180 protein-coding genes and 12 pseudogenes are annotated in these 230,686 nt (G+C 59.0%); 101 read left to right on the top strand and 91 right to left on the bottom strand.

What is annotated here, in order from left to right; genetic code table 11:
- Positions 1–60 precede the first annotated feature (60 nt).
- The 3 genes from repA (at position 61) to repC (ending at position 3,720) form a co-directional block, all read left to right on the top strand.
- A complete protein-coding gene (gene repA / locus RB548_RS22805) occupies positions 61–1,284 on the top strand; it encodes a plasmid partitioning protein RepA (RefSeq protein WP_331375593.1) in 1,224 nt (407 codons plus the stop codon).
- The gene (gene repB / locus RB548_RS22810) at positions 1,281–2,306 is read left to right on the top strand and encodes a plasmid partitioning protein RepB (RefSeq protein WP_331375594.1); all 1,026 of its coding nucleotides are present in this window, start codon (positions 1,281–1,283) and stop codon (positions 2,304–2,306) included. The genes repA and repB overlap by 4 nt, the downstream gene beginning before the upstream one ends.
- 199 nt (positions 2,307–2,505) lie before the next feature.
- On the top strand, positions 2,506–3,720 hold the full coding sequence (repC, locus tag RB548_RS22815; protein WP_331375595.1) for a plasmid replication protein RepC: 1,215 nt from the start codon (positions 2,506–2,508) through the stop codon (positions 3,718–3,720).
- A 1,364-nt stretch (positions 3,721–5,084) separates the two neighbouring features.
- Here the strand turns inward: repC and fic are convergent.
- Positions 5,085–6,161: pseudogene (gene fic, locus RB548_RS22820) on the bottom strand (protein adenylyltransferase Fic).
- A 482-nt stretch (positions 6,162–6,643) separates the two neighbouring features.
- On the opposite strand from fic, the gene RB548_RS22825 reads away from it, so the two are divergent.
- The gene (locus RB548_RS22825; protein ID WP_331375596.1) at positions 6,644–7,003 is read left to right on the top strand and encodes a DUF6283 family protein; all 360 of its coding nucleotides are present in this window, start codon (positions 6,644–6,646) and stop codon (positions 7,001–7,003) included.
- 73 nt (positions 7,004–7,076) lie between these two features.
- Here the strand turns inward: RB548_RS22825 and RB548_RS22830 are convergent, their stop codons facing one another.
- Positions 7,077–8,231, bottom strand: a complete 1,155-nt coding sequence (locus tag RB548_RS22830; RefSeq protein ID WP_331375597.1) for a site-specific integrase — start codon at positions 8,229–8,231, stop codon at positions 7,077–7,079.
- A 125-nt stretch (positions 8,232–8,356) separates the two neighbouring features.
- Between RB548_RS22830 and RB548_RS22835 the strand changes: the two genes are divergently transcribed.
- From RB548_RS22835 to RB548_RS22880, 10 genes are all read left to right on the top strand, one after another.
- A complete protein-coding gene (locus RB548_RS22835; RefSeq protein ID WP_331375598.1) occupies positions 8,357–9,310 on the top strand; it encodes a DUF1403 family protein in 954 nt (317 codons plus the stop codon).
- 65 nt (positions 9,311–9,375) lie between these two features.
- Positions 9,376–10,059 carry an SMC-Scp complex subunit ScpB gene (scpB, locus tag RB548_RS22840; protein ID WP_331375599.1) on the top strand — a complete coding sequence of 228 codons (684 nt, stop codon included), beginning with the start codon at positions 9,376–9,378 and terminating at the stop codon, positions 10,057–10,059.
- Positions 10,060–10,444: 385 nt separating this feature from the next.
- Positions 10,445–10,867 carry a hypothetical protein gene (locus RB548_RS22845; protein WP_331375600.1) on the top strand — a complete coding sequence of 141 codons (423 nt, stop codon included), beginning with the start codon at positions 10,445–10,447 and terminating at the stop codon, positions 10,865–10,867.
- A gap of 80 nt (positions 10,868–10,947) precedes the next feature.
- Positions 10,948–12,123 (top strand): hypothetical protein, encoded by a 1,176-nt coding sequence (locus RB548_RS22850; RefSeq protein WP_331375601.1) that lies wholly within the window; start codon positions 10,948–10,950, stop codon positions 12,121–12,123.
- Positions 12,124–12,633: 510 nt separating this feature from the next.
- The gene (locus tag RB548_RS22855; protein ID WP_331375602.1) at positions 12,634–22,434 is read left to right on the top strand and encodes a hypothetical protein; all 9,801 of its coding nucleotides are present in this window, start codon (positions 12,634–12,636) and stop codon (positions 22,432–22,434) included.
- Positions 22,427–29,002 carry a hypothetical protein gene (locus tag RB548_RS22860; protein ID WP_331375603.1) on the top strand — a complete coding sequence of 2,192 codons (6,576 nt, stop codon included), beginning with the start codon at positions 22,427–22,429 and terminating at the stop codon, positions 29,000–29,002. The genes RB548_RS22855 and RB548_RS22860 overlap by 8 nt, the downstream gene beginning before the upstream one ends.
- Before the next feature lie 37 nt (positions 29,003–29,039).
- Positions 29,040–29,501 (top strand): papain-like cysteine protease family protein, encoded by a 462-nt coding sequence (locus RB548_RS22865; protein WP_331375604.1) that lies wholly within the window; start codon positions 29,040–29,042, stop codon positions 29,499–29,501.
- Positions 29,502–29,875: 374 nt separating this feature from the next.
- A complete protein-coding gene (locus RB548_RS22870) occupies positions 29,876–30,694 on the top strand; it encodes a type IV toxin-antitoxin system AbiEi family antitoxin domain-containing protein (protein WP_331375605.1) in 819 nt (272 codons plus the stop codon).
- Complete coding sequence (locus RB548_RS22875) at positions 30,684–31,604, top strand: nucleotidyl transferase AbiEii/AbiGii toxin family protein (RefSeq protein ID WP_331375606.1); 921 nt, start codon at positions 30,684–30,686, stop codon at positions 31,602–31,604. Before RB548_RS22870 ends, RB548_RS22875 begins: the two co-directional genes overlap by 11 nt.
- A 22-nt stretch (positions 31,605–31,626) precedes the next feature.
- The gene (locus RB548_RS22880; protein ID WP_331375607.1) at positions 31,627–32,472 is read left to right on the top strand and encodes a hypothetical protein; all 846 of its coding nucleotides are present in this window, start codon (positions 31,627–31,629) and stop codon (positions 32,470–32,472) included.
- A gap of 208 nt (positions 32,473–32,680) precedes the next feature.
- Here the strand turns inward: RB548_RS22880 and RB548_RS22885 are convergent, their stop codons facing one another.
- Together RB548_RS22885 and RB548_RS22890 are read right to left on the bottom strand one after the other, a co-directional pair.
- A complete protein-coding gene (locus tag RB548_RS22885; RefSeq protein ID WP_331375608.1) occupies positions 32,681–35,416 on the bottom strand; it encodes a UvrD-helicase domain-containing protein in 2,736 nt (911 codons plus the stop codon).
- A gap of 25 nt (positions 35,417–35,441) precedes the next feature.
- Positions 35,442–36,827: a hypothetical protein gene (locus RB548_RS22890; protein WP_331375748.1), complete on the bottom strand. Its 1,386-nt coding sequence runs from the start codon at positions 36,825–36,827 to the stop codon at positions 35,442–35,444.
- A gap of 558 nt (positions 36,828–37,385) precedes the next feature.
- Here RB548_RS22890 and RB548_RS22895 point away from each other — a divergent pair.
- Entirely contained in the window at positions 37,386–37,976 is a 591-nt protein-coding gene (locus RB548_RS22895) for a DUF429 domain-containing protein (protein ID WP_331375609.1), read from the top strand.
- Between the two features lie 610 nt (positions 37,977–38,586).
- On the opposite strand, the gene RB548_RS22900 is transcribed toward RB548_RS22895, so the two are convergent.
- The 4 genes and pseudogenes from RB548_RS22900 to RB548_RS22910 form a co-directional block, all read right to left on the bottom strand.
- Positions 38,587–40,791, bottom strand: coding sequence for a KGGVGR-motif variant AAA ATPase (locus tag RB548_RS22900; protein WP_331375610.1), 2,205 nt, complete (start codon positions 40,789–40,791; stop codon positions 38,587–38,589).
- A gap of 1 nt (position 40,792) precedes the next feature.
- A complete protein-coding gene (locus tag RB548_RS22905; RefSeq protein ID WP_331375611.1) occupies positions 40,793–41,113 on the bottom strand; it encodes a hypothetical protein in 321 nt (106 codons plus the stop codon).
- A gap of 45 nt (positions 41,114–41,158) precedes the next feature.
- Positions 41,159–41,383 (bottom strand): annotated as a pseudogene (locus RB548_RS32230) (hypothetical protein); the annotation flags it as partial.
- A 210-nt stretch (positions 41,384–41,593) separates the two neighbouring features.
- Entirely contained in the window at positions 41,594–44,218 is a 2,625-nt protein-coding gene (locus RB548_RS22910; RefSeq protein ID WP_331375612.1) for a patatin-like phospholipase domain-containing protein, read from the bottom strand.
- A 275-nt stretch (positions 44,219–44,493) separates the two neighbouring features.
- On the opposite strand from RB548_RS22910, the gene RB548_RS22915 reads away from it, so the two are divergent.
- The 8 genes from RB548_RS22915 to RB548_RS22950 all read left to right on the top strand — a co-directional run bounded on the left by RB548_RS22915 (position 44,494) and on the right by RB548_RS22950 (position 52,294).
- Positions 44,494–45,018, top strand: a complete 525-nt coding sequence (locus RB548_RS22915; protein WP_331375613.1) for a TIR domain-containing protein — start codon at positions 44,494–44,496, stop codon at positions 45,016–45,018.
- Positions 45,019–45,023: 5 nt separating this feature from the next.
- Entirely contained in the window at positions 45,024–45,617 is a 594-nt protein-coding gene (locus RB548_RS22920) for a hypothetical protein (protein WP_331375614.1), read from the top strand.
- A 107-nt stretch (positions 45,618–45,724) separates the two neighbouring features.
- A complete protein-coding gene (locus RB548_RS22925) occupies positions 45,725–46,765 on the top strand; it encodes a toll/interleukin-1 receptor domain-containing protein (protein WP_331375749.1) in 1,041 nt (346 codons plus the stop codon).
- Between the two features lie 125 nt (positions 46,766–46,890).
- Positions 46,891–47,385: a TIR domain-containing protein gene (locus RB548_RS22930; protein ID WP_331375615.1), complete on the top strand. Its 495-nt coding sequence runs from the start codon at positions 46,891–46,893 to the stop codon at positions 47,383–47,385.
- Positions 47,385–48,035 carry an Nmad2 family putative nucleotide modification protein gene (locus RB548_RS22935; RefSeq protein ID WP_331375616.1) on the top strand — a complete coding sequence of 217 codons (651 nt, stop codon included), beginning with the start codon at positions 47,385–47,387 and terminating at the stop codon, positions 48,033–48,035. Before RB548_RS22930 ends, RB548_RS22935 begins: the two co-directional genes overlap by 1 nt.
- A 607-nt stretch (positions 48,036–48,642) precedes the next feature.
- Complete coding sequence (locus RB548_RS22940; RefSeq protein WP_331375617.1) at positions 48,643–50,241, top strand: thymidylate synthase; 1,599 nt, start codon at positions 48,643–48,645, stop codon at positions 50,239–50,241.
- Positions 50,238–51,188 carry a TylF/MycF/NovP-related O-methyltransferase gene (locus RB548_RS22945; protein ID WP_331375618.1) on the top strand — a complete coding sequence of 317 codons (951 nt, stop codon included), beginning with the start codon at positions 50,238–50,240 and terminating at the stop codon, positions 51,186–51,188. The genes RB548_RS22940 and RB548_RS22945 overlap by 4 nt, the downstream gene beginning before the upstream one ends.
- A complete protein-coding gene (locus RB548_RS22950) occupies positions 51,185–52,294 on the top strand; it encodes a nucleotide kinase domain-containing protein (protein WP_331375619.1) in 1,110 nt (369 codons plus the stop codon). The genes RB548_RS22945 and RB548_RS22950 overlap by 4 nt, the downstream gene beginning before the upstream one ends.
- A gap of 507 nt (positions 52,295–52,801) precedes the next feature.
- Here the strand turns inward: RB548_RS22950 and RB548_RS22955 are convergent.
- Positions 52,802–53,220 (bottom strand): annotated as a pseudogene (locus tag RB548_RS22955) (MucR family transcriptional regulator).
- A 275-nt stretch (positions 53,221–53,495) separates the two neighbouring features.
- On the opposite strand from RB548_RS22955, the pseudogene RB548_RS22960 reads away from it, so the two are divergent.
- Positions 53,496–53,990: pseudogene (locus RB548_RS22960) on the top strand (3'-5' exonuclease); the annotation flags it as partial.
- Positions 53,991–54,110: 120 nt separating this feature from the next.
- Positions 54,111–54,716, top strand: coding sequence for a hypothetical protein (locus RB548_RS22965; RefSeq protein ID WP_331375620.1), 606 nt, complete (start codon positions 54,111–54,113; stop codon positions 54,714–54,716).
- Positions 54,717–54,863: 147 nt separating this feature from the next.
- Here RB548_RS22965 and RB548_RS22970 read toward each other — a convergent pair whose 3' ends face one another.
- Positions 54,864–55,070 carry a hypothetical protein gene (locus RB548_RS22970; RefSeq protein WP_331375621.1) on the bottom strand — a complete coding sequence of 69 codons (207 nt, stop codon included), beginning with the start codon at positions 55,068–55,070 and terminating at the stop codon, positions 54,864–54,866.
- A 374-nt stretch (positions 55,071–55,444) separates the two neighbouring features.
- Positions 55,445–56,818 (bottom strand): IS1182 family transposase, encoded by a 1,374-nt coding sequence (locus RB548_RS22975; protein ID WP_331375127.1) that lies wholly within the window; start codon positions 56,816–56,818, stop codon positions 55,445–55,447.
- Between the two features lie 523 nt (positions 56,819–57,341).
- Between RB548_RS22975 and RB548_RS22980 the strand changes: the two genes are divergently transcribed.
- Positions 57,342–57,803 carry a transposase gene (locus RB548_RS22980; RefSeq protein ID WP_331375622.1) on the top strand — a complete coding sequence of 154 codons (462 nt, stop codon included), beginning with the start codon at positions 57,342–57,344 and terminating at the stop codon, positions 57,801–57,803.
- 416 nt (positions 57,804–58,219) lie between these two features.
- Here RB548_RS22980 and RB548_RS22985 read toward each other — a convergent pair whose 3' ends face one another.
- Together RB548_RS22985 and RB548_RS22990 are read right to left on the bottom strand one after the other, a co-directional pair.
- On the bottom strand, positions 58,220–58,732 hold the full coding sequence (locus RB548_RS22985) for a type II toxin-antitoxin system VapC family toxin (RefSeq protein ID WP_331375623.1): 513 nt from the start codon (positions 58,730–58,732) through the stop codon (positions 58,220–58,222).
- A gap of 3 nt (positions 58,733–58,735) precedes the next feature.
- The gene (locus tag RB548_RS22990; RefSeq protein WP_331375624.1) at positions 58,736–61,222 is read right to left on the bottom strand and encodes an N-6 DNA methylase; all 2,487 of its coding nucleotides are present in this window, start codon (positions 61,220–61,222) and stop codon (positions 58,736–58,738) included.
- A 143-nt stretch (positions 61,223–61,365) separates the two neighbouring features.
- Between RB548_RS22990 and RB548_RS22995 the strand changes: the two genes are divergently transcribed.
- Positions 61,366–62,046 carry a hypothetical protein gene (locus tag RB548_RS22995; protein ID WP_331375625.1) on the top strand — a complete coding sequence of 227 codons (681 nt, stop codon included), beginning with the start codon at positions 61,366–61,368 and terminating at the stop codon, positions 62,044–62,046.
- Between the two features lie 238 nt (positions 62,047–62,284).
- On the top strand, positions 62,285–62,845 hold the full coding sequence (locus tag RB548_RS23000; protein ID WP_408642451.1) for a transposase: 561 nt from the start codon (positions 62,285–62,287) through the stop codon (positions 62,843–62,845).
- Between the two features lie 359 nt (positions 62,846–63,204).
- Here RB548_RS23000 and RB548_RS23005 read toward each other — a convergent pair whose 3' ends face one another.
- Together RB548_RS23005 and RB548_RS23010 are read right to left on the bottom strand one after the other, a co-directional pair.
- Positions 63,205–64,083, bottom strand: coding sequence for an aldose epimerase family protein (locus RB548_RS23005; RefSeq protein ID WP_331375626.1), 879 nt, complete (start codon positions 64,081–64,083; stop codon positions 63,205–63,207).
- A 111-nt stretch (positions 64,084–64,194) separates the two neighbouring features.
- Positions 64,195–64,412, bottom strand: a pseudogene (locus RB548_RS23010) (methyl-accepting chemotaxis protein); the annotation flags it as partial.
- On the opposite strand from RB548_RS23010, the pseudogene RB548_RS23015 reads away from it, so the two are divergent.
- Positions 64,413–64,762, top strand: a pseudogene (locus RB548_RS23015) (hypothetical protein); the annotation flags it as partial.
- A gap of 1 nt (position 64,763) precedes the next feature.
- Positions 64,764–65,348, top strand: a pseudogene (locus RB548_RS23020) (KUP/HAK/KT family potassium transporter); the annotation flags it as partial.
- Positions 65,349–65,554: 206 nt separating this feature from the next.
- Here the strand turns inward: RB548_RS23020 and RB548_RS23025 are convergent.
- The 6 genes from RB548_RS23025 to RB548_RS23050 all read right to left on the bottom strand — a co-directional run bounded on the left by RB548_RS23025 (position 65,555) and on the right by RB548_RS23050 (position 70,611).
- Entirely contained in the window at positions 65,555–66,139 is a 585-nt protein-coding gene (locus tag RB548_RS23025; protein WP_331372419.1) for a plasmid pRiA4b ORF-3 family protein, read from the bottom strand.
- A 2-nt stretch (positions 66,140–66,141) separates the two neighbouring features.
- The gene (gene tnpC, locus RB548_RS23030; protein ID WP_331372418.1) at positions 66,142–67,794 is read right to left on the bottom strand and encodes an IS66 family transposase; all 1,653 of its coding nucleotides are present in this window, start codon (positions 67,792–67,794) and stop codon (positions 66,142–66,144) included.
- 78 nt (positions 67,795–67,872) lie between these two features.
- Positions 67,873–68,220, bottom strand: coding sequence for an IS66 family insertion sequence element accessory protein TnpB (gene tnpB, locus RB548_RS23035; RefSeq protein WP_041414013.1), 348 nt, complete (start codon positions 68,218–68,220; stop codon positions 67,873–67,875).
- Entirely contained in the window at positions 68,217–68,555 is a 339-nt protein-coding gene (tnpA, locus tag RB548_RS23040; protein WP_331372417.1) for an IS66-like element accessory protein TnpA, read from the bottom strand. The genes tnpB and tnpA overlap by 4 nt, the downstream gene beginning before the upstream one ends.
- A gap of 429 nt (positions 68,556–68,984) precedes the next feature.
- Complete coding sequence (locus tag RB548_RS23045; RefSeq protein WP_331375627.1) at positions 68,985–69,842, bottom strand: sterol desaturase family protein; 858 nt, start codon at positions 69,840–69,842, stop codon at positions 68,985–68,987.
- Between the two features lie 493 nt (positions 69,843–70,335).
- Entirely contained in the window at positions 70,336–70,611 is a 276-nt protein-coding gene (locus RB548_RS23050; RefSeq protein WP_331375628.1) for a hypothetical protein, read from the bottom strand.
- Between the two features lie 522 nt (positions 70,612–71,133).
- Between RB548_RS23050 and RB548_RS23055 the strand changes: the two genes are divergently transcribed.
- Positions 71,134–71,907 carry a helix-turn-helix transcriptional regulator gene (locus tag RB548_RS23055; RefSeq protein ID WP_331375629.1) on the top strand — a complete coding sequence of 258 codons (774 nt, stop codon included), beginning with the start codon at positions 71,134–71,136 and terminating at the stop codon, positions 71,905–71,907.
- 418 nt (positions 71,908–72,325) lie between these two features.
- On the top strand, positions 72,326–73,699 hold the full coding sequence (locus RB548_RS23060; protein WP_331375127.1) for an IS1182 family transposase: 1,374 nt from the start codon (positions 72,326–72,328) through the stop codon (positions 73,697–73,699).
- Positions 73,700–73,956: 257 nt separating this feature from the next.
- On the opposite strand, the gene RB548_RS23065 is transcribed toward RB548_RS23060, so the two are convergent.
- The 6 genes from RB548_RS23065 to RB548_RS23090 form a co-directional block, all read right to left on the bottom strand.
- Complete coding sequence (locus RB548_RS23065; RefSeq protein WP_331375750.1) at positions 73,957–75,036, bottom strand: nucleotidyltransferase family protein; 1,080 nt, start codon at positions 75,034–75,036, stop codon at positions 73,957–73,959.
- A gap of 900 nt (positions 75,037–75,936) precedes the next feature.
- Positions 75,937–76,179 carry a hypothetical protein gene (locus tag RB548_RS23070; RefSeq protein ID WP_331375630.1) on the bottom strand — a complete coding sequence of 81 codons (243 nt, stop codon included), beginning with the start codon at positions 76,177–76,179 and terminating at the stop codon, positions 75,937–75,939.
- Between the two features lie 83 nt (positions 76,180–76,262).
- Positions 76,263–76,724 (bottom strand): hypothetical protein, encoded by a 462-nt coding sequence (locus RB548_RS23075; protein WP_331375631.1) that lies wholly within the window; start codon positions 76,722–76,724, stop codon positions 76,263–76,265.
- Positions 76,725–76,766: 42 nt separating this feature from the next.
- Entirely contained in the window at positions 76,767–77,339 is a 573-nt protein-coding gene (locus RB548_RS23080) for a glutamate acetyltransferase (protein WP_331375632.1), read from the bottom strand.
- Positions 77,340–77,504: 165 nt separating this feature from the next.
- The gene (locus RB548_RS23085) at positions 77,505–78,380 is read right to left on the bottom strand and encodes a hypothetical protein (RefSeq protein WP_331375633.1); all 876 of its coding nucleotides are present in this window, start codon (positions 78,378–78,380) and stop codon (positions 77,505–77,507) included.
- Positions 78,381–78,515: 135 nt separating this feature from the next.
- Entirely contained in the window at positions 78,516–79,145 is a 630-nt protein-coding gene (locus RB548_RS23090; protein ID WP_331375634.1) for a helix-turn-helix domain-containing protein, read from the bottom strand.
- 807 nt (positions 79,146–79,952) lie between these two features.
- Between RB548_RS23090 and RB548_RS23095 the strand changes: the two genes are divergently transcribed.
- Positions 79,953–80,969 (top strand): helix-turn-helix transcriptional regulator, encoded by a 1,017-nt coding sequence (locus RB548_RS23095; protein ID WP_331375635.1) that lies wholly within the window; start codon positions 79,953–79,955, stop codon positions 80,967–80,969.
- Positions 80,970–81,514: 545 nt separating this feature from the next.
- Positions 81,515–82,489 carry a transcriptional regulator NodD2 gene (nodD2, locus tag RB548_RS23100; protein ID WP_331375636.1) on the top strand — a complete coding sequence of 325 codons (975 nt, stop codon included), beginning with the start codon at positions 81,515–81,517 and terminating at the stop codon, positions 82,487–82,489.
- A gap of 185 nt (positions 82,490–82,674) precedes the next feature.
- Here the strand turns inward: nodD2 and RB548_RS23105 are convergent.
- Positions 82,675–82,856, bottom strand: a pseudogene (locus tag RB548_RS23105) (IS30 family transposase); the annotation flags it as partial.
- Between the two features lie 454 nt (positions 82,857–83,310).
- On the opposite strand from RB548_RS23105, the gene RB548_RS23110 reads away from it, so the two are divergent.
- The 5 genes and pseudogenes from RB548_RS23110 (at position 83,311) to RB548_RS23130 (ending at position 88,428) form a co-directional block, all read left to right on the top strand.
- Positions 83,311–84,474 carry an omptin family outer membrane protease gene (locus tag RB548_RS23110; protein ID WP_331375637.1) on the top strand — a complete coding sequence of 388 codons (1,164 nt, stop codon included), beginning with the start codon at positions 83,311–83,313 and terminating at the stop codon, positions 84,472–84,474.
- Positions 84,475–84,611: 137 nt separating this feature from the next.
- Positions 84,612–85,718 carry a cysteine desulfurase NifS gene (nifS, locus tag RB548_RS23115; RefSeq protein WP_331375751.1) on the top strand — a complete coding sequence of 369 codons (1,107 nt, stop codon included), beginning with the start codon at positions 84,612–84,614 and terminating at the stop codon, positions 85,716–85,718.
- Positions 85,718–85,891 (top strand): annotated as a pseudogene (locus tag RB548_RS23120) (sugar phosphate isomerase/epimerase); the annotation flags it as partial. The gene nifS and the pseudogene RB548_RS23120, both read left to right, overlap by 1 nt.
- Positions 85,888–86,913 carry a Gfo/Idh/MocA family oxidoreductase gene (locus RB548_RS23125; protein WP_331375638.1) on the top strand — a complete coding sequence of 342 codons (1,026 nt, stop codon included), beginning with the start codon at positions 85,888–85,890 and terminating at the stop codon, positions 86,911–86,913. The pseudogene RB548_RS23120 and the gene RB548_RS23125, both read left to right, overlap by 4 nt.
- 522 nt (positions 86,914–87,435) lie before the next feature.
- A complete protein-coding gene (locus RB548_RS23130; protein WP_331375639.1) occupies positions 87,436–88,428 on the top strand; it encodes a Gfo/Idh/MocA family protein in 993 nt (330 codons plus the stop codon).
- A gap of 328 nt (positions 88,429–88,756) precedes the next feature.
- On the opposite strand, the gene queC is transcribed toward RB548_RS23130, so the two are convergent.
- The 8 genes and pseudogenes from queC to RB548_RS23175 form a co-directional block, all read right to left on the bottom strand.
- Complete coding sequence (gene queC, locus RB548_RS23135; protein ID WP_331375640.1) at positions 88,757–89,452, bottom strand: 7-cyano-7-deazaguanine synthase QueC; 696 nt, start codon at positions 89,450–89,452, stop codon at positions 88,757–88,759.
- A 286-nt stretch (positions 89,453–89,738) separates the two neighbouring features.
- Positions 89,739–90,371, bottom strand: a complete 633-nt coding sequence (queE, locus tag RB548_RS23145; RefSeq protein ID WP_331375641.1) for a 7-carboxy-7-deazaguanine synthase — start codon at positions 90,369–90,371, stop codon at positions 89,739–89,741.
- A 474-nt stretch (positions 90,372–90,845) separates the two neighbouring features.
- The gene (folE, locus tag RB548_RS23150; protein WP_331375642.1) at positions 90,846–91,739 is read right to left on the bottom strand and encodes a GTP cyclohydrolase I FolE; all 894 of its coding nucleotides are present in this window, start codon (positions 91,737–91,739) and stop codon (positions 90,846–90,848) included.
- Positions 91,739–92,224, bottom strand: coding sequence for a 6-pyruvoyl trahydropterin synthase family protein (locus RB548_RS23155; RefSeq protein ID WP_331375643.1), 486 nt, complete (start codon positions 92,222–92,224; stop codon positions 91,739–91,741). Before RB548_RS23155 ends, folE begins: the two co-directional genes overlap by 1 nt.
- A gap of 1,309 nt (positions 92,225–93,533) precedes the next feature.
- The gene (locus tag RB548_RS23160) at positions 93,534–93,737 is read right to left on the bottom strand and encodes a cold-shock protein (RefSeq protein WP_331375644.1); all 204 of its coding nucleotides are present in this window, start codon (positions 93,735–93,737) and stop codon (positions 93,534–93,536) included.
- 410 nt (positions 93,738–94,147) lie between these two features.
- Positions 94,148–94,405: pseudogene (locus tag RB548_RS23165) on the bottom strand (transposase); the annotation flags it as partial.
- Positions 94,406–94,561: 156 nt separating this feature from the next.
- Positions 94,562–94,858, bottom strand: a complete 297-nt coding sequence (locus RB548_RS23170; RefSeq protein ID WP_331375752.1) for a hypothetical protein — start codon at positions 94,856–94,858, stop codon at positions 94,562–94,564.
- 302 nt (positions 94,859–95,160) lie between these two features.
- Positions 95,161–95,403: a helix-turn-helix domain-containing protein gene (locus RB548_RS23175; protein WP_331375645.1), complete on the bottom strand. Its 243-nt coding sequence runs from the start codon at positions 95,401–95,403 to the stop codon at positions 95,161–95,163.
- A gap of 517 nt (positions 95,404–95,920) precedes the next feature.
- On the opposite strand from RB548_RS23175, the gene RB548_RS23180 reads away from it, so the two are divergent.
- The gene (locus RB548_RS23180) at positions 95,921–98,242 is read left to right on the top strand and encodes a molybdopterin guanine dinucleotide-containing S/N-oxide reductase (protein WP_331375646.1); all 2,322 of its coding nucleotides are present in this window, start codon (positions 95,921–95,923) and stop codon (positions 98,240–98,242) included.
- A 46-nt stretch (positions 98,243–98,288) separates the two neighbouring features.
- On the opposite strand, the gene RB548_RS23185 is transcribed toward RB548_RS23180, so the two are convergent.
- Positions 98,289–99,119: an AraC family transcriptional regulator gene (locus tag RB548_RS23185; RefSeq protein ID WP_331375647.1), complete on the bottom strand. Its 831-nt coding sequence runs from the start codon at positions 99,117–99,119 to the stop codon at positions 98,289–98,291.
- 166 nt (positions 99,120–99,285) lie between these two features.
- Between RB548_RS23185 and RB548_RS23190 the strand changes: the two genes are divergently transcribed.
- From RB548_RS23190 to RB548_RS23220, 7 genes are all read left to right on the top strand, one after another.
- Positions 99,286–100,509, top strand: a complete 1,224-nt coding sequence (locus RB548_RS23190; protein ID WP_331375648.1) for an MFS transporter — start codon at positions 99,286–99,288, stop codon at positions 100,507–100,509.
- A 54-nt stretch (positions 100,510–100,563) separates the two neighbouring features.
- Entirely contained in the window at positions 100,564–101,751 is a 1,188-nt protein-coding gene (locus tag RB548_RS23195; protein ID WP_331375649.1) for a mandelate racemase/muconate lactonizing enzyme family protein, read from the top strand.
- Between the two features lie 123 nt (positions 101,752–101,874).
- The gene (locus RB548_RS23200) at positions 101,875–102,891 is read left to right on the top strand and encodes an amino acid ABC transporter substrate-binding protein (RefSeq protein ID WP_331375650.1); all 1,017 of its coding nucleotides are present in this window, start codon (positions 101,875–101,877) and stop codon (positions 102,889–102,891) included.
- A gap of 117 nt (positions 102,892–103,008) precedes the next feature.
- Complete coding sequence (locus tag RB548_RS23205) at positions 103,009–104,271, top strand: amino acid ABC transporter permease (RefSeq protein WP_331375651.1); 1,263 nt, start codon at positions 103,009–103,011, stop codon at positions 104,269–104,271.
- Position 104,272: 1 nt separating this feature from the next.
- Positions 104,273–105,562 (top strand): amino acid ABC transporter permease, encoded by a 1,290-nt coding sequence (locus RB548_RS23210; RefSeq protein ID WP_331375652.1) that lies wholly within the window; start codon positions 104,273–104,275, stop codon positions 105,560–105,562.
- 12 nt (positions 105,563–105,574) lie between these two features.
- A complete protein-coding gene (locus RB548_RS23215; RefSeq protein WP_331375653.1) occupies positions 105,575–106,363 on the top strand; it encodes an amino acid ABC transporter ATP-binding protein in 789 nt (262 codons plus the stop codon).
- Positions 106,364–106,480: 117 nt separating this feature from the next.
- Positions 106,481–107,686, top strand: coding sequence for a MalY/PatB family protein (locus tag RB548_RS23220; RefSeq protein ID WP_331375654.1), 1,206 nt, complete (start codon positions 106,481–106,483; stop codon positions 107,684–107,686).
- Positions 107,687–107,723: 37 nt separating this feature from the next.
- Here the strand turns inward: RB548_RS23220 and RB548_RS23225 are convergent, their stop codons facing one another.
- From RB548_RS23225 to RB548_RS23255, 6 genes are all read right to left on the bottom strand, one after another.
- Positions 107,724–108,404: a cupin domain-containing protein gene (locus RB548_RS23225; RefSeq protein ID WP_331375655.1), complete on the bottom strand. Its 681-nt coding sequence runs from the start codon at positions 108,402–108,404 to the stop codon at positions 107,724–107,726.
- Positions 108,391–109,416 (bottom strand): alcohol dehydrogenase catalytic domain-containing protein, encoded by a 1,026-nt coding sequence (locus tag RB548_RS23230; protein WP_331375656.1) that lies wholly within the window; start codon positions 109,414–109,416, stop codon positions 108,391–108,393. Before RB548_RS23230 ends, RB548_RS23225 begins: the two co-directional genes overlap by 14 nt.
- Positions 109,417–109,420: 4 nt before the next feature.
- Positions 109,421–110,572 carry a flavin monoamine oxidase family protein gene (locus RB548_RS23235; RefSeq protein ID WP_331375657.1) on the bottom strand — a complete coding sequence of 384 codons (1,152 nt, stop codon included), beginning with the start codon at positions 110,570–110,572 and terminating at the stop codon, positions 109,421–109,423.
- 563 nt (positions 110,573–111,135) lie between these two features.
- Complete coding sequence (gcvA, locus tag RB548_RS23245) at positions 111,136–112,059, bottom strand: transcriptional regulator GcvA (RefSeq protein ID WP_331375658.1); 924 nt, start codon at positions 112,057–112,059, stop codon at positions 111,136–111,138.
- A gap of 204 nt (positions 112,060–112,263) precedes the next feature.
- Positions 112,264–113,583, bottom strand: coding sequence for a tetratricopeptide repeat protein (locus RB548_RS23250; RefSeq protein ID WP_331375659.1), 1,320 nt, complete (start codon positions 113,581–113,583; stop codon positions 112,264–112,266).
- Positions 113,584–113,718: 135 nt separating this feature from the next.
- The gene (locus RB548_RS23255; RefSeq protein WP_331375660.1) at positions 113,719–114,222 is read right to left on the bottom strand and encodes a TetR/AcrR family transcriptional regulator; all 504 of its coding nucleotides are present in this window, start codon (positions 114,220–114,222) and stop codon (positions 113,719–113,721) included.
- A gap of 107 nt (positions 114,223–114,329) precedes the next feature.
- Between RB548_RS23255 and RB548_RS23260 the strand changes: the two genes are divergently transcribed.
- Both RB548_RS23260 and RB548_RS23265 read left to right on the top strand, forming a co-directional pair.
- Complete coding sequence (locus RB548_RS23260) at positions 114,330–115,097, top strand: SDR family NAD(P)-dependent oxidoreductase (RefSeq protein WP_331375661.1); 768 nt, start codon at positions 114,330–114,332, stop codon at positions 115,095–115,097.
- A 19-nt stretch (positions 115,098–115,116) separates the two neighbouring features.
- Positions 115,117–115,458 (top strand): carboxymuconolactone decarboxylase family protein, encoded by a 342-nt coding sequence (locus tag RB548_RS23265; RefSeq protein ID WP_408642456.1) that lies wholly within the window; start codon positions 115,117–115,119, stop codon positions 115,456–115,458.
- A 143-nt stretch (positions 115,459–115,601) separates the two neighbouring features.
- Here the strand turns inward: RB548_RS23265 and RB548_RS23270 are convergent, their stop codons facing one another.
- From RB548_RS23270 to RB548_RS23275, 3 genes are all read right to left on the bottom strand, one after another.
- On the bottom strand, positions 115,602–115,934 hold the full coding sequence (locus RB548_RS23270) for a cupin domain-containing protein (RefSeq protein WP_331375663.1): 333 nt from the start codon (positions 115,932–115,934) through the stop codon (positions 115,602–115,604).
- Positions 115,935–116,198: 264 nt separating this feature from the next.
- The gene (locus RB548_RS32235; RefSeq protein ID WP_408642452.1) at positions 116,199–116,525 is read right to left on the bottom strand and encodes a FadR/GntR family transcriptional regulator; all 327 of its coding nucleotides are present in this window, start codon (positions 116,523–116,525) and stop codon (positions 116,199–116,201) included.
- Positions 116,526–116,645: 120 nt separating this feature from the next.
- Positions 116,646–117,377, bottom strand: a complete 732-nt coding sequence (locus RB548_RS23275) for a GntR family transcriptional regulator (protein WP_331375664.1) — start codon at positions 117,375–117,377, stop codon at positions 116,646–116,648.
- A 325-nt stretch (positions 117,378–117,702) separates the two neighbouring features.
- Between RB548_RS23275 and RB548_RS23280 the strand changes: the two genes are divergently transcribed.
- The 8 genes from RB548_RS23280 to pyc all read left to right on the top strand — a co-directional run bounded on the left by RB548_RS23280 (position 117,703) and on the right by pyc (position 128,206).
- Positions 117,703–118,704, top strand: coding sequence for a DODA-type extradiol aromatic ring-opening family dioxygenase (locus tag RB548_RS23280; RefSeq protein ID WP_331375665.1), 1,002 nt, complete (start codon positions 117,703–117,705; stop codon positions 118,702–118,704).
- 106 nt (positions 118,705–118,810) lie between these two features.
- Positions 118,811–119,635 (top strand): alpha/beta fold hydrolase, encoded by an 825-nt coding sequence (locus tag RB548_RS23285; RefSeq protein ID WP_331375666.1) that lies wholly within the window; start codon positions 118,811–118,813, stop codon positions 119,633–119,635.
- A gap of 28 nt (positions 119,636–119,663) precedes the next feature.
- Positions 119,664–120,740: a substrate-binding domain-containing protein gene (locus RB548_RS23290; RefSeq protein ID WP_331375667.1), complete on the top strand. Its 1,077-nt coding sequence runs from the start codon at positions 119,664–119,666 to the stop codon at positions 120,738–120,740.
- Between the two features lie 9 nt (positions 120,741–120,749).
- Complete coding sequence (locus RB548_RS32240; protein ID WP_408642453.1) at positions 120,750–122,276, top strand: sugar ABC transporter ATP-binding protein; 1,527 nt, start codon at positions 120,750–120,752, stop codon at positions 122,274–122,276.
- Positions 122,273–123,262, top strand: a complete 990-nt coding sequence (locus RB548_RS23305; RefSeq protein WP_331375668.1) for an ABC transporter permease — start codon at positions 122,273–122,275, stop codon at positions 123,260–123,262. The genes RB548_RS32240 and RB548_RS23305 overlap by 4 nt, the downstream gene beginning before the upstream one ends.
- A gap of 70 nt (positions 123,263–123,332) precedes the next feature.
- Complete coding sequence (locus tag RB548_RS23310; RefSeq protein ID WP_331375669.1) at positions 123,333–124,220, top strand: fumarylacetoacetate hydrolase family protein; 888 nt, start codon at positions 123,333–123,335, stop codon at positions 124,218–124,220.
- Between the two features lie 29 nt (positions 124,221–124,249).
- On the top strand, positions 124,250–124,657 hold the full coding sequence (locus RB548_RS23315) for a RidA family protein (RefSeq protein ID WP_331375670.1): 408 nt from the start codon (positions 124,250–124,252) through the stop codon (positions 124,655–124,657).
- Positions 124,658–124,747: 90 nt separating this feature from the next.
- A complete protein-coding gene (pyc, locus tag RB548_RS23320) occupies positions 124,748–128,206 on the top strand; it encodes a pyruvate carboxylase (RefSeq protein WP_331375671.1) in 3,459 nt (1,152 codons plus the stop codon).
- Positions 128,207–128,329: 123 nt separating this feature from the next.
- Here pyc and RB548_RS23325 read toward each other — a convergent pair whose 3' ends face one another.
- Positions 128,330–129,292, bottom strand: a complete 963-nt coding sequence (locus RB548_RS23325; protein WP_331375672.1) for a LysR family transcriptional regulator — start codon at positions 129,290–129,292, stop codon at positions 128,330–128,332.
- Positions 129,293–129,476: 184 nt separating this feature from the next.
- Here RB548_RS23325 and RB548_RS23330 point away from each other — a divergent pair, with 184 nt between their 5' ends.
- The 6 genes from RB548_RS23330 (at position 129,477) to RB548_RS23355 (ending at position 135,054) form a co-directional block, all read left to right on the top strand.
- Complete coding sequence (locus RB548_RS23330) at positions 129,477–130,379, top strand: ABC transporter substrate-binding protein (RefSeq protein WP_331375673.1); 903 nt, start codon at positions 129,477–129,479, stop codon at positions 130,377–130,379.
- 107 nt (positions 130,380–130,486) lie between these two features.
- Complete coding sequence (locus RB548_RS23335) at positions 130,487–131,434, top strand: amino acid ABC transporter permease (RefSeq protein WP_331375674.1); 948 nt, start codon at positions 130,487–130,489, stop codon at positions 131,432–131,434.
- Positions 131,431–132,228, top strand: a complete 798-nt coding sequence (locus RB548_RS23340) for an amino acid ABC transporter ATP-binding protein (protein WP_331375675.1) — start codon at positions 131,431–131,433, stop codon at positions 132,226–132,228. The genes RB548_RS23335 and RB548_RS23340 overlap by 4 nt, the downstream gene beginning before the upstream one ends.
- 38 nt (positions 132,229–132,266) lie before the next feature.
- Positions 132,267–133,487, top strand: a complete 1,221-nt coding sequence (locus RB548_RS23345) for a MalY/PatB family protein (protein ID WP_331375676.1) — start codon at positions 132,267–132,269, stop codon at positions 133,485–133,487.
- A gap of 145 nt (positions 133,488–133,632) precedes the next feature.
- Positions 133,633–134,052 (top strand): RidA family protein, encoded by a 420-nt coding sequence (locus RB548_RS23350; RefSeq protein WP_331375677.1) that lies wholly within the window; start codon positions 133,633–133,635, stop codon positions 134,050–134,052.
- 30 nt (positions 134,053–134,082) lie between these two features.
- Entirely contained in the window at positions 134,083–135,054 is a 972-nt protein-coding gene (locus RB548_RS23355; protein ID WP_331375678.1) for a 1-aminocyclopropane-1-carboxylate deaminase/D-cysteine desulfhydrase, read from the top strand.
- Positions 135,055–135,441: 387 nt separating this feature from the next.
- Here RB548_RS23355 and RB548_RS23360 read toward each other — a convergent pair whose 3' ends face one another.
- Positions 135,442–136,212: a helix-turn-helix transcriptional regulator gene (locus RB548_RS23360; protein ID WP_331375679.1), complete on the bottom strand. Its 771-nt coding sequence runs from the start codon at positions 136,210–136,212 to the stop codon at positions 135,442–135,444.
- Positions 136,213–136,633: 421 nt separating this feature from the next.
- Between RB548_RS23360 and RB548_RS23365 the strand changes: the two genes are divergently transcribed.
- From RB548_RS23365 to RB548_RS23380, 4 genes are all read left to right on the top strand, one after another.
- The gene (locus RB548_RS23365; protein WP_331375680.1) at positions 136,634–137,458 is read left to right on the top strand and encodes an AraC family transcriptional regulator; all 825 of its coding nucleotides are present in this window, start codon (positions 136,634–136,636) and stop codon (positions 137,456–137,458) included.
- Positions 137,459–137,779: 321 nt separating this feature from the next.
- Positions 137,780–138,508: a siderophore-interacting protein gene (locus tag RB548_RS23370; protein ID WP_331375681.1), complete on the top strand. Its 729-nt coding sequence runs from the start codon at positions 137,780–137,782 to the stop codon at positions 138,506–138,508.
- Positions 138,509–139,130: 622 nt separating this feature from the next.
- The gene (locus RB548_RS23375; protein WP_331375682.1) at positions 139,131–140,336 is read left to right on the top strand and encodes an MFS transporter; all 1,206 of its coding nucleotides are present in this window, start codon (positions 139,131–139,133) and stop codon (positions 140,334–140,336) included.
- A 72-nt stretch (positions 140,337–140,408) separates the two neighbouring features.
- Entirely contained in the window at positions 140,409–140,705 is a 297-nt protein-coding gene (locus tag RB548_RS23380) for a hypothetical protein (protein WP_331375683.1), read from the top strand.
- 64 nt (positions 140,706–140,769) lie between these two features.
- Here the strand turns inward: RB548_RS23380 and RB548_RS23385 are convergent, their stop codons facing one another.
- Positions 140,770–141,468 (bottom strand): type 1 glutamine amidotransferase domain-containing protein, encoded by a 699-nt coding sequence (locus RB548_RS23385; RefSeq protein WP_331375684.1) that lies wholly within the window; start codon positions 141,466–141,468, stop codon positions 140,770–140,772.
- Positions 141,469–141,660: 192 nt separating this feature from the next.
- On the opposite strand from RB548_RS23385, the gene RB548_RS23390 reads away from it, so the two are divergent.
- Positions 141,661–142,164: a TetR/AcrR family transcriptional regulator gene (locus RB548_RS23390; RefSeq protein WP_331375685.1), complete on the top strand. Its 504-nt coding sequence runs from the start codon at positions 141,661–141,663 to the stop codon at positions 142,162–142,164.
- 219 nt (positions 142,165–142,383) lie between these two features.
- On the opposite strand, the gene RB548_RS23395 is transcribed toward RB548_RS23390, so the two are convergent.
- From RB548_RS23395 to RB548_RS23425, 7 genes are all read right to left on the bottom strand, one after another.
- On the bottom strand, positions 142,384–143,433 hold the full coding sequence (locus RB548_RS23395; RefSeq protein ID WP_331375686.1) for an ABC transporter ATP-binding protein: 1,050 nt from the start codon (positions 143,431–143,433) through the stop codon (positions 142,384–142,386).
- A gap of 24 nt (positions 143,434–143,457) precedes the next feature.
- On the bottom strand, positions 143,458–145,179 hold the full coding sequence (locus RB548_RS23400) for a glycoside hydrolase family 32 protein (RefSeq protein ID WP_331375687.1): 1,722 nt from the start codon (positions 145,177–145,179) through the stop codon (positions 143,458–143,460).
- Positions 145,180–145,182: 3 nt separating this feature from the next.
- Positions 145,183–146,076 carry a carbohydrate ABC transporter permease gene (locus RB548_RS23405; protein WP_331375688.1) on the bottom strand — a complete coding sequence of 298 codons (894 nt, stop codon included), beginning with the start codon at positions 146,074–146,076 and terminating at the stop codon, positions 145,183–145,185.
- Positions 146,069–147,010 carry a carbohydrate ABC transporter permease gene (locus RB548_RS23410; RefSeq protein ID WP_331375689.1) on the bottom strand — a complete coding sequence of 314 codons (942 nt, stop codon included), beginning with the start codon at positions 147,008–147,010 and terminating at the stop codon, positions 146,069–146,071. The genes RB548_RS23405 and RB548_RS23410 overlap by 8 nt, the downstream gene beginning before the upstream one ends.
- Before the next feature lie 125 nt (positions 147,011–147,135).
- Complete coding sequence (locus tag RB548_RS23415) at positions 147,136–148,419, bottom strand: ABC transporter substrate-binding protein (protein ID WP_331375690.1); 1,284 nt, start codon at positions 148,417–148,419, stop codon at positions 147,136–147,138.
- Between the two features lie 41 nt (positions 148,420–148,460).
- Entirely contained in the window at positions 148,461–149,465 is a 1,005-nt protein-coding gene (locus tag RB548_RS23420; RefSeq protein WP_331375691.1) for a LacI family DNA-binding transcriptional regulator, read from the bottom strand.
- Between the two features lie 124 nt (positions 149,466–149,589).
- Entirely contained in the window at positions 149,590–149,757 is a 168-nt protein-coding gene (locus RB548_RS23425; RefSeq protein WP_331375692.1) for a hypothetical protein, read from the bottom strand.
- 417 nt (positions 149,758–150,174) lie between these two features.
- Here RB548_RS23425 and RB548_RS23430 point away from each other — a divergent pair, with 417 nt between their 5' ends.
- Positions 150,175–150,852 carry a class I SAM-dependent DNA methyltransferase gene (locus RB548_RS23430; protein ID WP_331375693.1) on the top strand — a complete coding sequence of 226 codons (678 nt, stop codon included), beginning with the start codon at positions 150,175–150,177 and terminating at the stop codon, positions 150,850–150,852.
- Positions 150,853–150,859: 7 nt separating this feature from the next.
- On the opposite strand, the gene RB548_RS23435 is transcribed toward RB548_RS23430, so the two are convergent.
- Together RB548_RS23435 and RB548_RS23440 are read right to left on the bottom strand one after the other, a co-directional pair.
- On the bottom strand, positions 150,860–154,000 hold the full coding sequence (locus tag RB548_RS23435; RefSeq protein WP_331375694.1) for an efflux RND transporter permease subunit: 3,141 nt from the start codon (positions 153,998–154,000) through the stop codon (positions 150,860–150,862).
- Entirely contained in the window at positions 154,000–155,070 is a 1,071-nt protein-coding gene (locus RB548_RS23440; protein WP_331375695.1) for an efflux RND transporter periplasmic adaptor subunit, read from the bottom strand. The genes RB548_RS23435 and RB548_RS23440 overlap by 1 nt, the downstream gene beginning before the upstream one ends.
- Before the next feature lie 1,280 nt (positions 155,071–156,350).
- Between RB548_RS23440 and RB548_RS23445 the strand changes: the two genes are divergently transcribed.
- Entirely contained in the window at positions 156,351–156,593 is a 243-nt protein-coding gene (locus RB548_RS23445; protein ID WP_331375754.1) for a DUF982 domain-containing protein, read from the top strand.
- A 248-nt stretch (positions 156,594–156,841) separates the two neighbouring features.
- On the opposite strand, the gene RB548_RS23450 is transcribed toward RB548_RS23445, so the two are convergent.
- The 3 genes from RB548_RS23450 to RB548_RS23455 form a co-directional block, all read right to left on the bottom strand.
- Positions 156,842–157,669, bottom strand: coding sequence for a calcium-binding protein (locus RB548_RS23450; protein WP_331375696.1), 828 nt, complete (start codon positions 157,667–157,669; stop codon positions 156,842–156,844).
- Positions 157,670–158,504: 835 nt separating this feature from the next.
- On the bottom strand, positions 158,505–158,855 hold the full coding sequence (locus RB548_RS32245) for a type II toxin-antitoxin system death-on-curing family toxin (protein WP_408642457.1): 351 nt from the start codon (positions 158,853–158,855) through the stop codon (positions 158,505–158,507).
- 448 nt (positions 158,856–159,303) lie between these two features.
- Positions 159,304–159,834, bottom strand: coding sequence for a hypothetical protein (locus RB548_RS23455; RefSeq protein WP_331375697.1), 531 nt, complete (start codon positions 159,832–159,834; stop codon positions 159,304–159,306).
- A gap of 975 nt (positions 159,835–160,809) precedes the next feature.
- Between RB548_RS23455 and RB548_RS23460 the strand changes: the two genes are divergently transcribed.
- Positions 160,810–162,138 carry a M16 family metallopeptidase gene (locus tag RB548_RS23460; protein ID WP_408642454.1) on the top strand — a complete coding sequence of 443 codons (1,329 nt, stop codon included), beginning with the start codon at positions 160,810–160,812 and terminating at the stop codon, positions 162,136–162,138.
- Complete coding sequence (locus RB548_RS23465; protein ID WP_331375699.1) at positions 162,135–163,478, top strand: M16 family metallopeptidase; 1,344 nt, start codon at positions 162,135–162,137, stop codon at positions 163,476–163,478. The genes RB548_RS23460 and RB548_RS23465 overlap by 4 nt, the downstream gene beginning before the upstream one ends.
- A 286-nt stretch (positions 163,479–163,764) precedes the next feature.
- On the opposite strand, the gene hemN is transcribed toward RB548_RS23465, so the two are convergent.
- Positions 163,765–165,219, bottom strand: a complete 1,455-nt coding sequence (gene hemN, locus RB548_RS23470; protein ID WP_331375700.1) for an oxygen-independent coproporphyrinogen III oxidase — start codon at positions 165,217–165,219, stop codon at positions 163,765–163,767.
- Between the two features lie 586 nt (positions 165,220–165,805).
- Between hemN and RB548_RS23475 the strand changes: the two genes are divergently transcribed.
- The 17 genes from RB548_RS23475 (at position 165,806) to glmS (ending at position 181,872) form a co-directional block, all read left to right on the top strand.
- Positions 165,806–166,885 (top strand): hydrogenase small subunit, encoded by a 1,080-nt coding sequence (locus RB548_RS23475; RefSeq protein WP_331375701.1) that lies wholly within the window; start codon positions 165,806–165,808, stop codon positions 166,883–166,885.
- A 23-nt stretch (positions 166,886–166,908) separates the two neighbouring features.
- Positions 166,909–168,699, top strand: a complete 1,791-nt coding sequence (locus tag RB548_RS23480; RefSeq protein ID WP_331375702.1) for a nickel-dependent hydrogenase large subunit — start codon at positions 166,909–166,911, stop codon at positions 168,697–168,699.
- Positions 168,700–168,711: 12 nt separating this feature from the next.
- Positions 168,712–169,425 carry a Ni/Fe-hydrogenase, b-type cytochrome subunit gene (gene cybH / locus RB548_RS23485; RefSeq protein ID WP_331375703.1) on the top strand — a complete coding sequence of 238 codons (714 nt, stop codon included), beginning with the start codon at positions 168,712–168,714 and terminating at the stop codon, positions 169,423–169,425.
- A 4-nt stretch (positions 169,426–169,429) separates the two neighbouring features.
- The gene (locus tag RB548_RS23490; protein WP_331375704.1) at positions 169,430–170,032 is read left to right on the top strand and encodes a HyaD/HybD family hydrogenase maturation endopeptidase; all 603 of its coding nucleotides are present in this window, start codon (positions 169,430–169,432) and stop codon (positions 170,030–170,032) included.
- Positions 170,033–170,188: 156 nt separating this feature from the next.
- Positions 170,189–170,485: a HypC/HybG/HupF family hydrogenase formation chaperone gene (gene hypC / locus RB548_RS23495; RefSeq protein ID WP_331375705.1), complete on the top strand. Its 297-nt coding sequence runs from the start codon at positions 170,189–170,191 to the stop codon at positions 170,483–170,485.
- Positions 170,486–170,626: 141 nt separating this feature from the next.
- Positions 170,627–170,932, top strand: a complete 306-nt coding sequence (locus tag RB548_RS23500) for a hypothetical protein (RefSeq protein ID WP_331375706.1) — start codon at positions 170,627–170,629, stop codon at positions 170,930–170,932.
- Between the two features lie 148 nt (positions 170,933–171,080).
- Positions 171,081–171,869 carry a hydrogenase expression/formation protein gene (locus RB548_RS23505; RefSeq protein ID WP_331375707.1) on the top strand — a complete coding sequence of 263 codons (789 nt, stop codon included), beginning with the start codon at positions 171,081–171,083 and terminating at the stop codon, positions 171,867–171,869.
- On the top strand, positions 171,866–172,063 hold the full coding sequence (locus RB548_RS23510) for a rubredoxin (RefSeq protein ID WP_331375708.1): 198 nt from the start codon (positions 171,866–171,868) through the stop codon (positions 172,061–172,063). Before RB548_RS23505 ends, RB548_RS23510 begins: the two co-directional genes overlap by 4 nt.
- Positions 172,063–172,584: a [NiFe]-hydrogenase assembly chaperone HybE gene (gene hybE / locus RB548_RS23515; protein ID WP_331375710.1), complete on the top strand. Its 522-nt coding sequence runs from the start codon at positions 172,063–172,065 to the stop codon at positions 172,582–172,584. The genes RB548_RS23510 and hybE overlap by 1 nt, the downstream gene beginning before the upstream one ends.
- Positions 172,581–173,693: a nickel-dependent hydrogenase large subunit gene (locus RB548_RS23520; RefSeq protein WP_331375711.1), complete on the top strand. Its 1,113-nt coding sequence runs from the start codon at positions 172,581–172,583 to the stop codon at positions 173,691–173,693. Before hybE ends, RB548_RS23520 begins: the two co-directional genes overlap by 4 nt.
- On the top strand, positions 173,686–174,027 hold the full coding sequence (gene hypA / locus RB548_RS23525; RefSeq protein ID WP_331375712.1) for a hydrogenase maturation nickel metallochaperone HypA: 342 nt from the start codon (positions 173,686–173,688) through the stop codon (positions 174,025–174,027). Before RB548_RS23520 ends, hypA begins: the two co-directional genes overlap by 8 nt.
- The gene (gene hypB, locus RB548_RS23530) at positions 174,027–174,908 is read left to right on the top strand and encodes a hydrogenase nickel incorporation protein HypB (protein ID WP_331375713.1); all 882 of its coding nucleotides are present in this window, start codon (positions 174,027–174,029) and stop codon (positions 174,906–174,908) included. The genes hypA and hypB overlap by 1 nt, the downstream gene beginning before the upstream one ends.
- Positions 174,909–174,911: 3 nt before the next feature.
- Complete coding sequence (hypF, locus tag RB548_RS23535; RefSeq protein ID WP_331375714.1) at positions 174,912–177,188, top strand: carbamoyltransferase HypF; 2,277 nt, start codon at positions 174,912–174,914, stop codon at positions 177,186–177,188.
- On the top strand, positions 177,179–177,406 hold the full coding sequence (locus RB548_RS23540) for a HypC/HybG/HupF family hydrogenase formation chaperone (RefSeq protein ID WP_331375715.1): 228 nt from the start codon (positions 177,179–177,181) through the stop codon (positions 177,404–177,406). Before hypF ends, RB548_RS23540 begins: the two co-directional genes overlap by 10 nt.
- A complete protein-coding gene (gene hypD / locus RB548_RS23545) occupies positions 177,403–178,560 on the top strand; it encodes a hydrogenase formation protein HypD (protein WP_331375716.1) in 1,158 nt (385 codons plus the stop codon). The genes RB548_RS23540 and hypD overlap by 4 nt, the downstream gene beginning before the upstream one ends.
- Positions 178,557–179,609, top strand: coding sequence for a hydrogenase expression/formation protein HypE (hypE, locus tag RB548_RS23550; RefSeq protein ID WP_331375717.1), 1,053 nt, complete (start codon positions 178,557–178,559; stop codon positions 179,607–179,609). The genes hypD and hypE overlap by 4 nt, the downstream gene beginning before the upstream one ends.
- A gap of 436 nt (positions 179,610–180,045) precedes the next feature.
- The gene (gene glmS / locus RB548_RS23555) at positions 180,046–181,872 is read left to right on the top strand and encodes a glutamine--fructose-6-phosphate transaminase (isomerizing) (RefSeq protein WP_331375718.1); all 1,827 of its coding nucleotides are present in this window, start codon (positions 180,046–180,048) and stop codon (positions 181,870–181,872) included.
- Positions 181,873–182,534: 662 nt separating this feature from the next.
- Here glmS and RB548_RS23560 read toward each other — a convergent pair.
- From RB548_RS23560 to RB548_RS23610, 11 genes are all read right to left on the bottom strand, one after another.
- Entirely contained in the window at positions 182,535–183,524 is a 990-nt protein-coding gene (locus RB548_RS23560; RefSeq protein ID WP_331375719.1) for a beta-ketoacyl-ACP synthase III, read from the bottom strand.
- A complete protein-coding gene (locus RB548_RS23565) occupies positions 183,521–184,789 on the bottom strand; it encodes an adenosylmethionine--8-amino-7-oxononanoate transaminase (protein WP_331375720.1) in 1,269 nt (422 codons plus the stop codon). Before RB548_RS23565 ends, RB548_RS23560 begins: the two co-directional genes overlap by 4 nt.
- A complete protein-coding gene (bioD, locus tag RB548_RS23570; RefSeq protein WP_331375721.1) occupies positions 184,786–185,424 on the bottom strand; it encodes a dethiobiotin synthase in 639 nt (212 codons plus the stop codon). The genes RB548_RS23565 and bioD overlap by 4 nt, the downstream gene beginning before the upstream one ends.
- Positions 185,421–186,566 carry an 8-amino-7-oxononanoate synthase gene (locus tag RB548_RS23575; RefSeq protein ID WP_331375722.1) on the bottom strand — a complete coding sequence of 382 codons (1,146 nt, stop codon included), beginning with the start codon at positions 186,564–186,566 and terminating at the stop codon, positions 185,421–185,423. The genes bioD and RB548_RS23575 overlap by 4 nt, the downstream gene beginning before the upstream one ends.
- Entirely contained in the window at positions 186,563–187,543 is a 981-nt protein-coding gene (bioB, locus tag RB548_RS23580) for a biotin synthase BioB (protein WP_331375755.1), read from the bottom strand. The genes RB548_RS23575 and bioB overlap by 4 nt, the downstream gene beginning before the upstream one ends.
- Before the next feature lie 173 nt (positions 187,544–187,716).
- Complete coding sequence (locus RB548_RS23585) at positions 187,717–188,385, bottom strand: GntR family transcriptional regulator (protein WP_331375723.1); 669 nt, start codon at positions 188,383–188,385, stop codon at positions 187,717–187,719.
- A 357-nt stretch (positions 188,386–188,742) separates the two neighbouring features.
- Positions 188,743–189,162, bottom strand: coding sequence for a MucR family transcriptional regulator (locus tag RB548_RS23590; protein WP_283067965.1), 420 nt, complete (start codon positions 189,160–189,162; stop codon positions 188,743–188,745).
- Positions 189,163–190,101: 939 nt separating this feature from the next.
- Positions 190,102–190,329 carry a hypothetical protein gene (locus RB548_RS23595; protein WP_331375724.1) on the bottom strand — a complete coding sequence of 76 codons (228 nt, stop codon included), beginning with the start codon at positions 190,327–190,329 and terminating at the stop codon, positions 190,102–190,104.
- Positions 190,330–190,552: 223 nt separating this feature from the next.
- The gene (locus RB548_RS23600; RefSeq protein ID WP_180942236.1) at positions 190,553–190,735 is read right to left on the bottom strand and encodes a hypothetical protein; all 183 of its coding nucleotides are present in this window, start codon (positions 190,733–190,735) and stop codon (positions 190,553–190,555) included.
- A 111-nt stretch (positions 190,736–190,846) separates the two neighbouring features.
- A complete protein-coding gene (locus tag RB548_RS23605) occupies positions 190,847–191,110 on the bottom strand; it encodes a hypothetical protein (protein WP_331375756.1) in 264 nt (87 codons plus the stop codon).
- A gap of 259 nt (positions 191,111–191,369) precedes the next feature.
- Positions 191,370–191,660 (bottom strand): hypothetical protein, encoded by a 291-nt coding sequence (locus RB548_RS23610; RefSeq protein WP_331375725.1) that lies wholly within the window; start codon positions 191,658–191,660, stop codon positions 191,370–191,372.
- A gap of 1,045 nt (positions 191,661–192,705) precedes the next feature.
- Between RB548_RS23610 and RB548_RS23615 the strand changes: the two genes are divergently transcribed.
- The 5 genes from RB548_RS23615 (at position 192,706) to RB548_RS23635 (ending at position 196,824) form a co-directional block, all read left to right on the top strand.
- A complete protein-coding gene (locus RB548_RS23615) occupies positions 192,706–193,044 on the top strand; it encodes a DUF6074 family protein (protein WP_331375726.1) in 339 nt (112 codons plus the stop codon).
- Positions 193,045–193,475: 431 nt separating this feature from the next.
- The gene (locus RB548_RS23620) at positions 193,476–193,928 is read left to right on the top strand and encodes a transposase (protein WP_331375727.1); all 453 of its coding nucleotides are present in this window, start codon (positions 193,476–193,478) and stop codon (positions 193,926–193,928) included.
- Between the two features lie 250 nt (positions 193,929–194,178).
- Entirely contained in the window at positions 194,179–194,784 is a 606-nt protein-coding gene (locus tag RB548_RS23625) for a hypothetical protein (RefSeq protein ID WP_331375728.1), read from the top strand.
- 126 nt (positions 194,785–194,910) lie between these two features.
- Positions 194,911–195,363 (top strand): aspartate 1-decarboxylase, encoded by a 453-nt coding sequence (gene panD, locus RB548_RS23630; protein ID WP_331375729.1) that lies wholly within the window; start codon positions 194,911–194,913, stop codon positions 195,361–195,363.
- 750 nt (positions 195,364–196,113) lie between these two features.
- Positions 196,114–196,824 carry a class I SAM-dependent methyltransferase gene (locus RB548_RS23635; protein WP_331375730.1) on the top strand — a complete coding sequence of 237 codons (711 nt, stop codon included), beginning with the start codon at positions 196,114–196,116 and terminating at the stop codon, positions 196,822–196,824.
- A gap of 350 nt (positions 196,825–197,174) precedes the next feature.
- On the opposite strand, the gene RB548_RS23640 is transcribed toward RB548_RS23635, so the two are convergent.
- The 3 genes from RB548_RS23640 to RB548_RS23650 form a co-directional block, all read right to left on the bottom strand.
- Positions 197,175–198,212, bottom strand: a complete 1,038-nt coding sequence (locus RB548_RS23640) for a leucine-rich repeat domain-containing protein (RefSeq protein ID WP_331375731.1) — start codon at positions 198,210–198,212, stop codon at positions 197,175–197,177.
- Positions 198,213–199,333: 1,121 nt separating this feature from the next.
- Positions 199,334–199,765 (bottom strand): helix-turn-helix domain-containing protein, encoded by a 432-nt coding sequence (locus RB548_RS23645; protein WP_331375732.1) that lies wholly within the window; start codon positions 199,763–199,765, stop codon positions 199,334–199,336.
- Between the two features lie 243 nt (positions 199,766–200,008).
- On the bottom strand, positions 200,009–200,974 hold the full coding sequence (locus RB548_RS23650; protein WP_331375733.1) for a phytanoyl-CoA dioxygenase family protein: 966 nt from the start codon (positions 200,972–200,974) through the stop codon (positions 200,009–200,011).
- A gap of 1,093 nt (positions 200,975–202,067) precedes the next feature.
- On the opposite strand from RB548_RS23650, the pseudogene RB548_RS32250 reads away from it, so the two are divergent.
- A pseudogene (locus tag RB548_RS32250) lies at positions 202,068–202,352 on the top strand (hypothetical protein); the annotation flags it as partial.
- A gap of 156 nt (positions 202,353–202,508) precedes the next feature.
- On the top strand, positions 202,509–204,395 hold the full coding sequence (locus tag RB548_RS23655) for an acyltransferase family protein (protein WP_331375734.1): 1,887 nt from the start codon (positions 202,509–202,511) through the stop codon (positions 204,393–204,395).
- Between the two features lie 621 nt (positions 204,396–205,016).
- Here RB548_RS23655 and RB548_RS23660 read toward each other — a convergent pair.
- From RB548_RS23660 to RB548_RS23670, 3 genes and pseudogenes are all read right to left on the bottom strand, one after another.
- Positions 205,017–206,056, bottom strand: a pseudogene (locus RB548_RS23660) (nucleotidyl transferase AbiEii/AbiGii toxin family protein).
- Positions 206,049–206,642: a DUF6088 family protein gene (locus tag RB548_RS23665; RefSeq protein WP_331375735.1), complete on the bottom strand. Its 594-nt coding sequence runs from the start codon at positions 206,640–206,642 to the stop codon at positions 206,049–206,051. Before RB548_RS23665 ends, RB548_RS23660 begins: the two are co-directional and overlap by 8 nt.
- 39 nt (positions 206,643–206,681) lie before the next feature.
- A complete protein-coding gene (locus RB548_RS23670; RefSeq protein ID WP_331375736.1) occupies positions 206,682–206,996 on the bottom strand; it encodes a hypothetical protein in 315 nt (104 codons plus the stop codon).
- Between RB548_RS23670 and RB548_RS23675 the strand changes: the two genes are divergently transcribed.
- Positions 206,995–207,333, top strand: coding sequence for a hypothetical protein (locus RB548_RS23675; RefSeq protein WP_331375737.1), 339 nt, complete (start codon positions 206,995–206,997; stop codon positions 207,331–207,333). The two genes, RB548_RS23670 and RB548_RS23675, sit on opposite strands and share 2 nt — an antisense overlap.
- Positions 207,334–207,391: 58 nt before the next feature.
- Complete coding sequence (locus RB548_RS23680; RefSeq protein ID WP_331375738.1) at positions 207,392–209,332, top strand: acyltransferase family protein; 1,941 nt, start codon at positions 207,392–207,394, stop codon at positions 209,330–209,332.
- On the opposite strand, the gene RB548_RS23685 is transcribed toward RB548_RS23680, so the two are convergent.
- Together RB548_RS23685 and RB548_RS23690 are read right to left on the bottom strand one after the other, a co-directional pair.
- Positions 209,316–209,819 carry an omptin family outer membrane protease gene (locus tag RB548_RS23685; protein WP_331375739.1) on the bottom strand — a complete coding sequence of 168 codons (504 nt, stop codon included), beginning with the start codon at positions 209,817–209,819 and terminating at the stop codon, positions 209,316–209,318. The genes RB548_RS23680 and RB548_RS23685 overlap by 17 nt on opposite strands.
- Complete coding sequence (locus RB548_RS23690; RefSeq protein ID WP_331375740.1) at positions 209,756–210,208, bottom strand: omptin family outer membrane protease; 453 nt, start codon at positions 210,206–210,208, stop codon at positions 209,756–209,758. Before RB548_RS23690 ends, RB548_RS23685 begins: the two co-directional genes overlap by 64 nt.
- Positions 210,209–211,094: 886 nt before the next feature.
- Between RB548_RS23690 and RB548_RS32350 the strand changes: the two genes are divergently transcribed.
- Positions 211,095–211,235 carry a phage fiber-tail adaptor protein gene (locus RB548_RS32350; protein ID WP_456300000.1) on the top strand — a complete coding sequence of 47 codons (141 nt, stop codon included), beginning with the start codon at positions 211,095–211,097 and terminating at the stop codon, positions 211,233–211,235.
- Positions 211,236–211,702: 467 nt separating this feature from the next.
- Entirely contained in the window at positions 211,703–212,386 is a 684-nt protein-coding gene (locus tag RB548_RS23695) for an OmpW/AlkL family protein (protein ID WP_331375741.1), read from the top strand.
- Positions 212,387–212,451: 65 nt separating this feature from the next.
- Here the strand turns inward: RB548_RS23695 and RB548_RS23700 are convergent, their stop codons facing one another.
- Entirely contained in the window at positions 212,452–212,700 is a 249-nt protein-coding gene (locus tag RB548_RS23700) for a hypothetical protein (RefSeq protein WP_331375742.1), read from the bottom strand.
- Positions 212,701–212,811: 111 nt separating this feature from the next.
- Here RB548_RS23700 and RB548_RS23705 point away from each other — a divergent pair, with 111 nt between their 5' ends.
- Complete coding sequence (locus RB548_RS23705; RefSeq protein ID WP_331375743.1) at positions 212,812–213,309, top strand: NUDIX hydrolase; 498 nt, start codon at positions 212,812–212,814, stop codon at positions 213,307–213,309.
- Between the two features lie 304 nt (positions 213,310–213,613).
- On the opposite strand, the gene RB548_RS23710 is transcribed toward RB548_RS23705, so the two are convergent.
- The 9 genes from RB548_RS23710 to RB548_RS23750 all read right to left on the bottom strand — a co-directional run bounded on the left by RB548_RS23710 (position 213,614) and on the right by RB548_RS23750 (position 230,191).
- Positions 213,614–214,723 carry an FAD-dependent monooxygenase gene (locus RB548_RS23710; protein ID WP_408642455.1) on the bottom strand — a complete coding sequence of 370 codons (1,110 nt, stop codon included), beginning with the start codon at positions 214,721–214,723 and terminating at the stop codon, positions 213,614–213,616.
- Positions 214,724–215,041: 318 nt separating this feature from the next.
- Positions 215,042–215,617 (bottom strand): 4'-phosphopantetheinyl transferase family protein, encoded by a 576-nt coding sequence (locus RB548_RS23715; protein ID WP_331375745.1) that lies wholly within the window; start codon positions 215,615–215,617, stop codon positions 215,042–215,044.
- Between the two features lie 279 nt (positions 215,618–215,896).
- A complete protein-coding gene (locus tag RB548_RS23720) occupies positions 215,897–217,267 on the bottom strand; it encodes an MATE family efflux transporter (RefSeq protein ID WP_331375746.1) in 1,371 nt (456 codons plus the stop codon).
- A gap of 38 nt (positions 217,268–217,305) precedes the next feature.
- Positions 217,306–223,767 carry an amino acid adenylation domain-containing protein gene (locus RB548_RS23725; protein WP_331375747.1) on the bottom strand — a complete coding sequence of 2,154 codons (6,462 nt, stop codon included), beginning with the start codon at positions 223,765–223,767 and terminating at the stop codon, positions 217,306–217,308.
- A gap of 1,232 nt (positions 223,768–224,999) precedes the next feature.
- Complete coding sequence (locus RB548_RS23730) at positions 225,000–226,325, bottom strand: dicarboxylate/amino acid:cation symporter (RefSeq protein WP_331375443.1); 1,326 nt, start codon at positions 226,323–226,325, stop codon at positions 225,000–225,002.
- A 711-nt stretch (positions 226,326–227,036) separates the two neighbouring features.
- On the bottom strand, positions 227,037–228,242 hold the full coding sequence (locus RB548_RS23735; protein WP_331375444.1) for a toll/interleukin-1 receptor domain-containing protein: 1,206 nt from the start codon (positions 228,240–228,242) through the stop codon (positions 227,037–227,039).
- Positions 228,243–228,380: 138 nt separating this feature from the next.
- Complete coding sequence (locus RB548_RS23740) at positions 228,381–228,857, bottom strand: toll/interleukin-1 receptor domain-containing protein (RefSeq protein WP_331375445.1); 477 nt, start codon at positions 228,855–228,857, stop codon at positions 228,381–228,383.
- Complete coding sequence (locus RB548_RS23745; RefSeq protein WP_331375446.1) at positions 228,854–229,801, bottom strand: caspase family protein; 948 nt, start codon at positions 229,799–229,801, stop codon at positions 228,854–228,856. The genes RB548_RS23740 and RB548_RS23745 overlap by 4 nt, the downstream gene beginning before the upstream one ends.
- A gap of 18 nt (positions 229,802–229,819) precedes the next feature.
- Entirely contained in the window at positions 229,820–230,191 is a 372-nt protein-coding gene (locus RB548_RS23750; RefSeq protein WP_331375447.1) for a TIR domain-containing protein, read from the bottom strand.
- Positions 230,192–230,686: the final 495 nt, after the last annotated feature.

The following is a 230,686-nucleotide window of genomic DNA, read 5'->3' on the forward strand; positions in this document are numbered from 1 at the left end:
GTGCTCTACCTTTGGCGGGCAAACGCGGGAAAACCGGCGGAGAGCCGCCAAGAGGGAAAGATGGCGATAGCAAACCGAGTAGAATCAGCTGTTGGCTTGCAGGAAGATGCTGGCAGCAAGATCATGCGCCATGCCGGGATTCTGTCTGGGCAATTGCAGCAGCTCAGAACTCGCATGTATCCGCCAAGATCCGAAAAGACGCTTCGTTCATTTTCGACCAACGAAGTGTCAAAGCTGACCTCGATACCCGATTCCACCCTGAAGCTCATGTCCACCGAAGGACGCGGACCGGTCCCTAGTCGGTTGGAGAATAACCATCGCCTCTACACGCTGGCCCAGATCAATGAATTGCGTGAATTGTTCGCGAAGCAGAAACCTGCAGACGCCTTGCGGTTCCTCCCTCGCCGTCGCGCCGGCGAGCATCTTCAGGTCCTTGCGATAGCCAACTTTAAGGGCGGCAGCGCGAAGACGACGACCTGCATCCATCTTTCCCACTACCTGGCTCTTCAGGGCTATCGCGTCCTTGCACTGGACTTGGATCCTCAAGCATCCTTGTCCGCCATGTTTGGTGCGCAGCCAGAACTCGACGTTGGGTCGAATGAAACGATTTATGCCGCACTGCGCTATGACGAAGCCGAACGTCGTCCAATCCGGGATATCATCCGCAAGACATATTTCGAAGGGGTCGACCTAATCCCGGGCAACTTGGAGGTGATGGAGTATGAGCACGAAACTCCCCGCGTTTTGGCTAACAAGTCGAGCTCCGGCGCAATCTTCTTCGAGCGACTGAAGCTCGCCCTTTCCGAAGTTGAGGCGGATTATGACGTCGTGATCCTGGACACTCCGCCGTCGCTTGGCTTTCTGACTTTGAGCGCAATTTATGCCGCGACCAGCATGATCATAACGGTGCATCCAGCCATGCTTGACGTCGCGTCGATGAGCCAGTTCCTCCTGATGATGGGCGATCTGATTAGCGTTCTGAACGAGAGCGGCGCTCAGCTGGACCAGGACTTCATCCGGTATTTGATCACACGGCACGACCCCAATGACGCGCCGCAGTCGCAAGTCGTCGCGATGCTTCGACACTTGTTTGGTACCGACGTCTTATTGCCAACTGCCATCGAGAGCACTGCGGTCGAGGCTGCTGGCCTTGGGAAACGTTCGATATACGAGCTCGAGATGGGGCAGATCGGACGCGATACCCATAAGCGTGCCCGCGAGTCGGTAGACGCCGTTAACGAGGCGATCGCTCGCCTTATCAACGACAGTTGGGGGCGGACATGAGCAAATCCTCTCGTAAGTCAATTGTCGCTAGCTTCGGACTGCTTTCCGCAGAACTGGAGAACAAACTAGCAAGTGATCAGCAGCCGGCGCCCCCGGCTCCGCCCTCGGGCAAACGCGTCGGAGCTGGTGTCATCGGCGCGGCGCATCGTGCGATCGACGACATCCGGTCAGAGCGGGACCGGTTGAAGGCTCTCGTCGAATCTGGCGGAGGTGCGGTTCGCGAGCTGGATCCTTCTCTCATCGACCCCTCCCCTTACCCGGACCGACTGCCGGACGATGACGAGACAAGCTTCGAGGCGTTCAAGCGTTCAATTGAGATCGACGGGCAAAAGGTCCCCGTCCAGGTCCGGAGACACCCCGCGTCGCCTGGTCGCCATCAGATCGTCTACGGTCACCGGCGCTGGCTTGCTGCCAAGCAACTCGGCAGACCCGTTCGGGCCATTGAGGTTGAAATTTCCGACATCGATCTTGTCCTCGCGCAAGGCATCGAGAATGCAAGCCGTCAAGATCTAACCTGGATCGAGCGCGCTCTGTTCGCGTCTCGGATGGATGATGCGGGGATTAAGCCCCGCCATATTTACGCGGCGCTTTCTATTGAGGACGCTGAACTGGCGCGTATGCGGAACGTCTACCGCATCGTTCCGGCGGATATCATCGAAGCGATCGGGCGGGCGCCAAAGATCGGCCGGCCTCGCTGGCTCGACTTTGCCAAGGTAATTGCCAGCGACCCGCGTACCCTCGATTCCATACGGGCTGAGCTGGACAGCAAGGGCAGTGCTCCCGAAACTTCTGAACAGAGGTTTCAGCGCGTCCTGAACGCCATCAAGCCAGCCGCCAACAAGGCCGTTGAAGCGACTCCGATTTCGGACGGAAATGGCACGAGGCTTGGCGCGTTGGTGACGTCCCCGAAAGAGGTTCGAATTTCGGCCGAGGGATCGCTTGGCATCGAGTTTTTGAAGTTCGTTGAGGCGGAACTGCCAGGACTTGCTGAGCGCTTCGCCCGTCAGCGAGAACACGAATAACCCTGACAGCTGTCAGGGTCTTAAAGCCTATTGAGGAAAGGAAACGCAGCAAAAGAAAAAGGCCCCCCAAACGTTGCCGTCGTGGAAGCCTCTCTCTGATTTAGCACCTCGAGAATCGCATTTCCACGAATCCTAGTCAAGAGTGTTTGGCGTCGTTTTCGGCGGTCGGATTTCTTTTGCCTTTCGAGGGTGAAGGAAAATGCAAAGTGGAAATGTGACGACGCCTTTTGGGCGGCGGCCGATTACGCTTGCCTTGATTCGGCAACAAATTGCCGCAACGGAGATCAAGCCCGGCAAATCGGCTGACAAATGGAAGGTCTTTCGGCACGCTTCTGAAGCGCGGAAAGAGCTTGGACTGCAGGACCGCAGCCTCGCGGTACTTGACGCCTTGTTGACCTTTTATCCTGACAATGAACTTCGCCACGACGGGCAGCTCATAGTCTTCCCGTCCAATGCGCAGCTGACACTCCGCGCCCATGGCATTGCTGGCGCCACGCTTCGCAGACATCTAGCGCTTCTGGTTGAGGCGGGTCTCGTTGTGCGCAAGGACAGCGCCAATGGTAAGCGATACGCTCGAAGGGACAGGTCGGGCGAGATCGAACGTGCCTTCGGCTTCGATCTCTCACCACTGCTCAACCGCGCCGAGGAGCTAGCCCAGATGGCTCAGCAGGTCGCTGCGGACCGAGCAGCGCTCCGGAGGGCGAAGGAAAACCTTACGATATGCCGTCGAGACGTCCGGAAGCTGCTCTCCGCCGCAGTTGAAGAAGGCGCCGACGGCGATTGGAACAAAATTGAATCCATGTACGTCCAGCTAGTCCACCGTATACCACGCAGCCCAAGTCTGTCTGATCTCGTCGGCCTGATTGATGAACTGAACGTATTGCAGGAGGAAATTCTCAACACGTTGGATTTGCAGCGAAAAGCAGAAATTGATAGCACCAATGATGCTCACAATGAGCGTCACATACAGAATTCACATACCGAATCCATACATGAACTTGAACCTAGCTCTCGAGATGAGCAGGACGCGATGCCGAGCCAAGTCAGCCAAGTTACGAGCGAGCCGATAAAGAGATTCCCTTTGGGAATGGTGCTAAAGGCCTGCCCTCAAATTGCCGATTATGCTCCAGGGGGCACGGTCGCGGGCTGGCGAGACCTAATGTCAGCGGCTGTGGTGGTCCGTTCCATGCTCAGAGTTAGCCCCTCGGCTTACGAGGATGCCTGCGATGTGATGGGTGCGGAAAATGCCGCCGTCACGATTGCCTGCATTCTTGAACGGGCAGAGCATATCAACTCGGCTGGCGGATATCTGCGAGATCTGACTTCAAAGACAAGGCGCGGCGAGTTTTCTGTTGGGCCTGTTTTGATGGCGCTTCTGAGAGCTCGCGGGCAAAGTTTGAGGGAGGTCGGGTGATGGGGAAGGGCTGTGGCCAACCCTGACAGCTGTCAGGGTCCTAGGTTTCGGTTTTTTTACGAAAAGATAGGTGCAGGGCGGGCCGCCCGGCTACGCATAGGCGGCCGGACACATCCACGCCTAGCACCGGATTCTCAGCCGAAGTCTGGGGAAATTTCTCCCGTTTCTGTCAGCGGCTTAGCACGGGACCGGATGAGAAGGATCGCCTGGCCGGAACAGGTGAACGAGATGTCTTGGAAGCCATCGCAAACGTAAGCCTCAGCGACGCATCCAACTGCATCCATAGGATTGGCTGAACGGAGCCGACGATGTCCTTGAACCTCGTGAAAATGCGAAAATGACGGAGGTGAGGCGAGAGGCTTCTGACTCTGGAGTGCACCTGTCGAGGCTGCGACCGAAACGTTGTCGCTATCGACAGAACACGAATCCGTCTCTCACGGAACTGCCTGAGTCCACATCCATTCGTTCACGATCAGTGGGTGACGATTAAAGAATCCGCAGACGGGGCCATAGCATGTCGATCGCCTTGGGCGCATTTGACCGGAGAAAGATACTCGACCAGAGGAAGTCTTGCGGCCCTAATCACTCCACGTGACCGGGGTCGGATCTTCGAGGCGCGGGCGTCTTAGACATACTTTGCGATTGGCGCAAGGCATGGGCTTGGCGTGTCAGCGCTTGCGATGAAAAATCTGCAGTCTGGAAAAATCGCAACTGAACTTGGGGTGCACGATGTTGGACGGCCTTAAGGAGGTTGAGATCCCGCGATAAGTCTGCGAAAAATATCGAGAAATGGGCAAGATATCGTGAGCCGAAATATCTTGGTTACGAGCGGGAGCTGCCCCAATTAGGCAGCGTCCCTACGTGGCCTCCGAATTGAGCGCCCGGAACCCTCTCCTTTTCGCGGAGAACCAAAACCCTGACAGCTGTCAGGGTTTTGGACCGGCCCTCGAGCTCAGGATTGCCGGCAAGTCTTCCGCAGGCCTTGGCCTCCTTCATGCCGGACTTGGTCCGCTCCGCAATTAGCGCTCGACCACCGGCAAGGAAAACATCTCCTGCCGTGTCAATGTCTCGATGGGCCGCGCTGGGACTGAAATGCGCACCCTCGTCCGTGAGTTGGTCGATGACCTCGAGGAGATCCCTACCGAGCGCGCCACGTGGTCGAGCCGAACCACGACGCGCGTTTCGCCGCCGTCGACATCATGCAGCTTTGCGAGGGCAGGGCAGGCACCGGAGGCGCCGCGGAGCCGTGCTCCGCGATGATCAGGTGCCAGCTGCGGGTCGTTACTCCATCTCCTGCGCTTTTGTCGCCTGGTCGTCGGTGGAGACGCGTGCATAACCGATCATCCGGCCACAGGGAATAGGTGTCATTGCGGGCGGTTCCCGGTGAGGAGCTCGAGTAGGGCGGGATTGATATAGAGATTCTCGCGGCCGGATTTCAGCATCAACCAGGGCCTTCAGGTAGACCGCCGCGGCTTGACGCTTTGCTATATCGGCCGCCACGACGTCGGAGATCCGGCAATAGGGGTTGACGAAAATCACCTCCGCCAGCTCGCGTGAATAGATCTTGGGCAAATCGCGACGCATCCTTGCGCCCGTCTGATCGAGGAGATCGCGGATCGCGTGGATCTTCCTGTTTGACCACTCCGCGGTTTCGCGTATGCCCGCGAGCATGTAGAGGATCCAGTCCTCCCAGGCGCCTTCGCTAGTCCCCCGCCGGAGTCGGTCGTAATAGGCTCGTTTGTTGCCGATGATATAGCGGCTGAGAAACAGCACGGGAATGTCGAGTAGACCCTTGTCGACGAGATAAAGGAGATTGAGAACGCGTCCCGTTCGGCCATTGCCATCGGTGAAGGGGTGAATGGCTTCAAACTGGTAGTGCATGACTGCGAGGCGGATCAGTGGATCGATGTCTTCGGCCTCGTGGATATAACGCTCCCAGTTCGCAAGCTTGTCCCGTAAGAGGTCGCGACCCTCGGGAGGCGTGTAGATGACCTCCCCCCGGTGGCTTCATTGTATAGCGCGGTTCCCGGCGTGGCGCGTATGTCGAGTTCAATGCCCTTGATCGTCCGGTAGACTTCGATTGCCATTGCTGTCGAGACTGGCCGCTCTTGAAGCAACTGGAAGCCTTGATGCAGCGCGGTCCGCTAGCGCAGAGCCTTCTTCGTCGCCGCGTCGGGCGGGTTTGCCGCATCGCCGGCAAAGCGAAACATGCGGTCCGTCGTCGTAACGATGTTTTCGATCTCTGAGCTCGCTTGTGCTTCAAGCAAAGGGATGGAATTGATTAGCACAGACTGGTTTGGAATGAGTTCTCCGGATACCTTGAGCTCTGCCAGAGCAGCGCGAGCGGTGATGCAGGCCATGAGGACGGCCTTCGTCTCAATGTCTTCGCTCGGCGGCAATGTTGGCAGATCGTTGTAAGGGCGGTCGGGCCGGAACGCCATGCTAAAACTTCCATTGTTCCGGCTGACTTATCTTCGGATATGTCGTTGGGGACGACATATCGCCTAAACGTGTCGATAGAATCGCAATTTATCGACATATCCTGCTGCCTGCAATGTACAAAGTCGCCAGACGAAACCTATCGTTTGTGAACGTTTCTGGTGGAGTACCCGCGCTCGGACTGGAGCCTCCAAACTCGTCAACCCAGGACTTGCCGCGGACGGTTGGTGACGCGCACCGGGAGCCGGATCGCCGATTTGAGACCATGGCGAATGCGCCGACAAGTCAGCGCCATTGTGGCTATTACTTCCCGATTTCAATTGAAGCGCTAAGCTGAAAATTTAACGTCCGACTTTGACTTAATGGCTTCACGTCGAGCAGGGGAGGGGAGGATAACATTCGATATCGTTGCGGTGGGTGGAAGCGTGTTGGAAGAATGCGCGCATGGTTACAAAACCGGCTTGCAACAACGATAGGATTCGGGATGAGCTGGAAGCTGCGGCGGGTTAGGCAGTGTGCCAAGTGCCCTTGGAAGGTGTCGACGAACCCTCATGATATTCCAGATGGCTATAGCGAGGAACTGCATCAGGCTCTTGTCCGCACCATCGCCGAGCCGGGATCGCTAGACGGCAGAGGTCATGTCATGGCTTGCCATGAGCATCCCCCAGGGGAGGAAGCTCACTGTGTCGGCTGGCTCATGAATCAGATCGGGCCTGGCAACAACATCCCTTTGCGTCTTCACGTGATGTCTTGCGAGAATATTGATGCGGTTATCCTGGAAGGTCCGCAGCACAAACGGTTTGAAGATACGCTGCCGAAAGGCAATGACGTGGCAGTTGGGTAGGTGTCACCGGCTGCGATCGCCGAAAGGCTGGATCGGCGGCCGCAGCACCTTGGCACAGCTCTGATTGTTGCTATTAAAGTCCCGAGGCCTTGGTGAGGTTGATCCGGAAGCGGTCGCGGCGCCGCTGATACTTGCGGGTCATTTCCGCACTGGCATGACCGAGCTGTTTTTGGACGTAACGCTCGTCGACCTCAGCCGAGGAGGCAAGTCCGGCGCGCAACGAATGGCCCGAGAATTTTTCGGCTCGCTCACCCTCGCTGAGGTCGCCACGAATGCCGGCGGCCAATGCCGCCTTCTTGACGAGCCGCGCGACCTCGCGGTCATTCAATCGATCCGGTCCAACATTCCTCCCTTGGTCGCGGACGCGGCGGAAGAGGGGACCCTTCGCAACCCGGGCGAACTTGATCCAGGTCTCGACGGCGACGACCGGGCAGGTCGCATCCGACGAGCCCCTGCCGATTTCGACCTCTCGCCAGCCGGTCTTGCCGCGCAGGGTGACGAGCAGGCCCTTGTCGAGGATCTCGATCCAGCCACGGCCGTCTTCGGTCTGGTCGCGGTCGCAATCCAGCCCGACGATCTCCGAGCGGCGCAGGCCGCCGGCGAAACCGACCAACAGCATCGCCCTATCCCGCATACCGCGCAGAGCTCCCCTGTCGAGCGTTTCGAGCATTGCAATCAGGTGCTCGGGCAGCACCGCTTCCTTTTGCCGGGGAGGGGCGGCATGGGTGTTGCGGATGCCGGCCAAAACGGTGGCGATGTGGCGATCCTTGCGGTCGAGCGGCGTGCCGCGCTGAACATAGTTCCAGGTGATCGCGGAGAGGCGCCGTTCGATCGTCATCACTGAATGGGGCTTACGGTCGGCCGTTGCGGCCCCTGACGCGCAGGCGGTGATGTAGAGGCCGACGGTCTGCGGATCGGGCGGCATATGGGCGAGACTCTGACGCCGGCACCAGCCCGTGAAATGCTTCCAGTCGGAGGCATAGGCCTTGCGGGTGTTGGCGGAGCTGGCGGCCTCGACATAACCGCGGGCCCGATCGGCGAGGCGCTCGAGGTGCGCCGGCAGGGCGGTGGTCGCGTCCGGAAGAGGGGAGGGGAGTGCAGCGCCCATCAGGCTCGTGTCGGCCGACCGCTGCACCGCGGAAACATCATCGCCGGCGGCCGTGCTGTCAGACGGAGCTGAGCTCTTCTCGACGTGATTTTCGCTGTTCTGCTCTGTGATTTGGGCCATTTCTTATATAAAGAGCATAACGTCCGATAATGCAACATTATCGGCCGTTTTGTGTAATCGACAAGCTGTGCGGTTGGTGTCGAATTTGATGGCAATAAGTGCACACCCGGCATAAGCTGGCGAATATGGATTCGCGCCCGATTCAGTCGCTATCGACATCCCTTCCGTTCGCTCAGTTGCCCGGCTGGACGACACCACGCGGCCGTGAGCCAAACGAGTCAGATGCCGCCTTCGCCGCGGGCATCGCCCTGAAATCGCTCGATGATCTCGTCAAAGCCGAACCGCACTGGGTCGGCTGCTGGCGCGCGCGCCAAGCGCTCAAATGTGCCGCCGTGGCGGTGCGGCTGATGGGGCGCAACGAGGATGAAGCGGCTTTGCGCGACGCCGTTCTGCTGACCGCGGCGGGCGACGATCCTGGACCGGCCGGAAAGGTGTTTCTGGCCTACAAAAGGTTTTTCAGCCGAAAACCCGGTTTCTCCTCGAAAAGTCTCGTCGAACTGGCTGAACTGCTGAGTCTGCCTTGGGACGACCATCTGGCGGCGGCCGTTGATCAGGCAGACACTGCCCTGCAGTCCGGGCGTGCCGCGCCCTTTGCCGCGGCAGACCTGGTCAGCGCCATCTACGCCGCCCGCCCGGATGCCGAGCCGCTCGCCTGGGTACTCGCCGATGCGTTGGTCGCCTCAATGCTGAACTGGCCGACCTCCATGCCGCTGCTGATGGGCGAGCGCAATGGCCCGGCTTTCCACAGCCTTGGGGGCAGGGGACGGGTGCGACCGGGCGAGCCCGCATTCCCACGTGCCGTGTGCCTCGCCCTGGTCGAAGGCACTGGTGCTGCGTTGCGCTCGGCCGGCGAGATTGCCCGCCGCGCGGACCTGCTTGCCGCGACTGCGTCGAAAGTGCGCACCAAGGGCGCCGAACCCGTCATCCGCAAACTGCTCGATGAAGATGCCGTGCCGATCTCGGCGCCGGGAACCGGCCTGTCCCGCTGGGCGAGCAAACGCCTGTTTGAGCGGCTGGAAGCCGCCGGCGCGGTGCGCGAACTGTCGGGGCGGCCGTCCTTCCGGATATATGGGCTGTGACCATGACCGGAGCGCACGCACCCGGCAAAATACGGACGCCTCGGACGAAGGACGCAAGCGAACGCTTGTTTGACCGGGAGCTAGATGATCTGCCGGCGGAGCTTCGCTGGCGCGAATGGATGCTGCGCGTCGAGGCGGTAATCTTCGCTTCGGCTGAACCCGTCACCCGTGAGACATTGGCGCGTGTGGTTGGCAAGGACTGCAGCATCGACCTTCTGATCGATGACTTGCGCGAGGAACTGCGCCCACGTCCCTATGACATCGTTGCTGCCGCCGGTGGCTGGCAGCATCGAAGCCGGTCGGCTTACGCGCCGGCGATCCGGGCGTCGCAAGCACCGACCCGCTCAGGAGGAACGCGCCTTTCAGAACACGAAGCGGCCGTGCTGATGGCCATTGCCTATCTGCAGCCTCTGACGCGCGGGGAGTTGTCAAAAATCTTCGGTAAGGAAGTCAGTCGCGATACGATTGCCAGTCTGCGCGACGATGGGTTTCTCGCCTCCGGACCGCGGAGCCCCACGCCTGGCGCGCCGTTTACCTACGTGACGACGAAGCACTTTCTATCGGTCTTCGGCATGGAAACGCTCCGTGACTTGCCCGACCTCGAACGGTTGGAGGACGCAGGCCTCCTCAGCAACGAGACGCTGCTTGCGGACGATGTTCGCATCGCCGACCGCGATCCGGGTGACGATGATGACGACGTTCATGATGAATACAGGGGAGAAGCGGAGCACGGTGCGGCTGACGAGTAAGTGGTCCACTTGCCCGAAGAGAGTTTTCGTTTACCGGTCTTTCAAGCGGTCGGGGTCTACTCCGTCGGCTGTGCAGGGCGCGTAATCTTGGCGAGCGAGTATAGGCGCCGAGTTGAAAGCTGGGGATAGATCGTCTCGGCACAGGTGGCTGCCCCCGCATCGGTCTTCGTGCTTTGCTGGCCGGTGGGGCTCAGGTCGGGACCACCTCTAGTGTAGGCGCTGTGCGTTGATCATTGATCAGTTAGAAGCCGCGCGCTCGGAGACGGGCGAGTCTCCAGTAGAGCGCTTCTGCGTCCGGCAAAAAGACTAGCAAGATAACTCTGACGCTTCCGTGATGCCTAACCTTGGGTTATGCTGCCCGCCAAGTGCAATCTGGGGCCAAGCCATGGGTGTCGAGCTTATCTTGTCCGCATTGATCGCCGGCGCAATTGCGGGGGTGTCGGCGACCGCGACCGAAGCAATCAAAGACGCATACACCGCCTTTAAAAGTTTGATTGCGTCGAAGGTAGGTGACGATGAACTGCGTCCACTCGAGGAAGCGCCGAAGGTGCCTGAAAACCAGCATCGTATTCAGGAGTTGCTCGAGAGGGCAGGGGTAGCCGGCAACGAGGTTCTGATCGCTCAGGCGACTCAGCTTCTGGAGATAATCAAGCGCGACGCGCCGTCTGCCCTTCATGAAGCCGCTATCGATATCGACAAATTCACATCTGGTTCACTGCGCGTTTCGAATTCCGATTCCGTACGCGGGAAGGAATGGAAGGTCGAGCGCGATGCGGTCTTCGATAACGTCGGAAAAAAAAACGAATAATCCCAGACGGATCTGAAACGGCTTCTCCAGATGGCTTTTCGATTGGCATTCTGACCGTCGGTCGTGATTTCATTTACGCAATGGGTCTGGGACGTTTTGCCGACCTGCCCCGTTGGGCGAAACTGGGCTCTGGATTTGTCGCAGCATCTTTGATTGTCTTTCTAATCGCACTCGGTCTCTACCAGGTTGATAAGTATTATCGTCTGCGCGAAAATTTTGACGCCATTTATAACCAGGCGATGCGAACTGGTGGTAGCCAGTTTCAAAGCTCCCATAACAGGCTGCTTGAGCTACCCCAACATATTCGGCAGTCTAACGATGGGCGCAAATGGGCCGACTTATCGAACAGTTTTTCAAAACACGTCGAGAATATCCAGGAGTTCTATAAACCCATATCGGAATGTCTTTCTGCCGGGACATGCTGGCCGCGCGAACTCCACGGAGAGTTTTGCAGAGTGGCTGCAGCCGAGGCGCTCAGCGTGGAAGAAATTACACGCCGCCTTCAACTCGTGCTCGGGATAAACATAAATCTGACCAACGACGCGGATGCGTTCGGCGGCGCGTTCGGCCCCTCGTTTACAATCCCGCGCCTGGATAGCCTTAAAACAATTGCCGACGGCCCTTGCAGGACAGAGGTCGACCTGCAGCGCAAGCAAAGAATGGCGGCGCGCTCTCTGAACGATGCTAAGGCGGCATGGGTCGCTCTCGTGGAGCGGGGCATGCCGGTCGAAATGCGGGACTTCCCCTTCGACTTCCCTGATTGGGAGCAAGTCGTCTCGGCCGAGGAAATCGATGCGGCTATAAGAAAGGCCGCAGACTCCCTTAAGTCCGATATTCGACATCAACTCTGTGAGCAGCAGCAGGATATGCTTGCTGGTTCAGCTGGTTTCCAAGAGGAAGAAAAAGAATTTCCTGGCTACTACCTGTCCCCGAAGTGCCGACTGGAAATTGACGGCAGTCGCAAGTGCACTTGGTGGGGATTTTACAAGAACACGCAAAGGCTACTCACCGGACTGAGCTATGACGCCGATGAGGAGCGCCAGATCAAATACCTTTCTGATATGTTCGACCAGTGCCCGGTTCCCAGGTGCTCATTAGACCGCAAGGTGCCATCAGGCGGGCAAAATGCACTTGGCTTCACCTGCAAAGCATTGTTGCGTCAGTATACCTGTAGCACCTCGCGTGACCGCTTGGCCATAGAATTGATCTCATGCTTTGACGCGGCGGCGCTGAAAATCGGAACTGCCGGAAGATAATTTGTCCTGCGTTCATGCCAGTTAAGACCGCCGTTGTGCCACGGCGTTTGTGCGACCGGCCACTAACACAATGTTTTACGCCAGCCGAATTTTGTTACTCAGTCACTTCTGACGAAGAAAGTATCTCGTTCTTGATGCAACCATTGACTGTGGCAAGCTTTCGTGAAAGTATCATCCAGGACATTTAAGTTGTAACAGGGTAATGTCGGCCGGTAAATTCTCTAGTCAAAGCCGTGATAGTCTTATCATAAAGGCCCAGTAGCTTAGATTCGCGTGGGAATTCTTGAATGCTGCATAACAGTCGCTCGGATTGAAGCATTCAGAGAAGTGATAATCAATTCTTTCTAATGGGTTGCGCATTGGGGGCGATGCACTATGGGAAAGATCGATGCCGAGTTATTTCATTTATCGATACTGGGCGATGGTACAAGCGAAGTGTCTTGCGAGCTGGTGGGGCGCGCTGGAAACACTTACGAACGGCTCAGGATCAGCTCCGGCTCTACCGACAGCATGGAATTTACACTGGTCGAAGCTGTCCATGATGACGACCTCAACGCTGGTCTCGTTCTATTCAGTCTCGACCTCAGTGTCGCGGAAACCCGCGATCGGTTCGCGCGGCATGGCCTCATCGGCCTCAAGTTTGCGGCCGAGGTCGCGCTCAGTGGCGTTCGCATCGCTGTGCGCAGCGCCGATCGGCCGAGCAGCTATACGCCGGAGCACCCGTTCTTCGCACTCTATCTCGATTGGGTTGTCACTGCCGTTGCCGCGGACGGCACGCAATGGTCAAACAGCAGCGCAGTCGGAGAGGTTCAACTCAGACTGCCGCTGACGACAGGCTTTGCCTGCGTTCGTCCACCGACCCTGCCGGATATCGGCATCGACGATCTGAATTTTCGGCTCGACCTCGACGGCATTGTCGTCACCACCGGCTGGCTGCCGCCCGGTTTTCCGAACCTCGCGATCACGCTTCCGCAAATCGGCGCCTGGTTCGGCTGGCTCGCCGGCATCAATCTTTCCGCTCCCCTGCCGGCCTGGAATGTCGAACTGCCCGTCATTCCCACCATGCCGCTCGGCGTCGGCTTCAGGACCGCCGGCCTGATTCTTGAAAATACCGCTGCCGGCCACCGATTGACTGCGACTGCTCAAACCCTGCAGCTGCGCTGGAAAGGCGAAACCGTCCTCGAATATGAAAGCTTCCAGGCGAGCCTCAGCTTCGATGGCGCCCGCTACGTCCTCGTCGTCCAGCTGATCGAAGACCACTATCCCGCCGACGGCGTCAGCACCGATCCGGACACGCTGTCGCTGCCCTTCGGCGCGCTCGGTGTCGATTGCGCGTGCTGGCAATTTCGCTTCGGTCTGTTTGCTGAAACGGGTGCGGACGGCGTGACCCACCTCTGCCCCGAATTCATTGTCGAAATCGGCGGGCTCTCCCTTACCAGCCGTTGGGCGAGACAACCGCTCTGGCAGGCCAAGGCGATCAGGCTGCATCTGCGTGGAACCGGTGTTCTCACTTGCGAGGCGACCTCAGGCGACTTGTTTGAGGATGTCGCCGGTACGGCTTTCGATCCCTATCGCCTGCCGCTTTCAGGCCACGGCCTGACCGAGGTGTGGTCATCCGACAACGTGCTGCCGGCTGAAGATCCGAGGATTGAGTTCGTCGACGGCAGTTTCGACCGCAGCGGGCTGCTCACGATTTTGTGGAAGCAGGACAATGATCGTGTGCTTCACGCAATCCTGAAATCCATTCCTTGGATCGACAAGCAGACGGCCGAACCGGTGGCTGGCGCAATGACGCTCGTCGCGCTGCAGTTCGCCCGCTTCAACGCGGACCGGCAGCTGCGCCTCGAATGGCGTCCGGAAGGCCCGGCGCCGGTCACAGGAACTGAACTTGCGCAGCCTCCCGCCGGCAGCGAGGTCTGCGCCGTGGTGAGCGGGGAGGAGATCGTCCTTTTGATCCCGCCGGCCGCCTCGGGCGGAGCGCCGGCGGGACCGATCGCCGATCCCGATTTCAGCGTGACGCTGCCTGGTGTTTCGGTCGCGCTCGCCAAACCCCAGTTGCGCTCGCTGCTGTTTTATGAGAGCGCGGGCAAGTGGACCGCTTCCCTGCTTCACGGCTATGATGAAACCGCACGAACCGTCGCAAGCGCCAGCTTCAACGCGATGCGTTTCCTGACGCGGGGATCTTCCGAGAGCGAGCAGGATTCGTTGCCCGCCATGCCGGGCACCGGCAGCAAGCCCTTCGCAGCCGCCCATCTCGCCAGCGACGGGAGCCGGTGGCAGGCGCTCGCCATGCTCAGCTGGACGGACGGAGAGATGCCCCGCGTCCTCCAGGCATTCGAGGGCGACAGCACCGCCTTTGCGCCACTTTATCCCGACAACGCCGGTGCGGGCGTCGGTGACTGCTCCGGATGCCCGGTCGAGGCCGCCAAGCCGCAGCCCGTTCCTCTGCCTTTGTCGCCCGCGCGCTTTTCCAGCCCCGGCCTTGACGCCGCTCGGGGCTGGCGGTTCGACATGGCGGTGCAGGCGGCCAACGACCTGTTCAGCGACAAGGGGGGCACGATCGGACCGGTCAAGATCGCTATCGATCGGATCTGCCGGCCGGCAGACGTCAACGCCTTCGATCTTCATGCGACGTTGAATTTCGACGTCCTCGGCAACAAGGTCGAGGGCACGACCGTCCTGCGGCTCGACCTCGGCGACATGTCCGTGCGGCTTCGCGACAAGGCCGCATTTCCCATCAAGCGCAGGATAGCGGCCCCGCCATCCGATCATCTTGCGGCATTCAAGCTCGAAAAGGAGCTGCGCGCCGACATCAGTGAGCCGTTCGAGCTTTTGGGCACCAAGATATACCTCGTTCGCACGATCCCGGTGAAGGGCAACGAGACGCTGCCCGTTCCAACAGAGCTTCCGTTTCTGCAGCTGACACTCGACGGCGGCCTGTTTCTCGTCGAACTCAATAAGGGCACGCTGCCCGGCGAATCCTATCGCGCCTTCGTCGTCAGCGAGGAGATCGGTATCCTCGCCTTCGAGGTCTGCAAGTTCCGTATCGGGTCCGGGGGGCTTGATCTTTCCGCCAGGCTTCTGGCGACCCAGATCAAGGTCGGCGCGCTCAACGAGCCGTTCCTGCTCAACGATGCCTCGCTCGAGATCGAGGGCAATCGTATGCGCCACCTCTCGATAGGAGCCACGGGCAAATTGCCCGAGCTGTTGTCGTCGGCGCCGATCAGGCTCGCCATCGGCCTCAAGCAGGAGGATTCGAAAATCGTCCTCGACGAACTTGTCTGCGAACTCGCCGACAAGGACAAGCCGATCGTCACGGGCGGCGTTCGCTTTCGCTTCGAGATCTCGCAGCTCGAACTGCGCTACCGCAAGACAGCCGATCATAAAAAGCTGTTCTTTTTTGAGGTCTCCGGCAAAGCACAGTTTGAACCCGAATGGGCTGAGTTCGATGGAAAGATGCTGGAAAACCTCGAGACCGCAACCATCGAATTCAACCGCGCGCCGCTGAGCGATGATCTCATCGAGCATGTCGAACTGACGGTCGAGTTGCGCGAGCCCGTCGTGTTCGACGTCTTCAACGTCTTCCGAATGGAAATCCGTTCGCTGGGTTTCCATCCGAGATACGATTTCTCAGGCATCAGAGACGAAAAGCGGATGCGTCCGGCACTGATTGTCGGCGGCCAGTGCCTGTTTGCGGATACCGGCGACGTGATTTCGGCGGAGATCGACTTCCATAAACTCTATATCGGCATGCCCGCTGACGGGGCGGTGGTACCGCAGATCGAGTTCAAGGATCTCCGCGTCGAGGTCCAGGCCGCCGACGGCTTTCGCCTCGGCGGTTCGGTCGTCTCGATCGACGAGCCGACCCGCAAGGGCTTCAAGGGCGATGGCGTCATTACGATCCCGGGCCTGCCCGAACTCGGGGCGGCGGTCGGCTTCATGGAGCTGCGGCGTGCCGACGACGTCTGGGTTCGCGCCTGGATCATCGCAATCGAGGCGTCGAAGATCAGTTATCAGATCCCGCCTTTGCCGATCTATCTGCGCCAGATCGGCGGAGGGCTTGGCGTGCGCATGTTCCCCGTCATCATGCAGGGTATCGACGAGGACCAGCCGCTTAGCAAGACGATCGAGCGGATGAACGCCAATATCGACGCGCATGTAACGCTTGCGCGCCAGGAGAGCTGGTTCGACAAGGTCGAGGAGCCGGGAGAGCCGGCGCAATGGGTCGTGGCGCTGGAGGCCGCGCTGACGCTCGGCACCACGCAGGGTCAGGGCGGTGCCTACAACGATACTGACGAGCAGGGGCTTCGAACAATCGTCGTGCAACTATTCGGCGCCATGCGATCCGATCTGACGATGGTCACCGCCATGAGGGCCTGGCTTCCGATAAGCGTCGACGATTACTTCAACGATGTTGAGAACATGCATCAGCGCCCTTTGGTCAAGGGCTTCATTCTCTATTCGCCGCGCCAGCAGCGCCTGCTAGCCTATGCGACCAAAGGCAAGAACGTCTATTATGGCAGGAAGGGCGACAAGCTCGCCGCGCTTTTCAAGCTTATTCTCGACCCAATGCCGTTCGAATTCGTCGCTCTCATCGAGCCCAATCGGGTGCGTGGCGAGATCGGCTGGGTCGACCGGCTCGTCTTCTCGCTGAACCTAGGCCTTTTGACGGTCGAGTGCCGCGGCGGCATCCTCTTTGCCATCGAAAAGCGCATGATCGTCCATGGGATCTATTTCTCGGCACGCGGCAAGCTCGGCCTGCGCGGCGGCGCCGGCGGCGGAAGCCTCGGCCTGCGCCTAGTCGCGGAGGCTGACGTCAAATTCGCCACGAGACTGCTTGTCGGCCAGCATATGCTGCTGCCTTTGCCAGCCGGCATCTACGGCCAGGTCGGCATCAGTATCAATGTCGTGCTCAAGATCCAGGCGTGGCTCCATATCGACGCCAAGTTCTTTTCGATCGATATCGAACTCGAATTTGCTTTGACGATCCAACTGCTCTTGACGCTTGAACTGGGTTTGACGGGCTCGACCGATCTCGGCTTCAAGGGCTACGCGCAGGTCGGTATTTCGATTTTCGGGCGAACGCTGAGCGCGCGCATCGCCGTCGGGCTGAACGAGGGCGCCGTCGGGAACGCCCGAGGGCTCATGGAGCCGTTCCTGTCCTCGATCCTGGAACCCGGCAAAGTTCCACCGATCCCTGGCGAAGTTTCGGCTCCCACCCTGGCATCCGCGCGCCCCGCTCTTTTGGCAGCTATCGAGAACAGTAGACCCGGTGCTGCGTCAAACGCTGAGCCTTTCGCCTTCTCGGTGATCGAGGCAGGCTCTGCCGGCGGCGTACCGCGCTGGGTGATCTGGATCATGCCGACGCCGCAGGACGGCGTATTCTATCCAGTGCCGGCACCAGGCCTGGCAAACTATGCAACGATCACCGGCCTTGTGGGGCAGGGTGCGACACTCAAGGTCTTCGATCAACAGGGCGACCTCGTTAATGTCCAGAACGAGACAGCGACAATTGTCGTGGACGCCAACAGGAGGTTCGTCTCGAACGATGCTCCCAGCGGGGTGACGCTCAGCCTTCGCACCCTTTTGGCGGGAAGCTACACCGCGGAGAACGCCGATCCGGGATTCCCCTTCAATATCGGAGCAGATCTTCCGCCGCTTCACGGCGTCGCACTGCCCGAGGTCGGCGCACCCCTCGTCGACGATCGCGTCGCCCTGGGGCCCCGCCACGCCGACCCGGACTTCAATATCGCTCACCCCTATGACAAGGCGTTGAACGACGACACACCGTCCGACGACTTGAGCCCGCAGGCGCAGGCGCTTGGCAACCAGGCGTTCCTGATGCAGTGGCTGCAGGACGGTGTCAGACGGCTCGCCGGCGATCTTGCGAGCGTAGGGACGCCACGCGCGCCCGTTAACGTGGCATCCCTTGCCCATTTCGGCATGGTGGTGGTCGCCGAAGGGGCGCTGCCGGACTGGGCGACGAAACGGGATCCTTCGATCCCGCGGCCCGAAATCAGCTTCGCTTTCGACGAGGGCTTTGCAGTCGAGCATACGCTGCACAGTTGTTCACTCCAGCCGCTTGTAGAGCCCGACCGCATCCGCTTCAAAAATGGCGTCAAGCCTGCCTTTGATCCGATCGCCCATTTCGACGACGATCTGCTTGCGCTCACCTGGGACATCATCTGGGAGAAGCCTTTCACTCAAAACGACGTCGCGCCCGGCATAGGCATCGCAGTGCGCGACTATCTTCAGCATTACCATGTCGAGATTTTCGACCTCGGCAGTATCGTCGAGAAGCCTCTCTTCACGTGTGACGTGAAGCCGGTCTCGCGCCTGACGGCCAACCGTTCCCTGCCGCCGCCGTATAGCCTGACCGTGCCAACGGCGGAACTGTTTCCGCCTCAACTGCGCGACGCCGGCGTGATCCGTCAGCTTCTCGTGGTCATCAAGCCCGTTAGCCAGGCGGGAGACGAGGGCGAGGCCTTCACGGTGACCGCACAGTTGCGCCCGAGCCTCACGCCGCTTCCTCCCGAAGACGCTGAAATCGAACTCTGCTTCGAGGAAGGTCATCTCGTCGGCGTCATGAAATGGTCGCAGCCGCCGATTCCGAGCAAGCCCGGGATCGCCAATCCGCGGGATTGGGAAATCATTGTTCGGCAGTTGCCGCAGATACCGGTCGGTCACTACCCCAAGGCAGCGGCCGCTGTGGGTGAGGGCGAGGGCAGGATGGTGACGGACCGCACCTGCCGGCCGGGCGATCTCATCATGCGGGTGAGCCGTCAAACGGCTCAGATGCGGTTCAAGCAGGCCGTTCAGACGCACGGTCCGGATGGCCGCGAGCTGTTCGAATTGTCATTGCCGAATAACGGCGCAAGATGGTTTGACTACACCGGCAAGCCGATCGACGGCACTCACGACCTGGCCGCGGTGCGCGACGCGTTTCAACGTCGAGAACCCGAAATAGGCTGGCAACTTTTCATTCGTACTCGCGCCGCCGGGCCTAGCGATGACGAACCGGATGCGACCTATTCCTCGATAAGTGCCGTGCGGCTCTACGCTCACCTCGAAAATAGGAGTTCGCCGCCACCGAAACGGGCTGCCCCCGCCGCAGACACGCAGAAGAATGACAAAGATCGGATCGTCCTTGGGCATCTCGAATGGCCACCGGTACCGGTCCAGTCGCCCGCGGCCTCGCCATCCCCGGACGTTGCGCGGCTGCGGCGACCGACGGCGGTCATGGGCTCCTTGCACGTACCGCTGCCGGTGCCCGATGGCGAGGAGTCAATCGTCGACTACGTTAAAGCTGGCGACACCCGCCGGGCGGTGACGGTAAGCTGGTCGGGCTTTTGGGATGCGACGGCGCCGCTCGCTCGGCTGGCCGGGTTTCGCATCCTCGAGGCGCCCGACGAGACCATGCTTAACGCCGACGTCGCGCGCGCCTCGCCGGGCTTCCAACCCGTCTGGACCGAAATCACCCGGTTCGATGCGACCGATCCTGAACTCGCCGGACAGTCGCCGGCAAGCCTGCTCGATACCAAGAACTGGCAGGCCTGGCCGCCGGCGCTGGCCCGCACCCTCAGGAGTGGGCCTTCCAAGGACGATCTCCCATCTGAGATCCTCAAGCCACCGCTACCACCGGCACTGATCTGGCCCCCCGAACTCGAACGCTCAGCCTTTCCGGTCCGTCCGCCCGCTACGCCCCCAGAGCTACCGCTCGCCGACGGCTCGCAAATTGCCGGGCGGCGACTGCACGCTGCGCTCGATTGGTTCCTCGGCGAATTGGACGTGGCAGTCGTGGAAAAGGGCTGGGCGCTGACTGCGGCCACAGGAAAGCCGTTGAGCGGCGGCGCTTCGGTTGCCGACTGGATGGACGGCAACACCGAGGTCGACGATCCCCAGGGCTGGGCTGCGCTCTGGCAACTCGGACTTAGCGTCGAGCTTTCCGCGCGCCATGCCGCGACCGGAAAGGCTGTCGACCAGACGAGCCTCCTCGACATGGTCAAGTCGATCTTCCTGTCGCTGCGCAACGGACCGTCTCATCCGGCCTGGACGCTTATCCGCAACCACCTCACGCTCGATCTGCCGATCAGGGCCGCCGATGCGTTGCTCGCCAAATCCGGACAACGCAGGCTGACGGAGATCGCGCTTGACCGACTGCAGATCAGTCTTCGCCCGATCGTAGCAGGTGACCCGAGCCCGACCCTGCCCGCACCTCTGGAGGACCGTATCAAGGCCGTTGACTGGCCCTGGCACAAATGGGGAGACAAAGAAAGCCAGGCTCTGCCGGAGACGGAGAAGGCCAAGGCGAACGATCGATACGCCAACTGGGCGCGTCGTTTCGTTGCAGCCTCACCCCTTGGCGAGCGAGGCGACGGTCCGATTTTCGACGCCAACAACACGACGACCATCGCGCCGCTCGCCGCAACCGTCGAGACACTTTGCGCCGACGCCGCCGGCGAGTACCGTTTCACCCGCGAGGTCAATCAGCAGTGGGCGATGAGCCGGCTGGTACGCGTCGTAGTCGAACAGCGCTACAATCGGCTGCTGGCCGCAGTGACAGGCGATACGACGGGGGCGACCGACGATTGGACATTCGAAAGTGTTGGCGGCTATGTCGGCGATCGCGTTCGGCGTCTCGAGCCGCCCCAGCTCATAGCCGAACGTCTGATCCAGCAGCAGGGCGATGGTCCGTTCTTCCACGAGGTCGTTTTCGCCCGTCACGCAGAAGCTGCGCTGAGTGCCTCCAACCTGCCCTCTTACCGGCAGCTGCAATATGTCGGCACAGAGCGACGCTATCAGCGCAGCTTCTATGACGCACCCTGGGCGGCAAAACTCGACCTCAACCCCAGGCCGCGCCTTTCCACGCCGCCTGTCGACGAGATCGATGAAGCCTGGAGCCCAGCCTTCCCGCAAGACACGGAGTTCCTCAGGACCGTACCCACGGCCCGCTTTGGTGCGCTCGCTTTCCTGACACCGGCTGAGGCATTTCTCTACGACACCCAACTCGACGTTCGTGCGCGTGCGATCGCCTGCAAGTCGGCGATCGTCCGTGTGCCCATGAGCCGCAAAAAGTCGTCTGCTACGAAAGCTCAGACCGACCCCGGGCTGCTGGCCCTGCGCGCGCATGGCGGCACCTGGTCTGCCGCTCTGCAGGCGATCTACCGGCGCTGGAAGGATGCGCTTGCGCCTGACGATCCCGTATTGCCGTTCCTGACCCCAAGAGATCACCGTATCTCGATCCGCTTTCCACGCTACTTCGAGAGCCTCGAAGGCGACGAGCGACGTCGAGAGACTGTTGCCGGCACGGTCGCCATGCTGCCCGACGGCGGGGCGACACTTCAGTTCTCCCTCAAGCGGATCGGCATGGAGGAGACCTTTGCCGCGGTTCGGACCGGTCGCGGCGCTCAGGGCGGACCCGAGCCGTTTGTGCTCATCCAGACCGGCCCGGACGTTGAGGTCTACGAATTGGGCCAGAGCTATTCGGGCGACTGGTGGGACGGTCTGCAGGTCGCGTTCAGGGCTGGCCTCGACCCCGCCGAAGTCCGTGCGCCGGTCGCTGAGGGGCGCCCGATAGCACCGCGCGAACCGTGCCCGGCCGACGCCTGGAGACCGGGCCGTCTGCCGGACGAGGGGCCGCTTGCACGGGCAGTACCGATCGCACTGCGGCTTGCGACGCCCGGGGATGCGACGGCACGCTTGGCAAATCCTTTCCCGATCGCGCTCGCCATGGCGCGCCCTCTGACCCAGGCCGAAGTCCCTCTCGATCCCGCGGTCCCCGCCGGCAAGGAGGATCTGGCCTTCGGGATCCGTCTGCTGCTCGATCCCGAAAGGTTGGCGGCGGCCGTAGCATACGGTCTGGTCTCGCAAGAGGCGGCGGTGCTCGCGCTCGCCGATGCGATCGAAACCGCCCCGGCAGTAGTGCTGCGCCGGCATAGCCCGGCCATCGATGCAACCCTATGGGACGAAATGAAGGACAGTCTTGCCATCTGGATCCTGACCGACGCTGCGGATGCGATCTGGACGCCTTGCGGGCCCGACGATCCTCCTCCCGGCACGGGCGACGCGCTCATCGTCGCGGCGACGACAGGCGCGGCGGACTGGCGGCCTGCGCTGACCGGCTTTCTCGCGCATGCCGGTGACGACGGCGATCCAGAGCGGATCCGCAATGTTGTCGAACTGGAGGCGCTGACCATGATCGCCGAGCGTCTGGCGGGTGCCGCTCTCGAACCGCTCGATGAGCCCAAGATAACCGCCTGGGTGCAGCGCGAGAACAAGACGCGTGAACTTTGGGGGGAAGAGCATGGCTGAACTACCCTGGCTGACGGCGCTATATCCGCAAAGATATACAAGCAGCTGGTCCTTGCCGACAGGAGCGATCCGCCTCTTCGGCGACGGCTGGGCCTTCTGCGTCGTGCCCGCCCCCTTGCCGACCAGTCCCTATGGGGGGGCCGATATCGTCTTCACGGTCGCCCGGTTTGCAACCCCACACCGAACGAGTCCGAACCGCCAATGGTACCGACGCAACGTCCTTGCGCTCGATTACGATCAAGAGCGTTTCAGGCCTTATACGCACGGCCAGCCAGATGCCCACTTCTATACCTATAACCCTGTCGACAACGGCACGCCCGCTGGCGCCAGCAGCACGCCGCTTGTTGCCCGTTTCCTTCCCAATGGTCCGGGCCGGGCGCTCTACGAGCTGCTGCAGGGTCGCATCGAGGTTCCGCAGGAGAATTCGCAAGCAGCGCGGACCGGGCGCCAGAGACTGTTGATGGCTCTGCGCCGCGAGTGCGGCATCAGGGCGACCGAGGGCACGCCGCAGCGCTCAATATTCCTCTACCCCGACGGCATCTGCCTGTTCGGCCGCATCGCGGTTCCGGGTCAGGCGAACGAACTCAACGGGTGGTTCAAGATCAGCACGCGGGCCATCGCGGTTCCAGCCGTCGCCGTCAGCGAGGTCGGACGCGGGCTCAGCCTGTGCCTCGACGAGACGCTGCCCGGCAACGCCGGGCCGAACGGCCATATCGCTCGTTGGCAAAGCGCTTTCGGGACGTTGCGATCGGCGTTTTCGAAGAGCGCATTCAAGGATACGAAATGGCTGTCTGCCGAAGACGTCGGCACCGCCGGCCCCGAGGCTCTCTTCTGGCCGGGCGTCAATCAGGCAAGTCAACCCGATTATTTTCGCCGCGAAGTAGGTTCGCCGCTGCACATCGACGGCGGTATCGCTCGTTTGCGACTCTGCCCCGACGGGCTGAGCGTCCAACCCAATCGTCTCGAAGTCGATGGGAATGCCACGGAGCTGCGCTTCAGATCAGTTGCGAGCGCAGACAGCCATGCGCGAGACTGCCCGTCGCTCCGCTACGGCTATGTGCGCAGCCAGCCGCGCGATGAAGGGATCGTCGTGGCAGGCAATCGCGCCGACCGGTCCAAACCTTGCGCAAACAACCCGCAGGCGGTGAAACTGACCGTCCCGCTCATCGAAACCGCGCAGAAGCTGCGCCGCGAGTCAGGCATGCCCGAGGGCGGCGAGGAGGGGCTTGACGTTCTGCGGCCGCTCTGGACCTTCACCCAGCTCGACAACGGCCTCCTCCACTGGCCCTTTCCGGACGCGACGGCCGAGGCGCTGAGCGCATTGCTTGAACATGCACCTGAAGCCCCAACGACCGGCACCGGGGTCAACCGACCCGACGATCCGGCGGGGGCCATTCTCCTCGGAAATCGACCTGATCGCGAGGGCTTTCGTGACGATCAGCGGCCGTGGTCGGTCGCCCTAACCGAATGCCGCGATCTCGCGCTTTCCATCAAGCTGGTGAAAGTCGGGGGTGCCTTCGTGCTCGACGATGCCGACATCCGGATCGGCGAGCACGAGATGGTGATCGAAGGCGCCCTGCAGGTCATACCCTTCCGTCAGACACGGGAACGTCTGTTGCCCGATCACGACGAGCGCGCCATGCGCTCAACGTCGCTGCGCGCGGTGTCGTCCGGAATGCTGCAAGGCCTCGAGCAGGCCACGCAGCAGCGCCTGCGCGAGGAGGTCGGCGCCATCATCGAGATCGAGGATCTGCGCCTTTCTCCGGGCACGGGCATTTCTTCGGGCCGTGTCCTGTTCAACGTCACGCTGCCCTGCCGCAATCCCGGAGCGCTTTTGCCGAGTGAACAAGAGATTGCGGCGATCCGGCCCTGGATCTGGCCATGGCACGACAAGATTCCGACCGTCCAGGCGCATGCGCTCGCAGAGGCGGGTACTGCGCTATCGCAGCCCTCGGGCCTGCGCCAGCTCGCGCCCTTCCGCCGCCTTCGCGGCAGCCGCAACCTGACCTACGTCTTTGAAAACGCGCTGGATCCCACCCGGCTTGCGCCGCTCCTGCGGCTCGATGAACAGGTCGGCGACGGGGAGGGGGTCTATGCAGCCCCCGAGATCGACCCGCGCTATGCCGGTGAGATCGGCATGGCAGCGCTCACCATGCCAAGCGTGACGTTTTTTCCCGGCCATTACGACGCCGGTGAGGCAGCGATGCCCGATCGCCTGCCCGAACCGGGCACCGTCCAGCCGCCCCGCTGGCTGTGGCCGATCGGCAACCAGACGCTCCCGTTCCTCGTTGAGATGCGCCAGGATATCGCGCTGCGCGACGAATTCTACGCGCAGGCGGCCGTGGCGCCGGAAAAGGCCGACCCTGCAGCCGGCACGCCTGCCGCCATTCCACCGCAAGATCGTTTCGAGCCGCTCGATACGAACGGCCCGCAGGCCTGGGGCGGGACAGCCGGCGAACTTCATAGCTGGAAACGCCTCTGGGCTTTCCGCAACCGTCAGGCCGCACTCGCAGCCACCGAACCGCGCGCCCTCATCACCCGCAGCGGGCCGCGGCGACTGCTGGCAAACCTCCTGCCGGAAAACGCCAAGCGCGTCGATCTGAAACTCAGGCTGGAGCGCGTGGGGGACAATATCGGGGCGGTCGAGATCAGGGATGCCGGCGGCACGGTGATCGCGGACATGCCAGGCCTTCCCGCTGCAGGGGACCTCGAGGGCGTGACGGGTGTCATCGACGGCGTAACACTCGAACATGGAACCGCCAGACGTGCGCTGGAGGGCGTCAACTGGAGCTTCACCGACCAGCGCGGGCTGACGACCTCCGGTGTTCGGCGCAACGGCGTGACCCTCAGCCGTGTCATCGGTGCCGCAACGCTCGTGTCCTGCGTCTCATCGCGGAGGGCGTCGACCCCGGCCGGCATCCTACCGATCGATTTCTGGTTTTCCGATGTGCCCACGCCGATGGAGGGCGACGTCGCGACGCTGGCGCGCAACGATTTCGAGCACAATCACCTGCAGGGCTATCGCTGGGCCGTGTCGCAGAGCGGGAGGCCGGACAATTCCATCGGACTTGGCGGATGCCTTGACTTCGTGCCGCTGTCACTCGTCGCGGCGACCGGCGATGCAGCGGCTGCCGGACTGAAGCTCAAGGGTTTTCTGGAGGTCAGGAGTGGGTCCGGCACCGTCCCGCAGCGCGCCGATGATGCCGCCGCATTGCTGGCGCTCGCGACCAACACCTTGCCTGTTCTCGACGTCGGACCCGACCTCGTCCTTCGGCTGACCGATCCGGGCGTCACCGGCGCGGCTCCGGTCGTGCTCAAGATCTTGCCCCCAAACAGGGCGATACTCCATGTCGAACTGCTTGGCCGCAACTTCGAGTTCACGCTCAGGCAGTCCCAACCGCTTGCAACAACGCCAACCCATTTTGTGGGTTTGCTGCCACTCGACTTCACTATGGATGCAGGGGAATCGGACGCCCCCCTGGCGCTTGCCGCGATCAAAGTAAGCCTCTCGGACCCGGCGGGCCCACAGGTCGTCCTGTGCTACGCGTTCAATTTCAAGGTCGGTGAGGCGGTGCTGAATGGCGAGATCAACGCCATCACGGGTACCGTGGAGACAAAGCGGGCGACCTTTACTTTGCCGGGGATCAACATCTCGCCCTTGCTTGTCCTGCGCCTTACAGCGGACAGTCTGCTCATGACCTGGCGCAATGAGACCCCCGGGGGCTTATCTGTGAGCGGTGGGCTTTTTGATGGCGCGGAGGTGACCGCCTATGGCGGTCATCTGGTCGCAACGCTCGACGGGAACCTTGGGGTGCCCTCGCTTGGGTTCAACCTCGAATTCGAGATCCAATTTCGAACCCCTGTGAACGGCAGGCCGGAGCGGCTCGTCCTGGCCGGATCCTCGGCAGGCCTGTGCCTGTCGGGAAGTGCTTCGGTCGTTGAGGGGCATGGCATTGAACTGACATGGCGCGGAGAATGCCTGAAAAGCCTTGCCAACGCTTCCGTGACGGTGGCAACGCACGTCGTTCATAGCCTGGACGCCGAACCGGGCAGACTCATGGTCCTTCCGCAATACGTCGTCCTTGCGCGAAGCGCTGCGGGGCTGAGCGTTAATTGCGACACTGTCGCCGTCTGCAGCACCGGTCCCTCGACAAACTGGCTTGTCCAGCTGCGTGCCGGCAGTCTGACGGGCGCCGAGGTGGCACCCCTCACTGCCGGTCAACGGACACGGGCGCTCGCACGCCTAAGTGAGGCCCTTGGCGCAGGCAGCGGATGGGTGAGCGACTTTCTACCGACCAACGGGTCGCCGATCGTGCGCGATCTCGGCCTTCCCGCACTCGCGCAGGACTGGACACCGAGCGAAGCCTACGGGCTTTCACCTGCGCTCGCCGACGCACTTGCGCGGGCACCGCACTATTCCGATGTCCTGGCAATTTTTGCAAAGTCACAGGCGGGGGCGCTCATGTCGGCGCCACGCAGCCCGCCGCAGGCTGCCGACCAGTCTGGTTATCGGCTGCTGGCCCCAGACAGCAATCGCAGAAAATTCGTCGATGTCGGTCGCTTTGCGTCCAATATCGTGCCGGATTCGACCGGAGATACCGCCCTGCGCCAATGGGCGCTCGCAATCCTCGCCGATCGTGCGCCGTGGGCAAACGGTGCGCTGCTTCAGATCCGTCGGACCGATGGGTTGCCGCCGCGCAGCCTGGTGGTCGATCGCGAAATGGGCGCGAAGGAGAACGAAGGTGGGAGCCACAAGCTCGGCGTTCGCTCACGCCCACAGCCCTCGGTCTTCACCGCGCGTGCCGACGTTCCGGTCGTAGCCGATCCTCGACGCATTGACGTGCCGAGCGGTGCTTCCAATCTGGTCGGCGGTTTCCGCCCGGTCCACGCCGCGTCGCTGACCTTCACCCATCACAAGGACGGTATAAACGAGGATCTGCTCTCGGTCCGTTCCATGGAGCGGGCGTGGCGCCTCGATCGTGCGGGGGATGTCGGGGCGAGCGCCTATGGCGAGAATGCCGAATATTGGCTGCAGGACCGCAATGACACGAGTTTTCGCAACGCCGCCAGCGCGCCGCGCGGCCGTCTGGCTGCCGAAAGCCCCGTTGCCGTCCCCGAAATGATGGGATCGGGTGCGCTCTACCCTGTCGCGGCCGATGCCGCCGAATGGGTCGTTCCGCCGGCCTCACTAACGCAATTCGTCATTCCGGAATACAGCGTTACGAGAGACATCGCACCAAGGCCGGGGATCGCGCAGGTGGCGCGTCTCGGATTGAGCGGGCGAAACGTCGCCCCCGCTCGAAGCCCCGAAGACAAAAGCGCGGGGGCGTACGCACCCGAAGTGCCGGTCCACACGTTCACGCCGCGCCCACCACTGATCGGGGTCAACGATCGCTTGCGCAGCGACGAGTTCATGACTGACGTGGCCGCCGCAATCGGGCCGCAGCCAAACTTCCTGCTCTTTGGTCCATGCACGGAACCGCCCCCGCGCATCGCCGATCGTCCCGGCCTCGATCGAAAGCCGCTCGCGCGTGACGCCGTCCTCGTAACGCTGACCAACCCTAAACGCGGCGCAATCGATCGCAGCTGGGACGGTCACCTCGAGTTCGCACTGCCCGCCAATGCTGCCCGGGATATCGAGGCGATCTGGGTCAGTGTAGAGATCAATGGTCGCCACTTCCACGGTAATCTCCTTCCCGGCCATGATCTGAAGCCCATCAGCTGTTTATCGATCACGGACGTGGACGCTCCAAAGGAGACGCTCGGCGGGCTGTTGGGGGGCCTCGTCCTATCGACCCGAGCTCGCTTCGAAATTGGCTTCCTGGTCAAACCGAAAGCAGAAAGCGAAGACAGGCGAGAGATCGGTCGGCTCGCGGTGCTCGATCTGCCGGTCTCGCCGCGCTCGGCGTCGCGCATCGAGCACCCGCGCCATTTTCGCTTCGAGGACCCAGAATATAATGATCTGATCGAAAGACGTTTTGCCGTGAAACGTCAGGGCGGAATGACGGTCGTCGTCGACCGCGACAAGGTTCGCCCCGACGGAACCGTGATCATTGTTGCCGGGCAGGACGTTCCGGACGACTGGAAGCCTGGCCTGGCACTGAAGAGCTTCGACGAAAATGGAATTCCCTTGCAGACGCCTATCCCGCTCGCACCGCCTTCGCCGTTTGGCGACAAGTGTTGGCTTATCGACTGCCGCAGGCTCGTCGCTGCGGCTCCGACAACGGTACGACCGAAGCCGAAGCCGCGCGGGGCGCTGCTGGTAATGCTCGGTGGAGCAGCACCGATAGCAATTGAGATCACCGAGGAAGAGCCTTTCGCGAAAAACCCGGCGTCCCTAGCCGTGCTTCAGGGGTTTGACGCCGCCGATCGGGTTCCACTGTTTTCCTCCATGAGCCGGCCCGATCTGGTTGAGTTGATCGATCCCCATGATCTCTTGGATGGGATGGCTCGCTACCGGTCAAGCTATGTCTGGCGGCTGTTTGCGCCGAGCAATCAAGCATCCTACCGCCTGCAGAAGATCGGTGCGAGCGGGTCGATGTATCTGTCGCAGTCCTTGGTCGTGTGATCCGGCCAGAGGGAACCAGGATTGGAAGAGGAAGTCCATGAGCGTGAACTATGAAGTTGCTGGGACAATCAACCCCGTCGATCAAAATGACGGCGCGCTATGTTGGCTTGCCACGACAGCGACGCTCCTGTCCTGGTCGCTCCTGAGACCAATGAGCCTACGGGAGACGGCCAACCACCTCGGATCACCGTTTAAGGACTATCTTACGAGCGGCGATGCGCTTCGAGCCGATGACATCCCGTTGTTTCTCCAGCGGTCCAAACTGATCAGCCTTCACGGCCAATCCCGAGATGCCAAGGCCTGGGAAGCGCTTCTCAAGGCGCACGGCCCTCTCGGCGTCGGGGTGGATGCAGACGATCCCGACAACTACATGGCGCATCTCGTCACGATCTATGGCATCTCAGGCGACGAGACCCCGGAAAAAACGAACGTGAAACTGATCGTGTGTATTTCAAGGCGGGCCCCTCTTCAGATATGGACGTTATTCGGGATGAAGTGACGAATGCTATGATGATCCAGGCGTTTACGGCTCTGGACGAGGAAGAGTAGGTATCGCGGTCGCCCGCACAGCTTAGCAACAAGCAATTTGAGTCAGCAGCTTGATCGTCTCCTTGAGGCTCCGGTTGGCGCACGTGGCGCCGGTTCCGCCCTGTCAAAAGAGAATGTTCCCTAGGCAGGACCCAATGCGTTGCCATCTGTGCACTTGTGCTCGTTAGGTAACTGAGTTCCGGGCATCGTAAGATGTGGTCCGATCGGGAGATGTCTTGTTTGATCCTTTGATGGATACGATATATGTGGCCTCAGAGTACTCGTTTTTCCAATTTGTCAAAGGGCACCTAGCCGACTCTTCAAGTTCGTGTAATAATGTGTACCATGAGTGCACAAAGAGAAGATAGATTAAAGGGCGTCTTGGACGCTGTCCCCGCTGGTTTTGTCGTAGACGCAGGCTGGCTTGCGAACCAAGGCGTCAGCCGCTTTCTCACCCGAAAGTACATAGTCAGCGGCTGGCTAGAGCGTGTTGAGCGCGGCGTGTTCCGTCGCCCGGCGCCGCAGTCGGCTCCGCTCGACTGGCAGACCTGCCTGCTCTCTCTCCAACATATCATGAGCTACAAGATCCATGCCGGCGGCATCACTGCCCTCGGCGAGCAGGGCTATCGCCATTACCTGCCTCTGGGCGCTCCTGCACCTGTGTGGCTCTATGGGGATGATATCCCGTCATGGCTACCGCGCCTGAAACTCGACGCACCCCTGACTACCCGCGGCACGTCTCTGTTCACTGACCCTGGTTTAGGCCTCACCGAGAACAAATCTGGCAACGCTCTTACGACGCCATGGGGCTGGGCGCTTCGGATGTCCTCCCCGGAGCGCGCCATACTGGAAGCTCTCGACGAACTGCCCGCTCACGAGAGCTTCCACAATCTCGACATGGTGTTTGAGGGGCTAGCCACACTCAGTCCGCGCCGCCTCACGGCACTGCTACAGAGCTGCCGAAAGATCAAGGTCAGGCGCCTGTTCTTTGTATTCGCGGACCGCCACAAGCATTCCTGGCGCGAACGCCTCGATCCCGATGACTTCAAGCTTGGAGCGGGCGACCGTGCCCTGGTGAAGGGCGGCAAGATCCACCCCCGCTATCGCATTATGGTTCCTTCGGAGTTCGTCGAAACCACAACGGGAGTTGCCGATGGCCCGTGAACCCTATGCCACCCAGGTCGCGCTGCTGGTGCGGCTTCTCCCCTTCATATCCGCGGAGAAGGTTTTCGCGCTAAAGGGCGGAACCGCGATCAATCTGTTTTATCGCGACATGCCGAGGCTCTCAGTCGACATCGACCTGACCTACTTGCCGGTCCGCGACCGTGTTGGGAGCCTGGCCGAGATCGATGAAGCGCTGGATCGCATTACCGCTGCCGCCAACGGCGGTATTGCGGGGCTTGACGCCCGCCGCATCACCGGCGGCGGTGGGGGTGCCACCCGCATCCGCGCCCGGCTCGGCAGCGCCGAAGTCAAGATCGAAACTTCGCCCGTCACACGTGGAGTCGTCCACGACCCCGAGCCACGGGGTGTCTCGCCCGCGGTCGAAGATGAATTCGGATACGCGTCTATTCAGGTCGTATCATTCGAAGACCTATTCGGCGGAAAGCTCCATGCAGCGGTCGATCGCCAGCATCCGCGTGATCTCTTCGACGTCAAACTGCTCTACGACAATGAAGGGCTGACCGATGCGCTTTTTCGTACGTTTCTAGTTTACGTCTCCAGTTCGCCGCGCCCGGCGCATGAACTGCTCTCACCGAGCCTCAGTCCTCTGGACGAACCCTATGCCTTGGAGTTTGTCGGGATGACGACCATCCCAGTCGCTCTCGATGACCTCGCGACGACAAGAGACCGGCTTATCGCAGATATCCGCGCTCGCCTTGCTGACAAGAGCACGCAGAAGTTTTTGCTGAGCCTTCATGACGGCGCGCCGGATTTTGACGCTATCGGCCTGCCGCAGGCGGCCGCACTCCCGGCGGTCCAATGGAAACTCTTGAACCTGCGTAGACTCATTGCGGAAAATCCCGAAAAGCATGCCGCGCAAAGGGCCGATCTGGAGCAGCTCTTTGCATGACGATACGAAAAGAGGGTAGATCATGAAAATGGAAGGGTCCTGGAGGTTCGACTCACCGGGAGCGTTGCCGCGAGAAGCCGTAATCGAATTCGACACACTCGTAGGAAAGGTGGCGGCACAGGGTAACAGATGGGCCATCCTCGAACACTTCAAACGGTATTTCGCGGGCGCTTGCGGCAGTACAGCTAACCGTAGCTCGTCCGAGAGCTGGGCGGAGTCCGACCTCAACAATCTTATTTGGCAGGCGGCCGATAATGCGCCACTTTTTATCGAAGCTTTTTATGAGGGCTGCGAGGCGCTACGCGGCGACGACTTTACTATCCCGGAGGTGGGGCGCATCAATCGCATCCTCGCGGACCACCAGGCCGGCTTCGAGATCAGGCTGCCCGCCATTGTCGCGGTCGGAATTCATGAGCCGGTACCTGTGCCCGAGCGCTATCAATCGCTCGATCAGCAGGCGCAGGACCTTGTCCAACAGTCGTTCCGCGACTCTGAGCGGTTGCTTTCCGAGGGGCATCCGCGGCAGGCTGTGCAGGAGATATTATGGCTGATGGAGTCGGTGCTTACTGCATTTAAGGGCCTGAGCACCGGTGAAGCCACGATCGAAGCGAAGTACTTCAACAAGATCGCCATCGAACTCCGGACAAAGATGAAGGGACAGACCATCGAACAGGTACTGACTTGGCTAACCACACTGCACGGTTACTTGTCGTCACCGACCGGGGGCGGCGTTCGCCACGGCGTTGACCTCAGGAGCGGGATCACCATCAATGCAGATGAAGGCCGCCTTTACTGCAATCTGATCCGCAGCTATGTGACCTTCCTGATAGCAGAACACGAACGTTTGAGCCGTACTGTTCCGGGCTAGCTTCCCCCACGCTCGCCATAACGCTCGTCCGAGCGACCTTTGGAAATTCGGGGACGAAGCGTCGGTAGTTAAACGATCGTTCTGACAAGGGTGATCAACATCGACACGTGCAACTACGTCTATGATTTCCTTATCGCAGTTTCTCAGACGCAGCGGTTCGGTTCCCATCACGACCTTGCTGACATTAACGCCCGAGGGGCAGGCCGGTTCAGTAGGTCGTCTGGGTATGATCGCATGCAGGATACTGATTGCATCCTATAAACCGACTATTGTTACGGGCTTTCTTCGCGACAAGCTGTCCGACGCGGCATTTGGGACATTGATGTAGAGGATCGCCATCGATGGTTTCGAACCGCAGATTGTCGCCGGCGATTTCGGACAGTTCGCGGATATATCTGGACGGCTCGCGGCTATTGGTGAGTAGGAACACAGCACGACTTGCGCGCGTCAACGCAACGTAGAAGAGGCGACGCTCCTCGGCAAATGCAAACGTCTCCGGTTGCGGCATGACCAGATTGAGCAGTTCGTCATCCTCGATCCGGCTTGGCACTCCGTAGTCGCCTTCGCTGACATCGAGCAGAATCGTGTAGTCGGCCTCCAGCCCCTTTGCGCGATGAAATGACAGTCCCGAAACCTCGATATGCTCGAATTTTGGCGGTGCCGCCTTCAAAGGATCGAGTTGGTTATAGCGCCACAACACCATGACCTTGAGCTTATGGTGCTCGTCGCTCCGCCATTGCCCCGCAATCCCCTCAAGGAAGGTATCGAGGCGCTTCAGCAATCGCAGGCAGGCTTGAGCGAAATCTGGCTTGCTCCCTTCACCATTGACCGGAATGACCCGGATCGATCGTGGGATGGGGGGCCTCGTCGAGCGCACCGACTTTTTCAGTTGAGCGGCATTGCGTTGGACGAAGCTGGCGGCTGTCTCGGCAATCAGCTGGTTACAACGATAGGTTTGCTCCAGCCGGCCTTGCCAGCTTGTCCCGAAATTCGCCTCGAACTGCGTAAAGATCGTTATGTCCGATCCGGCGAAGCGGTAAATCGACTGCCAGTCGTCGCCGACGGCAAAGACCTTCGTGAACGGCTTCTGGTACTTCAGCGCCTTGATTAGTTTCGCGCGCGGCTCCGAAATATCCTGGAACTCGTCGACGAGGATCAAGGAATAGGGGCTCTGATACCGTCCGGTCTCCACAAGTTGCGTTGCATTGGCGATCATCGAGTCGAAGTCGATGCGATTGCTTTCTTCGAGATTGCGGGAATAGGTTTCGGTGATCTTCCAGACGACCTGTGCAAACTCCCTGGCGCGGGTCCGGTCGTGGAGCGATTTGGCCCGCTCAAGCAGCATGTCCAGAGTGAGGTGGCTGGCGCGGATGTGTTTGATGCAGATGGCAATCAGCTTGTGATAGTGCTTGATGACAACAGGCTCGAGGGCTTTGACGATCGCCGTGTAGCTTTTTCGTTCGAACGGAATGCGCCGTGTTGTAAGCTCTGCCTTGAGTTCCGCAATCAGCGTTCCATTGTTCGCCTGTGCCGAGGTGGTTTGAAAGACGTTCATCCCGGCCTTTCGGTAGGCGGCCATCTTGTTTTCGGCATGGGTGACATAGTCTGTGAAGGGTGACGAACCATCGGCATTGATAGCTAGGTGCTCGTGGATCGTCTTGCTGGCGGGGTAATAGAAGTCCGGATGGGCGTACCGGATCTGCCCGTTTTCCTCTTCGATCGGGATCTGACGTTCGTACTCGAACTCGACGGAATTGAGCCACAGCCAGTTGACGATTCTCTGCTCCTGTAGCGACTTCACATAGATGCCGGCCATCGTGCCGATGGTCGCATTGCCGTCTCGGCGGCGCACCGACAGGTAGCGCTCATAGTCTTCCTTGGAGCCGAACATCTGGGCCGGGATGTCCGCCTTGGGATGAAGGACGAGGAGGTTGACCCAGAGTTCTGCGAATTCCGGATCCGATCGCAGCAGTTCGCCAATGATCTGCTCGATGACTTTCGCTTCGCCGGCGGGGTGTTCAACCCAGTCGGCAAGCTGTGGCGGCCGTCCTTCGATCTCCCGGATGATACCGAGACCGAGCGCATGAAACGTGGTCACTTTGCATTCCGGATTTCCCGGATCGATCGCGAGCTGCCTGCGTATCCGTTCTTTCAGCTCGTCGGCGGCGCTCTTGTTGAAGGCGAGCACGAGAATCTCTTCTGGCCGATAGAGCTGCTTGTCGACGACATAGGTGACCTTGCCGACCATCGTGGCGGATTTTCCCGATCCGGCTGAGGCGACCAAGAGATTGTTGTCCTCCAGGCGAATGCATGCCTCACGTTGTTGGTCGGACAGTGATCGGCCATCCAGATTGTCGAAGAACGAGCGATATCTCGACAGTTCTGCCGAAACGAACGCGTCATTGTATCTATGACGCACATCCGGATCGGTGATGAAGGCGAGGGACGGGGGGAGTGCTGCTTTCAGCGCGGCCGGCATCAGTTCCAGATCGAACAGAGGATGCGAGAGCGCTGCGGCGGCGTCACCGATTACGCCCGCAATGACCCGGCCGAGGTCGGCTTGGGCCAGATATTGTCGGTTACCCTCAATGATCGCCCGCAATTTGGTATCCACCTCGCTCAATCGACTGATGTCTGCGCCGATCAATGCGAAGAGGTGGTTGTTGATGAAGCTGTGAAGATCGGCCGCCAACCGTGTGGCGGCTTCTTCTCCAAGGCAGGACAGGTTATCGATCCGATCGCGCGACCGGACTTCGACGGTGTGCCACAGCAATGCCTTGCTGACGGAAATGGCGACGACATCCAGACAGGGAAGTTTAACAGCGTCGCCGACTTCAAGACGTATGGATGCGGGCGAGGACGCGGTCAGCGTCATCTTCCATTTTCCTTGAGGAAGGAACCGTGCAAAAAATCCAGGCCGGTATGTTCGAACGCGATCAGACATCAGGGCTCACGCACTACCAGCAAATTCAGTCCGGCAGCCATGCGCAATCGACCCATTCCCGTTCGTAGCGCTTTGCAAAATCCCGCATCTCCCGCGCATTGGCCTCGGGTGTCAGGCAAGCGCGGGCGCAAGTCGTGACCACGTCGCGATAAAAGGCCGGCGAAACCGGCCGGATGCCCTCGTAGTTCATGATCAAGTCGGGAAGGCGTTCCGTGATCGCCTCGCCACGGGGCGCCATGACAAGGGTCGGCGGTGTCCCAACCGCATTGATCAAGACGTATCTCCAGCTCGGGTCGGCCTGTCCCCGGGCGGGAACGAGTTCGCAAGGACAGGCATCACCGCCGCCGGAAATCTCCTGATAGATCGCTTCGATTGCTTGGGCTTTCCTTGCGATTAGAACGTAAGGCCCGGCAGGCGTGTAGCCGCCCATCCGCTCGTCGTATTCGATGCCCAATAGACGTTCGAGGTCGAAGCGCGCCGACCGGTCGAGGGTGGAACGCTCCGAGATGAACCACTGGAGCTGGCGCAGGGTGATTCCAGCGGCCGCAGCGATCTCCTTCGGCGGATGGGTCCAGCAGGCGACCAGGTTCTTGGCGATTTCCGCTACGTTGTCATACTCGTCGTAGGCCGGGATGTCGTCATCGTCATCGACGTCTTCCGATGGGTCCTCTCCCGAATACAGCCACATCCTGCCGGTAAATCCGTCGTGTTTGAAATAGCGCGGCCGGTCGGGTGGGAGTGAGGTTTCCCAGGACGACAGCCATGGACCGGCTTCCCACTCGACGTTATCGGGAAGAATGTCTGCCGGGGGTCGCATCGGCAGTTCCAGCCACCGCTCGATGTTGTCCTCGAGTTTTCGATTGCTAAGCCCGCGAGGACCGCTGCCTGCCCGCCAATCGTGATCGTCATGTGCATCACGACAAAGGGCTTCGACGGACGTGGCCACAGACAGATCGACCGGATTATGCCGTTTCGATAACCACAGGGAGGCATCGTGAGCCGAGCGTAACGATGCCGGAGCCGCTTTGTCCTTGGGGTCGGCAACCTCAAGCCGGATGCCGATCTTAGCAATATCCGCCGCCAATGATGGGTCGGCCCGTTCCACGTAGCGGTTCACACGCAAAACATCTGGCAGTCCGCGCAAACCCTCGGCGTTTCTCCATGCCGTCAGCAGCACTTCGCGCAATGATTTGCGCTTCTCCATCGTGGAGAACGTCAACCAGCGGATTGGCAGGCCGGCAACGGTGAGCCCGTAAAGTACGATGGGGCCTAGCCCATGCCGTTTGGCGTCCGCCAGTCGTATCGGATCGCGGACAGCCACAATGCCGTGTTGAGGGTGGTGGAACAGGAATTTCGCGGTTGAGACATAAAAATGATGTTCTCGGATCGGCTGTTGCGCCTGATTGTTCATGGCTGTTCTCAAAATCGTCAAATCGTTGTTCGGCATCCTACGATTTCGACGTCAGTACCCAAAGTAGTTCTTTGCTTTGAATAGTGCTTGTCTGCAGTTCCTCCACCGCAGTGCGACGTGCACCCGATCGGGGCGTCGTTGCTTGAGCCTATGCCCATGCGTATTGTGCGCCGGCCATGCCGCAATCGGATCGGAATACAATGACCTCGCAACTCGACTTCTTTGCAGCTGCTGTTTTGCCGGCTACCACGAAGGTGGCCAAGCCGCAGGCTGTTGCTGGAAGAGGGCAAGGCCGCTTCGATCGCAGAGGCGCGGCTCTCCTTGCCGCAACCGGGAAAATCGCTGGCGCTCCTGTCGACTTTGTTGCCGTGGATATGCCCCTTTCTCTCGAGCCGATCACAGCGCGGCGAGTTTCGGACAATCTGGTTTCGGCTGCCTATGGCGCCCGCCATTGCAGCACGTACACCCCGAGCGCGATCAGGCCCGGCAAGATCAGCGACGATCTGAGGGGCGGTTTCGAACGTTTACGGATATGGACTGCTGACGAAAGAGGTGGGCGTGCCGGGCCTGTTGGAAGTCTATCCGCATCCGGCCTTGGTCGAACTGATGCGCACCGAAAAACGGCTTCCTTGCAAGCAGGGCGAGACCCGCGATTACTGGCCAATGGAAACCCCTGCCAACCGGCGCACCAAACTCTTCGAAACCTGGCGGGTGATCGTCGCCGGCCTCGACCAGGAAGTACCGGGCGCCTCTGAGGTTTTGCAGCTACCTCCGCTCGAGGCTCCGTCATGGCAGTTGAAGGCGTTTGAAGACATGCTCGATGCGGTCATCTGCGCCTGGGGCGGGATATGCGTCTTCGAGGGAAGCGCCGTGCAGCACGGTGACGACACCTCAGCGATCTGGATCCCCGGGCAGAGCTTCTGGCGTCGCAGGGGGGCCGGCCGTGATCGGATTCCTGCGGCAATGGATCGAACACCGGCGAGCGATCCGCCGTCGTCGGAAGACGCCAAGCGGCTTGCTGCAGCTGACCCGGTCAACGCCTACTACGAGGCGCAGCGAAGAGCCGCCCGCAGCCGGGCGAACGGTGATCTCGGAGAACACTGGCACTGGGCGCCAGCGAAGTGGCCCGCATCGAACCGCATGCCGTAATGGACTTTGAGGTCGTCAAGGCGATTGCCGATCAGGAAACTACCGGTCGCCGCTGAACACGTTTTTGGTACTTCGCGGTCAGTAAATCATCCAGTATTTTCAAACGTCTGGTGAACATAACAGGGGCGTTGGTTCGACTCCTTTCAAGACCACAGGTTCAAATCCTGCCCTCGCAACCAATTTCAACATAACTCGATCGCCATCCCTGTCTAACCGATGGGATATTTTTTAAGCCGGCAAGTCGCCTGCCGTCATCGTGACTGTAAGACCCAAAACTGCTGTTTGTTGGTCGCGTAGATGTTGGAAGCAGCCGAAAGTACGTTGTAGGCGTCTTCCCATCAAGTCAGAGCTTGCGATAATAGAATTATGTATAATACTCCGCATGTCTTCGAATATATACGCGCAATACAATGATTATCGATACTGGAAACCTATCGATAGTGAAGGGACGCGGAAAGTAGCGTCCGAATGACGGAAGCATTATGTCTCTTCGCTTCTGTTTGTGAAATTTAAGGCGTTAATACATACGGTTAACGCGATGTAAATTTGAGCAACTGCTGCTATGCTGCCGCGATGTAGCGAGGCAAGTTGGGTGCCAAGTGACGAAAAATCAGAAAGGCCCGGTGGCGGTTGGATGAAGGCGACCTTGTAGAGCTACAAGGGCATCGCCACCAAGCTGGAGAGCTCGTTCAATGCTGGCGCTTGCAACACTGTCGCCGTGTATCGCGGCATTCGCGATCGGCCAGAAATCGCGGAGGAGTGCAAACGTTGGGAGCAGCGTGGGATCGAGTTTGACTAGGTTCTCTGCCAGTTCACGTGACGACTGAAATCTTGCTGATTGGTTTTTGTTCAGAGCACCCTGAACGATGCGCTTGCCTAAGTTTTGGAGCGTCCGATCAATCTCGCTTCTCAAAACGACGAGCTTCTCAATGTGCGAGGTAACCTTCTCATACTCGACGAGAGTTGTTCTGCCCTCGATAAAGCGCACCGTAGCGCGGAATACACTACCTAGGCGATCTTCCAGAATGAATGGCTGATCGACAGCAAAGTCCACGGGCTGCCGTTTTCCACCGTCTATGGCTATATTCTCCGCGTAAAGATAGGTGCGGTCGAGCGTGTCCATTACTGGATTCAATCGGCCTTCAAGTCCAGGGATGTGACCGGTCGAGTGCAGAATTGACGAGCCTGCACCACTTCGTCGTTCTAATCGAACGCGCAGCTCTTTACTTGTATCAAAGGCGGTGATGATCCTCGGAAGATAAGACGAGTGCGCGAGAAGAAGGCGATATAGGCGTGCCGTCCTGAGTTCAATATCGGCATGGCCCGCGCTGTCCGACTTCGTTGTTACCGTAGTTCCGTTGTCCGCGATTGCGCACATTTCGACGCCGGCTATTGGTATGTTGCCCTCTGCAGTGAAGTGTGCCCGAATAATTTGGGCATCTGCGCTTGCAGTCTTGGTTGGGCGAATAAGCTGAATAACTTTATCAGCCGCGGCATCTGCATCGTCGCTTAGATCATAAAACTGGAAGTGCCGAATGAGTGGCGGCAGATCCTCGACGTCTACATTACCGATCCGAAAGGGTATGAGCATCCGGGGCGATTCATCCGAGGCAGATTGTCGAAGGAAGGTTCGCGTCTCTGCATCCAAAACACGATTCGGCTTGCTCCCGGGACCGAGTAGCAAAACGAAGTGGTGCGCGGTGGCGACGTCCTCTGCGTTGCGATTAGGCCAGTGCTCACCTGCCTTAAGCCGTTCACTAGAACGCACCTTTAAGCCACTGCTTTGGAGAGCGTGTTCAAGTCTGAGCGCGATTGAGCGAGACTCTACCGAATAACTGAGGAATATCGAGACTTCGTCAGGATCGCGAGCGATGCGTCTGGCTGCTCCGACAAACTCGTCGCGAGATGCGACGAGCAATCGTGTCTGGCCCAGTTTATGCGCGAGAAGTGCCGCGATATTCTCGAGGGCAAAATTAATGCTCGACTGATCCGAGCTAGGATCTTCGACCACGGAGATCTTTTCGCCGAAACTCCAAAACGGCACGTAAGGGATTGTTGTCGCAGGGACAAGTTTATCGATAGGGACGTCCTGACCGGCCCACCCCGCGTAAAACTCCTGCAACTCAGTAACAAACCGCTCACGCCACTCCTGAGAGATGCGATGCTCCACTTGCGCCTCAAACCGTGCAGGGATTGGAAGGGTTAGGAGCCGCGACCGATCGAGAGCAATATCATTCCTAATCTTAACCGCCCGACGTGCTACCGTGGACGCGCCAATGACGCTCTGTTCATTCGCCGTGAAAAGGAATGCTAGAACGTCGGGGAGCTGGGCCGTGATCACACCCGAAAAATCAGTGACCCCAGTTCGCGCGTCAACAAGAATGAAATCATAGATTTCCCGGAACTCGTCAAACATAGTCTCAAGAGCTTCACCAAGACCTTTCTTGTACAGCCGGTCCCAATTTAGCTGCTGAACACGTCGGGTATATTGAGCATCGGCAAGCCCAGATTTTATTAGCTCAACGCCGGGGAGAGCTCCGGGATCGAGAGGGCAGATTAGTTCTCGCCAAAGAAGCGGAACTTGGGCGCGCTTGTCGAAATCTTGGAAAAGCTCGACGAGTCCTTTCCTGGACGAGAGTTGTTTATCCAGACCGTAGGGCCGGAAATAAGCCTCGAGGCCTGGCGCTTCCAAGTCCCAATCGATGCATAGGACGCGAAATCCCCAACGACCAAGCAGCGCTGCAACATTAACGAGGGCGAACGAGCGCCCTACGCCGCCTTTGTACGAGTAAAATGTAACGACCGACCCACGCATCTCAGAGCCTCGGCAATTTCAGGCGGGGATTGCCTTGAGCGGCTTGCTGTACGTCTGCGAGAGGAAAATCCGGCTCCCAAGCTGGCGCGCTGTTGAGACGAGTTTCCACTTCCTCTGCGATAGCGCGCACGGCGTCGTCGAAGTGCATATAGGATTCCGTATCTCGAAAGCTGTCGTAAGGATAGGCAAACTGGCTCAGGTTCCTCGCTTGAACTCGTTGGGCTCTGTCGTCGAAGTTCTTTCCGTCCGAGTAAACGACCGGATAAACAAGCCACGGCGCGTCAGGAGTGCCAGCGGCACGATAGCGGTTCTCGCGAGCCATCATGCTTTCCCATTCGGCGATACACCAGGGTGAGCGAAAATACGGCGGTGTCCAAATCGCGACCATTATTTTGCTACGCTGGATAGCGGATCTGATGTTGTCCGGCCAATCAACTCCAGTTGGCTGAGCCGTATCAACAAAAATTCTGGGCTCGTCGGGTAGAAGTCCATCTAGATGGCCATGGAGAACGGGAAGGAAGTGCTTGTCTACCCAGGGCTGAACATTTCGAGCGCGGGGGTAACTCAGAAAGACATCCCATTCGTAACTCACGTCAGCCCCATCAACTGAGATAAAATCGCCACAACTTTAGCGCCCCCATCGACCACGGCTTGGGATCGTCGTCAAGGTTTCCCGCTGGTGCTCCAAAATTAGCTTCTCTAGAAAGAAGTGAGAAGAAATCTATCGCGACGCAATCAATTTTGGGTTCGCTTAAAAGTTCTGACATGCACGAACGGCGACGTTCGACGAGCGTTCTCAACTTCAGCCGGGGCTCTGATCAAGGAAGCTTTTCCCCAAACCGTAGAACCAATTTTCCAAAAGAACATCGCTGGTATCAGCAAGCCCGGTAATCGCAGGCAAAAACATCTTGTCCCCGACGTGTTCGCCCAACGCGCGGTAGGCTTCGAACTGAACCTCCGTGAAAAATTGATTTGCTGTAGGATGATGAGGGAACGCGGGTTCGTCAAATTTGTAGCGACGTATGAACTCTCCTTCGTTGCCTGTAAGTGAGAGCTTCAGATAAATCATATACCCAATTTGCTCATGTTGATCGCCTGAGCCCGCTGGATACCTAATTCGGCAGAATCTAAAATGCGATCGACTGAGGCCCTTTTCACTTAGCCGGAGGTCTTCGAGGTTGGCCTCGATTACTATGCCGTGGTCGATGTACGCCAGGCGCTGCAGGTTGGTGAGGGCATGAAAAGTCATCTGGCTGTCGTTTTCACCATCGATGGCGACAATGAAGCGACAGCGGCGTCGCAATAGTTCGTACACCCCGAGGTTCTCGATGTGACCGCCGTCAGAGATGTTAACGAATGCCCCGTTTTCGCTCGCGGAAGCCAATAGCTCCTTCTGCAGATTCCAGAGGTTGGGATAGCGTCGAAGAGTCCCTCCTATAGAGGGCCTACGCAGCCATAGATTTAGTCTTATGTTCATAACTGTTAACCAGAAGCTGCCATAGCGGCTGGTCCTGAGCCCCATCTGAGGTGATACGGCAGCGCCGGATAGTGCCATAGCGGTCGCCAGATCAAGCTGTGGATTCTTGCTTTCCCAATCCGCTATGGGGAAGTGACCAATTAGATTTGCTCCAGCCGACACGGGGGTAAAGGAAAACAAATCGGCGTGGCGGCCACGCATTTCGGGCATTTTCGAGCCAGGAACGTTTAGGGCACAGTTTATGATAGGAAACATCGCGCGCGGGGCGGAAAATGCACTGAGTTTAATCGGGAGCGTCGGTTGCGCGTGCTTATCCAGCAGGAATGCTTGTAAAAGCTTGGTCCGATAATAATGGTGGAGGGAGGTGCTGTTCGCGTTGAACAACACAAACAAGACAAGCCCCACGGCGAGCAACGATATCATAACCTTCAGGGCCGTGATCTCATCCAGTCCGCTAAAAACTTGGAAAGCAAATCCTTCGCAAAGGAAAACAAAAACGACTGTGAGCCCCGTCATCAATAATGGTCGGATTCGGCTGAAGCCGATGAAGAGAGCAGCGGCGATCGAGAAGACTGCTCCGAAAATCAAAAAGAAAACAAACGCGAAGCCGGTTAGACGCGTCTCATCGGGTACTAGCCACTCTCGAAGTAAAGTGGCTACGGCGTTCGCCGCCTGCAGTCCCGCCCAAATTGGCGGAACGAGCAGAAGCGCGCATACCCATGCGTTTATCTTATTGAATAGGTTTAGCCATTGATGCCCGAATGTTCGAGAGACCGGCAGCACTAGTGCCCAGGCGAAGAATGCAATGATGAAGGCTAATGCCACAGAGGCTCGTCGATCAGGTGTTAAGGCGTAATTCAAGAGAATCTGAATGTATGCCAGTATCGAGATCAGGAGCACGCACATCAAAACGTTGATGAATATTCCTTGTGCCTGAGCCATCGCGACTGCAAAGCGTTCCCACGGACCGGCAGACAGGAAGCTGGCGCCGTGGCGAATGCGCTGTAGTAAAAGAGACTCGCCTTCCTCCCGCTTGAATGGGAGGTCTGATGATCGGAGCGTAAGAGCAGATTTCTCATCGGGCGGCGACCCAAGTAACTGCGTCAGGAACGAGCTGATGTACCCGCCCCCGGATACTGACGATAAATAATCGAACTGTGTTAGGAGGTTTCTTTTCGACAAGGAAACGAGAACGCCCATCGCAAACGTTGCGCTTCTAATTCCGCCGCCAGAGAGCGCGATTCCTGAGGCCCAATCGTTGTCGCCTATTCCATAGAAGGTGCGTCTTTCCTTTATGAAAGCTGCTTCCGCCGTCTTCAGTTTCTCAAGCCTGGTGGCTTCATCCTGAGTACGGGGGCGGGCCACCGCCACGGAGGAAGGTTCGCCCATGGGCTTCCAAGAGACCGGTTTCGTCATCTCCCTCATGACTGCCGCATCTGCCGGCCTGCCTGTCACCGGAACGGAATAACACTCGCTCTCGGTGATTTTCGCAAGAACGTCATCCAAAGCAATTAGGCGTCTTTGCAGGTCAACGAGTTCGGCGCGGAATATATCGCTGCTGTCAAGCGCACGGAGCTCCCCCGTCTTAGCTCTTACATGCCATTTTGCGGTGAAGGGCCGCACAAATGTGTTTAGAACGTGCCAAACGATTGTCTCAAAGGTTGGCGCCTCCGGAGCGCTCCTGGTGAGTTCTCGAGCCACGGCGAATAGGCTAAACACGCTTTCAAGTGCCCGCTCTTCGCTGCCTTCATTGTAGCCTAACGGATGGGTCGCCACGCGTGAAACAAGCTCTATGTGAAGCGCGTGCGCTGCGCCGAGCTCGGATGTTTTCACGTCCCACACTCGATCGCCGTATGCTTCAAAGAAATGGTCATCAAAGAGTAAGTTCTGTCCCTCCCACCGGGACAATGCAGTCCGCCACGGAAGTTTCTCACTTTCTTTGTCTTTCATGGGTCGTTCCAGAAAATCGATGAGTGTTTGCGGGGCCAAGCCCATAAAAATATGAATCCATCAGGTTGTTCAACTACTACTTGCTGCGGTCAGGGCGCCTCCTCCTCGGAGGAACCAGCTCTTCTCCATAGAGTCCCGCTTCGTCAGGAAAGCGCCTCTTCATCTCCCATTGGCTGCGGTTCAGCTACTGCGATTACCGAAGAATGTACAAGTTAGCGTTGCAATGCGCCTATTGGAATGCTTGAATATTTAACTTTAGGATGAAAGAGAGCATTATGGTTTCTTGGAACAATATTATTTCGGAAACTCCGGTCCGTCGTAAGGTTTTCATCAGCTATTATCACGGAGGTGACCAACGATACTACGAAGATTTTTCCAATTCATTCGGGAAGTCTTACGAGGTATTCTCGGATAGATCGTTAGATAGAGCGCGTGACAGTGGCGACCCGGAATACATAATTCGTTATATACGTGAAAACCATCTTTCAGGGTCGTCAACACTCATTGTGTTGTGCGGCTTGCAAACCGCTTATCGCAAGTACGTGGATTGGGAGATTGCAGCGGGTCTCCGGCGGGAAATGGCCCTTGTTGGCATCAAGCTGCCCAGCCTGCCGGTCGTAAACGATGCGTCCAGCAAGCCAGCTCGCCTTCAGGATAATATTGACAGTGGATATGCAGAATGGATCTGGTGGGAAAACGCTCAAGACGTAAACGCCTTGCGTGGCTGCATTGAGAGGGCCAACGGGCGACGGAAAGCACTGATTCAAAATTTCCGGCCACGAATGGTGAGAAACGGCTAGTCGAAATGGCATATCTTTCCGAGTCTTACGTACGGAATGCTGCAGCGACGGCAAGGACGTCTGCAAAAAAAACAGCGACCGAGATGTTGCGCGACGCCACAGCAGCAGCTTCCCCTCGCGAGCGCTTTGATGTCTTTGTTTCTCATTCAATCAAGGATGCAGAGATCGTGCTGGGGGCCAAGTCGATATTGGAGCGATCTGGCTTGTCCGTCTATGTTGATTGGATTGTGGATCCACATCTTGATCGCACGAGAGTCTCTGGTACGACTGCAAAACGTCTCCGCGAGCGAATGAGACAATGCTGCTCGCTAATGTATTTGCACTCGCGGTATTCAACCGTCTCGCGCTGGATGCCCTGGGAGCTAGGCTTTTTCGACGGAGTCAACGGGAATGTCGCTGTTCTCCCGGTGGTGCCGGATGCAGGAAGTCTTAGTTTTGCGGAACAAGAGTACCTGGAAATCTATCCTAAGGTGGATTTTATCAATCTCGACAAGGCGAAACATTCGCCTTTCATAAACAAGACCAAACAACTCGGGTTGGGCTCGTGGAAATCGCTGTCAGAATGGATCATGAGCAATGACAAGCTGACGTCGGCTTGAACGGGTATGTGAGTCGTTGCAATGGAAGCCGCGGTGAGCGCTTTGCCAATGTGATACCGCGATGTATGACAGCATGCGATCAACTGGTGGGGATTGTCGTGAAAATCATGGTCATTGGCGGCACGACCGTCTCCAAAGACGACGCTGAATATGCTTCCGAGCTTTTGATTCTGAATTCTTCGATGGACCAATTGGGTGGTGACATCGTGATGCGAGGACATGAGCTAGTAGCATGCAGTCCATTTCCAGGGTCCGCTGATCTGCCGGCGATGCGAGGCGCCACTAAACGTCTAGAGGCCTTTCCAAGGAAGGGTCCTTCTATCGAAATTCATAGCCCGCGCGATAGCGCTATTGCCTCTCAGGTCGACGACCTGACAAAAGCACTTGGTCCTCGTCATTTCAGATCATTTAGTCACCCCGCCCCGACTGGACCAGACCAGAAGATCCATTGGGAATATAGCTGGTTGTTGTCACAGCTCTCCGCGTTAGACGATAGTCATGCAGTAATCGCGGTTGGAGGAAAGCACTCCGGTCCGGCGAGTTTGCTGCTTACTCTGGCGGTTGCCAAGTCTAAGAAAATTTTGCCGCTAACATTTCTCGGCGGCGTGGCCGGACAGATGTGTGAGAGCCTCAGGTGGCAGCTCGACGATTTGTTAGATGGTCGCGTAGCATCATTGTCGCAACCGACCGCTATTGAGGCAGCCGTCGAGCTGATCGAACAACTTGCCAGTCGGGAGAGTCGAACCAAAGAGGGAGACCCACCGCGGTTCTTCTTGAGCTATCCACGATCCCGCCCTCAGGAAGCCGATTTTATTGAAATGACGTTGAGGCGACGGCAACTGAACGTCTATCGAGATGAAAGTAATTTCGCAGCAGGGCGAGATTTGCCCCACGAGATTTCAGAGCATATCGAGCGTTCAGATGTCTTCATCGCAGTGTGGTGCAGGGAGTACGCGTGCAGCCCTTGGTGCAGCGATGAATTCGAGGCCGCTCTAGAACGTCACCGAGAGGGAAGAACGGAACTTTGGGTATTTTGTGTCGACGAGACGCGGATGGTTCCACGAGCCGCGCGATCTCTTGTCACTTATCCGGCTTCTACACGCGAGGAAATCGAGCGACACGTGCTTACTCTCTTGGAGCGTCGTTAGTCGTTTGGCCGTTGCGCCCAGCCGCTTGTCGTCAATAACATACGGTGAACGAAGCTGGTACTGAGGATTGAAAGTTTGCTGCTGATCCCGGTATAGTGGTGCACCCACAGCAAAGGTACTCGCCGATGGCAAATCGACGTCATGTCTTCATCAGTCACCATCATGCGGACGACGCGTCTGTAACAGGCCTCACACGTTTGCTAGCGCGCTCAGGCTATGAAATCCGCAACAGTTCGATTCGAGCGAAGCCGGCCAACCAACGCCGCCTGGACGAGGGCCGCATTCCTGAACGTACTCTGAAACGCTTGTTGCGTATGAAAATGTCGTGGGCTTCGACCGTCGTCGTTCTCATTGGCAAGGACACCCACAAGCGACCTTGGGTGAATTGGGAAATCACCAAGGCAAACGAGCTGGGCAAGAGAATCGTCGGCGTCTACGAGCGCGGCGGAACGGAAAACGATATTCCTGAGGCCTTCGCAGACTATGGAGACGCCCTTGTGGGCTGGAACTCGGCCAACGTGATTGACGCCATAGAAGGAAGGGTCGATGCCTTCGAGAGGCCGGACGGCTCGGAGCGCCCCCCTGGTGAGAGCTTTCCTCGAAGTGGCTGCGCCGCCTGATGGCAAGCGTATATCTGTACGCGGTAAGCTATGATTTAGGCTTTGCACCCAACCCTTTCGGCGGGCTGTGCACCCTCGCGTGCTGCAAGCCCAATATCCGCGCGAAGGCTCAGGCAGACGATTGGGTTATCGGCATGACGGGTGTCAAGACCAAGCCAGCCCTGCGCTGTGTCTTCGCGATGGTTGTCTCGGGGGCGACGACTTTTGACGACTATTGGACGGCGCCGGAGTACCAGTCGCGGCGCCCAGTACGCAACGGGACGCCCAAGAAACTCGTCGGAGACAACATATATCATCGCGACTCTAGGGCGTCGCCATGGCTCCAGGAAAACTCGGTCCACAGCAAGCTCGATGGCACGCAATGCCCGCTCAACACCGCGCACGATACTCGCATTAACAGGGTTCTCCTGTCGGATCTGTTCGTCTATTTCGGTGCCTCGGCTCCCGCAATGCCACAAGCGATCCGCGATGCGATCGGTTACTCAAAGAACTCTAGGGACTACCGCCGTTTCGACGCAGCCAAGGTCAAGCCACTCCTCGATTGGCTCGAGCCCCAGGTCGTTGCACAACGCAACAAGGTTCTCGCTCCGCCCATCGATTTCGTCTCGAGCTCCAAGCGATATTCACCTACCCTTCAACGCATGATCTGATCGGGCTCCGTGGCCTGCTTCTCACTGCGAAGATAGAAGTAGTCTTGTACTCACCGGAGGTCGTGATCTCATCTGCCTGCTTCAAAAAGACGGCGCGGTCAGCGTGCCAGACTGCCCGGCGCCGAGAACCCAGTCACCGACAATGGCCTTCCTGCGTGTCTCCGGCTTGCAGCTTGCCGGGCCCCAGTCCTTGTAAAGGGTGGGGCGCGAAGCAATGGTCCCACCGCACCACGTATGAAAACAGCATCTTCCTTAGCTCGCCGCTCTCGCAGTTTGTGGTTTCCGGGATGGTTCCTGATGCGTCGCCTTCTGGCCAAGCGCCGATCACTTGTTTCCGGTCTCTTGGTGGCGTGATCAACGACTGCAAAGTACTCAACAGCCTCTGCTTGGTATTCCAACAGGTCCGTCTTGTCCTCGGAGAGCAAAATTCCACCTGTGATCACGAGCTTTCTCTTGATACGTTCAATTTTCTGTTCATGCACCAGAACCGGACCGACCTAAGTCTTTACTTTTTTAAAGTCCATCCTCAACCTGCGATAATACATTCTAGTGATTCTTCGCGTTTTTAGCCCCAGGTCCCGACCCTAATCATAATGCCGGAACAGACATGCCTGCCTACAGGAACATCAGTTATGCCGTAGTCGGCAGTGTGGGGGACTTGCTGCGCGACGGCGCCGACGTGGTGGTCAAGGACACGCTGACCAAAGAGCTGATCGCCAGAAATACCAGGCTAGAGCGCCCCCTGGAGCGCTACCTTTTCGTGCCACGGCGTCATCATGACATTACCTCGCAGTTTGCTGAGAGCATGTGGGTGCTCGCCGGCCGGAATGACATCGGCTGGCTGCAGAAATACCTGCGTCGGGCGCCCAACTTTTCCGATGATGGCCACACTTGGCGCGGCGCATACGGCCCACGCTTGCGTCAATGGGCCGGCATCGACCAGATCGACGCCGTGCGCAAGCTTTTGCTGGCCGACCGGGAGAGCCGCCAGGCGGTGATGGTGCTATTCGATCCTGCCCTCGACTTTCAGCCATCCAAGGACATTCCCTGCAACAACTGGCTTGGCTGGATTATCCGGGACAACCAGCTCCACATGTCGGCGGCGCTGCGCAGCAACGACGTCTGGTGGGGGTTTTCAGGCGCGAACGCCTTCGAGTGGAGCATCTTGCACGAGTTGCTGGCCTTCTGGGTAGGAGCCGGCGTCGGTCGGGCCGACTATCTCGCGATGTCCTTTCACCTGTACAAGGCGCATTTCGATCGTGGCGAACAAGCCGTGGCCGCCTTCCACGGACTAACGCCGTACGAGTTCGGCCTGCAGCGCACCTCGTTCTCCACCCCGTGGGAAGCGTTCCAAGACAAGCTCCAGCACTGGTTTTACCTCGAGCGCCAAATATCGGAGCAACCGGATGTCCCCTTGGGAGCCTTCGGCGAAGTCGGCGACCCCCTGCTCGATAGCGGCCTGACTATCGTCCACGTCGCCCAGGCGTACGAACGGTGGGGGGAGGAACGCCTGGCGCACGAATTGGCCACCCTCCCTGCATGTGACTATGTTGCTGCCCTGTACGAAAAATACGCCCGGATTTTTCCTGGTCTCCTCGCGACGATTCAGCAGAAGCCGATTGGGGACTTCTTCGCCGCGCAGGCCCGCAGTAGCATTGATCTTCTTACCGACTTCAAGATTGCAGTCAAAAAACTGCATGTGAACAAAGACCGCGCGTATGGAGGCGCATGGAAAAAGCGAGGAGAATTGGTCAGCATCCAACCCAACATTGCTCGAAAGGTTGACCGGCTGGTCACACTCTTCGCCACAGGGCACAGCCTTACCGGCGAATCTGCCTTGGATACGGCCATCGACCTCGTCGTATATGTCGAGAAGTACCGGCTCTTCCTCGCGGAGAACCTGCCTCCGGGTATGCTGATACCCGTGGACGCCTCGCTGCCGCTGAGCGACTGTGAGGAGAATTTCAACACACTGCTCGATCAGCTTGACCTAACGCCGGGCGGCCGTCTGCTCGCCGATGTGGTTGCCGACGTGAGTTCAGCTTTCGAAGCGTGCTGGCGGGAGGCCCAGAGCGGCGCAGCCGTGGCGAGAAAACTGGAGCTGGCCAGCACTCTCTCACGCTACACCGCTGAGCTCCTCGCCCTCCTCGTCCAGGGCGACAAAAAGTCCGTAGCCGTGTTCCTCCAGTCTGGATCATCCGCATGAGCCCCGAAGACCTTGCGAAACTGAAGCTAAAGCTGCATGAGGCAATCACCGGGCTCCCACCCGGCTCGCGGGTGGCGATTACGGGCTGGTCACCTGCCGCCATCGAGCTTGCAGCAGACCCGGCGTTCGCTTCTGGCAGCGCCGAACTGATCGGCATCTTCGCAGCACAGGCCGGCGGGAGGGTCCTTTCGCTGTCGGACTTACCCGCCCACACTCCAGATATCGTTGCCATTGCCGAAGACGCCGGAAAGGAGATAATCCTTGAGGAGATCGCGCGGACACTACCGGCGAATACCAAAATTGTAATTGGCGGCTTCTCGCACTTTGAGTTTCACGACGACGTCTTCGACAAGATTCGGCGTGACCTGTTCGTCCCGTCGTTCGCCAACGGCTACCGACATTGCCTCGTTCACATCTACCAATGTCTGCAGAACGCCCACCGCCGTGGCATCAAGGGCTGCGTCGCGGAATTCGGCATGTTCAAGGGCGGAACCACGATGCTCATTTCTCGCTTTATCGACGCGATCGGAGCGGACTGGAAGGTTTACGGCTTCGACACCTTTAACGGCTTTCCCAACAAGCGCAGCCCGCTTGACATGTACGCTCACCCGGATTGCGTTTTTCTCGATGTCGAAATGGTTCGCGGAGTATTCGCCGGACGGAATGTGGAGGTGGTTGCTGGTGACGTGGTAGACACCGTAACGCGCTTGAACGGGGAGCAGCTCGTGCTTTCTTTCGTGGATACCGACAATTTCACGTCGGCGGAGGCCATCATTCGTGTCATAGCGGACCGAACCCAAATCGGCGGCGCGATCATTTTCGACCATTGGACGGGCCATGATCGCCACATTGACACGATTGGGGAAAGAATAGCCGCAAAAAGGCTCACGGCGGACTCCCGATACTTCAACCTGCATGGCACCGGTGTATTCTTGAGGCAGATATGAACCAGTCCCCGAAACACTTCGTTCGGCGCTCCCCTCCCCAGATGCGGAAAGGGGTCTATGAACTTTACTGGACTTTCGCCTCGCGGCGTCAGGCTGCCTTCGAGGCCCGGTTGAACGGTCAGAGCCAGCCGTGGACTACCGACCCGATCCTGCAGGTCTACAAATTCTGCAACGTATTCCGTGCGGCTGACCGTGTGTCGCAGTACATGATTAGCGACGTGGCCTACCGCCAGGACGCTGAGACGACCGCGCGCGACAGGGTGTTCCAGATCACTGCCTTCCGGACGTTCAGTAACATCGCGACCTGGGAATCCGTCACCGACGAACTCGACGGAGCGCCGCGCCTTGACCACCTGCGATCGGGCGCGTTCGAACGGGCGCTTGATCGGGTCAAGTCCCAAAACGGGGGACTGTATACCGGCGCATTCATCCTCTGCGCGAACAAGGCGTTTGGGTTCGACGAGAAGCACCGTAACCATGTCGCCCTGTTCAAGCACATGTTCCTCGAAAATGCCTGTGCGGAGCGTGTGCTGCAAGCACCGTCGCTCGAAGCTGTGGTGGAACTACTGCAGAGCTTCCCGCTGATGGGTCCCTTCATGGCCTACCAGACGGCCATCGACCTCAATTACTCGGAGCTGCTCGAATTCAGCGAAAACGACTATACCCAAGCGGGTCCGGGCGCCCTGCGGGGATTGAAAAAGGCCTTTATTGATCTCGGCGACTTCAGCCCGGCAGACACGATCCTCTGGATGGTGGATCGCCAGGAGGAGGAATTCCGACGCCTGGAGCTCCCCTTTAGCGGCCTGTTCGGGCGGGCGCTTCACGGGATCGACTGCCAGGGCCTGTTCTGCGAACTCGATAAGTATTGTCGAGAGGCGGTTCCCACGCTGGCGAGTGCGCGAAGCAGGATTAAGGCGAAGTATTCTGGTACCGAAGGAGACATCGAGCTGTTCTTCCCCCCTAAGTGGCAGCTCGGATCCCCAGGAGTGCTACCAGCATCCCAGTCCGCCACGCATATTAGGCAGGGCAAGCGAACGCCACTCCGGATGACCAAACCTGCCAAAGCTGATCGAGAGGCCTTTGCGATATCCGACCTGTTTGCATAGGCGTGCATTAAACGACCGATCGAGCACAAATCGACGTCCTCAGAATAGGCGCGAGTTACGAGGTCCGCAGCTACTCCAAGATTAACAGTGACGGCTTCCCGAAGTGAACATCGAAATCGTCCATTTGATGAGTGCCTAAGCGGAAGAGCCTCTTTTGAAAGCCGCGCTGCCGGTCGGCAGGATGCTCCGCGTCGTTTGCTCTTGGGGATGTATCCAGTTAGCCTAAAACAACAGGATTGGAGGCGCGATGCTGCCGTTCAGACTTAAGCGAGGACGTCGCCTTAGGGGCGGACAGAACCGTGCTCCAACGGGCCCGCTATGGCTTGTTGCTGTGATGTTCACGTTTTGGGCTTCCAAAATCGCATAATGTATCGTCTGGAACGCTCTAAAGCTGCAGGGGAAATGCCGCTGACTCGCAACCTGATGGCGATGTCGCGTATATGGATCTGGGCCGTCGTGCACTGTCGCAACGGACGGGCAGCTGTTTTTTTGGGGCTCAGCGAGAGTTCAGTCCGATTTTCTCGCGAGCGGCAGGTGGCGGCTCTCGCGCTGATGCCGCTGGTTCTTGCCTAGGCCGGATGCGCGCGCAAGCTCGGAACGTTGCTGAGCATAGCTTGCAGCAATCATCGGGTAGTCGGCGGGAGATCCCACTTCTCACGATATTGCTCCGGAGTGAGGCCGTACTTTGCCATCAGGTGGCGTCTCAGGGATTTGAACTTTTCACCATCCTCCAGGCAGATGATGAAATCGGCTGTTACCGACTTCTTGATCGAAACGGCGGGGCGCTGTTCTTCAACGACCGGTCCAGCCTGGTGTCGCGGAGACGTGCCGCTCAGCGAGGAATACGTCTGCTGGATAAGATTGGACAAATCGCCGGCAGGAACGACATTGTGGCTTAGATGAGCCGCGACGATCCGGCTTGTCAGCTCTAGCTTCCGCTCCTCATTGCTCGAACGCGATTCGCTTTCCTGTCGACTAGGCCGCTTCGCTCAACGTCAGGTATTTCGGTCGGAACGACGGCGTTGTCGCTATTGCGGTGTTTTTTTCAACAGATTTCCGGGCATTTTGGTTTGTGGGTCCTGTTCTGCCGACCTCATACGTTGCCAGAGTCTCCCTCGGTTTCTATCCTGATGCATGATCCGCACCCTACCGGTGCGCCGAAGCCCGAGGACACTGGAGGCCGATGGCATCTCAACTAGACATGTTTCCCTCGCCGCGTGAGCCAGGCGATGACGTCGTTGTGAAGCTGCCACCGCCCCTGAGGCTGCGGGAGCGGAGGCGACTAGATGACGAAAGCATGGCCCGGCTTCTGGAGGAGAGCGGCAGCTATCGCGTGCTTCGCAAGCTTGTCGGCCGCCAGATCGTCAATATGCCGCGGCCGGGATTTCCTCGCATGGGCGTGATCGTTGACACCGAGACGACGGGCCTCGACCACAGCAAGGACAAGATCATCGAAATCGGCGCAGTCGCCTTCACCTTTAACGACGAGGGCCATATCGGCGACGTCACAGGTGTTTATGGCGGCCTGCAGCAGCCAACTGTCCCGATCCCCCCTGAAATCACTCGCCTCACAGGAATCACCGACGAGATGGTTGCCGGGCAGATGATCGACGTCGGGTCGCTTCGAGCGCTGCTCGACCCGGCCGACCTCGTGATCGCCCACAATGCCGGCTTCGATCGTCCGTTCTGCGAGGCGCAGGCCGTGGCATGCAGGTTGCGCAGGCTCGTTACCGCGATGGTGGCGCCGTCTCGAAAGGCGTGAGGAAGCAACAGCTGCAGCAGGATCACGGTCCGGCTTGCTCAAGGTTGGAAGACTATGAAATCACCATGGAAATTTCTTGCCCAATTGACGTCGCGGCGACCATCGGCGAAGGCGCAAGAGAGTTCGATCGGGAATGACACCGATCCCAGGGCTCTCGAGAGCGAAGTGGAGCACACGTCCGCACTGCCGCCCAATTCGACGGTAGCCGCCAGCCCACCTGCTCACGATGAGGACGTCTCGGTTGATCAAGGGCCGGTCGCATCGGACAGGGCAAAAGGCGAGGACGACGGCGCGCGGGCATTAGAGCTGCCGATCGATGCTGAAGAGGCTCAAACAGCTGCGCGTCATGAAGCTGACCAGATGGGTGCCGAAGCGAATTCGTTGGCGCCAAGAAGCACGGCAAGCACAAAGCAGCAAAGCAAACCGCGGATCAAGCGTCGGGAACATGCGAAGAGAGCCAACGCCCGCGTGGCTGCGCAAAGCGCTGTCGCCTCAAAGGATCATCAAAGCCTGCAACTTTCGTCTTCACGGGATTTGTTCTTCCATGAAGTGGCAATACTCGACGAAGAAGTCAAAAGGCTGAGGACCCAACTCGCGCAAAAGCTTCATCTGCAGAACGTTCAGCTTAAGAAGATGCTTGAGCGATTCGAAGTTTCATGAGCCTGGCGGTGCTCCCGACAAGCGCGCACCTGCGTCATCTTTGCTCGGCAACGCCCTCACCAAATTGAATGAGTTCGAGAGCCTGCTGAGCAGGCGGCCATCAATCGAACACGCTGAGCGTATATTCGCGGCTGGGTGCGTTGCGCCTCAGGACAGCCCCGCGACAATACTCAAGCCCAGGTCGTCGCGAATCCCTGCTTGATAAGCGTTGATCAGCTTTGCGGCGAGCGCTTCAGCCTCTTTAGACTTGCGTGACAAAGCTCGCCTTTCCAGCTCGTGTTGGAAGGCCCTTCCGATCAAATCCAACTCGTCAGGTCCAATCGGATCGAAACTCAATGTTTGACCTGAATTCATCTTTCCCCCCTTCCGCCACCTGATGCCACGGAAGACCTTTGTACCCTGTGTTCTGATTTGAAAAGATGCAGCTTCGCTAAATCTATCGAAGGTGAGCCGTCCTTACGGCCGGACCTTCCGTGTCGGCCCACTCCAGTGCCGCAATGGCGGAGCCGAACAGGAGAGCAGGGATAGCCAAGGCTCCCATGAACCTGAGGATTTGGAGCCGACGTGTGCGCTTTCCATCCCAATCGTAAGCCATTTGCTACGCCCTCAAAAGCTACTCGGAAACTGTACGTCAGGATAGAACCGATAGTGTTGAAGAAGTCAGGCTTGAAGGCGGTAGAGTAGCTCGCTCAGGACGTCGCGAATGAGGTCGACGCGACCTCCTCGGCCTAAGTGGCCGGGATTACCGTGCCCTGGGTGCAGATCTTGGCCAATTTCCTGAGGTTCTGGGCGATGGCGGCGAGATGGAACTCATCGCGGGCACCGCAGGGGCCTCGCAGTCGCAATCTATCGAGCCTCAGAATGCGTTTGAGGTGCGCGAAGAGCATCTCCACCTTCTTTCGCTGATAGCGTGACGTCTGGTATGCGTCGGTTTTGGCGATGTCGCGAGCCATGTCGCGCGCGCCCTCATAGATTGAGCGCGTTACCTTGCGCGCCGGCGCCTTCGGACAACAGCGAGGCTTAAGTGCGCAGGCGTCGCAATCATGCTTGCTCGCCCGATAACGTAGCGTGTTGTCCTTCCCCACACCGGACCGCGGTGTCGAGAATGGCCGACGGTAGTGCTGAAGAAGCTTACCACCTGGGCAGCGGTAGGTGTCGCTTGCATGGTCGTAGGCGAAGTCCTCACGCGAGAAGGTGCCGTCCTTGCGCTTGGACTTATCGAACACCGGGATATGCGGCTCGATCCCGCGCTCATGCACCAGCCAGTTCAGCATCTCGGCCGAGCCGTAGCCAGTGTCGGCAATCAGCCGTTCCGGCCACAGGCCGAATTCGTCGTGAGTACGCTCGATCATGGTCTTTGCGGCTGTCACCTCCGCCTGACGCACGGCAGTCGAGGCCTCCACGTCCACGATGATGGCGTGCTCTACATCGATCAGGTAGTTGGTGCAGTAGGCGTAGACAGCCGGGCCGCCCCAAGAGGCGGTCCAGCGTGCCGCTGGGTCGACCGGCGAGATGAACTTGGGCTCGACCGGCGTGGCGGCTCCGAAGGCGGCATCATCCAGGGTGGCGAGATACTCTACGACAGCCCGCTTGGCTTTGGGGTCGAGGTCCTCGGCTGTCTCGATCCCGCGCTGACGATGCGCGTCCGCCACGATCATGCTGGCATCTACGGCAAAGCCTTCGCCGCCGACGAGTCCTTCTCTCATGCAGCGTCGCACGACGGTCTCAAACAGCTCGCGCAGCAGATCGGCATCGCGGAAGCGGCCATGGCGCGTCTTTGAGAAAGTCGAATGGTCCGGCACATCGCCCTCGAGGCCAAGCCGGCAGAACCACCTATAGGCCAGGTTCAGGTGGACTTCCTCGCACAGCCGCCGCTCCGAGCGGATACCGAAGCAGTAGCCGACAATCAGCATGCGGATCAGCAGTTCAGGGTCAATCGAGGGACGGCCGATTGGGCTGTAGTACGGCGCCAGGTGCTGGCGGACACCGGAAAGGTCAACGAAGCGGTCGATGGCCCTGAGCAGGTGATCCGCTGGCACGTGCCGTTCCAGACTGAAGCCATAGAATAGCTCCTCCTGCATCACACTTTGCTCGCCCATCATCGACTCAATCTCCTTCCGATAAGAAGACTGAATCAGTGCTTTAGGACTGTTTCAAGCCTGACTTTTTCAACACTATCAACCAGAGAACGACCTTCCCGTCGAGTCTATTTTCAAGTATTACTTTTCAACGCATTTCATCGGCGGAATCTATACTGCGTGTCCAAGGGCGACGGTAGAAGACTAAAAGTAGAGATGGCCAATCAATTGATGCATGACGATCGCCTTGGCCGTGACAGCGGGCGTGATCTCTGGAAGGCAGTGCCCTGCGGCATGATACTGCGATACCGCTCGCGCTCGCGTCGAACCTGCTTCACTGGTACCGGTCGCACCATCGTCAATTGCGGAACAGTGGTAAGCAGGCGCCGTTGTTTCAGGTGAGAGCTGGGAGCCTTCATGCGCCGTCGATCCCCAGGCCAGGCACAAGCCCAACATCAACGATGCGTAAAGCAGGACTCTCACGGTTGTGTTGACTCTGCGGTGCACCCAGCCGAAAACAGGCGATGACTAAAGGAGGGAATTGCTGATGGCTGATGAGACTAACACGGGACCCATTGTTGCGACTATAGCGACGGACGCGGAACTGAAAGCACCAACCGCTAAGAAGCAGAGGTCGCCGCGGCCTCAAAAGGCGGCTTCCGAACCGGTGCAAGCTTCATCAAAGGCGTCGGCCGCTAAACCCAGGAGGTATAGCGAACAAGAGAAGAGCGAGAAGCTCAAGCTGATCGAGACGCAAGTCCAAGGCAACAGCACCCTCAAGGACGCTATCAAGAGCGCCGGCATATCGGAGCAAACCTACTATCATTGGAAAGGTGCTGCGAAGCCTATCGAGCAAAAGGACACTAAGGGCATCAAGCCCGTGCTGGCCGGCGATGAGTTGGCAGATCTTGTCCAGCTCGAAGAGGAAAACCAGAGGCTCCGCACACTACTGGCGGATAAGCTGCGAGCGGAAAATGCCGAACTGCGCAAGAGGCTCGGTCTGGACTAACCAGGACCGGGAATGCGCGGGGCGACAGTTTCTTCTGCGTCCTCCGTGTTACACTCATCAAATTACAGAGCCAAGCCTCTGAGATCATTGAGTCACGAGTCTCACAATTAACGGGTCTTCCTCAATTTGTGTGGTGATGGGGCCGGTTGAGTGACAGCGTGCGTGCCCTAAGGAGTTTGCGGCCTGCTCTGCCGTGCATTGCGCGCTTGATCATCTTCGATCGGGTTGACCTGACCCTCCGGCTGGCCGGTACTCCAGGACAATTCGATGGCGTTGCGGACGATCTGCGATGGCCGTGGGAAGATGCCTTGGCCGATGGTACGAAACCGTCGCTCGACGTGAGGATCTAGCGGATTGGATACAATCCAAGGCCACACCGGCGCGGGAAGAGAGCGCAGGAACGTTTCGAAGCCGAACTAAATGGCGCGCAACAGGCTAAGCGACAAGCGAGGTTCGGCCTCTTGAACCCTTAGGAAATCCGCATCGCATGTTACGATATGAAGATCACGCTCGAACCCCTGCGCACAAACCCAGAGATCGTTCTCGTTAATCCCGAGCCTGTTTCCCGTGGCGTGATCTATCCAGTCCTGGAGGTGTGCAGGCGGCTTGTTTTTGCTCGATTTGGGCATGAATCTGCCAACCATCGCGGCTTTAAGGTCTCCATAAACCATCGCGACCTGCGTGTTGACTGTCAGGAGCGGGCGTGACTGTGCCGCCGAGAGAACTTGTGTGGAGTGGACCGGTGTGCGTCCGTGAATGCGCTGCACCGTGGCGACACCGGTACGAATTTCACCGATGCTCACCGCAGACACAAACTGCAGATCGTTCGCACTCATGCCTCCGACTGCTTTGGTGGCTGCCCCGTGAAGCACGTGGTTGGGGTCGACAAGCGCAATAAGAACGGATGTATCGAGCAGGTAACCGGTCATGGTTCAGCGCAAGTACCGACGGACGACATCCGCTTCATTTTTTGACAATGCGGTAAAAGTTCGCGAGACCCAGTTTCCAGTGAATTGTTCCCGCCCACCTGCAAGCATTTCGGAAAGGGAAAGCCCGGGCGCCATGTCAAGGTTGCCCCATCCCTCCCAGGCGTGTGCGACGGGTCTTCTATTCTGATCAAAGAATCTCAGAAGCTCGCGCTCCAACCGGACAGGAAGTTCGTACGCCGATAGGACCGCCGCATCAATCTTTACCAGGGTCTTTTGCAGGACGTCCTCCCGGTCGGAAAGGGCGTCTGCCGTCCCGAGAACCCGCAGATAGGTCTGAACTAGACCCGCCACCTCTTCAGAGAGAAGATAGGGAAGGGGAAGATTGGCAAGTGTACCAAGCCTGAACCGCTGATCGGACGTAAATACGGTCGAAAAAGCGTTGGCTATCGGGCCGTTCAGGACCGCCATCAGCGCCAGCATTTCAGTCTGACTGATTCCTTCCTTGGGCCACCCAGCGATGAACTGCTGAGAGCAGATCAGGCCAGTGTCGTCGAAGCTCGCAGCCAGCCTCCAGGAATATCGACTGAGCCTGACTGCATTCAGGATAAGCTTTGGATCGTCCCAAGCAAATTTCAGGCCCCCGCCCCTGATCGAGTCGGTGCGGCAATCGAGCCAAACAGCCCTTGGAGATTGGTACTGGAGATGCCCGTTGACCCCGTGCAGTCCGCGCCTGTAGGCGGGCTTTGGGTCAGGGCTCCACGCGTCCGATTGATCACCTTGCCATTCAATTCCCCTATGGAGCTCCAGCTTCTCGCCAAGCGTCGGTCGATCGGCAAGATAGTCCCAGACTTCGTTCAGAGCAGGAATCCAAAGATTTCCGGTCGGCTTATCAGTGACCCATCTCGTCACCGACCGGCTGCGCGTTATTAATCCTCCTTGCAAGAAGGACAGCCGGTCTCTCAGCGTCACCTCACTGGAACGGATCGTGATGATGGGCTCGTCTTCAGCCGAACGCAGATCTCGAGCAATCAAAAGCGAAGCTGCCGTTCGGGACGCAGAAAAAACGTCGTCGGGGATCTCCACGATCTCCACCGAGGCGTAGGTTCTTTCAAGCAGCGCACGCACCTCGCGGTAGCGCTTTTCCATGATGAAGGTCGCCGGGAGCACAAAACCGATGCCAGCAGCTTGTGCCGAAATGACTTCATGGAGAACGGCGACCGGCTTGGAAATGCTGTGTTGCGCAATAGGGCCATCCCGCTCGTCCAATTCGAAATCCTCGAACGGCGGATTGCAGATAACAAATGTCTGAGGCGTTATCCGTTCGCGAAGTCTTCCGCTGCTGAACAGGTCAGCCTGTTGAATATCCCAGCCGTTGTGGTTTGGATAGTCGGCAAGAATCAAGGAGAGTTTCGCAACCTCGCAAGCAAACTCGTCGATTTCGTCGCCCGACAACCGTTCTGTCAGGAATGCATGGCGCTCGGCGTCACTCCATTCTAGGGGAAGCGCCGCACTTAATTGGCGAAGCGCAGCGACAAGCAAAACCCCGGCGCCTGTGAAGGGCTCGTAGACACGAGTGCCAACGGGATCCCTCCAAAGCTCCAGGCGACGAACGACGTGTTCAGCCATCTGCCGCGGGGTGCTGTGCGTGCCAAGCTGAGCGCGCACCTCGGACGTCACGAATGTATTTTCGTAGACGAAGGCAAGATCGTCGGCCGAAATGTTACGAAAGTTTATGCCGCTTCGAATGCCTTGCCACACCGTTTGGAGGCGACTGCGATCGGCGGGTGACGGCTTCAGCGAGCCCAGGCCGTAGTAGCGGTCGATGCCGCGCAGGACATCGTCGACGTCGCCACCGGTCCAAGCGGCCGCCGATTCGTGATCTCGATCTGCAAGGATCTTGGCTGCGAGAAAGCGAAACGTTGCTTGGAAGAGCAGCCGTGCGTCCATAGCCGGACGACCACGGCTGTCGATGACCGCGGCCAAGGTTTCGCGCAGCAAAATGTCGAGCTTGAGATGGACCTCACCTTCGATGGCGATCAAAAGCCCAATATCGACAAAATCGAACTGACGATTCTGCAGCGGCTCGGAAGAGATGGCCTTGGCTCGATGGATAGCTTTCGGGTTCCAGTGTTCCGCATGGCGCTGGAACAGCGAATGCAGCTCGTTTGCCGGCGTTACTGCTAGCTGCTCGGGGGCCTCGTCGGCATGCATCCGCCAAAGTTCGACGGTATCGCCGGCGATTGCGAAGATCATCGGCGCTCCGAGCGCCCGGAGTCGTTTCAAATTCGATGGTTTTCCAGCGCCATCGACAACACCGAACGCCGCCGTCCGGTACGATGGCGGCGTCTGCGTGAATGCTGCTAGGCCGACCTGCCGCGTTTCACCCGTGGGCGAGAGCACGTCCGCAAAGCTATAATCAGAAAGCAGTGCATCGGAAGTGTAGCCGATCGCCGATAGTTCGGCGGCGACCGAAGCTATGGTCGCCTTCATATTCTGTCACTCCGAGACCGACGCACGCTCACCTCGATGGGAGGAAAGGCAATGCTCTGCTGAGCGTCATCGGGAGCTACTTCGAGCAGTGCCTCCCGAACAGATGCGACGATCGGGCTCATCGGAAGGACAATCGCGGGCTTGTGCAGATCACCGTCCTGATACCGTTCGATGAACCGGGCGGTGCCCTCAAGTGGGCGCACCATCAGATAACCCTCGGACAGCCGGATCCACTCTGGACTGGCACAGATTTCAAAAATGTCCCGTTCGGCACGCTTCAGCGAGCCAACATTGAGCCCCAGGTCGGCAACGAGCGTACGGATTACTGCGAGGCCGAGCAGTTGGCCAGGGCGGAAAACTGGGGCGTGGCCCTTCAGTCCGTCCAAGGACGACAACGCGGCGCGCCAGTGCCGCAGCGTTTCCTGAGTGACGCCGACGACCTGACGGACCTGGCTTGGTGTATATCGCATTTGACGCTGCTCATTTTGTTGTCCGCAACAAGATATCAGAAGGCTTCGCGCCTATCCAGTCGTTGTGGGTCTCTAAAAACCATTTCCAGTTGTCGAGAGTTGTCGGCATCGTATGAGCAAATGGCCGTCCTGAACGTCACACTTGCCTTGGACGATCCGCAGACCGAATTTTCGGAAAGGGTCGGGAAGGGGGTGGCGCATCTCGTGTTCTGCGTCCAGCCGCCGTCTCTACTTGTCCGGCTGTTCCGGCCGAAAATGCGCATCACGTTCTATCCGCGTGATTTCGGTTGCCTCCAGCTTTGCTCGCTCTGCAAGCTTCTCGATCGACAGGCCTCGAAGCCCGCGCATAGGTAAGACACTTCATCCGTCTTGGTCATGCTGGCCAGCTGGTTTTTTAAGCTGTTTTGATAGATAGGAGAAATTGCAACGCCGCTTGCGCCACTTGGCGACAGTCTTCTGATTGATCCCGTAGCGTTTCGAAAGCGTCCTCAGGCTCTCTTGATGGGGTGGACGGCGCCCGCAACGGCATCATCCTCGTGAGAGGCGTGCCAAGATGGCTGCTGTCGAGCACTCATCTGAAGGAGCACCGTCCATGGATAAGATTACCACCGATCTCCATGCTGTAGCCACTGTCGGCCTTCACCTGGCCAAGTATGTCTTCCAGGTGCATGCGGTCGACGCTGTCGGCCGTGTCGTCATATCTCGTGCACTGAGGCGGAAAGATATGATGGCCTTCTTCGAGCGCCTGCCGTCGTGCCTGATCGGCGGTCCCATCACTGCCTCTGCGCTTACCGCGAGCGTCCAGGATATCTCCGCTTTCTCAGGCCCGCGTGAGTTCGCCGCCTTTCTCGGGCTCACGCCACGGCAGAACTCGTCAGGCGGCAAGGAGCGGTTGGGGCGCGTCTCCAGGATGGGCAACCGATACTTGCGCAAGTTGCTCGTTGTCGGCGCGCACGCTGTCCTCTTCCATCGCAGGCGGTGTAGCGATGCCTTGAGGAACTGGGCTGATCGCCTGATGGAGACCAAACCCTTCAAGCTCGTCGCTGTGGCGACCGCCAACAAACTCGCTCGCATCGTCTTCGCGCTCATGCGCGACGAGGCACACTATGCCGGCAGACCGCGGCCTAACAGCAGCAGCAGCAGCAGCGGTTGAGGCCGCGGACCGGAATCGAGGGTGACAGCGACGTGATGGGAGCAGACAAGGACAGATCCCGAAAGCCTGCAGCATAGTCGGAGCTTCGAGCTCGTTCTCTTGATCAGGCCAAAGGATCAACGGACACCACCAGGCCAGCAGTCAGTGTACCGCGACAATAGGCCGGAGACATGACCGCACCCGCGACTATCCCATCGTCGAAAATAAACCCTTGATCCGCGGGCGCCGTCCAGACATGACTATGCTGTATCGCTCGACGGAGCCTCTGTCGTCGTGGCGCTCCCATGCAGAACCTGGCCCATATCGCATCTTTTGATTCGGAAGACAAGGATGCCCCATCAAAGCCTAGGATCAAACAATTAGTCTTCATGCTGTGAAAACTCAAATCGTACTTGGAATTGTTGCTCTTTTCCTGGGGCGAGATTGATATTATATTCCCGCTCGTCAAATGGAATGCGTCTGTCCTCTATGTCACCGTGGCCCGTACATGGTTCTAACGCCAGAAAGTCCTGCTGTGGAAGAGACCACACAACCCAGTGACGTGCATCTGGCGCATCAATTCCAATTGTGACCTTCTCTCCAACAAGCGACAGCCTTTTACTATTCGCATTCAAAAAACAAAGCGCTTCATTTTGGAAAAGGCTTTCATTTAGATGAAGGCAACGTCCGTGGAATGAGATTTTCCGTTGATTACCTTGAATTAGGCCTTGGGAAGATATGCACGGGACGAGAGGGGATTCCGATTTCTCGAATTGCAGCCGCCAGCTATCTTTGCGCGGAGACAGTAACGGCCATCTAAATCCGGGATGTATTCCGATGGAATAAGGCAAGAATGCACGATCGGACGTGTTTTTTACGGAAATCCCAATGTGCAATTGCATGTCTACAATTTTATACTTAATTCTGAAACGGAAATAAAATGGAAACATTGTTTTTGTGAATTCATCGTCAGATGCTTCTAATGTCACCTCAGATTCTGAGTTGGAAACCAAGGCAAATTCCTGCATGCTGATAAAGCCGTGAACAGGCATCGGATAATATTGCCCTTTTATTTCGACACGTGAAGACTCACTCCATCCGCATGACGGGAACATCAGGGGACAGGTTTGGTTCCAACCTGGGGAGTCTCGCGGCCAAAGGAGGTCGCTTGCACCGACCTGCCACCCGATTAGCTCCGCTCCTTTTCGGTTGACAACTGCCCGTGCAATACCAGAACGAATAACGACAGCATCATCCATGAATGTTGTTACCTTAGATACCTTAGAACCTTTAGAACCGGCAGCTAGGCGGTCTTTGCCCTCTGCAATCGTCGCGCGACCAGATTAAACTACTGTTTTTCGGCCGTTGAGGACCAGCTCCACACCATTCTGTTCTTCCGCAGATAATTGCAAGATCATGCCCTTGATCTCTCTTGCAGCACCGGCCGAGCGTTGGGCCAATTCACGAACCTCCTGAGCGACAACCGCAAAGCGCTTCCCGTCTCGCCGGCACGTGGTGCCTCTACGCCCGCATTGAGCGCGAGAAGGGTGGTTTGAAAGGCGATTTCATCAATGACTCCGATGATATTGACGCCGCACTGATTGCGTATCGGACCCGCGCCGTTTCGCCTGAGGACGAGATCTGCACCTTGGTGATTTTGCGGCGCGGCGCGCCGGCTTCGGCGAGCATCTGCTCTCCCAGCTGAACGGCAGCAAACATCTCATCATCGGCAATAACGATCCGCGCAAAACCACCGGCGCATACGGCTGGTCCAGCGTTCAGCATAATGCTGAACTGACGCTAGCCGGACATTTTCTCATCCTCCGCCACTATCCATTTCGCACGTGGAACCAGATGGGGAAAAAATCGATCAATCTCCGTGGTCATTCGCATGGACGGCTGAAACCGATGCCGCGACAGTTCGATGTCGGCGTCGACCATCTCCGTAGCCATCATGGTGCTATTGCTTGCAGTGCAGTCCTGCGGCACAGGCGCTGTCTCCAGCTTTTTCGGCCCAATTACGCTCGCGTGGTTTCTGGTGATGGAAGCGGCCGGTGTCGTCCATATCGGTGGTGACTTGACCATCCTCGCTTCTTTCAATCCTGTTTACGCTGTTACCTTCTTGTGGAATGCCGGGCCCAATGGCTTCGTCGTGCCCGGCGCCACCTTCCTCGCGGTGACCGGCGCCGAGGCGCTTTATGTGGATCTCGGTCACTTGGAGCGCCAGCCGATCCAGGCGGCCTGCTTTGCAATCGTATTTGCGGCGCCGACCTTGAACTATCTCGGACAGGGCGCGATGGTGCTGTCGCATCCCGGTGCCATTTCGGATCCGTTTTTCTTGACGTTCTCGAAATGGGCCCTGTTGCCGATGGTGATCCTTGCTACTGCCGCAACAATCATCGCCAGTCAGTCAGTCATCGCCGGAGCGTTTTCACTCTTCCGGCAAGCGATCCACCTTGGATTCCTGCCAAGATTCGAGATCTGTTACACCTCGGAAACACAAACGGGACAGATCTATCTGCCGTTACACTCCTCACCGGCGTCCTTGTGCTCAATGTTTGTGTTCAGATCATCGGCGGCATGGTGATCGATACAGTTCTCGCTTTCGCACTCCTCCGATATCTGTCGAACTGGCCCGTCTTCGCGGCAACTGTATTCCTGCTTCCTCTGTTCTTGCTCGAACTGGGTTTCTCGGTAAGCATCCGGCAAAGACCGCAGGCTGAAGGACTTTCAGATTTTTCGGCGTGATTTGCGGGCCCACTTTGCCGCCAGATCATCGACGGCTTTGTTGAGCTCGGCGAAGTTGCCCTGGTCCGGATCGTATTCGTTGCTGCCCCACCATTCGACGAGCTCGGCGTGCCGCTCGTGGGTCGGATCGGCGAGAGCCTCGCGGAACTCCTGATAGCCCCATGGCCCGCCGATGTCCTCGGGAGGGCAACGTCCGGCTGCTTCGAGAAGCATTGGCTCCGCAGGGCCGATGACGGGGAACGTGCGCTCGATCTTGATGCTGTGCGTCCAGCCGTCGCCGAAGTCGTAAAGGTACTTGAACGATTTCGCGCCGATGTCTTCGACTGCCGCCAGCAGCGAGATCTTGCGCGCATCGAGCGGGCCATCTCCCCAGTCCTGATCAGGCAGACCAAAGCCGACGTCGCGGATGCGGAATTCGTAAAGGTGGCTGTTGCTCCAGCCCATCGCCGCCTGCAGCACCTCATGAAGGCGATGGAGCTTGATGCGGAACGGCACCACAACGCGCCGCATCACCGTCGGTTCGACGTGGTCGAGGGTGATCTTCAGGCGGACCAGAGAAGCCGGCATCTTCAGGCTGCCAGCTTGTGCGCCACTGGCGACGCGCTCTTCCAGTTCCAGGGCAGGAGCTCATCGAGCCGATGCGCGGGATAACCGGCAATGCGGTGAAGCACGTCGGCGAGCCAGGCTTGCGGATCGACGTCGTTCATCTTGGCCGAGACAATCAAGCTGTACATAGCGGCGGCGCGCTGGCCACCGCGGTCCGATCCGGCGAACAACCAGGATTTCCTGCCCAAGGCTATGCCGCGCAGGGCGCGTTCGGCGGCATTGTTCGACAGACAGACACGCCCGTCGTCGAGGAAGAGGGTGAAGGCAGGCCAGCGTTTCAGCAGGTAATCGAAGGCCTTGGCGAGATCATCGTTGCGAGACAGCTTGGCACGCTGAGCCTTCATCCATGCTTCCAGCTCGAGGACCAGAGGCAGGCTCCGATCCTGACGAGCGGCCTTGCGGAGCTCCACGCTCTGACCGTTGATCTCGCGCTCGATGTCGAACAGGGCATCGATCCGCTCCACCATTTCCAGCGCGATCGGCGAGATGACGGCCGCCTTCTTGCCCTGCGCTTTTCGGCGCGCATTCGCCTCGACGTCGGCCATCGCAAAAAAGGGCCGCCTCGCATGGACCCAGCAGGCTGCTTCCGTTATCGGGCCTGGCCGTCGATCCGGAAGATAGAGTTTGGTGTAGCCGGTATAGGCGTCCGCCTGCAGAATGCCGCTATAGCCGGCAAGATGCGCCTGCGGGTGCTCGCCCGCGCGATCACGGGAATAGTAGAACATCGCCGACGGTGCGGCTGTGCCGCCGAACGGTCGATCGTCGCGGACATAGACCCAACTTCGGGCGATATCGGTCTTTCCTGCCGCCAGAACCGGGACCGTCGTGTCGTCGCCGTGCAATCGATCTGCCCCAAACGTATGGGCCTCGATCCGTTTGATGATCGGATCGAGTACGGCACAGCATGCGCCGATGCTATCGGCCACCGTCGACAGGCTGAGGGAAACGCCTTCGCGTTCGAAGCGCTCGACCTGACGATTGAGCGGCAGATGCTGGCCGAACTTGTCGAACAGGATCATCGCCAGGAGATTGGGGCCGGCCCATCCGCGCGGGATGGCATGGAAAGGGGCCGGAGCTTGGCTGATCTTCTCGCAATCGCGGCAGGTGAACTTCTCGCGCACCGTCTGGATCACTTTCCATTGGCGCGGAATGACCTCGAGGGTCTCGGTGATGTCCTCACCCAGCTTGCGCAGTCGGTCGCCGCCACAGCATTGGCAGCTCACGGGACCGGGCACGACGACGCGTTCGCGCGGAAGATGATCGGGGAAAGACTTCTTCGCCGGCCGGCTGCGGGTAAAGCCGGCGACATTGACGGTGGCCGCGACCGCCATTTCGGCCGCGAGTTCGTCCTCGGTCACCGCCATCTCCAACTCTGCCAGTTGGAACTCCATCTGATCGATCAGCCGGGCGCGACGCTCTGCCTTCGGGCCATAGAGCTGCCGCTCGAGCTTTTCGATGCGCAGCTTCTGCCGGGCAATGACGGCAAGATCCTCCGACGCCTTGGCCTTGGCAACGGCAAGTTCAGCCTCGATCTGTGCGCCCTTGGCGCGTACCGCGATGAGCTCTGCCCGCAGGGCGGCAACATCGTCGGGAAGCAAATCAGGGCTGTTTTCCATGCCCGAAGTGAATCACAGAAGTCCTGATTTGCCTAGTGTTTCAAAGGACTTGCCCCGGAATATTCGCGTTCGGGCGGCTCACCCGGCACTCGTCGGCCGCCATGTCTGCTGCGGATTTCGCCAATCAATCCCCTCCAGCAGATAGGACATCTGACCGGCGGTCAGCGCGATTGCGCCACTCTCCGTCGCCGGCCAGATGAAGCGGCCGCGCTCGAGCCGTTTCGCATACAACGATAGGCCGATCCCATCATGCCAAAGGGCTTTTATCAGTCGGCCGCTACGACCGCGAAAGACGAAGACGTCGCCCTTAAACGGATCGCGACCGAGGCCCTCCTGCACCAGCAGAGCCAGACCCTGCATGCCCTTGCGCATGTCGCAGTGACCGCTCGCGATCCACACCCGCACCCCGGAACTGATCGGGATCATTTGAGCGCCCGCATGATCGCGGCTGCCAGGTCGCATGGCGCTGCTGAGCCAATTCTCACCTTGACGCCGTTCGGGAAGTCCACCGCCATGGCCAATTCGACTGCGTCACTGCTGGCAGAGTCAACGAGCTTTGCCGGCACAAAGGCGGGCTCGGCCTCTTGGACCAAAGCCTGCCGCCGCCATGTGTAAATCAGGCCGGTCGAAACCTCGAAGCGGCGTGCAACTTCGGAAACAACCGCGCCTGGGGCGAAAGCCTCTGCCAGTATCTGCGCGCGATCTTCCAACGACCACCGCCGCCGCCGCTCTGGTCCGGTCAGCAAAACTGCATGTCCCATGAATTGCTCAGTGCGCTCTTAAGTCCACTCTTAAGAGCGCAGACTCACGGGATAAGCGGAACTTCGCAAGGCGGTCCCCGCCGGAGGGATACGTTTCTCGGCACCAATTTGTTTAAGCTCCACCATGGGGGCTGCGTTCGGTCAGGAGAACGGACTATATGGCTGTGTCAGTCCTATGGTCTCTGAAACTGCGGCGACCAGCCGCGCGAAATGTGACACGCCTAACAGGATCTTTAAGGTCCTGATAACGTCGGCCGCGTCGACAAGGGCGGCCCTGACCTTTTCCGCGCTATGGGCGGGCAACTGGCACGACCTGATGCTATTCCAACGCGCAGGCTTGTCCGGCGTTTGTGGAAACTGCTCCTTATGGAGTGCTTGTTTTGATGGTTTTGCGACCCAATCAGATTCGAAGTGTAAATCTCCGCTCGTTCAATCCCCAGCCTCTACACCAGTTCCGACTTTACCTCTATGCCAACGACGTCGATCGAATGGGAACATAATGTAATCGCGCACGGTAAGCGGCTCGGGCTGGTTTCGGAGGCCGACGTCCGGCCACTCATTCTTTTTTGGCCAATATGCCGTTAGAAAAACCGTGTCCCAGATGGTTGTAAAGAACCCATAGTTTCGGTGCCGGTGATGCGGTTCCATCGAGTGGTGAATGCGGTGGAACTTATTGTCGCCAATGATATATCGAAGCGGCCCAAGATTGATGCGGGTGCTAGAGTGTGAGAGATGGCCCTGAAAGGTAATCAGTGTCATGGCAACAACGGGCACTACGCCAGATTCGAAGTGGATCAGCGCGAGTGGCAGTGCTACTAACGCTGCGTAAATGAGGGGCTCGGAAACGTGATGATTGCAATTCCATGCCGTCAATTCGCGGATCGAGTGGTGAGTAGCGTGCAGGCGCCAGAGGAATGGAACAGCATGCTGAGCGCGGTGCATCCAGTAGTAAAAGAAGTCGCCGGCAATCGCCACTAAAACCCCTGAAAGGACGGCCAATCCATTATTAATGATTGCGTTGTCAGAGTGAAGCAACATACCGAAATTAATCGTTACGAGCGGCTTTATCCCTAACCAGCCCAAACCCACAGCGAAGAGGTGCCAGATCAACGCACCCCATCCGAGGCGAATAATCCAATTCCTCACGCCGCGCACGTATGAGGCAAAACTGTATCGATAAGCCGGAAAGGTTAGCTCCAGCGCGGCGCAAAAGGTGGCGAAGATCACAACCAGCTCAAGCGCTTTCACGAAGGACTGGATCATCTGATTAACATCGAGAACGTGCATTTGGTTGCTCCGGCGAATCGTTAAAATGCGCCAACCTCAGGTCGGAGTGACTCTCATTACCGCGGTCGTCTTCGTCACGGGGGCGGGTCCAGTAGTTATGAATCTGCAGCGCGCCCGACAAATTCGGGTCGGCATCCGGATCGATATCCACGCAGAAAGCGCGAATTGCATATAGCCACGTCTTGCAAATTTCCTTTTCACTGCGCATCCAAACGGTGATCCTTCCGCCAGCACCGCGTGGACGTGCTATGCGGCATTCTCGCAAATTGGTAAAATTGATTGTTTGGATAAGACCAATCCATGCCACAAATGGGTGGAGGAGTCCGGTAGACGAGGTGGCTTGCGCGAGGCGACCGACTATGCCTCAGTGTGTTGAGGCGGCGACCTCCAATGGCAGCAGAGCCTTGTAATAGCCACCAGTGTAGCGAACGGACGTGCCCTGAGCTGATCGCGCCTTCGACGAGCGTTCGGACCTCCTGGCCAGACGCGCTGGTTAGTTGCTTGATCGTCTCGCCAAACTTGAGGGTGAACGGCTCGCCATGACGGGCGCTGCGTGCTCCAGGCCGACCGCCGCAACTTCTACGACCGCATCGAACTTCTCATTTCCCTCGCGAATCCTCAAAGCCGTCCACGTGATCGCCACCTGCTGCGTCTTGTGATCGCGGTGGAGCGCGATCCGCTCCGCGAGCATGTCTTCGCCGGCAATCACCGAAATTCGATAATCGGTGCCGGCGGTGGCGAGATCTTCGGGGTCGCTGGACCAGGGCATGGTCAGTTGCGCGCGATCCTGACTCACGACCCTGTAGTTTGGCGCGGATGCCGTCTGTCTCCTTTCAAGGCCAGAGATAAACAGTCGACTTCCCGAAAAGCGGCAATCATCGGCCGGTCTACCGATCGCCTAAAATAGGGTCGAATTTACCCGTTGCCGCAGGTCTCAGCCCAGCGCTCGGACCTGTTTGACTTGCCTACCAAAGAAGCATCGCTCCTCAGGCACTTTACCCCCGGGCGGCGACGATCTGAGCTAGTCCATTTTGAGTAGAAATGAACGGCGAGATAACTATCGGGACTAAGCGATAATGACATTGGCGCTTGATGGTTGTATCGGTAAACATAATTAGAGCCAAGTATTTAGCGACGGCGTTATCTGAACGTACTTAATTTAATATCCATAAATTTTTGAACGCTTACTAGAATACTATCGCAATATTTTGCAATGGTCTCAGGCGAAGTTTAACGCACTCAGGTAGAAACTCAGAATCCGAAAGATATAGCGAATACGAAGGAGGCATAAATGTATCGCACGAGTTCGCCCCTGAGCAATTTTGCAGATAACGACAAGGTATTGCCGAAGAAAAGCAAGATTGTAGTGCTCGCTAAGACCGACCTGTTCGCCGAATGTCTGACGCAGGCGATCAGCGCGCGTTTTCAAGATCGGGACGTCGTAAGCCTTTCCAGCGCCGAGCGTCTCCTGGATGGCAAACTTATCAACGTAAGCCTGATCATGCTCTACGGTCTGCCGGTGGCAGCATTTCCATCGATCATGAGGATGATCCACGAGTTCCATCCGAAGGCCGGTGTCGCCCTGATGGTGCAGGATGCGGACGAGCTCGACTCGTCGATCGCGGGATTTGTCGACGAAGGGTTGGTTCACGGCGTACTGCCCCTGAATCTCAATCTCGACGTATGCCTTACCGCTATCGATCTCTTGATGAAGGGCGGCGAGCATTTTCCCGCCGCGTTGCTTCGCCGCCTGGCGCCGAGAGCGCTCTCAGGCGGTGGCCTTGTCGAGCAAAAACAGGCGTCTTCGGAAGCCGTCGATCTGGAACGCAAGACCGACTTTGGCCAAGGCCTCCTGACGGTGCGCGAGATCCAGATTCTCGATCTCATCTGCATGGGCACGCAGAACAAGATCATCGCCGATCGTCTCGGGCTTTCCGAAAACACCGTCAAGGTGCATGTCCGCAACATCTACAGGAAGATGGACGTGCGCAACCGGACGGAGGCGGCGTCGCGCTACTTCCGGAGCGACGCTGATCTGGCCTCACTCCGCGCACCATCACGCTGACGGAACTGACCGAAGTGTCGGCTTGATTGTCGTGGCGCCGCGCGCCTTATCAGTCGGCCGTGAACAACGGAGGAATTTTCTTGTGGTAGGCGACGCCTTGGCTGGGCTTGCAGCAACAGCCTCGGGATCAGTCTTCATCCTCGGCCGCTTTTCCATGCTTCTTCGCTTCCAATTGGGATGATCCGCCTACCCAATAAACTAAATAGTTGCCGCAGACAGCGGCTGATGTGGTTTTACTTACCAATCGTATCCGCGAGACCTTCCACAATCTGCACCGCGCCTGTGGCGATGATCAGTGCGAGCACCGTCATAATCGTCTTCGCGAAAGTCCGAACTCCACCGATAGTGTTGAAAAAGTCAGGCTTGAAACAGTCCTAAAGCACTGATTCAGTCTTCTTATCGGAAGGAGATTGAGTCGATGATGGGCGAGCAAAGTGTGATGCAGGAGGAGCTATTCTATGGCTTCAGTCTGGAACGGCACGTGCCAGCGGATCACCTGCTCAGGGCCATCGACCGCTTCGTTGACCTTTCCGGTGTCCGCCAGCACCTGGCGCCGTACTACAGCCCAATCGGCCGTCCCTCGATTGACCCTGAACTGCTGATCCGCATGCTGATTGTCGGCTACTGCTTCGGTATCCGCTCGGAGCGGCGGCTGTGCGAGGAAGTCCACCTGAACCTGGCCTATAGGTGGTTCTGCCGGCTTGGCCTCGAGGGCGATGTGCCGGACCATTCGACTTTCTCAAAGACGCGCCATGGCCGCTTCCGCGATGCCGATCTGCTGCGCGAGCTGTTTGAGACCGTCGTGCGACGCTGCATGAGAGAAGGACTCGTCGGCGGCGAAGGCTTTGCCGTAGATGCCAGCATGATCGTGGCGGACGCGCATCGTCAGCGCGGGATCGAGACAGCCGAGGACCTCGACCCCAAAGCCAAGCGGGCTGTCGTAGAGTATCTCGCCACCCTGGATGATGCCGCCTTCGGAGCCGCCACGCCGGTCGAGCCCAAGTTCATCTCGCCGGTCGACCCAGCGGCACGCTGGACCGCCTCTTGGGGCGGCCCGGCTGTCTACGCCTACTGCACCAACTACCTGATCGATGTAGAGCACGCCATCATCGTGGACGTGGAGGCCTCGACTGCCGTGCGTCAGGCGGAGGTGACAGCCGCAAAGACCATGATCGAGCGTACTCACGACGAATTCGGCCTGTGGCCGGAACGGCTGATTGCCGACACTGGCTACGGCTCGGCCGAGATGCTGAACTGGCTGGTGCATGAGCGCGGGATCGAGCCGCATATCCCGGTGTTCGATAAGTCCAAGCGCAAGGACGGCACCTTCTCGCGTGAGGACTTCGCCTACGACCATGCAAGCGACACCTACCGCTGCCCAGGTGGTAAGCTTCTTCAGCACTACCGTCGGCCATTCTCGACACCGCGGTCCGGTGTGGGGAAGGACAACACGCTACGTTATCGGGCGAGCAAGCATGATTGCGACGCCTGCGCACTTAAGCCTCGCTGTTGTCCGAAGGCGCCGGCGCGCAAGGTAACGCGCTCAATCTATGAGGGCGCGCGCGACATGGCTCGCGACATCGCCAAAACCGACGCATACCAGACGTCACGCTATCAGCGAAAGAAGGTGGAGATGCTCTTCGCGCACCTCAAACGCATTCTGAGGCTCGATAGATTGCGACTGCGAGGCCCCTGCGGTGCCCGCGATGAGTTCCATCTCGCCGCCATCGCCCAGAACCTCAGGAAATTGGCCAAGATCTGCACCCAGGGCACGGTAATCCCGGCCACTTAGGCCGAGGAGGTCGCGTCGACCTCATTCGCGACGTCCTGAGCGAGCTACTCTACCGCCTTCAAGCCTGACTTCTTCAACACTATCCACTGAAGCTGATCTTAGAACAGTCGGTGGCGTACAGGACTACTGATGCCAGGAAATACGACGTGCAGAGCGCCAACGAGAATATTGTAAACGCGCTTAATCGCTTCGGCGACGATGGGTCCGCGTGGACCAACCTTGCCCTGCTCAACCCTGCTTACGGGGCTGCAGCGCCCTCAGAGCGGCAAGGCTGCTTTCTCCCCTATTTCCTTGCTTCCGGCCTCGAGACATTCCCTGAGAAGGTCTTTGTGCTCGTTGGGTAACATCGCGGCTCCGGCCTTGATGCCTTCCTGCCATTGAGGGCCACGTTCCCATGCTTCTATATAGACCATTGCGAGGTCGGAAGATCGTCGGGTCTGCAGCAGGGCCTCGACAAGGATCCCGGCCTGCATCACGTCCTTGTCGCGCTTGAGTGCACCGTCGGCACGACGTCGCGACGCGACGATGAGCTTGTGAACAGCATAGCGAGCTGGATCGGGCACCAATACCGAAACACCGGCTCCGTAGAGGAGCACCGTTCTGACGGGTTCGCGGATAAGGAAATCCATAAACCTAAGCGGTTGTGCGCGTGCTCCACCAAGGGCAGGCATCTCGGCAGGCTTGTCCAAGTACTCGTCCTTACCCCGATTGGTAGTCAAAAATTCGACGCGATAGCCTTCGCCATTGATGAATGCGGTCGTCTCCGCCCCGGTCAGGATCGGCACGGCACGGAAAGTCGGATCAATGGATTGCAGCAGTTTGAGGATAGGTGGCAGGCTATCCATGACGCCGGCCGAAATCGCATAGTCCTGTGCGAAATCGGCATCTGCGGTCATGATGGCAGTGGAGGGAAGGCGGACACTCAGAAGGCCGGAATAGGCTCCGAAGGCGAGGGTGCCTACAAGCACAGCGCGAAGCCGGAAGAGGCCTGCAGCCGCCAGAGCTTCGACGATCACACCTGAGGTTCGGTCGGCCGCCAGCAAGCCTCCGTCCCGCGTCAGGCTGGAGACCAGACGTCGGCGTGTCCTGTAGTCGGTTTTGATGGTGGAGAAGTCCTCGACGCGTTTCGTGATCTCAGGATCTTCGACGGGACCGACATATTTTCGGTTTTGACCGCCTTCGCCGTCTGGCTGATCGAAATACCAGTAATCGCGATCCTTGACCCTGACCTTGACAAAGCGACCTGTCGGGCGGAAGTCCAGCGTCCAGGCATCATCCATGGCACGCTGACCAACCTCGGCGAGCATCGTCTGGTACATCATGTCGACGGTTTTCAGCATGGATTTTCTCGGCGTTATACTGGATTTCCAGATTTAGTATAATGAAGTCGCCGCCCGCATCAACGCTATTATATCATAATCAAGAATCTAGTATAACTATTGGGTTGTGTCGTGCTCAGATGCGCCCGCCGAGTGCATCAACCAACTCTGTTGTTGCGAGTTGAATTCTGTGTTCCCATCCTGGTTCTGCGGGGCTAGCGGCAGCGCGACACGGTGAAGCGGTCTGGCTGTGGTATATCGGCCCCCCATTTCCGGCTTTGCCGTGCTGTTCGCAGGCGCCTGGCTCGCGAAATCGACCGGTTGGAAGCTGAACGGAGTCGACATCCGACTACGGCGAGGGCGGAGAAACCCTCGCAAGCCGATGCAGAGCGGGCAATCGCCGTCACAGACGATCGTGACGCCCCCTCCGGATTCACTGACGGAATCAATCCTCGGTTCCAACGTTTGAGTGGTGACTTGCCGCACGATGTTGTCATCTGCGACACCCAGGCAGACGGCCTCGACCACATATCGATATGCCACAATCCCACGAGGCTCCAACGCCTCAAAAATCGTGGTGCAGGAAGCATCGAATAGTGATGGTGGGGACCTTCGACTGATGCCGTGCTTCGTCATCCAGGCCGAGTCCACCAGAAAGCCTCGCGGTATTCGTGCATACAGGAGCTTTAATTTCTCTTAGGTCCGTTCACAGCGGACAAAATAGCCTAAATTCGAAGCCCCCGGTGCTCGCATTTCTCAGCTGACATGGTCGAACGCACCATGCTTACCGACGCAAATGCGTGGTCAATGAGGAGGATGTAAGCATCGAAGAGCCGCGCGGAGACCATTCCGCGCGGCCAAGGGGAATGTCGATAGGTGCCCCGGCGAAAAGACGGCTAGGCACTTCAGTTGAACATTCTAATCCTCGACTTTGAACGCGGACGTCTCTCCCGAGAACGTGCAGATGGCGGTCCAGTCCATCGCGAATGTTCCGTCTTCGGGCGTTGCCGTTATATGGTACTTGGCGCCCTTCGTCGGGCGCTTCTCAGAACCGAATTTTCCGCAGGCGAAATCTTTCTCGCCGCCGCTTCCGGTTCCATCTTTCAGCAGTTGGTCTCCGCCATTGGCAGGCGCAACGGCGACGTTTTCCCAATTGGGCATGATTCCTACCTCCATCTGGTGATGATGTGGATTGCAATGAAGCGTTTCTGCCGAGGAAGCTCGGCAGAAGCGTTTGGCGGGCCCTATTTTCCGTCGCGTGCTTCGACCCAGGACCTGTCCGTCGGTGGCGGCAAGGGACCCTTGGGTTTGCCGGTTTGGCCCCAGGCGGTCATCTTCGGAAAGCTTGGTCCAATCAGCTTCTTATAGGACTCGACAAAGCTCAGGCCGCCGGCGCCCGGGGCTGCCGAAAGGCAGGCATAGACGTAGACGCCGCCGGAGTACCCTTCGGGAAAGATCGTCAGGTTCTTGTTTAAATCGCGCGCGGTCAGGTAGAAGTCGTCACCCTTGCTGCCAATGACGGGCTGGCCTTCATCCCCGAAGGCTGCGCCGTGGGCCACGATGAACAGATCCTCGGTCGGGCGAAGATCGGGAATGTCCTTGTCAAATACCTTGTACCACTCGCCGAAGACATGGTGATTGCCTTTGGCGGCGTCGCGGGCAATGTCCTCGACCATGGGGTCGTCAGTGCAGGCTGCAATAATCATCGGTATCCTCCATTGACTTGGATGTTGAAATGGTCCCGCGGATCAGAGGGAGATGCGCAGGTAGTAGGGCTGGTCGCTCGGCGGGCCGTAGCGGCCGAAAAGCTCCGCGATCCTGGATGCTGTTTGTTTGTCCGACAGGTTCAGGGATGCCGAAAGGAAGGTCGAAGCGATGCTGAAATTCCCCGCACTTCGCCCGTCCGTCACATTCAGGCAGGTCAGGTAGAGGTGGATCTCGGCGGGGTCGCTTTGATCCAGGATGAGGCAGTTGAATGCCGTCGGTTCGCCATACTTGCTCAGATAGGAACTGATCGGCTTCGCCAGACTGACGGGCGCCTTACCTCCACCTGCGGCATTGGCGCAGATCGACGCAAGGGCGCCGGGCAAATCGCTAACGGGCATTGTGCGGTTCAGCGTTTGCGACGTCGTCGCGCTTTCCACCTGGTTCGGGACCATCTGCACGGCATTCTGCCAGGTACGCGGATCCAGGTTTCGAGATGGGTCTTCAGATAGTTTTTGGATCAGGGCAGAGCAGATCCTCTCCGCTTGGAGCGGATCGCTGCTCTTGGGTCCGACCACCGAAAAAAGACCCGCAGCAGTTTTCGCGAATGCGTTCATGTCGGTTTCCTTCCGGGAACGGCAGCGAAGAGCGCCAGCCAGCGCGACAGAGCATCGGCACCCAGCAGAGTTTTGCCGGATAGCCTCATCGCCTTGGCGAAGCGGGCGCGCTTCGAACCGCACCGTGGTTCGATGAGCTGCGTTAATCGCGATTGAGGTCTGAGCTCAGACCTGCGGCTTGATGTCGTTTTGCGGAGTCGAGCCGCCGTTGAAGAAGTTCTTGGCCTTCTTGAACTGCTCAGTGGAGTTCTTGTTCACGAGCTCCTGGAAGTTCTTGTAGTCGGGGCCGCCCTTGCGGATGCGACGGGTCTGAATGAGGTTGGTGACCTCGGTATAGTCCATGTCGACGTTGACGTATTGTGTCGACGAGCAGGAGGATTTCAGCTCGAGGAAGTACTCCTTGAACTCGATCTGCCGCAAGACGATCGCGCCGTAGTCGAAGTATCCGCCGGCTCCGTTGTCGAGAAGGTAACTCTGATAGGTGCATGTCAGCGCCTTGTACTGCTGCGCCTTGCTGCTGGCACTGAAGGTCAGATTGCCCATCTCGGTCAGAAAGGACTGGAAGTCCGTCAGCAGAGATGCCCCGTCGGTGACGATCGCCTTGGCAATCAACGACAGGAAAGTGCCGGAGACGGATGTGCCGGCAAACTTATTCGAGTAGCTTTTCTGCTTCTGCCCTCCGATCGAGAGATCGGGAATGTTACCGACGACGTTCGTCCAGGTGTTTATGTCGAGTTTTGTCGAGTCGATATCGGGATAGTGGGTATGCATATAGTCGTGGATGAGGCCGCCCATCGCCAGCAGATTGTCCTGGTTTTCATTCATGATGCTGCTCCACTTCGGATCATCGGTTTTCTGGCCAATGAGGTGGAACTGGACCGTGCCCTGGTCGTTGGCGATCTGGTCGTCGCTGGGGGCCTCAGCATCGGTCTGGGCCAGCATAAGGGGCTTGGCATAAAAGAAGGTCCGCGCTGCGTCGTAGCTCTTGTTCGAATAGCTCTGTTCATGTTCCTGGACATTCACTGCGGATACGCTCGGCATGCTTGCCTCCTACGGTGAGATTTGAACGTTGCTCCGAGAGTCTTGGGGCTTTCCCCATAAAACTAATGGGTGTAACAATCCCTTTGAATGCTCTCATTAGCTGTATATCAGGTTGTATCTGTCTCCACCTTTGCCTCAGACAGGCTTTTCTCTGCGGAATGCCATTTTGCGGTAGCTGAGCGGCGGGAGGCCATGGACGGACTTGAACGCCGTCGAAAAGTTGTTGCTGTTCTCGTAACCCAGCGTTAGCGCGATCTTGCCGACGCTTTCGTTGCCACTGCGCAAGCGCCTGGCCGCCTCGGCCATCCGATAGTGGCGTAGCCAGGTCATGGGCCCGCAGCCAAAGGAAGTTTCAAAGCGGTTGACGAGCGTTGTCCTGTTGGTGCCGACTATCCGCGCCAGCTCGCTCAACGGGATCTGCCGATCGACGCGCTGTACCAGCAGATCACATGACTTCTGCACGAGCGGGTCGGCGGAGAAGAACAGCGCAGCAGACCGTCGCTCGATCTGAGCGACGCAGGCTCCAAGCCGGCTTACCACTTCCTGCTCTATCAGCGGCCACAGCAGGTAGTCCAAAAAGCCGCTGCCGAAAATCGCGCTACGATGCAGGCAGGTTTCGGAAACGAGTGCCAGTTGCATGAGTTCGGGAGGGAGTCTTGCAGGCTGGTGCTCGTGTTGATGCGGCTGGCGGCAATCAACGATCAGGATTTGGGCCGAACGCCCCGGTCGCAACATTCGGTGATCGATCACGTCGACCTGCCGCAATGAATTTGCCATTTGCGACAGAGAATTTGCCGCTACCGGGTCCGAGCCAAGATACGCAGCCAAAAAGGAAGCATGCACCTCGAAGAGCACCTTGAGAATGTGGCCTGCCGAAGGCTTGACCCAGGGCTGATTGGACGGTTGGGGGACGCGGGAGCCCCGCTTGTGTGGGAGGGTGTGAGCGTGGAGCTATGCAGGGATCTTTGCAATCGAAGCGTCTAAGATGAAAGAAAAAATCAACCGTTGGGTGAACAAACCAATACACTACTTCCGCGACTGTCTCGGCGAGGAGACCCGATCCCGGTCAGCCGGACGACTCGCCGGGGCGGTAGCAATGGGCACAAGGGCGCGGCAGCGCCGGGCACGCGGAACCCGATCTCATGAGCACAAGGGGGGCACAGTGGGAATTTCCGTCATCGATGAGAGGAGACACAGGCAAGCTTGAGGTCGAATGGGATACGGTATTGTTTACCGGATAGGCAATCAGATCATCGAAGCGGGTGGCTGAAATGGCCGGCGGAAGGAGCGTCCGTGCGGTGAACGACTCCTGATGGGATTTCGATTGGTTCTTGGTCCCGCTTTACGTTGCGAAATTTCGTAGCAACGCGGCTAGCCCGGCATGGCACCTTCTTCTTTTCTATATTAGCGCTGTCGTATAAATTTACCTGCTCAGCTTGCTATTGGGAACAGAACAGGCGAGATGCAGACAGCGCGCCGCAATCGGGCTGCACGCGCACATCTCTCGGTCAGGTCCTCGGCCATTGAACCAGCAGGAACGATGAAAGCAGCAATACTGAACCTGGAGAAAACATGATGGAAAATAGCGCCGGTGATGCCGTTTTTCGATATCGCGGCTCAACGTTCGATAGCATGATCGAAACCCTCGGAGGGGTTTTCGGCACATTCGACGCCGAGCTCGTCGGCCGTGCTCAAGACTTCCATTGGGCGATCGATCTTTCGGCCTGTGAAAGCGCAGTATTGATTACTGGGTACCATCAGACAGGGTTTCAGTTCCGCGCTCAGGGGGCTTCCGATGCAACAGAGCACCTATCGATCGTAGTGCCGCGCAGAGGTGGCATGGGGGTCACGTACGGTTCGCGCATCGCCGAGGCCGGACAAGGGAAATTGCTTCTTTACAGGAATTTCGAGCCTGGCGGCATCTCAATGCACGGGCAATCCAATCTCATAGACGAGTTGGTGCTTGATTGGTCCTTGATCCAACGGACCATTGGCGAAACTTTCGATGTGCCGTTTAATGGCTCGCTCGACCTGTTGCCCGAATTGGATCTGTCAACGCCAGTTGGTAGGACAATCGGCAATATTACGGAAGCGGTCATCGACGGAATACGCGATAATGGCCCCCTCACTCAGTCTCCCGTAGCGATGGCACATATCACGCAGGCACTAGCCGACGTGGTAATAAGGATGGTGCCTCACCGGTTGTCGCATCTACTGAATAAGAAGCCTTGCATGATTGCTCCCGGACATGTCCGCCGCGGGATCGAGTTCATGTGCGCCAATATCAACCAGCCGATTACAATGCCAATGGTGGCAGATGCAGTGGGTGTTTCCACCAGAGCACTCGAAGCAGGTTTTCGCGCTTTCAAGGATACAACGCCTGCTGCCTATCTACAGATGCTTCGGTTACGGGCAGCACGGGAGGACCTGCTCGATCCAGAGAACCGTATGCTTTTGAGAGAAATCTGCCTGAAATGGGGATTCTTTCAGTTCGGGAGGTTCTCCGCAGTTTATAGGGCGCACTATGGAGAAAATCCGTCCGAAACAAGGAGACGCGTCTGCGGATCATATTCTCGCAGGTCCTCCTGACAAAGCGGATGACGAATGCGCTTACGCGGCAAATAGGATGACCAGTTTGCATAAATCGGAAGACAGCCATGCCGTAGATATGCCTCTGCGTCGGCGGATGATCGCCCTTGGTGCCGCCGACTTTCTCCTCGCCAGCATCCGTCGCGCTCAGCCGCTTCCTGAGCGGCCAATTTGTCGTCCGCTTCACGGATGAACTTCGCAAGCGACCCAGGGGGAAGTCGCTCGTCGTTGTTTGACCGCTCTTAATCGGTGTCGTCGACCGCCAGAAGCTCTTGACCGAACAGGTCGAGCTATAGGCACGCGATGACGAAAGTCCGACCGTTCACTCGCTGAAAGTCGGCGCGACGCGAGGCTAGATCGCTAGCATTGCCCGAGCACGGCGCGTCCGCAATCCGACACGCCGTATTCAAATTCGCGTTCAATATGCAATTCGCGAATGAAAGTTTCCATACCCCGTCTCTGCACTGTGAAAATGTCAATTTGTATTACTAATAAACGGTGCTGATAGGTCGGATGGCATACATCCACGGTATGGATAAAGAGACATGCGGTTCAAGGGTCTTGATCTAAATCTCCTCGTCGCGCTCGACGCTCTGATGGCCGAGCGGAACCTCACGGCGGCGGCACGCAGCATCAACCTGAGCCAGCCAGCGATGAGCGCGGCCGTCGCGCGGTTGCGCACCTACTTCCGTGATGAGCTATTTACGATGGCTGGCCGCGAATTTATCCCCACGCCGCGTGCTGAAGGGCTCGCCTCCGCGGTGCGCGAGGCTCTGCTGCACGTTCAGCTCTCGATCATTTCCTGGGAGCCGTTTAACCCGGCCCAGTCGGATCGGCGTTTCAGGATCGTCCTTTCCGATTACGTCACACTCGTGTTTTTTGAAAAGATCGTGGAGCGTGCGGCGCGTGAAGCTCCCGCCGTCAGTTTCGAATTTCGGCCTCCCACCGACGACAATGAGGACCTTCTCCGGCGCGGCGATGTCGATCTGGTAATTCTCCCGGAAATCTTGATGTCGAACGCTCATCCTCGCGCGAAATTGTTCGACGATGTACACGTGTGCGTCGGTTGTCGCACGAACGAGCAACTGTCAGAGCCACTCACATTCGACAGATACATGTCGATGGGGCACGTTGTGGTCAAGTTCGGGAATAGCCGGAGGCCAGGCATCGAGGAATGGTATTTGCTCGAGCATGGTCTCAAGAGACGTACCGACGTCGTCCTACAGGGCTTCAGCATGCTTCCGCCCATGCTGGTGGGGACCGAGCGTATAGGAACCATGCCCTTACGGCTGGCGCAGCATTTCGCAAAGACAATACCCCTGCAGATCGTCGAACTTCCGCTGCCACTTCCCACATTCACCGAGGCCGTTCAATGGCCTGCCCTTCACGATAGTGATCCGGCGAGCCTGTGGATGCGCGAGATGTTAGTGCAGGAGGCGTCCCGTATGGTTTCGCCGCTTGCCACGGCCGAGCCCCTCATCAACCCGGACCAGCACGAGTATTGTCCGGCTCACCTCTGATCCGCAAACTTCATCGGGGCCAGGACTGTAAAATGGGTCGCATGCCACCCCTTGCTGGCCGAAGCGCGTCAATGCTGCCGGTACGCTTGTCCGTTCCCCACGCAGCCTTGGCCCGCGTCAATCATGAAGGGACATCTGTCCGGACCGCCGCGCGACGCTTGAACGCTGCGGCGAGCTCGCGGGCAGCCATGCATGATCCGCTCGATCACCGATTGGCGCACATGGGAGAACCGGGCTGCTTGCGCAGCTTGGCTCTGTGCTCAAGCGCCATCTCGTTGGTGGTCACGCAATAGTAGCTGCTCAGATCCGGCATCTGCGGATCTTCAAAATCATTACGCTTGAGCTCGCGGAAAATCGTCGAGCTATGATGGGTGATGGGCCCCCAATTCGCATCTGTTCGAAAATCGAAGCTCGTAGATGTGGATCGCTTCGGCTTCCGACGGATACGGCCGACGACCAAGCGCCCTTGGTCTTGATTAAGCGCAGTGTCCCACCCTCGACAATGTCGGACATAGAACAAGGCGCCATGAATGCCATCTCATTGTTTTAAAACAATGTTGCCGTATGGCACGATACATGCCTCACCGTCGGCAAAGCGCTGCGCCAAGGAGGAGGAATCATCCCAGGATAGCTCACCGAAGATGCGGTCGCCGCCCGTGAACTGAGCTGATGAAGGTTTTGCACATTGTGCCCAGCTTGCAGGCTGCGCCCGCGTGAGGGACTGAGGAAGGACGGCCAACCCGTTTTTCTGGGGCTTGTGGCGGGGGCAACAGAGCTGCCCTTGTCACGGCCAATCCAATCAACCTTCAGGAAGGGGGCAAATGAGGCTCCACGTCGGTTTATGTTTGCAAGACGCACACGGGTGGCATGCGTCAAACGTTGTCGACTCACCATTGTGCGATTCCATTCCGCATCATCGACATTTCCACGACGCGATCCTGCCGGCGAGCAATTCGCAGCAAGGCGATGCTGCAGCGATGCTGGCTAGCAAATCGGAAAATTCCGCGCGGTCACCGGTACGCAGCGCCACTGGAACGCACCACTTAACATTGGCAGTCTTTGCTTTCGGCGCTTCCTGCGCAACTTCGACAGTCGCCAGAGCGGCGGAAGAAACAATCTATGCTGCGCCCGACAGTAGCCTCGTGATGGGTTTAGGGTACATTCGGCTCAAGGGCAACGAGCTTGTCTACAGCGCCGCGGGCAATCGTATCAGCCACTTGATCTGGGAAACCGACGCCCCGGTTCTGACGACGGGCTTTAAGGCTGAGCTTGTTGACAACTGGACTATCTCAGCTAGCGCCGCCATCGGCTTTTCCGGCGATAGCCACATGGAGGACTATGATTGGACCGAACCTTGGGGCTTTGATCGGGGGGATTGGTCGCATCGGTCGATCCACACCCATACTGACCTTGACCGTTACATCAACCTTGATATCGCAGCGGGCCGAGACTTTGTGATCAACGATGCGGCGGCTATTAACCTGCATGGCGGGTTCAAATACACCGATGTGAAGTGGACCGCCTTTGGTGGCTCGTTCACCTATAGTGTCGATGGCTTCCGGGACACGACGTTCCACCTCCCGGACGGCGAACGTGGCATAAGCTACGAACAGCAATACCCGGGCGTTTTCCTCGGCGTAGAAGCGATCACGAAATTCGGCAATTGGACCCTCTCGGGTCTGCTGCGCGGCGGCCTCAGCGTCGATGCCAGTGATGTTGACAATCACTGGCATCGGAAGGTGCTTTTCAAAGAAGAGTTCAGCGCGCTGCTTTTCGTTTCGGTCGGCGCCAAGGCAATTTATCAGGTGACCGACCGCGTGAGCTTCTTCTTCGCCGGCAATTTCGATAAGTACTTCCGCGAGATAGCTGAGGCGACGGAGTACGACAGGTCGACGAGCTCACCAAGAGTCGATGTCGGCAAGGACGTCGCCGGCATGGACCTCTACGCCTTCACGCTATCGACCGGATTCAAATTCAAGTTCTGAGGAGCCACCGTTGCGACTTGGGACGGTGGTCAGCTGCGAGGCTAACTGCATTACGGTGTTACTTTCACCAGTTTTCTTGAGGTCCTGTCAAAGTTTCTCGGTAAGGAAAAGTGAACACAGCTCTAGTTTTCCAGGCGATGCTGCCGTTCTCTACAGATCAGTCTGGCAACGCTTCGTCGACGCACGACATTGGCATCGCTGCCGGCGTCGCGATGAAGGCGGCGCGCCGGCAGTTGCAAGCTCTGATCGGTGCGAACTTCGACCATGAGATCATTTTCACCTCGGGCGGGACCAAAAGCGACAATACGGCGATCCTTTCCGGGCTCGAGGTGATGCCCGAGCGCACGGAAATCGTCACTTCGGCAGTCGAGCATCCGGCGGTGCTGACGCTCTGCACCCATCTTGAAAAGACGCGCGGCGTCAAAGTGCATAGGATTCCGGTGGATCACCATGGCCGATTCGACCTTCGCGCCTACGGGAAAGCCCTTACCCATCGCGTGGCGATCGTTTCAATCATGTGGGCGGACAACGAGACGGGTACGATATTCCCTGTGGCTGAGCTTGCCGAGATGGCCAAGAAAGTCGGCGCACTTTTCCACACGGACGCAGTGCAGGCGGTCGGCAAGCTTCCGATGGACCTGAAATTGACCGCTATCGACATGCTGTCGCTCTCCGGCCACAAGCTACATGGGCCAAAAGGTATCGGCGCACTCTATGTAAAGCGCGGTGTGCCCTTCTCCTCGCTGATCATGGGAGGCCATCAGGAGCGCGACCGACGCGCGGGCACGGAGAATACACCCGGAATTGTAGGTCTCGGCAAAGCGGCCGAACTGGCCTTGGAGTGCATGGACGAGGGAAACACACGGGTAAAGCCGCTCCGCGACCGATTGGAGAAAGGAATCCTCGAGCGCATCCCCAAAACCTTCGTCACCGGCGATCCGCTGGCGCGGCTGCCGAATACCGCAAACGTTGCCTTCGACAGCATCGATGGCCAGGCCATACAGTTTCTCCTCAACCGCTACGGCATCGCCTGCTCCTCTGGCTCTGCCTGCACCTCTGGCACCTTGGAGCGGAGCCATGTTCTAGAAGCCATGAGCATCCCGCGGGCGCGCGGGGCAGTGCGCTTTTCCTTTTCACGCTATAGCAGCGAGGAGGATGTCGACCGGGTGCTTGAAGTGCTGCCAGGGATCGTGGAGAAACTGCGCGACTCTTCCCCATTATCTTCAGGGCAGGCGAAATGCTGATCGGCCAGGGCGAGGTCCCCTGGGACGATTTCTTCGGCACGCTGGCGGAAGTGGGCTTCGACGGCATCATGACCGCATGCGTCTTCGCCTGGGAGGACAAGGCAGACCAGAGCGGCACCTTCATGCGCAGCGAAATGCAGCGTTACATCGACAAGTACTGGGGGGCAAAATGACCCTTAAGGTTGGTGTCATCGGCACGGGAATGATCGGCCAGGATCACATCCGCCGCCTTACGAAAGTCCTTTCCGGTGTCGAAGTCGTGGGTGTTACGGACATCGACCAGGCCCGCGCTGCCGCCGCCGCCCCCGAAGGGGCGGAGGTGTTCGCCACCCCCTCCGCTTTGATCTCTTCGGAAAAAGTGCAGGCCGTGATCATCTGCTCCTGGGGACCGGCGCATGAGGAGCAGTTGCTCGCCTGCATCGCCGCCGGCAAGCCGGTCTTCTGCGAAAAGCCCTTGGTGACATCCGAGGCGGCCGCGCTTCGCGTGATGGAAGCCGAAGTGGCCTTCGGCCGACGTCTCGTGCAGGTGGGCTTCATGCGCCGTTTCGATGCCGACTACCGCCGCCTGAAGGCGGTGATCGACGGAGGGGAACTTGGTGCGCCGCTCATGTTCCATTCCGTGCATCGCAATGCCTCGGTGCCCGAGGGGCTCTACACCTCGGAGATGCCGCTCAACGACACGCTGGTGCATGACGCGGATATCTCCCGCTGGCTCCTGTCGGACGAGGTCGCTGGGGTCGAGGTGCGCGTGCCGCGCCGGTCAGCGCGTGGTGGCGAGTTACGTGATCCGGTGTTCGTGCTCTTGCACATGGCCTCTGGCGCGCTGGTTGATGTCGAGATCTCGGTGAACATTGCCTACGGCTATGACATCCGCGGCGAGGTCAGCTGCGAGGCGGGCGTCGCCGCACTGCCGAACCGCCCGGCAACAGTGATTTCGGACTCGGACGGCATCCGTCAGGCGATCCCCAAGGATTGGCGCGAGCGCTTCATCGAAGCTTACGACCAGGAATTCCGGGAATGGATCGTGGCTGCCTCCCAAGGAACCGCGACCGGTCCCTCCATCTGGGATGGATACGCGGCCACGCTCGTGGCCGATGCGGCCCTGCGCGCCGTGGCCAGCGGCGGCCTTGAATCAATCAACATGATAGCGAAACCAGGCCTTTACGGACCTCCGACCGCCATCGCGGCGCAGTGAATCGTGCGGGCGATTTCACGAAAGATGATCCGATGATCAGCGGAGAACCACGGCATTCCCTATCGCGAGGAGGCAGGCCTTGTCATCGACCGCATCGGCGCCCTGTAGTCCCGCCCCCACCTATGAGCGTGAGGGCGTTGCCTGCAAAAGAGGCGACCTGCCCGGCGGAGCTCCGAACCGCCGCGGCGAATGATCTTCTCCCTTGGCATGGTAAGTGCATAGCAATCCGCAAACGCCTTCGGATCTGAGCAGAAGTCGTACGATACACACGCGAGAGGTATCTGCGGCTGACGTCGTGGAAGAATCGTTCATGATGGGAGATCTCAATGACCTTTGTTGGAAAAGGCAACTTGCGAAGCCCGCTCCTCGGTCGGCGATTGCGACTGGGATTCGTCGGCGGCGGAAAGGGTGGTCTTGTTGGACAATGGCACTTCGCCGGGGCGAGATTGTCAAATCACTGGGAGGTCGTTGCGGGAGCTCTCAGCAGATCCGGATAACGCACACGCATCGGCCGCAGAATGGATGATTGCACCCGATCGCTCGTATGGTGACTGGAAGGCCATGGCAGAATCAGAATCTGCGCGCGACGATGGTATAGAAGCAGTCTCAATCGTCACGCCAAACTGGACACACCATCGTATCGCGACCGCCTTTCTCAAGGCCGGCATCGACGTAATACTGGACAAGCCCATGACGACGACGGTTTCAGATGCTCAAGAACTCGTGGAGCTTCAAAGAGCTACGGGTCGTTTGGTCGTCATGACTTACCCATACGCACATCACGCGATGGTTCGTCAGGCCAAGCACATGATCAGAAACGGAGCCGTAGGGACCGTGCGGCAGGCACACGTGGAGTATGTTCAGGAGTGGGCGACAAGTCCGTTTTCCGATCGAGACAAGGGTGCCATTTGGCGACAGAACCCCGAGAAGGTGGGCCGCGCGTCAGCGACCGGCGATATCGGGACGCATGCGTACCATCTGCTGCATACAATTACTGGACAGGATATTACCAGCCTCAGGGCTGAGTTTCATAACTGTGGAGCTCCGAAGCCGATGGAAGATACGGCCTATATCAATTTCCGTCTGGAGAATGGCGCCCCTGGGATTCTTTGGGTAACGCAGGCCGCGCCGGGCCAATACTGCGGTCTCCGCATCCGCGTGTGGGGCGACAAGGGAGGGCTAGACTGGGATCAGGAAAAACCGGAGGTGCTACGTTATGTGCCCTTAGGGGAGCAGGAGCAGATCTTCGTGCGAGGTCATGGCAATGGAACCCTACCCGAAGCGGAACGTCTGATACACCTCCCGAGGGGGCACGGTGAAGCTCTAGTGGATGCATGGGCAAATCTCTATGCCGAGGCTGGCTTCGCAATCGCCGCGCGCCGCGCGGGGTACACTCTCGCGGAAGGTAGCGTCGAGCTTTCAGGAGCCGAAGATGGTCTTAAGGGAATGCTGTTCATCGACACTTGTGCCGATAGCCACCAATCTGGTGGGTCTTGGATTTCGATGAAGCAATGAACACGGTTCCCAGCCGTTCGCGCATCCGCATAACCGTGCCGTCAGAGCCGATGTGAACCGCGGCTTCGCGCCAGCGGATAAGTCTATCAGGGACAGTTTCGCGAGTACTTACGTCTCGCTTCTTGTGCCATAGCGGCGTTCCCCTGAACCGCTACGTGCTGTTGGTTAAGCGCTAACAAAGCAAGCGCAGCCTCGACCCGAATCTTCCATGCCGTGGAAAATAATCAAAAGCCAACAGCACCAGCGGAATGCAAGCTGCGAAGCCAACCAGCAATGATCCGCCTTCGATCCATTGCCTGCTTTGTAGATCCATCCCACTTCCCTTGCGTTACGCCGCTTCCGCAACGAATTTCCGGTATCCCTTTGCCCGCAGGTCGCAGGCAGGGCAGATTCCGCAACCATAGCCCCAGTCGTTTAGATCACCGCGGTCGCCCAGGTAGCAAGTGTGGCTTTCCTCGACGATGACATCGACCAGTTCCTTGCCGCCAAGATCCTGGGCAAGTTGCCAGGTTTGCGCCTTGTCGATCCACATGAGTGGTGTATCCAGGACGAAACGCTTTTCCATTCCCAGGTTGAGCGCGATCTGAAGCGCTTTCATCGAGTCATCGCGGCAGTCCGGAGCGCCAGAGAAGTCGGTTTCACACATTCCGCCCACGATGCGTTTCAAGTCTCTGCGATAGGCGAGGGCCGCCGCCAACGTCAGAAAAACCAGGTTGCGGCCCGGGAGAAAGGTGTTCGGAAGCTCGGCCATTTCAATTGCCATGGTGCTCGTCAGTGCGGTGTTTGAGATCTCTCTCAGCGCCGAGAGAGAAACTGTATGGTCCTCGCCGAGCCGCTCACTCCACGCCGGTTTTATCTTTCCGAGCTTGGCGCGGAGCGTTTCGCGGCACTCGAGTTCTATCTTGTGCCGTTGGCCATAATCAAAGCCGACAGTTTCGACGCGCTCGTATCGATCGAGCGCCCATGCCAGGCAGGTGGTGGAATCTTGCCCGCCCGAAAATAACACTAGTGCAGTCGCCGCCATCTCAATTGCTCCGGGTTATTGGTCGTCATACTCAGCCAGCACGAGGGCCGTCTCGAACACCTTGACCGAACTGACTTCGCCAAGGAGAGGAACAACCTTCCCAAACCGAAATGTTCTCGGCGGTTGGATCTTCCACCCCTGGAATGTCATTGAGTGGATGCGGATCGACTGGTCCCTCCAACTGAAGCTCGATCGATACGAATGGGCCCTCCATGCGATGGCAATCATTCGTCGCTGGAACATGGGGGTCGATGGGCAGCCTCAAATGGAAACGCCTTGGTGATTTTCACGGAATCCCAATAATTTTATGAGTTTGCAGACTTAGGCGCCAGCGCGCATTCCGAAGACAAAACTCAGTGATCGCGGCGGTGTTCTTGACGCGTTCCGGCCCATCCATGGGCTGAAGGAAATAATGATCGAAATGCATGTCAGGCAGATCGTCAAGCAGCAGATCGGCTTGCGGGTAGACAAGCTTGAGCTCGCTTCCAGATGTCAGCTTCAGCGGCGCATGGGCCTTTGGACTGACGCAAATCCAGTCGATGCCCTCCGGCGGTTCCAGGGTGCCGTTCGTTTCAATTGCAATTTCGAAGCCAATTGTGTGTACCGCGTCGACTAAAGCACTATCGAGTTGCAATAGCGGCTCGCCGCCTGTGAAGACCACATACCGGTTGTTTTCACAGTCCCCCCAGGTTTCAGCAATCGCGCGAGCCAGCCCGGCCGCATCCTGGAATTTGCCGCCCCCATCGCCGTCAGTGCCGACGAAGTCCGTGTCGCAGAACTGGCAAATTGCTTTATGCCGATCCTCCTCCCGACCAGACCACAAGTTGCAGCCGGCAAATCGGCAAAAAACGGCGGCCCGTCCGGCTTGGGCGCCTTCGCCTTGGAGCGTCTTGAACAGTTCTTTGACGGCGTAGGTCATTTCATGCCCGCTACTTTCAAAACCACTTCCTCGGAAACGTTGAGTCCCTGATTGCGGCCCCCTCAACTTCCCGGACGATCCCGATGAGAGATTGAGCAATCGTGAAGGTATCGCGATACACGTTCTGGACCGACGTACAGTGGCACATGTTGCCGTCCGCCGAATTCGGCGGACGTCCACGCCGTATGTCGGCAAGAGCATGCAAGCGCATTTGCGAAATCACCGAATCCCCAAACACTCATTGACATCGCATTACCTCGGAGCTGGCCGTTCTGCCATGGGCGCAAAGTGGCACATCTGGCGGCGCTTCTTTTGGCCAAGGCGCTCTTTAAAGGCCGGCAAATACGAGGAAGGCTCTGTTTCCAATCCACAACCGGCCCTCCAGAAAGAGGAGTCGTCGTTACAATTTCACGGCCGACTTCGATCTGCCAAAGCAGTGCTGACCGCCGCAACGTAAATGTACATTGCAGCACTTTATGCCAGACGCATGAATTCCGTTCGGGCTGTCGCATCGTCTTTGATGATTCCGCGCAGAGCGGTGGTAACCGTCTGGTGTCCCTGTTGGCACACGCCGCGCGATTCCATGCACAGGTGCCGCGCCTTGATGACCACACCTACACCCATCGGCTCGAGATGAGTGAACAGAGCGTCCGCGATCTGGTTGGTCATACGCTCCTGTACTTGCAGCCTGCGCGCGAAAATGTCGGCTAGCCGGGAGAGCTTGCTCAGACCGATGATTTTGCCATTCGGCGCGTAGCTTATTGTGCAGGTGCCGAAGATCGGCGTGAGGTGGTGCTCGCAGTGCGAATAGATCGGGATGTCTTGTACTGTGATCGTCTGGTTGTGCTTTTCAGCACCGCCCTCGAACACTTTCAAAATGTCCTTTGGGTCTTTGCCATACCCGCTGCACCAGTATTGCCAGGCTTTGGTAACGCGCGTTGGGGTTTCTTTGAGTCCCACGCGTGAAGGGTCTTCACCGACGAACTGGAGCAATTTCACGATGTTGTCATCGAACGAGCCAACAACGTCGCCCTCCCATGGGAACACGATCCAGCCTGAGGGTCTGGGGCCAGCTTTTTTGTCAATGAGTGCGTAGAATTCTTTCTCGGGCCAGTCATGCTTCCATTTGTTGCGGGTTGCACCACTGTTCACGACGTCGTCGATGAACACGTCCGCTTGCTCCGGGCTGTCAACGAGCAACAGCGGGATGTGCTGCGCCACTGCGAGCGCAGCGGGTACGCCCCCTCGGGGGATAGGATAGATCTTCAGTGCTTGGTTGACATCCGGCTGGTAGACCCGGTTTAGCTCTGCAGCCAACTTTGCTGCCAGCGCGCTGAGCTCGCTGAACGATATTTTGTTGTTGTTCATCACTTCTCCATCTGCCCGAGATCTTTCCTTGGAGGCTGCAGCGCGTGCACGGCGGAGCACTTGCGCGTCTCTTCAACCTCGCAATGTACGAGCCTGATGCCTGTGCCCTTGAGCTGCTGCGGACCCACCACGAGCACAAGATGCTTCGCAATGTTCTCAGCGGTCGGATTGAACGGGACCAGCGCGATGCCATCTTCGAGCGTCGTACCATTACCGGTTTCGACCGTGTCATCGATCAACGCGCTGGCAACCGGGTCATGCTCCCACAAGAGCATCTTATGGTCCCAGTTCTCTTCCAGCCACATGCAGAGCTTGCTCTTCATGTCACTGAAGTCGATGACGCGCCCCATATTGTCGAGCTCATCAGCTTCGCAGGTGAAATGTACACGGTAGTTATGCCCGTGCAGGTGCCTGCATTTGCCTTCGTGTCCGACAACGCGGTGTCCGCAACTGATATCGTGGTAGCGCTTCGCCTGGCAGCTCATACGTCACCACTGCCGATCGCGCGGTTCATCTGCTCGTAGGTCTCGAACCTCTCGAGCCCGTTTTCGCCAGTCAATGGGGACACCGACCGCAGGCAGTTCGGAACTTCGATCACTTCGTGTGACGCTATGTTTGACACGTTGGCAACCTTGCACGCGGCTTGAGAGCCTGAGTTTGCGAATACCTCAACTCCGCCAATTTCAAGGACGTCGCCCGCGCGCTTCGCCATCCAAACTCAGGTTTATCTGATGCCGGTGCAGCCGCCTGTTCGAACTGTCACGCGCAAGCCGGGCTGGGAGCTGTGGAAGGGCAAACCTCACCGCAGCAATGGCACTTTCCGTGGGCGTAGTCATTGGCATCGTTTCTCCGGATTCCGAAATGCGGTTGCGAGCGGTGATGCACGTCACGTGCCAACGAGAAAAGCATTTGAAAACAACATGAAGTACAAACACTGACATGTCGTATGTCCCACACGGTCGGAGTTGCGACATTCCCGAATGAGGAGATGATTGAGGCGACTCCTGATCAGCCCGCACTCGTGAACGTGGCAGGACGCAAAACCACGGTTGCTGGGTTTGGGCGAACGATATGCGCGTCGCTGGTGGCGACAACGAGACCGGTAATTTCTTGGGGGTTAGGCCCCGCGCAGAAGAGGCGGTTCGGCCTTGAACAGCGGGGGCACATTCCGTTCGGGCTGTCGGAAGGGTGCCCGCAGGCGATCTTGCAGATCGCCATTAATCTCAGCCGTCTGGACCTGCATGAAGCATGTGAGCACCGTGGAGACCAGCGCATCTGCTGTTTCTTGATAATCCGTTGCCGACCAGCGAGTTCACCGCTGACTTGGCGAGGATCGTAGCAACGCGAGACCCGGCGCGGTAGCGTTTTCGATAGTTGACGATCGCGCCGCGATTCGAACGGACATAGGTTAGGAGCCGCAAGCAGAGGCTGTGAAGTCGAGTCCTTGTTAGATCACTCGCGGCGCAGACCTCTCCGCTTCGTCAATAGCTGCACGCTGATAAAGGCGAGACTACCACCCGGAAGCTGCGTTATTGGAAACTGGGGCTCATCAGGCGCTGCTCCTTTTGCTTGCGATTGGCACATGCGCCGGAGGATCAGGCGCTCACTACATCGCGCAGTTGATCAATCGGAAAACCTGTCCTCAAAGATAACGAATTCAATGATCTCGAGATGCAGCGGCTAGAAGAGGCGCTACGTCCCTACTGCACCAGGACGAGATCAAGATCGCTTTAGATACGCATCGTTGGTCTCGAGATTCAGCTTTGAGGACCGGTGACCCTATCAGGTAGCCGATCAGATGGATCTGACGTTTTCCGCTTTCGACTTCCCCGTCTTGCGGTCCTGGCCAAGGTCATAGCTGACCTTCTGACCTTCGCGAAGCGGATTCGCACCCTGCACAGTCGAAATATGGACGAACACGTCCGCTCCGCCATCGTCGGGCGTAATGAAGCCAAAGCCCTTGTCCTGGTTGAAAAATTTTACGGTACCGGTCGCCATGAACATCCTCGTGAGCTAAGCGGCGTCGGCGCCGCCGGCGAACCTTATTCGCTGCCGCCCGCGCCCGCAACCGCACAAGCGCGGGAGTTCGCGGTCGGACGGGCGGTCGCGCGCGTTTCTTGATGAACAACCTGTCTTGAAGCGCCGCGGGCCCATAGGGGAGTCTGAAAATCAGGTCCAACACGCTTGCTCGCACTCGAAGTGCCATCCGGGGGGCTGGTTTTCCTGACCCCGTCTCAAGGTCGTTTGTCCATATCCTTCGTTCGACCTGCTCACATTCGCTCTGGCGGTCAGACCGCCTTTCCGCCAGAGCATGATCTCATGCTGCCGCGGGCTCGCAGCGACCACCCTTGGTCATTAAAGCCCGGGCGATACGGGGATTCGATTGGAGAGCGCGACCGTAATCAGCATCGGCGACTTTCTGCCGATGTGTTGCCTAGCCGGGTTTTCCCTCCGGTCGAATGCTGGCGCGGTGTATCCCATCCGGGCGGAGAAATCCCGGCCGCGCATGAAGGTCTCTGCTGGCGGAGCAAGTGCCTCAAGGGCAGGGGCGATAACGGGTCCTATTCCAGGCTGGTCATCAGTGGCTTGGCGACATCATCGCGTCGGGCCCTGCAAGCGATTTCCTGATCCAGATCGCGCACCTTATCGACGAGTGCGCGCAGAGAAAAGCAGGCACTAGCGGTGATGCTCGGAAACGCGATGTGCTAGTCGGCAGCGTAGCCACTCGTACTCCGCGGCGCGGATCGGTTCGACGTCTTGGGGTCGCGAGTGTGAGGGAGGAGCCTTCCACGAGGACGCGAGAGGCAGCCGATGGGGCGAGGCTAAGTGAATACCGAAACGAGAACGGACAGCCAGATCAAGACGACTCCCAACGCCAACGCTCGCCTGGCGGCTATGACCTTCTCCTCGCCGTCATCGGCAACGGGGGTCGTCACAATCCAGGGCACCGAGCCAAGCGCTGCAAATCCGGCGAGTGCCAAAATCACAATGACAAGATCGGCGCTGCGCCAGTCGTCGGGCTCATACAATCCCCAATAGCCAAGGAACGCCATTCCCACTGCGAACATGGTGGCGGAGGCAGAGCAAAGTCCCGCAACAGCACCTGATGGCGCACGCATGTAGCCTCCTTTCCGTGCCGTCAATTCAATGGCGACATCCATGATGGTGTCAAACCGCCTTTGTACATGTGGCAGTGCGTCGTCTGGATCCTGATCGGGTTTTTCCGCGCACTTGGTGCACGAGGATTCACGTACGTCGCGGATAAGTTCATTGATTCGGAATCGAAGTTCAACATTCTTGTTGATCGGGACAATCTTCCCGGCTGACGACAAGCTGCGTTCAACAAAGCCGCGACGGCATCAACTGTGTAGCTTTGCACTCAGGAGGTTTGGGCTCCGCAAACAGCGCGACGCCCGTTCCGCTAGTTCAATAGGAACGTGGAGGTTGGCACTCGAAGTGCAGCAGCGATGCGCCGGAGCCTGCCCGGGTCGACATCAGCACCTATTTCAATCCTTGTGATTTCGGCGCCAGTCAGGCCACAGGTTATTGCAAGGTCCTCAACGCTATATCCCACCGCTTCGCGAGATCGCCGAACCGCGGCTCCTATATCGCCGTGGCCTCGGTCTGCGACGGGCGCCCTCGTATCACTCATTGTAGTTGTCATGGGTCGATTCCTCGATGATGCGCCCTAAGCGGACCGGTCGCCACAAAAGGTCGGCAGACAAGATGATGTTGTTGCAGTGCAATATAAGGACAATAAGTATGATGAATATAAGGCAGGCGCTGGTGTCCGGAGAGTGGTGGTGGCGCAACGGCTGGAGAGGCATCCTTCTGTCGAGATCGCAAGCCGAATCCATTGCGGATTTACGCGTACTCGCGAGGGTACGCCGCAAGCACGTCAGAGGGCTGATCGGTTCCATCCAGGAATAGATGAGCCTTTCCGGCCGCGCCTCACAGGCGAGCACCGTTGCCCAGAGGGCGCGTGGCCGGTTGCCGTGTCTTGAGCAGCTGCAAACTGGCAGATAATCAATATAGATTGGCAATACGTTGAAATACAGCCGGTTAGAGATGCACTAAGGTGTTAAAGAGCGCGTGGCGACCTCAAATAGGCCATTCACCATGCGCTTGCGATTGTCGCAAACATCGAGCCACCGCCCACGCCTTATCGTCGGAACAATATCATGCCCGAATCTGCAGCCGCCGAAGGAAACGAACAAGCCGAGACGCCTTTCAGGCCACACACCTCGCATTGGGGCGTGTTCTCGGCGCGAATGGTCGATGGGCAGCTCGAGGTCAAGCCGCATGCGGGCGATCCGGATCCGAACGAGATCATCCAGAACTTTCCGGCAGCGTTGCGTCATCGCGCGCGCATCGTGCAGCCGATGGTGCGCAAGAGCTGGCTGGAGAACGGTCCCGGCCCGGACGAACGGCGCGGGCGAGATGAGTTCGTTCCGGTATCGTGGGAGACGGCTCTTGATTTGCTCGGCCACGAGCTTGCCCGTGTTCGCGATGGCTCCGGCCCCGGAGCCATCTTCGGCGGCTCCTACGGTTGGTCAAGCGCCGGCCGCTTCCACCACGCCCAGAGCCAGATCCACCGCTTTCTCAATGTCGCCTGTGGCGGCTATGTGCGGTCGGTCACCAGCTATTCCTCCGGCTCCTCGCAGGTTCTGATCCCCCATATCATCGGCGATCACGAGGGCCTGACCAAGCGCAACGTCTCCTGGGAGCAGATCGCTGAGCACAGCGAGATCGTGCTCGCATTCGGCGGCATGGCGCTCAAGAACTCGATGGTCGCCGGCGGCAGTGTCAGCAAGCATGTCGAGCGTGGCGCCATGCAACGCGCGGCCGAGCGCGGCTGCAATTTCGTGCTGGTCAGCCCCTTGCGCTCGGACCTGCCGGACGAGGCCAACGCCGAGTGGCTCTCCTGCGTGCCGGGCAGCGACACCGCACTCATGATGGGGATCGTCCATACCCTCGTCGTCGAAGGCAGGCACGACCGCGCCTTCCTGGAACGTTATACCTCCGGCTGGCCGATCTTCGAGCGCTACCTGCTCGGCGAGACAGACGGCCAGCCGAAGGATGCCGAGTGGGCGGCGGCCCTCACGGGCGTTTCCGCCGAGGAGATCGTCGTGCTCGCAAGGCGACTTGCCGGCAAGCGCGCGCTGATCGTGGTCTCGCATTCTCTGCAACGCGCCGAGCACGGCGAGCAACCTGTCTGGATGGGCATGGTGCTCGCCGCTGCCCTTGGGCAGATCGGCTTGCCCGGCGGCGGCTATGGCTATGCTCTCGGCGCGATCGCCTATTACGGACGCCGTTATAATGCAGTGCCGATCCCGACGCTGTCGCAGGGGCGCAACGGCGTAAGCGACTTCATCCCTGTCGCGCGCATCGCGGATATGCAGCTTCATCCCGGTGAAACCTATCGCTTCAATGGTGAATCCCGGACCTATCCCGAAATCAAGCTGGTCTATTGGGCGGGCGGAAATCCGTTCCATCACCATCAGGATCTCAACCGGCTGCGCAAGGCCTTCACCCGGCTCGACACGCTCGTCGTCCACGAGCTCGCCTGGACGGCGACCGCGCGCCATGCCGACGTTGTCCTGCCCTGCACGATGACACTGGAGCGCGAGGACATCGGCGCCAACTCCAACGATCCGCTGCTTGTGCCGATGCACCCCATCGCTCCCCCTTATGGCGAAGCACGCGACGACTACGCCATCTTCGCGGACCTTGCCGAGCGGCTCGGCGCGCGCGAGACCTTCACCGAGGGGCGTAGCGTCCGGCAATGGCTCGAGCACCTCTACGAGCAGACCCGCGCGGGGCTTGCCGAGAAGGGCTTGGCAGCGCCAAACTTTAACGAATTCTGGAAAGGGGAGGGCTACGTCCTCCCGCAGCAACCCGACGATGGCGGATATCTGCGGGCCTTCCGAAACGATCCGGCAGCAAATCCACTGCCGACACCAAGCGGCAAGCTGCAAATCTATTCCGAAACGATTGCGAGCTTTGAGGAAGCGGATTGTCCTGGCCATCCCACTTGGCTCGGACCAGTCTACGTCCCTGACAAGTCCACACCATTTGTGCTGATTTCCAACCAGCCGCGCACGCGACTGCACAGCCAGCTCGATTTCGGCGGGCATAGTGTCGCCTCAAAGCTCAAAGGGCGAGAGGTCGCAACGATGCATCATGACGATGCGGCAGAGCGCGGCATTTCCGAGGGCGACATCATTCGGCTCTCCAATGAACGCGGTGCCTGCCTCGCTGGCGTCACCCTCTCGGACGGCATCCGGCACGGTGTAATCCAGCTTGCGACGGGAGCGTGGTATGATCCCGCCGATCCGAACGAGGAGAAGCCGCTCTGCGTTCACGGCAATCCGAATGTCTTGACCCGCGACATCGGCACCTCGGCCCTGGCGCAGGGCTGCACGGGGCAACTGACGACCGTGCAGGTGGAGCGTTTCGACGACAACCTGCCGGAGATCCGGGCCTTCGACCCGCCGGCATGATGGCTGTTCTAGGCGCAACGCGCCCGGCCCAACGGAGCTCCATCGTTCAGCTCTGCACCTTTTGAAAGGCGGAGCCCGTTGGCGCGCTTGCGCTTTCCATGACATGGCGGCGCATGTAAGCTTGGGGACTACTGCCCATTTCGGTGCGAAACGCATACACGAAAGCCGATGTCGAGCCGTAACCAAGCTCCATGGCGACTTGTGTCACGCCCAGACCACCGCCCAGAAGCTCTATTGCACGGAAGAGCCGAAGGCGCCGTCTCCATGAGCGCAGGCTCATGCCCAGCTCCGTGTTGAAGCGGCGCGCCAATGTTCGGGGCGAAATATTCAGCGCCAGCCCCCATTCCTCCGGGCTTCGGTCATCCGTCGGGTCCAGATAGAGCGCCTCGCATAGCGCGGTCAACGGCTTGTTACGCGGCCATGGCAAAGCCGATGGCAGCGGCTGGACCCGCACGAGCTGATCGAGGATGAGGGCGGTCACGCGACCTGAATAGCCATCTCCTTCCGGCTCGCCCTCGAGTTCTGTGGCCTCGATGATCAAGGCCTGCAGCAAAGGTGACATCATGAAGATCGTCGGGACTCTCGGTAAGTTTGCGCCGGCTGCATCCGCGATCCAGAGGCTTCGAAATACCGCGCCGAGAAGCGAGCCGACGCGGTGCACGACGCCGGTCGGCAACCACACTGCCTGATCCGGCGTGATCACGAAGGATTGGGCTTCGGTGTAAACCGTCAGCACTCCGGAGATCGCATAGACCAGCTGGTGCCAGGTATGGGAGTGGTCCGGAAAATAATGACGCGCGGGAATGGATTGCGCTCGCACCGTGATCGGTTGAGGAGGACGAACCCCGGGCGGAGCGGCGATCGGATGCCAGATCATGTTTATCTCTCGCGTTGGCAGGTATTCTACATAGATTGTCGGTCCATTGAAATACAGCCAAATCGAAATTCGCTAATCTTCGGTCAAATCGAATGCCAAGCGCCTTTTCCGCCCGACGCGACCAGACCTCGCGCCGGATCAGTCCTCTCATGCCCTGTGAAGCCGGATGTCAGAAATTACCGCAAGCAAAGTGCTCGAACCTGCCTCATCTCATTATGACGCCGCGCGCGGCAACCTTGCGAGGCTGACGATTGCACAGGCATTGGGGGGCGCGAATTCGGCCGTTGTCTATTCCACCGGGGCGATCGTCGGAAACACCCTCGCTCCTACCCCCGCACTCGCCACGATGCCGATATCAATGTTCGTGGTGGGGATGGCGGTCTCGACGCTGCCCGCCGGTGCCATCGCGCAACGCTACGGCCGCCGTACCGCATTTCTGGTTGGGACGGGCTGCGGCGTGCTCGTTGGTCTGTTGGCGGCGGTCGCAGTGGTGATAGGCTCCTTCTGGCTATACTGCGCCGCCACGCTCTTCGGGGGCGCCTATGCCGCCGTCGTGCTTTCCTTCCGTTTCGCGGCCGCAGACTGCGTGCCGGCTGAACGACGCCCACGCGCCCTGTCCTTCGTCATGGCGGGCGGTGTCGTCGCCGGGGTGATCGGGCCGCAGCTTGTCAACAACACCATGTATCTCTGGATGCCGCATATGTTCGCGGCGAGCTACCTCGCGCAGGCGGCAGTGGCGGCACTCTCCGCTCTGCTTCTGATCGGCGTTCGCCTTCCGGTGCCGACCAAGGTGGAGGCCGTGGGCGGTCGTCCCGTTGGTGTTATCGCCCGCCAGCCCCGGTTCATCACGGCAGTCATCTGCGGGGTCGTCTCCTACCTGCTCATGAACTTCCTGATGACCGCGGCACCCTTGGCCATGCAGCTCTGCGGCCTGTCGCAGGAGTCCTCCAACCTCGCCATTCAATGGCATGTGGTCGCGATGTATGCCCCAAGCTTCTTCACCGGGCGGCTGATCACACGCTTCGGCGCAACCGCGGTGGTCATGACGGGCCTGGTGCTGACGGGCATCTCCGCAGCCGTCGGGATGACGGGGGTCGACGTGGCGCATTTCTGGATCACCCTGATCGTGCTCGGTGTCGGCTGGAACTTCGGTTTCCTCGGTGCGTCGGCCCTGGTGCTCGAATGCCACCGTCCCGAAGAGAAGGCGCGCGTCCAGTCGCTCAACGACTTCGCCGTGTTCGGAACGATGACCCTCGGCTCGTTCCTCTCCGGGGGACTGCTGACAGCGTATGGATGGAATACCATCCTCGCGCTCTCCTTCATTCCCCTCGTGCTCGCCCTTCTTGCGCTCGGCGGCACCTATGTGCGCGATGCGGCGGGGTCGCGGTGACTGCGATCCGCGCAACCTCAACAACCGGATGAAACGCTAGCTGGAGTGGTCGCAATGAAGGTAACCAAAGTCGAGACGCTGGAAATCGACCTCTCCGGGCAGAATGGCATCGCGCTCTGGCGTCCCATCTTCGCGCGGATCCATACCGATGAGGGCATCACCGGTCTCGGCGAGGCTGCACTGGCGTTCGGCACGGCATCCGAAGCCGTGGGGCCGATGATCCGCAAGCTCGCCGAGCGTTTCGTTCTCGGTCATGACCCGAACGACACCGAGTCCGTGTGGGAGCAAATGCTGCGGCAATCTTTCTGGGCGCAAGGCGGCGGACCGGTGATCTTCGGCGCAATGAGCGCGCTTGATGCGGCGCTCTGGGACATCAAGGGCAAGGCAGCAGGACTGCCTGTTCATCGCCTGCTGGGGGCGAAAACGCCGGAACCGCTACGCTGCTATGCGAGCCAATTGCATTTCGGCTGGGAGGCGGAGCACAGGATGCACGACGATCCGGCCGAATATCGTGACACCGCGCGACAAGCGCGGGAGGAGGGGTATGACTGCGTCAAGCTCTGTCCTGTCTATGTCGCGGCGGGCGGTGGACGCGCACGGCATCGCAGCCTTCTCACACCGCAGAACCGCAAGCTGGCTCGCGCCCGAATGGAAGCCATTCGCGATGGGCTCGGTCCGGATGTCGATATCATCCTCGAATTGAATGGGCTCACCTCGACCGCGTCCGCACTGCAGATCGCAGAGATGTTCGCCGAATTCGGCATTCTCTTCATCGAGGAACCGACACATTACAACAGCCCCGAAGCCCATCTGAAAGTGGCGTCGCGCTCGCCGATCCCGATGGCGACCGGGGAGCGGCTCTATACACGCTGGGGTTTCCTGCCCTATCTGCAGGCGGGTGCCATCGATATGATCCAGCCGGATATTGGCCTCGTCGGCGGGATCTCCGAGGGCATGAAAATCGTGCATCTCGCGCATGCCTTTGATGTCGGGGTCCAGGCCCATGTCTGCGGCACGCCGCTATCGACGGCGATTGCGCTTCAGTTCGAAGCGGCGATCCCGAACTTCGAAATCCACGAGCACCACACCTTCTCACTGAAATCCTGCAATCGCGACCTGTTCGAGGAAGACCTCCAGCCGGTCAACGGCCGGTTGGCGGTCCCGACCCATCCGGGATTCGGGATGACACTGAGGAAGGATGCCGAACAGCGCATGGAAATGGCCGCTGTCAGTCTGAAGTAGGCACCAAACGCTGCCTGCAGATAGGCCAGGGCCTCAGGCGGAGCACGTAACAGGAGGATTGAACAGAACTCAGCAACAGCACTCAAAATTCAGTTTCGCTAACAAAACCAATGGGGAACGAAAATGAAGAAATCTCTATTCCTGGTAACACTCGGCGCAGTGGCTCTTCTGTCCGCCACGGCGATAGCGGGCACGCTCGACGAGGTAAAATCGCGCGGCAAACTCAACTGCGGCGTCAGTTCGGGTACCGCAGGCTTTTCAGCTCCCGACGCCAAGGGCGTATGGCAAGGCTTCGACGTCGCGTTCTGCCGGGCCGTCGCTGCGGCCGTGCTCGGCGATCCGATGAAGGTCGAGTTTGTTCCGACCACCGGACAGACCCGCTTCACCGCCCTGGCCTCGGGCGAGATCGATGTGCTCTCGCGCGCCACCACCTGGACCTTTTCGCGCGACACGGACCTTAAGCTCACCTTCGCGGGCACCAACTTCTATGACGGGCAGGTCTTCCTGGTGAAGAAGGAGCTTGGTGTCTCCTCGGCCAAGGATCTCAACGGCGCTACCGTCTGCATCCAGTCCGGCACCACCACCGAGCTCAATCTTGCGGAATATTTCCGCATCAACAAAATGACCTACGAACCGGTACCGGTCGATTCAAGCGCCGAAGGCGAGCGCCAATATCAGGCGGGAGCGTGCGACGTCTATACAAGCGATGGCTCCAACCTTGCCTCGGTGCGCGCCAGTTTCCCAAACCCATCCGATCACGTCCTCCTGCCCGAAATCATTTCGAAGGAACCGCTTGGACCGATCGTGCGCCAGGGTGACGAGCAGTGGGCGGACATCGTGCACTGGACTGAGAGCGCGCTTTTCGCCGCCGAGGAACTGGGCGTGACCAAGGCCAATGTCGACCAGCTCGCCGATGGCTCGGACAATCCGGAAATCAACCGGCTTCTCGGCAAGGAGGGCGATCTCGGCAAGATGCTGGGTCTCGATGCCGAATGGGCCAGGCGTGCTATTGCGGCCGGCGGAAACTACGGCGAGATCTTCGCTACCAATCTCGGCGATCAAACGCCGATCCGCCTAGAGCGAGGGCTCAACGCGCTATGGACCAAGGGCGGCCTGATGTACGCCCAGCCGTTCCGGTGAGAACCCCTTTGTGGCGCGCGGTTTGACGACCGCGCGCCCTTCCTGACGAAACGCATGACCGCTTCCCGCGTTCACCGGCATGGGGAACGCTGCGACGTACTTGCAGGGATTTCGCCAATGGCAAACGCAATCACTTTTCCGACGCTGGAGCCGCACCAGGCTTTTCGTTTGAGCATGCTTCTCAACGATGGCCGGTACCGCTCCTACACGATCCAGATCTTCGTTCTGATGTGCCTCATGCTGGGGATTGCCTGGCTGGTGGACAACACGATCCGCAATCTCGCGCTTCTGGGCAAGGATTTCTCCTTCTCATTTCTGTGGAGCACCGCGGGCTACGACATCAATCAGCGGCTCATAGAATACGACACTCAGATGACCCACGGCCGCGCAGCTCTTGTGGGGCTCTTGAACACGGTCGTCCTCGCTGTTCTGTCCTGCGCTCTGGCGACGATCATTGGCGTAGTTGCCGGTGTGCTTCGGCTGTCCGGCAATCCGATCGTGGCGCGGCTGACGGTGGTCTATGTCGAGGTCTTCCGAAACATTCCGCTCTTACTCTGGATCCTCGTCTTCGGTGCGATCATGAGCGAGGCCGTGCCGGCGCCGAACGCATTCAAGGGCGAGAATGCCACCGCCGGCATGATCCTCGGCGCGGTAGCCATTACCAATCGGGGCGTGTTCATTCCCGAGCCGCTGTTCACGCGTGATCTCGGTACGCTCAATCTCGGAATCGTTGAGCCGAGCCTGAACGCCATCGCAGTCCTGGTGGTCGTCATCGCGTGCGTCCTCATCAGTCGGGTGCTGGTGCGCCATGCCAACCGGGTGCAGAGCCAGACCGGCGTCAGGCCGGTGATCTGGTGGAAGACCATGACCGTCCTCGCCGCCCCGCCGCTCCTTCTGCTCTGGGCGCTCGGCTTTCATCTCGGCTATCCCGAACTGCGCGGCTTCAATTTCCAGGGCGGATTCCAGCTTCGAAATGCGCTGATCGCAATGTGGCTTGGACTCGGCATCTACACCGGCGCCTTCATTGCCGAGAATGTGCGTGCAGGCATTCTGGCCATCTCGAAGGGCCAGACCGAGGCCGCCCATGCACTCGGCCTTCGGCCGGGCAAGACAATGCGGCTGGTGATCCTGCCGCAGGCGCTTCGGGTCATCGTGCCGCCGCTGATCTCGCAATACCTCAACATCACCAAGAACACCTCGCTCGGGTTGGCGGTGGGCTACATGGACCTGCGCTCGACGCTCGGCGGGATCACGATCAACCAGACCGGTCGCGAACTCGAAGGAATGCTGCTGCTCATGCTGATCTACCTGTCGCTGAGCCTGATCATCTCCGGGTCGATGAACGCCTACAATGCCCGCGTCGGGCTGAAGGAGCGTTGATATGACCGAACGCAATCCTGCTTTTGTCCGCGGCGAGATGCTGCCCGCGCGCGAGCCGCCCGCCGGTCAGACGGGTCTGCTCAAGCTGCTGCGCGAGAATTTTTTCAAAGACTGGCTGAGCGCACTCCTGACGGTGATGTCACTCATCGTATCGGTCTGGTTCGTCTGCTCAGTGTTTCCCTGGCTCTTCGACTCCGTCTGGAATGCCAACTCGCTCAGTGAATGCCGCCAGATCCTCGCCGGTGCGGAGGGAGCTTGCTTTGCGGTGATCCGCGATCGCTGGACGCAGCTTCTGTTCGGCTTCTATCCGCCAGAGCAATATTGGCGGCCGGTACTTGCCTTCGCGCTGATGATCGTAGCGCTGGCGCCGATCCTGTTCCCGCCTGTGCCGCGCGGGCTGCTCCGGTTCAGCGTCGTCTTCCCAGGCCTCGCCTACTGGCTGATCTGGGGCGGAACCCTTTGGCTTCCTGTCGTGGTCTATGGAGGTTTTGCCGTCGGAGCAGTCTTGTTGCGGATGACGGGGCGGCTCGGTGCAGGTCCTGGCGCGGGGCTGGCAATTGTGAGTGCGCTGACCTGGTGGTTCGTCGCGCCGGGGCCGGTCACGACGGTGCTCGAGCAGCTTCTGCCGCTGTCGCTTGCCCCCGTCGCCTCGCGCGAAATGGGCGGATTCCTGCTGTCGATCGTCATCGGGGTCACCGGCATTTCCTTGTCGCTGCCTCTTGGCATCGTTCTGGCGCTGGGGCGGCGCTCGAAAATGCCGCTCGTGAAGACGATCAGCGTCGTCTTCATCGAGTTCATCCGCGGTGTGCCGCTGATCACGCTGCTGTTCACCGCCTCGCTGCTGCTCAACTACTTCCTGCCGCCGGGAACGACCTTCGACCTGATCCTGCGCGTGATCATCATGGTGACTCTGTTTGCTACCGCCTATATGGCCGAGGTGATCCGTGGCGGTTTGGCGGCCCTGCCTCGAGGTCAGTATGAGGCGGCCGAAGCGCTCGGCCTCGACTATTGGAAGGCGCAGCGGCTGGTCATCATGCCGCAGGCGCTCAAGATCTCGATCCCCGGCATCGTCAATTCCTTCATCGGCCTCTTCAAAGACACGACCCTGGTCGTCTTCATCGGTCTCCTGGACCCGATCGCGCTTTCCAATTCGATCCGGGCGACGGCCGACTGGCAGGGGATCTATTGGGAGCTCTTCATCTTCATCGGCGCCCTGTTCTTCGTCTTCTGCTTCGGCATGTCGCGCTACTCCATGCATCTCGAGCGCCGACTCAAAACCGATCACCGGTAAGGAGCCATCACCATGGAACCGCATATTGAAACCGTGATCGATCGCAACCGGATGATGGTGTCGGACGAGATCGCGATCCGGATCGAGGACATGAACAAGTGGTACGGAAATTACCACGTCCTTCGCGACATCAACCTCACTGTGAAGCGCGGCGAGCGCATCGTCGTCGCGGGGCCCTCCGGATCGGGAAAGTCGACGATGATCCGCTGCATCAACCGCCTCGAAGAGCATCAGGCGGGCAGAATAATCGTCGACGGGATCGAACTGTCTTCAGACCTGAAAAACATCGACAAGGTGCGTTCGGAAGTCGGCATGGTGTTCCAGCACTTCAATCTCTTCCCGCACCTGACCATCCTCGAAAATTGCACGCTTGCTCCGATCTGGGTACGCGAGATCCCCAGGAAGGAAGCCATCGACGCGGCGATGCACTTCCTGGAAAAGGTCAAGATCCCCGAGCAGGCACACAAATATCCCGGCCAGCTATCGGGAGGACAGCAGCAGCGGGTGGCGATTGCCCGTTCGCTCTGCATGAAGCCGAAGATCATGCTCTTCGACGAGCCGACCTCTGCGCTCCACCCCGAGATGATCAAGGAGGTGCTCGACACGATGATCGAGCTTGCCGAAGAGGGAATGACCATGCTCTGCGTCACGCACGAAATGGGTTTCGCGCAAGCGGTGGCCAATCGGGTGATCTTCATGGACCAGGGGCAGATCGTTGAAGAGAACAATCCGCACGACTTCTTCAATAACCCGCAGTCCGAGCGAACGCGGCTGTTTCTCAGTCAGATCATCCGGCACTGAAATCGATCTGCGCCGACCGGCGGCTCTATGCGAACCTTTCCAGTTCGGCCATCAGGTGGCCTCTGTGAGGAAAGTTGCAAAACTGGCGCCACTAACCAATCCAACTTGAGGTCCCGTATGAATGTTCGCGCACATACAAACTGTCTCGATGAGCTGATCGATCGCCGCGGCTCGAATTCGCTGAAATGGGATTGTGCGAAGGCGTTCTTGCCGCCAGAGGCGGCGAATGCCGATCCGCTGCCGATGTGGGTCGCCGATATGGATTTCCGCACGCCCCAACCGGTGATCGATGCGCTGGTCGGGGCCGCGCAGGCCGGTATGTTCGGCTACTCCGCCGGCGCGCGTGAGAGCTACATTGACGCCGTGACCGGCTGGCAACAGCGCCGCTTCGGCTTCGAGGTCGAGCCCGACTGGGTGGTGCCGGTCTCAGGCGTGATCACTGCGCTCAAGACCATCGTGCAGGCCTTTTCGGCTCCAGGCGACAGTGTCCTCATCCAGCCGCCTGTCTATGCGCATTTCCACGACGACGTGCTCCTCAACGGACGGCTTCCCATCAGTGCGCCGCTCATCCGGACGGAGACCGGCTATCGTTACGACGCCAGCGTATTCGAGGCGGCGATACGCCCGAACACGAAGATCTTCATCCTCTCGAACCCGCACAATCCGACCGGGAATGTCTGGACGGAAGACGAACTGCAAAGTATGGGCGAGATCTGCGCCCGCCACGGAATTCTCGTCGTCTCCGATGAAATTCACCAGGACCTGATCATGAACCCGGCCCGCCGGCATGTGCCGTTCGCCAGCCTGTCCGCTGCGTTCGCGAAGCAGTCGATCACCTGCATCGCTCCCTCCAAGACCTTCAACCTGCCGGGCCTGCAATGCGCGAATGCCTTCATTCCCAACCCGCGCCTTAGGGCAGAATTTCGGCGCCAGTTGGAGCGCAACCTCTACCCGAAGGTAAACTCGATGGGCATGGTTGCCGCCGAGGCCGCCTATACCTATGGCGAGGCGTGGCTTGAAAACCTTCTTGCCTACGTCCGGGCCAACCACGCGCATTTCGCGGCCGAGATCAACGGGTTGAATGCCGGGCTCAAGGTGCTTCCGGCGGACGCACTTTATCTGGCGTGGATGGATTGCCGGGCTTTAGGTCTGGACGCCGCAGCGCTTGAAAGCTTCATGCTGACGAAGGCGCGGCTCTGGCTCGACAAGGGGCAGAAGTTCGGCATAGAGGGGCATGGCTATATGCGCGTGAACCTCGGCTGCCCTCGCGCAACTGTCGACGAGGCGATTGCGCGGCTCAAGGCGGCCGTCGCGGCGGGATGATTCCGCGCCGCAGCGGAAGGCCAACAGCAGAGCTTGGTCAGGTCGGCATCTGCAGCACGTCGGGGTGCTGAAGGGCGGCGTCCTTGATCCAGATCTCGGTCCCCTTGGATCCGGTCATCGCCTCAAGCGGCAGGCCAGCGGGCAAACGCCCCCAGCTCTGCGCTTCCAGTTGCTCCGTGCCAACTGTCAGGCTGCCGGAAAGCACGAGGAGTTCGAGACCGCGGCGATTTTCGACGTTTATGGCGACTTCGGGCCGCCAGCGCTCGATCGCTACGCGTTCTTTCCCGTCGTCGAACAGGACCCGCGCGGCCTCGGCTCCATTGCGTAAAGGTGCTGCCTCACCTTCGCCAGGCTGGCGAACGATCTGCGTGAGGTCGCCATCCCGATACTGCCAGAGACGCACGAAGATCGTGCAGCCATCCTTCGACGCCGGCACATGGGAGGTGCCGGGCGGGTTGCGGAAGTAGCAGCCTGCGGGATAGTCACCGTGTTCGTCCTGGAACGTGCCCTCGAGCACGAGAATTTCCTCGCCGCCGCTATGGACGTGGCGGGGGAAGGCGCTTCCAGGCGCATAGCGCACGATCGTGGTGGCGCGCGCAACTTCGCCGCCGACGCGATAGAGCATGCGGCGATCGACGCCGGCGGACGGACTGGCGACCCAGTCGAGCTTAGCCGAATGGACGATAACCGGTTTCGTCAGGTCTTCATTGATGCGCATTGGTCTGGTCTCCCATCGTCAGCACGATCCGGAACTTCGCGTCCCCGGATCTCATCTTCTGGACAGCTTCCTGGGCTCTCTCCAGCGGCATGGTCTCGATCATCGGCCTGACGCCCGCAAGCACACTGAAATCAAGCGTCTTTTCGTTCTCATACGGGGAGCCGGTGATCGAGCCGATAATGCCCCGTTCAGCCCCCACTAGGTATCCTGTCGAGACCGGCAGTGGATCCTTGCCGACGCCAAGCACGATCAAACGCCCCTCCGGCTGAAGCGCGGGCATCAGCGCCGTAACGGCTGTCGGATTGCCGGACGTGGTCAGGATCGCTTTCGCGCCGCCCAACCCGTTCAGCACATCTGCGGCGTTTTCGCTCTCCATGTCGATGTAGCGATGCGCGCCGAGGTTCATCGCATCGGTGGCGATATCCTCGCCTCGACCTACCGCCACCACCCGAAATCCCATCCTGCGGGCGTATTGGAGCGCCATGTGGCCGAGGCCTCCGATTCCGAGAATGGCGACGGTGTCGCCTGCTTCGGCGCCCGATTTTTTCAAGGCATTGAACGTGGCTATACCCGCGCAGAGGATGGGTGCCGCTTCTTCTGACGACAATTCGTGCGGGATAGAGACAAGGCCTGTTGCACGCGCAATCATCATCTCGGCATAGCCGCCGTCGCAGGGCTGGTTGCGGCAGAGGTTGAAACGTCCTCGCCGGCACTCGCCGCATTCGTTGCAATGACCGCCCAGACGGCCAACGCCGACGCGCTGTCCCACCTTCCAGATCGATGGCGTGTTTGGGCCGAGTGCTACGATGCAGCCGACGACCTCGTGACCGGGAACACGAGGCGGCTCAAGCGCCGGATCAGCCCGGTCGATATCGCTCGCATCGGCGCCGCAGATACCGCAGGCTTCGACGGCGATCAGCACCTCATTCACCCCTGGCTCCGGCGTTGGCCGCTCCACCAGTTCCAGGCGACCGGGTGTAGTGACCTGCATCGCTCGATAGGTAGTTTTCATGGTTTCAATTCCCCACGGTTTGGGATGCTTCGGTGAAAGCCGTGAATGTGCGTGTCTCGACCTTGCTCAGTCTGCCGATGAGTTCGGTTGTGATCCGGGTGGCGGCTTCGACCGCACCGGCGAGGTAACCAGGTTCACTGATGCTGGTTTCGCTCCCGGCCAGCGAAATGTAATCGCGCCATTTTCCGTTGACCCATGGCCGTCGATCGGGGTTGGGATGGCCACCGGCCTGCCTGTCGTACGCAGTTGCAGTCAACGGGTCATCCGTCCAGTCCTTGAACAATGTCGCGCGGGGACTGGCGGCCTGTGGCCCGAACACCTGAGCGAGTTGCTGAACCGAAGCCGCGACGATTGCATCGCGTCCGACTGATGCGCGCTCACCGGCCGGAACGCCGACGAACCCAAAAAGGGCGGCTCGGCCCGAGGCGGTTGTCGCGTCGTGAATCTCAGCCAAAGGCCCCACCATGCTTTGCGCCGTTCCCGAGAGGCCGGCGTCGCGCCAGAATGGGCGGTCATAGAGTGCGAAGAACTTGGCATGCGGCGCCATCCACGTCGGGGTCTGCCGCCATCGCTCGGCTGTCGCGTAGTCGAGCGATGGCGAAAACAAAACCTTTGCCTCGATGAGACGCGGCGGCAGTGCGAACACAACATGCGACGCCCGCTCTTTATGGGACGACCCGCTCGCATCGACGTACTGCACAACGACGCCTTCGCCGTCGAGCGAGACATGCGTCACGCGGGCATTCAGTTGAATGCTTTGTGCGGGCAGGGTTTCGGCAAGCGTCGATATGACCGCTCCCATGCCCCCGACGATCCGCATGCCCTGCGGTTCCTGCCGCACTCCGCGATAGCGCTGAGGAGCTTCGCGCGACATCCGCTGAAAGATCACGTCGCCGTCGACGTTCTGCTCGAAATAGTTCAGCCCGAGATGGTGGATCAAGTCCCCCATTGCTGGCTGCATGTCAGGCCAGAACCACGACGGGCCAAGATCGAAGCCGTCGCCCGATGGTTCACCGCTGCCGTCGACGGAGAGAATGCGTCCGCCCAGGCGCCCACGCGCTTCAAGAAGCTGAAAGCCGAGGCCTGCTTGATGGAGGAGCCGGGCCGCGGTCAAGCCTGCAAGCCCGCCGCCAACGATCAGAATGGATTGTGACAAGGGACAGCTCCTCGTGAAGAGTGAGGGCCGGTATCCGGACCCTCCAGTACAGCCGGGCTTAGGCCACGGCGTAGATGCGGACTTCCGCGGCGGCAGCCAGAAGCGGCTTCGACCCTCGACGACATCGTCGTTAAAAAGCGCGCTTTCGAGATAGGCCTTTGCGTCTTCGATGCTGTTGAATCCGTGGAGCACCTGTGCGTCGTCGTCGCGAATGAGAAGCTCCTTGGATGTCGCGCCCGCAATCTGCGAGAGGAACGGTTCCTTGTACTTCTGATAGGCGCCTGCGGCGGCACGGCGGTTCTCGGCTGCGATCTGCAGTGTGATTTCAAGGTAACCATGGTCATCCTCTCAAGGCCTGGCGTAAGCTGCGCAAACGGGACAGTGGTTTCGGCTCTGAAGCGCCGTGCCGGGTGGAATTTTCCAGTGCGGGACACGTGCGCCACGACACCTAAATGCGGCTCAAAGGCCGACTTGACAAATGAGAGTTTCTTGCCGGCGACAAAGAAAAACTTCGCCGGATTGCCCCTATCGTCCTTATGACATGGGCAGAACCCATGCTCAAATCAGGACCGAAGGCGCGTCACCTCTTCGATCAGCCAGTCACGGAAGGTCCGGAGTTTCAGTAGGGACGCGTATTCCGCCCGATAGACGACATAATAGGCGAGCTTTGAGGGAACCTGGACCGCGGGAAAAAGCCGCTTCAGTCGCCCGGCGGCCAAATCGTCGCGCGCCAGGATGCTACGCGCCAGCGCCACCCCGCGTCCCTCGATCGCAGCCTGCAGCACAGCCGCGGAATTGTCGATCCTCATGCCCCTTTGCGGTTGCCCCTCAGGCACTCCGGCAGCTTGCAACCACATGTCCCAGGTGACGAAACCGATCGCGGGATCGACAGAGAGATCGTGGATGAGTGTGGTTCGCGTGAGATCTGCCGGCTCGGTTAAATTGTCCAGGTCGGAAAACGCCGGCGAGCAAACCGGAAAAATCTCCTCATCCATCAGTTTCTCCGCAACCAGTCCCGGCCAGTTGCCGTCCCCGTATCGCACGCCGATATCGATGCCCTGCGCCCTGTAGTCCACGAGTTTCAGGCTGGTCTCGAGCCGGATATCGGTGTCCGGGCATCTACCTTGGAAGCGGTCGATGCGTGGAAGCAGCCACTTGGCGGCGAAGGCCGGACTGACGGTAACGTTGAGGATGCCACCCGTCGCGGAGTCCCGCAGCCGTTCCAGCCCAATCCCGAGACGATCGAGACCGGCTCTAATATCCGGCAGCGTACGCTCGGCATTTTCTGTCAGGGTAAGTCTTGTCTTGCCTGTAGCAGTGCGCTGAAACAACGGCATTCCCAACCATTCCTCAAGCCCCCGCACCATTTGCCCGACAGCAGCCGCGGTGACATTGAGTTCTTCGCCGGCACCGGAGAAGCTCCCGTGCCGCGCACTCGCTTCGAATGCACGCAGCGCATTGAGGTAGACCGGCGAATTCCTGGCCATCATGATCATCCGCTTGCAAGGCTATCTGGCCGCACTTCTCAGCGGAGATATGGAGCATCTTCCGCAGCTATTTCTGGCCCAATGTTCCGGAGGTGGCGCCGCTCGTTCAACCTTGGTCTATTGATACCCCCTGAACCCCAGTCTGACTCAGAGCTTTATTTTCCGGGCGGCAAGATGCCGGCTTGGCTTCGAAGCGTGTGGTGGTCATGCTGTGAGCATCGCCTGCCAGCGCATATCACGCGGCGAGGGGCGGCGGTGCAGGCGGTGGTCAAGCAATTGCCGCGCCTTCACGACCTCGCCGCTTCGCATGAGGGCGAGGAGGAGCATGTCCTCGATCATCTCGCGCTGGGCGCCACTGCCGCCGATGCGAACGACCTCGGCCGCGACCGGCTCCAGGATACGGACGCAGCCTGGGTAGTCCTCTTCCGCGAAGGACAAGGCGGCACGGCAGATCGCCGGCACGACTGGCCCCGCGGCGAGCGCACCTGCGTCGATCAGGCCCGTCAACGCCTCAGTCCGTTGGCCGACCGCCGCCGTGTCGCCGACCGCGGCCGCGATCAGCGCCATATGGACGTCAGCGAAGGCGAAGCCGGCCTTCTGGAAGTATTCCGCGGAATAGGTTGCCGCCGCCGCCCACAGGCCCGCCGGCACCGTGTGACCGTAGGCCTGGAGCCGCCACAGGAAAGAGGCCGTGTCGCTGACCACGTTGACCGGCATTCCGGCCGTAACCGACGGCTGGATGTAGTTCTCGTAGATCGCAAGTGCTCGCTCGGGATCACCCCGCTCCAGGGCGCCCAATGCCGAGTGCCAGGCAATGTGGCCGTGGAGGATGCCAGCGCGGTCGTAGCGGGGCAGCCAGTTCGCGAGCAGCCTCTCGGCGTCCTCACCCGCGCCGGCCTCGTACATGGCATGTGAAAGCGCATGTGCCGCATTTGCATTGTCGATCCTGAGCTCGTAGCCGCGCTCGGTGAGTTTTCGGCCGTGGGTTACGTTTCCGTTTTCGGCATGCGCCCAGCCCAGATACGTGAGGAACCACCAATCGTCGCCGTTAAAGTGGCGCGCATGACGTTCGCAAAGATCCACACGCGCCTGGTCGTGGTTGGACATGCCGGAAAAGGCGAAGAGTCCGAAGGCGCCAAGAGGCAATGAAAGGATAAGGATGTCGCGCGGCCAGCGGTCGGCGTGGTCGAGAGCACGCTCCAGCGCCTTCGCCGCCTGCCCGCTGATGGCAAGTGAGAGGACCTGGACATGGCTTCGCTCCCTCTCGGTTCCGTGCCGGGAGACGATCTCTTCGGCTTTCGCGATCTTCGCCTTGGCGCTTGCGAGTTCGGTGCGGACGGCATGCAGGCGCGCGCGTGCCGCATGCGCAAGAGCAAAATCCGGATCAACTGCGATGGCCTCGTCTAGAGCCTCTGCCGCGCCCGGCCAGGCCGAGAGGAGCAGGTCCACTCCCTCCCGATAGCGTTCAGCCGCCAGATCGGACTTCGTCGAGAGCGGCAGGTTTCGGCTGTCGAGGTGGGTCATCGCGGGCTCCTCGTCCGGGATTGGGTACGCATCAGGGCTTATTTCGGCTGGTATACTACATTTTGCGCTGGCCGTATTTTGATAGCTTGCCAACCCATGTCGAGCAACTGCCAATGACGCCCGAGGAAGACTGGCCTATACGAGAGCGGCTGTTCCGCTCTCGAACATGGAACGATCGTCGAGGACGTTGGCGGCGAGCATCGCGCCCTCGAGGGTAGCAAGTACCCGCACGGCGGTGTCGCGTCCCAGCCCCCCTCGCGTGAGCGTTTCGATTCCGAGCACGAAGAACCGTTTTACTTCTTCCCTCACTTCCCCGGCCAGGTCGTGGGACACTGCTCCCATGGCGCCGCAGAGGCACATCCTGCCGTCGCGGTGCAAGGCGTCGCGGAAGACCTGCCGCCAAGCCGTGACGATGTCGTCGCCCGTCGCCTGTTTCTGATCCACCGAATCCAGAAAGCGGTCGGTGTAACGGCGGGCGACTGCCGCTGCGAGCTTCTCCTTGGTCGGGAAGTGATAGTGGACGCTCGAACTCTTAACACCGATATCCGCAGCGACGTCCCGAAAACTGAAGCCGCTATAGCCTGCCTGACGGATACGCTCCTCGGCGGCGTCCATGATTGCTTCGGCTGTTTCGCTCATTTGCCAAAATCCTCTCTATCGATCGATAGATAGGTCTTGCATTACCAAAAAGCAAACGCTATGTGGGGCACATCTATCTATCGGTAGATAGATAATAGGAGATCAGTATGCGATTTGAAGGCAAGGTAGCCGCCATCACCGGCGGCGGTTCAGGCATCGGTAAGGAAGTGGCCGCTCGTCTCGTTGCGGAAGGCGCAAAGGTCGCTATCAACGGCCGAAACCTCGAAAAACTCGAAGCGGCCGCGCGCGACATCGATCAGAGCGGCAGCAACATCGTCGTTTCCGCCGGCGATATCGCCAGGCCGGAGACGGGGGCGGCCCTCGTCGAAACCGCAGTTTCCCGCTTCGGCAAGCTCGACGTGCTCGTCAACAATGCCGGCGTCTTCAATCCGAAGCCGTTCATCGAGCTGACGGAAGCCGATTACGACTGGTATCTGGACACGATCCTGAAGGGCAAGTTCTTCACCGCCCAGGCCGCCGCCAGGGCGATGAAGGACAACGGCGGCGCGATCGTCCAGACAGGCTCCATGTGGGCGATCCAGGCCATAGGCGCCACACCTTCGGCCGCCTATTCGGCAGCCAATGCCGGTGTCCATGCGATGGTGCGCAATCTTGCGATCGAGCTCGCGCCTTTCAATATCCGCGTCAATGCCGTCGCGCCTGCCGTCGTCGAGACGCCTGTTTACAACACCTTCCTGTCCGACGATCAGGTCAAGCAAGTTCTGCCGACGTTCAACGCCTTCCATCCGCTCGGCCGCTACGGCCAGCCGCGCGATGTCGCCGAGGCGATCCTGTTCCTCGCTTCCGAGCAGGCGTCCTGGATCACCGGCACGATCCTTCCCGTCGACGGCGGCGTGACCGCCGGCCGCCAGTGAGGAGCGTGAAATGAGCAACATGCAGGACTGGAACGCATATCGCGACGCCCTCATCGGCCGCGTCGGCGACTTCGCCAAGCTGAGCCCGGACGTGCTGCGCGGCCTTCATACGATCGAAGGCAGCGGCGCCAAGACGGGCAGGCTCGAGCCGAAGATGCACGAGCTGATCGCGCTCGCCGTGGCCGTCACCACGCGCTGCGACGGCTGCATCGCCGTGCATGCGAAGAAGGCGGTGGAACTCGGGGCTTCGAAGGAGGAGATCGCCGAGACGCTCGGCGTCGCGATCGCGCTCAATGCGGGTGCGGCACTCACCTACACGGCCCGCATATTCGATGCGATCGAGGCGCTGCCGCAGACGTGATCCAAGCCGGTGCGGGCGCGTTGGCCGCGCCCGCCATTTCTCTGTGATGTGGTGCACGCCGGACTTCGGACCGACCGCAGGCTGGCAAGTATCCGACACGCGTTAGAGTAACCAATCCACGGAGTCACACGTGAACAGTGCTGTTATTGTTTGCGCAGAAAGTCGTCCCGGCGTGGGTTGAACGTATCGATCAGAAGGCCCTGAGTAACAGCAACGACCCCATGAACGAGGTGCGGCGCGACGATAAAACTGCTTCCCGGGCCGAGGCGGACCGTCTCCCCGTCGATGGTTACATCGAAGGTGCCCTCTGCGACGTAGCTCACCTGGCTGTTCGGGTGGGAGTGTAGGGGGCTGATGCCGCCTTCCTCGAAGCGGAATGCCACGAGCATGAGTTCTGGCCGCTCGCTTAGTACAGCTCTGCGGTTGCCCGGCGCAACTTCGATCCATTCAAGGTTTTCCGGAAGCGTATAAAACATCAAATCCTCGCTCTTTCGCTAGGCGTGCCGTGGGAGATGCAAATCACGATCCAGACTCCCACCAAATCTCGATCAAGTCTGTTTCTCGATCACTTGCTCTACGACTGCCAACGCGCTGTCGGCGTTCCCAGTCTCGATCGAATTCAAAAAGCGACGAAAGGGATGCAGTGCGATCCACCAACATCCAGCTTTCAGAAACCCGGGCTCTTGATCACTTCGAAGGGCGGCTGCGAGGCTCGTATAAAGATCGACGAGCATCTTGTTTCAGGAGGTCGACACTATGCGGCGATGCAGCTCGGTGTTGTATGCTTCGCGATCGGCGAAATCGGTATCCATTCGATGTGGCTGGGCAAGAACTCCTCGGATTTCCTGGATCTGAGAGGGCGTCGATCGTCGCGCCGCCAAGCTAGCTGCCTGTTTGCAGATTGCGCCGAGCACCTCCCGCTTGTCGCGGAGGCTGTAGTGCCTAAGGTTTTTCTCGAAAGGTGCGGTTGGACAGCACACATAGGTCCTCGAACCTTGTCCTTTCTCGAACTGTCCCTCGGATACGAGCACCCGCGCTGCTTCTCTGATTGTTCCTCTGCTCACCATCAGCGTGTCGGCGAGAACAGACTCATTGGGAAGACGCGTCCTTACCGAGCGGTCAGCCCCTGTAGCACAAATGGGTCTTACAAGATGGCATGGAGGGCTGAGGCAGCAGCCGTTTAAAATCTAGGATGAAACACGCTGTCGAGCCGGCGACAGCTTTGACCGCGTCTGCTGCTTCTCTTCCGCCGCTTGGAAGTGCTCCAAAATCCGGTCACGCTGTCGTTCGATGTGATTTCGTATCGTTTCAGATAAGCCCGCCAAGTCGCGGCGCTTGAAAGCATCGAGGATTGACCGGTGCTCCTGCACGATGACAATCGAACATTCCGGATAGCGGTCGTATAGATTTTCGAACCAGTCCAGATAGACATCGCAGTCGCGCCCGACTTCGTTGACCGCTTCGTTGCGGCAAGAGTGCCGGATCTTAAGGTGGAACTTGTGGGAGACGCTTTTATACGTCCGGATATCGTTCTTCTCGACAGCGGCGGACATCTGTTCGACATATTGCTCAAGCTCGTCCACATCGTCGTCACTCGCCGACAATGAGGCGAGATACGTCCGTCCCACATCGACGATCCACCACAATTCGAACTTCTCTCGAATCATTTCCAGGCTTGGAACCGTTATCTTTCGATCGCGCATGCCGGACCGTTGTGTAAGCCCGACACGCTCCAGTTCCGCAAGGGCCTCACGGGCCGGAGAGCGGCTGACGCCGTAGGTTTCAGCCAGCGCCTCTTCCGAGATGGGACTACCCGGAAGCAGCTGTCCTTGCAGAATGTCGTTCTTCACCATGGAATATAGCTGGGAAGAGAGCTTGGATCTCTGCATCTTTCGCTTCGGACCGGTCTCGGAAACCATTCGTATTTCATCCTTTGAAAGTTCATCTCGGCAGGCGCGGCTGCGCCTCCTGAAAATATAAGCCCCCTGAGGTCCGCTCACCACTCTTCCCGACGAGGACATGCACGATGCTCGTCCTCTCGTTTCGCGCGTCAGCTCCACCCATCCGTCCAGATCAATATCTGCGATCATAAACCACTTGCAATCGCTTGTCACGTATGTATCCTGAATCCCGTATTCTGTATCCGAACAGCGTGCAGATTAAGTTGGCGCCTACGTCGCCGCCGACTAACCGCGTCATCGGCCTTTGACCGGCTGAACGAACGCATCAATGAGGAGGAAGTTAATGGCTGAAGTTGTTTGCGCCCTGAGCATGTCCCATGCCCCCGGCGTCCTTGGATGGGCGGACGCGCCATCCGAAGCGGTAAAAAAGAGCATCCACGAAGCCCATCAGGAATGCGCTCGGCGTCTCGACGCGGCACGCCCCGACTTGATCATCGCCTTCCTGGATGACCATTTCGAAAACCATTTTCGCAAGATGATGCCGGCCTTCGCAGTCGGCATCTCGCCGTCCCATAGCGGCCCCGCCGACTATATGATGGAAGCTCTCAAGTTCGACGAGAAAGTCGTGATCGAGAGCAATGTCGAGTATGCGGAGACGTTGCTTCGTGGGCTCATCAAGCGCAACTTCGATGCAGCGCGCATGGGCGAGATCGAATACGGCAACAACCTTCTTGTGCCCTGGAAGCTGATCCGACCGCAATACGACATTCCTGTCATTCCCATCTACACGAACGTATTCTCGCCGCCGCTGCCGAGCATGGCGCGTGCATACGACATGGGTGCGGCGGTGCGCGATATCGTTGAACGCGAACTGCCGGCCGGCGTTCGGGTTGCATTCCTTGCGACCGGCGGTCTGTCCCATTGGCCCCCCGTCTGGACCGAAGGTGCGCCGGAAGACGACCAGTTCCTCCAGCGCATGAAGCGCTATCAAAGCGAGGGGAAGCATGTCGCGGAAGAAGATCCGACGCTCTATTCCGACCTGGCCGCCTACGAGATCGAAATGGCCGACAAGATGCAATGGCCGCTGCGCCATCAGCATCCCCTGGTCAATGCGGCGTGGGACCGTGAAATCATCGAAGCCTTCGGAAAAGGCGACACCGAATACCTTCGAAGCTGCACCTTCGAAAGTGTGGAAGAGGGTGGCGGACACGGGGGTCACGAGATCCTCAACTGGATGGCCGTAATGGGCGCCATGGGCGGGGCAAAGGCCGACGTGATCGGTTATGAGCCGGTCGTCGAATGGATCTGCGGTATGGGTTACATCGCCTACGACGCCGCAGCATAACTGCAGTCATCCATCAAGTTGCCGAACAGCGTAACCCCGCACCGGCAGTGCGGGGGCTTACGCATCCCGTTCGACAAGACTTTAGCTGGCGTTTCTGGAGATAGGCATGCCTCATTTTGAAGACCGAGAGTTCTCGATTGACGGACATCGGGTCGCCTATATCGAAGGCGGCAAGGGATATCCCCTGCTGATGATCCACGGATCCGGGCCTGGCGCATCGACATTGGGGAACTGGAGCCGGGTCCTCGGGCCCCTGTCCGAGCGATATCATGTCCATGCAATGGATCTGATTGGTTTCGGCAAGTCGGACCGTAAGAAATCGGAGCCCTTCTTTGATCTCGATCTCTGGATTCGGCAATGCAAGGCGATGCTGGCAAAAATCCCCGGTGAAACGGTCGGGATCATCGCTCATTCCATTTCAGCGTCGCTCGCCCTGCAGGTTGCCGCTTCTGAAAGCCGGGTCGGCCAGGTCCTGACCACCGGTGCGATGGGTGCGAAATTCACTGTCAACGAAGGCACCGTCGCCTGCTGGACGTTTCCGGAAACCCGGGCGGATCTGCAGAAGGCGGTTGGGTTCCTGATCAACGACAAATCGCTGATCGACGACGCCTATCTGGACGCGCGGGTGAAAGTCTTGCACGAGGATCCCAGCTACAAGGACTACTTTTCGCGCATGTTTGCCGGCGACCGGCAGCGTTATGCGGATCTCGCCATCATCGATCCACCGGTGCTGGCCCGTATCAAGTGTCCGGTGACGATGCTGCACGGGAGAGTGGATGAGCCGTTCCCGCCAGCGACCACTCTCAAACTCGCCGACCATATACCGCAAGCGGACGTCGTCCTGCTCGCAAATTGCTCTCACTCAGTGGCGCTTGAGCGAACGGACGCGCTGTTGTCCGCCGCTCAAACGCTGTTCCCACAACCACAATAAAATAACAACACCTCAGAGGGGTTCTACTATGGTTTCCGGAATTTCGAAGTACACACTCGGCTTTGCCCGCATCGCCTGTGCTGTCGTCGTTGGATCACTTTTAGCTTCGCATTCCACATTGGCCGAGGAGCCTGACCGGCTGGCCGGAATTGTCGAGCCGGTCGTCGCAACCAAGCCGCTCAAACTCGGCGTAACGCTGGTTCACCTCAACGACGATTTCTGGAAAGGCATCGCCTACGGGATTGCCGACGAGGCAAAGCGAAGCAACGTCACAGTCGCCCAGATTTCGATCGCCGGCGCCTATGGGAATGTGACGCAACAATTCTCGCAGATCGAAACTTTGCAAAGCCTTGGTGTCGACTACATCGTACTCGGTGCTGCTGCTTATAAAGGCTATGATCCCCAGCTCAAGCGGCTGAAGGATGCGGGCATCGGCGTCATTGCTGCTGGCATTCCGGTCGATAGCAAGAACGTCGATTTCGGTGTCACGCAGGATGACGGAGCAATCGGTCTTGGGCTAGCCAAGGAGATCTGCGCGGCTGCCGGACCAGAAAAAGCCGGTGTCATCGCGCTGCCGGGACCCGCCGGCGCGGAATGGGCGCGCTTGCGGCTTGATGGGTTCGAGCAAGGACTGAAAGCGTGCCCGGATGTAACCTTGGTCAAGGGTGCTGTTACTGGCGGGCTTGAGCTGGAACAGGGCCTCACCCAGGCATCGGATATGCTTCAGAAAAATCCGGACACGAAGTTTATTTTCACGCCCGTGATACCGCTGGGACTGGGTGCGGCTCAGGCGGCTCGGCAGAGCGGCATTCAAGCCCAAGTGGTTTCTGCCACGATTGTCCGGGAGGCCCTCCCGTTGATCAAGAACGATCGCTTGTCGGCGCTCACGTCGGAGCCCGGCATCCTAATGGGCCGTCTGATCGTACAGTTCGCAATCCGAGATCACGAGAAGCTCTCGAAAGGTGACGAGTTCAAGACGCAGGGCGTGGCCTATCCAACAATCTTCACCAATAACGCCGTGATCACAAAAAAGAATGTCGATTCCTACGGTTACGATGTCTACGACCTTCCGCCAAAGGATTGGTCATTGAACATCAAGCAGTGAAGGTGCCTGATGACACCACTCCTGCGACTAGTTGACGTTAGCAAGTCCTTCGGAGCGACAAGGGCGCTCCGGGGGGTCTCCATTGATATTTTCCCCGGTGAGATCCATTGCATCATCGGGGAAAACGGGGCGGGCAAGTCCACGTTGGGCAGAATCTGTGGGGGCTTCGTCCGGCCAGATACCGGCAGCTTCTGGTATGGCGGCAAGGAAGTTCCGTTTTTCAGCCCTGAGGAAGCGCGAGCAGCCGGCTTGGCAATGGTGTTCCAGGAGCTTTCCCTGGCGCCGGATCTGAGCATTCAAGACAACCTGTTTCTGGGCGCTGACCCGACACGCAACCCTCTTCGCGTCCTCAGACGTTCGCGAGAACGATCGGAATGCCAGAGCGTTCTGGAAGCGGTGGGGCTGGGCAGGATTGAGATCAAGCGGCCAGTTGGCCAACTCCCTCCTGGTCAGCAGCAGCTCGTTGAAGTCAGCAAGGCCCTGGCGCGAAACCCGAGAATTCTCGTGCTCGATGAACCCTCGGCCATGCTTAGTCTGGCCGAGCGCAAACACCTGCACGGGATTATGGGCGAGCTTAGGGCCAACGGCACTGCGATCGTGTTCGTTACCCACCATGTCGCTGAAGTCGCCGAGCTCGCCGATCGCGTCACCGTGCTTCGCAATGGCGCTCTCGTTGAGAGCATTGCCGGACGCCAGACCGTCGATCAGATCGTTGAGCGTCTCGGCGGGGGAGGTATTCCTGCGCCGCATCGGCCACAGCGCCACGTCGTTCAAAATCCCGAAAGTGGCACGGCCGATTTTCTCTCGATCGTGGTACCGCGTCTGGACGGTAGCACCGAAGCAATCCGCGTGGCGCCTGGCGAAGTCGTCGGGCTTTATGGCGTCATTGGCTGTGGTAGCGAGCGGATCGCATCAATCGTATCGGGCCAGGCATCGGACGCCGCATCCGTGGCGATGAAGGTCGAGGGGCAAAGCATCGCCGTCAATACGCCTGTTCGGGCTCGTAGGCTCGGAATAGGGCATCTTCCGAACGGCCGCGCCGCGAACGGGATCCTCCCGAGGAGAAGTATAAGCGAAAACCTCTATCTGCGTCCCCGCAGCCGCAAGCAACGGGCATCGCTCGCTCCGACGGGTGGAGATACTGACAAGGAACTGTCCGAAATCGGTGTTCGATACGGAAATGCGAAAGATCCGATCACGAGCTTGAGCGGCGGCAATCAGCAGAAGGTCCTTATAGGTCGGCTGCTCGGATCTGACCTCCGTCTTCTTGTGCTCGAGGAGCCGACAGCCGGAATCGATATCGCCGCCAAAGCAGACGTTCATAATCTACTGCGCAAATGCACAGGCAAGGGATGGGGGATCCTTCTTGTGTCCAGCGATCTCGAAGAAGCGATCGCCCTCAGCGACCGCATTCACACGATGTTCGACGGACAGTGCGTGCGCACTTACAGCGCGCCGACCACTGGCGACATGTCTTCGATCTCGGCGGATGTGGTGGGCGCGACACAGGCAAAAGACAGGGAGGAAATACTATGAGTTCGCAAATCAGTATCAACCAGGCTAGTCCTCCAAAGGTGAGGCATCTATTTGGACAGATCGGCTATGCCGACTTGATGTTACCATTGCTTATACTATTGCTGGCGCTGGTTGCAGTGATGATCGAGCCGCGTTTCCTTTCAACAAACAACCTGCTCAATCTCCTTCGGCAATTGACACCATTGCTGATTTTCGCCGCAGCGCAAGGCATTGTGATCATGTCTGGCGGGCTGGATCTTTCCCAATCGTCCGTGTTGTCGGTTGCCGGTGTCGCAGGCGTCCTGGTAATGCCGGAACTGGGTATTGGCGTCGGCGTCTGCGTGATGGTTGCTGTTGGTGCGTTTTGTGGGCTCTTCTCGGGATTCGTCGTCGCCGCTACAGGGGCAAGTCCGCTCATCGTCACCCTATCCGCCCTTTCCATCACACAGGCTTTCGCTCTGATTTTGGCGAATGGCGTGCCGATATATGACGTTCCCGGCGAATATACCGATCTGATCGGCTTTACCTCGCTTGCCGGAATCCCGGTCATGGTTGTGATCGGCCTGGCGGTCTTGGCTTGCTGTTGGGTCCTGCTGCGCTTTACCGTTTTTGGACGGTACGTGTACGCAATGGGTTCGAACTATTCCGCAGCTTTGCATTCAGGCGTCGATGTCCGGTTTTACACGGTGCTCGTCTATGTTTTGAGCGGCACCTGCGCTGGGATCGGCGCGGTTGTCGTGACCGCCTGGACAAGCGCTGCCCAACCAATCGCAGCACCGAATCTCGCTTTGCAGGCCCTTGCCTCCGTTGTCCTTGGTGGGGTGGCCCTCAAGGGCGGCAGCGGTGGAATGATACATGTGGTCTTCGGCGTCGTCACGCTCGGGATGCTCTCGAATGTCCTGAACATGATTGGCGTGTCCGCCTATTTCCAGACTTTGGCGGTCGGCCTCGTCATTCTGTTGGCAGTTTGCCTCGACCGGCTCCGGCAACGCTCGGCTCGCCGCTAAGAGTTCCCCGAGCTCGCATCCCACGTGGGTGGCGCAGTGCCCACCCATCCCCTCAGACAGGAGTAAATTGATGAAGTTTGTTACATTCCAGAATCGGGGCAATACTGCCGTCGGCGTTTTGATCGATGACGGTTCTCGCCTGGTCGATCTTACCGCGGCGGGCCTTGCAACAGATATGCAGGATCTGATCGAAAACTACGATCAGCGCACTGCCCAGATCGCGAGGCTTGTTCAAGAGAAAGCCAGCGCATTGCAGCTCTCCGAGGTGGAACTTCGCGCCCCGATCCCGACCCCTCGCCGGAACATCTTCTGCGTCGGCAAGAACTATCATGAACATGCTGCAGAGTTCGGACGCAGTGGCTTCGACGCAGGATCGATCGGCGGCTCCGAAGTTCCGGAATATCCGATCATCTTCAGCAAACCGCCATCATCGGTGATCGGCCCCGGCGCGACGATCGAGTGGGCGAATGATCCCTATCAGTCGGTGGACTATGAAGCCGAGCTTGCTGTCATCATCGGTCGTGCCGGCCGGGTCACGGAAAACCATGATCCGATGGATTTTGTATTCGGATACACGATCATCAACGACGTGACATCGCGTGAACTGCAGAAACGCCATAAGCAGTGGCTGCTCGGCAAAGGAATCGACACCTTTGCGCCCATGGGACCTGCGATCGTAACCCGGGAAGCAATGGGCGACATTTCTTCCAGAGGCATTCGCTGCCACGTGAATGACGAGCAGCGTCAAAACGCTCGGATTGGCGACCTGATCTTCGACATTCCGACGCTGGTACGAACAATCGGCCGCTCAATCTCGCTGGTAGCCGGCGACATCATTGCAACTGGTACCCCGGTCGGTGTCGGCATCGGCTTTACCCCGCCGAAATACCTCAACCGCGGCGATCGCGTTCGCGTCGAAATCGACGGTATCGGGACGCTCGAAAACCCGGTCGGATAATCATCGCACATCGAAGATAGGAGTACACAATGGGCGAAATCAATATTTACAATCCGGAGAAGCTTGGCCCGCCAATGGGTCAGTACACACATGTCACGCGCGTAAAGGCGAACGAGTTTCTGTTCATCGCCGGGATGCTTTCCGGTGACTCCGCCGGAAATGTCATAGGTGAGGGCGACTTTGACGCCCAGACCGCACAGGTTTTCAAAAACGTGGAAGCCGCATTGGAATCTGCGGGGGCATCCTGGAGCAATGTCGTGCAATTCACGACCTATTTGGTCCACTCTCAGGACATTCCAAAGTTCATGGAATTCCGTCTGCGCGAATTTCCCAAGATGTTCCCTGACGGAAAATATCCACCGAACACTTTGCTGATGGTCGACCGGCTGGTGAAGGAACCCTTCCTCGTAGAGGTTCAGACGATCGCGGCACTTTAAGCGCGGCAACGTCACCGATCACGGTGAGCGGGCCTGGCCTTGTCGGGCGGGACCTGCTCTCCTTTCACCTTCAGACTGAAGAAAAATACCATGTCCATTTCGAAGATCCTTGTTGCCAACCGTTCCGAAATTGCCATCCGCGTGTTCCGCGCGGCCAATGAGCTGGGACTCAAAACGGTCGCGATATGGGCTGAGGAGGACAAACTGGCGCTGCACCGCTTCAAGGCGGACGAGAGCTATCAGGTCGGCCGCGGCCCGCATCTTGCCCGCGATCTCGGGCCCATCGAGAGCTATCTGTCGATCGACGAGGTGATCCGCGTCGCCAAGCTTTCCGGCGCCGACGCCATCCATCCGGGCTACGGCCTGTTGTCCGAAAGCCCGGAATTTGCGGAAGCCTGCGCCGCCAACGGCATCACCTTCATCGGCCCGAAGCCGGAGACGATGCGCCAGCTCGGCAACAAGGTGGCGGCGCGGAACCTCGCGATCTCGATCGGCGTACCGGTCGTGCCGGCGACGGAGCCGCTGCCGGATGATCCCGACGAGATCAAGCGGCTGGCCGCGGAGATCGGCTATCCGGTGATGCTGAAGGCCTCCTGGGGCGGCGGCGGCCGCGGCATGCGGGCGATCCGCGATCCGAAAGATCTGATCCGCGAGGTGACCGAGGCCAAGCGCGAGGCGAAGGCCGCCTTCGGCAAGGACGAGGTCTATCTGGAAAAGCTGGTCGAGCGTGCCCGCCACGTCGAAAGCCAGATTCTGGGCGATACCCACGGCAACGTCGTTCACCTTTTTGAGCGCGACTGCTCGATCCAGCGGCGCAACCAGAAGGTCGTCGAGCGCGCTCCGGCGCCGTATCTCACCGCTCAACAGCGCGAGGAGCTCGCTGCCTATTCGAAGCGGATCGCCGAGGCGACCAACTATATCGGCGCCGGCACCGTCGAATATCTGATGGATGCCGACACCGGAAAGTTCTACTTCATCGAGGTCAATCCGCGCATCCAGGTCGAGCACACGGTGACCGAGGTCGTCACCGGCATCGACATCGTCAAGGCACAGATCCACATCCTCGACGGCTATGCCATCGGCAGGCCGGAATCGGGCGTGCCGTCGCAGGAGAACATCCGCCTCAACTGCCATGCGCTGCAGTGCCGCATCACCACCGAAGATCCCGAGCAGAACTTCATTCCGGACTACGGCCGCATCACCGCCTACCGCGGCGCCACCGGCTTCGGCATCCGGCTCGACGGCGGTACCGCCTATTCCGGCGCTGTGATCACCCGCTACTACGATCCGCTGCTCGAGAAGGTGACGGCCTGGGCGCCGAACCCGGACGAGGCGATCCGCCGCATGATCCGCGCGCTCCGCGAATTCCGCATCCGCGGCGTCGCCACCAACCTGACCTTCCTGGAAGCGATCATCAGCCACCCGAGCTTCCAGGACAACAGCTACACCACCCGCTTCATCGACACGACGCCGGAGCTGTTCCAGCAGGTGAAGCGCCAGGACCGCGCCACCAAGCTTTTGACCTACCTCGCCGACGTCACAGTCAACGGCCATCCGGAGGCGAAGGGCCGGCCGAAACCCAACGACGACATCGCCGCGCCCGTCGTGCCGTTCATCAACGGCGAAGTGAAGCCGGGCACCAAGCAACTTCTCGATCAGCTCGGACCGAAGAAATTCGCCGAATGGGTGAAGGCTCAAGGCCAGGTGTTGATCACCGACACGACGATGCGCGACGGCCATCAGTCGCTGCTCGCCACCCGCATGCGCACCTACGATATCGCCCGCGTCGCCGGCACCTATGCCCGGGCGCTGCCCAATCTGTTTTCGCTCGAATGCTGGGGCGGCGCGACCTTCGACGTGTCGATGCGCTTTTTGACCGAAGATCCGTGGGAGCGGCTGGCGATGGTGCGCGAGGGCGCGCCGAACCTGCTCCTGCAGATGCTGCTGCGCGGCGCCAACGGCGTCGGCTACAAGAACTATCCCGACAACGTCGTCAAATACTTCGTCGCCCAGGCGGCGAAGGGCGGTATCGACGTCTTCCGCGTCTTCGACTGCCTGAACTGGGTGGAGAACATGCGCGTCGCAATGGACGCGGTGGCGCAAGAGAACAAGATCTGCGAGGCGGCGATCTGCTACACCGGCGACATCCTGAATTCCGCCCGGCCGAAGTATGATCTGAAATACTACACGGCGCTCGCCGCGGAACTGGAGAAGGCCGGCGCCCACATCATCGCGGTCAAGGACATGGCGGGCCTTCTGAAACCGACCGCCGCGCGCGTGCTGTTCAAGGCGCTGAAGGAAGCGACCGACCTGCCGATCCATTTCCATACGCACGACACATCCGGCATTGCTGCCGCGACCGTGCTTGCCGCGGTCGAATCCGGCGTCGATATCGTTGACGCGGCGATGGATGCGCTTTCCGGCAACACCTCGCAGCCCTGCCTCGGCTCGATCGTCGAGGCGCTTTCCGGCTCGGAGCGCGACCCCGGCCTCAATCCGGAATGGATCCGCCGCATCTCCTTCTACTGGGAGGCGGTGCGCCACCAATATGCGGCCTTCGAAAGCGACCTCAAGGGACCGGCCTCGGAAGTCTACCTGCACGAAATGCCGGGCGGCCAGTTCACCAACCTCAAGGAACAGGCGCGCTCGCTCGGGCTCGAAACCCGCTGGCACGAGGTGGCGCAGGCCTATGCCGACGCCAACCGGATGTTCGGCGACATCGTGAAGGTCACGCCGTCCTCCAAGGTCGTCGGCGACATGGCGCTGATGATGGTTTCCCAGGACCTGACCGTCGCCGACGTCGAGAACCCGGCCAAGGACATCGCCTTCCCGGATTCGGTCGTCTCGATGCTCAAGGGCGATCTCGGCCAGCCCCCGGGTGGCTGGCCGGAAGCGCTGCAGAAGAAGGCGCTGAAGGGCGAAGAGCCGTACACGGCGGTGCCGGGCTCGCTGCTGCCGCCTGCCGATCTCGACGCGGAGCGCAAGGCGATCGAAGAGAAGCTCGGCCGCGAGGTCACCGACTTCGAGTTCGCCTCTTATTTGATGTATCCGAAGGTCTTCACCGACTACGCGCTCGCCGCCGAGACCTACGGCCCGGTCAGCGTGCTGCCGACGCCTGCCTATTTCTACGGCATGGCGCCGGGTGAGGAGCTCTTCGCCGACATCGAGAAAGGCAAGACGCTGGTCATCCTCAACCAGGCGCAGGGCGAGATCGACGAGAAGGGCATGGTCAAGATGTTCTTCGAACTGAACGGCCAGCCGCGCTCAATCAAGGTCCCCGACCGCAACCGCGGCGCCTCCGCCGCGATTCGGCGCAAGGCGGAGGCGGGTAACGCCGCCCATCTCGGCGCGCCGATGCCGGGCGTCATCTCGACCGTCGCAGTTCACCCCGGCCAGCCGGTCAAGGCCGGCGACGTGCTCTTGTCGATCGAGGCGATGAAGATGGAGACCGCGCTGCACGCGGAGAAGGACGGGGTGATCGCGGAGGTGCTGGTCAGGGCCGGCGACCAGATCGACGCCAAGGATTTGCTGATCGTCTATAGTTTCTGAAACATTCCGACGTTCCCCAGAGGCTGACCTCGCCTCTCTTTGCCCGGTATCCGCGATGCCGGGCATTTTTTCGTGAGGAGCCCCCACCTCATTGGGAAAACTCGCTCTGAGAGCGATCGGAGGCTACCCAGGGCCAATGATTTGGTGAAGGGACGCCTTCTTTTTCACCTCACAGGCCGCCACAATCGAGCGGATACAACTTCTCAACCAAATGTGTCCTGCGTCTGCCTGCTTCGTTCGGACGTAAATCAAAGAGACTCGAACGTCAGGGAGAGCAAAGGGTGGACGGGTAACCAGTATTTCGCTGCTTTCATCCAAAAGTGACAGCATCCCATCTGCGAATGCCGCAATCATTTGTGTACCCTTAAGCACTTTCGGAGCGACCATATAGTACGGCACGGTTGCGGCAACGCGGCGTGTCAAACCCATTGCCTTCAGTGCCCCATCGCTTACACCAGATTCATCGCCATCCGGAGAAATTTGCAAATGGGGCATCGCAAGATATTTCTCTAACGTTAGATCCTTTATAACCGGATTCGCTGCCCAAGCCGCGCAGAGCATTTGATGCCGTGCGAGAATAGTCTCGACAATATGCGCCTCCCGAATGATCGGATTGCCGATTAACACGCAATCGAGATCCGGATCGCTCAGCAATTCGGAAGCCTCATACAAATATACTGGTACAATACGAAGTCGAGCGTGAGGTGCTTTCGCGTTGAACTCCTCCAAAAGGGCAGGAATATACAGGGCACTGGTATAGTCTGTGACACCGATTCGAAATTGGCGTTGGCTTTCACTCGGTTTGAAATTGACGTGTTGAGATACCACGCCTTGAATGTCCGATAGCGCCTGCGTGATTACCGCGGCTAATTCTCTTGCCTGAGCAGTCGGGTTCATTGAACCGGCATGTTTGACGAACAGCTCGTCTCCAAAGATCTCGCGCAGCCTATTCAGTGAATGACTGATCGCTGATTGTGTTCGTCCAGCACGGTCCGCCGCGCGAGTGACACTGCGTTCTTGCATGAGCAGATCAAAAACCTTCAACAGATTCAGGTCAATTTGAGTCAGACTGAAATCGCTTCTCATCCGCAGCCTCATTTGCACGTTTTCCGCCAATATAATGAATGCAGTTCATATTACCATTACGAATATTCATTCGCCGCCCGAGGAACCAAAAGCTATGGTTCCTTCGCGGGTGTTGAGGAGAAGCACCCTAAAATGCCTGTTCTCGCGCACCTGTTCGGACAGAGAGGCAAGCCTTGCGTCTCCGATGGTCGACGTGCGTCGAAAACGCGGCCATGAAGACAACGCAACAAGGGAACGTAAAATGACTGCTATTAAATCTATAATGCTTTCGACAGCGGTGCTGATGGTTAGCGCGACTGCTTTGCTCGCAGACGAGGTTCCGCGTCCGGCCTACGTGAAGGACAGCGGCAAGCTGCCAATCGCGACCACCATTTATGCTCCCTTCTCTTACATCGACGAAAGCGGCAAGCAGGTCGGTCTCAGCGTCGAATTGGCTCAGGCAGCTGCCAAAACACTTGGCGTCGAGCTGACCATCGACCAGGTCCCATTTACGTCTCTCATTCCGTCTTTGAGTGCTGACAGGATCAAGATCGCCTGGCTCAATGCATCGGTAACGGAAGAACGTCTTAAGCAAGCGGATTTCGTCGCGTGGATGGAGGACGGCACCATCGCTTCGACCCTCCCCGAAAACAAAGACAAATACGCGAAGCGCACGGCACTGTGTGGCGGCACGGTCGCGGTTCAGTCCGGCACGGCAGCCGACTTTTCTGCGGATCAGCTGAACAAGGAGTGCAAGACCGCCGGCCTTCAGGAATTCAAGAAGGATATCTATCCGTCGCAGCAGGACACTGTTCAGGCCGTCATCACCGGACGGGCTGACGCTTATCTGGATGACTCTACGTCAGCCGGATACTACTCGCAGGTCAGCAAGGGAAAACTCGTTCTGACGGGCGAGGTCTTTCACAAGAAACCCATCGGCCACATCATCAAGAAGGGCGACGCCGAAACCGCCACCATGCTTGCTGCCACGATCCAAAAATTGATTGACGACGGCACCTACAAGGCCATCCTCGACAAATACGGCATGTCTTCGGCCGCGATCGCAAAGCCGATCGTCTACACGGACGTATCCCAGCTCAAAGATTGACCTCCAGCTCCCCGCTTTGCCGAATCGGCAGAGCGGGGAGATCAGGCAATTCCGCCGCAACCCGTTTGCGAAAAGTCATGATATCACCCTAAGAAGGAATCGAGGACTTGAACGTTCTCCCCCTCAAAGACGATAGCGTCGCTGCCAAGCACACGACACAGTTCAAGGTGGTGCCTCTCCGTCATCCCTGGCGCTGGACGGCTGCTGCTTTGGTCGCAATTCTCATGCTTTTGCTCATGCAGGCAGTCGTCAGTAATCCCAACCTTCAGTGGCCCGTCGTAGCCTCCTACATCCTGAACCCGATTATCTTGCAGGGCCTATGGATAACTGTTGGCTTGACCCTGGCCATCATGTTTTTTGCCAGCGTCATTGGCATGATCGTTGCCTTAATGATGCTTTCGCCGAGCAAAATGCTGTCACTCCCAGCCGCAGGGTTTATCTGGTGGTTCCGGGGCACACCGGCGCTCGTCCAGCTTATCCTGTGGTACAATCTGTCGCTCATCTTCAAAGACATTACACTCTGGTTGCCGGGACTTGGTACCGTCTTTTCGATTCCCACGAACACGGTCATGACACCGTTGGTAGCGGCGGTCGTTGCACTGTCCCTCCATGAAGCGGGGTATATGGCGGAGATCATCCGAAACGGATTGAAATCAGTGAGCCGTGGCCAGACCGAAGCGGCTCTGTGTCTTGGGATGAAACCGTCTCTGCTGCTGCGAAGGATTGTTATCCCTCAAGCGATGCGCGTCATCATTCCCCCGACCGGAAACGAGACGATCAATCTGCTCAAAACGACGTCCCTCGTCAGTATCATTGCCGTCGGCGACCTTTTGTACTCGGCGCAGGCGATTTATGCCCGGACGTTCGAAACCATCCCGCTCTTGCTCGTCGCCACGTTCTGGTACCTCGTTGTCGTCTCCATCATGACCGTTGGCCAAGGCTATCTGGAACGTCACTATTCCAGAGATGAAGCCGGACACGACTCCGCTCCGGGTGGTTTGTCGCGGCTGGGTTTGATCCTCACTATGCGTGAAAAATGGAGAGGTGCACAATGAAGACCAGTCATTTTGAACGGTTCGGTGTCTCTCCCTCCGTCATGATACACGCGTCAGATGTCAGAAAATCCTACGGCAGCTATGAAGTACTCAAGGGCGTGAATGTGTCGGTGCCGAACGGATCGGTCGCCTGCATTATCGGCCCGTCCGGCTCCGGTAAAAGCACATTTCTCAGGTGCATCAATCATCTTGAGGAGATCAACGGTGGACTGCTGCTGGTCGATGGGGACTTCGTTGGGTACCGGTTGAAAGACGACAAGCTCCATGAACTGAGGGCGTCGCAGATTTGTGCACGGCGTGCCGAAATCGGCATGGTCTTCCAGCACTTCAATCTGTTCCCGCACATGACCGTGCTGGAAAACCTCATCGAAGCCCCGGTCCGCGTGCGTGGTGAGAAGCGGGCCGAAGCGCGGCAGCACGCCTTGGAGCTCCTGCGCCGAGTAGGGCTGGCGGAAAAGGCTTCCGCCTTTCCCAGACAACTGTCCGGCGGCCAGCAGCAACGAGTTGCGATTGCGCGAGCTCTTGCCATGCGCCCGAAGGTGTTGCTGTTCGATGAGCCGACCTCGGCGCTCGATCCAGAACTCGTCGGTGAAGTCCTTTCGGTCATGAAAGACCTCGCGCGCGACGGCATGACGATGGTCGTGGTCACGCATGAAATCGGGTTTGCTCGTGAAGTCGCCGACCAGTTGATTTTCATGGATGGGGGAACCGTCATGGAACAGGGCGATCCGCGCGAGATGATCGCTAACCCGAAGTCGCCCCGAACGCGCGAGTTCCTGGCCAAAGTCCTCTAGCCGCGCTGCAACGACCAGACAGATAATCGGAGAAAATTATGCACGATTTGCACCGGGCGCCGGCTGACGCCGCCGCGGAAACGACCAACTTTGACGAAGTCCTCGACCGCTCGACCCTGAGCACCGTCAAATGGGAAATGGAAATTGATCGTACCGGAAACAAATCCCTGCTCGGCTTCGGTACCGCAGATATGGACTTCCGGTCGCCCAAGCCAATTGCAGCGGCTCTTGAGCGCACCGCACGGCTTGGCCATTTCGGGTACCCCTACAAGCCAAACAGCTACTACGATGCGCTGATCGGCTTCTATAAGAGGCATTTCGGGTGGGAGATCAGGCGCGAGTGGATCGCCCACAATGTTGGCATCTACCCCTCCATGCGACCCTTGATCGATCGCCTGAGTGTCGAGGGCGACGAGATCATCTACCAGTCGCCGGTCCACTTCCAGTTCAGGAATATAGTGGCCGCCGCCGGTCGCGTGCCGGTCGCAAACCCTCTGATGCTACGCAATGGCCGTTATGAGTTCGACTTCGATCAGCTATCCCGCTGCGTAAGCAGTCGCACAAGACTGCTCTTGCTTTGCAACCCTCACAACCCTGTCGGGCGGGTATGGTCGCGAGAAGAATTGGCGCGGCTTGCGGAATTTTGCCAGCAGCACAACATCGTTGTTGTTTCCGACGAGGTCTATTGCGGCCTGCTGCATGAAGGCGCTCACTTTACTCCTTTCGCGAGCGTTTCATCAGAGGCGCTCATGAATTCGGTGAGCCTGCTTTCCGCCAGCAAGATGTTTAATCTGACCGGACTGAAGCACTCTCAGGTCATTGCCGCCAATCCTCGGCTCATGCATGAGTATCTCGAGGGGTTGAAGCGCGATACCTCCGGCTACGGCGGCTCTCTATTCGGCCACGCCGCGACCGAGGTGGCATACCGGGATTGCGATGGGTGGCTGGGCGATCTCATGAGGTATGTTGCCGGAAACTATGCCTTTGCCGAGGCTTTCTTCAAGGAAAGACTTCCGCGTATTCGCGTGCGTCCGACGGAATCCACCTACTTCATGTGGCTTGACCTGTCGGATTACGGCATGTCGCACCAGGAAATGCTCGACTTGTTCGAAACACGGCACGGCCTCGTTCTCAACTATGGTGAAGACTATGGGCCCGGCGGTGAAGGACATATCCGCCTGAATATCGGCACCCCAAAGTCTGTTCTTGCTCAAGGACTCGAGCGAATGGCGGAGGCATTGTCCAGCCACGAAAGATGATCGTGGCATTCCAAGTCTAGCCGCCCTGATAGCTATCACTCAACGATATGTCGGCGCGAACATGTGCCGACACGCAATCCGTTCGAATTCGATATGCCGTAATGCATTGCGTAAGACGCGCATCTCCAACTCTTGCGAGGAAGCCATGGAAATCTCAACCCCTAACGCACCCGCAGCTGTCGGTCCCTACAGCCAGGCGAGACGCCATGGAAATCTGCTTTTCGTTTCAGGCCAACTGCCTCTTGACCCCGTGACAGGGACCATGGCGAGCGAGGCGGAAGCGCAGATGCGCCAGGTGCTGGCAAATATTGAAGCGATTGTGACTGCGGCGGGGGCAAAGATGTCCGATGTCCTGAAGACGACCGTGCTCGTGACCGATCTTTCGAAGTTCAAGCAGTTGAACGAGATTTATGCTGCGGCGTTCTCGAAGCCCTGTCCAGCACGAGCGACCTATCAGGTGGCGGCGTTGCCGATGGGCGCTCAAGTTGAAATCGAGGCAATCGCCGTCATTCCAGGTGAAACGGATCATGCTTGTAAGGGGTCCTGCGCCGCGGCGGCCTTGTAATGAAAACGCATCCCCTCAGAGGTTAGCGCGATGACAGATCAAGTTGATTTGGTCCCACTTGGCTTCTTCCCAACCCCGATCGACAACTGGGAAAACCTTGGGCGTGAACTCGGCATTTCGCTCAGCGCGAAGCGGGACGATCTTTCCGGCCTGGGCGGCGGCGGAAACAAAATTAGAAAGCTCCAGTATTTTCTCGCCGAAGCCAAAGCTGAAAAGGCAACCATCCTCATCACGGCGGGGGCCGCGCAATCAAACCATGTTCGGCAAACTGCGGCTGTCGCCAGGAAACATGGCATGCGGTCTTTAGCCCTGCTTCGCGGGCAATTGCCGCCGAACCCCTCGGGAAACCTGCTTCTCGATGAACTTTTGGGCGCGGAGTTGGAATTTCACGATCGTGACGACTTCAACGCCATCGTCGTGGACCTTATGCTGGAGCGCAAGGCAGAACTGGAGGCCTCAGGCGAGCGTGCCTATGTCATCCCGATTGGCGGTTCGAGTCCCTTGGGAGCGCTTGGTTACGTGGAGTGCGCCAAAGAGCTGCGAGAGCAGTTCGATGCGCAACGACAAAGACATCCGGACTACATCGTCGTCGCAATGGGCTCGGGTGGCACGTTCGCGGGCCTTGTCGCAGGATGCGCGCGATATCTGCCCAACACTCAGGTTCTCGGCATCGTTATTACGACTGCGTCCTTTGCATCGCGCGAATGCGCGGCCTCGTTGGCAAATGACACTGCTCGCCTTGCCGGTGTCGATCGGCGCTGGGATGCGGAAGATTTGTTGCTGAATTATGATCATATCGGACCGGAATACGGGATCGCCAGCAAAGAAGGAAATGCTGCAATCCGCAAGGTGGCAGAAGCCGAAGGGGTTTTTCTGGATCCTACATATACGGGAAAGGTCTTCGCTGGTTTGATCGCATCCCTCGGGGCGACGATCCCGGCAGGCAGTGATGTGATTTTCGTGCATACAGGGGGAAGCCCAGCCCTTTTCGCACGGGGTTAACCCGCTAATTCCATCCGAAGTGGAACGTTTTCGGCACGTCGATCTTACTGCGATCGCCAGCAATCACAGTCCCATCCAAACGCGCGCCTTGCGTTGCATTTCCAGCTTCCGTCACACACCTGCCACTCCCTAACTGGCCATTTCATCTGCAGCAGGATGACCCTCCGTGCAGACGGTCAACCCGTAAGGCAGGTGCGCTGAAGGAACACCGGGTCTGCCATCCGCCAACGGGTTCGCAAGAGGTTTACTGCAGCTTTTTCGCAGGTCGGCGGCAGAAACTATGACCGAGCGCCGACACAGCGACACAAATCTTTGGAGTTGCTGCACAAATCGAGCCGGCACTCGGGTGAGATGTTGGAAGCGTGTGCTCATATAAACCGGGGCGGCTCAATTGAAGAACCGGCCGGGTGTTGTTCCGAACGTTTCGCGGAACGCTGCTACAAAACTGGAGGCGGACTCGTAACCGACATCCAGGGCGACATTGGTCACAGCTTCTCCGTAGGCCAGAAGTTCAAGTGCCGCCAGCAAGCGGAGCCGTTGACGCCAGGCACCGAACGCAAGATGGGTTTCCCGCACGAAAATGCGCTCGACGGTTCTTGAACTCGCGCCCACTCGTGCAGCCAATGAGGCGAGTGGTTCGCGACTTGAGGGATCGCGCTTGAGGATTTCCACTATCCGCAAACCCCGTGGATCAGTGGGAACAGGAAGATCGACAGGCGAGCGGTCGAGCGTCGCGATTTGGTCGAGCAAAACCTCGCAAAGCCGAGCTTCCTTCGAACCTGACTGGTAATCCCACGACAGACCCGCGCACGACGAGATCAACTCACGTACGAGCGGCGTCACCTCCACTACAACACACGACGATGAGGTCGGTGCACAAATAGCCTTTGGGTCGATGTAAAGAACGCGGATTTCGGCTGCTCTCGCCACGCTCAATTTGTGGTCAGTATTTGCGCATATCCACAAGGCCCGGGTGGGAGGAAGCACCCATCTGCTGGCTTGTGTCGATACGTGAATCACACCTTTTATTGCGTAAATCAGTTGGTGGCGCCGGTGATTGTGGAAAGATGCTTCTCTCGAGGACCAGGTTTCGACTCGGCCTACGACAGGAGCGGAAGCGAAGTCAGGATCGGAGTCGTTTTGACGAGAGCGCAACATAGGAGCAGATTATATCGATAAATCGTCGCGCGATCCAGTTCGACAAACATCCGCTCTGAGGCCACGGGCGGGAGGCGTCGATCGCGACTCCGGCCGGGGCGGTGTCGCGTCATCAATAAATATTGGCCGTCGGCAGATATTGCCTCGCTGGATCGGCTGATATTCTGGCCCCCAGTTCCGCACGAGAGACGCAACGCGCCCGCCCCGACATTGTCGCAAAGGCGGGATTCGGCGCCTACTGCGCAGCCATGGATTGTATCGCAGCCTGGGCACCTGGTTTCGGCGCTGCCAAGTTGCAGCCTTAACAGGTGTTTGCACGTGGCCCGAAACCGCGGAGAGGACGGAACAGATTATCCTACCGACTTCGTTTCCTTTTCGCACCCGTTAGAGCCAGGCACGGGGCAAATCAAAGAGTGTCATGATGGACTATGATCGCACGATATCAGCGTCGAACACGACACTCGAAATGCTCGGTGATGGCGATGAGGCTCTTGGCGACCAGCGTGTCATGTTTCGATCGCATCGTTACCCGTCGGCGCACGCTGTTACCCGCCATCTCCACTCCCGTATCCAACTTGTTTGCGTCTTTGCCGGTGTGGTCCTCGTAGAAACAGACGGCCGGCGCCTCATGACGCCGCCCGGTCATGGCTTCGTTCTGCCTGCTGGGCTGCCACATTCTCAGATCGTCCTGAGCGACGTAATGATGGTTTCCGTCTATTTGAATCCGACAGAGGGCGTTGGGCGGCAAGAGCCCTTTGTTTTTGAAGTGACGGATCTTGCTCGTAGCCTCTTGCTGGAAGCCGTCAAGCTGAAGGAAACTGCCGTCGCAAACACAAGGTCTTGTCTAGTGCAAGAACTTCTGCTCGAAGAGATCACGAATCTGGAAGAGAAACATCTCGTGCTCTCGTTCCCGTCAGATATGAGGCTGGAAGGCCTATGCCGTGGCTTCTTGGAAGCTCCAACGCCTAACGATCATATTAATGATTGGGCCGGGAAGCTCGGGATGAGCCGCAGAGCCTTCACGCGTTTTTTCCGCCGAGAGACTGGCGTAAGCTTTCTGAAATGGCGCCAACAGGCGATAGTGTTTTCAAGCTTACCCCGTCTTTCAGCGGGGCAGTCGCTGACATCTGTCGCGCTCGAAGCGGGCTACGGGAATATTGGCGCCTTCACCACCATGTTCCGTCGGGTCATGGGTCTTCCCCCAAAACAGTATGCCGAAAAGGGCAGGTCCTTTGCTAAGCGCTGACCACGTCAAACACGCAGGCTAAGGGTCCGGCGATGGACGTAATGTGGGTTTTGCGAAAGACGGATCCTCATTCGGCGAAAGGGTGCAAGATGTAGCGGGCCTAATGTTTTTTGTAGGGCAACGAGGTTCGTCAAGAAGCACAGCGTTTCGCCGCCGCCACAAGCTCAACGATGCTGAGCCAGAAAAACTCATAACCAGTTGGGCGATGTCAGGATATCGCTAGAGGCTGTCCGTTCCTCAATATCGGCCGCCGCGCAAGTCCTTTAAACTTCTCCAGAACGCCTGGTAAATGTAGGACAATAGCGACGAGGCCGTGCGGATATGAACAAAGCGGATGTAAATCCCCCCTACGATGTCTTCAGTGTAACTGTAAAAAAAGCCACGTTGATAACCCCACTCTTGAAGCGCATAACGGTGGATGCGCAGAACGTGTCGGGGCTGCGACCAGATTTGCCCGGTCAATACATAAAAGTCTTCGTTCGAGACTCCGATGGGTTCCGGCACGCTGGGCGCGCTTATACTGTTAGGCGATTCAATCCGAGGACGAGTGAACTTGAACTCGACTTCGTCTTGCACGGCGAAGAGGGCAACATATCCAGGTGGGCGTCCCGAGCAGAATCAGGCGATATATTGGAAATAAGCAGGCCGAACGCGCGGAGCGGAATCTCAATTAATCCGGAAATCAGGAACTACTTCCTTTTCGCCGACGAGACCGGTTTGCCAGCTGTTTCGGCCATCGTGGAGGCGCTTCCTACAACAGCGGAAGCGCGAGTGTTCATTGAGATCGCGAATGCTGAAGAGATGCAGTCCGTTAGCGCAGAGGCGGCAATTTCAGTGCGCTGGCTCTGCCGCGAGCTCGGCGAGATACTGGTTGATGCTGCTAAGGATCTATCCATCCCATCGGGTTCCCTGGTTTGGGTGGCGGCAGAATCAGGCCAGGTTTCGGCGATCAGGACCGAGCTAAAAAAACAACAATCGCTTGAAACCTGCGCGGTTCATGCGAGCGGGTATTGGAAGAAGGGCGTGGCGGATCATCGCGAACCTGACTGATCTATGCTGCATTGGTGCAAATCGCGGTCGTGACGATAGTGCGCGAGCGCTGCAGCACCTTTCCAAGCCCGCCGAGGAGGGGCAGCGGAGTAGTGTCGTAGACGTAGCAAGTGGCACCCGAATTTACAGAGCAGGGGCGGGCACTAACATAGCCGGGCAACCGTCCGGGTGCTTACCGCCTAGTCGATGTTGCCGTTTCAACTTGAAAGCGTCGCGATCCCGAGCCGGCTAAAACCTCTGGGAACGCCGGATGCGAGGAAGTGACCCACCGGGCGATCAAGTTTCGACTGGCCTGTCGTCGCCAACCCATGAAGATGATGACTCGCTCGACGTCGACCTGAAGGCGGCAGGTTACCTGCGCGCCCACGCCTGTTGCACCGCACTGACGCTGCCCATCGGCAACGCCGGATCGATCGTCGTGATAAGCGTTGACGTAAGTCGGAACTCGCGCATTTGCCCGTCGGCAGAATCCAGTGATGGTCATCGGGTGGGCCCGCGCATAAGCTTAAGCATGCAGATCCTGTTCTTGACGGATTAGCGACATAAGTCGGCATTATATCGAAAACCCGTTCTCCGTTCCAGAGTTAGATGGCTGGACCTCAGGAAATCAAAAGATGGGTCCATGACAGATTCGAAATTGGAGCTGGCCCGCAGGAATTCTGCGATCAACCCCGATGCTGATATGCAGTTGCGAGACAGTAAGCGCGCTACGCGGCTTTCCTTCTTCATTTCAGGCTTCGCGCTGGCGTGCTGGGCACCGATGGTGCCATACGCGCAAAGCCGCATTGACGCAGATTCTGCGACCCTGGGATCGGTGCTTCTGTGCCTTGGCCTTGGCGCGGTCGTGGGCATGCCGACTGCAGGTATAGTCTCCAACAAGGTAGGAAGCAGGCCAGTCTTGATTGCCGGGGCTGTGGGTCTAGCCACGGTGCTGCCGTTCATGGCGGCGATGGCGAACCCGATAATCCTCGCAATTGCACTTCTGCTGTTTGGTTGCTCAATTGACGCGATTGATGTCGCCACCAATATGCATGGAGCCGAAGTTCAAAATCTTGCAGGCGTGCCCCTGATGTCAGGGTTTCACGGCGTCTACAGTATTGGCGGGCTGGTCGGGGCGGCAGGAATGACTTTCCTTATCGCGGTCGGGCCCGGCGTCCTCGCCGCTTCCGCCGTGGCATCATTGGTTATGATCATTTGTATTGTTTGCGCGGTACCCGGATTTCTTAAAACGAAGCCAGCTTCCGACGGGGCGATTTTTGCGGTTCCCAGAGGAAGGGTGCTCGCGGTCGGTTTGCTTTTGATGGTCATCTTCCTAGCGGAAGGTGCGATGCTCGACTGGGGAGCCATTTTGCTGACCTCCAAGAAATTGGAAGTTTCATTTTCGGGCAGCGGCTATGCTCTCTTTGCAATCGCGATGACCGTTAGTAGATTTGTGGGGGACAAGGCGGTTGAACGCCTCGGCGAGTCCATGATGCTCGTCGTCGGCATTTCAGTGGCTGCTTTGGGTATAATCTTCGCCGCCTACGCCGAGACTGTCTCTGTGACTTTGGCAGCCATCACCATCGCAGGGCTGGCCGCGGGAAATATCGTCCCGATCCTGTTCTCGCTCGCTGCGGTACAGCGATCGATGCCGGCCCCCCAAGCAATCGCCGCGACGGGAACGCTTGGTTATGCTGGAATTTTGATCGGACCCGCACTCATCGGTCACGCCGCCGAGGTCATTGGGCTTCCAAATGCAATTGCTGGCGTTGGCATATTAGCAATCGTCGCCCTGCTTCTCATTCCAGCGATCTCATTTCGTGAATCGACCATTGCCTCCGCGCATTGAGTGATCTGATTATCCTCAGTCCTTTGCCGCGTTGGAATTGCACGGCAAAGGACCGACATTGGATCAGACTATATGGCTGGATTCGTCGATGAGGAACAACCTCTGGTGCGGCTGCTTCGCAGTGCCGACGACAGCGAAGCGGATGAGCGCGACAACAGCGACCGGCTGACCAAGATTGCCGAAAGCTTGGGATGCCGCCCTCCCAATCCGCCCATGAGAAATCTCACTTTTGATTATCGACAGGGCTTTGCGCTACGGGAAAGTTGGTCATCGAAAGCCAGTCGTATCACGCGGAAGGCAGGTCCGATCGCGCAACGTCTTCGAATATCGGCGTGGCGCCCGACAACCGTTGACACGGCGCCAATTTAGGGTCTCTTGGTGCTTGAAAGCTTCTCTTTCTGGGGCGCTCTTGAGCGCCCCAGAAGCTCAGGATTTAGCCGAGACGCTCAGCAAGGGCTTCGGCGAGCGGCACGGCAGAAGCCGGACTCTGACCCGTCATCAGGACGCCATCGATGACGACGTTCGGTTCCCAGTTCGCCTTGCTCTGGTAGTCGGCACCGCGGTTCTTGAGTTCGTCCTCGAGCGAGAACAGCAGGTGGTGGAGCAGTTCGATTTCGGTGTCTTCGGCGTTCTTGAAGCCGGTGAGGGTTATGCCCTTCACTAGGTACTGCCCATCGTCCTTTTTGATGTCGCGCAGGATCGCCGGCGCATGGCACACCATGGCGATCGGACGACCCACCTTGTGAAAGTCACGGATCAGCTTGATGGCGAAGGAGTCGGAGGCGAGATCCCACAGCAGGCCGTAACCACCGGGGAAGAAGACAGCGTCGAACGTGCTGTAGTCGATGTTGCGCAGCTTGCGGGTATTACGAGCAGCAAAGATCGCGACCGGATCGGCCAGGAAGCGGTCTGTATATTCGGTGGTAAACGGCGCCTTCATGCTGAGAAGGTCGATCGGAGCTTCGCCGCCTCGGGGAGAGGCGAACACGACCTCATGGCCGGCTTCGGTCAAAATATAGTAGGGCGCGGCGAGTTCATGAAACCACGTGCCGGTCTGCTTGCCGCTGATGCCCATTTCGTCAACCGAGGACATGACGAGGAGGATGCGCTTTTGCTTGTTGCCAGTGCTCATAGGAGCTTCCTTTCGGTTCGGTAATTGTTCTGTCTATCTAGCGATAGATAGGTGGCGATTGCTTAGCTGCTCCTTCCGCGACTTGCAAGACATATCTACCGATAGATAGGCAAATTTTGTTCGCGTTGCTTTCCGGGTTGGATTAGCCTATCTACTGATAGATCGAGAACGGCATCTAAAAGGCTATAAGAAATGAGCGAAACAACAGATGCGATAATGGACGCCGCGGAGGAGCGGATTCGCCGGGCAGGCTACAGTGGCTTTAGCTTTCGCGAGATTGCTGTCGACGTAGGCGTGAAGAGCGCCAGCGTTCACTATCATTTTCCGACTAAGGAGAAGCTCGCGGCAGCAGTCGCCCGCCGATACACGGATCGTTTTCTAGCAGCCGTCGACCACCAAATCGCCGGCGGCGACGATATCGTCGAAGCTTGGCGGCAAGTCTTTCGCGTTGCTCTACATCGCGACGGGAGAATGTGCCTGTGCGGCGCGTTGGGGGCGACGTCGCAAGATTTGGCCGGTGAAGTCAGGGAGGAAGTGAAAAGGTTCTTCCTGCTCGGAATCGACAAACTAATGGAGGCAGGATTGTCTCAAAACAGCGCGCTGCAGGTGCTCGCCACCCTCGAAGGCGCAATGCTGACGGCGAATGTTCTCGAAGACCCCTCCATGTTTGACAACGGTACCGCCGCCCTTGCCTAAACTGCCGGCCTTTCGGGAAGGGCGGCCACCTTATGCCCCTTGAATGACCGATTGGCATTGCACCGCCTCGTAAGCAGTTGCCATTCCGGCGCAATGGCGCGTCCGGCAACGCTGCGGAGCATTCGCGAGATAGCGAATCCAGAGAAGCCTAATAGTCGTTATCCAAGGCGTTGCCGTAACGCTTGCTGATACCAGGTTTCCCGGTGCGCGAAGAGCCAATCAGTTTGCGCGTAGCCCCTGCGATGTAAACAAGTGGACCCTTCTTATGTCGGGGGCGACCATGACCGTCTGGCCGGGTTGAAGATCGATCCGGTCGCGCAGCACGAGGTTTACGTCTGCCGGGCCGATCTTCGCCAGCACATGTGTTTCGGACCCGGTCGGCTCGACCACGACCACGCTGGCGGGGACACCATGCTCGCCAATCGTCAGATGTTCCGGACGGACACCGTAGACCGCCGCTGTCCCGCCTTGATAGCCATCGGGTAGTGGAAGCGCTACCCCGCCATGGGTGACAAACTGCCCATTGGCGATCGCCCCCTCGAAGAGGTTCATCGCAGGCGAGCCGATGAAGGTGGCGACGAAGGTGTTGGCGGGCCGGTCGTAAAGTTCCAACGGTTTACCGATCTGCTCGACGTTGCCGCCGCGCATGACGACGATCCGGTCGGCCATCGTCATCGCCTCTATCTGATCGTGGGTGACGTAGACCGTGGTGGTTTTCAGACGCTGATGCAGATCTTTGATCTCGGCGCGCATCGTGACGCGGAGCTTGGCGTCGAGGTTCGACAGCGGCTCGTCAAACAGGTAGACCTGCGGCTGGCGGACGATCGCTCGTCCCATTGCCACGCGCTGCCGTTGGCCACCGGAAAGCTGCTTCGGCAGGCGATCGAGCAGCGGCCCGAGCGCCAGGATGTCGGCCGCTTCGCGCACGCTCTTTTCGATCGTGGCTCTGTCCTCCTGACCCTTCAGCTTAAGCGCGAAGCCCATGTTTTCCGCGACGGTCATGTGCGGATAAAGGGCATAGTTTTGGAAGACCATGGCGATGTCACGCTCCTTCGGGGCCACGTCGTTGACGAGGCGGCCACCGATGCGGATCTCGCCGCCGCTGATGTCCTCAAGTCCCGCAAGCATGCGCAACAGGGTCGACTTGCCGCAGCCGGAAGGGCCGACGAGGGTGACGAACTCACCATCTTCGATGTTCATGGAGATATCATGAATCACCGGAACGGCGCCGTATTGTTTGCGAACCTGATCCATCGAGACGGATGCCATGAAATTTCTCCTTTTAAGTCTCTGCTAGAGCTTGAGCTGCCAGATCTTTGCGGCGGCGACGTTGCCTTTGGGCGCGCTGAGGTAGGCGGAACGAACGCCTGCAAATCCGGGCAAACGCTTGGTCCCCGTCCAGCGACCGTTATCGGCAAAGACCTCGATCGACCCCATGTCGAGAAATATGCGAAACGTCGAGGGCGTTGCTCCGGCTGCGATGTAGCGGGGCAGCAATTTGCCGTCGGGAACGTCGTAGACGATGCTCAGGCCCTCCGGATCGAGCCGGACACCGAGCTCGACGTCGGGATGGTCGAATTCGAGATCGAAGGCGGCGCCGGGGGCGGCGAGATCGATCACGATCTCAACCGCTCCGCTGGCGAGTTCCACCTTGTCTCCGGAAAGCAGTCGGCGCTTGTCGATCAAATCTTGGCGCAAGCTGTCGACCTCATCGACCGGTGGGGTCAGCAACACACCCTCATCAAGCAGTACCCGGCGGGGGAGCGTCATGGCGGTGGGAAAATCGATCCTCTTCGAAATCTCCGTCCAGTTCGCAAGCCACGCAATGCCCACGGGGCCGGAATGGTCGACGAAGGCCTGGAAGGCATAGGCGTCGGTGGCAAAATCGAGTTCCTGCTCGAATTCCTTGACGAAGGTGCTGCCGTCGAAGCGGCCGACGGTTGCAAGCGTTATGTTGCGTCGCGCCGTTGCCGGATCGCGGCTGGTGAGCAGTCCGAAGATCAGCGCCCAACGGGTTTGTGGATCGTCGGCAGGACCGCAGACCGGCACCATGCAAGGGCATTCGGCCGCCGTCATGCCGAAGCGGTTCTCGCGGTGAAGAATTCCGACGAAGCTCCAGCCAACCGCGGCGTCCGGATCGGCTGTCTCGTAGAGCAGGATCACTCCCCCCGCATGATCGCGGCTGCCGAGGAGCATCTTCCAGCGTCCGTCCGGACCTTTGATCACATAGGGGTCACGGAAATCGAGTGTCAGGCCGAGGCCGGCCGGCCGTTCCGGCAGGATGATCTCCGCCGGCCCGGAGCCGATCTGATCGCGACTGACGGCAGTCAACTGGATCTGCTCTTCCGGCTCGCGGTCTTTCACCTGCTCGGTGAAAAAAACGCGGAGGCCTGGCTCCTCTCCAGCAAGGGGAATTGCCGAGCCGGAGAAGGCGCCGCCGCGGCCGTCGGCGCGAGCCGAGAGTCCCGCCGACGGAAACAGAAACATCGGAAGGTGCTTCCAGCGGAGATAGTCATCCGAGACTGCATGGCCCCAATGCATCGTGTTCCAGCGCAGGCTGTGGGGATAGTGCTGATAGAAGAGATGAACCTTGTCGCCGAAACGGCCGAAACCGTTGGGGTCGTTCATCCAGCCGAAAGGCGGGCGGAAGTGATAGCCGCCAGGAACAAGGGGTGTCGAATTGGCCTCGCCGCTGTAAAGAACAACGATGCCTTTTTCCAAGACGTCCGTTTCCGAGAAAGCATAGACGATGGAGAGTTTGGTGGTCGTGGCGTCATAGCTAAAAGAAGTTTCGCCGGCGGTTTCGATCAGCAGCGCCCGGAACTCGAACTCCTCGGTGTTTCGCGCCGTTACCCGGCCAATTTCCTGTCCGTCCTGGCTCGCTTTCAGCTCGGCCGGCGTACCCGTATCGACTGGCTTCAGCCACGCATGGAGCGTGGTCCCGGCGGCGAGGGCAGCCTTCAGCGTTCTCAGGCTGCCGTCGAGAAGGGAAGAGGGGGGCGTATGGCCTGTCATTGATCAACCTTTCACGGCGGAACCAATAAAGGAACTCACGAACCAGCGCTGGAAGGCGAGGTAGAGAGCGAGGATCGGGATCATCATCAGGACGGACGCTGCCATGGCACGGTCCCAATAGATGCTGTCCTGACCGAAGAAGGTGGCGATCCCGACAGCGATCGGTCGGGCATAATCGGTCTGCGTTACCAGGATGGGCCAGAGATACTGGTTCCAGCTCTCGATCCCCATGAGGATCGAGACGGTGGCGAGCGCCGGCAGGCTCAAGGGCAGGAAGATCGAACGGTAGATGCGGAAGACCGAGGCGCCGTCCATTTCAGCCGCTTCGAAGAGCTCCTTCGGAAGCTGGGCGAAGAACTGGTAGAACAGGAAGATGTAAAGGGGGCTCGCGATCCAGGGGACGATCTGCACCGCAAAAGTGTCGGTCATGCCGGCCCGCGAAACCATGATGACGAGCGGCATGATGATGCTCTCCTGCGGGATCACGTAGAGAGCAATGACCAGGGACAGGACCAGCGCGCGGCCGCGCAGCGAACCCCAGGCGAGCACGAACCCCGCCATCGAATTGACGATCAGACCGGCGCCGACCGTGCAGGCGAGAATGAACAGCGAGTTCACAAGATAGCGGCCGAAGGCCAGCTCACCTGAGAGATTGCTCACCTCGGCAAAATTCGAGAGCGTCGGGTTGGAGACCCAGAAGGCCCGGAAACTTCCCATATCGGCCAGAATCTGGAAGCGGTCGTCCTTGAGGCTGGCGATCAAGAGCATGAACAGCGGCGACACGATAACGAGGGCGATCACGAGGATCGAGGCTGTCTGGACGACGCGTAGCGAACCGATCGCGGAGCGCTCGCGCTTTGCCTCTGTGTGCAGGGTGGGGATTGCGAGATCAGACATCGAAACGCCTCAGGAGCTGGCGCTGCAGGAGCGCGATGACGAGAACGATCAGGAAGAGAATGACCGACACGGCCGAAGCGTAGCCGAGCTTCTGCTCCTCGAAACCGGAGCGCACCATGTAGTGGACTACGGTCTCGGTGCTGCTTTTCGGGCCGCCTTGGGTCAGGATCGCGACCTGGGTATAGAGTTTGAACGCCTGGATTGTCGTGATGACCAGCACGAAGACGTGGGTCGGCCTCAGGCCCGGCATGGTGACGTGCCAGAAGCGCTGCAACGCGTTGGCGCCGTCGATACGGGCGGCATTATAAAGTTCGTCCGGAATGCCCTGGAGGCCGGCGAGATAGACGATCATCTGGAAGCCGTAGGCCTGCCATGCCGACAAGAGCACGATCGAGAACATCGCCCAGTTCGGGTCGCCGAGCCAGTCGATTGGCTGGATGTGACCACCGGAGAGGAAGCCGATCACCTGATTTAGGGGGCCGGTCGGATACTGGAAGAGAGTTCCCCAGATCACGCAGACGACGACCATCGAGGTGATCGCGGGCAGGAAGAACAGACCGCGGAAGAGGTTGCGGAAGGGCAGCTTCTGGTGGAGGAGCAGCGCGGTGGCGAAAGCCAGGCCGCATTGCACCGGCAGGATCCAGAAGGTGAAGCGCGAGACGTTCCAGAGAGATGTCCAGAACAGATCGTCCTTGAAGATACGCAGGAAGTTGGTGAAGCCGATGAAGCGAACGGGGGTCGGGCGCGGCACCAGCGGCTGGTTGGTCATCGCCGTCCAGAAAGACAGGAGGAACGGCACGACAAGGAAAACCGTCAGCAGGATGACCGCCGGCGCGAGCATGCCGATTTCCTGGGACAGGCGGCTCCAGTCCCGCCGTCTGGCCGGGCGCGCCGCCACTGCCATCGCCGGCAGCGCCGGTTGCTGCAAGGTCATGATCTTCTCCTCCTCACGAGATCGCGTAATCGGGAGCCGCGCGACAACAGCTGTCGGGGGGCTGTCGGGTCTTTCGGGCGTACGGCCGCGCGGCATTCGCGCCGCGGGCCGCACCGTCCTGGGAGTTATTGCTGTTCGTCGAAGGGCGGATAGCCGTCGTTTTCTTCGATATCCTCGTCGATCTTCTCGGCTGCCGCGGTGAGTGCAGCCTTGACGTCGCCGCCATTGAAGATCTCGTCCACCGCTCCCATGAAGGCCGAGGTGATGATCGGATAGGCCGGATGCGGGGGCCGTGCGATCGCGGTTTTCGATGCCTGCTCGAAGGCCACCGCCATCGGGCCGCCGTCGGCGTAAAGCGGTGAATCGGCGGCGAAGCTCTTCAAGCCAGGATATGCGGAGTCCTCTCTCGCATAGTCGCGGTAGAGCTTGTCCTTCAGCATGAAACTCAGGAACTTGCCGGCGATATCCGGATGTTCGGAGGCGGTGGTGATGCCCCAGATCCAGGTACCGTTGGGGCTTGCGCCTTTCGGCCCGAATTTCGGCAGCGGCATGACGACGATATCGTCCTTCATCGAAGCCGCGGCTTCCGCATAGAACCAATGACCGCCAAGCGCGAGCGCCGCTGGATGTCCCTCAGCAAAGAACTGATTGGTGCCGGAGGATTGCGGCACAACCCAGCCGTTCTTCACCCATTTCTGCATCATCGTCAGCGCATCGACACAAGGATCGCTGTCCAGCGTTCCGACGGATTTCCAGGTCTTACGGTCGATGAGATCGCAGCCCGCCGATTGCAGGATGGGGCCATAGGCATAGGTGATCCATTCGGTCTTGATGCCGTAGCCGCGGAAGGTGTCGATCGGCCATTTGACGCCATCGAGCTTCGAGAGCTTTTCGAGGTAACCCTCGAATTCCTCGCGCGTCCAGGCGTCGTCGACGCCCTTCGGGATGCGTGCGTCGATCGCTTCGAGATATTTCCTGTTGCCGTAGAGGACGACGGAGGAGTCGGTCAGGCCGACGGCGTAGAGGTCCTTGTCGATCGGATAGGTGCCCTGCGCGACGTTGGATTCGGTCATGTCGTCGATAACGTCCTGATCGATCAACGGCTTGATCGGCTGCAGGTAGCCCGACCAGACGTAGTTGGCGAGGAAGGGCGCGTCGAGTTCCATGACGTCGGGCAGTTGTTTGGACATGACCGCGGCGCTGAATTTCTCGTTATAGGCGTCGTGGGGAGCATAGATGAGCTCGATGTCGACATCCGGGTTGGCGGCCTCGAAGCGCTTGGCAACCTCGCCATAGGTCGAGACCCAACCGGGGTCGCCCTGGTGCATCACGTGAATGACGGTTTTTGCTTCCGCCAGGCCGCCGAGCGCGACAGACGCCATCAGGAACGAAAGTAAACGATTACCCATCACTGTTTCTCCTCCTTAACAGGCTTTACGTGGCTACTGATTTATACGGATGACCGCTCCACCATTTGGAACGGAAGCTTGTGCACCTCGCCTGGCATCGTGTCACCGGCAAGCAGAATGTCCGCGGCCAGACGCCCCATCGCCCGATGCGGCAGGGCCATGGTCGTCAAGGGCGGATCGAGACGCGAGGCGATGTCGACCTGATTGTCGAAGCTGGCGACGGCGACATCGTCGGGGATTTGCGCCCCAACCCGGCGCAGCGCCGCGTAGACCTCCATCGCGACGCGGTCGTTGCCGCAGAGAATCGCGTCAGGCGGTTCGGACCTGGCCATCAGTTCCGTCACGTGCGAAAGGACCAGGCTATGGGCCCTGTCGCTGTAGATCGCCCGGCGCACCGCCGGCAGAACCGGGGCGCCGTCGCCATCGAGTCCGGCCTCGTTCATCGCCTGACGGAAGCCCGCTTCGCGCAATTCGCCGGCAAGCAGGCCGGGCAGGGTTATGAAGGCGATATTCCGGCGCCCAGCCTCAATGAGGTAGGTGGTGATCTCGCGCGCCGCGCCGAATTCGTCAGGCACCAGTGATGTCACCCGATCGTTCGCCTCGCGGCAATTGATCATCACGCCAACCGTGCCGGCGAATTCGGCGGGAAGCGAAACGGTCTTGTGATACATGGCCGCGTAGGCAATCGCCCGCGGCCGAAAGCGGCGCACTTCCTCGATCACCGCGCCCACATCGCGGCTGCCGCTCAGGGTCATCGCAAAAACGGCCATGTCAGAGGCTCGCGCCGCACCATCGAGCCCCCGGATGATTTCTGTCGCGAAAGGGGAGGTGATCAACTCGTCGGCAACCACGCCGATCAGCGGCATCCAGCCCTGCCGCATGCTGCGCGCGGCTAGATTGGTGACGTAGCCGAGTTCCTCGGCTATCTCCTTGATGCGCTGCCTCGTCGTTTCGGCCATGCGGGCCGAGCCGCCATGCAGCGCACCGGAAACGGTCTTGACGGAGACGCCCGCGCGTTCGGCAATGTCGTTGAGGGAGACGGTCACGGCTTCACCAAGGGTTAACGATTACCCATGTGTAACATTCAACAACGCTCAAGTCAAATCGAGCAACATCGCCCCTGTTGACGGAGCGCACTTGATCATCGTGTGGGACCAGGGGTGTCGATTTTCAGAGCGAACTCGGCGCAGCCTGGAACCAGGCCTGACTGCCGGCGGTGACGACATCGTCCGGTTGACGGCAGATAAAACAGCGAGAAGCTTCATGGGCGGCAACCGGATCAAGGATATCGGCCGTATCATTCGTCGGAGAGCCGACCTTATAATCGATCGCCTGCATCGTCGTCAGGTCGGCCAGGGCGGGACCGTTGTGACAGGGGCGTGCGCTTCGCAAAGCCCCCGTAGGGCTCTACGGCACAGACGGGTACGTGGCTTTATGCCGGAAGAACTGGCATCGGCGGGGCCAGAGAGTGGCAAGGCGCTATGTGCCAACGCGTTCACCTGCGACGCCATCGACAAAGTGTACGCCGGACGGGATGGGCATTACGACATACACTCGAGTTTCGCAGTCGTCGCTCGATGACTATCTGGCATAAGGCCATTGCGGCTGCCTGAATCTCAAGCTGCGAAGTGTTAATCCGCCTGAGGCGGTGACAGCCGCTGACACGACGTTGACCACGACCCTTAAGGGTGATCTTGATTTGTGGGTTCGCCTGACGGAAAAAGGGTTCTGGATGTTCGATGATAGGCTATTTGCGTGATCAATCGGAACAAAGGGCCTGACTACGAGAGCCTTCAGCTGCACCGCGAGGGCCAGGCAGAGGCCTTCGACGCCATCGGCGACCGCTATGATGAGGCCTTTCCGCACAAGGAGGGTCAAGTTTCGGCGGGCGAATGGCTGATCAGGTCCTTACCGACGGGGTCCCGGGTTCTGGACCTTGGCTGCGGCACTGGAGTGCCAACCGCGCGCCAGATGGTTGATGCCGGTTTCGAGGTGGTGGGCATCGATCTATCTCGCGGGATGGTGGAACTCGCCCGTGAGTACGTCCCAGGTGCAACGTTCCACCAGATGGACCTCGCCGACCTGCGACCTGGCGGTCCGCGGGATCTCGGCCGGTTCGAGGCGGCCGCGGCCTTCTTCTCCCTGCTGATGCTGCCACGAATGGAGATTCCGCTCGCGCTACTGACGGTCCGGCATCTGCTGGTTCCTGGTGGCTTGTTCGCCCTCTCGATGGTGGAGGCGGATGTGGACGATGTCCCGATCCCGTTCCTGGGAAACACTATCCGGGTATCAGGTTATCTGCGAGAGGAGTTGCGCACGGTCATCGAAACGGCGGGCTTCCGAATCGTAGAGGAGACCTCTTACGCCTACGCCCCGGCGGTCCCCGACGTGCCGCCCGAGGAACAGATATTCCTCTGCTGCCAAATGTGCTGAGAGATAATCAGCTCTGGCCATGTCCTCGAGCCGCGGAGCTAGGTTTGAAGGCAATCGGCTCGTAATTGTTGAATGCATCCGTCTCCTGCCCGGCGATCTCGTTGCGTGCCTGCGTCCGGCGTCCGAGCCGTTTCAGTGCCTCAAGCAGGTCATCGACGAACGTGAAGATGATGGGGATGACAATAAGGCTGAGTAGCGTTGACGTCATTACACCGCCGATCACCACAATGGCCATCGGCCGTCGGAAACTTGAATCGCCCCCCGTCAGGCTCAAAGCAACCGGGAGCATGCCCGATGCCATGGCGATGGTTGTCATGACAATGGGACGCCCGCGCTTGCGGCAGGCATCGACGAGTGCATCGAACCGCGACATTCCCTGGCGGCGCGACATGATCGCGTATTCGACTAGAAGGATCGAGTTCTTCGTCACCACGCCCATGAGCATCAGCAGCCCGATGACCACCGGCATCGAGAAGCTGGTTCCGGTCACCACTAGTGGCAGCAGTGCGCCTCCGAGCGAAAGCGGAAGGGCCATGAGGATGGTGAACGGTTGCAGGAAGTCGTGGAAGAGCAGGACGAGCACTGCATAGATGCAGAACACGCCGATCGCCATTGCAAGAGCGAAGCTTTGGAACAGTTCCGAACTGCGCTGAAGTTCGCCTTGCTTCACGAGCGTGACGCCCGCCGGCAGGTGCTCAAGAGCCGGCAGCGCCTTTGCCTCGCGATAGACGTCGCCCAGGATACGGCCGTTGAGCTCGACCGAAAGAGTCATATTGCGCATTTGATCGATGCGATCGATCTCGGAAGGACTTCCGCCGATACGTATGTCGGCGATTGATCCAAGATCGACGCTGCCATGGGTTCCGGGCACCCTTATGTTCCTGATGTCGTCGAGATTTGTGCGTGCCTCGGGCTTGAAGCGGACGACGATGGGGATTTGCCGCTGAGGCAGATTGAGCTTTGGCAGGGCGGAAGAGTAGTCTCCACGCGTCGCAACGCGCACGGCTTCCGCGATGGCGCTTGACGTCACCCCGAGTGCGGCTGCGCTCACAAAGTCCGGGGTGATCTGAACCTCGGGCGCCTGCCTCGAAGCGGTCGAAGTCACCGCTCCGATCCCATTGAGCGTTCGGAGTTGCTCCTCAAGCGCATTGGTTGCTTCGCCAAGGGCATTGGAGTCGTCGCTTGCAAGGGTGATGACGAGCTGCGTGCCGTGGCCACCGTTGTCGACCGCAACCCGCACGCCGGGGAGCACCGAGAGGGCCGAGCGGATATCCTTTTCGATCTCTGACTGCTTGCGGTCTCGTTCGTTAATGGGCGTCAGCATGACGTCGAGCGTGGCTGTTCCAATACTGATCTGCGGGCCATCACCCGATGATGCAGAACCGACCGACGAGAAGACATGCGTCACATCGCGCAGCTTGCTTACGATGTCCGCCGCCTTCCTGGCCGTTGTGTCCATCTGATCGATTGTGGCTCCGGGCTGCTGGGTCAGCGTCACCCGGGTCCGCGCGTCGTCGGCAGCCGGCAGGAAGCCCGATTTCAGGAACGGGATGGTGGAAAGCGAGAGTGCGACGAAGACCGCGGTCACGAGGAGCGTTTTCTTCCTGTGCTTCAAAGACGCCTTCACAATCGCCATGTATGCACGCATGATTCGCCCATCCTTTTGCTGGGTGGAATGCGGCTTCATGAAATAGGCGGCCATCATCGGCGTTAGCAGGCGCGCAACGATCAGCGAGGCGAGTACGGCGACTGCGGCGGTGATGCCGAACTGCCGGAAGAGCAGCCCTGATATGCCGCCCATGAATGCCGTCGGCACAAAGACCGCGACGAGCGTGAGCGTGGTCGCGACAACCGCTAACCAGATCTCATTGGCCGCTTCGAGGGCTGCATCAATCGGTCGTTTGCCCATCTGGAGGTGGCGGGCGATGTTTTCGATCTCCACGATGGCATCGTCGACAAGAATGCCGACCACCAGCGACAGTGCAAGCAGAGTGATGACATTGAGGCTGAAGTCAGCGGCGTACATTAAGAGGAAGGTCGGTACGACCGACAATGGCAGCGTCACGGCCGACAAGATCGTCGCGCGCCAATCCCGCAGGAAGAGCCAGACCACCACGACGGCGAGGATCGCCCCCTCGTACAGCATGTGCATCGAACCATGATAGTTCTCGAGGACTGCCCCGACGGTGCTGTAGACTTTATCGATCTGCACGTCGGGATGTTTGGCGGCGAACTGTGCTACCGCCTCGTCGACGTCGGCGGCAACGCCGGTGTCCGAGAACCCGTTCGAGCGTTTGATCGCGACAGCGATCACGGGCTGGCCGTCGAGATAGGCAAGCGACGACCGGTCCGCGAAGCTGTCAGTGACGGAAGCGACATCGTCAAGACGGACTTGCTGGCCGTTGGGCAGCGGAATTTGCAGTCCCTTGAGGTCTTCGACGGATGCGACGGCGCCGAGCGTCCGCAGCGTCTGGCGGGCCCCGCCGATTTCTCCAAGCCCACCCGACGTATCAGCCTGGACCGACTTCAACTGTTCTGAAACAGTCGCTGCAGTGACCCCGAGCGATGCCATCGTCGCCGGATCGAGGTCGACATGAACCTCGCGATCGATGCCGCCCGATCGGTTCACCTGTCCCACTCCCGGTACCGATAGAAGCGTCTTCGTCATATCGTTGTCGATAAACCAGGAAAGCTCTGTCTCGCTAAGATGGGACGAACGGACCGCGTAGGTGACCAGCGCGGCGCTCTGCAGGGTGACTTTGGTGACGCTCGGCGTCTGCATCTTCGCCGGCAGATCCCCCTTTGCACTGTCGACAGCATTGCGGACCTCGTTCAAGGCTTCATCGGTGTTCTTCTCCAGCTCGAAGGTGGCGCTGAGTGAGACGGTTCCGTCGGTGATCGTTGTGGCGATGTGGTCGAGATGGTTCAACGAGGCCACCCGGTCCTCGATTATGCGGGCAACCTCCGTCTCGAGCTGCGCCGGCGCCGCGCCCTCAAGGGTCGCGGTGATGTCGATCCTCGGAAGGTCCATGTCCGGGAAGTATTGGATCGGCAGGCGTTCGAAAGCCAATATCCCACCGATCGTGAGCATTGCGAAGAGCAGTATCGCCGGTATGGGATTGAGAATCGACCAGGCGGAGAAATTCATCAGCCTTGCTCGGCGACATTCACGAGGTCGTTGTCCGACAGAAAGGCTCCGCCCGATGCCACGATCCTTGAGGACTGATCTATGCCGGAGAGAATCTCGACTTCGCCGTTCTTGTGGCGGCCCGTCTCCGCCCGGACCCGTCGCACCCGCCTGTCGTCGCCGATCGTAAAGACGTAGCTCATGCCGTCGCGGAACACGATCGCTGTCTCGGGAACCGTGAGGGCCGAAGTCGTCTTTAGCTCGATGCTGCCGGTGACATAAAGACCGACAGGCGGATGGACGTCGGCCGGAAGCGTGACATAGACGATCGCGCGGCCGGTCTCGGTGCTGACAGACGGTCCGACAAGCCTCACCTTGCCCTGAACGGCGCGCTCATCCGGGACGTTGATCTTGACGCTCAATCCTTCGGCAATGCGTGACAGGAAGCGTGCCGAAACTTCAGCCTGCCACTCGACGCGCTGCTGACGGACCAGGCGGAACAGCTCGGTGCCAGTGGAAACGACTGCGCCAAGATCGGCGGTGCGTGACGTTATCAGCCCGTCATCAACGGCAGTGACAGTCGTCTGAGCGAGCTTGATCTTCTGGCTGTCGAGCGCGGCCTGTTGGGATTCGAGGCTTGCTATTGCCATCTGCTCGTCAGTCAAACGCTCGGCGACCTTCTCATCCGAAATTGCTCCCGAGGGCCGAAGCTGCCGGGCTCGGTCCGCGTTCGCCTTGGCCTTTGCTAAATCTGCCTTGGCGGTTTCGACGGCCGCGGCTTGCTTTCGAAGGTCCGCCAGCACGCTCTGCTGGGAAAGCTGGACCAGCGTCTGGCCCTTGGTCACAACCGATCCGACATCGACCAGAACGTCCGTTACGCGAAGGCCGCTCGTCTCGGAGGCGATGACCGCTTCCTGCCAGGGTTTGAGCCATCCGCTTGCAGGAACTGTTTCCGGCCACTCCCGTAGCGCCGGCGTCACCAGCGATACCGTAAGGGCAGGTGCTGCCGGCTGATCCGCCGTGGCACTCCCGAAGGGAAGCAGCGCTGCACAGAAAAGAACAGTGGCAAGTGGGATGGACGGCTTCTTCAACTATAAATCCTCGTAGTTCACGGCATCAGCACATTGCCGAATCCGCGCGAGCGCCATGGAGTTGTTCTTTTTGCTCGATCGCGGTGAGATGGGGGTGCGGCATTGATCCTGGGCCCGATGTCACCGTGTCCACGAGCAGCCGGCCACACGATAACCGTGCATTCAGAGCGTTGCGTCCGTAGCGGCGCGGCCAGGCTGGACACGTGGTCATTGTCGCAGTCGAGGCACTGTAACCTGTCGAGGAGAGTATCGTGCAGGTGTTTCAACCGGTGCAGGGCGGCATCGAGCTGCCGAAGCGAAGTGTCCCCTTCGCCCAACCGGGCCTGACCTGTGTTCACCATTGCTGTCTCGTCGGTAGCCAATCAAGAGAGTGCGTGCTGGTGCCCGCCGACAGCTCCTCACCATGCATGCCGCGCCGCCTTCGGATCACGCTTATCTTCATGCAACAGGCCGTAGCATAATCACAATCGATTGTTTGGATGGGGGTCATCGATGCCATGGATATATTGGGGTGAAATGTCCGGCATCGGTCAGCCTGATCGCCGCGGTGCTCGATCACCACGGTCTTGCCAATCCGGGCAGTAAGAGGAGGTGATCTCGCCCCAACATTGGGTCGAGTTGCGGGGACCGTAAAACAAAGGCTTGTGGCACTCATCGTCAAAAGTACCTCCACAGTCGGTTGGGCACCGATCTCCTTCACGCCACCGTCGAATGAAATCGGCCGCGCGTACGGGTAAGACTTGCGCCTGTCCCGGGATCCAACGCAAGCACCATGCCAGGTGGGCGGCTCGCTGCTGGTGAGAGATAGGATGCGTCCAGATAAGACGGCAATCCGTTCGACAACCTCCTCAAACGATGCCTGAACTCCGTGCTGGCGGAACCAAAAAATGTTGCCGCAAACGCGGACAGACGCGGGCAGCAGTTGCGGTGGCGTCTCCTGCGATCTCTTTCTTAAAGGTCTGTGCTCCTCATCATCGATTTCCGTCAGCGGAGAACGGGGCGGTTGTTTCGCCCAGTGCGCGGTGCATGGAGGTCCTCTTCCTGTCGGCGCGGTTACGCGAACGCAGGAGTGACAGCCCAGCAAAACAGGCCGGTCGTGGAACCTGCCCTGATGCGCGATATTTTGCGCCGCTTGGCTTATGGGTCACCAAGGGTAACGAATCGTTGTAGCGTGAGAACGAACACGAGGGGTTTGCGGTTCTGAGTACGATCTTCGAGGAGGTCCGAAAATGAGAGAAGTTCCATGGCGTGCCCCACTGTGGGTGACGTTGCAAAACGGCATGAAGCGCCAGTTCTGCGGGCCCTACGACGCACTTGATTTCCTGGAGAATGAATGGCCGAGGCAGGGGATGCAGCAAGCACGGGCGGTGCAAGTCTGCCGTGAAGCGTTGCACCACTCCGAATATGCGAATTCCGCAAGGAATTGCTTCATAGCCGCATGTGTTGAAGCGTCACTCAGATGCAGTGAAGCTGAGAATCTGCGCTCTCGCGCCGAAGCGAAGATGGTGAGCCGGCACAGATAAGCTGGGCTGGCAGAGCTGTGGCTTCTTCAAGCTTAAATGCGAGCGGAATGCCCCTCGAATTGTTCTCAGGTTCTGAGCATGATGGCGCGCGACGCTCGACCCGAGCGCCATTTGGGAGGTGGGGCATCCCGATCGAACGCTTCCGACCATGCCACTTTCAGGAGTATTGGGTTTGCGACCAGCGGACTCACCGGCAAGCTGAAAACGCTGTGTCCGCTGGGCGCTACGGGTCGTGGCAAATAGCGGAATCAGACGAATGTGAAGTCCGACGCGCTCAGGTGGAGATTTGCAAGGTTACCCACACTGTACACATCAGAAAGATGAATCAACTCGTCCACGTTGTTAGCCGAGGTGACATAGGCGAGGTTGGCCGTGTGGGTCTTGAAGTCGTGGTAGACTATGATGTCGCCAACGGCCTCGCCGGAAATCGCCCTCGCGGCGGCTGAGCCACTGGCGAAACTCTGGTCGGTGATCACCACGACGTGCTCGCCCTTCGCACCCGAGGCAGCGCCGCTGTAGAAGGTGTCCACCGGGTAGCCCGACTGCACGCTGGCGTGGTTAATGAAGTTGGCACCAAAGCCGTCGTTGTAGAGGCCCGCCGCATCGAAGGCGAAAGTATCCTGAGCCGGGTCGAAATCGAGGATGGTGGAGATGTCCGGGTCCGGCCCCTGTTTGGGAAAGACCCCTGGCATCGGGTTGTGGGACCCGCGCACCGGGTTGTGGAACTGGAACACGAACATGTCGCCCCCGTCGCCCCCTCTCAGCCAATCCCTACCGTCCCCGACGAAGAGAACATCATCGCCGGCGCCACCGGAGAGGTAGTCATTGTCCTCGCCGGCAACGCGGGGTTTGTCGCGGCCGTTGTCGCCGGAGAGATAGTCGCTGCCCTCTTCGCCGTAGACCTGGTCATTGCCCGAGCCGCCGAGGACCCGGTCATTTCCCGCGCCGCCGAAGGCGCGGTCAGTGCCCGCACGAGCGTCGATCCAGTCATTGCCGGCAAAATCGATGATCACATCGTCGCCATTGCTGCCGAAGAGGGTGTCCGCGCCATCGTTGCCCCGGAAAAACTTTTCCATCGCAAATACTCCATAGTGATGCAATGCCCGACCGCCCGTGACGCCTTCATAACTCCTCGCTGGACACTTGGTGTAATCGATTGTTTTGATAGAATGTATCCACGTGATGGATGTATTTCCGCGCACTTCGTCCGGCTGAAAATTTACGGGCCTCGCGGTGGGCGGCGCTCAGGCGCCCAGATAGAGATCTGAAGATTCGAGGCGTCAATCCGGACCAGGGTCAGGACTTTGGCTACGCCGTCTCTGTGCTACACGATAGCCGCAGACGCCCATCCTATTAACGCTGAATCTCACGTTCATTGTCGCGCGGTAATAGGCGCTTTAACGTGCGTGCTGTTCGTGCAGACAGGACGCCACTATTATGCCTTCTCGACGCTTAGCTGGTCCCCGGATTCGCGCCACCTTGCAGTTTACCAAATCCGCTCCGGCTACAGGCGGGAGATCCACTATTTTGGTTTCGTCGACGACGGACTAACTCCAGTCCGACTGCCTGACGAAGGTCTATACTAAGCCGGGTGAAGTCCTTGCACTACCGCAGCCGGTGCTGCCAGGTCGATACGCGCCCTTACGAGGAAGACCCGCGCCAGATCTCCTACCGGCGTGAAGACCGTCGGACACAAGGGCGCGAATGGAGATGAGAGAACCGAGGCAGACATGCGTTGCAACGCATCAGGTATCAAAGTGAGCGTAAAACTCGTCATCAGGCGGGCGAACCTCAACTGCTAACACGGCCGCCGGTTCGATAACCTCAGCGTGCCCGGTCCGGACCAGATGGACAACCTATGGAAAACTCACAGCTAGCGACTGTCTCTCACTAACCTAGACTTAAACCAGGTTACCAGTTCGTCGAATCAATCTCCCCAGCGGCGGCGGCAACGACGAGATCATCGACGGGTTCATCGTCCGGAATATCCAGCTTATATCCACTACGGTCGATTAAGATCTCGACAAGAAGCCAAGCTGTTCGTTTATTACCGTCCGCAAAACCGTGATTGCCGACCATGCTGTGCAGAAGAGCTGCGGCCTTTTGAGCAATGGGGCGATGATAACCCGAATAGGGTCGCGCCAGCGCAGACTCGATCAGGTGCAGGCTGCTAACGCCTTCCAGGCCGCCATACGTCAGAGCTTCGTCGTGAGCTGTGATGGCGTCCGCGAGGGTCAGCCTGTAATGCCGACGGCTAGCGATCTGCCAGGCGCTTCAGCGCCGAACTGCGCTTGGACGAAGCTTCCCTTACCGTAGCCTCCGTTTTCGAACTTGCCTTAGCAGCACCCTTGTGTGTGACAACCTCCATGAAACGGCCTGTGGCAGCTTCGCGCTTAACCCACCCGCCCTTTACCGGCGTTGTCTCAGATCTCTTCTTCATAGTTCTAATCACGATTAAACCTCTGACTTATATGCGGCGTTTCCTTGATCTGCGCAAGGTCACGATGAGTGCCTGCGCCTTTATGCCGATTTGCTTGGTTGCTAGCCTAGGTGAACGCCTGGAAGCTGCTTTTGGTGTGACAGCAAGCTCAAAATTGGCCCTGTGCGCCTGAGTTGCACGATGAAATGCATCGATACTCTGACGCAAGGCCTGTTTAACGTCGAACTGATGCGCGCCAGCCGGGGCGTGTACGATGCTGACCTGAAGCTGTTAGCAGGAAACCTGGGCAATACAGGCAAACGGAAAGGAAACTTGCCGCAAGCTTTTGTCATAGTCGACATAGTACACCGTCAGCGTGCAGTTGCGATGCTTTGCAATTATTGAGGTCATCTTGGGATCGACCAATACGTCGCTGGCAAAACTGGTGACGTACAGGTCAGGGTGCGCGCGAAATTTCGCTCGATAGCTCTGTGTCTTGGCTGGCTCGATTACCGATGCGAACGTCTCAGGGTCAAGCCAGTTTTCGATGTCGAGATTGGGTCGACAGCGATCATCAGGAAATTTGCCCGTGACCGCGGCCCGAACGATCGAAGCCGTCCGGTTCCCATCATTGGTCAAAGAGAACTGAATGCCATCTCCGTCCGCATAGACCACCGCCCCGCTTAGCGATGCACTTTGGGAGCTGAAAACCGACCAAACATAAGTGCCGATGGGAGTGGTAAGTGCAACGAGAGCGCCGATGATACCGACAAGGAGCGAGATCGCTTCCAAGGTGAGGCGGCGACTAGTGGAACGGCTCAATCTGGACTCTACTTCTACACAACATTACTACACGTTATGGATTAGCCCGCCCCACATCAAGAAATCCTTAATGGATTCATCCGATCCAAGCGTGAGATCTGGTTCGAGTCATACGGTGTGAATTCGGGTCAGTAGGACGCGGCTACCTCGGTCACCCCCGGTTCTGGTACCTGCATCTGCGCGACCAGAAGCATCCAGAGCTGAGGCCTAGCTCAATGCGCTGCTCCAGTATCAGGTCGCCGAAAATCGCGGCCGGTTCATGGTCGAGACGCTTGGCGCCCGCATCGCAGTCAATGGGGCGATGGCGCCCACGCGAAGCCGTCGGGAGTCCGTCGCGCTTGTCACGCTGCAACACGTCAATGTCGCTTGGCATTGTCCGATATACGACAATGTTGGACATGGCGAGACTGCGGTTCAATCGAACACGCTGGTTCCAAAGAGGTTTCCTTCGGCACGCATATTGCTTCAGGCATCTGCAGACGCGTCATGGGATCAAAGATAAACGCGCGGAGATGTCGAAATGTTACCACCATGCTTTTTGTCGGTGCCTTCGTCCGGTCATTCCACAGCTGGACGTTCCAAATGCCGTAGAGGCAAGGGCCCGAACCCGCCAAGCAACAGTCGAGCCGACGCTGCACGGGCGCTTTTGCCGAGGTTGCCCTTGCGCGCCCGCAACGATCACTATGGCCTGCTTGCCGGCAAAATCCCACGGCGGCCGTTCCTATTGAACGGAGCCGAGGGGTTCGTCTACCGAGGGACTAGTCGTGGCGGGCACCGGTTCATGCTGGTCGATGTCGCCACGGGCGTGAAGCGGCCCGCCTTCGATCAGGCCCTCCTGGCTGCGGTGCTAAATGGGTCGAGCCACAACAGCTGTAATGCCGACCATCTTCGCTTGGAGGGCGGCCGATGATTCATGGAGGAATAAATTCGCGTATACGTGCATTTGCCCTGAGCATGGTTGCGCTGCAAACTCTGATGACCTTCGAAGCGGCGGCCGTCGAGGCCCCGCGAGACGAATCCGAGATCGGAAATTTCCTGCTGAGCAACGGCATGGAGGTGGTCGTCATACCCGATCACCGGGCGCCGACTGTCACGCAGATGGTCTTTTACAAAGCCGGCAACGCCGATGAGCCACCCGGCAAATCGGGCATTGCTCATTTCTTGGAGCATCTCATGTTCAAGGGCACGAGCAAGCACCCGGCCGGCGAGTTTGACGCAAAGGTCGCAGAGATCGGCGGCGAGGAGAACGCCTTCACGTCGTCCGACTACACCGCCTACTATCAGACTGTCACGCCGGAGGCGCTCGGGACGATGATGGAATTCGAAGCTGACCGGATGCGCCATCTCGTGCTCACGGACGCGGTGATCGTGCCGGAGCGCGATGTCATTCTCCAGGAGCGGCGCTTGAGGGTCGAAGACAATCCGGAGGGGCTTCTCGAGGAGGAGACACAGGCGACGCTCTATCAGAACCATCCTTACCGTATCCCCGTCATCGGCTGGATGCACGAGATGGAACAGCTCAATCGCAGCGACGCCGTGGCGTTCTACGATCGCTACTACGCCCCGAACAACGCCATACTGGTCGTGGCAGGCGATGTGGACGCCGGAACGGTGTGGCGGCTCGCGGACAAGACCTACGGGGCCATACCGCGCGGCCCGGACCTGCCGCAGCGGGTGAGGCCGCAGGAGCCGGAGCAGAACACCAAACGAACGGTCGTGCTCACCGACCCGCGCGTGACCGTACCGAGCTTCGAAAAGTCGTGGGTGGCGCCCTGCTACAGAATAACCGAGCCGGGTGAAGCGGAAGCCCTTGATCTTCTGGCGGAAATTCTTGGCGGAGGAACGCGGAGCCGGATCAATCAGGAATTGGTGGTGAAACAGGGAATTGCCTCCTGGGGCGGCGCCTATTTCCAGGGAAGATCGCTCGATCCGTCCAGCTTCACGATCTATGGCTCGCCGCGGGGCGAGGCGACGATCGAGGCGGTGGAAGACGCGCTCGACGCTGAAGTCCGGAAAATCATCGAGACCGGTGTTACCGATGTCGAACTGGAGAAGGGCAAGAACCGCTTGGTGCGCTCGATGATCTTCGCACGCGACAGCCAGACGGGAATGGCCAGCATCTACGGGAAGGCGCTTGCGACCGGCAGCACTGTTTACGACTTAGAGGCATGGCCGTTGAGGGTCCGCGCGGTAACTTCGACGCAGGTGCAGGCGGTTGCCAGAAAATATCTTAATCCGGACCGATCGGTGGCGGGATATCTGTTGCCGCGGGAAAGCGCGACCTCAGGAGACAAAAGCCGATGACAATGTTCAACCGACTGCCGATCGGTGCCGCCAAGCCACTGCTGGTCGCGCTCGTATTCTTAGGCCTTGCCGCGATGCCGGCTCGGGCGGCCATGGCCATCCAGGAAGTCAGGACATCGAGCGGGATCAAGGCCTGGCTGGTGGAAGACTATTCGATACCGATCGTTACCGTCCGTTTCGCGTTCCGGGGCGGGAGCACGCAGGATCCCTCCGGTAAGGAGGGCCTTGCCAATCTCATGGCCGGGTTGTTCGACGAAGGGGCCGGCGACCTTGACAGAGAAGCCTTCCAGGAGCGGCTGGACGATGCTGGCGCCGAGATGCGGTTCGACGCCGGGCGCGATGCGGTCTACGGCTCCATGCGAGTGCTTGCCGATCAAAAGGATGTTGCGTTCGATCTTCTCCGGCTGGCCATCGAGCAGCCACGCTTCGACCAAGGACCGACGGATCGCGTCCGCGCTCAGATCGTCTCCGGCATCACCGCGGAGGCCAAGGATCCGGAGGCGGTGGCAAAGATCGCATGGGGGAAGGCGCTCTATGGCGAGCATCCGTACTCCCGGCAGGACGAAGGCACCGAGCAGACCCTTGCCACTGCCAAACCCTCCGATCTTAAGGCGCTTCGTAAGCGGCTGTTCGCGCGCGGCAACCTGACCATCGCCGTGGCGGGAGCGATCGACGCGGGTGCGCTCAAGCGCGATCTGGATCGGATATTCGGCGGGTTGCCTGCTGAACCCTCCCTGGTGCCGGTTGCAGAAACCGCGCCCAAGCTGGCGCAGGAGGTTCGCATCCCGTATGACCTGCCCCAGACTGGGCTGCGCCTGGCTTATGCCGGGGTCAGCGACAAAGACCCGCGGTTCTTCGCAGCCTATCTGATGAACCACATCCTCGGGGGAGAAGCGTTCACGTCCAGGCTCTGGAACGAGGTGCGCGAGAAGCGAGGGCTCGCTTATCACATCGGATCTACCCTCGTGAACAACGACCATGCCTCGGCGCTCGTAATCGGCACGGGGACCCGCCCGGATCGGGCCGCAGAGACGCTGTCCCTCGTTCGCACCGAGGTGAGGCGGATGGCGGAGGAGGGCGTCAGCGAGGAGGAGCTCGAAGCAGCGAAGAAGAACGTCATCGGCGGTTACGCCGTCGACCATCTCAACTCATCCAGCGCGATCGCCAACACTCTGGTCGCAATCCAGATGGAAGATCTCGGCATCGACTATATCGAGCGGCGGAAACGGCTGATCCAGGCCGTAACTGTGGAGGATGTCCGGTCGGTCGCAAAACAGCTTCTCTCCGCTGACCCCGCCGTGATGATCGTCGGAGCGCCGCTCGAGCGAAGGAAAGGATAACGGGCCACAGGGAAAGCTCGCCTCTCGGCGGCGGCCGGGCAGCTTCTCCAGTGCCATGGGGCGGCTGGCCGGGCCTGCGCACCTCCCTGTGGTCAAGCGTAGCCGTGCGACTCAGCACCACCGACAGCAAGGGTATTGTGACATCTGCTCAGTGGTGTGCACTGTCCAGAAGCCTGCGAAATCCTGCGTCCGCCTTGCGCTCCCAAATGCAAGTATGTGAACCAAGCTCGGCCGGCGCCGCCGGCGCGCGCTGCAGATACCGGTCGCAGATGCCGAGAACACGGCGCTAGTAGGGGGCGCGGTCGAGATAAGCGTCAAATGCGGCAGCGACAGCTCGAAGCAGAAAGCGATGCTCCTGCCGCACGCGGACGAAACCATTGTCAATGTCCACGATCCCGTCCTCGGCCAACATCGCCAAGCGCTCAGCTGGATCGACAAAGAGGATCGGATCAAATCCGTGAGCGGCGCAGATTGCCGGCACGTCCGCCTCTAAATTGCACATGAGCCGCTCGATGATCTCGGCTCGCACGCGATCTTCGCCGGTGAGACGGCAGCCCCTTGATGTCGCGAGGTGACCAGCTGCGATGTGTCGGCTATACGAACTCTGAGTAAGTTCGTTCTGGACATACCCTTCGCCTAGACGACCGATAGCCGACGCGCCGAAGCCGATCAGGGTTTGGCAGGTGTCGGCCGAGTAACCCAGGGAATTGCGCCGCAGGCGTCCGGCTCTCTGCGCCAGCGCGAGCTCGTCATCCGGCAACGCGAAATGGTCGAGGCCGATCTGGCGATACCCGGCGGCAACCAGCGTGTCTGCCACGGCCGCTGCCTGTTCCGCGCGGGCAGCCGCGTCCGGTAGTGCCGTCCCATCGATGAGGCGCTGATTTTTTCGATAGGAAGGAACGTGCGCGTAACCGAACACCGCAAACCGGTCGGGGCGCATCGCGATTGCCGTCGTTGCGCTCTCGACACAGAACTGCACTGTTTGATGCGGGAGACCGTACATGAGGTCGAAATTGATGCGGCTTACTTTATGCCGGCGCAGGTTCTCGACGGCAGCCGTCACTTGCGCCTCGCTCTGGACTCGATTGATCGCCTTTTGAACAATGGGATCGAAGCTCTGCACGCCGAGGCTCGCGCGGTTCACCTCCGCTGCCTCCAAGGCTTCGGCCATCTCCGTGGTGAACGTGCGCGGGTCGATCTCGACAGCGACGGTAGCCGCTTTCTCGAACGCGAAGCGGCGGCGCAGAAGTTCCATTAGGGCGAGAAACTCCGCTGGCGGCATGATGGTTGGCGATCCGCCGCCGAAATGCACGTCTCTGACGGTTAGTGCCTGCGGCGCCAGCGCCGCAACTAAACTGATTTCCGTTCCTAGCATCGCCAGGTGATCGACGATCGACGCATTCCGACGAGTGATGCTGGTAGGAAAGCCGCAATACCAGCACATTGACCGACAGAATGGAACGTGGAGATAGATCGACACAGCATCGTCAGCTGGCAGGACTTTCAGCCATTCCTCGCAAGCCTTGGCGCCGACCGCCTGGGAAAACTCCGGTACGGTTGGATAGATCGTGTACCAAGGCAGACGGGCATCATAATACTTTGTATGGAGGGAGGTCGGCGGCGTGATGCCGGCTGACTTTCGTCCCCACTCGGACCGAGAGGATGTCCAGATCCCTCGCATCCTCTCTCCTTGCATCGAATGGGATCCCGCACCCAGGATGCTTTTTTGGCCGTCAGCCATCACCGTTTTCCGCCACCTGAATGCCATTCGGCAATGCCCGCCGCCTTCAAGCATGGAGGTTCAAAACTCATGCCGATTGCGCTGCCGGTATCGACAAACCGATTTCGCGGTAGTTTCAGATTATTAGCGTTCGACTGAAAAAGAGCCATCGAACGAATAATGTCGCGCGTTCGACAAATACGACAGAATTGTCGGCAATCACCCTCATCGGCCTGGGTTGGCGACGACCACTCGTGGGACAATAGCCATGCTTGGCCGACGCTATTCGGAGGACTGGGACAGCCTAATGTCCGTTTCACTCGAAACGATGTTGACGAAAGCCGCAGGACCACCGGAAGTGCCGAAGACGAACTCGATTGATGAGCCGTTATCTGCCACCTCGCATGTCGTTTGAGGACGACGATCGCGATCGTTGCCACGCCAATCCGCTTCGGTTCTCCTCTGAAATAGATAATTCGCAACAATGCGCTAGCGACAGGGTGGTCGGTGAACTGGGACCGGTCCGTTTCTTGCAGGATCTCCCTGTGACGGAGCCGGTTGCCGATCCGGACGACTGAATCGGGGGCCGGATTGCTGGAGGAGCGCGATGGCAACTGTTGAAACCTTCTATGATGTCATTCGCGGCCAGGGGATCACCCGGCGCAGCTTCACCAAATTCTGCAGTCTGACGGCTGCGAGTCTTGGCCTCGGTCCGGGTGCGGCGACCGCCATGGTCGAAGCGCTCGAGACCAAGGAACGCGTGCCCGTCATCTGGATGCACGGGCTCGAATGCACCTGCTGCTCGGAAAGCTTCATCCGTTCGGCCCATCCGTTGGTAAAGGATGTCGTGCTGTCGATGATCTCGCTCGATTACGATGAGATGATTATGGCCGCTGCCGGCCATCAGGCCGAGGCCATTCTCGAGGAAACCAAGGCGAAGTATAAGGGCAAGTACATCCTGGCCGTCGAGGGCAATGCGCCGCTCAACGAGAACGGCATGTTCTGCATCGACGGTGGACGGCCATTCGTCGAGAAGCTGAAGTGGATGGCAGAGGACGCGATGGCCGTCATTGCCTGGGGCACCTGTGCCTCGTGGGGCTGCGTACAGGCGGCCAGACCGAACCCGACCCAGGCGACCCCGATCGACAAGGTAATCCGCGGCAAGCCGATCATCAAGGTTCCCGGCTGTCCCCCGATCGCCGAGGTGATGACCGGCGTCGTCACCTTCATCACCACTTTCGACAAGTTGCCCGAGCTCGACCGTCAGGGGCGGCCGAAGATGTTCTATTCGCAGCGCATCCACGACAAATGTTATCGCCGCCCCCATTTCGACGCCGGCCAGTTCGTGGAGGAATGGGACGACGAGGGCGCGCGCAAGGGCTACTGTCTCTACAAGACGGGTTGCAAGGGGCCGACGACCTATAACGCCTGTTCCACGGTGCGCTGGAACGAAGGCGTCTCTTTCCCTATCCAGTCGGGCCATGGCTGCATCGGTTGCTCCGAGAAAGGTTTCTGGGATCAGGGCAGCTTCTATGACCGGCTGACCAACGTCCACCAGTTAGGCATCGAGGCCAATGCCGACAAGATCGGCTTGACCGCTGCGGGGGTCGTCGGTGGTGCGATCGCCGCGCATGCCGCGGTGACTGTCGTCAAGCGCGTAACCACGAAGCGCGAAGCCGACGCATAATGCTCACGCCAGGAAACACCACCATGAAGATCGAAACTCCAAACGGCTTCACGCTGGACAATTCCGGCAAGCGCATCGTCGTCGATCCCGTCACCCGCATCGAGGGCCATATGCGGATTGAGGTCAATGTCGACGAGAACAACATCATCCGCAACGCCGTGTCGACGGGCACCATGTGGCGAGGCATCGAGGTGATCCTCAAGAACCGCGATCCGCGCGACGCATGGGCGTTCACGGAGCGCATCTGTGGCGTCTGCACGGGCACGCACGCCTTGACGTCGGTGCGAGCGGTGGAAAACGCCCTCGGCATCACCATTCCCGAAAACGCCAATTCCATCCGCAACCTCATGCAGCTTGCCCTGCAGGTGCATGACCACGTGGTGCACTTCTATCACCTGCACGCCCTCGACTGGGTGGACGTCGTCTCGTCGCTCTCGGCCGACCCCAAGGCGACGTCGGCACTGGCACAGTCGGTATCCGACTGGCCGCTCTCCTCGCCGGGTTATTTCAAGGACATCCAGACGCGGCTCAAGAAATTCGTCGAGTCGGGTCAGCCCGGTCCCTTCAAGAACGGCTATTGGGGCAACGCTTCCTACAAACTGCCGCCCGAGGCAAACCTGATGGCGTTGGCGCACTATCTCGAGGCGCTCGATTTCCAGAAGGAGATCGTCAAGATCCACTCGATCTTCGGTGGGAAGAACCCGCATCCGAACTGGCTTGTCGGTGGCGTGCCCTGTCCAATCAATATTGACGGGACCGGTGGCGTCGGCGCTATCAACATGGAACGGCTGAATGTGGTCACCTCGGTCATCGACCAACTGATCGAGTTCAACGAGAAAGTCTACATCCCCGATATCATGGCCATCGGCTCCTTCTACAAGGACTGGCTCTATGGCGGCGGCCTCTCCGGCAAGAATGTGCTCGCCTATGGCGACGTGCCGGAGCACGCCAACGACTATTCGGATGCGAGCCTAAAGCTGCCGCGGGGCGCGATCATCAACGGCAATCTCGCGGAAGTGCATCCGGTGGACCATGCCGATCCCGAGGAGATCCAGGAATTCGTGACCCACTCCTGGTACAAATATCCCGACGAAAGCAAAGGCCTGCATCCCTTTGACGGCGTCACCGAGCCGCATTACGAGCTCGGGCCCAACGCCAGGGGCACCAAGACCAATATCGAACAGCTTGACGAGGGCGCGAAATATTCCTGGATCAAGGCGCCGCGCTGGCGGGGCCATGCGATGGAGGTCGGGCCGCTCGCGCGCTGGGTCATCGGGTACGCCCAGAACAAGGCCGAGTTCAAGGATCCGGTCGACAAGGTGCTCAAGGATCTTGGCCTGCCGGTATCGGCGCTCTTCTCGACGCTTGGCCGCACTGCCGCCCGCGCGCTCGAATCGAGCTGGGCCGGCCACCAGATGCGCTACTTCCAGAACAAGCTGATCGCCAATATCAGGGCCGGCAATTCTTCCACGGCCAATGTCGACAAGTGGAAGCCGGAAACGTGGCCCAAGGAGGTCAAGGGCGTCGGCTTCACGGAGGCGCCGCGCGGCGCGCTCGCGCATTGGATCAAGATCAAGGATGGCAGGATCGAAAATTACCAGTGTGTCGTTCCCACGACATGGAATGCCAGTCCACGTGATCCGGCCGGCAACATCGGCGCCTTCGAGGCGTCGCTGATGGATACGCCGATGTCCGACCCCGCTCAGCCGCTTGAAATCCTGAGGACCATCCATTCCTTCGATCCGTGCCTGGCATGCTCGACTCATGTCATGAGCCGGGACGGGCAGGAAAGGGCCAGGGTCCAGGTCCGCTGAGGAGGTTCGGTGATGACGATCCATCAATCGCTTGCCGCCGACGCCAACAGCGAAAAGGCCGTCGAGCAGAGCGTCTACTTCTACCAGGCGCCGGTGCGCCTGTGGCACTGGGGCAACGCCTTTTCGATCCTGACGCTCGCTCTGACCGGCTATTTCATAGGCTCGCCGCTGCCGTCCGTGCCCGGCGAGGCGAGCGCCAACTACCTGATGGGTCATATCCGCTTCATCCACTTCGCGGCGGCGCAGACCCTTTCTGTGCTTCTGATCCTGCGGCTCTATTGGGTTTTCGTGGGCAACGTGCATGCCCGCCAGATCTTCTACGTGCCCATGCGCGGCCGTTTCTGGAAGGAGTGTTTGCATGAAGTGCGCGGGTATATGTTCATGGCCCGCCAACCGAAGAGACATGTCGGCCATAACCCACTGGCGCGGCTCACCATGTTCCTCATGTTTACCCTGCCGCTGTTCTTCATGGTGATCACTGGTTTTGCGCTCTACAGCGAAGGCGCCGGCCGCGACAGTTGGGAATATGTGCTTTTCGGCTGGGTGTTCTCGATCTGGCCGAATAGCCAGGATATCCACACCCTCCATCATCTCGGCATGTGGGTCATACTCGTCTTCGTGATCATCCACATCTATGTGGCGGTACGCGAGGACATCATGAGTCGGCAAAGCGTCATCTCGTCGATAATCTCGGGCGAGCGACTCTTCAAGGACGTGGAGGACTAGACGGTTGCTCCATCGTCAACCGGCCATTCGCCCCGCGCCCCGTGTTCTCGTTCTCGGAATCGGCAATATCCTGTGGGCCGACGAGGGGTTCGGCGTGCGTGCGGTCGAAGCCTTCCACAGGGCTTACGAAGTGCCTGCCAACGTGACCATCCTCGACGGCGGCACACAGGGCCTTCACCTGGTTCAGTTCGTCAACGAACATGATCGGCTCATCGTCTTCGACGCCATCGACTACGGCCTCGTACCAGGCACGATGAAGGTGGTGGAGGACGATGAAGTGCCGAAATTTACCAGCGCGAAAAAAATGAGCCTACACCAGACCGGCTTCCAGGAAGTGCTGAGCGCGGCAGACCTTATGGGGCACTACCCCGAGCGCCTGACCCTGATCGGTTGCCAGCCGCTTGATCTCGAAGACTGGGGTGGTCCGCTGACGGCGCCGGTCAGGGCCGTCATTCCGGCGGCCGTCGAAACCGCCGTCCGGATATTGCGGGACTGGGGCGTTGGCGTTGCCGGGAGGCCGAAGGGAGCGGTGGTTCCGCCGCTCCTCGAAAACGATATCGACCTTGAAAATTATGAGCGCCGTGCCGAGCCGGCCGCGTCGAACTAGGAAGAGGGATCCCCATGGCGGCGCTTGCCGCGCTGTGCCGGCGCGCCTCTGCTTGCCGGCTGCGCATCTCTTGAAGGGGGCCGTTGGGATTCGCACGGCCGGCCCCGTGCCTGGACTCCCGATTTTGCAAGATCGGAACGACAGAGGAGGAGCATTATGTGCATCGGCATTCCCATGCGGGTTGTCGCCGCCAATGAGTTCGTTGCTGAGTGCGAGCGTCATGGCGCAATATCCTCGATCTCCCTCTTGCTTGTCGGCCCTCAGCCGCCTGGGACCCAGGTTCTCACTCATCTCGGCTCCGCCATCCGCGTGCTCGGTGCCGACGAGGCACGCGCGATCGACGACGCTCTTGCCGGCCTCGCCGAAGCCAGCGAAGGCCGCGCCTTCGAGACGTTCTTTGACGATCTCGTTTCCCGCGAACTCGAATTGCCGCGGCATCTTCGCACCGAGTGAAACGAACACGTCCAAACTGGAAATCGACGTTGCCGCCGATTATCGCTTTTTCCAACAGATCAAAGGAACTTTCCTCAGTCTGGCACGTCGCTTGCAAAACATCCTTCGCAACATCCTGCGTGCTGATTTGTGGAGGAGAAAATGCCATCTATTCTGGTCCCCACCGTGAGCGAGCGGGCGCCATCCGTCGCCGACAACACGAACATCGATGTTTTCCTCTTCCCGCCGGCGGGCGAACCCGACAACCACCCCATGCTGTTCCCCGCCCATGATTCAACGCAGCGGGCCGAGGCCGATGATGTCGCCGTCGTTCCTCTCGACTTCCCGCTGTTCTTCCAGGGCCGCCTGCGCGGCTCTGTGATTGGCGGCGCGGCCGAGGGCAAGCTCAGCCCCGGTTCAACGTCGTCTTGCGGCGTTTGGTTGCTATGCAACGGAAGCGGCCGGTGAACGTGCTCGGCGAGGTTCACGATCGGTCGCAATTTGTCGGGAAGCTCGGCGGCCGTCTGTCGCCCGACGCGTCAGTCACGGTGCACTCAGGCGGGCCGAAGGTCGAGACGCCGGTTTTTGGGTCGCCCCGGAAACTGACAGGGCGGTGATGACGGTGATAGGCGCTGAACCGCCCCGCAAGCTCAATTTCCTCGCGACAAGCAACGCGGAGGAGCTGATCCGCCGATGCTGGAGGACAGCGCTGCTCCTGCCGGGGCTGGCCGATGCGCTCGCGGTTCAGAAGGGTGACCGGCCGTGCCGGCTGTTCGACATCACCGACTATCCCGAGCACGACAAGGAACTGATCACCCACATTCTCGGTGAGGGCGAGGTTGCCGGTGTCGCGATGCTGGAGAACGGCATCACCGCTCAGATGCAGGAGGCTGTCATGGCCGGCATCTGGCGGATCCGCTTCACCGCCGCCGGAGGCCACCTCGTCGGCGACTATATCGAGGTTGGGAGCATTCCCGCCGCCGTCACGCAGGCCTGTTCCGGACTACCGGCATCGATCAGCCATGGCGCCGCGCCGGCAGGCGCCATGAATGTCATGCCCGTGCTCACTGAGATCGGTGACCGCATCACCCGTCATCGCGACAGCGATCCGGCCCATGTCATCACCTTGTCGCTCTTCCCCATGAGCCCGGAAGACATGGTCTTCCTGCAAAATTCACTGGGTGTCGGGCCGGTGCGGCTCACCTCGCGCGGATACGGAGCCTGCCGCATCGTCGCGACCGGCACACGCAATGTCTGGTCGGTCCAGTTCTGTAACGCCATGGACATGATCATCCTCGATACGCTGGAGATCTCCGACATACCCTCAGCCGCCATTGCCGCCGAGGAGGATTTCCATGACTCGGAGATGCGGCTCCGCGAGATGGAGGAGGCCTATTTCAAATGAGCGCCTTCGACAATTTCGGGAAGTGCGAGACCGTATCTGGCGACCGGATGGAATGCAGTATCTGCTGGCGCGTCTATGCTCCCGCCGCCGGCGACCCGGTCTCGCAGATTCCACCGAGCACGCCGTTTGCCGACCTGCCGGGGGAATGGCGCTGCCCGAATTGCGATGCACTCGAAGTTGAGGTTGGGCGGTGATGGGTGCCAGCATCAAGGGAGCCGAACCCAATCGGGCGCTGGCGCTCGGCCAACGGTTAGAAGCCCGCTATCGACACATTCACGCAACCGCCATGACTGACGTGCCGATCTGCAATCCCGCACTCACAGTCGCGGCTACGGGCTTCCGGACCTATCGCGGCCGCGCCTTCGGTATTGTGACCACGCCATGGTTCATGAATCTCGTGGCCGTGGATCTGCCTGACGGGGCACCTGCCGCGCCCGTCGCCACCGGCACGACCCTCAGTATCGGCCTTCCCGCGGGCGAAGTCGAATTCATAGCCGGAAAGCTCCACGCGATCGGCCGCGTCGATTCCTGCGCGCTGCTCTCGCCGGTCTTCGAATTCGCCACGATGGAGGCGGCATTGGAAATGGCGGAGGAGGCCGCCCGCGCCTTCTTCGATCGCGGCACGCTCGAGCCGGCACCGGCACCACCTGCTGTCATCAACCGGCGGCACCTGTTGCGCGGACATTTCCGCCGACGCGAGGAGGAGTCGGAATGACATTCCTTCGCGGGCCGGGCAAGATGAGGATCGCAGTGACGGTGTCGCGCGCAGTTGCCTGTTCCGTCGAAGTTAAAGCGAACCGTCCGCTGGGGCTAACTCGCATGTTCGTCGGACGCCGGCCGGAGGACGCGCCCAGACTCGCACGGCAGGTGTTTTCGCTCTGTGGCTTTTCGCAGTCGGTTGCCTCCAGGCTCGCGGTCCTCAATGCGGCGGATCTACCGATGGGTGAAGAGGAGCGCGCCGCCGCCGCCGCAGGTCTGCACGCGGAACGGATCTTCGAAACACTGCGGGCGCTGATCCTCCATTGGCCGTCGCCATTGTCCGCCGCGCTCGCGGCGGCCGCCGGCGGATATCTGCGAAAGGCACTGGCCGCCTCACAAGCGATCATTACGGAGGCGCGTACCGGCAAGATCAACCCACGACACCTCGCTTCGGCGATCGCCCGCCTCTGCTCGGCGGCTGCGGCGATGGGAATTTCCGGCCCGGGCGACATGACAGTGTCGGGATCGGTCTGCGCAGCAATGCTGAAAGATATAGACGACGATCGCGTTTTCGTTGGCCGGAGACCCAACGCGCTGACCGTCGAAGATGATCTGGAGGTCATCGCCCGGCTTTGTGATGAACCCGATTATACGAGACTGCCGCATCTTCCCGGCCGGGTTGTCGAGACGGGGGCCTACGCCCGGCGCGCAGCGGCGGGAGCTTCCGCGGGCTCCCATCTCGCGCAGCGGTTCCTGGCCCGGATCGGCGATGTCCGGTTCTGCCTCGGGCAACTAACGACTCTCGCCGGTACCGGCGAAGTTGACTGGCCAACGCTCGCCTGCGGTGCGCCGACGCCGGGCGCGGGCGGTTACGGCGCCGTGGAATGCGCGCGGGGCCGGCTCTATCATCAGGCAGAGATAGGCGACGACGGCAGGCTTTCGGCCTATCGCATCCTTGCCCCGACGGAATGGAACTTTCACCCGGCCGGTCCTTTCGTAGAAACTCTTCTGGGGTCGCGGATCGGCTCCGACCATTCCGCTACCCGGTCTGTCTCGCGGCTCGCCGTCCTGTTCGATCCTTGCGTGGCTATCGAAGTCGCTATCCGCGAGGCCGCAAATGCATGAAATGTCACTGATGGAAAGCGTGATCGAGATCATCTGCGAGACCGCGCGCCTGAATGGTGCAAGGCGGGTCAAGTCGGTCCGTCTCGATGTCGGCGTACTGAGCCACGTCGATCCCGACGCGTTGCTCTTCTGTTACGAAGCGGTGCGGCACGGCACGCTCGCGGATCGCGCGCGGCTCGAGATCAACCGCATCGCCGGCGAGGGCTGGTGCCTCGATTGCGGCACGGCAGTTGCTTTGAAGGAACGGTTCGGCGCCTGCCCGCATTGCGGGCGCCATCGCGTGCAAATGACGGCAGGCGACGAATTGAAAATCAGGGACATGGAGGTGATTTGATGTGTGCAATATGCGGTTGCGGGACATCGCCTGTCGAAGGCCACAAGCACGAGGCGGGCAGCCATGGTCATGGCCACGGCGGTGGGCCCGACCATGACCATCATCACCACCATGGTGACGATCATCATTCTCACCATCATGCAGAGGACGGCTCGGCCGACTGCCGCCAGGGCATTGCCGGCGTGCATGTTCCTGGCATGAGCCAGGAACGGATCATCCAGGTCGAGAGGGAGATCCTCTCCAAGAACGACACCTATGCCACCGAAAATCGGAGACATTTCGCAGACCAGGGCGTTTTCGCGCTCAACTTCGTCTCCAGCCCGGGCTCGGGCAAGACCAGCCTGCTTGTGCGGACGATCAGCGAGCTCAAGGAGCGTGTTACGATCAATGTCATCGAAGGCGACCAGCAGACCTCGAATGACGCGGCCCGCATTCGCGAGACAGGCGCCCGCGCAGTTCAGATCAACACCGGCAAGGGATGCCATCTCGACGCCCATATGGTCGGCCATGCGGTCGAGGATCTCGCGCCTGAGCCGGGCTCTGTGCTCTTCATCGAGAATGTCGGTAATCTTGTCTGTCCCGCCGCTTTCGATCTTGGCGAGGCTCACAAGGTCGTGGTGCTCTCGGTCACCGAGGGCGAGGACAAGCCGCTCAAATATCCCGACATGTTCGCCGCCGCCGACCTGATGATCCTCAATAAGGCGGACCTGCTCCCGCATCTCGACTTCGATGTCGGGCTGTGCATTTCCAACGCGCGGCTCGTCAATCCGCGGCTGCAGACGCTGATTGTCTCCGCCCGCACGGGGGAGGGGATGGAGGCCTTATATAGCTGGCTCGAAGCATCCGCTGCGCGGCAAGATAAGCAATCGAAGGTGGTGTGAACAATGGCGCGGGTGCTCGCACGACCGATCGAAAGCCGGGTCCGGCGGCTGCGGCTGCGCGTGCGCGGTACCGTGCAGGGCGTCGGCTTCCGGCCTTTCGTCTACAGGCTCGCGTGCGAGATGCGGCTTTCCGGGTTTGTCCTTAATGACAGTGAAGGCGTGCTGATCGAGATCGAGGGCCTGGATCCAGACCGCTTCCCCGAGGCGATCCGCACCCAGGCGCCGCCGCTCGCCCGTATCGATGCTTTGGACGTACTGGAGCTGCCGCCGATCGGCGGCGGTCGGTTCGACATCCTCGATAGCCTCGACGGCAGGAGTGCGACCCGTATCGGCGCCGACGCCGCGATTTGCGAGGAATGCCGGCGGGAACTCACGGATCCGGGGAGCCGGTTTTTTGGCTATCCCTTCGTCAACTGTACCCAATGCGGGCCGCGCTTCACCATAACCAGCGCGCTTCCTTACGACCGCGCCCAGACCTCGATGGCCTCGTTTTCGATGTGTGGTGCCTGCGCGGCGGACTATGTCGACCCGGAGAGCCGTCGCTTCCACGCCGAGCCAGTTGCTTGTCCTGAGTGTGGTCCAAGCCTCAGCCATCCAGTCGCCGACATGGCGGCGCGACTTGAAGGCGGCGCGATCGTCGCACTGAAGGGGGTCGGCGGGTTCCACCTGTTCTGCGATGCACGCAACGATGCGGCGATCGCGCGCCTCAGGCGGCGCAAGGCCCGCGAAGTGAAGCCCTTCGCCGTCATGGTGCGGGATATCGCGGCGGCACGGCAGCTGGCGCGGCTGACGGACGCCGAAGAGGCCTTGCTGACTTCGCCGGCGAGCCCGATCGTTCTGGTGGAGGCCGTTGCCGGCAAGCTGTCCAATCTCGTTGCTCCCGGACTCGGGCGGATAGGCTTCATTGTGGCCTACGCACCGGCGCACCTGCTCCTGTTCGATGAACTCTCCCGTCTTTCGCCGCACTGTCCCCCTGCGCTGGTCGCGACCAGCGCCAATCCCGGCGGCGAGCCGCTCGTTGCCGATAATGCGGATGCCGAGCTGCGCCTTTCGGCGATCGCCGATCTGATCGTCACCCATGATCGCGACATCGTCGCCCGCGCCGACGACTCCGTCATGCAAGTTGTTGACGGCGCGCCCGCCTTCATCCGCCGCGCCCGCGGCTTCGTGCCAGAGCCCGTCGACCTTGGCGCGGACGGACCTTCCGTGATCGCCACCGGTACAGACCTCAAGAACACCGTCTGCGTCACGCGCGGTCGCGAAGCGTTTCTGTCGCAGCATGTGGGCGGCCTCGACAATGCGGAGGCGATACGCTTCCAGCGCGAAGCGGCGACCCATCTCCGTTCGATCCTTGACGTGACGTTGGAATTCGCGGTCTGCGACCTGCATCCGGATCTCCGCTCGGTGCGGATGGCGGAGAGCTTCGGTCTGCCGGTCATCCCGGTTCAGCACCATCTCGCTCATGTCGCTGCGGTGGCGGCGGAGCATCGACTCGCCGAACCGGTCGTCGGGCTCGCGCTCGACGGCCACGGTCTTGGCACCGACGGCAGCAGTTGGGGTGGCGAGATGCTTGCGGTAGAGGGACATCGCTGGCTGCGCACAGGATCGCTCATGCCGCTGCCGCTGCCGGGTGGCGACCGGGCGGCGCGCGAACCCTGGCGCATGGGAGTCGCAGCACTTCAGGCGGCGAACCGCATCGACCTCGCGCGGGCGCTCGAGCTCGCTCATTCCGGCGTGGCGCGATTGGCGGCGATGTTCAACCGCGGCATGCGGACCCCGGTTACGAGCAGCCTCGGTAGGCTCTTCGACGCCGCCGCGGCGATATCGGGTGTTAGCCTCGTCCAGACCCATGAGGGGCAGGCAGCGATGGAATTCGAGGCGCTGGTCCGGGCGCCGCGGTGCCTGCCCGGCGGGTATGCCATTAACGATGGAGTGCTCGACTTCCGGCCGCTCATCCTGTGTTTGGCTGAGACAGGGATGTGCGGCACCGATGCCGCCGACCTTTTCCATGGCACGCTGATTGCCGGCCTCGCGGATTGGGCGGCGAGCGGCGCGGCCAACCTCGGCACTGGGCAGGTTGTGCTCGGCGGCGGATGTATGATGAACCGCGTGCTTGCGACGGGTCTGGCGCAGGCACTGCGGGAGCGCGACCTTGAGCCATATTTGCCACGTCTGGCGCCGGCCAATGACGGCGGCGTTGCGCTTGGCCAAGCCGCCCATGCGCGGCAGGTCATCATGGCCAAACGTGCATCTGAGGAGCAGAGCCCAACATGTGCCTAGCCATACCGGTCGAGGTCAGGGAAGTGCTGCCCGACGAAATGGCGAGAGTCACGCTCGACGGCGTCTCGAAAATCATCTCGACGGCGCTGATCGACGATGTCCGGCCGGGCGACTACGTCATCCTCCATGTCGGCTATGCGCTGACGAAGATTAATCCTGAGGAGGCGGAGCGAACGCTGGCGCTGATCCAGGAAGCCGCGATGGGTCATGCGACATGAAGTATATCGACGAATATCGTAATGGAACGCTCGTCCGCGATATTGCCCGTCAGATCGCGTCGACTGCGGATCCGGCTCGCTCCTACCACTTCATGGAGTTCTGCGGTGGACACACGCACGTGATCTCCCGCTACGGGTTTGAGGATTTGCTGCCCGACAATGTCCGGATGGTCCACGGCCCGGGTTGTCCTGTTTGCGTGCTGCCGATCGGCCGGATCGGCGCGGCGATCGCGCTCGCGATGCGTCCCGAGATCACGCTTTGCACCTATGGCGACCTGATGCGCGTACGGGACAGGAACGGTTGGAGCCTGCTCAAGGCAAAGGCGGCCGGCGCCGATATCCGCATGGTCTACTCGACCCTCGATGCGCTGAGGATCGCGGAAGCCGAGCCGCAGCGCGAGGTGGTGTTCTTCGCGATTGGCTTCGAGACGACGACACCGCCAACCGCTCTGGCGCTAAAGACGGCGATCGCCAGGAACCTCGGCAATTTCTCGATCTTCTGCAACCATGTCGTGACCCCGGCGGCAATCCACAACATCCTGGAGAGTCCGGATGTCAGCAAGCCCGGTACGATCAAGATCGATGGCTTCATCGGCCCAGCCCATGTCAGCGCTGTGATCGGCACGAAGCCCTATGAATTCTTCGCCGAGAAATTCCGCAAACCGGTCGTGGTCGCCGGCTTCGAGCCACTCGATGTCATCCAGGCGGTCCTGATGCTCGTGCGCCAGATCAACGACGGCAGGCACGTGGTCGAAAACCAGTATATCCGCGCGGTGACCAGACTCGGCAATGTGAAGGCCCAGGCGGAGGTGGCGAATTTCTTCGAGCTGCGCGAGAGCTTCGAATGGCGAGGCCTCGGCGAGTTGCCTTTGAGCGGCCTCAGGCTCCGGCCACAATATGCGGCCTACGATGCCGAAAAGCGCTTTTCGATGATGACCTTCACGGCCGAGGACAATCCGGCCTGCGAATGCGGTGCCATTCTGCGCGGCGTGAAGAAACCTGCCGACTGCAAGCTGTTCGGCACGGTCTGCACGCCCGATACCCCGATGGGATCCTGCATGGTGTCGTCGGAAGGCGCCTGCGCCGCACACTGGACCTATGGCCGCTTCCGCACGAAGGCGCGGCAACCGGATGCCGGGAGGGCGGTCGCATGAAAATGATGATGGAGGCGTACAGCCGAAACCTCGACGTTGCCAATGGGCGGGTCGATCTCTCCCATGGCGCCGGCGGACGTGCAATGGGACAGCTCATAGAGGGCATCTTTCACAAGGCCTTCGACAACATCTGGCTGCGCGCCGGCAACGACCAGTCGGCCTTCACGGTCCCGGGCGCACGCATGGTCATGAGCACTGACGGCTATGTCGTCTCGCCGCTGTTCTTTCCCGGCGGGAATATTGGCTCGCTCGCCGTGCACGGCACGATCAACGATATCGCCATGGCCGCTGCCCGACCGCTCTATCTCTCGGCGAGCTTCATCATCGAGGAGGGTTTTCCGCTCGCCGATCTCGAACGCATCGCCGAAAGCATGGGCGTTGCTTCGCGCGCGGCCGGTGTGCCGATTATCACCGGCGATACCAAGGTGGTCGAGCGAGGCAAGGCCGACGGTGTCTTCATTTCGACGTCCGGCGTCGGCGTGGTGCCGGACGGGCTCGATCTGCGCGCCGATGCCGCCCGGCCGGGTGATGCGGTTATCCTCTCCGGCTCGATCGGTGATCATGGCATCGCGGTGATGTCGAAACGCGAGAACCTGGAATTCGATGCGGCGGTCGTCTCCGACAGCGCCGCGCTGCACGGGCTTGTGGCCGCGATGGTAGAGGCCGGTGGCAGGCAAATCCGGCTGATGCGCGATCCCACGCGCGGCGGCATCGCCGCGACGCTTAACGAAATCGCCAGCCAGTCAAAGGTCGGCTTCCATATTGACGAGGAAGCCATCCCGGTCAAACCGGAGGTGGCAGCGGCCTGCGAGTTGCTAGGGCTCGATCCGCTCAATGTCGCCAACGAGGGCAAGCTTGTCGCCGTCGCCGGGCCGGAAGGCGCCAAAGCAATCCTGGCTGCGATGCGTGCACATCCCCTCGGGCGGGAGGCGGCGCTGGTCGGACACGTCGTGGCTGACGACGATTGTTTCGTGCAGATGTCGACCTGTTTCGGCGGCGGCAGGATCGTCGACTGGCTGTCGGGCGAGCAATTGCCCAGGATCTGCTGAGAGAGGCGAATGCGCATACTGTTTACTGCGACAGCTTCAATTCTCGGTCTGAGCGGCGGCATGTCGAGTTGCGGGACGCTCGGTCATCTGCGCGTCGAGCGCTAGCGAGGAGATTGAGGGCCGAGCCCTCGAAACGCATTGGCGTCGTGCATCCATGGTGCGAATGGGTGTGATCCAAAGAATCGATTTTGCCAATCTGTTGAGTGCAATTAGAAAGCGCTGGGCCTGACCAAACCAAGCGCATGGCGGCAGGTCGATTGTCGATATGACGCTTCTGCCAGCCGCCATTTCGGCGGCGTCACGAACGGCGACAGCAGGTGACGCGCAGCGAAGAAACGATCGCCTGTGTGAGGCGACCGAGAGCTATTGATGTAGCCTCGCTCAGACGGGGTATTTGAGTACGCCGCGGCCGGCGTGGAAGGAACGCGAAGAGGATATGTGCGGGATCGTAGGCATCGTCGGGCAGCAGCCGGTCTCGGAACGGCTGGTCGGTGCGTTGAAACGCCTGGAATACCGCGGCTACGATTCGGCCGGCGTCGCGACGATCGATGGTGGAGCGCTCGATCGCCGGCGCGCGGAGGGCAAGCTCGTCAATCTCGAGGCAAGGCTGAATAAGGATCCATTGGCTGGCACCATCGGCATAGGCCATACGCGCTGGGCAACGCATGGCGCACCGACGGAACGCAATGCGCACCCCCATTTCACCGATGGTGTTGCGGTGGTCCACAACGGCATTATCGAGAACTTTGCTGAGTTGAAGGACGAACTGGCCGCGGCCGGCGCCGCGTTCCAGACCGAGACCGACACGGAGGTCGTCGCGCATCTCCTGGCAAGGCTTCGCCGCGATGGGATCGGACGGCGCGAGGCGATGTTTGCGATGCTGAGGCGGCTGAGGGGCGCATACGCACTCGCTGTCCTTTTCGAAGATGATCCGCTGACTATCATGGCGGCACGAAACGGACCGCCGCTGGCGATCGGCCACGGCGACGGCGAAATGTTCCTGGGGTCTGATGCGATCGCCCTGGCGCCCTTCACCAATGAAATCACCTATCTGTTCGATGGCGACTGGGCGATCATCGACAAAACCGGTGTCCATATCTTTGATATCGACGGCAACGCCGTCGCCCGGCCGCGGCAGGTTTCCTCGGACGTCGCCTATATGGTCGACAAGGGCAATCATCGCCATTTCATGGAGAAGGAAATCTACGAGCAGCCGGAGGTCATCTCCCACGCGCTCGGCCACTACATCAACTTCATCGAAAACCGTGTGACGGCTGTTTGCGATGACATCGATTTCTCCAAAGTACCGAGTCTTGCGCTTTCCGCCTGCGGTACCGCCTATCTTGCCGGGCTGATCGGCAAGTACTGGTTCGAGCGTTACGCGCGTCTTCCGGTCGAAATCGATGTCGCCTCCGAGTTTCGTTATCGCGAGATCCCGCTCTCGCCGCAATCGGCCGCTCTCTTCATTTCGCAGTCGGGGGAAACGGCCGATACGCTGGCATCGCTCCGGTACTGCAAGGAACACGGCCTGAAGATCGGTGCCGTCGTCAATACCCGCGAATCGACGATCGCGCGGGAATCCGACGCGGTCTTCCCGATCCTCGCCGGTCCGGAGATCGGCGTCGCATCGACCAAGGCCTTCACCTGCCAGCTTGCCGTGCTCGCCGCGCTCGCTATCGGGGCGGGCAGAGCGAGAGGCACGGTCAGCGATGAGGAAGAACAGGCGCTGGTGAGAAGCCTTGCCGAGATGCCGCGCATCATGGGCCAGGTGTTGAACAGCATCCAGCCGAAGATCGAGTACCTGTCGCGCGAATTGTCGAAGTGCCGAGACGTGCTCTATCTCGGCCGCGGCACCAGCTTCCCGCTGGCGATGGAAGGCGCGCTGAAGCTCAAGGAGATTTCCTACATCCATGCGGAAGGCTATGCCGCCGGCGAACTGAAGCATGGCCCGATCGCGCTGATCGACGAGAACATGCCTGTCATCGTCATCGCGCCGCACGACCGCTTCTTCGACAAGACGGTCTCGAACATGCAGGAAGTTGCCGCTCGTGGCGGGCGCATCATTCTCATCACGGACGAGGCGGGAGCTGCGGCGTCGAAGCTCGACACGATGCATACGCTCGTGTTGCCGAACGTCGACGAAATCATCGCGCCGATGATCTTCGCGCTGCCGATCCAGCTTCTTGCCTATCACACGGCCGTGTCCATGGGCACCGATGTCGATCAGCCGCGCAACCTCGCCAAGTCGGTAACGGTCGAATGATCATACGGCCGGAAGCACACGAAGCAGGGAGTCCATGGCGGCTGTGACGGCTACCGCCTAGGACGCGTCGCCTCCGAGTTGGGTCAGCTCGGAGGCGACGTCGGCAGCGTCCTGGAGTCTGACGCCGTCAACATTACCGCAATAAGGAACGCGTTCGAGACCAGCGGGATCGGTCTTGTCTCCAGCTCATCGCTCTGTTCGCGTCTCTCTCCCAAATCGGTAAAACGTGCTCCCCGGCACAAGAACCAGACGTCCAGTCCCCGACACGGATGCGGTGAAACCTACAAAGCGAGGGCCGCGGCGACTAAAGAGACCATCCGCGCTCGAATTTCACAGTCCCGTCGCCCTGTTGCGATCGACAGGAGGCGCTCGCGCGGCGCTGCTATCGGCGGCCACCCCTGCGCAAGCCTGGCCGAACTGCTTCTACGCCTCGGCGGAGGAGGGAAAGCCGGTAGGTGGGGCATGCCCGGCACACTTCAAACCCGGCTACGGGTAGGGCAGAACCCCGAACGCCTGCCGCAAAACGTCTTCTCGACCAGGCCCGCCGCCTGCAGCTCGCTCAGGCGATCCTTGGACTCGTCAACGGCGCCTTTGCATGTGCAACAACGTTGTTTTCAAATTCGAAGCCTTCAACGAGGGGCGTTTTCGCAGCACCCACCAAACTATACCCCGAAAACGACAGCACCTCCGGTTAAGCCGGCTCCAGCGGCGGTCAGCAACAGCTTTTCGCCGGAAACAAGTGGCCTGGTTTGATGCGAGAGCGACAGGGAAAGCGCTATGGTCGCCGCTGACGAATTCCCATAATTGTCGATCGTTCGCACTGTTCGTCCCGGGTCGATGCCGAGCCTGTCGCTGACGGCATCAAAAATTCGGGCATTGGCTTGGTGAGGCACGAAGCGGTCTATCCTTGTCGCGTCCAGACCGGCGGCGGCGAGTGCCCGGGCGCCGCAGGTCGCCATCATCTCAACGGCCTGCGCGAACATCTCGCGGCCATCGCGCATAGTCATCAGAAAATCCTCCGCCGGGATGCCTGAAGCGAAGGGCCGGTTGCTGCCGCCGGCAGGAATGGAGATCAGACCATAACGGCTTCCGTCCGAGGCGAGATCGACACCGAGAATTCCCTTCTCGACCTCGTCCGATGGCGCCAGCACGACGGCTCCGGCGGCATCCGCGAAAAGGACCGCGCTTGCGCGCTCGGCCGAATTGATCCTCCGGCTCAAGATATTTGCCGCCACGACCAGGACCGGCCGGCCCTGCGCGCGCACGAACCCGTCGGCAAGTGTCAGTGCGTAGACAAAGCCCGAGCAGGCGCCGGCAAGATCGATCGCACCGCTGTTCAAAAGGCGAAGACGGTGAGCGAGCAACGGGGCAGACGGCGGGAGAAGATGATCAGGCGTCGATGTGGCCAGCAGCGTCAGCGCAATCTCTCCGCGCGCGATGCCCGCGTTGTTGAGAGCAGCTTCTCCGGCCCTCGCCGCAAGTCCGCTGAGGGTGTCGCCATCGTCAACCCAGTACCTCGTTCGAATACCCGTTCGGCGTTCGATCCAGCCCGGCTCCAGTCCGAGTCTCATTTCGATCTCGGCATTTTCGACGCGTCGGTCCGGCACGGCGTGGCCGATCCCCGCAAGACGCGATGCAGGTGCGCCGCTCATAGCCGCCCTTCCGCAAAAAGGCCCGCCGCCTCGTCGATCGCGTCATAGGCCCGGTCGAGATCGGCAGCGGTGGCGCAGTACGGCGGCATCAGATAGATGACGTTGCCGAGCGGGCGGATCAGGAGCTTGCGCTCGCGGAAAAACGCTCGAAGGCGGGGTCCGATCTCGGACAGATAGCCGCCCTCCGGCACGACGACGTCGAGAGCGGCGATCGTGCCCATTTGCCGAAGATTGGCAAACCGGGGGTCGGATGCGAAGCGAGCAAGCCCCTTCTCATGAAGCCTCTCGAGCGCGCCGATACGGCCCCGCACCGGCTCCTCCCGCCAAATATTGAGATTGGCAACGGCCGCCGCGCAGGCGATCGGGTTGGCGGTGTAGGAACTGGAATGGAAGAAGGTCTTGCGTCGGTCCGCCGAGAGATGCGCCTCGAAGATCGCGGCGGTGCAAAGCGTTGCCGCCAGCGGCAGCGCCCCGCCTGTCAAGCCTTTTGAGGTACACAGGATATCTGGCGCGATGCCTGCCTGTTCGCAGGCAAAGAGGCTGCCGGTTCGCCCCCAGCCGGTCATCACCTCGTCGGCAATCGTCAGGCAGCCGTATCGGCGGGCGAGGTGCTTCAGTTCCGCAAGCAGCGACGCCCGATACATCTTCATGCCACCAGCGCCGAGAACGAGCGGTTCGATGAGGAGGGCGGCGACCTCGCCGGAACGGCATATCGCTTCGAAAGCATCGAGTGTCGCCTGATCAGAGTCTGCCTGAGGAAACGGCAGCCGATCGACATGGAAGAGCAGCGGCTCATAGGCCGCGTTGAAGACGCCGCGCTCTCCCGTAGACATGGTGCCGATCGTATCGCCATGGTAGCTGTGCTCCATGACCACGATGCGGCTCCGCGGCTTGCCAATGTTATGGAAAAAACCAAGCGCCATCTTCAGCGCGACCTCAACGGCGGTGGAGCCGCTGTCGGAAAAGAAGACGTGGGCGAGTCCGGCAGGCGCCACTTCGATCAGGCCCGTCGCCAGTTTCTCCGCCGGTTCGTGGGAATATTCCGCAAAGATGATCTGGTCGTAGGTTTCACAGGCCGTTCGGATCGCCTCCATGATCGCCGGATGGCGGTGGCCGTGGGTTACCACCCACCAGGACGAGATCGCGTCGAGAATGGGCGTGCCGTCCTTGTCGATGAGATAGGCGCCCTCGGTCTTGGCGATCCGCTTCATCATCGGCTCGAGCGCATGCTGGGTAAAGGGATGCCAGATGGGTGAGCGGATCATGCCGGCTCCTTCAGGAAAAGGCCGATATCAAAGTTCTCCCGAAAGGCCTGGCGCAGCAGCTCCGGGGTCAGCGGGTCCAGTTTCGGCAGCCGTCCGAGCGAACGGACGCGGCCCATCTTGGCGATGATGCTTTCCGTATCCGCTTGCCTTTCGCCGATAAAAGCGACGCCGAAAACTGGAATCGAGCGCGCGCGCAGCGCCTCCAGGGACAGGAGTGTGTGGTTGATGGTTCCGAGGTCCGTGCGGGCGCACAGCACAACGGGTATCTGCCAGCGGGCAAAAACGTCCGCGAAGACGGTCTCTGCGGTAAGCGGCACCAGCAACCCGCCTGCGCCCTCAATGATCAGCGGCCCCTCCGGCACAGGCGGGACAAGCCCTTCGGCCTCAATCCGGAGGCCGTCGATGCTGGCTGCCAGATGCGGCGAAGCCGGCGTGCGCAGCCGATAGGCTTCCGGCACGATGCGCGCGGGCGGTATGCGGCCAAGCCGCTGAACCGTCTCGCTGTCCGTTTCACCTTCAAGACCGGACTGGACCGGCTTCCAGTAACAGGCGCCGAGTGCATCCGTCAGGGCGGCGGAAAAGACTGTCTTGCCGATACCCGTATCGGTTCCGGTGACCACGAGGCGACGCGTCACGGCTTTTCCTCCACCATGATCACGGCGAGCCGCGCGAACATCTGCGAAATCGCCGGCCTGTCGACATTGAGGGTGATGGCAATCCGAAGCCTTGCCGTGCCTTCCGGGACGGTCGGCGGCCGGATCGCGCGGATATCGAAGCCTTCGGCACGCATGCGCGCCGCAACCCTCAGGCATAGGGCATTGTCGCCGATCGGGACCGGCAGGATCTGCGACCCGCTGCCCTTGACGCCGAGCACGGCCGCAAGTTCCGCATTGGCGAACGTTCGCAACGCTTCCAACGCAGCCCGACGCTCGGGCTCATCGACAACAACCCTCAACGCCTCGCGCACGCACGCGGCGATAAGCGGCGACGGCGCGGTCGAATAGATGAAGCCGCGTGCCCGGTTGACGAGATAGTCACAAATCACGGCGCTGGCGCCGATCAGTGCGCCGCTGACACCAAGCGCCTTGCCGCAGGTGTGAAGGACGATGATGTTCTCGCGGTTTTCCAGACCGTGGGCGAGACCGCGGCCGTCCGGGCCGAAGACGCCTGTGGCATGCGCCTCGTCGATCACCAGAAAGCCGTCATGCCGGTCGGTGAGTTCCGCGAGCTCGGGGAGGGGAGCGCGGTCGCCGTCCATCGAGTAGAGGCTTTCGACGGCAATCCACGGATGGCCGGTCCGGCCCGCAAGTCGCCATCGCCGGATCGCGTCGGCAAAACCTTCGACGTCGTTGTGCGGTACGGAGACTGCCGGTGCCTTGCTTGCCGAAATGCCTTCGTGCGCGCTGGCATGCACCAGTGCGTCATGGACAATCAGATCATCCCGTTGTGGCAGGGTCGCAAAGAGCGCGGCGTTGGCCGCATAGCCGCTGCCCAAATAAAGGCAGCGCTCGGTGCCGAAATGGGCAGCAGCCTCGGCCTCGAGCGCCTGATGCTCCGGATGATTGCCGCGCAGCAGCCGCGAGCCGCCGGCACCAACCGGCACGCCGCGTTCGATCGCGGCGGCGATCGCAGCCTTGAGGCGTGGAGAATCGGCGAGTGCCAGATAGTCGTTGGACGTGAAATCGATCGCACCCGGCGGCAGCAGCACCCTGCGCCGTCCCTTGCGCTCGAGCGCTGCCAATGTGCGTGCGTAGCGGTCGAGGCCGCAGCCGTTCATGTGTTCGGCTCCAGTGCCATCGGCTTCAGGCCGAGTCGGCGGAAGAGCCCGGCATCTTGGTCTTCCCCGGGATTGTCGGCGGTCAGCAACGTGTCGCCGACAAAGATCGAATTGGCCCCGGCAAAGAAACAAAGAGCCTGCATCTCGTCGGTCATTTCCGTCCGTCCGGCGGACAGTCGCACATGGGATTGCGGCATCAGGATGCGCGCAAGCGCGATGACGCGAACGAACTCGATGGGGTCGACCGGAGCCGCATCGGCCAGTTTCGAGCCGGGAATCGGAATGAGCATGTTGATCGGCACGCTTTCGGGCGGGGAGTGAAGATTGGCGAGAGTGACCAGCATGGAGATGCGGTCATCGGCCGTCTCGCCCATCCCCAGAATGCCGCCGGCACAGACGTTGATGCCGGCCTCGCGCACATTCGAAAGGGTTTCGAGGCGGTCGGCGAAAGTACGAGTGGTGATGATTTCGCTGTAGAAGCGCTCCGAGGTGTCGATATTGTGGTTGTAGTAATCGAGACCGGCGTCGGCGAGCGCCGCGCTCTGTGCCGGCGACAACATTCCGAGCGTCATGCACGTCTCCATGCCGAGCTGCTTTACGCCGCGAACCATCGCGACGATTGCGTCCATGTCGCGGTCTTTCGGGCTGCGCCAGGCTGCACCCATGCAATAGCGTGTCGCGCCCCCCTCCTTGGCCTTGCCCGCCTCGGCGATAACTCTTTCGACTTCCATTAGCTTCGAGGCCTTGAGCCCCGTCGGATAATGAGCCGACTGGCTGCAATAGCCGCAATCTTCGGCGCAGCCGCCTGTCTTGATCGAAAGCAGCCGGCTCATCTGCACCACATTGGGGTCGAAATTTGCCCGGTGCACCGTCTGTGCCTGGTACAGCAAATCGTTGAATGGCAAATTATAGATTTTTTTGGCTTCTGAAGGGACGCATCGCTTCGATTTTTGTTCGTTTGCGACAGTTCGGTTCAGCTTTCCCGGCAAGTTCGCCTCCGCGCAAGAATCATTATCAATAGAAGATGTGTTCTATCTATAATTTGCGGTCGGATGCAAGCAAGCACGCCGAGAGCGTGTACCCTCTGACACTCAACTGCCGGGCGAGGCGTCGTGGTGAATGAAGTGGGTCGGGAGGAGGGGCCCGGCCCTCAGCCGGCGATTGCGAAGATATCGCGCCTCGCGCCGGCGGGTCCTTTGGTCGGTCTCTGGCCAATCCGTTGGACGTGACGCTCCAGAATTGCCGAGGCGTTTTCGGTTTTTCCCTCGCGCAGAAAGGCAAGGATGGCACGATGCTCGTGGTCGGTCCGCACTTCCCATTCGGACCGCCAGGACGCAAACAGAAAGCGCGCGCTTGCGGCATGTAGATCATCAATTGCAGCAAGCAGGCGCGGCATTCCGCAAGGTGTAAGAATGAGCCTGTGGAAACGCCTGTTTGCATCCTCCCAGGATCGGACATCGCGCGAATCGTCGCCTGCGACTGTCGCTTCTTCTGCCTCGTTGAGAATGGATGGCGTCAAGTGCGGCGCCGCATGCCTGAGCGCGAGCACTTCCAGTGCTGCCCGCATTTCCGCCACCTCCCGGACCTCATTGAGATCGAAGGAGGCCACTCGGACGCCGCGGCGTGGCTCGCTAACGACCAAACCTTGCGCTTCAAGCCGCCGAAACGCCTCGCGCACCGGTACATGGCTCGCGCCGAATTCCTCTGCGAACTTGTCCTGCTTCAGCTTCATGCCTGGGGCAAGCTGGCCAGTGACAATCCGATCGGCGAGGATGCGGCTGATGCGGCTGGCAATTGTGTCGTCGTTTGCTGCGATCATGGCTTCCATTCAGTTCCGGCCAACTGGTGTCGTCCCTGTACACCGTTTCCATCCCGGATTGCTACCGTGATAAGGAGGCCGGCTGCGGGTATGATCGTCGGGCACGTGATCAGTTTGGCAGCGAACCGGTCTGCAATAACTCAGGCATCGCATGCCCTTTGAGCCCAAAGTGCCGCAACGCGACCAAGCTTCACGGGACGAGCGCCGCAACCTTGCGGGCGCCTCCATTTCGAACGACAGCGAAAAAGACGGCTCTAGGAGACCGCTGCGCAAATGCGCAACAGGTGTGACAGCTATTTCCGAGACTATTTAACGACACTTCAGGTCGATCGCTGGCCCGCCGAAGCTGAGGGCTGCCTACCGTTTCTTGCCCAAACCGGTTGCGCGCGCGAGGGCCGAGCGTTGTTGAGCATAGTTTGGAGCAATCATCGGGTAGTCATCCGGAAGACTCCATTTTGCACGATATTCCTCCGGTGTGAGCCCGTACTTTGCCATCAGGTGCCGCCTCAGCGTTTTGAACTTTTGGCCATCCTCGAGGCAAATGATGAAATCGGCCGTCACCGACTTCTTGATCGGAACGGCGGGGCGACGTTCTCCAACGGCAGAGTCAGGTTCGGCCGTGCCTGGCTGAGATGTGCTGCTTAATGAGGAAAACGTCTGCTCAATAAGATTAGGCAGGCCCTCAACAGGAACGACATTGCGGCTCAGATAAGCGGCGACGATTCGGCTCGTCAGCTCAAGCTTCCGTTCCTCGTTGCCCGAACGTGATTCACTCAACGTCTTCTCCTTTGTCTTCATGTCGGTCAGATTCGTTCAACGTGCAGGTATTTCAGCCGGAAGGAAGGCGGTAACAGATGCTGATTTGTCTTTTTCGACAGATTCCCGTCTTTTTTGTCATGTCTTGACCCTGTCGACTCCTTTCGCATTTGCCAGAGTCCGATGCGGCTTCTGTCCTGTTGCACTCGAAGAACACGGGAGGGATGCCGGCCAAGTCGCCGAACTGTCCATACGTTAGGCGCAATGTGCCGCGTGTCGCAGCGCTTACGAGTTCGTTTCTGGGTCGCTTAACTACGCGGTTAGAGCCTTCGTCATTTGTTGCCCATCGCGACCCGTGCCCCTTTACGACTGGGCATCGTGATCTGTCGATGATCCCCCGCGCCACCGCGTTCGATCCTCAGCCTCTAGTGTGGCCGCCGGCCGAAGCAGTAAGCGCGCCGCGCCCGTGCAAGATCTTCCCTATCTTCAGCGACAACTCGTCGAGCGTTGCCATAACTCGGTTCACTTGCGACAGGGTGGCGGTCATTTCAGGGCCGTATCTGGTGATGAGGTATTCTCTGCTGGATGACAGGGTCGCCAAGTGCTGTCCTGTGCGCTTGCGCAAGAGTAGGCCCGCATCAATCGCCATTCGCGCTCGTTCGCTGACATCGTGTTGAAGGCCGCGAAGGGACTTAGAGTCGTACCCTCTAGTGATGAGATACGCGTTCAGGTGCGGCTCAATCGAGTGGAGGGCCAGAAGCCGGCGGGGAGCGTGGGATAACTGCTTACCCCGTGGCGCGTGTTCGCCAAGCAATTTAGCGGCCATCCTGTAATGCCCTGCTAACTCAAGAATGTCGTCAACGCTTGCCGCGTCCCCAGGATACGCTAAATCCACGAACGATCTCCTACCCCCACGCACTGCAACCGACAGGTCGTAGGCTGTCACAGTGCAAGTCGCGGTCAAGGATTAGGGGCGCCGCCCAAACGGGGTACTGGTGCCCCGTGTAATCTTCTTTCGTCGTCTATGGCTCGATCGATCGCCTCGATGCTCATCTGAAATTCAATCACGCCCTTTGCAGTTGCCACGATCTCCCCTGGCTCGTTATTGCTGGCAACCGCGCGTCGACGCTCGACCAATTCCTGACGCAATCTCAACAGGTTATCGATGTGTTCCTTGCTTCTCGTCACGCCATCTCTCCCGCGACATCTGTAGCAGTGTAGATAGTTTGGCATCTCACGAGCAGTAGGCAACAAAAAAGGCCGGGCTACCCCGACCTTCCTGCAGCCATTACCAGTACATCCCTGGTCAATGGCGAGATTGCTACCTCTTAGCCGTCGAGCGTGACGACAGCGTGACAATTGCTTGAGGCGTTCGGTCCGTGCCATGTGCAGCGGAATGCCGCCGGCAGACCTATGCCGTCCCACCTGTAACCGGATTCACTTTCGGTTTTTCGCTCGTGTCCTTAGCGCCAGGTGGCTGAACCGTAGACGGTGCAATCGACTCCTCATCCTGATGCTTCTTGCGGTCCGCGGGTTGATGGACGTCGGCAGGCGTCGCCTGTTCTGGCTTTGCGTTGGTGTCCTTGGTTGCCATGACTTCCTCCGTGCGTATGACGGAAAACGGCGGCGGACGGTGAGGGGTTCCTTCATGTCACGGCATCAGCGACTGCCACTCACGCGCCTCGTCGGTTAGCGCGTTCAGGTGTCAATGCAATTTCTGCACCGGCTCGTCTAGAAAGCTCCGCATGCCATCACGCTGAACGGTGGCCAGAAATTCTTCGAATGCCTCTCGATCGGTGTCGAAGGTGTCATTCCAGACGGTAGTGTTTCCTTCCTCGTCGAACACCTCGAGCGTCCAGTCGGCGTTTGTGCCGGCGGGACGGTAAATGCGCAAAATGACGGTCACATCGTCGTCGACAAATTCGCCGGAGAATTCAGAAAACTCGTAGTGCTGCTCGCTTTCAGGCATGGACATTCATAACACGTTCCGTGGGCGAACACGATTGGCTTGCCAGCGCATCCCGTCGCCTTTGGCCTCCTCTGGTCACGAAAAAGCCCCGCGCGAGGGCGGGGCAAGTCCCGCTATCCAGTTGCCTTCCTTGGATGCGGGGACGCAGCCGAAGAGAATCAGCTACGTAGAGACGCTATCTACGCTTTCACCAGAGAGGAAGTCCGATTCCACGTTTCCGCTACGCCTCTTCAAAAGCACGGGGGAGGGTAAACGCCTTTCATTCCTTCCCATCAAGCAGAATCTTCAACGTCCTGATCACATCGGCGGCATCGATGAGAGTGTCTCTGATCTCTGCAGCGGTCAGGCTATCCGCTCGGGCCGCCGCCACCTGAAGGTCAATCACAACATCCTTCGCTCGGTTGCTGCCTGGTATCCCGATCTCCTCGCGCATGTCGCGTATTGTCGCGATCGAGCGATTGAGGAGCCGCTTGACCTCGAACGGCGTCAGCCTGTCCGCTTCGTTGGCGGCTCTGATCAGCTCGGCAATGAATTGGGTGGTGAGGCTCATTGCTTGGTTTGGATCATTGTTGGGGAAAACGCAATTTGTGAATTCGCGACTGAGGCGCCCTTCGCTGAAATGCTGGCGAGGAGGATCGATGCATGTTGCTCTCGTTTCATGCTCGCAGCGCCGCGATATCCGAACGCAACCGCCGAAGAGCGCAACGGGAGGGCGTGACCATAAACGGTGACAAGCTACCGACGAGGAGATAGATATCCTTCGCCATCACCACCCGCAGGAAATCGCTCGAAAACTACCGCACCGGACGCCAAGGGCTATCGAAATGAAGCGGATAAGATGGGCTTGTCTAAGCAAATCCATTTTTGGGCAGCAGCAGAGATATCAAAACTTCGCCGCATGTACCCAAGAAGTTCGCAGGAAGAAATCTGTGCTGCATTCCCACATTCGACGTGGGTGAATATTAGCCAGGCCGCCCGATATCACGGATTCCGACGCGAGAAGCCCGGCCTATAAACCCACGGGGCACGTGGCCATCGACCAAATACGCGAGAAATGCCACGAGATTAGGTGGTCAATGGTAGACCTCGACCGAGAAGCAGGAACTAAGACATACTTCAGGAGAAGCGGTTGGTAGCGCAAGCGTATCAATTACAAGGCCGTTGGGCGAGCGCTGGAGGCCCTGGATGGCCAAATGACGATCAAGTGGCGGGATGAGTCCGACGACCGCTCGATCCGCATCACCTGAGACTTGGTTCTACTGCATGTTTCCTTAAATCGTAGCCGATTTGAGGATAAAAACATGCAGCAATTCAAAGTGCTGCAGCGTCCTTGCGCGTCTGATAAGAGGCGCGGCGCTGTAGCTGTGTGAGGACCGTCGGCGGGAATACAGCCTCAGCCGTTCCGTTTCCCTACCAGCCTGACGCCTGGCTGGCCGTAGTTTAGGAATGCCCGTTGCTCGCCGCGGCATTCAGCCAATCAGTCATAAAGCTGAATTTGCCACACTGGCCCGTCTCTCGAATGAGGCGGGCTTTTTTGATTCCGCTATTTTTTGCACCGGTTCATGTCGCGTGGGTTCGCGTTTCCTTGAGCCGGCATGAGCAATCTGTTTAATCTTTGTGAAGGACTGGCGGCGATTGTAGCCACATCCTCAGGCGATTCGCCTGCCAATGATGGAGACAGCATGACGGTTCTGCAGTTCCCGGCTAATCGGCGCATGGGCGATGTCAAACGCTGCGCAGAAGCCCTCCATAGGCTCCATGGAGAGCAAGCAAACCGTTTCTGGCGGTCTGAGATGACCGACTTTGCCGCCGCGCTGAGAAGGTCGGGCGTTGTCCAGGAAGAGATATCGCGCCAAGCCGGCCTATTCATGCACGCGGTACAGATGGAGCTGCAAGTGGCGTTCGCCATCGAAGAGAACAACGCGTCCGCTTAACCTGATTCGGCGCGATTGGAAATCATGCCCGGTTGGCCATCTCCTAAACATGTTGCATCCATGTCGCACGGATTGGCCGTCATCCGGAAGAGCCGCTGCCAATCGTCTGCGGCTGAGTATCCATGTTGGCTGCCATCGGGGCGGGGCGATCGAAGTACCGTCGGATCGCTCGGACAAGGGCAACTTGCCAAGTTCCCGTGTCGATCAACCCTGGACCGTCCAGTCGGTGATAGAGACCAGAACGGACCTCCGCTACCACACGTCCCCCCAGCATTCAACGTTGGCGCCATCAGGGCGGACAGGTGGCCGCTTCACAGCCTCATATCGGCACGGACCCAACATCAACCATGCGAAAAATAGGAGTTTGACGGTTCTGTTGACTCTGTAGTTCACTCAGCCGACAACAGACGATGGCTAAGGAGGGTCCAGGGATGGCTGACGAGAGTAATACAGGGCAGGTCTCTGCGGTTGCAGAGACGAATGCCGAAGCGAAACCACCAACGGGTAAGAAGCAGAGGTCGCCACGGCGTCAGAAGACCGCTGCCGAACCGGTTCGAACTGCCGCAAAGCCGGCCGCGAAGACCAGGAAATATAGCGAACCAGAAAAAAGCGAGAAGCTCAAGCTGATCGAAACGCAGGTCGCCGAAGGCAAAGGCACACTTAAGGACGCTATCAGGAGCGCCGGCATATCGGAGCAAACCTACTATCAGTGGAAAAAGGCTGCAAAGTCCGCTGATGAAGGAGACAAGAAGCCCCTTCCGGCTGGAGATGAATTGGCAGATCTCGTCCAGCTTGAAGAGGAGAATCAGAGGCTTCGCAAAATTCTGGCGGAAAAGTTGCGCGCGGAAAATGCCGAACTGCGCAAGAGGCTCGGCCTGGATTAGATATGATTCAGGCTGCGCAGGCACTCAATCGTCCCAATCTTGCGTGACAGGAGTAATTTTGGGGCCGGCCTCGAATGTTCCCGCAGAACGGCGTCGTCAGACGCATGCCGACTATCAGGTGTCGCGAGAGACAAGTCGACGCGCTCGCGCGCTTGTTAGTTGAAGCGTGCGGTAAGGAGATATATGGGTCCGCCGGCGAGCGCAGTGGCGCCGATTGGTGTTGTTTCAGGGATTACTAGGGTTCAGGTATATGAAAGTGCCACAACGGAACTTCGTTGTTGAAATCAAGTCGGCGCGCCGACAACCAAAGGCGAAGACGAACTCAATTTGGGGCGATACAGACCTCAAGGCGTTGTCCCGCGCAGTAGAAGATGAGGCGTCGCACCTGTTCAATTCAACCGAAGCACCCGTCACGCCTGACACTGACATCACGCCGGGTGAGCCGTTAAATACAGGCTCTGCCAACGAGGGCGCAGACAACATCGAAGTCGTCCCACCAGCAATGTCGGCGGTCGCGGAAGCAGGAGTCGAAGCCCCCAATCAGCCCGAGGCGGAAGGTCCGGCAGCCGAAACTGTTGCGCAAGCGCAGGAAAGCCAGCCGGCATCGCAGCCGCGAAGAGCATCACGTGGCACTTCTCGAACGCGCAAGGCACATATGAACGCAATCACCCCGACTTCGGTGCCTGCATACAGCGATCGAAGCACGCAGTACAACACCGCAAATCATCTGATTTCTTTCGAGGAACTCGCGGCCCTTGACGTAGAAAACAGGCGTCTCAAGGGGCTTTTGGCTGAACAGCTTCGTGCACAGAACTCGCAGCTCAAGAGGATGCTTGAGCGGTTTGATGCCGCATAAGCAAGGTCCACCGTAAGATTGCCGCCATGGCTGGACAAGCAATGCGAGCCAACCTGGACTGCGGCGAGGAACCCTCGACTCCAAACTTTGTCCATTAGAGCGACGACGGAAGTGATGGTGAAGTAATTGAGAAAGCTGGTCGCAGGCAAATTGCATGGCATCCATGTGACCGAGTCAAATCTCAACTATCATGGATCGATTACGTTGGATCCGGATCATTGCGAGGAAGCTGGCATTCTGCCCATGGAGTTCGTTGAAATCTGGAACAAGAATTCCGGCGCACGGATCTCCACTTACGTTATCCTTGGCGAACGCGGCTCAAGGTGCTGCATTCTTAACGGAGCCGCGGCACGTACCTGTCAGCCCGGTGACCAGATCATCATTTGCAACTCCGTCTATCTCGACGAACGCCAGATCACCTCGTTGAAGCCGAAGGTCCTCACGTTCGATGAGAACAATCATATACGCGACCGGTTGAGCTATTCAGTTACTGTGGGTCCGGATGGGAAATACACTTTCGAAATCCTCGATCACACGGATACCGCCTTGAGCATCCCGCTGATGGTATCTGGCGCATAGCGAGCACACCACGTGCCGCCGATAGGAGAGGCCAGTTTACAGTCCTTTCGAGCAGACAAGCCTCCTGCTTGGAGGCGAGGCGTCTTCCCGAGACCCCTCATTGACGCCCTTGTCGCTGTGGAACTGCTCAGCCGCTATGCACCGCAGTCGCGTTGGATAGCTTACAGCATTAGATTGCTGGCCAGATGAAGCCAAGTGCGCCTCGTCGACGTCAGTGCCGGCACACACGACAACGTCACCGATGACAACTTCAATCGCTGCGCCTGCAACTGGCAACAGGGAATACCCTGTATTACGCGTGCGCCCGAAGGGGCGTATTCAATCCGGTGATAGCTTCCACGGAGACTTCTCCGGTTGGGCACAGCGCTTGCTTGTAGGCACTGACTTCCCTCAGGAGCGGAGCAGCTCGATGACGACACCCACGACTTCCCGGAAGGTCCGGAATGGCATCATTCGCGAATTTCTCGCGTTGGTCGGAACATAGTTCAATTGTATCAGGAAGATACAAGTGCTTACTAGAGTGTGTAGTAAATCTTGGTTGCCACAGTCATTTGGACAAGCGAGGCAAGCATTCGCAATGGCCTAATCTGGAAGCAGATGGGGATTTGATGTGTGCGATGTTTTGCCGACATACGAAGACCCTCGGCAGGGCCCGCTGCATATCTTTCCAACAAGTACTCTTCAACTGCAGGAGCGCCAGAAAACTGTTGAACACTCAACAGCATTACCGATCGTCTTCGGAGAGAACGTATGAGTGAGCTCGATAGAATCAGGACAGTGCTCAGGACTAGTCAACAGAGAACTTTCCCGCGGAAGATGCGGGAGTTCGGGCTCGATTTGATCGTACGAGAAGGCGTTTTTCCTCCTGAAGATTTCCAAAGTTGGCGTTGGTTTAGCGAGAACTTCCCTCCATTCAATGCAAAGACCATTTTGGAAATCGGCTGCGGTTTCGGTCTCCCGGGCCTCTTGTTGGCAAAGACTGGTGCGCTGTCGTTGCTAGCCTGCGATATCAATCCGAAGGCTGTCGCGAACACGTTGGAGAATGCCGCAAGAAACGGCATTAAGAACGTTGGGGTCATCGAAAGCGATATCTTCAGTAACATTCCTCCTGGGAGGAAGTTCGACGTTATATTTTGGAACCACCCTTGGAACTTCGCTCCGGAAAACTTCGAGTTTATAAATGACGTCGAGCGTGGAGCATTTGATCCCGGCTACAGCCTGCTCGAGAGATTTCTGTCGGAAGGCCGAGACTTTCTTACGGAAAGAGGCAAAATCCTTCTAGGGTTCGGCACTAATGCCCGTGACGACCTTCTCGAGCGATTCGTAGCTGTGAATGATCTTAAATCGGTGATTGTGAAGTCGGGGACATACCCCAACCTCAACTCAACTTATCGGCTGTTCTCGATACGCCGGAGTGCGACAGCGTATGGTTTCCGACCTTCAATGTCCGTTGATACGTGAGTGCCAGCGATGATCCGCCCGAACGGTGCACTTCACGTCCTCCAGGCCAAACGGCCACAGTATGCTGATGCTTTACCAAATATCCGCACTGAGCCAGCCAGTTGAAGCCGAGATGCAGGCATGCCTGGATGATCGCCTTGTGGCGATCTACTGGGAACTGACGGGCGCGGCCAGTCCTCTGCCATCCTTTGCCCAAACTCGTCCTTTGCCAGCGTTCACGCCGATTAAGCGCGCACGCTCCCAGGCGACCGGCTCTTGCCGCCATTTCCGGGGCCGCCGGCCGAGCAGTCCGCCACTACATCACTACATCGGGCAACTACACGTCGGATCTACCTCGGTATTCGGTTCCCCTAAAGAAAGACCCGCGGGCCTCTATAGTCTGCTGCATTCATGGCTGCCGCCAGGTTCGTTCGCACCCGCTTGGGCAGCGGATTAGATTCCAGGAAAACCATGCACCCGGAGCCTAGCTGTGCCAGCAATTTATCGGGCAGGCTGATCAACAGGTTGCACCTGGCGTTAAGCCTCCGCAGCCCGGCCGGAAGGTTGGTTGGCAGACCGGTCAGCTGGTTGCCGGCGGCGCCGAGCGTCCGCAGTCCGGCCGGGAGATCGCCGGGAAGGTCGGTGAGTTGATTGCCGCTGGCATTGAGCGTCTCGAGCCCGGCCGGGAAATTGTCGGGAAGGCTTGTCAACCGATTGCCGTCGGCGTTGAGAGTCTGGAGCAGGGCCGGGAGGTTGAGGGGAACGCTAGTCAGTTGATTGCCGTCGACGTTGAGTGTCTGAAGCCCGGACGGGAGATTGTCTGGAAGGCTGGTTAACTGGTTTTCGCCTGCGTCGAGCCACCGAAGCGTAGTCGGTAGGACATCGGGCAGGCTGGTCAGCCGGTTGTAGCTGACCTCGAGGGTCTGGAGTCCGGCCGGGAGGGGGTCGGGTAGGCTGGCCAACTGGTTGTACTTGGCGTTGAGCGTCTGAAGCTCGACCGGGAACTCGGCCGGCAGGTTGGTCAACTCATTACAGTCGGCATTGAAGTGCCGGAGTCCGGCCGGCAACGCGGCGGGCAGGGTCCTAAGGCGCAGGGATGACAGGTTCAGCGCTGCATTGAGATCGCCGGCATCCACCCAAGCACTGATTCGTCTCACCGCCTCTTGCCGACCCTCATCTTCCCCTTGCCCCTCTTCGGCAGCCCACTCGTCCAGGATCTGGTCCAGCGATGTTGCCCGGAGGACTGTGGCAAGGCTCGGATTGCCGGGAAGGCCCGCGGACAACTGCTGCGCCCGCCGCAAGTTATCGGTTGCGGTTGTGGTGAGATCACCTTGAGTGGCCGCACATTGCCGGCTGTCTTCTTTAGAAGTATTGCCATCGCATGGCTGCGCCTGTCCTGTTTTCACCATTGGCCCTCTCTACTGGCTAAGGACGTGCCGAATGCTAGTTAACGATGACCGCTTCTCATCCGCGGTTTCGCCGAAAGCGGTGACCGGACAAACCGCGGGTCGGTCCCGGCTAGATCGCCGGCGAAGCGGGAGGCGAAAGCTTCATCACGAGCTCCTTTCTGTGCATGAAACACATTCATCCGGCCGCTGAGCTTAGCGACCTGGGTACATCGCCCAGGGACTCTCAAACCGCTGCGATCACCCCCGGTCTGGTCTGATTGACTTCATGCAACATTGCCTCGGATCGGCAAAATTTATTGTTTGGATGAAACCTATTGGCGCCATGGATAAAAGACATGCGTTTTCAGGGGCTTTGGAGAAGATATGCCGGGTGCAGATGGCGTCTGAAGGGTTGCGGTTGACCCGCGTTCGCACAAATATGCCAGGCAGCCGGGATCCGGTAACCAAGGCACTTCCGCGACAGTAAGCTCCGTTCAGGAACAAGGTCACAGCTGCTGCTGAGCAAAGGTGAAAACATTAGTATCCCCAGTTATCAAAAAGCCGATGCATTTCTGGCATTTTTGACCGCACCGTTCTGCCGCCGAACATTCGGGGCGCCGGGAGCGGTTGTCGCCGAAGAGCGCTCTTGCGATTTCAAAGGAATGGGTTGCGCGCACTGCCCAGGATGCAGCTGACGGAACCGCTTCCGCGGGATCTTCTTGGCAGCGCATGCGCTCCTGCCGCCCCCAACCAGGTGGCATTTAGAAGTTGCTCCTCCTGAGTTAGCGAAAGCAGGGTCCTTGATGCCATTATGGCCTTCGTTGTTGTGCCGATAACGGCCCTGTTCGCGTATATTTTCGCCAGATGAAGCAGGAGGATTAGAATTTGGGCTCAGAAACGGGACAGAGGAGCCCGAAGTACCTCATGGAGCCGGCCAGCCGTCAATCGACTACTAAGACAACCGAAGGAATTCCGCCTTGCAATCTTCAGGATCTACGGACGTGCAAGTTCCACCGAAGCCCGTGGAGCCTGATCGGATCACGACCTTCCGAAGATTCCATTGCAAACTGCCTTTCGGCGTTGCGCGGGGCTATCTTGGATGTTGCGGATTCCTTGGCTTCTCAGATTTTGAAGCCTTATCTTCATCCATCCCGATCCGCGACGGCCTTCAAAAGGCCGATGGCCCAGCTTCGAACACTCGCATCCCCGATACGGGAGAAGGCCTTAATCAGTGCGAGGCCCTCGTCGCTCGATGCGAAGTCGATAATTTCAGGTTGAAGTTGGGATTGCACGGCGCGGCGATCGAAGCCGTTCGTGTCGGCGCCAGGCACTTCTTCGAAGAAATACGATGGCGGCACGTCCAGCGCGTCGGCGATCTGTTGCAGGCGACTCGCTCCGACTCGGTTGATGCCCTTCTCGTATTTTTGCACCTGCTGAAACGTCACCCCGATTTGTTCGGCAAGGGTCGTCTGTGACATCGACATCCAAACACGCCGCATACGAATTCGATGGCCGACATGCAAATCAACAGCCTTGGGCTCCGCTTTTTTCTGTCCAGGGTTCGCAATAAGCATGCATTTCTCCATGTTTATCTCGCGACGGTACCCCTCCCGTGACCTATCGCGCTCTACGGTTGCTTCCGCCTTGATGAGGTGTTTGGCCGGCACTTTTCCTTAGTGGGTTTTTTCGTTCACAATCCAGTAGAACTGGCGGGCAATTCACTATGGCCGAGCAGCCATAGCCTTGTATAGCTGTTAAGGTTCCATTTTTGGAACCCTAGACTTGGATCAGCATAATTGCGGTCGCCACGATGGAAACTAGCGAATGACTGGCTCACCGTGGTATCGGCGCTTTGATGGCTTCGAGACGCCAAATCCGACCTCCATCATCAGACGCGGCTTTTCTTTTGCCAACGTGCCCATGTGGAAGCCGAACGGATCTTCGACGAAGCCTGTGCCCGTTTTGCCGGTTAAAGTGATGGCGTTTTCTTCACCGTAGAAAGCCAGCACTTCCTGGGCAGGATGACCGACGAGCAGCGTCAGTTGATGCTTCAAACGTCTGCGATTGTGGCTGCCGCGCAAGTAGACATGAGGGCCGGAAGTCGCATCGACGTCGGACAGATAGAAGAAAAACTTCAGCATCCGCCAATCATCGAGATCAAAGTGGAACTTGAAGGAAGCACGGCTGAGATCCGCATCGGAGGCATTTCGTGTCGGGAAGCTCCACCACGTCCGCGTCGTGATCAATCTGGCTTCGCCGCCGAGATAGTGCCTTGCCACATTAAGAAGCAGCGGGTCTTGCTGCACGGCTACGGCGGCGTCGCATTGCATAATCCGCTCATAATGATGGCCACTCAAAATAGTGCGGCCGAAGCGACGCTCGGCTTCGGCATGATCGCCGGCCAGGAACTCGAGCTTGCGTTCGAAATTGCCGAAGCAAGGCGTTTCGTGCCCGAAGCGTGCAATTGCTTCCTGAATTGGGCCTGGCAGGGTCAGGCCCGTAAAAATACCCGTTCTTCTAAGTTCCTCGGCGATCGCTTCCGCCTGGAGGTCGCCAAAAATGGAAGGCGTAGCACTCTTGTCCCGCACAACGGGTCTTGCGGTTAGCCAATGCGCTTTGCGGAACGGCATCATGCGAGCCAATAGGAACATCGGAAGCCAAGCCGGGTTCTCCCGCACATCCGTAAGATACGTAGGAACTCGGGCCGCTATGCGGCGGACAGTCCCGCCGCTGCGGGCGATTGCTTCGAGATCCTTCGGATCGGAGTGAGCGGAACTAAGCATTCAATTGCCTTTCGTGCTGTTAGATCTTCTTGATACCCCCGTGCGACCGCGAATAAGCACAACGGGTTCGGATTCCGGGCGAGCCGCCCGATCAAGCATTAGACATCGGCGAACTGAATGGTCGCGCCGTTTGCGAGGATCACGCGTTCGTCTTTGCGGAGATCCGGCTGCGGGGCTTGAGTCGACGTCTCAAAATCGTTTTCGCCTCAGTTTAACTTACAACGGGTCATACCCGAAAACGGTACATGGCCAACGTATATGGGGGTACTGTTCAAACCACCCGCTCTCGGTGCGGTCGGTCCTAATGCAACATCCCGTAAGTTCGGCAAAATCGAATGATTGGATTGAACACATCCAGGTCATGGATGGTCGAAGGTCGCATCTGAAGCTGTGCGTTCATGCTGAGCGCGACTTTGCGGCGTGTGCGCTGTTGGAGGTTCTAATCTTGACCGGCGCGTCACAAAATCTCTTTTCGATGGCGTCGAAAGGCCTACGCCCCACATCATTGCCAGGTTGATCGCGGACCGCGAACTGTGCGCGCACACTGACGCTGCGCAAAGTCAAGCCGCTTCTCGATCGCTCGCTCGCCACAATACTGGTCATGGGAGCAGACCCGCATACGCGCCAGCAATCGCGAAGGATCCGAGGAGCGTTTACCGTGCCGTGTGTTCTTTTAAAGAGGCGTACCGGACCGCCCTATCCGTGGCGCGGATGGGGATCATCCAAATAATCGATTTTACGAATTAGCCGACACACCTCATAGAAGAACATCAATCAAATGAAATCAATCACATCGACAGCCCACTGCGAGCGCTGGAAGGACGGGAATGGCTTGAGAACAGATCGGACCGGAACTTGACGCAAGGATTATGCCGGCCAATTGAGAGCATCGCAATAATTGGCGACCACGCCTGATGCGCACCAATCAGGAGCGGCTTCGATCGCGGCCTGCCTCGGGAACGATCAAGAAGGCGGAGGTCTTTGCATGTGCTCTGAGGTGCGGTGCAAGCTGCACCGGGAATGTAGGTAGCAACTCGCCGACCATGTCGAAGTCGCCAAGCTCTTTTGTAATCGTACCGGCCGACAGGGGCCTTCAACGCAAGACGATTCGAAGGCAATTCGAAGTTGGACCGCAGCCGGACCTGAGCTTTGCGCGATCGCCTACGATTCGAGTGATGTCGCTGCTCGTTTGGGCGGTCTGAGCCGTTTCAAAACGTCGGCGTGGTTGCTTGGCACGAGTGCACAGGCGGCACAGCATTCACTTGGCATTCGACGACGACGGTCCTCATCTGTTCGGCATGTCGGAAATCCTCGTTGTGGTCGCCCACGTGAAGGCGACTTCTTGTACCGGCGAAGAAACGGAAGAACGGCAAGCTAAAGCAACGTACGACTGCCGAAGGCATGAACTTTGCTGCGGGCAACTCTGGCTGAGTACCACCCTTTGCGAGCCCTCAGTTGATCCGCTTGAATCGAAATTTCAACAGGTCCACTAATGTCACGAGAGTTTCGAACCGATATCCAGGCCTTGCGGGGTTTGGCTGTCCTGCTGGTCGTCCTTTATCATGCCCGCATCGAGCCGTTCGGGTATCTTGGCGTCGATATTTTCTTCGTGATTTCGGGCTTTCTGATCACCGGCCTCATCAAGACGCAGCTTGAGCAATCACGCTTCAGCTTTTGGGATTTCTATTATCGGCGCGCGAAACGTCTGTTGCCGGCTGCCTATGTCGTCATTGCGCTTACAACGATCGCTGCGCCTTTCTTCCTGTCAGATATGGGCATGCAGGAGTTCCGAAATCAGGTCCTCGGAGCGCTCACATTGACCGGCAATATTGTTCTCTGGTTTCAGTCGGACTATTTCGGCGGAGCCGCTGAAACGAAGCCCCTCCTGCATTTCTGGTCGCTCGCTGTCGAAGGGCAGTGTTACCTGCTGCTCCCTGCCTTCTTGGCCTTGACCCCCAAAAGATGGTGGCTCACGGGGGTTAGTTCACTCCTCGTTGCCAGCGCGGTGCTATGTTTCTATGTGGCCTTTCGTCACCCATCCGCTGCATTTTATCTTCTGCCGACCCGCTTTTGGGAAATGGCTATTGGTTCGCTCGGGGCGCTGCTTCCCGCCAGCTCTCGCGTGGCTGTCAAGGTTGCGATACTGCGCCTCCCGGCGCTAGCGCTTCTCCTCATTGTTCCCATTGCCCCTACTGGGCTTCAGAACCCGGTCATGGATGCCGCGTTGGTTTGCTTGGCAACCCTGATCCTCCTGCTTTCACCCAGCAGCAATAATGTGGCGGTTCGAGGCATGGCAAGGATCGGGGACATCTCGTACTCGCTCTATCTGATCCATTGGCCCGTGCTCGTCTACGTGCGGTCTGCTTGGCTGGCAGAGCCTCCTGCGATTGCGATCTATACGGCAATTGCCTTCTCAGTTGTTGCGAGCTGGGCTCTTTACCGTTTCGTGGAGGAACCCTTCCGGCGGGGGGTGGTCACGTCGCATGTACGGCTGGCCCCCGGATTCGTTGCCGCATCGGTTCTTCTCGGCTTCGCACCCGCAGTCGACATTGCCGCAACCCAGAGCAAGAGTGACTTTTCTGAGATCCGGCGGATCAATTACGGCCTGGGAAGGGCATGTGATCTCACACCTGGATCACCTCCTCATGGTGTCCCGGAGGCCTGTCAGACGACGAAAAGGCCCAAATTGCTGGTTTGGGGCGATTCATTTGCCATGGCACTGGTTCCCGGCTTGGCCAAGACAGTCGGAGAAGCCGGACTGGCTCAACTCACCATGAGCGGATGCCTCCCCGCCATTGGCGTTGCCGCCTTCTCCAAGCGGGCAGCGTCTCCCTATCCCCGCGCCTTCGGCGAGGATTGCATTCGCTTCAATGACAGTGTCTTGGCTATCCTGAAAAGTCGGCCGGAGATACGAACTGTCGTCATCTCAAGCCCATTTGACTCCCCTGTATCCAACGACTTCATGCTGCTTGAGAGGCGTGATGGTGCGTTCACGGAGGTTGAAACTTCGGAAGATGGAGCCGCCGAGGGTATCAAGGCTCTCGTCGAAGCCGTTCGCGCCTTGGGCAGGCGAGTGGTCGTTGTTGCTCCTCCGCCAGTCGCAAGCTTCGATATCGCCGATTGCCTTGAGCGAAAGGCAAGGGGAAGTGTTATGCTCGGGCGCCACAGTGATTGTAAGATATATGTCAGCGATTACCGCCGGATGCGATCCCGCACCCTCGAGCTCTTGGACCAAGTGGCCTCGAAAGCTGACGTAGAGGTTGTCTCTTACCGCGACTTTCTCTGCGACGACACTACATGCAAGACCGAGATCGACGGCAAATTCCTTTACCGAGACAGCGGTCATCTTTCCTATGAAGGCTCCGAAATTATCGCTCGAAAGGCGAGACTTGCAGAGAGGCTGATCAAAGCTGCTCGTTAGAGCGTTTTCGACGTGGATCCAGTTCACCTTTCGAAGCGCAGCTGATTTCTTGGGTTAGAGTCGAACCGCCCGTGAACATACCCAAGAACTGCGGTATCCGGCAAAATGCCTTGCCGTTACCGCACAATGGCTGAAGGACCTCTTGCGGATGCATGCGGTGGCGCTGTCCTGTGGCGTGATAAAAAGCTCCCTCTGCTTTTTGACCTAAGTCTTCGCCACAGGCACCCAGCGATCGTAAACCGGCATGCCAAGCCGATAGGTAGTCGTGGCAGTGATTGTTGCTCCAGCGAATGCGGTCCGAAGCACCGGATGCAGCCGATCGAGCCTTCTGGCGAACGCGTTACGAGGACGAACGCTCCGATCGCATCTGGGCCAGGTTGCTGCGGATTGCGCCGCGGCAAGTATTTGCCCCTGTCCGGAGCGTCTCGCGCGACAGGCTCATGACATCAAGGCGTATTCAAGGAACTCGATCGCCTTGTGATTCCGAGAAACTCGAATCCGAGAAATCCAGCACGTATCCGCCCCTCGAGCGAAGTCGACGAAGTCAGTCAAACAGGCGCAGGTCAATGGATCGTGACGAGCTAGTCTAATGGACTTTTCTCCCCACAGGGTCGCCTTGTGCTATTTGTTTATTGTTTCTTGGAGAGCCGCGAGTTTCTCAAGTATTTCGTCGAGGGGTGGCGGGCTCTCATCGAACATCATGAGGGCCATTGCCCTGTAGTCGGCGCGGAGATCCTTGATCCGCCTTTCGTCCGGCAAGAGCCGTAGCGCGCCTGGACGGGCGGTGTCGTAACTGGCCCAGCCGGAACGAAAGAAGGTTGCCTTGTGCTTGGCGACCTGAGCGAGAAGCTCGAAATCGGTGGCGGCGGCTTTGCCCTCGTCCGTGCCGAGGAGCATCGCGAGATCGTAGTAGTGTCGCGAAAAATATTGCGGCGTCGGAGACTCGGCGGGGCGATGTGCCTCCGCATGCAATGCGGTCGCCTTCTCCCAGAAGGTGCGGCGGGCGGAGAGGACGGTGACGGTGCTCTCAGGCTCCTCAAAGAAGTAGGGATAGTCCTCCGCCGCATATGGGCGAATGATCCTCTGTTCAGTGGGCCATGGATCGCCGCGCGCGCCGAGTTCGAGCTTCACCCGTGGGGTGATGTAGGCCATGCCTTCATATTCGGAGGTAGGTAGCACGGTCGGATAGTGGAAGTTCACCGTCTGCGCGTCGCTGGCGTCGATTTCCAACGACCATTCGCCTTTGGTCGGCTCGCCGAGTTGCTCGACGATGGCGAATCGAAGAGCCGGAAGCAGCTTCTCCGCAATATGCTTCTCGACATCGCTCACCAGGGCTTCAATAAGTTTGTTCGCCTGCTTCTTGCTGATGCCTTCCTTCTCGGGATCGCGGTCGCCCGTGTAGCCGAGATCCGCTCGATCGAAAGACAGGTATCGATATCTTCGGAAAAGCGACGGATTGCGCCGAACGCCTTGGAAAGGGACGTGCCACCTTTGAAGACAAGGGTGGCGGTATCCTTCTCAGGCAGGCCGAAAAGCCGCTTCAACGTCCAGCAGACCCAGAAGTCCTTTTCGATGATCGTATTGGCGACTCCTCGGCCAGCGCCTGTTTCGCCAAAGAGGGCTGCCCGATCCCCGGCTGGAAGAAGAGCTACCTTATCCATCGATCTCACCCGACGCTGCATTGGCGATCGAAACAAGGGTCGGCCGCATCCAGGCGGGAGCTTGGACCGCAGTCGATGCGAGCTTCTTCTTGTCGCTGACCGAAAGACGACGGGCCGCGATCTGCGCAACATCGCGGGCACGTACCGCCCCCACGTGACGAAGGGCCTGTACGACTGTGCCGGCCGCGCTACCCGGAGCGATCAGATGCTTGGGCGAGGCGTGACGCAGATCGACCACGCGCTTGCCCAGTACGACACGGCGGGAGGGGCCATCGGTCAGATAGATGCTCTTTGCCGGAACCTGAGTGGAAAGACCGAGCGCGTTCGCTGCACGCGCACCCGCGATCTGCACATGGGATCCAGTCTCCCGCGCCAATGCTTGCGCGACATCGTCGGGAGTCGGCGAAAGGGGACCAAGTTGCGGATGGACCTTCGGGAAGTCGTACAGGCCTCGCGCTAGGCGCCGAAGCTTTCCAGCCTTGACCAGTCGGGAGAGCGCCTGGTCGACCGCCGCGCGTTCAGCCACATCCAGGAAGTCGCTAGGCGTGAAAACCCCACCACGCCCGCGTGCACGGGCGCGCGTCATGATCTGATCCGGTACTGAGGTCGCAGTGGTTTTCATATGTCAGAAAATAGCCCACATTTTTCTGACATTCAAGGTCGGAGTGTTGCGCGATCTGAAGCGAGCGAGAACCTTCGCTCTGGCTTGTTTGGAACGCATCGAAAATCTATCCAGAGACATACCCCGCTGCCCAAACCGACGATAAAGCCAATTGTCGAGGAAGTATGGTTTTACATGGCGATCAAGATCGCTCGCCAAGCCCGAGGAAAGAAGTTTTTCGACCCGCGCGCCAATTGCCGGAAACATGAATTTCAGAAAAGGCAGCGTCTCGGGATCTGGCAGAAAGCGCTCCTTACCATCCAGGATCGCCTGTCGCATGACCTGTGATCGTTTCGCCCATTTTCCTTTTTTCCTGGGCTTTTATCAGATCATCGCATTCGTCTTCTCGAAGAGCAAAGCCATAGTCAGCGCGTGTTCCGGGTATGCGAGCGATCCAGCGCCTGGATGCAGGTCATCCAAACAATCGATTTTACGAATTACCGGACATGCTTCATTAGAAGAACATCAATTGACGAAAACCAAGCACACAACACCTGCTGCCGACGACTTTCTTCGTCATTGGCGAGGAGACGGACAACGGGCGCCGAAACCAATCCAGCGAATGATTCCAGACGGCGCCATTTTCCACTTCGTTCCTGCAGACAGCTGTGGCTGACAACGTGCCCCCAGTCCTCAGTTCATCCACTTAAATCGAGAATTTCATCAGGTCTTCCATGCCGAGAGAATTTCGAAGTGATATCCAGGCCTTGCGTGGTTTGGCTGTACTGCTGGTTGTCCTTTATCATGCCCGTGTCGAGCCGTTCGCAGCGGGTTATCTTGGCGTTGATATTTTCTTCGTGATTTCAGGCTTTCTGATCACCGGCCTCATCAAGACGCAGCTTGAGCAATCACGCTTCAGCTTTTGGGATTTCTATTATCGGCGCGCGAAACGTCTGTTGCCGGCTGCCTATGTCGTCATTGCACTTACAACGATCGCTGCGCCCTTCTTCCTGTCAGATGTCGGCCTGCGGGAGTTTCGTACTCAGGTCCTCGGGGCGCTTACATTTACCGCCGGTATCGTTTTCTGGTTTCAGTCGGACTATTTCGGCGGAGCCGCCGAAACGAAGCCCCTCCTGCATTTCTGGTCGCTCGCTGTCGAAGAACAGTATTATTTGCTGCTTCCCGCCTTCTTGGCTTTGACTCCCAAGCGATGGTGGCTCACGGGAGTTAGTTCGCTCCTCATTGCCAGCGTCGTGCTATGTCTTTACGTGGCTTCTCGTGACCCATCCGCTGCATTTTATCTTCTGCCGACCCGCTTTTGGGAAATGGCCATTGGTTCGCTCGGGGCTTTGCTTCCCGCCAGCTCTCGCGTGGCTGTCAAGGTTTCGATACTGCGCCTCCCGGCGCTCGCGCTTCTCCTTGTTATTCCCGTTGCCCCTGTTGGTTCCCAGCACCCTGGCGTCGATGCCGCTTTGGTTTGCTGGGCAACCCTGATCCTCCTGCTTGCACCCAGCAGGAATAATGTGGCAGTCCGAGGCATGGCGAGGATTGGGGACATCTCGTACTCGCTCTATCTGATCCATTGGCCCGTGCTCGTCTATGTGAGGGCTGTTTGGCTGGCAGAGCCGCCTGCGCTTGCGATCTATGCGGCAGTTGCCTTCTCTTTTGTTGCGAGCTTGGCTCTTCACCGTTTCGTGGAGGAGCCGTTCCGGCAGGGGGTCGTCACGTCTCGCAGGAAGATGGCCTCAGGCCTGCTCGCCGTATCGGTTATTCTCGGCTTCGCACCCTCAGTCGCCATTGCCGAAACCCAAAGTATGGTCGAGTTTTCTGAGATCCGACGCATCAATTACGGCCTGGGAAGCGCATGTGTTTTCAGTCCCGGAGCGCCTCCTCAGGGTATCCCGAAGGACTGCCAGACGACGGACAGACCACGATTGCTGGTCTGGGGCGATTCATTTGCGATGGCACTGGTTCCCGGCTTGGCCAAGACAGTCGGAGAAGCCGGACTGGCTCAGCTCACCATGAGCGCATGCCTCCCCGCCATTGGCGTTGCTGCCTTCTCGAAGAGCTCAACAACTACTCCTTATTACCCCCGTGCCTTTGGCAAGGACTGTATTCGCTTCAATGACAGTGTTCTGGACATCCTGAAAAATCGCCCCGAGGTGAGCACCGTTGTCATTTCAAGCCCATTTGCCACCGCCGTATCGAAGGACTTCATGCTGCTCAAGAGGAGTAATGATACTTTCACGGAGGTTGAAGCTTCGGTAGATGGAGCCGCCGAGGGCATCAAGTCTCTCGTTGAAGCTGTTCGCGCCCTGGGCAGGCGAGTGGTGATTGTTGCGCCTCCGCCAGTCGCAAGTTTCGATATCGCCGATTGCCTTGAGCGAAAGGCAAGAGGGAGTGTTATGCTCGGGCTCTACAGTGATTGTAAGATACATGTCAGCGATTACCGCCGAATGCGATCGCGCACTCTTGAGCTCTTGAATCAAGTGGCCTCGAAGGCTGACGTAGAGGTTGTCTCTTACCACGACTTTCTCTGCGACGACATCACATGCAAGACCGAGATCGACGGCAAATTCCTTTACCGAGACAGCGGTCACCTTTCCTATGAAGGGTCAGAGATTATCGCTGGAAAGACGAGGCTTGCTGAGACGCTGATCAGGGCTGCTCGTTAGAGCATGATCCACAAATGGGTTCGAAGCATCCAGCTCGTGATCCGGCCCGGTGCTCGTCCTCTTGTTTGCGTTGACGTCTTTGGAAGTCAGAACGAGCCCTTGAGCCCGAAGGAGATCGAGATCGCCTCGAAATTCGCCCCGCCTCATCCTTCGTCCACGGGAGGCGGGTTCCGTCCAACAGGTCCCGTATTTCCATTTTGCCGCGGTTGTGAAACACGCGCTCGAACGAACCGGACAGATAAAGCGAAGCACCTGGCGTCAATGCGGAATTTACCGCAACCGTGGCGCCGATCGCCGGCGCCGGATCCATATCGTCAGATAACGCCGGGCCGCCGAAGTGGTCGTCGATGTCCCTGATACCCAAGCTCAAGCCGCCCTGAATGCCGCCGCGGATCCTGAGATCGCCGATGGCCTGATGGCCGCTCAGGCCGATGAAGCTAACCGGAACCTTTTGCCGATAGCTGTTTCTAATTCCCGGTCTGCCCATACAACGGGCTGATCGCGGAAGCCATCCTCGCTCGAATGGGTGCCCGATCCGCCATAGGCTGTCCACTGAACGTCAGTGTGGCGCAAACCGGCGCCGATCGTGATACTGCTGGTCTCATTGCTGTAGATGATCCGATCCAATTCGATTGCTCCGGCGACATAATGATCGGTGTTGGGGCGGGTTGAGCGATCGCTCCAGTCATCGTGCCCAGGACTCAGCCAGTCGGTGTCGACCATATGACCGGTGCCGAAGTTGACGCTGCCCTTCACGCTCCGGTCGTCGTCGATCTGCGCGTCTGCACCGGCGGTGAAAAGGGTGATCCCCTTGCTCTCCCAGTTCAGCTGACTGCACTTGTGGCCCTTTGCGCTCCCCAACCCGAGTTTGTGCACGACTGTGCGCCGTTGTAGACAAATTCCTGGGCCTTGATGTTAGTAAGGCCGATTCCGCCGAAAGCGATGAAAGTGCCATTGTCGGAGGAAAACAGAACGTCGTGTGCGGCAGCGATTGACGGAGTGGCCACCAAAAAATAGGAATTGACTGCGGATCCGGCGATGACGCGCTTGATCAGCTGACCACGTGTTTCGTCCACCGCCTCCGTGTCGAGCCTGAGCTTCCACGCCTCTGACGCTCTTGTGGGGCATTAGACTTGCGCTCAGCGCACGCCACCGCCGTTGATGGAACCGCTTCGCGCTGCCGCCGAGCGGCAGCCCGCGTCAAGCCGTCCGGCGACTGCACGTACGTTTGGCGCATGTCGTTGTCCTTTGCTGAAGAGCGATCGAATTGTCAGCACGAGGCAGACACGCCGCGCGGATATCTTTGCCGAAACAGCGACCGCACGAGCGCATTGCCTGCGAGCGCGCTGGAAAGCTGCGCCTGATCGCGCTCGCCTCCTCGGCGATTTTACCTGAAAAGCAGTACCCAGGGACACGTCTGGGAGGTGTCCTGACACCGGTTCTGAGGGGGCTCGGCGTGTAGGTCGACGTGTCCCTGGGCATGTACCCTAATGCAACATCCCGTACGAACCGCAAAATCGATTTCTTGGATGGCGCCGATCCACCCTACGGATGAATGAAGACATGTGTGGGCCGAGGCGAGAGGTTCGGTAATGTCTGCGTCACAGTAGTCGTAGCCAACTGTCCGACGAGCCGTCGTCCTTCACCTCGGGCGGGATACTGGCCGACCAGCTCCCCTGGTTGTCCGGGTTTATAAGTGACCCTATGTATGCATACCCCACCGCTCCTATGACGGCTAACATGTTCTCCAGCGAACAATGGCATGAAATCCTGCGAACGGCTCGACGGCACTCGGATTCTTCAAGGGCCGCCTCCCACTGTCTGGCTCTCCTCCGGTACGGACGGGACGAATTACAGCCTCGTCAACCGTGTCGTGACGGCGGGCGGCAGGACGTACGACTAGACAGTGCGGCTCAAGGTGAGGGCGAAGTAGTTAACCGGCCTTCTTCAACCCGGCAGCCTTTCTAAGGTCGTCGTTCATCCGGGTTTGCCAGCCTTTGCCGCATGCTTCCGCCCATGCTGTCGGACGCTGAGCGTATACCGGCTGCCCGTACACATTGAGCTGCGGGGCGGCTACAGTGGCGCTGATGGCGATGGCTCCAGCTTCATACGGGTGCGGGAGACGACAAAGCGCACGCACTGCCGGTTACACGCGTTGTTAGAACTTCGACAACTGTCGGACATAGCACAAGGCGCTATGAATGCCATCCAATTGATCTGCAACAATGCTCCCATTCGGCACGATGCTTGCTTGCCTCTCCGCTAACGCGGTGGTCACCGCGTTAGCGGATGTAAACCCCCTCGCTAGCTGTACCGGTGTGAGGGACTCAGGAAAGGCGAGAACCACGAATCTCGGTCGAAGGAGGAAAAATGATCTCCAGCAACATCGTCCACGCCAGCGTCACCGCCGCAGCATTGGTTGCCGCCTGCACCGCGCAAGCGGCGAACCTGACGACGGCACAATTTACGGCGCCCGCCGCTGCTGCAGCGGCAGACACGACCCCTTGGCAGATACGCTTGCGGGGGCTTAACGTGATCACCAACGACTCCGGCCGCGTCGACGGAGTGCCGGGCTCGGATCTTTCCTTTTCGAATACGGTCATACCAGAATTCGACATCTCGTATTTCTTCAACGAGAATATCGCCGCCGAGCTCATCCTAGGCACAACCTACGCCAATGTTTACGGCAGTGGCTCAATTTCAACGCTCGGAGAGATCGGCAAGACTTGGCTGCTGCCGCCAACCCTGACCCTTCAATACCATTTCACCGATTTCGGCACCTTTCGGCCCTATGTCGGCGCCGGCGTCAATTATACGCTGTTCTACAACCAGTCAGGCAAAAGTGCCCGTAGCCTTGATGTCAAGAACACCTTCGGCGTCGCCCTACAGGCTGGCTTCGACTATATGGTCGACGACCACTGGGGCGTGAACTTCGATGCGAAGAAAATCTTCCTGAGACCAGATTTCGACGCCAATGTCGGTGGCACCGGCGTCAGCGGCAAGGCCAAGCTCGATCCATGGCTGATCGGCGGGGGCATCACTTACCGTTTCTAGTCCGGTATCTGTCGGCGGGGCATGGGATCGTAACGACCTGATCCAGATGCGTCTCGCGGCCAGGCTTATGGCCGCGAGAAAGTGGCGGGTTCCTTGTCATATCTCGTCGCGATGCTGTGGAACTGCTTGAGTTTGTTGAAGAACCGTTCGATCACATTTTGCTGAGGGGGACCTGAACTTGCGGTTCGTTTTGACGGAATGTCAGCCCAAGCCGTTTTTCTTTGGCCAAGAGTCTTGGAAGGTATTGGTGTCGTAGGCGCGGTCAGTAAGAGGTTCGCGTCCTCACGCATGTCTTGCAGCATCGGTTCTGCCATTGGATGGTCCTGGACTCACCCTGCCGTCGATCAAAGGTTACTCGGTCTGCCGTCTGCGTCGATGACCGCGTGGCTCTTTTTGGTCAAACCGCCTGTCTTGGTAGGTGCGCAATGAAAAACAATGAACGCTACCTTGCGCGCCTTGCGCCATCGGCCGCCACCATGATGCAAAATGGCGCGGTCGATCAGATCGGGGCGATCTGCCACCGGTTAGGCGAGAACGGAGGCGTTCAGATTCTGCTGATCACAACGCGAGCCTCTCGCCGATGGACGATACCAAAAGGGTGGCCTATCAAGGATCTGAAACCTCACCGTGTTGCCGAGCGGGAGGCGTGGGAAGAGGCCGGCATAACAGGAAAAGCGAAGAAACGCCCTTGGGGCTATTACACCTATCTCAAGACACTCGCGAATGGCAGGAAAGTTGCTCCGGTTGTCGCGGCGCACTTGCTCAAGGTGGACGGGGTCCACAGCAAGTTTCCAGAGCAGGGAGAAAGACAACTCGAGTGGCTTTCGCCGACTGACGCCGCCGCTCGTGTTCAAGAGCCCGAGTTGAAGGGATTGCTCACGAGTGTGTTGAAGAAAATTCCCGCTGAAAGCTACAGCCGGTGAAACATAAACGGCTCCCGCATAGCTCGCAGGGATGAGCGATTCATCCTGGGTAAATGGCCCTTCGTCACGGTCCGGAGAATCCGCGCCGGACGACCCTAGCTCGCAAGAGCCGCTACACGGTATCAAGATGGCAGCCGCCACTCACGGTCGGTCATGAACAGCCTTCCGAGAAGGCGACACGCGCGGCCGGGTGGCGCAGGGCGCGTCGGTAACGTTATATCGCGACTTCGCTGCCACGACCTCGTCCTTTAGATGTCGTGAGCCTGGTTTGCTCCAGCGACTGACCTTAGGCGGGCTTGCTGTGTCAGGACAAGAGCGGGCGTGTGAGGGGTTCGTAAGTGCGCCGGTACAGCGAGTCGCCGAACAGCAGCAGGACAGCGTTTCGTATCGTACTCGAACCCGTTCTGAGGTTGTCGCGTGCGCGTGACTTCTTCTGTACCCATGCGACCCGGCCAATGCGGGCCTCGTGAAACCGTTGAAGGATGCCTTCGATCGGACCGCCCTTGGTGACAAGCTCTGCAAGAACGACCGCGTCCTCGATTGCCATGCCGGCGCCCTGGGCCATGCTCGGCGATGAGGCGTGCGCTGCGTCACCGATCAGGACACAACGATTCGCTACCCACCGTCTTGCGGGAACTTCCTGCAAAACGGCTCGATGGACTGCGGTGTCCGGATCTAGAGCCGCCACCATCGGGCCCAACGGCCCGGCGAAGTCGCCGAACAGCCGTTTCAGAACATCGACGGAGCCGTCGTCGAATTCGCTCGAGCGACAGTCGGCGTATATGTACGTTTCCCTTTCACTGATCGGAATGCCGAGCAGGGTGCGGCCCTTCCCGATCATCGCCGTCCAGCCATCGATCTCGCCGTTGTTGCGGACGACCAGACGCCAGCAGGAGATGTCGATCTGGCGAGCGGCATTCGGACCGAACACTGCGCTTCGTAGCGGCGAATTGACGCCTGCCGCGCCGACCACAAGATCGTATTCTCTTTCTCGACCGTCGGAGAAGCGAACCATGCGCTTATCACCACCGGACACCGTCGAAACCGCTTCCAAGCCATAGTTCACGGTGCCACGATTCAGCGACGTCTCGAGGATGCCTGTCAGGGATTGGCGCGATAGGGCGAGACAGGGTCCGCAATCCTTCCAGACGCTTGCGGTCCTGACGTCGTTCAGAACGGAACCCGAAGGCGAAAGGATTTGTTGAGAAGCTATTGGATAGGCGACGGACCTGACTTCGTCGAGCAGCCCCAGGTCGCCGAGCGCTGTTGCGGCGTTTCCCAGAAGGAAGATTCCTGCGCCCTCGATCGGCGGCCGTTCTCGCCGTTCGACGACCTCGCACTCGACGTCTTTCATTTCCAATGCTCGTGCCGCCGAAAGTCCAGCTACTCCTGCCCCCGCAATCAATACTCTCATCGATCATTCCTGTGTAAGCGACCTGCGGTCGACATTGTTTTTCAACTTGCGAGCTCGATATGACACACTCGACGATGGATCGCCACCCGGACTTTTAGACGGCTGAGCAGTAGCCGCGTTGCCTCGTTCCGGCGCTCTCCACCTCTCGAAGGCAAGTGGAGAACCTAGTGCGAGCGCAACAATGACGAGTGGAGGGCAAGGCATTACCCGCATTCGCCCATAATGACGGCATATGCGAGGTCGCCGAAAGCCGTAGGTTAATATCCGGGCTCAACGCCCTCTGCCGCCCGGTTCCAGCGCAAAATGATCAACCTTTGATCACGGCCCCGCAATGAAAACTGCAGTCAGGATTAGTCCATTTGCAACAAGAAAGCGGCCGCGGAGCTTCCGCGGATAATCGTTCGCCAGCACGTGTGTGTGCGGAAGCTGAACAACAAATGAGCCATCGTGCGGAACGATAGTGACCACGGCATCCTCGAAGCCCAACCATTCACGCGTGAGCGGGTACCACGCCTTGAAGATGCTCTCCTTAGCGCTGAAGAGCAGCCGTCCCCAATTGAGGCGTCCGGGTGCGTTGGCAATCCAATATCGCTCCTCGTCACCCGAAATGAGCGACAACACGCCTGAGGGCAGCTCCTCGTCGACTTCTGCATCGATTCCAAGCGCAACGTAGTCTTCCTGCAAGGCCACAGCAGCGGCATAGAACCCAGCGCAATGAGTTATGCTGCCAACGATGCCAGACGGCCAAAGCGGTTCCCGGTGAGGCCCACTTGGGATCGCGCACGGAGGAAAGCCAAGCTTGGACAATGCCGCTCTAGCACAGGCCCGCCCGATCGAGAATTCACGCCTTCTGCTTTCGACTGCGGTGGCGATTGCACTCTCTTCTTCGGCCATCACTTGGACTCCGCTGCCTTCACCTGCTCGACAAGTTTGCACGGCAACATTCGATGGAAGCAGCGTTGCTATCACCTGAGACTTCCTCGCGCTCTAGCACAAAGTACTGTTGGGGGACCTCACGCCAAATCGCGCTTGCGGCCTACGGCGCATCCCTGCCGATGCCATTGAACCGGGTTCAGCATTAGCGGCTAAGATAGGCGTGACCTCCTCATTGGATCCGGCTGGTCATCTACATCCCCAGCAGGTCCGAAATGATCGCCACATTAACATCAGCTCTCAGCCTTCACCGCTCGTTGGCCGGGAAGGGAGTCTACCTTTGAGATCGCCGAACTGCCTGAGTATTACAAATACAGCCAGCAGCCCTGCCACCAGCTCAGCAGCTGCCTGGCTGATCAATACTCCGTCGAAGCCCCAAATATCCGGCAACAGTAGTATGGCTGGTACGAAGAGATATCCTTGCCTCGCGAAGGAAACGACCGCGCTCAGACGTGCTCTCCCGAACGACTGAAGCATGGTTATTACAACGTACTGAACACCAAAGAGTCCGAAAAAGAGATGGAACATGATGCAGGTCGAGACAGCGATTTCAGCCACGCCCTCGCTATCGCTCAAAAGTCGGACGATTGGCCGGGCAAAAATCACGACCACGGCAGAAAAGGTTGCTGAAAATGCAACGGCTACGGATAGCATGAACTTCGCGGCCTTCTGTACCCGAGCGAAATCCTGTGCTCCCCAGCTGAAACCGAGAACCGACTGGGAGCCTATGCATAGGCCCATTATCGGGAGTGCCCCGATTGTTAACAATCGTACGGCTATACCCACAGCGGCAACGGAATGGTCGCCGAATGGTGCGGCAGCCCTGTTCAAGAGCAAGGACGCAATAGCAGACAAAATACCCGTGACGGTTGCGGGAGCTCCAATGGCGGCGATCTGCTTTACGCGGCCGCCTTTCAAAGTGATGTAGGAAGGTCGGACACGGACAATTCCACATTGCTTCCCAAAATATAAGGCGTATAGGCTGGTGGCAGCGATCTGAGACAACAGTGTAGCGAGCGCCGCGCCGCGAATTCCGAGATCCAGCGAAAACATTAGAATGGGATCAAGCAGGGCATTCAGCGCAAAAGACGTAATCATGGTCCACATGCTATATCGTGTATTACCCTCGGCCCTCACGATGAATCCGTTGACCATGTTCAACAGCATGAGAGTGTACCCGAATACGAGCATCGATGCGTAGTCGAGCGCGGCTGGCATCATTGTCGGACTGGCGCCGAGCAAAGCGAGAACATCGCGCAAACTGAGACTCAGAGCGACAGTAAGGGCCACTCCGATCGGAGCCGCGAGAGCGAGTGCCGAGCTCGCGCCTCGACTCGCCTCTAGCGAGTTGCCGGCGCCAAGATTGCGTGACACGAAAGATGCTGTGCCGACGCCAATGCCCTGCCCAACTGAGGTGAGTAGGAGTATGATGGGCAAAGTTATGCTGACGGCTGCGATAGCCTGCGCGCCGAGCGTTCCAACAAAGATTGCATTCACGAACTGCTGAAGTGCATTGAGCGACAAACCGACAATCGAGGGAATGGCGAGCCGTATGATGAGGCGGGAAACCTTGCCATCCGACAAACTGATATGCCCTGCCGGTGAAGCCATGCGCTCGTCTTCACCCTTTATCGGTGGCTCCGACGGCCTCATCCGTCATTGCCTGTTTGACCGAATTCTCGAAATGCATCGACAGTCTGTATGAGTTCCTCGCGCAAGATCGTGCAGAGGTTGCGGGTCGTTTCGTAGCCAACTTGTCGTGGATCGTATCTCACTTCGATTTGTAGTTCGCCCGATTGGTACCCGACGCGAAACCAGAAGAGATAGTTCATAACTGACTGATCCATATCTTCGCCGATCCACAATGGGTGTGGATCTCTGGATAACAGACGGCGCGGATAATGACGTTGGAGTCTCGCTCGATAGTTCAATCCGATGCGGGGTAACGGCAGGCGATCGATGCGGTCCCGCACGGCGGGATGGCGATTCAAGAACTTCAAAGCTCGGAAACCTATGCCCCGGCGAGGCAACGAGCTGCGCTGCTGATATATGGAGCGGGCGCGGTCGGGATGAGACTCCGTTCCGGTAAGGTATAACGGAAGCGGCACCAGTTCACCGATATAGCCAATGATCTGAGACGGGTCGATGTCGTCGAACAGCTGTCCCCTGGTCGAAGTGAGGCTGTCGATCCAGAGGGAGTAATTTCCGAAAGCGCGGCCAAATGCCCCCGAAATAGCCGCAAGCACTAGATCAAAATCCTCGCATTGAGCAGACGCCGCCGCAACCTTGAGAAGTTTCCCCGTTGTCTCCTCGCTGATCCTTAGATGATAGGTGGCCTGATCTTTCCAAAGTGGTCTGCAGAATTCTTCATCGATATGTTCCTCAGAGCCCGCATAGTGGAGCCACCTCGCAGTTTCAGCAGAAAACCCCGCGGCATCCGACCCAGTGTCGCTCACACCTATGTCAAACAGGTCATACCGTATGCCCTCCCAATGCTCGAGCTCGGTTGCCGCTTCGCCATTCGCGTAATTATCCAATCGCTGCAGCCATAGAGATAGGGGCGTCGTCTCTGGATCTGCAGTAGTCCGGCCGGCAGCAAACGAATCATAGGCTGCTTCGAGTGCATTCAGGAACAGCCTGTATCCAACCCCGTCTGCTACAAAGTGGTGCAGCAAAACAAGCAAATAGTAATCGCCACTCTCTGATGTCCGGAAGGCTGAGACTCTGATAAGAGGTGTCCGACCGTCAAATCGAAATGTGCGCTGACGCTCCGCGCAGGCCTGCTCGATGGCCGTGAGTTGTTGCGCTGCGGCCATGCCGACAAGGTTGATTTCTTCTACGATGGGATCTGGTATCGATCCGATTACCTGAGATAGGCCGCTCTCCGTTTCAGCGACTCGGAGCCTCAGTGCTTCCTCCCGGCCGATGACATGCGCAAGTGCACGTTCAAGAATGGAGACATTCAAGATGCCGGCGGGCATGAAGAAGAGATCAACAATGTTGTAGTGCTCGCCGATTCCGACACAACGATTCCAATGTGAGACCGCAGGGGTCACTGGAAGCGGTCCATCGGAAGCCGATAAGGCAGATGTCGCGGCCGAGGTTTTGTACGTTGCCAGTTCCCTGATGGTTGGTGTCCGGTGCACTTGGTTGACTGTTAGGCTCAGTCCCGCTTTGCGCGCCAGTGTAACGCACCGCACACTCAGAAGCGAATTTCCACCGATATCAAAGAAGCTATCATCGATGCCAATAGATTTAGCGCCCAACAGCTCTTGCCAGATATCGGCGAGAAGTCGCTCCCTCTCCGTCCTTGGCTCAGCGGACTTGGCCTTTTGCATTTCGCGGGATGAGACGGAAGGGAGACGAGCCCGATCTATCTTCCCGCTCGCTGTGAGCGGCATATGGTGCACCGCCTGAACATCGGATGGGATCATGTAAGATGGCAGTGTCTGCCGCAGGTGGCCCACAATGTCTCCTGAGTTCAGGCCATCGTCAGCTGGGACCACAAGGGCAACCAGTCGCCGATCATCATCCTCGCCCTTTACAAATGCGGCGGCCTGCGTGATGCCAGGATGAGATACGAGTGCCGTCTCAATCTCCTCAAGCTCAATTCGAAACCCCCGAAGCTGGACTTGATTGTCCGCTCGACCGCAAATCTCCAGAAGACCTTTGGCTGAGATGCGGGCGATATCACCACTCCGATAAAGGACGCTGTATTGACCTTCATCGTACGGATTTGGAACGAAACAGTGTTGTGTTCGCTCTGGATCCTTCCAATATCCCGCGCTCACGCAGCGTCCTGCCACACAGAGTTCACCTGCGACTCCGACGGGAACCCGCTTCAACTGTGCGTCAAGGACGTACATTCTCACATTATCGATCGGGCGCCCGACGGGCACAGCTGAAGAGCCATCGTCGGCGTCGGATGTTCCGTACACCGCTGCATTAGACGCGCACTCTGTCGTGCCATAAAAATTCCACAGCGGCACATCTGGAAAACACTCTCGCCAACGAAAAGGAAGCGAAGGCGGCATCGGTTCAGCGCTGCTTGTTACCAGGCGCAGGTTGGTCATTTTCTGCAGTCGCTTTTGAGCGGCAATTAAACCGGACAGAATAGGCGGAGAAGCAAACAACCGCGTGACGTGATGCCGTGCCAATGCCCTCAACAAGAGGTCGGGGTCGTGCAACTGCTCATGGGTCAGGATCAGCGTGGGCACCCCCTTGAGGAGCCCTCCAAAGTACTCCCATGCTGCAGCAACAAGTGCCGCTGACTTCTGTATAGCCATCACGTCGAAGCGATCAAAGGGAAAGCATCGCCACATCCAGTTCAGTCGATTGAGTATTGCGGATTCCGGTATGAGAACGCCCTTCGCCTTACCCGTCGACGATGAAGTGTATATCAGGCTGGCTGCGCCCTCATCGGCCAATTCGACAGTTCGGTGCGTGAGCCGTCCGGGGGCGTATCTAGCCTCCAGGGTAGACAGATTAACGCACGGCACACCGAAATCGACCTCTTCGTCCTCGCTGGCGTGAACAAGCAGCTTCGCGCCACTGTCCCTCAGAATATGGCCGACCCGTTCCTCCGGGTAATCTGGCGATATAGGCACGGCAGTTGCCCGCAAATCCCGGATGGCCAAAGTTGTGGCCGCTACATCCGGCGACCTGTCGACCAGCATCGCAACGATGTCACCCGGCCCCACACCGCACGTTCGCAGAACGGACCGGATCGCAGCCATGCGTTCGCGCAGTTGGCCAAACGTGATTGCTCCGAACTCACCGAAGTAAGCCACCCGATCTATATTTGAAGCGCTCACCTGATCGAACGCTTCTACAAGCGAAGGCTCGTTCTCATATGACCGTTCATCGGCGTTGAGCGAGCTTAGAATGGCGACGTCCGACGAGCTGAGGCTGCTCAGGGCGACAATCGGCTCGGCCGATCTCTCGACACAGGCAGCAAGGAGATGGCGAAGATTATCGGCCATGCGAGCGATGACATCGCTCGAAAATACGTCTTCCGCATAAGCCAGTTGCAATGCAATTGCATCGCCTTCGTCCTGCGCGTAAAGCGTTAGATCGAATTTCACATAACCTGTGTCGTATTCGCGAAATGTCAGTTCCAAATCGCATTTGGCAGGGGGTTCCGCAGGCTCGGAGTACATGTTGAACATGACTTGGAAGATCGGCGATCGACCGGGCTCGCGGTGGAGTCGGGTATCCCTGACCATCCAGCTAAATGGATACGCCGAGTTCGCGATCGCATCGCTTATGAGGTCCTGCACGTGAGTTACGTGAGCCGCGAAGGACTTATTGACGTCGATCGTGGTTCGAATTGGCAGCATGTTGAGGAAAAATCCCACGATCTCCTCGGTGCCTGGCTGGCTGCGCACCACGTGCGGTATGCCAACGATCACATCGTCTTGGCCGCTATACATCCGCAACAGCAGCTTGAAGCATGCCAATAGGATTGTGGAGGTCGTGCACCTGTGCCGGCGCGCAAAATCTCGCACTTGATCAGACAGTTCGCCGCCAAGGAGAATCGCATGCGAGTTCCCGCGGTAGGAGCTTACTTTCGACCGCAGTCGATCATTCCCGAGCGAAAGTACGGGAGGATTGTCGCCTAGCTGACGACGCCAATAGCGCCGCTGATCACTCAGCGACTCCGGTGTGACATGTACACTTTCCCAGAGCGCATAGGTCGAGAGTGAAGGGCGATCTGCTGGAGAAACTGCAGCGGCATTGGAGTATCTCGTTTGTAAATCTCTGAGCAGGACAGAGATTGACCATGCATCTATGATGATTTCGTGCGCGGTTATCAGCATGAGATGGTCGTCGGCGCCAAGACGGATCAGGCGCGCACGAAACAAATTCCCCTGACTGAGATCAAAGGGATTGTTGAGCTCCGTCCGCCGCAGCTCCGCCAAAAGCTCCTCGGCCTCTTCATGAGGCAGGTGAGTGGCGTCCACCAACTCTATATCGGAGCTCTGCGGATCATCAAAAATCTGAACCGGCCCATCTTCGTCGATGAAACGTGCTGAAAGCGCGTCATGCGTCTCAACAACATCGTTCCAGGTTTTATTGAATGCGGTTAGGTCGATATCACCTCGGATACGCACGCCGCCCTGAATAATGTAATTTTTGGCAGTTGGATCCAACTGCCAGAGAAACCAAAGGTGTTCTTGCACTCGCGTCAGGGGCGCCCGTCTGAGCTTCCCACAGGCGGGAAGCACGTTCTTTGTCGTTTCGGATTGGCTTGATATCGACGATGCAAGCGACCTGATGGTCCCATTCAGAACAACCCTGAAATCCGCATTTGCTCCGAGCTGCCTCTGAATCTGAGCCAATATGAGTACCGCGCGGAGCGAGTCGCCCCCGAGATCCATGAATTGGTCATTGACGCCAATGCCTTCGATCCGAAGAACGCTGGACCATATAGCTCGTAGTGTCTTTTCAAGCTCCGTCTTTGGTTGCTCGAGCGGACCCAACTGCTCCGGGCGAACCGTTGTCGGATCTGGCAGTAACGCGAGATCTACCTTCCCGTTTCGGGTGAGCGGCATCCGCTCGACACGAATGATCCGCTCCGGAAGCATGTAGCCAGGAAGCGTTTCGGCAGCAAAGCTCCGGAGGTCACCCTCCGAAAGTTCGCCAGGAGCCGACACATAGGCCAGTATTCGTCTTGGCCCAGTTTCTCGGTTGGTGTTGGTTATTTCCCGAGCCGTGAGCTTCACGCTCTCGTTGACAGGTGCGATAGCAACGGCGGCACTTACCAAAGGATGAGCGCAGAGGCGAGACTCGATTTCTCCAAGTTCGATCCGGTGCCCCCGGATCTTGATCTGCCGATCTCGTCTACCAAGACACTCCAGCAGGCCATCTGCCCTGATGCGTCCGAGATCGCCGGTCTTGTAGAGCTGCCGATAGGATGGGTGGTCCGTGAACGGGTTCGCCAAAAAGACGTCTTTGGTACGCACGCCATCGTTGATGTATCCATCAGCGACACCGACTCCGCTAACACAGATCTCGCCAACTTCTCCCGTCTTGCACAGACGCGATCCATTGGCGACATAAACCCTGAGATTGGCAATAGGCTTACCGATGGGCAAATAGGTGTCAGCTGTGCTGGGCGGGAGAGATATCAAATGGTGTGTAACCCCATCCGCACATTCGGTCGGTCCGTAGTGATTGAGAATTGGGACTCGAGGAAAGAGTGTCAGCCACCCGTGCGCCAAGGCAGGCGTCAGCGGCTCGCCGACCGTGGAGACCTTGCGCAAGGCACGAAGAAACCGCTTCTTGACTGAGAGTGTCTGGAGATACTCAACGAAGACGGCCAGCATCGATGGAACGAATTGGGCAATTGTGACGCGATTTGCCTGCAGTGCCTCAAGAAGGGCCGTCGGAGATCTCACTGTCGAATCATCTATGATCGCGACGCAACTGCCGACGCATAACCCTGCCAAAAGCTGCCACAGCGAGATGTCAAAGCTATGCGAGGCAGTTTGTGCGACACAGTCCTTCTCACCTAGCTCGAGCGCGTCCATCTTGGCCCTCAGGTGGTTGTTCAGGCCTGCGCGCTTGACCATCACCCCCTTGGGTCTCCCCGTCGAACCGGACGTAAACAGAATGTAAGCGAGATGGCCCTCAGCAGAAGCTGGCATTCCAGGAGAGGCACGGCCACCGCGTAGCGCCGTCTGCACCGTCAAGAATTGCCGGCCGGTGCTGTTTTCCTGAAAGAGGCCAAGCTCTTCCGGTCTTTCCGGCCCGATAATCAGAGTGCATCCACTCTGCTCGATCATGAAAGAAATGCGGGAGGCCGGTAAGGACGGATCAAGTGGCAAATATGTTGCGCCGCTCTTCAGAATTGCAATTACTGTGGCTGCCCAATGAGGGTTTCGTTCACCGAAATACCCCACGATTTTACCCTCTGCGCCGCGCTCTCGCAGTGTGTTCGCAATTTTGTCCGACAGCAGTCGCAGCTCAGCATATGTGAGTTCTTCCGCGCCATGTTTGATCGCTATCCTGTTCGGGAACGACGCCGCAATTTCATCGATAGCCGTAACCACATCGATGAGCTGACTTCCGACAAATTCGGACTTCGCAGTCCGGCCTTCGTTGAGCATGCGTTTTCCTCGTAGGGCGAGACAATCACCAGGTCAGGATTCGGTTATGATATCGGGGGTGCCAGGCTGGGGCCTGGCCTGAGCGGCGCGAGGCAGAATATCGTAGGATGGGGGGTGTCGATCCAGGACCGCCGCGACACCGAAGTGTGTACCCGAACCGGAGTGGGGCCCGCGAGTATTCGACCGTGCGGGTGTCAGGGCCAAGCAGCTTTTGTCGATCGTCCCGCTGGTGCATGTGACGGCGAGGGCGGTCGTGGCGTCGGCGCCCGCGCTTATGACGCCAGACGAGCTGAAGTCCGGATCGATCGCGGAATCGACCTGACAGTTCGCGGTGATCGTCGTCTGGGTTGAGCTTCGTGGTGGCAGGCTGTCCGAATGTGAAGCCGACGAAGAGTGCCAGTAAGCGCCGCAAGCGCGTTTAAAATCTAAGTAGTGTGTTTGCACTGCGTCCGTCCGAGATGCTTCAGAAATGGAATGTTTATTGATGTTGTCATCCACGACATGAAAGTCGGGTTGGCAGCTCCTGCCGCCTCGCGACAAGGGAGTTTCAAAAGTCGTGCCAACTACGCAGGGGAGGGAACAGGAGCAATTCTCTGTATATTATCAAAGGCCTATGAAGGCGTAGGGATCGAACAGCATCGTGTCGCGGACTCGACAAATCGACAAGTAGGTGTCGGGTAATCTGACCGATCTCTGGTCGAAGTGCCGCCGCCAGACGCTTGCCGAAGCCATCGATGACACTTTTGACTAGAGGCCGAACCCTCCGGGCGCACCTTGGGCGACACTCGGTAACCAAAGGCCATCGGCGCCACGCCAGCCGACAATCGGAATGTCGCACTTGCGATCGAACTTGCCAATCGGCGCCTGGCGTACACAATTCACCGCAGTCCGGAACTTGTGGCCGGGAATCTGGATGGTGCTATCCCTCGAATAGGCGACGTCGCACGATAAGAGGGCTAGGGCGATCAGGCCGCAGAGGCTGCGCTTTGGCATAGTGAGTCCTTCCTCATTTCAGCAAATGCTGATTTTACATCGGGCGGAGGAGTTTGGCCCTTATCCTTTCCGAACTAGCTCCGGCGGACGATCCGCGAGGCGCACTGCCGTCAAGGCGGCGCACGCGTTTGAACGGTATGTGACAGGCAGGAACCGTCTCTGGTGCATTAACAAAAAAAGGGCGCAATCTGGAAAACCAGACCGCGCCAAACCGCACTTCTCGTGCGGGCCCTGGGAGGCTATTCGGCGGGCTGGACGGTCGCCGGGACGGTTTTGACCGGCGCTTCACCCGCAAGTGCCGCAGAAAGTTGCGCGTGGTCGAGCTCGCCTTCCCACCTCGCCACGACCAGCGTCGCGGCCGCATTACCGATAATATTGGTGAGCGCGCGGCATTCCGACATGAAGCGGTCGATGCCGAGGATCAGCGCCATGCCGGCGACCGGTACCGAGGGAACGACCGAGAGCGTTGCGGCAAGGGTGATGAAGCCCGCGCCGGTGATGCCGGCAGCCCCCTTCGAGCTCAGCATTGCGACAAGCAGGAGCAGGATCTGGTCACCGAGGGACAGCGGGATATCGGTCGCCTGCGCGATGAAGAGCGCGGCAAGCGTCATGTAGATGTTGGTGCCGTCGAGGTTGAAGGAATAACCGGTCGGGATGACGAGGCCGACGACCGAGCGCTTGCAGCCTGCCTTCTCCATCTTGTTCATCAGGCCCGGCAGTGCCGCCTCCGAGGAGGACGTGCCGAGCACGAGCAGCAGTTCTTCCTTGATGTAGCGGATGAGCGCGACGATCGAGAAGCCGTTGTAGCGTGCGACCGCGCCGAGCACGATGAAGACGAAGAGGAAGGAGGTGAGATAGAAGGTGCCAATCAGCATGGCGAGGTTGGCGATCGATGCCACGCCGTACTTGCCGATGGTGAAGGCCATCGCGCCGAAGGCGCCTATCGGAGCGGCCTTCATCAGGATCGCGACCAGACGGAAAATCGGCAGCGTCAGCGCATGCAGGAAATCGACCACCGGCTGGCCTTTTTCGCCGACCATGGCAAGCGCTATGCCGAAGAGAACCGAGATGAGCAGCACCTGCAGGATGTCGCCCTCGGCGAAGGCACTGACCAGCGTCGTCGGAATGATGTTCATGAGAAAGCCGGTTACCGACTGCTCATGCGCCTTCTCGGTATAAGTGGTTACCGCCTTCATATCGAGCGAGGCCGGATCGATATGCATGCCGGAGCCGGGCTGGACCACATTCGCGACCACCAGACCGACGATGAGCGCCAGCGTCGAGAAGGTCAGGAAGTAGATCATCGCCTTGCCGGCGACGCGACCGACCTTGGCGAGATCGGTCATGCCGGCAATACCGGTCGCGACCGTCAGGAAGATGACCGGCGCGATGATCATCTTGACGAGCTTGATGAAGGCATCGCCGAGCGGTTTGAGCTCGGTGCCGACATCCGGATAGAAATGCCCGAGCAGGATGCCCGCAGCGATCGCCGCGAGGACCTGGACATAGAGATGCCGATAGAGCGGTGTCTTGCCGCGGACCTCCGCGGAATGTTGTGCGATCATGATATCCTCCACGCGGGCCTAGTCCGGCAACAGGCCGGGCCTCCCAGGCCACCTTCCGAAGATCGACAGCACCGCTGCCTTGTAGAGCTATCGAGCAAACGGCATGCCAACCGACAGCGGCTCGATTAACGCCCTGAAATAGCGAGGCATTCCTCTTCGAGCGCCGGAGCCCAACACAAACGTGTGCGGAAATCCGCAAGATCGACCGGGGCAATGGGCGAAAACATACACAATGCTGTCATATTCAGAGCGGCGACGACCTTCGCGCATCGCGCGCTCGCGTGCGGCGAGGACGGTCCCGACCCATGCTTGTGTGACGCGGGCCGGCAGCCCATAGAAGACGAAATCCTGGGCGGAGGGAGCCTTGCCGACGTAACGAGAGAAAGGGCCGGAGGACAGCGGAACGAGGCGTAGCGGTTACTCAAAGTACCTGTTAGTTCAGCATAAAAAACTGACGGTCCTGCAAAAAGGCCAGTGGCGTAGCCCGCTGGAGTGGATCGGGGACAAATACGCCGCAGATCTCAATCAAATCCCCAAGGGGCACTCTTTCATAGTACCCTATCAAGATTGATACCTCGTTCGGAGATGTTTCTTCCGCCCAGACAAACGTGTCTCTGGTCCCTAGAGGCGTATAGTGAACATCCTCCGGGGAGCTAACCGTGTTCTTTCGACTGGGCCACCGCCGCAAGCATCGCCAAGCTGAATCGCCCGCTAGTTTCGACTCTTCACAAAGCGGCGGGTGTGGTCCGTCGCCACGACCCTGAACGAATACCAGTCGTTCGCCAATGTCCGATAATCAATGATGAGCTTCCGCTCCATGAGATATGCGAGAGCGGGATTCATGCGACGAACATCCCAAGAGTACCGGGCAGCCACCTCTTCGGTATTGTGGGGCATTGAAGGATCATTGACTAGATCGGCGGCTAAACGAAGAGCATCCTTTTCGGGCGACCAATCCTTGAAGAAGCCGTCGAAGGCAGTGTACAGCGTGGTCTTCGGCAGGACCCTGTTGAGGGTAACCGTAACCATGTCGCCCAGCTCATAGAGGGCATCTTCGATGTCTTCTACCGAGACACCGATTACTGCCGCGAGCTCGTCGGTTTCCTTCTGCGGATCTCCAAATAATGCCGTTTTCGTTTCGCGAACGAAAATCTCCGCAATCGCCGTTGCGGTCTTCGAATGACTGGTGGTGGGCAGCTGCGTTGTCGCTGGTGCCTTTCCAAGTGGGGGTTTGCGCGAGATGCCGTGAATATCGTTTACAAGATCACGGATGCTTTCATCGAAATTCTCGTTTGTAATCTCAGGAGACATCATCCCTGAAAGCAATGCGGGGAGCTGGCTCGCCGGCAGTTCGTGTCGCAGGGCAACGAATCGCGCTTGTCCTGCAATGCGCTTCACAAGACCAGCATCCATTTCTTGATTAACCCAAGGCTTCTTCTGCGAACCGGGTGTCAACAGCACGATAAAATGGGTACATCCGGCGAGGCCTTCATCGATGCGCTGACGGAGACTGTCGCCTGCCTTCATCTCCCATTCCGCCCACCAAACGTCGATTCCGTGCTCCATCAGCGAATTTGCAATCCGCCGGGCGATATCACCGTCATCAAAGGAATAGCTCAAGAACGCTTTTGGTTTCAGAGTTTGGTCTGTTGCCATAAAAATGGTGGCCTCTCTATCGTCCCGGTCCATTTGCTCCTTTACATGGTCAAGAAGAGATTGTGTGCCTTCAATCTTAAGGTGAAGGTCCTCGATCGTGTTTCCCAAAACCAATACGGTCGGAAATTCGCCAGTCTCCGGATGGCGAATGGAGGCGAAACGCTGCCACAACTGTTCCTTCATCTGCTCGACTGCCGCTGTCTCAATATCCTTTGCGAAGGTACTGGCGTTGAAGGGCCGCCCTTTATACGTCAAAGCCATCATTCACTCCCATCGCCTTTATTCTTCATCATGTCGCCAAAGCCGGAACGGATTCTGCCAAATGAAGGGCGTCCGAATGTCTCTTGCGTAGCTCACGACATCGGTCGCAACTCTGATGCGCACTGATACCAATTCTCATCACTGGCCGAGATCTTTCCTCAGGATCGAGTAGAAGTCGCGCGTGGCTCTAAACCGCGCGACCCCTTCATTGAGCGTGGCACGTTTTTGAATGAGGCTGCGCTGAGCGGCCCTGGATGCCTTGGCATAGAGGTCAAGATCAGCATGGGAGCGAAGGTATGGCCATTTACGGAGATACTCGGGCGGTCGAGTCGCACCCTCCGCATATGTGGCCAAAGGATAGTCCTTTTCAGTCGCAACGCCGATTTCCCACGGCACCCACCAAGACTGTTGAGTTTTCTCCGAAACTACTGCCAGCAGTTGCGTACATTTGCCCATCTCAGTCTGGATATGCAGAGCGAGATCCTCGCCCTTCTGGATATTGGGATCGATTAGATCGAGGTAGCTATCAATCTCATGACGCGTCTTGAGCCGCCGGGCAATATCAGCTGCCAGCAGGCCGTCGGCGGCTTGATGGGAAATAAATACCTTTATCAAATCAAACCTCTTTCGACCAAACGACGATAATGCTCACCCAATGCGGTAAGTTTCGCGGTTCGGCTCTCCATTGCTGCGTAGTACATATGTGGAGCGCCGACCGGCACCAGCAAATTGACGCGATTGAACTTCTGCAAAATGGCAAAAACAGCGTTCTTGTCCGGGTCAGGATTGGGGCTATCCGGTTCATATTCCGGGCTAAGCGGAAACTCATAACCGGGCGAAGGAAAAAACTCCGCAATCCTTCGAAGATGGCCCAATTCCAAAGGTGGCTGGACGGATCGCAGCGATACGAATGTCTTCACATTGGTTTTGAATACCGGGCGTTGTGCCCATGGTCCGAGGGACTGATCGACATGCGCGTACACACCACCTGGCGTCACGTCGCCAACAAGGTTGGCTGCGGCACCACCTAGAGCGTCCACGAGAAGACCGGTGAACACGCCGGAACCATTTTCTTCTGTCGCGTATTGCTCCGCCGTCGAAGCGGTCAGGATTGTCATCCCATCAGACAGCTCTGACATCGCGGGTTGTCCCGGATCCTGGGCTATTCCGCCCCCGTGGCAGCTGTCCAAAATAATGACTTTATTGCGGGACTTCGACTTGTTGGCAAAGATCATAATGTCGGAGAGTGCCAACCCATCATCGCCGCTCTTTGTATCGCTGGCACAAAGATAGCCGCCTGTCGATTCAATGTAGCCGTGCCCCGCAAAATAAAGGAGTGCGATCTCGTCATCTCCTTCGAATAGTTCCTTTATGGCATCGCGCAGCTCTTGCCGCGTCGCCACGTCACCAGCGCCAGTGATCAACCGGACGCCGAAGTTCACGGAGCCGTCTGCATTGCGGTCCAGCATAGCCTTGACCGCATAAGCGTCGTTGACGCACCCATGGAGGCTGGAGATGTGCTTGTAGAAGTCAATCCCCACAACCAAAGCCTTACGCATGCCACTCCCCTTTGCCCGTTACAGTCTGTCGATAAAGTTCTTGATGTTGTCCCAGGTCCAAGGAACGGTAGTGACACCGTCAAGCTTTGAACGATCGTCGTTATAAACCCATATCGCCAGGATCGGCTTTTTCTCTTCTTTCGCGCACTGAATTTCCCATTTCTGACCAGAGGACCGCAGCGAGTTCTTGCTGGCGAGAGCAATCACCCCGTGCGATCGCCGGATACGCGTGCGCACCTTTTCCTTCCAATCTGTCTCGTAGGCCTCTTTGACAGACGTATCGATATACTCGAAAGGCGATTTCGTGTGCAGAGATTGGCCTTTAAGGAAGTCCCGTGACCGCTCATCCTCGATGGCAAACGCCACAAACACTATTTTCTTGTCACCCATGAGAATCATAGCCTCCACTTGATGTAGCCATTGGTTTCATTGCCATAGTTCGTCGGATAGGCGAAAAAAACGCGAAATCCATATTATGGAGCGGGACGGGCCGATCTGCTGAACGACGAGCCCTGCCGCCAACGAGCCCAGATCGCAGCAATCCTTGAGGCTCCTCCTGGTATTCCTGACGGCCTGCTCCCGCTTCAGCTGAGGATTGGCCTGACTATTCACGGCGCTATCAAGCGACACGCCACAGGTTCGAGCCGCTGTCAGGTCACGCCTCCATCAGCTGTAGATTCGGCAGCCGCACCTCGTGCGGCATTGAGAAAAAGGTGGCTGCCGCCGAAACGTGTTCGACGACAGCCAGGTCGCCCTGGGAGGTCGGGCGGAAGAAGGATGAGTCTTGGCGGGATCAACTGCGGGTATAACTGTCCGATCCGGCCAATCAGGCACAGAAGACACTTCATTGACACACGCAGAAACTGGAGAAAAAGCGGGGGCCGT

The organism is Sinorhizobium chiapasense (assembly GCF_036488675.1).
Lineage (GTDB): Bacteria > Pseudomonadota > Alphaproteobacteria > Rhizobiales > Rhizobiaceae > Sinorhizobium > Sinorhizobium chiapasense.

Bases quoted from the DNA above. Each gene is read 5' to 3' on its own strand.
- RB548_RS22990 (WP_331375624.1), bottom strand. From the start codon at position 61,222: ATGAAGGCGACCATAGCTTCGGTCGCCGCCGAACTATCGGCGATCGGC.
- RB548_RS23390 (WP_331375685.1), top strand. From the start codon at position 141,661: ATGAGCGAAACAACAGATGCGATAATGGACGCCGCGGAGGAGCGGATT.
- RB548_RS23460 (WP_408642454.1), top strand. From the start codon at position 160,810: ATGACCTTCGAAGCGGCGGCCGTCGAGGCCCCGCGAGACGAATCCGAG.
- RB548_RS23220 (WP_331375654.1), top strand. From the start codon at position 106,481: ATGAATGTTCGCGCACATACAAACTGTCTCGATGAGCTGATCGATCGC.
- RB548_RS22860 (WP_331375603.1), top strand. From the start codon at position 22,427: ATGGCTGAACTACCCTGGCTGACGGCGCTATATCCGCAAAGATATACA.
- RB548_RS23110 (WP_331375637.1), top strand. From the start codon at position 83,311: ATGAGGCTCCACGTCGGTTTATGTTTGCAAGACGCACACGGGTGGCAT.
- RB548_RS23095 (WP_331375635.1), top strand. From the start codon at position 79,953: ATGATGGAAAATAGCGCCGGTGATGCCGTTTTTCGATATCGCGGCTCA.
- RB548_RS23425 (WP_331375692.1), bottom strand. From the start codon at position 149,757: ATGCAGGCGATCGATTATAAGGTCGGCTCTCCGACGAATGATACGGCC.
- hypD (WP_331375716.1), top strand. From the start codon at position 177,403: ATGAAGTATATCGACGAATATCGTAATGGAACGCTCGTCCGCGATATT.
- RB548_RS23610 (WP_331375725.1), bottom strand. From the start codon at position 191,660: ATGAGCCTCACCACCCAATTCATTGCCGAGCTGATCAGAGCCGCCAAC.
- RB548_RS23290 (WP_331375667.1), top strand. From the start codon at position 119,664: ATGGTTTCCGGAATTTCGAAGTACACACTCGGCTTTGCCCGCATCGCC.
- RB548_RS23650 (WP_331375733.1), bottom strand. From the start codon at position 200,974: ATGCTTAGTTCCGCTCACTCCGATCCGAAGGATCTCGAAGCAATCGCC.
- RB548_RS23340 (WP_331375675.1), top strand. From the start codon at position 131,431: ATGAAGACCAGTCATTTTGAACGGTTCGGTGTCTCTCCCTCCGTCATG.
- queE (WP_331375641.1), bottom strand. From the start codon at position 90,371: ATGACCTACGCCGTCAAAGAACTGTTCAAGACGCTCCAAGGCGAAGGC.
- RB548_RS23170 (WP_331375752.1), bottom strand. From the start codon at position 94,858: ATGCGTGCGCCATCAGGTGCTGTTGCGGGACTTTGCTCTGCCTCCGCC.
- RB548_RS23445 (WP_331375754.1), top strand. From the start codon at position 156,351: ATGAAGCGCCAGTTCTGCGGGCCCTACGACGCACTTGATTTCCTGGAG.
- hemN (WP_331375700.1), bottom strand. From the start codon at position 165,219: ATGGCTGACGGCCAAAAAAGCATCCTGGGTGCGGGATCCCATTCGATG.
- RB548_RS22870 (WP_331375605.1), top strand. From the start codon at position 29,876: ATGAGTGCACAAAGAGAAGATAGATTAAAGGGCGTCTTGGACGCTGTC.
- RB548_RS23085 (WP_331375633.1), bottom strand. From the start codon at position 78,380: ATGCCGAGCGTATCCGCAGTGAATGTCCAGGAACATGAACAGAGCTAT.
- RB548_RS23565 (WP_331375720.1), bottom strand. From the start codon at position 184,789: ATGATCCGCTCACCCATCTGGCATCCCTTTACCCAGCATGCGCTCGAG.
- RB548_RS23215 (WP_331375653.1), top strand. From the start codon at position 105,575: ATGGAACCGCATATTGAAACCGTGATCGATCGCAACCGGATGATGGTG.
- RB548_RS22865 (WP_331375604.1), top strand. From the start codon at position 29,040: ATGAGCGTGAACTATGAAGTTGCTGGGACAATCAACCCCGTCGATCAA.
- RB548_RS32350 (WP_456300000.1), top strand. From the start codon at position 211,095: ATGAAATCCTGCGAACGGCTCGACGGCACTCGGATTCTTCAAGGGCCG.
- RB548_RS22980 (WP_331375622.1), top strand. From the start codon at position 57,342: ATGGCTGATGAGACTAACACGGGACCCATTGTTGCGACTATAGCGACG.
- RB548_RS23705 (WP_331375743.1), top strand. From the start codon at position 212,812: ATGAAAAACAATGAACGCTACCTTGCGCGCCTTGCGCCATCGGCCGCC.
- hypA (WP_331375712.1), top strand. From the start codon at position 173,686: ATGCATGAAATGTCACTGATGGAAAGCGTGATCGAGATCATCTGCGAG.
- RB548_RS22900 (WP_331375610.1), bottom strand. From the start codon at position 40,791: ATGCGTGGGTCGGTCGTTACATTTTACTCGTACAAAGGCGGCGTAGGG.
- RB548_RS23255 (WP_331375660.1), bottom strand. From the start codon at position 114,222: ATGAGCGAAACAGCCGAAGCAATCATGGACGCCGCCGAGGAGCGTATC.
- RB548_RS23695 (WP_331375741.1), top strand. From the start codon at position 211,703: ATGATCTCCAGCAACATCGTCCACGCCAGCGTCACCGCCGCAGCATTG.
- RB548_RS23270 (WP_331375663.1), bottom strand. From the start codon at position 115,934: ATGTTTTATACGCTTCCGGAAAACCTTGAATGGATCGAAGTTGCGCCG.
- hypE (WP_331375717.1), top strand. From the start codon at position 178,557: ATGAAAATGATGATGGAGGCGTACAGCCGAAACCTCGACGTTGCCAAT.
- RB548_RS23045 (WP_331375627.1), bottom strand. From the start codon at position 69,842: ATGCACGTTCTCGATGTTAATCAGATGATCCAGTCCTTCGTGAAAGCG.
- RB548_RS23680 (WP_331375738.1), top strand. From the start codon at position 207,392: ATGCCGAGAGAATTTCGAAGTGATATCCAGGCCTTGCGTGGTTTGGCT.
- RB548_RS23725 (WP_331375747.1), bottom strand. From the start codon at position 223,767: ATGCTCAACGAAGGCCGGACTGCGAAGTCCGAATTTGTCGGAAGTCAG.
- RB548_RS23205 (WP_331375651.1), top strand. From the start codon at position 103,009: ATGGCAAACGCAATCACTTTTCCGACGCTGGAGCCGCACCAGGCTTTT.
- RB548_RS23750 (WP_331375447.1), bottom strand. From the start codon at position 230,191: ATGGGTGACAAGAAAATAGTGTTTGTGGCGTTTGCCATCGAGGATGAG.
- RB548_RS23330 (WP_331375673.1), top strand. From the start codon at position 129,477: ATGGTCGACGTGCGTCGAAAACGCGGCCATGAAGACAACGCAACAAGG.
- RB548_RS23600 (WP_180942236.1), bottom strand. From the start codon at position 190,735: ATGGCAACCAAGGACACCAACGCAAAGCCAGAACAGGCGACGCCTGCC.
- RB548_RS23480 (WP_331375702.1), top strand. From the start codon at position 166,909: ATGAAGATCGAAACTCCAAACGGCTTCACGCTGGACAATTCCGGCAAG.
- RB548_RS23730 (WP_331375443.1), bottom strand. From the start codon at position 226,325: ATGATCGCACAACATTCCGCGGAGGTCCGCGGCAAGACACCGCTCTAT.
- RB548_RS23375 (WP_331375682.1), top strand. From the start codon at position 139,131: ATGACAGATTCGAAATTGGAGCTGGCCCGCAGGAATTCTGCGATCAAC.
- RB548_RS23450 (WP_331375696.1), bottom strand. From the start codon at position 157,669: ATGGAAAAGTTTTTCCGGGGCAACGATGGCGCGGACACCCTCTTCGGC.
- RB548_RS23395 (WP_331375686.1), bottom strand. From the start codon at position 143,433: ATGGCATCCGTCTCGATGGATCAGGTTCGCAAACAATACGGCGCCGTT.
- RB548_RS23720 (WP_331375746.1), bottom strand. From the start codon at position 217,267: ATGGCTTCACCGGCAGGGCATATCAGTTTGTCGGATGGCAAGGTTTCC.
- RB548_RS22915 (WP_331375613.1), top strand. From the start codon at position 44,494: ATGGTTTCTTGGAACAATATTATTTCGGAAACTCCGGTCCGTCGTAAG.
- RB548_RS22965 (WP_331375620.1), top strand. From the start codon at position 54,111: ATGAAATCACCATGGAAATTTCTTGCCCAATTGACGTCGCGGCGACCA.
- RB548_RS23075 (WP_331375631.1), bottom strand. From the start codon at position 76,724: ATGATTATTGCAGCCTGCACTGACGACCCCATGGTCGAGGACATTGCC.
- hypB (WP_331375713.1), top strand. From the start codon at position 174,027: ATGTGTGCAATATGCGGTTGCGGGACATCGCCTGTCGAAGGCCACAAG.
- hypC (WP_331375705.1), top strand. From the start codon at position 170,189: ATGTGCATCGGCATTCCCATGCGGGTTGTCGCCGCCAATGAGTTCGTT.
- RB548_RS22935 (WP_331375616.1), top strand. From the start codon at position 47,385: ATGGCAAGCGTATATCTGTACGCGGTAAGCTATGATTTAGGCTTTGCA.
- RB548_RS23190 (WP_331375648.1), top strand. From the start codon at position 99,286: ATGTCAGAAATTACCGCAAGCAAAGTGCTCGAACCTGCCTCATCTCAT.
- folE (WP_331375642.1), bottom strand. From the start codon at position 91,739: ATGAACAACAACAAAATATCGTTCAGCGAGCTCAGCGCGCTGGCAGCA.
- nifS (WP_331375751.1), top strand. From the start codon at position 84,612: ATGCTGCCGTTCTCTACAGATCAGTCTGGCAACGCTTCGTCGACGCAC.
- RB548_RS23285 (WP_331375666.1), top strand. From the start codon at position 118,811: ATGCCTCATTTTGAAGACCGAGAGTTCTCGATTGACGGACATCGGGTC.
- RB548_RS22855 (WP_331375602.1), top strand. From the start codon at position 12,634: ATGGAATTTACACTGGTCGAAGCTGTCCATGATGACGACCTCAACGCT.
- RB548_RS23155 (WP_331375643.1), bottom strand. From the start codon at position 92,224: ATGAGCTGCCAGGCGAAGCGCTACCACGATATCAGTTGCGGACACCGC.
- RB548_RS23640 (WP_331375731.1), bottom strand. From the start codon at position 198,212: ATGGTGAAAACAGGACAGGCGCAGCCATGCGATGGCAATACTTCTAAA.
- RB548_RS23625 (WP_331375728.1), top strand. From the start codon at position 194,179: ATGAAAGTGCCACAACGGAACTTCGTTGTTGAAATCAAGTCGGCGCGC.
- RB548_RS23250 (WP_331375659.1), bottom strand. From the start codon at position 113,583: ATGACCCACCTCGACAGCCGAAACCTGCCGCTCTCGACGAAGTCCGAT.
- RB548_RS23385 (WP_331375684.1), bottom strand. From the start codon at position 141,468: ATGAGCACTGGCAACAAGCAAAAGCGCATCCTCCTCGTCATGTCCTCG.
- RB548_RS22885 (WP_331375608.1), bottom strand. From the start codon at position 35,416: ATGTCTGATCGCGTTCGAACATACCGGCCTGGATTTTTTGCACGGTTC.
- RB548_RS22950 (WP_331375619.1), top strand. From the start codon at position 51,185: ATGAACCAGTCCCCGAAACACTTCGTTCGGCGCTCCCCTCCCCAGATG.
- RB548_RS22930 (WP_331375615.1), top strand. From the start codon at position 46,891: ATGGCAAATCGACGTCATGTCTTCATCAGTCACCATCATGCGGACGAC.
- RB548_RS22880 (WP_331375607.1), top strand. From the start codon at position 31,627: ATGAAAATGGAAGGGTCCTGGAGGTTCGACTCACCGGGAGCGTTGCCG.
- RB548_RS22970 (WP_331375621.1), bottom strand. From the start codon at position 55,070: ATGAATTCAGGTCAAACATTGAGTTTCGATCCGATTGGACCTGACGAG.
- RB548_RS23310 (WP_331375669.1), top strand. From the start codon at position 123,333: ATGAAGTTTGTTACATTCCAGAATCGGGGCAATACTGCCGTCGGCGTT.
- RB548_RS23355 (WP_331375678.1), top strand. From the start codon at position 134,083: ATGACAGATCAAGTTGATTTGGTCCCACTTGGCTTCTTCCCAACCCCG.
- RB548_RS22925 (WP_331375749.1), top strand. From the start codon at position 45,725: ATGGTCATTGGCGGCACGACCGTCTCCAAAGACGACGCTGAATATGCT.
- RB548_RS23350 (WP_331375677.1), top strand. From the start codon at position 133,633: ATGGAAATCTCAACCCCTAACGCACCCGCAGCTGTCGGTCCCTACAGC.
- tnpA (WP_331372417.1), bottom strand. From the start codon at position 68,555: ATGGGACATGCAGTTTTGCTGACCGGACCAGAGCGGCGGCGGCGGTGG.
- RB548_RS23380 (WP_331375683.1), top strand. From the start codon at position 140,409: ATGGCTGGATTCGTCGATGAGGAACAACCTCTGGTGCGGCTGCTTCGC.
- gcvA (WP_331375658.1), bottom strand. From the start codon at position 112,059: ATGGCCAGGAATTCGCCGGTCTACCTCAATGCGCTGCGTGCATTCGAA.
- RB548_RS23175 (WP_331375645.1), bottom strand. From the start codon at position 95,403: ATGACAACTACAATGAGTGATACGAGGGCGCCCGTCGCAGACCGAGGC.
- nodD2 (WP_331375636.1), top strand. From the start codon at position 81,515: ATGCGGTTCAAGGGTCTTGATCTAAATCTCCTCGTCGCGCTCGACGCT.
- RB548_RS23675 (WP_331375737.1), top strand. From the start codon at position 206,995: ATGACCTGTGATCGTTTCGCCCATTTTCCTTTTTTCCTGGGCTTTTAT.
- RB548_RS23435 (WP_331375694.1), bottom strand. From the start codon at position 154,000: ATGAATTTCTCCGCCTGGTCGATTCTCAATCCCATACCGGCGATACTG.
- RB548_RS23585 (WP_331375723.1), bottom strand. From the start codon at position 188,385: ATGATCGCAGCAAACGACGACACAATTGCCAGCCGCATCAGCCGCATC.
- RB548_RS23715 (WP_331375745.1), bottom strand. From the start codon at position 215,617: ATGGCCGAAGAAGAGAGTGCAATCGCCACCGCAGTCGAAAGCAGAAGG.
- RB548_RS22945 (WP_331375618.1), top strand. From the start codon at position 50,238: ATGAGCCCCGAAGACCTTGCGAAACTGAAGCTAAAGCTGCATGAGGCA.
- RB548_RS23005 (WP_331375626.1), bottom strand. From the start codon at position 64,083: ATGGATGATGCTGTCGTTATTCGTTCTGGTATTGCACGGGCAGTTGTC.
- tnpB (WP_041414013.1), bottom strand. From the start codon at position 68,220: ATGATCCCGATCAGTTCCGGGGTGCGGGTGTGGATCGCGAGCGGTCAC.
- RB548_RS22985 (WP_331375623.1), bottom strand. From the start codon at position 58,732: ATGACCGGTTACCTGCTCGATACATCCGTTCTTATTGCGCTTGTCGAC.
- RB548_RS22835 (WP_331375598.1), top strand. From the start codon at position 8,357: ATGGATTCGCGCCCGATTCAGTCGCTATCGACATCCCTTCCGTTCGCT.
- RB548_RS23210 (WP_331375652.1), top strand. From the start codon at position 104,273: ATGACCGAACGCAATCCTGCTTTTGTCCGCGGCGAGATGCTGCCCGCG.
- RB548_RS23505 (WP_331375707.1), top strand. From the start codon at position 171,081: ATGACGGTGATAGGCGCTGAACCGCCCCGCAAGCTCAATTTCCTCGCG.
- RB548_RS23305 (WP_331375668.1), top strand. From the start codon at position 122,273: ATGAGTTCGCAAATCAGTATCAACCAGGCTAGTCCTCCAAAGGTGAGG.
- RB548_RS23645 (WP_331375732.1), bottom strand. From the start codon at position 199,765: ATGCTTATTGCGAACCCTGGACAGAAAAAAGCGGAGCCCAAGGCTGTT.
- RB548_RS23050 (WP_331375628.1), bottom strand. From the start codon at position 70,611: ATGCCCTGGTCCAGCGACCCCGAAGATCTCGCCACCGCCGGCACCGAT.
- RB548_RS23365 (WP_331375680.1), top strand. From the start codon at position 136,634: ATGGACTATGATCGCACGATATCAGCGTCGAACACGACACTCGAAATG.
- RB548_RS23180 (WP_331375646.1), top strand. From the start codon at position 95,921: ATGCCCGAATCTGCAGCCGCCGAAGGAAACGAACAAGCCGAGACGCCT.
- RB548_RS23195 (WP_331375649.1), top strand. From the start codon at position 100,564: ATGAAGGTAACCAAAGTCGAGACGCTGGAAATCGACCTCTCCGGGCAG.
- RB548_RS23475 (WP_331375701.1), top strand. From the start codon at position 165,806: ATGGCAACTGTTGAAACCTTCTATGATGTCATTCGCGGCCAGGGGATC.
- RB548_RS23700 (WP_331375742.1), bottom strand. From the start codon at position 212,700: ATGGCAGAACCGATGCTGCAAGACATGCGTGAGGACGCGAACCTCTTA.
- RB548_RS23130 (WP_331375639.1), top strand. From the start codon at position 87,436: ATGATTGCACCCGATCGCTCGTATGGTGACTGGAAGGCCATGGCAGAA.
- RB548_RS23080 (WP_331375632.1), bottom strand. From the start codon at position 77,339: ATGAACGCATTCGCGAAAACTGCTGCGGGTCTTTTTTCGGTGGTCGGA.
- RB548_RS23710 (WP_408642455.1), bottom strand. From the start codon at position 214,723: ATGAGAGTATTGATTGCGGGGGCAGGAGTAGCTGGACTTTCGGCGGCA.
- RB548_RS22825 (WP_331375596.1), top strand. From the start codon at position 6,644: ATGAGCTGGAAGCTGCGGCGGGTTAGGCAGTGTGCCAAGTGCCCTTGG.
- RB548_RS23345 (WP_331375676.1), top strand. From the start codon at position 132,267: ATGCACGATTTGCACCGGGCGCCGGCTGACGCCGCCGCGGAAACGACC.
- RB548_RS23510 (WP_331375708.1), top strand. From the start codon at position 171,866: ATGAGCGCCTTCGACAATTTCGGGAAGTGCGAGACCGTATCTGGCGAC.
- RB548_RS23185 (WP_331375647.1), bottom strand. From the start codon at position 99,119: ATGATCTGGCATCCGATCGCCGCTCCGCCCGGGGTTCGTCCTCCTCAA.
- RB548_RS23415 (WP_331375690.1), bottom strand. From the start codon at position 148,419: ATGGGTAATCGTTTACTTTCGTTCCTGATGGCGTCTGTCGCGCTCGGC.
- RB548_RS23685 (WP_331375739.1), bottom strand. From the start codon at position 209,819: ATGGGCAGACCGGGAATTAGAAACAGCTATCGGCAAAAGGTTCCGGTT.
- RB548_RS23465 (WP_331375699.1), top strand. From the start codon at position 162,135: ATGACAATGTTCAACCGACTGCCGATCGGTGCCGCCAAGCCACTGCTG.
- RB548_RS23225 (WP_331375655.1), bottom strand. From the start codon at position 108,404: ATGCGCATCAATGAAGACCTGACGAAACCGGTTATCGTCCATTCGGCT.
- glmS (WP_331375718.1), top strand. From the start codon at position 180,046: ATGTGCGGGATCGTAGGCATCGTCGGGCAGCAGCCGGTCTCGGAACGG.
- repB (WP_331375594.1), top strand. From the start codon at position 1,281: ATGAGCAAATCCTCTCGTAAGTCAATTGTCGCTAGCTTCGGACTGCTT.
- RB548_RS23125 (WP_331375638.1), top strand. From the start codon at position 85,888: ATGACCCTTAAGGTTGGTGTCATCGGCACGGGAATGATCGGCCAGGAT.
- RB548_RS22875 (WP_331375606.1), top strand. From the start codon at position 30,684: ATGGCCCGTGAACCCTATGCCACCCAGGTCGCGCTGCTGGTGCGGCTT.
- hypF (WP_331375714.1), top strand. From the start codon at position 174,912: ATGGCGCGGGTGCTCGCACGACCGATCGAAAGCCGGGTCCGGCGGCTG.
- RB548_RS23400 (WP_331375687.1), bottom strand. From the start codon at position 145,179: ATGACAGGCCATACGCCCCCCTCTTCCCTTCTCGACGGCAGCCTGAGA.
- RB548_RS32240 (WP_408642453.1), top strand. From the start codon at position 120,750: ATGACACCACTCCTGCGACTAGTTGACGTTAGCAAGTCCTTCGGAGCG.
- RB548_RS32235 (WP_408642452.1), bottom strand. From the start codon at position 116,525: ATGGTGAGCAGAGGAACAATCAGAGAAGCAGCGCGGGTGCTCGTATCC.
- RB548_RS22905 (WP_331375611.1), bottom strand. From the start codon at position 41,113: ATGGCTCGCGAGAACCGCTATCGTGCCGCTGGCACTCCTGACGCGCCG.
- RB548_RS23405 (WP_331375688.1), bottom strand. From the start codon at position 146,076: ATGTCTGATCTCGCAATCCCCACCCTGCACACAGAGGCAAAGCGCGAG.
- RB548_RS23060 (WP_331375127.1), top strand. From the start codon at position 72,326: ATGATGGGCGAGCAAAGTGTGATGCAGGAGGAGCTATTCTATGGCTTC.
- RB548_RS22890 (WP_331375748.1), bottom strand. From the start codon at position 36,827: ATGAACAATCAGGCGCAACAGCCGATCCGAGAACATCATTTTTATGTC.
- RB548_RS22920 (WP_331375614.1), top strand. From the start codon at position 45,024: ATGGCATATCTTTCCGAGTCTTACGTACGGAATGCTGCAGCGACGGCA.
- RB548_RS23620 (WP_331375727.1), top strand. From the start codon at position 193,476: ATGGCTGACGAGAGTAATACAGGGCAGGTCTCTGCGGTTGCAGAGACG.
- RB548_RS23025 (WP_331372419.1), bottom strand. From the start codon at position 66,139: ATGCCGGCTTCTCTGGTCCGCCTGAAGATCACCCTCGACCACGTCGAA.
- pyc (WP_331375671.1), top strand. From the start codon at position 124,748: ATGTCCATTTCGAAGATCCTTGTTGCCAACCGTTCCGAAATTGCCATC.
- RB548_RS23200 (WP_331375650.1), top strand. From the start codon at position 101,875: ATGAAGAAATCTCTATTCCTGGTAACACTCGGCGCAGTGGCTCTTCTG.
- RB548_RS23260 (WP_331375661.1), top strand. From the start codon at position 114,330: ATGCGATTTGAAGGCAAGGTAGCCGCCATCACCGGCGGCGGTTCAGGC.
- RB548_RS23520 (WP_331375711.1), top strand. From the start codon at position 172,581: ATGACATTCCTTCGCGGGCCGGGCAAGATGAGGATCGCAGTGACGGTG.
- repC (WP_331375595.1), top strand. From the start codon at position 2,506: ATGCAAAGTGGAAATGTGACGACGCCTTTTGGGCGGCGGCCGATTACG.
- RB548_RS22975 (WP_331375127.1), bottom strand. From the start codon at position 56,818: ATGATGGGCGAGCAAAGTGTGATGCAGGAGGAGCTATTCTATGGCTTC.
- RB548_RS23230 (WP_331375656.1), bottom strand. From the start codon at position 109,416: ATGAAAACTACCTATCGAGCGATGCAGGTCACTACACCCGGTCGCCTG.
- RB548_RS23540 (WP_331375715.1), top strand. From the start codon at position 177,179: ATGTGCCTAGCCATACCGGTCGAGGTCAGGGAAGTGCTGCCCGACGAA.
- RB548_RS23560 (WP_331375719.1), bottom strand. From the start codon at position 183,524: ATGAGCGGCGCACCTGCATCGCGTCTTGCGGGGATCGGCCACGCCGTG.
- repA (WP_331375593.1), top strand. From the start codon at position 61: ATGGCGATAGCAAACCGAGTAGAATCAGCTGTTGGCTTGCAGGAAGAT.
- RB548_RS23265 (WP_408642456.1), top strand. From the start codon at position 115,117: ATGCAGGACTGGAACGCATATCGCGACGCCCTCATCGGCCGCGTCGGC.
- RB548_RS23055 (WP_331375629.1), top strand. From the start codon at position 71,134: ATGTATCGCACGAGTTCGCCCCTGAGCAATTTTGCAGATAACGACAAG.
- cybH (WP_331375703.1), top strand. From the start codon at position 168,712: ATGACGATCCATCAATCGCTTGCCGCCGACGCCAACAGCGAAAAGGCC.
- RB548_RS23370 (WP_331375681.1), top strand. From the start codon at position 137,780: ATGAACAAAGCGGATGTAAATCCCCCCTACGATGTCTTCAGTGTAACT.
- RB548_RS23500 (WP_331375706.1), top strand. From the start codon at position 170,627: ATGCCATCTATTCTGGTCCCCACCGTGAGCGAGCGGGCGCCATCCGTC.
- RB548_RS22940 (WP_331375617.1), top strand. From the start codon at position 48,643: ATGCCTGCCTACAGGAACATCAGTTATGCCGTAGTCGGCAGTGTGGGG.
- RB548_RS23745 (WP_331375446.1), bottom strand. From the start codon at position 229,801: ATGCGTAAGGCTTTGGTTGTGGGGATTGACTTCTACAAGCACATCTCC.
- tnpC (WP_331372418.1), bottom strand. From the start codon at position 67,794: ATGGAAAACAGCCCTGATTTGCTTCCCGACGATGTTGCCGCCCTGCGG.
- RB548_RS23325 (WP_331375672.1), bottom strand. From the start codon at position 129,292: ATGAGAAGCGATTTCAGTCTGACTCAAATTGACCTGAATCTGTTGAAG.
- RB548_RS23160 (WP_331375644.1), bottom strand. From the start codon at position 93,737: ATGGCGACCGGTACCGTAAAATTTTTCAACCAGGACAAGGGCTTTGGC.
- RB548_RS23665 (WP_331375735.1), bottom strand. From the start codon at position 206,642: ATGACGCGCGCCCGTGCACGCGGGCGTGGTGGGGTTTTCACGCCTAGC.
- RB548_RS23275 (WP_331375664.1), bottom strand. From the start codon at position 117,377: ATGGTTTCCGAGACCGGTCCGAAGCGAAAGATGCAGAGATCCAAGCTC.
- RB548_RS23000 (WP_408642451.1), top strand. From the start codon at position 62,285: ATGGATAAGATTACCACCGATCTCCATGCTGTAGCCACTGTCGGCCTT.
- RB548_RS22910 (WP_331375612.1), bottom strand. From the start codon at position 44,218: ATGAAAGACAAAGAAAGTGAGAAACTTCCGTGGCGGACTGCATTGTCC.
- RB548_RS22845 (WP_331375600.1), top strand. From the start codon at position 10,445: ATGGGTGTCGAGCTTATCTTGTCCGCATTGATCGCCGGCGCAATTGCG.
- hybE (WP_331375710.1), top strand. From the start codon at position 172,063: ATGGGTGCCAGCATCAAGGGAGCCGAACCCAATCGGGCGCTGGCGCTC.
- RB548_RS23735 (WP_331375444.1), bottom strand. From the start codon at position 228,242: ATGGCTTTGACGTATAAAGGGCGGCCCTTCAACGCCAGTACCTTCGCA.
- RB548_RS23615 (WP_331375726.1), top strand. From the start codon at position 192,706: ATGAGCAATCTGTTTAATCTTTGTGAAGGACTGGCGGCGATTGTAGCC.
- RB548_RS23360 (WP_331375679.1), bottom strand. From the start codon at position 136,212: ATGTTGCGCTCTCGTCAAAACGACTCCGATCCTGACTTCGCTTCCGCT.
- RB548_RS23410 (WP_331375689.1), bottom strand. From the start codon at position 147,010: ATGACCTTGCAGCAACCGGCGCTGCCGGCGATGGCAGTGGCGGCGCGC.
- RB548_RS23635 (WP_331375730.1), top strand. From the start codon at position 196,114: ATGAGTGAGCTCGATAGAATCAGGACAGTGCTCAGGACTAGTCAACAG.
- RB548_RS23315 (WP_331375670.1), top strand. From the start codon at position 124,250: ATGGGCGAAATCAATATTTACAATCCGGAGAAGCTTGGCCCGCCAATG.
- RB548_RS22850 (WP_331375601.1), top strand. From the start codon at position 10,948: ATGGGTCTGGGACGTTTTGCCGACCTGCCCCGTTGGGCGAAACTGGGC.
- RB548_RS23605 (WP_331375756.1), bottom strand. From the start codon at position 191,110: ATGCCTGAAAGCGAGCAGCACTACGAGTTTTCTGAATTCTCCGGCGAA.
- queC (WP_331375640.1), bottom strand. From the start codon at position 89,452: ATGGCGGCGACTGCACTAGTGTTATTTTCGGGCGGGCAAGATTCCACC.
- RB548_RS22830 (WP_331375597.1), bottom strand. From the start codon at position 8,231: ATGGCCCAAATCACAGAGCAGAACAGCGAAAATCACGTCGAGAAGAGC.
- RB548_RS23670 (WP_331375736.1), bottom strand. From the start codon at position 206,996: ATGCGACAGGCGATCCTGGATGGTAAGGAGCGCTTTCTGCCAGATCCC.
- RB548_RS23575 (WP_331375722.1), bottom strand. From the start codon at position 186,566: ATGAACGGCTGCGGCCTCGACCGCTACGCACGCACATTGGCAGCGCTC.
- RB548_RS23280 (WP_331375665.1), top strand. From the start codon at position 117,703: ATGGCTGAAGTTGTTTGCGCCCTGAGCATGTCCCATGCCCCCGGCGTC.
- RB548_RS23070 (WP_331375630.1), bottom strand. From the start codon at position 76,179: ATGCCCAATTGGGAAAACGTCGCCGTTGCGCCTGCCAATGGCGGAGAC.